The organism is Micromonospora sp. PLK6-60, assembly GCF_019890675.1.
Taxonomy (GTDB): domain Bacteria; phylum Actinomycetota; class Actinomycetes; order Mycobacteriales; family Micromonosporaceae; genus Micromonospora.
This window is the reverse complement of the sequence record NZ_JAIOAA010000007.1, coordinates 1-225,653: the sequence shown is the minus strand read 5'-3', so window position 1 is coordinate 225,653 and position 225,653 is coordinate 1. Positions and strand designations below refer to the sequence as shown.

Annotated in this window: 213 protein-coding genes, 1 tRNA gene and 5 pseudogenes (1 of these 219 running past the window's edge); 132 read left to right on the top strand and 87 right to left on the bottom strand. The window is 73.2% G+C overall.

Annotated elements, in window-relative coordinates; all coding sequences use genetic code 11:
• The 7 genes from K7640_RS16400 to prfA all read left to right on the top strand — a co-directional run.
• On the top strand, nucleotides 1-456 hold the 3' portion of the coding sequence (locus tag K7640_RS16400; protein WP_222955700.1) for an efflux RND transporter permease subunit. Its footprint begins 2,985 nt before the window's first position; 456 of the gene's 3,441 nt are visible here — the last part of the coding sequence; its start codon lies off the left edge, out of view; the stop codon is at nucleotides 454-456.
• Nucleotides 457-1,375: 919 nt separating this feature from the next.
• Complete coding sequence (locus K7640_RS16395) at nucleotides 1,376-2,185, top strand: polysaccharide deacetylase family protein (protein ID WP_222955699.1); 810 nt, start codon at nucleotides 1,376-1,378, stop codon at nucleotides 2,183-2,185.
• A 17-nt stretch (nucleotides 2,186-2,202) separates the two neighbouring features.
• On the top strand, nucleotides 2,203-3,447 hold the full coding sequence (locus K7640_RS16390; protein WP_222955698.1) for an MFS transporter: 1,245 nt from the start codon (nucleotides 2,203-2,205) through the stop codon (nucleotides 3,445-3,447).
• A 217-nt stretch (nucleotides 3,448-3,664) separates the two neighbouring features.
• Complete coding sequence (gene thrB / locus K7640_RS16385) at nucleotides 3,665-4,612, top strand: homoserine kinase (protein ID WP_222955697.1); 948 nt, start codon at nucleotides 3,665-3,667, stop codon at nucleotides 4,610-4,612.
• A gap of 295 nt (nucleotides 4,613-4,907) precedes the next feature.
• Entirely contained in the window at nucleotides 4,908-7,076 is a 2,169-nt protein-coding gene (gene rho / locus K7640_RS16380; protein WP_222955696.1) for a transcription termination factor Rho, read from the top strand.
• A 622-nt stretch (nucleotides 7,077-7,698) separates the two neighbouring features.
• Complete coding sequence (gene rpmE / locus K7640_RS16375) at nucleotides 7,699-7,923, top strand: 50S ribosomal protein L31 (protein WP_222955695.1); 225 nt, start codon at nucleotides 7,699-7,701, stop codon at nucleotides 7,921-7,923.
• A 106-nt stretch (nucleotides 7,924-8,029) separates the two neighbouring features.
• Nucleotides 8,030-9,118, top strand: coding sequence for a peptide chain release factor 1 (prfA, locus tag K7640_RS16370; protein WP_222955694.1), 1,089 nt, complete (start codon nucleotides 8,030-8,032; stop codon nucleotides 9,116-9,118).
• A 260-nt stretch (nucleotides 9,119-9,378) separates the two neighbouring features.
• Here prfA and K7640_RS16365 read toward each other — a convergent pair whose 3' ends face one another.
• Nucleotides 9,379-10,932, bottom strand: coding sequence for a diguanylate cyclase (locus K7640_RS16365; protein WP_222955693.1), 1,554 nt, complete (start codon nucleotides 10,930-10,932; stop codon nucleotides 9,379-9,381).
• Nucleotides 10,933-11,066: 134 nt separating this feature from the next.
• Here K7640_RS16365 and prmC point away from each other — a divergent pair, with 134 nt between their 5' ends.
• The 4 genes from prmC (at nucleotide 11,067) to K7640_RS16345 (ending at nucleotide 15,456) form a co-directional block, all read left to right on the top strand.
• Entirely contained in the window at nucleotides 11,067-11,954 is an 888-nt protein-coding gene (gene prmC, locus K7640_RS16360; protein ID WP_374198094.1) for a peptide chain release factor N(5)-glutamine methyltransferase, read from the top strand.
• The gene (locus K7640_RS16355; RefSeq protein ID WP_222955798.1) at nucleotides 11,954-12,601 is read left to right on the top strand and encodes an L-threonylcarbamoyladenylate synthase; all 648 of its coding nucleotides are present in this window, start codon (nucleotides 11,954-11,956) and stop codon (nucleotides 12,599-12,601) included. The genes prmC and K7640_RS16355 overlap by 1 nt, the downstream gene beginning before the upstream one ends.
• Nucleotides 12,602-13,213: a phosphotyrosine protein phosphatase gene (locus tag K7640_RS16350; RefSeq protein WP_222955691.1), complete on the top strand. Its 612-nt coding sequence runs from the start codon at nucleotides 12,602-12,604 to the stop codon at nucleotides 13,211-13,213. It abuts the gene before it with no gap.
• 128 nt (nucleotides 13,214-13,341) lie between these two features.
• Nucleotides 13,342-15,456, top strand: coding sequence for a transglycosylase domain-containing protein (locus K7640_RS16345; RefSeq protein ID WP_222955690.1), 2,115 nt, complete (start codon nucleotides 13,342-13,344; stop codon nucleotides 15,454-15,456).
• A 53-nt stretch (nucleotides 15,457-15,509) separates the two neighbouring features.
• Here the strand turns inward: K7640_RS16345 and K7640_RS16340 are convergent, their stop codons facing one another.
• A complete protein-coding gene (locus tag K7640_RS16340) occupies nucleotides 15,510-16,961 on the bottom strand; it encodes an SDR family oxidoreductase (protein WP_222955689.1) in 1,452 nt (483 codons plus the stop codon).
• Between the two features lie 35 nt (nucleotides 16,962-16,996).
• Between K7640_RS16340 and glyA the strand changes: the two genes are divergently transcribed.
• The 13 genes from glyA (at nucleotide 16,997) to K7640_RS16275 (ending at nucleotide 27,988) form a co-directional block, all read left to right on the top strand.
• A complete protein-coding gene (gene glyA / locus K7640_RS16335; RefSeq protein WP_222955688.1) occupies nucleotides 16,997-18,286 on the top strand; it encodes a serine hydroxymethyltransferase in 1,290 nt (429 codons plus the stop codon).
• A complete protein-coding gene (locus K7640_RS16330; RefSeq protein WP_222955687.1) occupies nucleotides 18,279-18,710 on the top strand; it encodes a hypothetical protein in 432 nt (143 codons plus the stop codon). The genes glyA and K7640_RS16330 overlap by 8 nt, the downstream gene beginning before the upstream one ends.
• Before the next feature lie 173 nt (nucleotides 18,711-18,883).
• Nucleotides 18,884-19,120 carry an AtpZ/AtpI family protein gene (locus tag K7640_RS16325; protein ID WP_222955686.1) on the top strand — a complete coding sequence of 79 codons (237 nt, stop codon included), beginning with the start codon at nucleotides 18,884-18,886 and terminating at the stop codon, nucleotides 19,118-19,120.
• An 11-nt stretch (nucleotides 19,121-19,131) separates the two neighbouring features.
• Nucleotides 19,132-19,929: a F0F1 ATP synthase subunit A gene (atpB, locus tag K7640_RS16320; protein WP_222955685.1), complete on the top strand. Its 798-nt coding sequence runs from the start codon at nucleotides 19,132-19,134 to the stop codon at nucleotides 19,927-19,929.
• A gap of 66 nt (nucleotides 19,930-19,995) precedes the next feature.
• Complete coding sequence (locus tag K7640_RS16315; RefSeq protein ID WP_046563803.1) at nucleotides 19,996-20,229, top strand: ATP synthase subunit C; 234 nt, start codon at nucleotides 19,996-19,998, stop codon at nucleotides 20,227-20,229.
• 29 nt (nucleotides 20,230-20,258) lie between these two features.
• Nucleotides 20,259-20,798, top strand: a complete 540-nt coding sequence (locus K7640_RS16310; RefSeq protein ID WP_222955684.1) for a F0F1 ATP synthase subunit B — start codon at nucleotides 20,259-20,261, stop codon at nucleotides 20,796-20,798.
• Entirely contained in the window at nucleotides 20,798-21,619 is an 822-nt protein-coding gene (locus K7640_RS16305) for a F0F1 ATP synthase subunit delta (RefSeq protein WP_222955683.1), read from the top strand. Before K7640_RS16310 ends, K7640_RS16305 begins: the two co-directional genes overlap by 1 nt.
• Before the next feature lie 75 nt (nucleotides 21,620-21,694).
• A complete protein-coding gene (gene atpA, locus K7640_RS16300) occupies nucleotides 21,695-23,347 on the top strand; it encodes a F0F1 ATP synthase subunit alpha (protein ID WP_222955682.1) in 1,653 nt (550 codons plus the stop codon).
• 3 nt (nucleotides 23,348-23,350) lie between these two features.
• Nucleotides 23,351-24,292: a F0F1 ATP synthase subunit gamma gene (locus tag K7640_RS16295; protein WP_222955681.1), complete on the top strand. Its 942-nt coding sequence runs from the start codon at nucleotides 23,351-23,353 to the stop codon at nucleotides 24,290-24,292.
• The gene (gene atpD, locus K7640_RS16290; RefSeq protein WP_222955680.1) at nucleotides 24,292-25,734 is read left to right on the top strand and encodes a F0F1 ATP synthase subunit beta; all 1,443 of its coding nucleotides are present in this window, start codon (nucleotides 24,292-24,294) and stop codon (nucleotides 25,732-25,734) included. Before K7640_RS16295 ends, atpD begins: the two co-directional genes overlap by 1 nt.
• A 250-nt stretch (nucleotides 25,735-25,984) precedes the next feature.
• Nucleotides 25,985-27,130, top strand: coding sequence for an LCP family protein (locus K7640_RS16285; protein WP_222955797.1), 1,146 nt, complete (start codon nucleotides 25,985-25,987; stop codon nucleotides 27,128-27,130).
• Nucleotides 27,131-27,241: 111 nt separating this feature from the next.
• On the top strand, nucleotides 27,242-27,520 hold the full coding sequence (locus K7640_RS16280) for a F0F1 ATP synthase subunit epsilon (RefSeq protein ID WP_222955679.1): 279 nt from the start codon (nucleotides 27,242-27,244) through the stop codon (nucleotides 27,518-27,520).
• A 12-nt stretch (nucleotides 27,521-27,532) separates the two neighbouring features.
• Entirely contained in the window at nucleotides 27,533-27,988 is a 456-nt protein-coding gene (locus K7640_RS16275; RefSeq protein ID WP_222955678.1) for a DUF2550 domain-containing protein, read from the top strand.
• Nucleotides 27,989-28,000: 12 nt separating this feature from the next.
• Here the strand turns inward: K7640_RS16275 and K7640_RS16270 are convergent, their stop codons facing one another.
• Nucleotides 28,001-28,597, bottom strand: coding sequence for a class I SAM-dependent methyltransferase (locus tag K7640_RS16270; protein ID WP_222955677.1), 597 nt, complete (start codon nucleotides 28,595-28,597; stop codon nucleotides 28,001-28,003).
• 129 nt (nucleotides 28,598-28,726) lie between these two features.
• On the opposite strand from K7640_RS16270, the gene K7640_RS30825 reads away from it, so the two are divergent.
• From K7640_RS30825 to K7640_RS16255, 3 genes are all read left to right on the top strand, one after another.
• Nucleotides 28,727-29,908 carry a histidine kinase gene (locus K7640_RS30825; protein WP_222955676.1) on the top strand — a complete coding sequence of 394 codons (1,182 nt, stop codon included), beginning with the start codon at nucleotides 28,727-28,729 and terminating at the stop codon, nucleotides 29,906-29,908.
• Nucleotides 29,905-30,603 (top strand): response regulator transcription factor, encoded by a 699-nt coding sequence (locus tag K7640_RS16260; RefSeq protein ID WP_222955675.1) that lies wholly within the window; start codon nucleotides 29,905-29,907, stop codon nucleotides 30,601-30,603. The genes K7640_RS30825 and K7640_RS16260 overlap by 4 nt, the downstream gene beginning before the upstream one ends.
• Nucleotides 30,604-30,684: 81 nt before the next feature.
• Complete coding sequence (locus tag K7640_RS16255; protein ID WP_222955674.1) at nucleotides 30,685-31,413, top strand: DedA family protein; 729 nt, start codon at nucleotides 30,685-30,687, stop codon at nucleotides 31,411-31,413.
• 29 nt (nucleotides 31,414-31,442) lie between these two features.
• Here the strand turns inward: K7640_RS16255 and K7640_RS16250 are convergent, their stop codons facing one another.
• Nucleotides 31,443-31,862: a VOC family protein gene (locus K7640_RS16250; protein WP_222955673.1), complete on the bottom strand. Its 420-nt coding sequence runs from the start codon at nucleotides 31,860-31,862 to the stop codon at nucleotides 31,443-31,445.
• Nucleotides 31,838-32,410 carry a cob(I)yrinic acid a,c-diamide adenosyltransferase gene (locus tag K7640_RS16245; RefSeq protein WP_222955672.1) on the bottom strand — a complete coding sequence of 191 codons (573 nt, stop codon included), beginning with the start codon at nucleotides 32,408-32,410 and terminating at the stop codon, nucleotides 31,838-31,840. Before K7640_RS16245 ends, K7640_RS16250 begins: the two co-directional genes overlap by 25 nt.
• Here K7640_RS16245 and murA point away from each other — a divergent pair.
• Both murA and K7640_RS16235 read left to right on the top strand, forming a co-directional pair.
• A complete protein-coding gene (murA, locus tag K7640_RS16240) occupies nucleotides 32,409-33,848 on the top strand; it encodes a UDP-N-acetylglucosamine 1-carboxyvinyltransferase (RefSeq protein WP_222955671.1) in 1,440 nt (479 codons plus the stop codon). The genes K7640_RS16245 and murA overlap by 2 nt on opposite strands.
• Before the next feature lie 66 nt (nucleotides 33,849-33,914).
• The gene (locus K7640_RS16235) at nucleotides 33,915-34,763 is read left to right on the top strand and encodes a 3-hydroxyacyl-CoA dehydrogenase family protein (RefSeq protein WP_222955670.1); all 849 of its coding nucleotides are present in this window, start codon (nucleotides 33,915-33,917) and stop codon (nucleotides 34,761-34,763) included.
• Between the two features lie 63 nt (nucleotides 34,764-34,826).
• Here the strand turns inward: K7640_RS16235 and K7640_RS16230 are convergent, their stop codons facing one another.
• Complete coding sequence (locus K7640_RS16230) at nucleotides 34,827-35,672, bottom strand: ABC transporter permease (protein WP_222955669.1); 846 nt, start codon at nucleotides 35,670-35,672, stop codon at nucleotides 34,827-34,829.
• Nucleotides 35,672-36,517 (bottom strand): ABC transporter ATP-binding protein, encoded by an 846-nt coding sequence (locus K7640_RS16225; RefSeq protein WP_222955668.1) that lies wholly within the window; start codon nucleotides 36,515-36,517, stop codon nucleotides 35,672-35,674. The genes K7640_RS16230 and K7640_RS16225 overlap by 1 nt, the downstream gene beginning before the upstream one ends.
• A 166-nt stretch (nucleotides 36,518-36,683) precedes the next feature.
• Here K7640_RS16225 and K7640_RS16220 point away from each other — a divergent pair, with 166 nt between their 5' ends.
• Entirely contained in the window at nucleotides 36,684-38,690 is a 2,007-nt protein-coding gene (locus tag K7640_RS16220) for a protein meaA (protein WP_222955796.1), read from the top strand.
• 72 nt (nucleotides 38,691-38,762) lie between these two features.
• Here K7640_RS16220 and K7640_RS16215 read toward each other — a convergent pair whose 3' ends face one another.
• The gene (locus tag K7640_RS16215) at nucleotides 38,763-39,059 is read right to left on the bottom strand and encodes a DUF1540 domain-containing protein (RefSeq protein ID WP_222955667.1); all 297 of its coding nucleotides are present in this window, start codon (nucleotides 39,057-39,059) and stop codon (nucleotides 38,763-38,765) included.
• 103 nt (nucleotides 39,060-39,162) lie between these two features.
• Nucleotides 39,163-39,780, bottom strand: a complete 618-nt coding sequence (locus K7640_RS16210; protein WP_222955666.1) for a DUF4126 domain-containing protein — start codon at nucleotides 39,778-39,780, stop codon at nucleotides 39,163-39,165.
• 71 nt (nucleotides 39,781-39,851) lie between these two features.
• On the opposite strand from K7640_RS16210, the gene nucS reads away from it, so the two are divergent.
• Nucleotides 39,852-40,511, top strand: coding sequence for an endonuclease NucS (gene nucS, locus K7640_RS16205; RefSeq protein ID WP_222955665.1), 660 nt, complete (start codon nucleotides 39,852-39,854; stop codon nucleotides 40,509-40,511).
• Between the two features lie 86 nt (nucleotides 40,512-40,597).
• On the opposite strand, the gene K7640_RS16200 is transcribed toward nucS, so the two are convergent.
• Entirely contained in the window at nucleotides 40,598-42,097 is a 1,500-nt protein-coding gene (locus K7640_RS16200; RefSeq protein WP_222955664.1) for an aldehyde dehydrogenase family protein, read from the bottom strand.
• A 284-nt stretch (nucleotides 42,098-42,381) separates the two neighbouring features.
• On the opposite strand from K7640_RS16200, the gene K7640_RS16195 reads away from it, so the two are divergent.
• The 6 genes from K7640_RS16195 to K7640_RS16170 all read left to right on the top strand — a co-directional run bounded on the left by K7640_RS16195 (nucleotide 42,382) and on the right by K7640_RS16170 (nucleotide 47,735).
• Nucleotides 42,382-42,813, top strand: a complete 432-nt coding sequence (locus K7640_RS16195) for an FHA domain-containing protein (protein WP_308042570.1) — start codon at nucleotides 42,382-42,384, stop codon at nucleotides 42,811-42,813.
• Nucleotides 42,814-42,977: 164 nt separating this feature from the next.
• Complete coding sequence (locus K7640_RS16190) at nucleotides 42,978-44,768, top strand: 3-hydroxyacyl-CoA dehydrogenase family protein (RefSeq protein WP_222955662.1); 1,791 nt, start codon at nucleotides 42,978-42,980, stop codon at nucleotides 44,766-44,768.
• A 40-nt stretch (nucleotides 44,769-44,808) separates the two neighbouring features.
• Nucleotides 44,809-45,303, top strand: a complete 495-nt coding sequence (locus tag K7640_RS16185; protein WP_222955661.1) for a SigE family RNA polymerase sigma factor — start codon at nucleotides 44,809-44,811, stop codon at nucleotides 45,301-45,303.
• Nucleotides 45,300-46,382 (top strand): hypothetical protein, encoded by a 1,083-nt coding sequence (locus tag K7640_RS16180; protein ID WP_222955660.1) that lies wholly within the window; start codon nucleotides 45,300-45,302, stop codon nucleotides 46,380-46,382. The genes K7640_RS16185 and K7640_RS16180 overlap by 4 nt, the downstream gene beginning before the upstream one ends.
• Nucleotides 46,383-46,453: 71 nt before the next feature.
• Nucleotides 46,454-46,780 (top strand): hypothetical protein, encoded by a 327-nt coding sequence (locus K7640_RS16175; RefSeq protein ID WP_222955659.1) that lies wholly within the window; start codon nucleotides 46,454-46,456, stop codon nucleotides 46,778-46,780.
• Between the two features lie 145 nt (nucleotides 46,781-46,925).
• A complete protein-coding gene (locus K7640_RS16170; RefSeq protein ID WP_222955658.1) occupies nucleotides 46,926-47,735 on the top strand; it encodes an alpha/beta hydrolase in 810 nt (269 codons plus the stop codon).
• A gap of 641 nt (nucleotides 47,736-48,376) precedes the next feature.
• Here the strand turns inward: K7640_RS16170 and K7640_RS16165 are convergent.
• From K7640_RS16165 to mce, 4 genes are all read right to left on the bottom strand, one after another.
• On the bottom strand, nucleotides 48,377-50,620 hold the full coding sequence (locus tag K7640_RS16165) for a hypothetical protein (protein ID WP_222955657.1): 2,244 nt from the start codon (nucleotides 50,618-50,620) through the stop codon (nucleotides 48,377-48,379).
• Between the two features lie 179 nt (nucleotides 50,621-50,799).
• The gene (locus K7640_RS16160; protein ID WP_222955656.1) at nucleotides 50,800-52,056 is read right to left on the bottom strand and encodes a cell division protein DivIVA; all 1,257 of its coding nucleotides are present in this window, start codon (nucleotides 52,054-52,056) and stop codon (nucleotides 50,800-50,802) included.
• A 307-nt stretch (nucleotides 52,057-52,363) separates the two neighbouring features.
• Entirely contained in the window at nucleotides 52,364-53,719 is a 1,356-nt protein-coding gene (gene ccrA / locus K7640_RS16155; RefSeq protein ID WP_222955795.1) for a crotonyl-CoA carboxylase/reductase, read from the bottom strand.
• A 318-nt stretch (nucleotides 53,720-54,037) separates the two neighbouring features.
• Nucleotides 54,038-54,502 carry a methylmalonyl-CoA epimerase gene (gene mce / locus K7640_RS16150; RefSeq protein ID WP_222955655.1) on the bottom strand — a complete coding sequence of 155 codons (465 nt, stop codon included), beginning with the start codon at nucleotides 54,500-54,502 and terminating at the stop codon, nucleotides 54,038-54,040.
• Between the two features lie 62 nt (nucleotides 54,503-54,564).
• Between mce and K7640_RS16145 the strand changes: the two genes are divergently transcribed.
• The 6 genes from K7640_RS16145 (at nucleotide 54,565) to K7640_RS16120 (ending at nucleotide 61,596) form a co-directional block, all read left to right on the top strand.
• Nucleotides 54,565-55,764 (top strand): acetyl-CoA C-acetyltransferase, encoded by a 1,200-nt coding sequence (locus tag K7640_RS16145; protein WP_222955654.1) that lies wholly within the window; start codon nucleotides 54,565-54,567, stop codon nucleotides 55,762-55,764.
• Between the two features lie 78 nt (nucleotides 55,765-55,842).
• Nucleotides 55,843-56,847 (top strand): methylmalonyl Co-A mutase-associated GTPase MeaB, encoded by a 1,005-nt coding sequence (gene meaB / locus K7640_RS16140; protein ID WP_222955653.1) that lies wholly within the window; start codon nucleotides 55,843-55,845, stop codon nucleotides 56,845-56,847.
• A 249-nt stretch (nucleotides 56,848-57,096) separates the two neighbouring features.
• Nucleotides 57,097-57,480: an Asp23/Gls24 family envelope stress response protein gene (locus K7640_RS16135; RefSeq protein WP_255609224.1), complete on the top strand. Its 384-nt coding sequence runs from the start codon at nucleotides 57,097-57,099 to the stop codon at nucleotides 57,478-57,480.
• A gap of 97 nt (nucleotides 57,481-57,577) precedes the next feature.
• On the top strand, nucleotides 57,578-59,266 hold the full coding sequence (locus K7640_RS16130) for a methylmalonyl-CoA mutase (protein ID WP_222955652.1): 1,689 nt from the start codon (nucleotides 57,578-57,580) through the stop codon (nucleotides 59,264-59,266).
• 140 nt (nucleotides 59,267-59,406) lie between these two features.
• Nucleotides 59,407-60,324: a tetratricopeptide repeat protein gene (locus tag K7640_RS16125; RefSeq protein ID WP_222955651.1), complete on the top strand. Its 918-nt coding sequence runs from the start codon at nucleotides 59,407-59,409 to the stop codon at nucleotides 60,322-60,324.
• Between the two features lie 66 nt (nucleotides 60,325-60,390).
• The gene (locus K7640_RS16120; RefSeq protein ID WP_222955650.1) at nucleotides 60,391-61,596 is read left to right on the top strand and encodes an arginase family protein; all 1,206 of its coding nucleotides are present in this window, start codon (nucleotides 60,391-60,393) and stop codon (nucleotides 61,594-61,596) included.
• Between the two features lie 381 nt (nucleotides 61,597-61,977).
• Here the strand turns inward: K7640_RS16120 and K7640_RS16115 are convergent, their stop codons facing one another.
• Nucleotides 61,978-63,945 (bottom strand): penicillin-binding transpeptidase domain-containing protein, encoded by a 1,968-nt coding sequence (locus K7640_RS16115; protein WP_222955649.1) that lies wholly within the window; start codon nucleotides 63,943-63,945, stop codon nucleotides 61,978-61,980.
• Nucleotides 63,946-64,221: 276 nt separating this feature from the next.
• Here K7640_RS16115 and K7640_RS16110 point away from each other — a divergent pair, with 276 nt between their 5' ends.
• Complete coding sequence (locus K7640_RS16110) at nucleotides 64,222-69,276, top strand: NAD-glutamate dehydrogenase (protein ID WP_222955648.1); 5,055 nt, start codon at nucleotides 64,222-64,224, stop codon at nucleotides 69,274-69,276.
• Between the two features lie 60 nt (nucleotides 69,277-69,336).
• Here the strand turns inward: K7640_RS16110 and K7640_RS16105 are convergent, their stop codons facing one another.
• Nucleotides 69,337-69,975, bottom strand: coding sequence for a class F sortase (locus tag K7640_RS16105; protein WP_374198098.1), 639 nt, complete (start codon nucleotides 69,973-69,975; stop codon nucleotides 69,337-69,339).
• A 301-nt stretch (nucleotides 69,976-70,276) separates the two neighbouring features.
• Nucleotides 70,277-71,296, bottom strand: a complete 1,020-nt coding sequence (locus K7640_RS16100; RefSeq protein WP_222955646.1) for a hypothetical protein — start codon at nucleotides 71,294-71,296, stop codon at nucleotides 70,277-70,279.
• Nucleotides 71,297-71,844: 548 nt separating this feature from the next.
• On the opposite strand from K7640_RS16100, the gene K7640_RS16095 reads away from it, so the two are divergent.
• A complete protein-coding gene (locus K7640_RS16095; protein WP_222955645.1) occupies nucleotides 71,845-73,638 on the top strand; it encodes a glycoside hydrolase family 6 protein in 1,794 nt (597 codons plus the stop codon).
• Between the two features lie 265 nt (nucleotides 73,639-73,903).
• On the opposite strand, the gene K7640_RS16090 is transcribed toward K7640_RS16095, so the two are convergent.
• The 5 genes from K7640_RS16090 to K7640_RS16070 form a co-directional block, all read right to left on the bottom strand.
• Nucleotides 73,904-74,284 (bottom strand): hypothetical protein, encoded by a 381-nt coding sequence (locus tag K7640_RS16090; protein ID WP_222955644.1) that lies wholly within the window; start codon nucleotides 74,282-74,284, stop codon nucleotides 73,904-73,906.
• Between the two features lie 69 nt (nucleotides 74,285-74,353).
• Entirely contained in the window at nucleotides 74,354-74,680 is a 327-nt protein-coding gene (locus K7640_RS16085; protein WP_222955643.1) for a hypothetical protein, read from the bottom strand.
• Nucleotides 74,681-74,693: 13 nt separating this feature from the next.
• Entirely contained in the window at nucleotides 74,694-76,352 is a 1,659-nt protein-coding gene (locus tag K7640_RS16080; protein WP_222955642.1) for a sodium:solute symporter family protein, read from the bottom strand.
• A gap of 157 nt (nucleotides 76,353-76,509) precedes the next feature.
• The gene (locus tag K7640_RS16075; protein ID WP_222955641.1) at nucleotides 76,510-77,592 is read right to left on the bottom strand and encodes a hypothetical protein; all 1,083 of its coding nucleotides are present in this window, start codon (nucleotides 77,590-77,592) and stop codon (nucleotides 76,510-76,512) included.
• Nucleotides 77,593-77,605: 13 nt separating this feature from the next.
• Nucleotides 77,606-78,202 carry a hypothetical protein gene (locus tag K7640_RS16070; protein ID WP_222955640.1) on the bottom strand — a complete coding sequence of 199 codons (597 nt, stop codon included), beginning with the start codon at nucleotides 78,200-78,202 and terminating at the stop codon, nucleotides 77,606-77,608.
• A 277-nt stretch (nucleotides 78,203-78,479) separates the two neighbouring features.
• On the opposite strand from K7640_RS16070, the pseudogene K7640_RS16065 reads away from it, so the two are divergent.
• From K7640_RS16065 to K7640_RS16035, 7 genes and pseudogenes are all read left to right on the top strand, one after another.
• Nucleotides 78,480-80,726: pseudogene (locus K7640_RS16065) on the top strand (nitrate- and nitrite sensing domain-containing protein); the annotation flags it as partial.
• 389 nt (nucleotides 80,727-81,115) lie between these two features.
• Nucleotides 81,116-81,535: a roadblock/LC7 domain-containing protein gene (locus K7640_RS16060; protein WP_222955638.1), complete on the top strand. Its 420-nt coding sequence runs from the start codon at nucleotides 81,116-81,118 to the stop codon at nucleotides 81,533-81,535.
• Entirely contained in the window at nucleotides 81,525-81,914 is a 390-nt protein-coding gene (locus tag K7640_RS16055) for a DUF742 domain-containing protein (protein ID WP_222955637.1), read from the top strand. Before K7640_RS16060 ends, K7640_RS16055 begins: the two co-directional genes overlap by 11 nt.
• Nucleotides 81,895-82,497 carry an ATP/GTP-binding protein gene (locus tag K7640_RS16050; RefSeq protein ID WP_374198093.1) on the top strand — a complete coding sequence of 201 codons (603 nt, stop codon included), beginning with the start codon at nucleotides 81,895-81,897 and terminating at the stop codon, nucleotides 82,495-82,497. The genes K7640_RS16055 and K7640_RS16050 overlap by 20 nt, the downstream gene beginning before the upstream one ends.
• A 126-nt stretch (nucleotides 82,498-82,623) precedes the next feature.
• Nucleotides 82,624-83,658, top strand: coding sequence for a lactonase family protein (locus K7640_RS16045; protein ID WP_222955635.1), 1,035 nt, complete (start codon nucleotides 82,624-82,626; stop codon nucleotides 83,656-83,658).
• A 191-nt stretch (nucleotides 83,659-83,849) separates the two neighbouring features.
• The gene (locus K7640_RS16040) at nucleotides 83,850-85,592 is read left to right on the top strand and encodes a substrate-binding domain-containing protein (protein WP_222955634.1); all 1,743 of its coding nucleotides are present in this window, start codon (nucleotides 83,850-83,852) and stop codon (nucleotides 85,590-85,592) included.
• A 203-nt stretch (nucleotides 85,593-85,795) separates the two neighbouring features.
• A complete protein-coding gene (locus K7640_RS16035) occupies nucleotides 85,796-87,280 on the top strand; it encodes a sugar transferase (RefSeq protein ID WP_308042569.1) in 1,485 nt (494 codons plus the stop codon).
• Between the two features lie 8 nt (nucleotides 87,281-87,288).
• Here the strand turns inward: K7640_RS16035 and K7640_RS16030 are convergent, their stop codons facing one another.
• Entirely contained in the window at nucleotides 87,289-88,419 is a 1,131-nt protein-coding gene (locus tag K7640_RS16030) for a PP2C family protein-serine/threonine phosphatase (RefSeq protein WP_222955632.1), read from the bottom strand.
• Nucleotides 88,420-88,517: 98 nt separating this feature from the next.
• Here K7640_RS16030 and K7640_RS16025 point away from each other — a divergent pair, with 98 nt between their 5' ends.
• Nucleotides 88,518-89,033: a MarR family winged helix-turn-helix transcriptional regulator gene (locus K7640_RS16025; protein ID WP_222955631.1), complete on the top strand. Its 516-nt coding sequence runs from the start codon at nucleotides 88,518-88,520 to the stop codon at nucleotides 89,031-89,033.
• Nucleotides 89,034-89,078: 45 nt separating this feature from the next.
• On the opposite strand, the gene K7640_RS16020 is transcribed toward K7640_RS16025, so the two are convergent.
• The 3 genes from K7640_RS16020 to K7640_RS16010 all read right to left on the bottom strand — a co-directional run bounded on the left by K7640_RS16020 (nucleotide 89,079) and on the right by K7640_RS16010 (nucleotide 93,140).
• Nucleotides 89,079-90,092, bottom strand: a complete 1,014-nt coding sequence (locus tag K7640_RS16020; RefSeq protein WP_222955630.1) for a B12-binding domain-containing protein — start codon at nucleotides 90,090-90,092, stop codon at nucleotides 89,079-89,081.
• Nucleotides 90,089-91,756 carry a PP2C family protein-serine/threonine phosphatase gene (locus K7640_RS16015; RefSeq protein ID WP_222955629.1) on the bottom strand — a complete coding sequence of 556 codons (1,668 nt, stop codon included), beginning with the start codon at nucleotides 91,754-91,756 and terminating at the stop codon, nucleotides 90,089-90,091. The genes K7640_RS16020 and K7640_RS16015 overlap by 4 nt, the downstream gene beginning before the upstream one ends.
• Nucleotides 91,757-91,880: 124 nt before the next feature.
• The gene (locus K7640_RS16010) at nucleotides 91,881-93,140 is read right to left on the bottom strand and encodes an ROK family protein (protein ID WP_222955628.1); all 1,260 of its coding nucleotides are present in this window, start codon (nucleotides 93,138-93,140) and stop codon (nucleotides 91,881-91,883) included.
• 53 nt (nucleotides 93,141-93,193) lie between these two features.
• Here K7640_RS16010 and xylA point away from each other — a divergent pair, with 53 nt between their 5' ends.
• The 3 genes from xylA to K7640_RS15995 all read left to right on the top strand — a co-directional run bounded on the left by xylA (nucleotide 93,194) and on the right by K7640_RS15995 (nucleotide 97,386).
• On the top strand, nucleotides 93,194-94,381 hold the full coding sequence (gene xylA, locus K7640_RS16005; RefSeq protein ID WP_222955627.1) for a xylose isomerase: 1,188 nt from the start codon (nucleotides 93,194-93,196) through the stop codon (nucleotides 94,379-94,381).
• A gap of 11 nt (nucleotides 94,382-94,392) precedes the next feature.
• Nucleotides 94,393-95,838 carry a xylulokinase gene (gene xylB, locus K7640_RS16000; protein WP_222955626.1) on the top strand — a complete coding sequence of 482 codons (1,446 nt, stop codon included), beginning with the start codon at nucleotides 94,393-94,395 and terminating at the stop codon, nucleotides 95,836-95,838.
• Between the two features lie 114 nt (nucleotides 95,839-95,952).
• A complete protein-coding gene (locus tag K7640_RS15995; RefSeq protein WP_374198092.1) occupies nucleotides 95,953-97,386 on the top strand; it encodes an MFS transporter in 1,434 nt (477 codons plus the stop codon).
• A gap of 85 nt (nucleotides 97,387-97,471) precedes the next feature.
• Here K7640_RS15995 and K7640_RS15990 read toward each other — a convergent pair whose 3' ends face one another.
• From K7640_RS15990 to K7640_RS15970, 5 genes are all read right to left on the bottom strand, one after another.
• Nucleotides 97,472-99,151, bottom strand: coding sequence for a glycoside hydrolase family 13 protein (locus tag K7640_RS15990; RefSeq protein ID WP_222955792.1), 1,680 nt, complete (start codon nucleotides 99,149-99,151; stop codon nucleotides 97,472-97,474).
• A gap of 83 nt (nucleotides 99,152-99,234) precedes the next feature.
• Nucleotides 99,235-100,308, bottom strand: a complete 1,074-nt coding sequence (locus K7640_RS15985; RefSeq protein ID WP_222955625.1) for a LacI family DNA-binding transcriptional regulator — start codon at nucleotides 100,306-100,308, stop codon at nucleotides 99,235-99,237.
• A gap of 64 nt (nucleotides 100,309-100,372) precedes the next feature.
• Nucleotides 100,373-101,332 (bottom strand): carbohydrate ABC transporter permease, encoded by a 960-nt coding sequence (locus K7640_RS15980; RefSeq protein WP_222955624.1) that lies wholly within the window; start codon nucleotides 101,330-101,332, stop codon nucleotides 100,373-100,375.
• A 1-nt stretch (nucleotide 101,333) separates the two neighbouring features.
• Nucleotides 101,334-102,380, bottom strand: coding sequence for a carbohydrate ABC transporter permease (locus tag K7640_RS15975; protein WP_222955623.1), 1,047 nt, complete (start codon nucleotides 102,378-102,380; stop codon nucleotides 101,334-101,336).
• A gap of 68 nt (nucleotides 102,381-102,448) precedes the next feature.
• Entirely contained in the window at nucleotides 102,449-103,792 is a 1,344-nt protein-coding gene (locus tag K7640_RS15970) for an ABC transporter substrate-binding protein (protein ID WP_222955622.1), read from the bottom strand.
• Between the two features lie 259 nt (nucleotides 103,793-104,051).
• On the opposite strand from K7640_RS15970, the gene K7640_RS15965 reads away from it, so the two are divergent.
• Entirely contained in the window at nucleotides 104,052-104,825 is a 774-nt protein-coding gene (locus K7640_RS15965) for a M23 family metallopeptidase (RefSeq protein WP_222955621.1), read from the top strand.
• Between the two features lie 45 nt (nucleotides 104,826-104,870).
• Here K7640_RS15965 and K7640_RS15960 read toward each other — a convergent pair whose 3' ends face one another.
• The 5 genes and pseudogenes from K7640_RS15960 to K7640_RS15940 form a co-directional block, all read right to left on the bottom strand.
• Nucleotides 104,871-105,368: a TspO/MBR family protein gene (locus K7640_RS15960; RefSeq protein ID WP_222955620.1), complete on the bottom strand. Its 498-nt coding sequence runs from the start codon at nucleotides 105,366-105,368 to the stop codon at nucleotides 104,871-104,873.
• A 151-nt stretch (nucleotides 105,369-105,519) separates the two neighbouring features.
• A complete protein-coding gene (locus K7640_RS15955) occupies nucleotides 105,520-105,663 on the bottom strand; it encodes a GPGG-motif small membrane protein (protein ID WP_222955619.1) in 144 nt (47 codons plus the stop codon).
• Nucleotides 105,654-106,428 (bottom strand): annotated as a pseudogene (locus K7640_RS15950) (metallophosphoesterase). Before K7640_RS15950 ends, K7640_RS15955 begins: the two are co-directional and overlap by 10 nt.
• Before the next feature lie 13 nt (nucleotides 106,429-106,441).
• Nucleotides 106,442-106,651, bottom strand: a complete 210-nt coding sequence (locus tag K7640_RS15945; protein ID WP_255609217.1) for a hypothetical protein — start codon at nucleotides 106,649-106,651, stop codon at nucleotides 106,442-106,444.
• 62 nt (nucleotides 106,652-106,713) lie between these two features.
• On the bottom strand, nucleotides 106,714-107,361 hold the full coding sequence (locus K7640_RS15940; protein WP_255609171.1) for a nucleotidyltransferase: 648 nt from the start codon (nucleotides 107,359-107,361) through the stop codon (nucleotides 106,714-106,716).
• An 89-nt stretch (nucleotides 107,362-107,450) separates the two neighbouring features.
• On the opposite strand from K7640_RS15940, the gene K7640_RS15935 reads away from it, so the two are divergent.
• Complete coding sequence (locus K7640_RS15935) at nucleotides 107,451-108,191, top strand: dTMP kinase (RefSeq protein ID WP_222955615.1); 741 nt, start codon at nucleotides 107,451-107,453, stop codon at nucleotides 108,189-108,191.
• Here K7640_RS15935 and K7640_RS15930 read toward each other — a convergent pair.
• The gene (locus K7640_RS15930) at nucleotides 108,176-108,859 is read right to left on the bottom strand and encodes an SDR family oxidoreductase (RefSeq protein WP_222955614.1); all 684 of its coding nucleotides are present in this window, start codon (nucleotides 108,857-108,859) and stop codon (nucleotides 108,176-108,178) included. The genes K7640_RS15935 and K7640_RS15930 overlap by 16 nt on opposite strands.
• A 446-nt stretch (nucleotides 108,860-109,305) precedes the next feature.
• On the opposite strand from K7640_RS15930, the gene K7640_RS15925 reads away from it, so the two are divergent.
• From K7640_RS15925 to K7640_RS15915, 3 genes are all read left to right on the top strand, one after another.
• A complete protein-coding gene (locus tag K7640_RS15925; RefSeq protein ID WP_222955613.1) occupies nucleotides 109,306-110,220 on the top strand; it encodes a MurR/RpiR family transcriptional regulator in 915 nt (304 codons plus the stop codon).
• Nucleotides 110,217-111,173, top strand: coding sequence for an N-acetylmuramic acid 6-phosphate etherase (gene murQ / locus K7640_RS15920; protein ID WP_222955612.1), 957 nt, complete (start codon nucleotides 110,217-110,219; stop codon nucleotides 111,171-111,173). Before K7640_RS15925 ends, murQ begins: the two co-directional genes overlap by 4 nt.
• Nucleotides 111,174-111,567: 394 nt before the next feature.
• Nucleotides 111,568-112,557 (top strand): RNA polymerase sigma factor RpoD/SigA, encoded by a 990-nt coding sequence (locus tag K7640_RS15915; protein WP_222955611.1) that lies wholly within the window; start codon nucleotides 111,568-111,570, stop codon nucleotides 112,555-112,557.
• Between the two features lie 80 nt (nucleotides 112,558-112,637).
• Here the strand turns inward: K7640_RS15915 and K7640_RS15910 are convergent, their stop codons facing one another.
• Nucleotides 112,638-113,639, bottom strand: coding sequence for a C40 family peptidase (locus K7640_RS15910; RefSeq protein WP_222955610.1), 1,002 nt, complete (start codon nucleotides 113,637-113,639; stop codon nucleotides 112,638-112,640).
• 497 nt (nucleotides 113,640-114,136) lie between these two features.
• Here K7640_RS15910 and K7640_RS15905 point away from each other — a divergent pair, with 497 nt between their 5' ends.
• A complete protein-coding gene (locus K7640_RS15905; RefSeq protein ID WP_222955609.1) occupies nucleotides 114,137-114,652 on the top strand; it encodes a DUF6232 family protein in 516 nt (171 codons plus the stop codon).
• 4 nt (nucleotides 114,653-114,656) lie between these two features.
• Here the strand turns inward: K7640_RS15905 and K7640_RS15900 are convergent, their stop codons facing one another.
• Complete coding sequence (locus K7640_RS15900) at nucleotides 114,657-114,986, bottom strand: DUF3817 domain-containing protein (RefSeq protein WP_222955608.1); 330 nt, start codon at nucleotides 114,984-114,986, stop codon at nucleotides 114,657-114,659.
• A gap of 26 nt (nucleotides 114,987-115,012) precedes the next feature.
• On the bottom strand, nucleotides 115,013-115,426 hold the full coding sequence (locus K7640_RS15895; protein ID WP_222955607.1) for a hypothetical protein: 414 nt from the start codon (nucleotides 115,424-115,426) through the stop codon (nucleotides 115,013-115,015).
• A gap of 121 nt (nucleotides 115,427-115,547) precedes the next feature.
• Here K7640_RS15895 and K7640_RS15890 point away from each other — a divergent pair, with 121 nt between their 5' ends.
• From K7640_RS15890 to K7640_RS15880, 3 genes are read left to right on the top strand one after another with little or no spacing between them, the layout of a single operon-like run.
• A complete protein-coding gene (locus K7640_RS15890) occupies nucleotides 115,548-115,862 on the top strand; it encodes a DUF6158 family protein (RefSeq protein ID WP_222955606.1) in 315 nt (104 codons plus the stop codon).
• Nucleotides 115,862-116,185, top strand: coding sequence for a hypothetical protein (locus tag K7640_RS15885; protein WP_222955605.1), 324 nt, complete (start codon nucleotides 115,862-115,864; stop codon nucleotides 116,183-116,185). The genes K7640_RS15890 and K7640_RS15885 overlap by 1 nt, the downstream gene beginning before the upstream one ends.
• A 35-nt stretch (nucleotides 116,186-116,220) precedes the next feature.
• Nucleotides 116,221-116,763: a DUF1360 domain-containing protein gene (locus K7640_RS15880; protein ID WP_222955604.1), complete on the top strand. Its 543-nt coding sequence runs from the start codon at nucleotides 116,221-116,223 to the stop codon at nucleotides 116,761-116,763.
• A gap of 54 nt (nucleotides 116,764-116,817) precedes the next feature.
• Here K7640_RS15880 and K7640_RS15875 read toward each other — a convergent pair whose 3' ends face one another.
• The 3 genes from K7640_RS15875 to K7640_RS15865 all read right to left on the bottom strand — a co-directional run bounded on the left by K7640_RS15875 (nucleotide 116,818) and on the right by K7640_RS15865 (nucleotide 118,465).
• On the bottom strand, nucleotides 116,818-117,027 hold the full coding sequence (locus tag K7640_RS15875; RefSeq protein ID WP_222955603.1) for a hypothetical protein: 210 nt from the start codon (nucleotides 117,025-117,027) through the stop codon (nucleotides 116,818-116,820).
• A 75-nt stretch (nucleotides 117,028-117,102) separates the two neighbouring features.
• Complete coding sequence (locus K7640_RS15870; RefSeq protein ID WP_374198091.1) at nucleotides 117,103-117,336, bottom strand: hypothetical protein; 234 nt, start codon at nucleotides 117,334-117,336, stop codon at nucleotides 117,103-117,105.
• A gap of 19 nt (nucleotides 117,337-117,355) precedes the next feature.
• Nucleotides 117,356-118,465 (bottom strand): 3-deoxy-7-phosphoheptulonate synthase, encoded by a 1,110-nt coding sequence (locus K7640_RS15865; protein WP_222955601.1) that lies wholly within the window; start codon nucleotides 118,463-118,465, stop codon nucleotides 117,356-117,358.
• A gap of 305 nt (nucleotides 118,466-118,770) precedes the next feature.
• Between K7640_RS15865 and K7640_RS15860 the strand changes: the two genes are divergently transcribed.
• The 4 genes from K7640_RS15860 to K7640_RS15845 all read left to right on the top strand — a co-directional run bounded on the left by K7640_RS15860 (nucleotide 118,771) and on the right by K7640_RS15845 (nucleotide 122,791).
• Complete coding sequence (locus tag K7640_RS15860) at nucleotides 118,771-118,986, top strand: hypothetical protein (RefSeq protein ID WP_222955600.1); 216 nt, start codon at nucleotides 118,771-118,773, stop codon at nucleotides 118,984-118,986.
• A gap of 69 nt (nucleotides 118,987-119,055) precedes the next feature.
• Complete coding sequence (locus K7640_RS15855) at nucleotides 119,056-120,348, top strand: pitrilysin family protein (protein WP_222955599.1); 1,293 nt, start codon at nucleotides 119,056-119,058, stop codon at nucleotides 120,346-120,348.
• Entirely contained in the window at nucleotides 120,345-121,691 is a 1,347-nt protein-coding gene (locus K7640_RS15850; protein ID WP_222955598.1) for a pitrilysin family protein, read from the top strand. Before K7640_RS15855 ends, K7640_RS15850 begins: the two co-directional genes overlap by 4 nt.
• Nucleotides 121,692-121,765: 74 nt before the next feature.
• The gene (locus tag K7640_RS15845) at nucleotides 121,766-122,791 is read left to right on the top strand and encodes an aspartate-semialdehyde dehydrogenase (protein ID WP_222955597.1); all 1,026 of its coding nucleotides are present in this window, start codon (nucleotides 121,766-121,768) and stop codon (nucleotides 122,789-122,791) included.
• Nucleotides 122,792-123,023: 232 nt separating this feature from the next.
• Here the strand turns inward: K7640_RS15845 and K7640_RS15840 are convergent, their stop codons facing one another.
• Nucleotides 123,024-123,263 (bottom strand): hypothetical protein, encoded by a 240-nt coding sequence (locus K7640_RS15840; protein WP_222955596.1) that lies wholly within the window; start codon nucleotides 123,261-123,263, stop codon nucleotides 123,024-123,026.
• 82 nt (nucleotides 123,264-123,345) lie between these two features.
• On the opposite strand from K7640_RS15840, the gene K7640_RS15835 reads away from it, so the two are divergent.
• Nucleotides 123,346-123,786, top strand: coding sequence for a PPOX class F420-dependent oxidoreductase (locus K7640_RS15835; RefSeq protein WP_222955595.1), 441 nt, complete (start codon nucleotides 123,346-123,348; stop codon nucleotides 123,784-123,786).
• A 7-nt stretch (nucleotides 123,787-123,793) separates the two neighbouring features.
• Here the strand turns inward: K7640_RS15835 and K7640_RS15830 are convergent, their stop codons facing one another.
• On the bottom strand, nucleotides 123,794-124,375 hold the full coding sequence (locus tag K7640_RS15830; protein WP_222955594.1) for a nucleotidyltransferase family protein: 582 nt from the start codon (nucleotides 124,373-124,375) through the stop codon (nucleotides 123,794-123,796).
• Between the two features lie 110 nt (nucleotides 124,376-124,485).
• Between K7640_RS15830 and K7640_RS15825 the strand changes: the two genes are divergently transcribed.
• The 4 genes from K7640_RS15825 to K7640_RS15810 all read left to right on the top strand — a co-directional run bounded on the left by K7640_RS15825 (nucleotide 124,486) and on the right by K7640_RS15810 (nucleotide 128,248).
• The gene (locus K7640_RS15825; RefSeq protein WP_222955593.1) at nucleotides 124,486-125,172 is read left to right on the top strand and encodes a TMEM175 family protein; all 687 of its coding nucleotides are present in this window, start codon (nucleotides 124,486-124,488) and stop codon (nucleotides 125,170-125,172) included.
• Nucleotides 125,173-125,236: 64 nt separating this feature from the next.
• Nucleotides 125,237-125,653, top strand: coding sequence for a CBS domain-containing protein (locus K7640_RS15820; protein WP_222955592.1), 417 nt, complete (start codon nucleotides 125,237-125,239; stop codon nucleotides 125,651-125,653).
• A 163-nt stretch (nucleotides 125,654-125,816) separates the two neighbouring features.
• Nucleotides 125,817-126,188, top strand: a complete 372-nt coding sequence (locus K7640_RS15815) for an SCP2 sterol-binding domain-containing protein (RefSeq protein WP_222955591.1) — start codon at nucleotides 125,817-125,819, stop codon at nucleotides 126,186-126,188.
• Nucleotides 126,188-128,248: a glycogen debranching N-terminal domain-containing protein gene (locus K7640_RS15810; RefSeq protein WP_222955590.1), complete on the top strand. Its 2,061-nt coding sequence runs from the start codon at nucleotides 126,188-126,190 to the stop codon at nucleotides 128,246-128,248. Before K7640_RS15815 ends, K7640_RS15810 begins: the two co-directional genes overlap by 1 nt.
• 55 nt (nucleotides 128,249-128,303) lie before the next feature.
• Here K7640_RS15810 and K7640_RS15805 read toward each other — a convergent pair whose 3' ends face one another.
• Together K7640_RS15805 and K7640_RS15800 are read right to left on the bottom strand one after the other, a co-directional pair.
• Nucleotides 128,304-128,666: a VOC family protein gene (locus K7640_RS15805; protein WP_222955589.1), complete on the bottom strand. Its 363-nt coding sequence runs from the start codon at nucleotides 128,664-128,666 to the stop codon at nucleotides 128,304-128,306.
• Nucleotides 128,667-128,719: 53 nt separating this feature from the next.
• Nucleotides 128,720-129,367: an alpha/beta hydrolase fold domain-containing protein gene (locus K7640_RS15800; protein ID WP_222955588.1), complete on the bottom strand. Its 648-nt coding sequence runs from the start codon at nucleotides 129,365-129,367 to the stop codon at nucleotides 128,720-128,722.
• A gap of 172 nt (nucleotides 129,368-129,539) precedes the next feature.
• Between K7640_RS15800 and K7640_RS15795 the strand changes: the two genes are divergently transcribed.
• The 3 genes from K7640_RS15795 to K7640_RS15785 all read left to right on the top strand — a co-directional run bounded on the left by K7640_RS15795 (nucleotide 129,540) and on the right by K7640_RS15785 (nucleotide 131,971).
• The gene (locus K7640_RS15795; RefSeq protein WP_222955587.1) at nucleotides 129,540-130,289 is read left to right on the top strand and encodes a 1-acyl-sn-glycerol-3-phosphate acyltransferase; all 750 of its coding nucleotides are present in this window, start codon (nucleotides 129,540-129,542) and stop codon (nucleotides 130,287-130,289) included.
• A gap of 135 nt (nucleotides 130,290-130,424) precedes the next feature.
• On the top strand, nucleotides 130,425-131,042 hold the full coding sequence (locus K7640_RS15790; protein WP_222955586.1) for an isochorismatase family protein: 618 nt from the start codon (nucleotides 130,425-130,427) through the stop codon (nucleotides 131,040-131,042).
• 5 nt (nucleotides 131,043-131,047) lie between these two features.
• A complete protein-coding gene (locus K7640_RS15785) occupies nucleotides 131,048-131,971 on the top strand; it encodes a GlxA family transcriptional regulator (RefSeq protein ID WP_222955585.1) in 924 nt (307 codons plus the stop codon).
• A gap of 36 nt (nucleotides 131,972-132,007) precedes the next feature.
• On the opposite strand, the gene K7640_RS15780 is transcribed toward K7640_RS15785, so the two are convergent.
• The 4 genes from K7640_RS15780 to K7640_RS15765 all read right to left on the bottom strand — a co-directional run bounded on the left by K7640_RS15780 (nucleotide 132,008) and on the right by K7640_RS15765 (nucleotide 135,999).
• Nucleotides 132,008-132,778, bottom strand: coding sequence for a hypothetical protein (locus K7640_RS15780; protein WP_255609209.1), 771 nt, complete (start codon nucleotides 132,776-132,778; stop codon nucleotides 132,008-132,010).
• A 74-nt stretch (nucleotides 132,779-132,852) separates the two neighbouring features.
• Nucleotides 132,853-133,569 carry a response regulator transcription factor gene (locus tag K7640_RS15775; protein WP_222955584.1) on the bottom strand — a complete coding sequence of 239 codons (717 nt, stop codon included), beginning with the start codon at nucleotides 133,567-133,569 and terminating at the stop codon, nucleotides 132,853-132,855.
• Nucleotides 133,539-134,831 (bottom strand): hypothetical protein, encoded by a 1,293-nt coding sequence (locus tag K7640_RS15770; RefSeq protein ID WP_222955805.1) that lies wholly within the window; start codon nucleotides 134,829-134,831, stop codon nucleotides 133,539-133,541. The genes K7640_RS15775 and K7640_RS15770 overlap by 31 nt, the downstream gene beginning before the upstream one ends.
• On the bottom strand, nucleotides 134,821-135,999 hold the full coding sequence (locus K7640_RS15765) for a sensor histidine kinase (protein WP_222955583.1): 1,179 nt from the start codon (nucleotides 135,997-135,999) through the stop codon (nucleotides 134,821-134,823). The genes K7640_RS15770 and K7640_RS15765 overlap by 11 nt, the downstream gene beginning before the upstream one ends.
• Before the next feature lie 267 nt (nucleotides 136,000-136,266).
• Here K7640_RS15765 and K7640_RS15760 point away from each other — a divergent pair, with 267 nt between their 5' ends.
• From K7640_RS15760 to K7640_RS15750, 3 genes are all read left to right on the top strand, one after another.
• The gene (locus tag K7640_RS15760) at nucleotides 136,267-137,151 is read left to right on the top strand and encodes an NAD(P)-dependent oxidoreductase (protein WP_222955582.1); all 885 of its coding nucleotides are present in this window, start codon (nucleotides 136,267-136,269) and stop codon (nucleotides 137,149-137,151) included.
• A gap of 419 nt (nucleotides 137,152-137,570) precedes the next feature.
• Complete coding sequence (locus K7640_RS15755; RefSeq protein ID WP_222955581.1) at nucleotides 137,571-138,071, top strand: hypothetical protein; 501 nt, start codon at nucleotides 137,571-137,573, stop codon at nucleotides 138,069-138,071.
• 62 nt (nucleotides 138,072-138,133) lie between these two features.
• Complete coding sequence (locus tag K7640_RS15750; RefSeq protein WP_308042568.1) at nucleotides 138,134-138,706, top strand: GNAT family N-acetyltransferase; 573 nt, start codon at nucleotides 138,134-138,136, stop codon at nucleotides 138,704-138,706.
• 18 nt (nucleotides 138,707-138,724) lie between these two features.
• On the opposite strand, the gene K7640_RS15745 is transcribed toward K7640_RS15750, so the two are convergent.
• The 5 genes from K7640_RS15745 to K7640_RS15725 are packed head-to-tail and all read right to left on the bottom strand — an operon-like array spanning nucleotide 138,725 to nucleotide 140,910.
• A complete protein-coding gene (locus K7640_RS15745) occupies nucleotides 138,725-139,051 on the bottom strand; it encodes a hypothetical protein (RefSeq protein ID WP_222955580.1) in 327 nt (108 codons plus the stop codon).
• 9 nt (nucleotides 139,052-139,060) lie between these two features.
• Complete coding sequence (locus K7640_RS15740) at nucleotides 139,061-139,498, bottom strand: DUF6069 family protein (protein ID WP_222955579.1); 438 nt, start codon at nucleotides 139,496-139,498, stop codon at nucleotides 139,061-139,063.
• Nucleotides 139,491-139,958 carry an SRPBCC domain-containing protein gene (locus K7640_RS15735; RefSeq protein ID WP_222955578.1) on the bottom strand — a complete coding sequence of 156 codons (468 nt, stop codon included), beginning with the start codon at nucleotides 139,956-139,958 and terminating at the stop codon, nucleotides 139,491-139,493. Before K7640_RS15735 ends, K7640_RS15740 begins: the two co-directional genes overlap by 8 nt.
• Nucleotides 139,955-140,302, bottom strand: coding sequence for a metalloregulator ArsR/SmtB family transcription factor (locus K7640_RS15730; protein ID WP_222955577.1), 348 nt, complete (start codon nucleotides 140,300-140,302; stop codon nucleotides 139,955-139,957). The genes K7640_RS15735 and K7640_RS15730 overlap by 4 nt, the downstream gene beginning before the upstream one ends.
• 50 nt (nucleotides 140,303-140,352) lie before the next feature.
• Nucleotides 140,353-140,910 carry a hypothetical protein gene (locus K7640_RS15725; protein WP_222955576.1) on the bottom strand — a complete coding sequence of 186 codons (558 nt, stop codon included), beginning with the start codon at nucleotides 140,908-140,910 and terminating at the stop codon, nucleotides 140,353-140,355.
• Between the two features lie 179 nt (nucleotides 140,911-141,089).
• Here K7640_RS15725 and K7640_RS15720 point away from each other — a divergent pair, with 179 nt between their 5' ends.
• On the top strand, nucleotides 141,090-143,255 hold the full coding sequence (locus tag K7640_RS15720) for a hypothetical protein (RefSeq protein ID WP_222955575.1): 2,166 nt from the start codon (nucleotides 141,090-141,092) through the stop codon (nucleotides 143,253-143,255).
• Nucleotides 143,256-143,315: 60 nt separating this feature from the next.
• Nucleotides 143,316-143,753 carry a hypothetical protein gene (locus K7640_RS15715; RefSeq protein ID WP_222955574.1) on the top strand — a complete coding sequence of 146 codons (438 nt, stop codon included), beginning with the start codon at nucleotides 143,316-143,318 and terminating at the stop codon, nucleotides 143,751-143,753.
• 26 nt (nucleotides 143,754-143,779) lie between these two features.
• Here the strand turns inward: K7640_RS15715 and K7640_RS15710 are convergent, their stop codons facing one another.
• Nucleotides 143,780-144,469, bottom strand: coding sequence for a GNAT family N-acetyltransferase (locus K7640_RS15710; RefSeq protein ID WP_222955573.1), 690 nt, complete (start codon nucleotides 144,467-144,469; stop codon nucleotides 143,780-143,782).
• Between the two features lie 131 nt (nucleotides 144,470-144,600).
• On the bottom strand, nucleotides 144,601-144,843 hold the full coding sequence (locus tag K7640_RS15705) for a winged helix-turn-helix domain-containing protein (protein ID WP_222955572.1): 243 nt from the start codon (nucleotides 144,841-144,843) through the stop codon (nucleotides 144,601-144,603).
• Nucleotides 144,844-145,143: 300 nt separating this feature from the next.
• On the opposite strand from K7640_RS15705, the gene K7640_RS15700 reads away from it, so the two are divergent.
• Nucleotides 145,144-145,482: a hypothetical protein gene (locus K7640_RS15700; protein ID WP_255609207.1), complete on the top strand. Its 339-nt coding sequence runs from the start codon at nucleotides 145,144-145,146 to the stop codon at nucleotides 145,480-145,482.
• Here K7640_RS15700 and K7640_RS15695 read toward each other — a convergent pair.
• Nucleotides 145,437-146,219, bottom strand: a complete 783-nt coding sequence (locus tag K7640_RS15695; protein WP_222955571.1) for a hypothetical protein — start codon at nucleotides 146,217-146,219, stop codon at nucleotides 145,437-145,439. The two genes, K7640_RS15700 and K7640_RS15695, sit on opposite strands and share 46 nt — an antisense overlap.
• Before the next feature lie 522 nt (nucleotides 146,220-146,741).
• The gene (locus K7640_RS15690; protein ID WP_222955570.1) at nucleotides 146,742-146,984 is read right to left on the bottom strand and encodes a hypothetical protein; all 243 of its coding nucleotides are present in this window, start codon (nucleotides 146,982-146,984) and stop codon (nucleotides 146,742-146,744) included.
• A 182-nt stretch (nucleotides 146,985-147,166) separates the two neighbouring features.
• Between K7640_RS15690 and K7640_RS15685 the strand changes: the two genes are divergently transcribed.
• The gene (locus tag K7640_RS15685) at nucleotides 147,167-147,700 is read left to right on the top strand and encodes a hypothetical protein (protein ID WP_222955569.1); all 534 of its coding nucleotides are present in this window, start codon (nucleotides 147,167-147,169) and stop codon (nucleotides 147,698-147,700) included.
• Nucleotides 147,701-147,844: 144 nt separating this feature from the next.
• On the opposite strand, the gene K7640_RS15680 is transcribed toward K7640_RS15685, so the two are convergent.
• Complete coding sequence (locus K7640_RS15680) at nucleotides 147,845-148,189, bottom strand: hypothetical protein (RefSeq protein WP_222955568.1); 345 nt, start codon at nucleotides 148,187-148,189, stop codon at nucleotides 147,845-147,847.
• A gap of 304 nt (nucleotides 148,190-148,493) precedes the next feature.
• Here K7640_RS15680 and K7640_RS15675 point away from each other — a divergent pair, with 304 nt between their 5' ends.
• Nucleotides 148,494-149,033, top strand: a complete 540-nt coding sequence (locus K7640_RS15675) for an ATP-binding protein (protein WP_222955567.1) — start codon at nucleotides 148,494-148,496, stop codon at nucleotides 149,031-149,033.
• A gap of 228 nt (nucleotides 149,034-149,261) precedes the next feature.
• Here the strand turns inward: K7640_RS15675 and K7640_RS15670 are convergent, their stop codons facing one another.
• Nucleotides 149,262-149,804 (bottom strand): GNAT family N-acetyltransferase, encoded by a 543-nt coding sequence (locus tag K7640_RS15670; protein ID WP_222955566.1) that lies wholly within the window; start codon nucleotides 149,802-149,804, stop codon nucleotides 149,262-149,264.
• Between the two features lie 435 nt (nucleotides 149,805-150,239).
• On the opposite strand from K7640_RS15670, the gene K7640_RS15665 reads away from it, so the two are divergent.
• Complete coding sequence (locus K7640_RS15665) at nucleotides 150,240-150,704, top strand: hypothetical protein (protein WP_222955565.1); 465 nt, start codon at nucleotides 150,240-150,242, stop codon at nucleotides 150,702-150,704.
• A 46-nt stretch (nucleotides 150,705-150,750) separates the two neighbouring features.
• Here the strand turns inward: K7640_RS15665 and K7640_RS15660 are convergent, their stop codons facing one another.
• Nucleotides 150,751-150,921: a hypothetical protein gene (locus tag K7640_RS15660; RefSeq protein WP_222955564.1), complete on the bottom strand. Its 171-nt coding sequence runs from the start codon at nucleotides 150,919-150,921 to the stop codon at nucleotides 150,751-150,753.
• Between the two features lie 56 nt (nucleotides 150,922-150,977).
• On the opposite strand from K7640_RS15660, the gene K7640_RS15655 reads away from it, so the two are divergent.
• Nucleotides 150,978-151,634, top strand: a complete 657-nt coding sequence (locus K7640_RS15655; RefSeq protein ID WP_222955563.1) for a site-specific integrase — start codon at nucleotides 150,978-150,980, stop codon at nucleotides 151,632-151,634.
• A gap of 82 nt (nucleotides 151,635-151,716) precedes the next feature.
• On the opposite strand, the gene K7640_RS15650 is transcribed toward K7640_RS15655, so the two are convergent.
• Nucleotides 151,717-151,789, bottom strand: a tRNA-Arg gene (locus tag K7640_RS15650).
• Between the two features lie 152 nt (nucleotides 151,790-151,941).
• Between K7640_RS15650 and K7640_RS15645 the strand changes: the two genes are divergently transcribed.
• Together K7640_RS15645 and K7640_RS15640 are read left to right on the top strand one after the other, a co-directional pair.
• On the top strand, nucleotides 151,942-152,628 hold the full coding sequence (locus K7640_RS15645; protein ID WP_222955562.1) for a hypothetical protein: 687 nt from the start codon (nucleotides 151,942-151,944) through the stop codon (nucleotides 152,626-152,628).
• 62 nt (nucleotides 152,629-152,690) lie between these two features.
• Nucleotides 152,691-153,200, top strand: a complete 510-nt coding sequence (locus K7640_RS15640) for a GNAT family N-acetyltransferase (RefSeq protein ID WP_222955561.1) — start codon at nucleotides 152,691-152,693, stop codon at nucleotides 153,198-153,200.
• A gap of 21 nt (nucleotides 153,201-153,221) precedes the next feature.
• Here the strand turns inward: K7640_RS15640 and K7640_RS15635 are convergent.
• Both K7640_RS15635 and K7640_RS15630 read right to left on the bottom strand, forming a co-directional pair.
• A pseudogene (locus K7640_RS15635) lies at nucleotides 153,222-154,261 on the bottom strand (alpha/beta hydrolase).
• 100 nt (nucleotides 154,262-154,361) lie between these two features.
• Entirely contained in the window at nucleotides 154,362-154,787 is a 426-nt protein-coding gene (locus K7640_RS15630) for an HPF/RaiA family ribosome-associated protein (protein ID WP_222955560.1), read from the bottom strand.
• A gap of 372 nt (nucleotides 154,788-155,159) precedes the next feature.
• Here K7640_RS15630 and ssb point away from each other — a divergent pair.
• The 3 genes and pseudogenes from ssb to K7640_RS15615 all read left to right on the top strand — a co-directional run.
• Nucleotides 155,160-155,735, top strand: a pseudogene (gene ssb / locus K7640_RS15625) (single-stranded DNA-binding protein); the annotation flags it as partial.
• A 458-nt stretch (nucleotides 155,736-156,193) separates the two neighbouring features.
• Nucleotides 156,194-157,171, top strand: a pseudogene (locus K7640_RS15620) (cobalamin biosynthesis protein); the annotation flags it as partial.
• 122 nt (nucleotides 157,172-157,293) lie between these two features.
• Nucleotides 157,294-158,832: a cobyric acid synthase gene (locus tag K7640_RS15615; RefSeq protein WP_222955557.1), complete on the top strand. Its 1,539-nt coding sequence runs from the start codon at nucleotides 157,294-157,296 to the stop codon at nucleotides 158,830-158,832.
• A 403-nt stretch (nucleotides 158,833-159,235) separates the two neighbouring features.
• Here the strand turns inward: K7640_RS15615 and K7640_RS15610 are convergent, their stop codons facing one another.
• Complete coding sequence (locus K7640_RS15610; RefSeq protein ID WP_222955789.1) at nucleotides 159,236-159,637, bottom strand: rhodanese-like domain-containing protein; 402 nt, start codon at nucleotides 159,635-159,637, stop codon at nucleotides 159,236-159,238.
• 188 nt (nucleotides 159,638-159,825) lie between these two features.
• Here K7640_RS15610 and K7640_RS15605 point away from each other — a divergent pair, with 188 nt between their 5' ends.
• The 4 genes from K7640_RS15605 to K7640_RS15590 all read left to right on the top strand — a co-directional run bounded on the left by K7640_RS15605 (nucleotide 159,826) and on the right by K7640_RS15590 (nucleotide 163,779).
• Nucleotides 159,826-160,470, top strand: a complete 645-nt coding sequence (locus K7640_RS15605; RefSeq protein WP_222955790.1) for a uridine kinase — start codon at nucleotides 159,826-159,828, stop codon at nucleotides 160,468-160,470.
• 36 nt (nucleotides 160,471-160,506) lie between these two features.
• Nucleotides 160,507-161,856, top strand: a complete 1,350-nt coding sequence (locus K7640_RS15600) for a dipeptidase (protein WP_222955788.1) — start codon at nucleotides 160,507-160,509, stop codon at nucleotides 161,854-161,856.
• A 78-nt stretch (nucleotides 161,857-161,934) separates the two neighbouring features.
• Nucleotides 161,935-162,141 (top strand): hypothetical protein, encoded by a 207-nt coding sequence (locus K7640_RS15595; protein ID WP_222955556.1) that lies wholly within the window; start codon nucleotides 161,935-161,937, stop codon nucleotides 162,139-162,141.
• A gap of 51 nt (nucleotides 162,142-162,192) precedes the next feature.
• Nucleotides 162,193-163,779, top strand: coding sequence for an ATP-dependent DNA ligase (locus K7640_RS15590; protein ID WP_222955555.1), 1,587 nt, complete (start codon nucleotides 162,193-162,195; stop codon nucleotides 163,777-163,779).
• Nucleotides 163,780-163,806: 27 nt separating this feature from the next.
• On the opposite strand, the gene K7640_RS15585 is transcribed toward K7640_RS15590, so the two are convergent.
• Nucleotides 163,807-164,625 carry an SURF1 family protein gene (locus K7640_RS15585; RefSeq protein ID WP_308042566.1) on the bottom strand — a complete coding sequence of 273 codons (819 nt, stop codon included), beginning with the start codon at nucleotides 164,623-164,625 and terminating at the stop codon, nucleotides 163,807-163,809.
• Nucleotides 164,626-164,805: 180 nt separating this feature from the next.
• Between K7640_RS15585 and K7640_RS15580 the strand changes: the two genes are divergently transcribed.
• Together K7640_RS15580 and K7640_RS15575 are read left to right on the top strand one after the other, a co-directional pair.
• Nucleotides 164,806-166,191, top strand: coding sequence for a cobyrinate a,c-diamide synthase (locus K7640_RS15580; RefSeq protein WP_222955554.1), 1,386 nt, complete (start codon nucleotides 164,806-164,808; stop codon nucleotides 166,189-166,191).
• Entirely contained in the window at nucleotides 166,188-166,757 is a 570-nt protein-coding gene (locus tag K7640_RS15575; protein ID WP_222955553.1) for a GNAT family N-acetyltransferase, read from the top strand. Before K7640_RS15580 ends, K7640_RS15575 begins: the two co-directional genes overlap by 4 nt.
• Nucleotides 166,758-166,848: 91 nt before the next feature.
• Here K7640_RS15575 and K7640_RS15570 read toward each other — a convergent pair whose 3' ends face one another.
• Complete coding sequence (locus tag K7640_RS15570) at nucleotides 166,849-168,975, bottom strand: transglycosylase domain-containing protein (protein WP_222955552.1); 2,127 nt, start codon at nucleotides 168,973-168,975, stop codon at nucleotides 166,849-166,851.
• A gap of 121 nt (nucleotides 168,976-169,096) precedes the next feature.
• Between K7640_RS15570 and cobC the strand changes: the two genes are divergently transcribed.
• Genes cobC through cobA form a run of 3 tightly spaced genes read left to right on the top strand, consistent with a single transcriptional unit; the run spans nucleotide 169,097 to nucleotide 172,625 of the window.
• Nucleotides 169,097-170,191: an Rv2231c family pyridoxal phosphate-dependent protein CobC gene (gene cobC / locus K7640_RS15565; protein WP_222955551.1), complete on the top strand. Its 1,095-nt coding sequence runs from the start codon at nucleotides 169,097-169,099 to the stop codon at nucleotides 170,189-170,191.
• A complete protein-coding gene (locus K7640_RS15560) occupies nucleotides 170,188-171,330 on the top strand; it encodes a nicotinate-nucleotide--dimethylbenzimidazole phosphoribosyltransferase (protein WP_222955550.1) in 1,143 nt (380 codons plus the stop codon). The genes cobC and K7640_RS15560 overlap by 4 nt, the downstream gene beginning before the upstream one ends.
• Nucleotides 171,327-172,625, top strand: a complete 1,299-nt coding sequence (gene cobA / locus K7640_RS15555; protein WP_222955549.1) for a uroporphyrinogen-III C-methyltransferase — start codon at nucleotides 171,327-171,329, stop codon at nucleotides 172,623-172,625. Before K7640_RS15560 ends, cobA begins: the two co-directional genes overlap by 4 nt.
• Before the next feature lie 530 nt (nucleotides 172,626-173,155).
• Here the strand turns inward: cobA and otsB are convergent.
• From otsB to K7640_RS15535, 4 genes are all read right to left on the bottom strand, one after another.
• Entirely contained in the window at nucleotides 173,156-175,717 is a 2,562-nt protein-coding gene (gene otsB / locus K7640_RS15550) for a trehalose-phosphatase (protein WP_222955786.1), read from the bottom strand.
• A gap of 38 nt (nucleotides 175,718-175,755) precedes the next feature.
• Nucleotides 175,756-177,159, bottom strand: a complete 1,404-nt coding sequence (locus tag K7640_RS15545; protein ID WP_222955548.1) for a trehalose-6-phosphate synthase — start codon at nucleotides 177,157-177,159, stop codon at nucleotides 175,756-175,758.
• Nucleotides 177,160-177,301: 142 nt separating this feature from the next.
• Nucleotides 177,302-177,688, bottom strand: coding sequence for a hypothetical protein (locus tag K7640_RS15540; RefSeq protein WP_222955547.1), 387 nt, complete (start codon nucleotides 177,686-177,688; stop codon nucleotides 177,302-177,304).
• Nucleotides 177,681-177,965, bottom strand: coding sequence for a hypothetical protein (locus K7640_RS15535; RefSeq protein ID WP_222955546.1), 285 nt, complete (start codon nucleotides 177,963-177,965; stop codon nucleotides 177,681-177,683). The genes K7640_RS15540 and K7640_RS15535 overlap by 8 nt, the downstream gene beginning before the upstream one ends.
• Nucleotides 177,966-178,170: 205 nt before the next feature.
• On the opposite strand from K7640_RS15535, the gene ettA reads away from it, so the two are divergent.
• The 4 genes from ettA to K7640_RS15515 all read left to right on the top strand — a co-directional run bounded on the left by ettA (nucleotide 178,171) and on the right by K7640_RS15515 (nucleotide 181,728).
• Nucleotides 178,171-179,847, top strand: a complete 1,677-nt coding sequence (gene ettA, locus K7640_RS15530) for an energy-dependent translational throttle protein EttA (RefSeq protein ID WP_222955545.1) — start codon at nucleotides 178,171-178,173, stop codon at nucleotides 179,845-179,847.
• The gene (locus K7640_RS15525) at nucleotides 179,840-180,286 is read left to right on the top strand and encodes a thioesterase family protein (RefSeq protein ID WP_222955544.1); all 447 of its coding nucleotides are present in this window, start codon (nucleotides 179,840-179,842) and stop codon (nucleotides 180,284-180,286) included. The genes ettA and K7640_RS15525 overlap by 8 nt, the downstream gene beginning before the upstream one ends.
• Nucleotides 180,283-180,993, top strand: coding sequence for a hypothetical protein (locus tag K7640_RS15520; protein WP_222955543.1), 711 nt, complete (start codon nucleotides 180,283-180,285; stop codon nucleotides 180,991-180,993). The genes K7640_RS15525 and K7640_RS15520 overlap by 4 nt, the downstream gene beginning before the upstream one ends.
• A gap of 147 nt (nucleotides 180,994-181,140) precedes the next feature.
• The gene (locus K7640_RS15515; protein ID WP_222955542.1) at nucleotides 181,141-181,728 is read left to right on the top strand and encodes a YbjN domain-containing protein; all 588 of its coding nucleotides are present in this window, start codon (nucleotides 181,141-181,143) and stop codon (nucleotides 181,726-181,728) included.
• A 31-nt stretch (nucleotides 181,729-181,759) separates the two neighbouring features.
• Here K7640_RS15515 and K7640_RS15510 read toward each other — a convergent pair whose 3' ends face one another.
• The 3 genes from K7640_RS15510 to K7640_RS15500 all read right to left on the bottom strand — a co-directional run bounded on the left by K7640_RS15510 (nucleotide 181,760) and on the right by K7640_RS15500 (nucleotide 184,885).
• Nucleotides 181,760-182,209 carry a globin gene (locus K7640_RS15510; protein WP_222955541.1) on the bottom strand — a complete coding sequence of 150 codons (450 nt, stop codon included), beginning with the start codon at nucleotides 182,207-182,209 and terminating at the stop codon, nucleotides 181,760-181,762.
• A gap of 32 nt (nucleotides 182,210-182,241) precedes the next feature.
• On the bottom strand, nucleotides 182,242-183,606 hold the full coding sequence (locus K7640_RS15505; RefSeq protein ID WP_222955540.1) for an MFS transporter: 1,365 nt from the start codon (nucleotides 183,604-183,606) through the stop codon (nucleotides 182,242-182,244).
• Between the two features lie 271 nt (nucleotides 183,607-183,877).
• Nucleotides 183,878-184,885: a mechanosensitive ion channel family protein gene (locus tag K7640_RS15500; RefSeq protein WP_374198097.1), complete on the bottom strand. Its 1,008-nt coding sequence runs from the start codon at nucleotides 184,883-184,885 to the stop codon at nucleotides 183,878-183,880.
• A 330-nt stretch (nucleotides 184,886-185,215) separates the two neighbouring features.
• Between K7640_RS15500 and K7640_RS15495 the strand changes: the two genes are divergently transcribed.
• Nucleotides 185,216-185,749, top strand: a complete 534-nt coding sequence (locus K7640_RS15495; protein WP_222955539.1) for an HNH endonuclease — start codon at nucleotides 185,216-185,218, stop codon at nucleotides 185,747-185,749.
• Nucleotides 185,750-185,784: 35 nt separating this feature from the next.
• Here K7640_RS15495 and K7640_RS15490 read toward each other — a convergent pair whose 3' ends face one another.
• The 3 genes from K7640_RS15490 to K7640_RS15480 all read right to left on the bottom strand — a co-directional run bounded on the left by K7640_RS15490 (nucleotide 185,785) and on the right by K7640_RS15480 (nucleotide 187,850).
• Nucleotides 185,785-186,705, bottom strand: coding sequence for a class F sortase (locus tag K7640_RS15490; protein WP_222955538.1), 921 nt, complete (start codon nucleotides 186,703-186,705; stop codon nucleotides 185,785-185,787).
• Nucleotides 186,706-186,720: 15 nt separating this feature from the next.
• Nucleotides 186,721-187,257 (bottom strand): hypothetical protein, encoded by a 537-nt coding sequence (locus K7640_RS15485; protein WP_374198090.1) that lies wholly within the window; start codon nucleotides 187,255-187,257, stop codon nucleotides 186,721-186,723.
• Between the two features lie 155 nt (nucleotides 187,258-187,412).
• Nucleotides 187,413-187,850: an Lrp/AsnC family transcriptional regulator gene (locus tag K7640_RS15480; RefSeq protein WP_222955537.1), complete on the bottom strand. Its 438-nt coding sequence runs from the start codon at nucleotides 187,848-187,850 to the stop codon at nucleotides 187,413-187,415.
• A 175-nt stretch (nucleotides 187,851-188,025) separates the two neighbouring features.
• On the opposite strand from K7640_RS15480, the gene K7640_RS15475 reads away from it, so the two are divergent.
• From K7640_RS15475 to K7640_RS15400, 16 genes are read left to right on the top strand one after another with little or no spacing between them, the layout of a single operon-like run.
• Nucleotides 188,026-188,898 (top strand): tryptophan 2,3-dioxygenase family protein, encoded by an 873-nt coding sequence (locus tag K7640_RS15475; protein WP_255609191.1) that lies wholly within the window; start codon nucleotides 188,026-188,028, stop codon nucleotides 188,896-188,898.
• Nucleotides 188,899-188,912: 14 nt separating this feature from the next.
• On the top strand, nucleotides 188,913-190,190 hold the full coding sequence (gene kynU / locus K7640_RS15470; protein WP_222955535.1) for a kynureninase: 1,278 nt from the start codon (nucleotides 188,913-188,915) through the stop codon (nucleotides 190,188-190,190).
• Nucleotides 190,187-191,521, top strand: a complete 1,335-nt coding sequence (locus tag K7640_RS15465; protein ID WP_222955534.1) for an NAD(P)/FAD-dependent oxidoreductase — start codon at nucleotides 190,187-190,189, stop codon at nucleotides 191,519-191,521. Before kynU ends, K7640_RS15465 begins: the two co-directional genes overlap by 4 nt.
• Nucleotides 191,522-191,541: 20 nt before the next feature.
• Complete coding sequence (locus K7640_RS15460; protein WP_222955783.1) at nucleotides 191,542-193,023, top strand: 2-hydroxymuconic semialdehyde dehydrogenase; 1,482 nt, start codon at nucleotides 191,542-191,544, stop codon at nucleotides 193,021-193,023.
• A complete protein-coding gene (locus K7640_RS15455; protein ID WP_222955533.1) occupies nucleotides 193,020-193,874 on the top strand; it encodes a 2-keto-4-pentenoate hydratase in 855 nt (284 codons plus the stop codon). The genes K7640_RS15460 and K7640_RS15455 overlap by 4 nt, the downstream gene beginning before the upstream one ends.
• Nucleotides 193,871-194,860 (top strand): acetaldehyde dehydrogenase (acetylating), encoded by a 990-nt coding sequence (locus tag K7640_RS15450; protein ID WP_222955532.1) that lies wholly within the window; start codon nucleotides 193,871-193,873, stop codon nucleotides 194,858-194,860. The genes K7640_RS15455 and K7640_RS15450 overlap by 4 nt, the downstream gene beginning before the upstream one ends.
• Complete coding sequence (dmpG, locus tag K7640_RS15445; protein WP_222955531.1) at nucleotides 194,857-195,921, top strand: 4-hydroxy-2-oxovalerate aldolase; 1,065 nt, start codon at nucleotides 194,857-194,859, stop codon at nucleotides 195,919-195,921. The genes K7640_RS15450 and dmpG overlap by 4 nt, the downstream gene beginning before the upstream one ends.
• The gene (locus K7640_RS15440; protein WP_222955530.1) at nucleotides 195,918-196,691 is read left to right on the top strand and encodes a 2-keto-4-pentenoate hydratase; all 774 of its coding nucleotides are present in this window, start codon (nucleotides 195,918-195,920) and stop codon (nucleotides 196,689-196,691) included. The genes dmpG and K7640_RS15440 overlap by 4 nt, the downstream gene beginning before the upstream one ends.
• Before the next feature lie 56 nt (nucleotides 196,692-196,747).
• Complete coding sequence (locus K7640_RS15435; protein ID WP_222955529.1) at nucleotides 196,748-197,173, top strand: RidA family protein; 426 nt, start codon at nucleotides 196,748-196,750, stop codon at nucleotides 197,171-197,173.
• Nucleotides 197,166-197,690, top strand: a complete 525-nt coding sequence (locus K7640_RS15430; RefSeq protein WP_222955528.1) for a 3-hydroxyanthranilate 3,4-dioxygenase — start codon at nucleotides 197,166-197,168, stop codon at nucleotides 197,688-197,690. The genes K7640_RS15435 and K7640_RS15430 overlap by 8 nt, the downstream gene beginning before the upstream one ends.
• Complete coding sequence (locus K7640_RS15425) at nucleotides 197,690-198,709, top strand: amidohydrolase family protein (RefSeq protein ID WP_222955527.1); 1,020 nt, start codon at nucleotides 197,690-197,692, stop codon at nucleotides 198,707-198,709. Before K7640_RS15430 ends, K7640_RS15425 begins: the two co-directional genes overlap by 1 nt.
• Nucleotides 198,710-198,769: 60 nt before the next feature.
• Entirely contained in the window at nucleotides 198,770-198,988 is a 219-nt protein-coding gene (locus K7640_RS15420; RefSeq protein WP_222955526.1) for a type II toxin-antitoxin system VapB family antitoxin, read from the top strand.
• Nucleotides 198,985-199,413 carry a PIN domain-containing protein gene (locus K7640_RS15415; protein WP_222955525.1) on the top strand — a complete coding sequence of 143 codons (429 nt, stop codon included), beginning with the start codon at nucleotides 198,985-198,987 and terminating at the stop codon, nucleotides 199,411-199,413. The genes K7640_RS15420 and K7640_RS15415 overlap by 4 nt, the downstream gene beginning before the upstream one ends.
• Before the next feature lie 48 nt (nucleotides 199,414-199,461).
• Nucleotides 199,462-200,922: an amidase gene (locus K7640_RS15410; RefSeq protein ID WP_222955524.1), complete on the top strand. Its 1,461-nt coding sequence runs from the start codon at nucleotides 199,462-199,464 to the stop codon at nucleotides 200,920-200,922.
• A gap of 54 nt (nucleotides 200,923-200,976) precedes the next feature.
• Nucleotides 200,977-201,279, top strand: a complete 303-nt coding sequence (locus tag K7640_RS15405; protein WP_222955782.1) for a hypothetical protein — start codon at nucleotides 200,977-200,979, stop codon at nucleotides 201,277-201,279.
• Nucleotides 201,266-201,679, top strand: a complete 414-nt coding sequence (locus tag K7640_RS15400; RefSeq protein ID WP_222955523.1) for a DUF5130 family protein — start codon at nucleotides 201,266-201,268, stop codon at nucleotides 201,677-201,679. Before K7640_RS15405 ends, K7640_RS15400 begins: the two co-directional genes overlap by 14 nt.
• Before the next feature lie 295 nt (nucleotides 201,680-201,974).
• Here K7640_RS15400 and pepN read toward each other — a convergent pair whose 3' ends face one another.
• Entirely contained in the window at nucleotides 201,975-204,521 is a 2,547-nt protein-coding gene (pepN, locus tag K7640_RS15395; protein WP_222955522.1) for an aminopeptidase N, read from the bottom strand.
• A 218-nt stretch (nucleotides 204,522-204,739) separates the two neighbouring features.
• On the opposite strand from pepN, the gene K7640_RS15390 reads away from it, so the two are divergent.
• The 4 genes from K7640_RS15390 (at nucleotide 204,740) to K7640_RS15375 (ending at nucleotide 207,834) form a co-directional block, all read left to right on the top strand.
• Nucleotides 204,740-205,363, top strand: coding sequence for a disulfide bond formation protein DsbA (locus tag K7640_RS15390; protein WP_222955521.1), 624 nt, complete (start codon nucleotides 204,740-204,742; stop codon nucleotides 205,361-205,363).
• Between the two features lie 176 nt (nucleotides 205,364-205,539).
• Complete coding sequence (locus tag K7640_RS15385) at nucleotides 205,540-205,959, top strand: hypothetical protein (RefSeq protein ID WP_222955520.1); 420 nt, start codon at nucleotides 205,540-205,542, stop codon at nucleotides 205,957-205,959.
• A 129-nt stretch (nucleotides 205,960-206,088) separates the two neighbouring features.
• Complete coding sequence (locus K7640_RS15380; RefSeq protein ID WP_222955519.1) at nucleotides 206,089-207,288, top strand: DUF1015 family protein; 1,200 nt, start codon at nucleotides 206,089-206,091, stop codon at nucleotides 207,286-207,288.
• Between the two features lie 75 nt (nucleotides 207,289-207,363).
• Nucleotides 207,364-207,834 carry a ribose-5-phosphate isomerase gene (locus tag K7640_RS15375; protein WP_222955518.1) on the top strand — a complete coding sequence of 157 codons (471 nt, stop codon included), beginning with the start codon at nucleotides 207,364-207,366 and terminating at the stop codon, nucleotides 207,832-207,834.
• A gap of 174 nt (nucleotides 207,835-208,008) precedes the next feature.
• Here the strand turns inward: K7640_RS15375 and K7640_RS15370 are convergent, their stop codons facing one another.
• The gene (locus K7640_RS15370) at nucleotides 208,009-208,347 is read right to left on the bottom strand and encodes a hypothetical protein (RefSeq protein WP_222955517.1); all 339 of its coding nucleotides are present in this window, start codon (nucleotides 208,345-208,347) and stop codon (nucleotides 208,009-208,011) included.
• Between the two features lie 133 nt (nucleotides 208,348-208,480).
• Complete coding sequence (locus K7640_RS15365) at nucleotides 208,481-209,701, bottom strand: GNAT family N-acetyltransferase (protein ID WP_222955516.1); 1,221 nt, start codon at nucleotides 209,699-209,701, stop codon at nucleotides 208,481-208,483.
• 110 nt (nucleotides 209,702-209,811) lie between these two features.
• On the opposite strand from K7640_RS15365, the gene K7640_RS15360 reads away from it, so the two are divergent.
• On the top strand, nucleotides 209,812-210,348 hold the full coding sequence (locus K7640_RS15360; protein WP_222955515.1) for a hypothetical protein: 537 nt from the start codon (nucleotides 209,812-209,814) through the stop codon (nucleotides 210,346-210,348).
• Between the two features lie 286 nt (nucleotides 210,349-210,634).
• On the top strand, nucleotides 210,635-212,515 hold the full coding sequence (locus K7640_RS15355) for a propionyl-CoA synthetase (protein WP_222955514.1): 1,881 nt from the start codon (nucleotides 210,635-210,637) through the stop codon (nucleotides 212,513-212,515).
• 17 nt (nucleotides 212,516-212,532) lie between these two features.
• Here K7640_RS15355 and K7640_RS30610 read toward each other — a convergent pair whose 3' ends face one another.
• From K7640_RS30610 to K7640_RS15340, 3 genes are all read right to left on the bottom strand, one after another.
• A complete protein-coding gene (locus tag K7640_RS30610; RefSeq protein WP_222955513.1) occupies nucleotides 212,533-215,205 on the bottom strand; it encodes an Hsp70 family protein in 2,673 nt (890 codons plus the stop codon).
• A 101-nt stretch (nucleotides 215,206-215,306) separates the two neighbouring features.
• Nucleotides 215,307-217,748, bottom strand: a complete 2,442-nt coding sequence (locus K7640_RS15345; RefSeq protein WP_222955512.1) for a tetratricopeptide repeat protein — start codon at nucleotides 217,746-217,748, stop codon at nucleotides 215,307-215,309.
• Nucleotides 217,749-217,767: 19 nt separating this feature from the next.
• Nucleotides 217,768-218,037 (bottom strand): RIP homotypic interaction motif-containing protein, encoded by a 270-nt coding sequence (locus K7640_RS15340; RefSeq protein ID WP_222955511.1) that lies wholly within the window; start codon nucleotides 218,035-218,037, stop codon nucleotides 217,768-217,770.
• Nucleotides 218,038-218,134: 97 nt separating this feature from the next.
• Between K7640_RS15340 and K7640_RS15335 the strand changes: the two genes are divergently transcribed.
• From K7640_RS15335 to K7640_RS15320, 4 genes are all read left to right on the top strand, one after another.
• Nucleotides 218,135-218,524: a hypothetical protein gene (locus tag K7640_RS15335; RefSeq protein WP_255609163.1), complete on the top strand. Its 390-nt coding sequence runs from the start codon at nucleotides 218,135-218,137 to the stop codon at nucleotides 218,522-218,524.
• A 135-nt stretch (nucleotides 218,525-218,659) separates the two neighbouring features.
• A complete protein-coding gene (locus K7640_RS15330; RefSeq protein WP_222955510.1) occupies nucleotides 218,660-219,214 on the top strand; it encodes a hypothetical protein in 555 nt (184 codons plus the stop codon).
• A 79-nt stretch (nucleotides 219,215-219,293) separates the two neighbouring features.
• Nucleotides 219,294-220,016, top strand: a complete 723-nt coding sequence (locus K7640_RS15325) for a VOC family protein (RefSeq protein ID WP_222955509.1) — start codon at nucleotides 219,294-219,296, stop codon at nucleotides 220,014-220,016.
• 307 nt (nucleotides 220,017-220,323) lie between these two features.
• Nucleotides 220,324-221,085: a hypothetical protein gene (locus K7640_RS15320; RefSeq protein WP_222955508.1), complete on the top strand. Its 762-nt coding sequence runs from the start codon at nucleotides 220,324-220,326 to the stop codon at nucleotides 221,083-221,085.
• A 445-nt stretch (nucleotides 221,086-221,530) separates the two neighbouring features.
• On the opposite strand, the gene K7640_RS15315 is transcribed toward K7640_RS15320, so the two are convergent.
• On the bottom strand, nucleotides 221,531-225,043 hold the full coding sequence (locus tag K7640_RS15315) for an NACHT domain-containing protein (RefSeq protein ID WP_222955507.1): 3,513 nt from the start codon (nucleotides 225,041-225,043) through the stop codon (nucleotides 221,531-221,533).
• 157 nt (nucleotides 225,044-225,200) lie between these two features.
• The gene (locus K7640_RS15310; protein ID WP_222955506.1) at nucleotides 225,201-225,368 is read right to left on the bottom strand and encodes a hypothetical protein; all 168 of its coding nucleotides are present in this window, start codon (nucleotides 225,366-225,368) and stop codon (nucleotides 225,201-225,203) included.
• Nucleotides 225,369-225,653 lie beyond the last annotated feature (285 nt).

Here is a 225,653-nt window from a genome sequence, read left to right as displayed (position 1 = left end):
CTGGTGCTGGTGCCGGCCCTGTACGCGATGGTCGAGCACACCAAGGAGTCGCTGCGCCGGCGCTGGGGGCGTGGTGACGGTCGGCCGGCCACCCCGGCCGACGGGCCGGCGCCGGTGGGTCCGGCCGACGGGCCGGCGCCAGTGGCCCCGGCGGGCGCGGCGGCCCGGGCGGGCGCGGCGGCCCGGGCGGGCGCGGCGGCCCGGGCGGGCGCGGCGGCCCCGGTGGGCGCGGCGGGCGGGGCCGCGCTGGCTCGCGGGGACGCTCCGGCCGGCGACGGCGACGGCGACGGCGACGGCGACGAGGGCGCCGGCGTGGCGCGGCCGGCCGGTCCGGTCCCGGCGGCCGTGCCGGCGCAGCGCGCCGCCCCCTCCGCGGCGTTGCTGGACGGGACCGACCAGTTCGAGGTGCTCCGCCTGCCGAGGAGCCGCCGTTCCCCCCTCCCGCCGACCGACTGACACCGATTTCGGCCGCCGAACGGGCGGGCGACGGGCACCCCGGACGTGGCGTCGTCCAGGGTGCCCGTCGCGAGGGCCGGGTGAGGCGGCGGTCCGTCCGTCGCGGGAGCCCCCGAGGCGCCCCGCCCGGGGTGCCGCCCGCCCCGCCTGGGGTGCCGCCCGCCCCGCCTGGGGTGCCGCCCGCCCCGCCCGGGGTGCCGCCCGCCCTGCCCCGCGGTTTCGCCCGCCCTGCCCCGGGATGCTGTTCGCCCTGCCCCGGGTGTCGCCAGCCCTGCCCTGGGGTGCTGCTCGCCCTGCCGCGAGGCGCTGCTCGCCCTGCCGCGAAGCGCCCCGAGCCGCTCCGCTTCGGCTGTCGGGACGGGTTTGGGCGCAGCGGGCGCAGCGGGCGCAGCGGGCGCAGCGGGCGGGGCGGGCGGGGCGTGCCATCGCCTGGGCCGCGGGGGGTCTCTGCGCCCTACCAACTTGATGTCGTGAACGAATCATTCGGTGACTCGGTATCCCCCGTTTCCGGCAAGGATCGGGGTCGGTGATTCGTTTGTGAGGTCAAGTTGGTAGGGCGTACATGAGGTACGGCGGGCCGGCGTCCGGCGCGCCCGCCGGCTCGGTGACCTGCTGGAGTTGGTGCGGTTGGCCGCTGGCGACCGCCTCACCCTGGACAACGCCTCCCCTCGTCGGCCCGGACGTCGACAACTTCGGGGAAGTTGTCGCCTCCTTGCAGGCGGAGGCAGCAACTTCCCCGAAAGTGCTGGCGCCGTCCCATCTGTCGGCGGTATCGGGTATCCGATGGATTGCGCGGAGTGATCGGTCGCATACTGAGGGGCATTGGGTCCGCCCGCCCGGTGCCCTCGGTCGAGGCCGGCCACCGCACCGACCGGCCGGCGGGCTGGTCCGGCGCGCGGCGCGACGGCGGGAGCGGGGGATGGCGGACGACGGGGGGCGGCTCGGCCGGCGGACCGTGCTGCGGCGCTCCGCCCTGCTGGCCGGTGGGGCGGCCGTGGGGGCGGTCGCGATGTCGGAGAGCACCTGGATCGCCGACCGCCGGCTCCCGTTGGCCGGTGGGCCGGCGAGCGCCACCCTGGGCAACCGGTTCCAGCAGGTCGGCGCCGGGGCGGTCGCGGTGGTCTGGGGGGTGCGTACGGCCGACCCGCTCGTCGCGCTCACCTTCGACGACGGCCCGCGCCCACAGTGGACCACCCGGGTGCTGGACACCCTGGACCGGTACGCCGTGCCGGCGACCTTCTTCCTGGTCGGCGAGCGGGCCCGGCGGTACGCGGGCGTGGTGCACGGCCGGCTGGGCCGGCACGAGGTGGGCAACCACAGCTGGGCGCACCGGGACCTGGCCCGGATGGACGCCGCCGCCGTCCACGATGACCTGAGTCGCAGCCACGACGCCATCACCGCGGCGGCCGGGGTGGCGCCCCGGCTGGTCCGGCCGCCGTACGGCCACCTGGGCGGGGCGGTTTTGCACGCCGCGGCCCGGCTGGACTACCGGCTGGTGCTCTGGACCCTCCAGATGGTGGAGAGCGAGTTCCCCGACGACCCGGCCGGGCACGCCCGGCGGATCGTCGGGGACGTACGTCCGGGCACCATCCTGCTGGCCCACGACGTGGGTACGCGCCGCCGGCTCGTGGCGCTGGACGGCCTGCCCGACATGATCGCCGGCCTGCGCGGACGCGGCTACCGCTTCGTGACGGTTTCCCAACTCCTGCATGCCGGCGCCGAGGTCTGAGCCGTTAAGGTGCCCGGGTGTCACCCACCGTCTCGGTCCTGGTCCGCAACCGTGATTTCCGCAATCTCTTCCTGGCCGAGCTGGTGGTCTTCGGGGCCGACTGGTTCGTGATGGTGCCGTTGCTGGTGCTGCTGCCGAAGCTGACCGGAAGCGGGATCTGGGGCGCCCTGGTGCTCGCGGTGGACACCGGCGTGCTGGCGCTGCTGCTGCCCTGGACCGGCACGATCGCCGACCGGTTCGACCGCAAGAAGATCATGATGGCCTCGAACGCGGCCGCCCTGGCCGGCGTGCTACTGCTGCTCGGCGTACGCGGCGCTGGCACCGCCTGGCTGGCCCTGGCGGCGATCGCCGTGGTGGCGGTCGCCAAGGCGCTCTACTCGCCTGCCGCCCAGGCCGCCCTGCCCAACGTGCTCGACCCGCAGGAGCTGGCCGCCGGCAACGCGATCGCCGGGTCGGCGTGGGGCACGATGACCGTGGTCGGGGCGTCTCTGGGTGGGGTGCTCAGCGCGGTCACCGGACCGTACGTCTCCTTCGCGGTGGCCGCGGTCGGCCTGGCCGTGGCCGCGGGCCTGGCGGCGCTGATCCGCCGGCCGTTGCAGGCGCCCCGGGACGCGACCCTGCCCGTCCAGCGCACCTGGCCGGCGATCCGGGAGGCGCTCGGCCACATCGCCCACCACCCGCGGGTGCTGGCGCTGGTCACGGTGAAGTCCGCGGTCGGGTTGGGCAACGGGGTGCTGACCGTCTTCCCGCTGCTGGCCGGCGTGTTCGGGGTCGGCGCGGTGGGCACCGGCCTGCTGTTCGCGTTCCGCGGGGCAGGGGCCCTGGTCGGGCCGATCCTGATGCGCCGGGTGCTCACCGCCCGTTCCTGGCTGCTGCCCGGCCTCGCCCTGTCCATGTCGCTGTACGGGCTGGCCTACCTGGGCGCCGCGGTGGCCGGCTGGTTCCCGCTGGTGCTGGTGCTGGTCTTCCTGGCCCACCTGGGCGGCGGCAGCAACTGGGTGCTGTCCAACTTCGCGTTGCAGGGCGAGGTGCCGGACCGGCTGCGGGGGCGGATCTTCGCCACCGACATGATGCTGGCGACGCTGGCCATCTCGGTCAGCCAGCTGGTGGTGGCCGGCGTGGTGGACCTGGTGGACGAGCGGGTGGTGCTGGCCGGGTGCGGCCTGGTCACCCTGGTCTACGCGCTGGGCTGGCGGCTGGCCACCCGTCGGCTGTCGCTCACCGAGCCAGCGGTGGCGCCTCAGCCGTCGGCGGCGCCCTGACCGGCCCGGCGACCGGCGGGCCGGGCATGGGCCGGGTGCCGCGGACCGGCGGGCCGGGCATGGGCCGGGTGCCGCGGACCGGCGGGCCGTGCGTGGGCCGGGTGCCGCGGACCGGCGGGCCGTGCGTGGGCCGGGTGCCGCCGACGGGCGCGGTCGGCGACGTCCCACCGTCCGGACGGAGCCGCCCGGTGTCGGTGCCGGGACCTACCATGAGCCGGTGCCGTTGACTTTCGCCACCGGCCCGGTCCGCGTCCGGGTCCCCGCCACCAGCGCCAACCTGGGGCCGGGCTTCGACGCGCTGGGCCTTGCGCTGGGTCTGCACGACGACGTCGCCGCCGAGGTCACCACCGCCCCCGGGGTGCGGGTGTCGGTGACCGGGGAGGGCGCCGGCGAACTGCCGGCGGACGACCGGCACCTGGTGGCCGCCGCCATGCGCCGCACCTTCGACGCGCTCGGCGGCCAGCCCGCCGGCCTCTCGCTGGAGTGCGTCAACCGGATCCCGCAGGCGCGCGGCCTGGGCTCCTCGTCGGCGGCGATCGTCGCCGGGGTGCTGCTGGCCCGGGCGTTGGTGGCCGACGGCGTCGAGCGCCTCGACGACGCGGCGGCGCTGCGGCTGGCCGCCGAGATCGAGGGCCATCCGGACAATGTGGCGCCCTGCCTGCTGGGCGGCTTCACGATCGCCTGGACGGAGCCGTCCGGGGCCCGGGCCGTGTCGCTGCCGGTCGCCGACGCCGTGCGGCCCACCGTGTTCGTGCCGGCCGACCGGGGGCTGACCGCGACCGCCCGGGCCGCCCTGCCGCTGGCCGTGCCGCACGGTGACGCGGCCCGCAACGCCGGCCGAGCCGCCCTGCTGGTGCACGCGCTGGCCGCCGCGCCGGAGCTGCTGCTCCCGGCCACCGAGGACCGCCTGCACCAGGACTACCGGGCCGGGGGCATGCCGGGCACGGCGGCGCTGGTGGGGGCGCTGCGTGCGGCCGGTGTGGCGGCTGTGGTCAGTGGGGCGGGGCCGACCGTGCTGGCGCTCACCGGGCCGCCGGAGGGCTTCGATCCGGGAATGGGTTGGCAGATTTGGCGGTTGCCGGTAGAGGTGCGCGGGGCGTGGGTCGCACGGGGTAGACTGGGACACGCCGAGCGGGACCCTGTTGCCGCAGGTCGGAAGAGTTGATTACGCTCTAGGCCTAGCACAGCCGCGAAGCATGCGATCTCCCTGCGGGTCGGCGCACCCCCGAAGCTTTCGGCGGTCAGCCCGTCACCCCTGCCTAGGCCACGCCGCGCCGCAGTTTCCACAGGTCGCCGCAGCCGGCGAGACCTGCTCACCGAGGCTGGTGAGTCGGGAAACCGACCTGCTGCTGTGTCACAGACTCCCGCGACGCGTTCCTGCGAGGCGGGTGCACCGAGGCCGCCCGGCCACCTCGTACGTCGACTCCGGGCAGTCCCGGCCTATCGAGGGAAGGAATCCATTGAGCGACACCACCGACGTGACGTCGGATGTTTCCAACGTCGCTGGCGAAGCCACCGCCGCCCCTACCCGTCGGCGGCGTAGCGGTACCGGCCTGTCCGCGATGCTGCTGCCGGAGCTCCAGAGCCTGGCCGCGTCGCTCGGCATCTCCGGCACCGCCCGTATGCGCAAGGGTGAGCTGATCAGCGCCATCTCCGAGCGGCAGGGCGCCGCCGCCGGTACCCCTCGACCGCGCGCCGAGGTGCCGGCCGCGGCCGCGCCGGCCCGGGAAGAGGTGCACGCCGAGGTACGGACCGCGGAGCGCCCCGAGGCGGAGCGCCGGGCGGCCGAGCCGGCCGCCGAGCAGGCTCCGGTCCAGACCGAGGGGCGTACCCGGACCCGGCGCGGTCGGACCGTGGCGACGGAGGCTCCGGCCGCCGAGCCGCGGGCCGAGGAGAGCGCCGAGCGGGGTGAGACGACCCGTGGCGGTCGTGACCGGGCCGAGCGCGGCGGTGAGCGGGCCGACCGGGCTGAGCGCGGCGGTGAGCGGGCCGACCGGGCTGAGCGCGGTGACCGGGCCGAGCGCGGTGGCGAGCGGGCTGAGCGCGGTGGCGAGCGGGCCGACCGGGCCGAGCGCGGTGACCGGGCCGAGCGCGGTGGCGAGCGGGCCGAGCGCAACGACCGCGGTGACCGTAACGATCGGGGCGACCGCAACGAGCGGGGCGAGCGTGGTGACCGGGGTGACCGGGGCGAGCGCAACGACCGTGGCGAGCGGGCCGAGGGCGGCGACCGGTCCGAGCGGGCCGAGCGCAACGACCGCGGTGACCGCAACGATCGGGGCGACCGTAACGACCGCGGTGACCGTAACGACCGGGGCGACCGTAACGACCGCGGCCAGCGCGCCGAGCGGGACAACGACGACGACGACGGCGAGGGCGGCGGCCGGCGCGGCCGGCGCAGCCGGTTCCGGGACCGTCGGCGTGGTCGGGGCGACCGCTCCGAGTCCGGCAACGACGGCGGCGGCCGTGAGCCGCAGGTCGGCGAGGACGAGGTGCTGGTCCCGGTGGCCGGCATCGTGGACGTGCTGGACAACTACGCGTTCGTGCGGACCACCGGCTACCTGGCCGGCCCGAACGATGTGTACGTCTCGATGTCGCAGATCAAGAAGTACGGCCTGCGCCGCGGTGACGCCATCACCGGCGCCGTGCGGGCCGGCCGCGAGGGCGGTGGCGGCGGCGACCAGCGGCGGGACAAGTACAACCCGCTCGTGCGGCTCGACACCGTCAACGGGATGGAGCCGGAGGAGGCCCGGCGCCGGCCGGAGTTCTACAAGCTCACCCCGCTGTACCCGCAGGAGCGGCTGCGGCTGGAGACCGAGCCGCACATCCTCACCACCCGGGTGATCGACCTGGTCATGCCGATCGGCAAGGGGCAGCGGGCGCTGATCGTGTCCCCGCCCAAGGCCGGTAAGACCATGGTGCTGCAGGCGATCGCCAACGCGATCACGCACAACAACCCGGAGTGCCACCTGATGGTGGTGCTGGTGGACGAGCGGCCGGAAGAGGTCACCGACATGCAGCGGTCGGTGAAGGGCGAGGTCGTCGCGGCCACGTTCGACCGTCCGCCGCAGGACCACACCACCGTCGCCGAGCTGGCGATCGAGCGGGCCAAGCGCCTGGTGGAGCTGGGGCACGACGTGGTCGTGCTGCTCGACTCGGTGACCCGGCTCGGGCGGTCGTACAACCTGGCGGCGCCGGCCAGCGGCCGGATCATGTCGGGTGGTATCGACTCCACCGCGCTCTACCCGCCCAAGCGCTTCCTCGGCGCGGCCCGCAACATCGAGAACGGCGGGTCGCTGACCATCCTCGCCACGGCGCTGGTGGAGACCGGCTCCATGGCGGACACGGTCATCTTCGAGGAGTTCAAGGGCACCGGTAACGCGGAGCTGAAGCTGGACCGGAAGATCGCCGACAAGCGGACCTTCCCGGCGGTCGACGTCAGCGCGTCCGGTACGCGTAAGGAGGAGATCCTGCTCGCGCCGGAGGAGCTGGCCATCATCCACAAGCTCCGCAAGGTGATGCACTCGCTGGACTCGCAGGCGGCGCTGGACCTGCTGCTGGACCGGCTCAAGAAGTCGCGTACCAACATCGAGTTCCTGATGCAGATCGCGAAGTCGACGCCGGGGGAGTGACCCCGCGCCGGTAGGACCGACGAGGAAGGGCACGGCCGTCGTGGCCGTGCCCTTCTTTCGCGTACGCCGGCCAGCGGGCCGCAGCGGACGGCCCCGCGCGGCCGAGGAGCCCTGCCGCGCAGCCTTTGCTCTGCTTCCGCCGAAGCAACAGAAACCGGGCCGTGGTGTCGCCGGGAGGGCAGCAGAGCAAAGCGGGCCGGGCGGGGTGATCCGCGCCGGTGACCGCGTACCGGCGTACCGGCAGCGGCGACGGTCGCGCTGATGGCGCGGAAGCATAGGGGAGGAGCCGGTGCCGTGGCGATTGTTAACAGGGGGCCCCTGTTATGCAGAATGCGTTAATAGGGGGCCCCTGCTTACAGCCGTCCCGTTGCGGCACGGCCGTCCGGATCGTGCCCCGCCCCGGGCGTACGGCCGGGCGCAGGAATGCCGGCGCCGCCGGCCGGGAATGCGTACCGGAAGGTGAGCGTTGAGCCAGCCGGACCCGGTGTGCCAACCCGCCTGCCGGGTGGGCGAAAGCCCATGGCACACTGGTCAGTCGGCCACCGGTTCCGGTTCACGCCACGATCCGCCGCGACGGCGGCGGAGGCGACCCGGCGACCACCCACGAAAGGACCGAGGCGACATGAAGCCCAACATCCACCCGGAGTACGTGAGCACCGACGTCACCTGCTCCTGCGGCAACACCTTCACGACCCGCAGCACCGCCAAGGGCGGCTCGATCCACGTCGAGACCTGCAGCGCCTGCCACCCGTTCTACACCGGCAAGCAGCGCGTCCTGGACACCGCCGGCCGGGTCGCGAAGTTCCAGCAGAAGTACGCCAAGGTTCAGCCGAAGAAGGCCAAGTAGCTCTTCCGACGACGCCCGTGTCCGGCCTCCGTGCCGGGCGCGGGCGTTCGTCCGTTCCGCCCTCGGTAACCCGTCCGCGTGTCGTCGTCGAAGGAGCATCCCCCGCATGAGCAGTGAGCGCCTGGCCGCCCTTCTCGACGAGTACGCCGAGCTGGAGAAGCGGCTGGCCGATCCGGCGATCCACGCTGACCAGGGCGTCGCCCGGCGGGTCGGCCGCCGCTATGCCGAGCTGGTCCCGCTGCACAAGGCGGCCGGCGAGCTGGAACAGGCCCGGGCCGACCTCACCGCCGCCCGGGAGCTGGCCGCGGAGGATCCCTCCTTCGCCGCCGAGGCGGAGTCGATCGCGGCGACCCTGCCGGCGCTGGAGGAGCGCCTCGCCGAGCTGCTCATCCCGCGCGACCCGCACGACGCCAAGGACGTGATCGTCGAGATCAAGGCCGGCGAGGGCGGGGAGGAGTCGGCGCTCTTCGCCGGCGACCTGCTGCGGATGTACACCCGGTACGCGGAGCGGCGCGGCTGGCTCACCGAGGTGATCGACGCCCAGGACTCCGACCTGGGCGGGGTCAAGGACGTCTCGCTGGCGATCAAGACCAAGGGCGTGCCGGAGGGCGGCAACGGCGTCTGGTCCCGGCTCAAGTGGGAGGGCGGCGTGCACCGGGTCCAGCGGGTGCCGGTCACCGAGTCGCAGGGCCGGATCCACACCAGCGCGGCCGGCGTGCTGGTGCTGCCCGAGGCGGAGGACGTGGACGTCACCATCGACCCGAACGAGCTGCGGATCGACGTGTTCCGTTCGTCCGGGCCGGGCGGCCAGTCGGTGAACACCACCGATTCGGCGGTGCGGATCACCCACGTGCCGACCGGGATCGTGGTCTCCTGCCAGAACGAGAAGTCCCAGCTGCAGAACCGGGAGCAGGCGATGCGCATCCTGCGCGCCCGGCTGCTGGCCGCCGCTCAGGAGCAGGCCGACGCCGCCGCCTCGGACGCCCGCAAGGCGCAGGTGCGCACGGTGGACCGCTCGGAGCGGATCCGCACCTACAACTTCCCGCAGAACCGGATCACCGACCACCGGATCGGCTACACCGCGTACAACCTGGACCTGGCGCTGGCCGGCGACCTCGACGGCGTGCTGGACGCGCTGACCGAGGCCGACCGCGCCGCCCGCCTCGCCGGCGACCCGGAACTCACCCGCCGCTGACCCGCGCCGCGCCGGCCGCACCCGGCCGCATCCGGCCGCGCCCCGCCGCGCCCGATGGTGCGATTCGCGGCAGGGCGCGGTGTCCGAGGTAGGAAGGGCGCGAGTTGCGGCAGGCCGGGTAGTCCCCGACGCCGCGAGTTGCGGCAGGCCGGGCGGTCCCCGACGGCGCGAGTTGCGGCAGGCCGGGTAGTCCCGGGCCCGCGCGCCGGTGGCGCGAGTTGCGGCAGGCTGCGGTCTCCCCATCGCCGGCGGGCGGGGGATCAGGACGCGCGGGGGCGGGTCTTGGCGCGCAGCATCTCCCGGTCGGCGGCCTCGAACGCGGCGCCCAGGGCATCCCGCAGCGTTGGCCCGGCGCCGTCGCCCACCTCGGCGAAGCCGATGCTGATCCCCACCGGGGTCCCCGGCACCAACGACTCCCAGTCCTCGGCGCGCACCGCGCCCTCGATCCGCCGGGCCACCTCGGCGGCCTCCGACATGCTCGCGCCGGGCAGCACCACCACGAACTCGTCGCCGCCGTAGCGGGCCACGAAGTCGCCCCGGCGCATCACCCGGTTGATCACCCCGGCGATGCGTTGCAGCACCAGGTCACCGGAGTGGTGCCCGTGCCGCGTGTTCACCGCCTTGAAGCCGTCCAGGTCGCAGACGCCGATCACCACCCGCTCGCCGCGCGCCACCACCGCGCCGATGTAGCGCTCCAGCCGGCGGCGGTTGGGCAGCCCGGTCAGCGGGTCGGTCAGCGCCTCACCCTCGTACCGGGCGGCCTCCCGGCGCATCTCCTCGTGGTCGATGCGGGCGGCGATGCCGTCGATGTAGACGTCGCGGAGCCGGTCGTTGCGCTGCGCGGCCAGCCGGAAGGCCAGCCGGTCGGCCCGGTGCGCGGCGGCGTGGTCGCCGGCCCGGGAGAGCGCGATGCTGCGCAGCCGGGCCGGTTCGGCCGCGCCCAGGGTCTCGTCGCCGACCCGGGTCCGGTCCAGCCAGGTGACCGCCTCGATCGGGCGGCCGTCCGCCACCGCCAGGCAGACCTGGCCCAGTTGGGCCATGTCCCGGGCCCGGGCGCTGTCCCCGCCGTGTTCGAGCAGCCGGGCCGGGTCGGCGCCGGCGCCCCGGTCCACCCGGTCGCCCAGCGCGGCCCGGCGGGCGGCGGCGTAGCCGTACGCGGCCAGGCTGCTCGGCCGCAGCCGGGCGGCCCGCCCGGCGCGCAGGAAGCGGCCGAAGTCGCCGGCCACGTCGCGCAGCACCCGCAGGCAGCCGTCGCTGTCCCCGTTGTGGTCCAGGGCGACCGCGTTGCGCAGCCGGATGCCCGGCGCGGCGAAGGTCTCCTCCGGGATGCCGGCGGCCGTGCCGAGCTGCCGGGCCCGCTCGATGGCCCCCAGCGCGTAGCCGTGGAAGCTGAGATAGGAATATGCCATCGCCAGGTCGTGCCAGCCCCAGGCGGTGTGCGCGTCCGGATCCTCCACCGCGCCCAGCGCCCGGGCCGCCTTGACCAGGTGGGTGACGCACCGGTCGAGCGCGCCCTGGTGGTGCGCGGCGAGGGCGGCCAGCGCGTTGAGATGCCCGTGCAGGTACGGCTCGGCCAGGTCCCGGACGGCGGTGGACGCCTCCTCGATGGCCCGGGTGAACTCGGCCGTACGGCCCAGGTTGATCAGCGCGGAGAGGCGCTGCACCAGGGCCTCGGCCCGGGTGTACGGGTCGGTGGTGGTGCGGATCACCCGGTCCAGGATCACGCACGCCTCGGCCGAGCGGCTCGACTCCTGCAGCCGCTGCGCCTGCTTCAGGGCGTCAACCTGGTCGGTGACCCGGTCGGACCAGCCCACCCGCGGCCTCCTGTCGGTGTGCGTGTTGCCGCACCGGCTCGTGGCTGCCCCGGGCGACGACTCATGATTATTACGTGACCCACCATGCCCGACACCCGTCCGAAGGGACAGATCCGGTCCGGCCGTCCCACGCGGTGGTCCGAGCCGCCCGCCGGCTGGCCGAGGCCGGCGTCGAGGCGCCCCGGGCCGAGGCGGAGCAACTCGCCGCGTACGTGCTGGGGGTGCCCCGGGGCCGGCTGGCGCTGGTCGACGGGTTCGACCCGGACCAGCTCGGCCGGTTCGACGCGCTGGTCGCCCGCCGGGCGGACCGGGAGCCGTTGCAGCACCTGACCGGGGTGGCCGGGTTCCGGCACCTGGAGTTGGCGGTCGGGCCGGGGGTGTTCGTGCCCCGGCCGGAGACCGAGCTGCTGGCCGGCTGGGGGGTGGCCCGGGGCGGGCGGGTGCCGGCACCGCTGGTGGTGGACCTGTGCAGCGGCTCCGGCGCGATCGCCCTGGCGCTCGCCCAGGAGCTGCCGGCGGCCCGGGTGGTGGCGGTGGAACGCTCGCCGGCCGCGCTGCGCTGGCTGCGCCGCAACGCGGCGGACCGGGCGGCGGCGGGGGACCGGCCGATCGAGGTGGTGCCGGCCGACGTCACCGACCCGGAGCTGCTGGCCGACCTCGCCGGCCGGGTGGACGTGCTGCTCTGCAACCCGCCGTACGTGCCGCGCTCGGTGGTCGTCCCGCCGGAGGTGGCCGGGCACGACCCGGACGAGGCGGTCTTCGGCGGGGCGGACGGGCTGGAGGTGATCCGCCCGGTGGTCCGCCGGGCGGCGGAGCTGCTGCGGCCCGGCGGCGTGCTCGGCATCGAGCACGACGACACGCACGGCTCGGCGGTGCCGGCGCTGCTCGCCGCCGACGGCCGGTTCACCGCCGTCGAGGAGCACCGGGACCTCACCGGACGGGCCCGATTCGCCACCGCGTCCCGCCGGTCGGACGGCGCGCGACCCGACCCGGGCCCGGCGTGGCAGACTGGCTCCTCGTGATGCTCTACGACTGCCGGTCGCCTGCCGACCGGGACCGCGGCATCGCTGCGGCCATCGAAGCGGTCAAGAACGGCGAACTCGTCGTGCTGCCCACCGACACGGTCTACGGGATCGGCGCGGACGCGTTCACCCCGTACGCGGTCAAGGCGCTGCTGGACGCGAAGGGCCGCGGCCGGCAGATGCCGCCGCCGGTGCTGATCGGCTCCCGGCACACCCTCGACGGCCTGGTCTTCTCGCTGCCCCGTGCGGCCCGCGACCTGGTCGAGGCGTTCTGGCCGGGCGCGCTCACCATCGTGGTCGAGCACTCGCCCACGCTGAACTGGGACCTGGGCGACAAGACCGGCACGGTGGCGGTGCGGATGCCGCTGCACCCGGTGGCGCTGGAGGTGCTGCGGGAGACCGGCCCGATGGCCGTCTCCTCGGCGAACAAGACCGGCCAGCCGGCGGCGGTCACCGCGGAGGAGGCCCGCGACCAGCTCGGCTACTCGGTGCGCGCCTACCTGGAGGCGGGGCCGTGCCCGGACCCGGTGCCGAGCACGATCGTGGACCTGACCGGCGACGTGCCGCAGGTGCTGCGCCGGGGGGCCATCCCGATGGAGAAGCTGCGCGACGTGGTCCCGGACATCGCCGACGTCCGGGAGGCGTGAGTGCCGCCGTTCACCGTCCTGCACGTGTGCATGGGCAACATCTGCCGCTCGCCGATGGCCGAGCGGCTGCTGGTGCTCGCCGTGCGGCAGCGGCTGGGCCGGCACGGCGTCGAGCCGGACCGGGCGGACGAGCTGCTGCACAGCCACAGCGCGGGCACGGGCGGCTGGCACGCGGGGGAGGAGATGAACCCGCCGGCGGCCCGGCAGGTGCTCTCCCGGGGCGGTGACGTCGAGGGCTTCGCCGCCCGCAAGCTGCGCTCGGACCACATCGACGCCGCGGACCTGGTGCTCACCGCCACCGCCGACCAGCAGGAGTACGTGCAGGCGCTGCGCCCCGACGCCGCCGCCCGCACCTTCGTGCTGGGCGAGTTCGGCCGGCTGCTCGGCGCGGTGGACACCGCGGCGCTGCCGCCGGCCGGGATCACCCCGGAGGGGGTGTACGAGCGCGGGGTCGCCCTGGTGGCCGCCGCGCACACGGCCCGGGGGGGCGCGCCCGCGTTGAGCACCGACGACCTGGACGACCCGTGGGGCCGCGGCGACCAGTGCTTCAGCCGGGTGGCCGACGAGATCGAGGAGGTCGTCCACCCCCTCGCCAGCGGCCTGCTGCCGTGAGCCCGGCCGGCGCCCGTACGCCGGTCGTGTGGAGTTCTCGTGAGCTTTCTGCGGGTTTGCCCGTGAACAGGGGTTAAAGGGGCATTCTGGACGGGTCCTAGCGTGACCGGCTCCTGCGGGGAGAGCTGATGATCCGGGCCCTACTCCACAAGGTCCTCACCGTCCTGGTCGCCGGCGTGCTGGCCGGCCTGGCGCTGGCCGTGGCGGCCCTGCCGGCCGCGCTGGTCTACGGCATCGGCTTCGGCGGGCTGAGCGTCCCCTGGTCCGAGCTGCCCGCCTCGCTGCGGACGCCGCCGAGCGTGCAGCGGTCGAACCTGTACGCCGGCGACGGCCTCACCCTGATCACCTCGTTCTACGAGGAGGACCGGGTGGACGTGCCGCTGTCCGGGGTGGCGCCGGTGATGCGGCAGGCGATCGTGGCGGCCGAGGACGCCCGGTTCTACCAGCACCGCGGCGTGGACGCGCGCGGCGTGGCCCGGGCGTTCACGGCCAACCAGGCCGGCGGTGGGGGCCGGCAGGGCGCCTCCACGCTGACCATGCAGTACGTGCGTAACGCCCTGGCCGGCGACCCGCGGCTCACCGAGCAGGAGCGGGCCCAGGCGACCGAGATCACCGCCGGTCGCAAGGTGCGCGAGATGCGGTACGCGCTGGCCCTGGAACGAGGGCTGAGCAAGGAGCAGATCCTCGGCCGCTACCTCAACATCGCCTACTTCGGCGCCGGGGCGTACGGCATCTCCGCCGCCAGCAAGCGGTACTTCTCCCGGTCCCCGGCGGACCTCACGCTGGCCCAGGCCGCCCTGCTCGCCGGGCTGGTCCGCTCGCCGGCCACCGACGACCCGATCAACGGGGACGCCGGGGCCGCCCTGACCCGCCGGTCGTACGTGCTGGAGAGGCTGGTGGAGACCGGCCAGGTCTCGCCCGAAGACGCCGAGCGGGCCCGGGCCGAGCCGCTGGACCTGCGGCCCAGCGCCACGCCCAACGACTGCACCGGCGTCGCCGAGGGGCACAACGACTGGGCGTTCTTCTGCGACTGGTTCACCCGATGGTGGGACGCCCAGCCCGCCTTCGGCGCCTCGGTCGACGAGCGGCGGCACCTGCTCCGCCGGGGCGGCTACCGGATCGTCGCCTCGCTCGACCCGGCGATCCAGGACACCCTGCGGGAGCAGGTGCTGACGGTGTACGGCACCGACGAGCCGCGGGTGGCGCCCACCGTGGTGGTGGAGCCGGGCACCGGCCGGGTGCTGGCCATGGCGGTGAACCGCAGCTACGGCGTGTCGGCCAACCCGCCCGGCCAGCGCAACTACCCGAACACGGTCAACCAGCTGGTGGCCGGCGGCGGATCGATCGCCGGCTACCAGGCCGGCTCCACCTTCAAGCTCTTCACCATGCTGGCCGCGCTGGAGTCCGGGCTGCCCCTGGACACCGGCTACGACGCCCCGGCCCGGCTGGTGACCCGGTTCCCGGCCTCCGGCGGGCCGGCCGACTGCGGCGGGCGGTGGTGCCCGGAGAACGCCGACGCGGCGATGGACGGCTACCGCACCATGTGGACCGCCTTCGGCCGCTCGGTGAACACCTACTTCGCCTGGCTGGAGCAGCGGGTCGGGGCGGACCGCGTGGTCGAGATGGCCGAGCGGCTCGGCATCGAGTTCCGCGCCCCGGCCGACGCCGCGCTGGCCCGGCAGAGCGCCGCGGACTGGGGGGCGTTCACCCTCGGCGTCTCCGCCACCACCCCGCTGGACCTGGCCAACGCGTACGCCACGCTGGCCGCCGAGGGGACCTGGTGCGCGCCCCGGCCGGTCCGCTCGATCACCGACCCGGACGGCCGGGCCGTCGCCGCCGGCCGCCCCGACTGCCGCCAGGTGCTCGACACCGAGGTGGCCCGGGCGGCCACCGACGCGGCCCGCTGCCCGGTGGGTGACCAGTCGATGTACCGGCGCTGCAACGGCGGCACCGCGCCGGAGCTGCGGTCCCGGCTGGGCCGGCCGGTGGCCGGCAAGACCGGCAGCTCGGAGCGGTTCGAGACGGAGAGCGTGGTGGCCTTCACCCCGCAGCTCGCGGTCGCCTCGATCGCCGCCAACCCCGACGACCCGCGCGACGCGGTGGGCAAGGCCGTGCAGGCGCGGATGGTGGACGCCGTCGGCCGGACCCTCGCGTACGCCCTGCGGGGCGAGCCGGCCCGCGACTTCGTACCGCCGAGTGAGTCGGTCGCATACCGGACCACCGGCGCCCGCGACGGCAACTGAGGTGTAAGGAGGGGCCCCTTATTAACAGACGTCTGTTAATAAGGGGCCCCTCCTTACACCTCGGCGCCGCGGGCGATGTTGCGGGCCATGCCGCCGAAGATGACCGCGTGGAACGGGAAGACCACCCCCCAGTAGGCGTGCCCGGCCAGCCCGTGCGGCAGGAAGACCGCCCGTTGCACGTACCGGCTGCCGCCGCCCTCGGCCGGCTCGGCGCGCATCTCCAGCCAGGCCCGGCCGGGCAGCCGCATCTCGGCCCGCAGTCGCAGCAGCTCACCCGGGACGATCTCCTCGACCCGCCAGAAGTCCAGCGCCTCGCCCACCTGGAGCCGGTGCGGGTCGCGCCGACCCCGGCGCAGGCCCACCCCGCCGACCAGCCGGTCCAGCCAGCCCCGGACCGACCAGGCCAGCGGGAAGGAGTACCAGCCGTGCTCGCCACCGACCCCCTCGATCACCCGCCACAGCGCCGCCGGTGGCGCGTGCACCGCCCGCTCCCGGAGGTCGGTGTAGACCGTGCCGCCGGACCACTTCGGGTCGCTGGGCAGCGGCTCGGCCGGGGCGTCCGGCCCGCTGGCCGTGGACCAGCGGGTCTCCACCTCGGCGTCGCGGACCTTGGCCAGCGCCAGCCCGACCGCCTGGTCGAAGCCGGTCAGCCCGCCGGGCGGGTCGGGCACGTACCCGGCGATGTCGTGCTCGTGCGCCACCGCCTCGTGGATCAGGCTCTCCACCAGCGGGCGGGCGATGCCGCTGGGGACCGGGGTGATCAGGCCGACCCAGTGCGAGGAGAGCGACGGGGTGAGCGCCCGCACCGGCACGATGATCCGGCGGGACAGGCCGGCCACCCGGGCGTAGCGCTGCATCATCTCGGTGAAGGTGAGGATGTCCGGGCCGGCGATGTCGAAGCCCCGGTTCACCTCGGGCGGCAGGGTGGCGCAGCCGGCCAGGTAGTGCAGCACGTCCCGGACCGCGATCGGCTGGATCCGGTTGCGGACCCAGCGCGGGGTGATCATGGCCGGCAACCGCTCGGTGAGGTAGCGCAGCATCTCGAAGGAGGCCGAGCCGGACCCGATGATCACGGCCGCCCGGAGCACCACCGTGGGCACCCCGCCGGCCAGCAGGATCCGCGCCACCTCGGCCCGGGACCGCAGGTGCGGCGAGGGGGTCCCGCCCGCCGGCTCCGGGCCGCCGAGATAGACGATCCGGCGTACGCCCGCGGCGCGCGCCGCCGCGACGAAGTTGGTCGCCGCCTCCCGGTCGGCCGCCTCGAAGCCGGCCTGGCCCAGCGAGTGCACCAGGTAGTACGCGACGTCGACGCCCGCGAACGCGGCCGGCAGCGTTTCCGGCTTGCGCAGGTCCCCCTCGGCGATCTCCGCCTCGGCGGCCCACGGCACGTCCCGCAGCCGGCCGGCCGTGCGGGCCAGGCAGCGGACCTGGTGCCCCTCCGCCAGCAGCCGGGGCGCCAGCCGCCCGCCGATGTAACCCGTCGCTCCGGTGACCAGGCATCTCACGGCTTCCAGTCTGGGCCTCCGTAGACTCCTTCGCTGTGGAGAACGCGAGGGACACCTTCTGGGGGCCGGACTTCCAGCAGCTCACCGCCGTCGACCCGGAGATCGCCGAGGTGGTGCTGGGCGAGCTGGACCGGTTGCGCGGCGGTCTGCAACTGATCGCCAGCGAGAACCTGACCTCGCCGGCGGTGCTCGCCGCGCTCGGCTCGACGCTCACCAACAAGTACGCCGAGGGCTACCCCGGTCGGCGCTACTACGGCGGCTGCGCCGAGGTGGACCGGGCGGAGGAGATCGGGATCGCCCGGGCGAAGGAGCTGTTCGGCGCCGAGCACGCGAACCTCCAGCCGCACTCCGGCGCGAGCGCCAACCTGGCCGCGTACGCGGCGCTGGTGCAGCCGGGGGACACGGTGCTGGCGATGGACCTGCCGCACGGCGGCCACCTCACCCACGGCAGCCGGGTGAACTTCTCCGGCAAGTGGTTCCACGCGGTCGGCTACACGGTCCGGCGGGACACCGAGCTGATCGACTACGACGAGGTGCGGGACCTGGCCCGCGCGCACCGCCCCAAAATGATCATCTGTGGGGCCACGGCCTATCCCCGGTTGATCGACTTCGCGGCGTTCCGGGAGATCGCCGACGAGGTCGGGGCGTACCTGATGGTGGACGCGGCGCACTTCATCGGGCTGGTCGCCGGTGGCGCCATCCCCTCCCCGGTGCCGTACGCCGACGTCGTCTGCGCCACCACCCACAAGGTGCTGCGCGGCCCGCGCGGCGGCATGATCCTCTGTCGGGAGTCCCTCGCGGCCCGGATCGACAAGGCGGTCTTCCCGTTCACCCAGGGCGGGCCGCTGATGCACGCCGTCGCGGCCAAGGCGGTCGCGCTGCGCGAGGCCGCCCAGCCCGACTACCGGACGTACGCCGGCCAGGTGGTCGGCAACGCCCGGGCGCTGGCCGCCGGGCTGGCCGCCGAGGGGATGCGGCCGGTTTCCGGCGGCACCGACACCCACCTCGCCCTGCTCGACCTGCGGCAGGTGGGGGTGACCGGCGCCGAGGCCGAGGCGCGCTGCGACGCCGCCGGCATCACGCTCAACAAGAACGCGATCCCGTACGACCCGCAGAAGCCGATGGTCGCCTCCGGCATCCGGGTGGGCAGCCCCAGCGTCACCACCCAGGGCATGCGCGAGGAGGAGATGCGCCGGATCGCCGCGCTGATCGCCCGGGCCGTCCGCACCGACCCGCAGGCACCCGGGGGCGCCGACGAGCTGACCCGGATCGCCGCCGACGTGACCGAGCTGGTCGCCGCCTTCCCGGCGTACCCCCGTGGCTGAGCGCGGGGTGGGCGGCGCGGAGGCGGCCGCGGACCGGGGCTGGCGGCTGCGCCACCTGCCCGTGCTGCTGGCCGCGACGGCCGGGGTGGCCGCGCTGGCCGCGGTGGCCGGCGGGATGCTGCGGGGCGCGGACGGCGCGCTCGGCGCGGCGGCCGGGGTGGCCGTGACCGCGGTCAGCTACTCGCTGACCACCGTTGTGCTGGCCTGGGCGGACGCCCGCGACCCGCAGCTGATCCTGCCGTTCGGGCTGGGCCTCTACATCGCCAAGATGACACTGCTCGGCGGGGTGATGATCCTGGTCGGGTCGACCGGCTGGCCGGGACTGATCCCGTTCTGCCTCGGCATCGCCGCGGGCGTGGTGGTCTGGACCGGGGTGCACATCTGGTGGCTCGCCACCCGGCACGCCCGCCGGGTCCACAACTGAGCGTCCCACTCTTCGGACGGCACGCCGACGTGTCCGTGATCGGTCATTCTCTCAGTCGCGGAGGAGGAGTAGCGTGCCTCCAGACGACATCGCCCGCCCGTGTCCCACACAACCAGGTTGTGCGGGGGGTGAGGCACAGCCTCGTCTCCTCGACTGATATCGTTCGCCCCGTCATGGCCGGTGACCAGAAACCCCCCAACGCTGGCGGCGCGGACGACGTTCCGTCCGGTGCCGGTCAGGGTTGGACCGCGCTCAGCTACCTCATCGGGGGAATGCTGGTGTGGGGCTTCATCGGCTGGCTGGTCGACCAGTGGCTCGACACCGGCGGCATCGCCACCGGGATCGGGGTCGTGCTCGGCATGGCCGGGGGGATCATCCTGGTCGTCCGCCGGCTCGGCACGCCTACTTAGGAAGGGACGCGGTGTTCGGACAGGCGAACGTCCTGGCAGCGGGCCAGGCGGCATTCCCACCGAGCGTGGAGGACTTCTACCTGCCCAGCATCCTGCCCTGGGGTGCGCACGACTCGTACTGGTTCACCAAGATCACCGCGATGGTCTGGATCGCCGTCGGCGTGCTGATCATCTTCTTCCTCGCCACCTACCGGAACCCGCAGCTGGTCCCGACGAAGAAGCAGTGGTTCGCCGAGTCGATCTACGGTTTCGTCCGCAACAACATCGCGGTCGACATGATCGGGCACCGGGGCGTGCGGTTCGCTCCGTACTTCACCACGCTCTTCTGCTTCGTCCTGCTGACGAACATGTTCGCGATCATTCCGTTCTTCCAGATCTCGCCGAACTCGCACATCGCCTTCCCGGCGATTCTCGCCGTGATCAGCTACCTGCTCTTCAACTGGGTCGGCATCCGGCACCACGGCTTCGTGAAGTACTTCAAGAACTCTCTGATCCCGCCGGCGCCCTGGTACATCCTGCCGCTGCTGATCCCGATCGAGTTCTTCTCCACGTTCCTGGTCCGGCCGTTCTCGCTGGCGGTTCGTCTCTTCGCCAACATGTTCGCCGGCCACATGCTCCTGCTGGTCTTCACGCTCGGCGGCTTCGCCATGCTCAGCGCCAACACCTGGCTGGCGCCGGTGTCGGTGCTGTCCTGGACGATGACGATCGCGCTGACCTTCCTCGAGTTCCTGGTGATCTGTCTGCAGGCGTACGTCTTCACGGTGCTGACCGCCAGCTACGTGCAGGGCGCGCTCGCCGACGAGCACTGAGCAATCTTCGTACCAACCGTTGTCGTCCCGCGTGAGAGTCACGCGTGATAACCAGGAGGAACCACAATGAGCATCCTTGCCGAGGTAACGGGCAGCACCGCTGCCATCGGTTACGGTCTGGCCGCCATCGGCCCGGGCATCGGCGTGGGCCTGGTCTTCTCGGCCTACATCCAGTCGACCGCCCGTCAGCCGGAGTCCTCGCGGATGACCCTGCCGTACGTCTGGATCGGCTTCGCCGTCATCGAGGCCCTCGCGCTGCTGGGCATCGCCTTCGGTTTCATCTGGGCCGGCACCGCCTGATCCAGCCCCTCTGACCGGGAGGTTTTCCCATGTACTTCCTCGCCGCCGAGGGTGGTGAGGCGACCCACAACCCGATCATCCCCATCTGGCAGGAGATCGTGGTCGGGCTGGTCGCCTTCGGCATTCTCTGCTTCGTGCTGATGAAGTTCGTCTTCCCGCGCATGGAGCAGACGTTCCAGGCCCGGGTCGACGCGATCGAGGGTGGCATCAAGCGCGCCGAGGCCGCGCAGGCCGAGGCGAACCAGCTCCTCGAGCAGTACCGTGCGCAGCTCGCCGAGGCGCGTACCGACGCCGCCAAGATCCGGGACGACGCCCGGGCCGACGCCGAGGGCATCCGCCAGGACATCCTCGCCAAGGCGCGGGAGGAGTCCGACCGGGTCATCGCCGCCGGCAAGGAGCAGCTCGCCGCCGAGCGGGCCACCATCGTGCGCGAGCTGCGCACCGAGGTCGGCACCCTCGCGGTGGACCTGGCCAGCCGGATCGTCGGTGAGTCGCTGGCCGACGAGGCGCGTCGCAAGGGCACCGTGGACCGGTTCCTGAGCGGTCTCGAGAGCACGGGGGCCCGCTGATGCAGGCCGCCAGCCGGGAGTCGTACAAGGTCGCGGCCGAGCGCCTCGACGCGTACGTCCGCGGCGCGGAGCCGTCGGCGGTGGCCACCACCGCCGACGACATCCTCTCCGTCGCCGCCCTGCTGCGGCGGGAGCCGCGGCTGCGCCGGGCGCTGTCGGACCCGGCGCGCTCGGGTGAGGACCGCGCCGCGCTGCTCACCGGGATCCTGAGCGGCAAGGTCGGCCGGGACGCGGTCGACCTGCTCGTCGCCCTGGTCTCCGGCCGCTGGTCGGCACCGTCGGAACTGCTCGACGGCGCCGAGCGGCTGGGCGTGGAGGCGCTCCTGGCGAGCGCCGACAACGCCGGCGAGCTGGGCGAGGTGGAGGACGAGCTGTTCCGCTTCGGGCAGGTCGTCTCCGGCTCGGGCGCGCTGTCCAACACCCTCTCCGACCCGATCGCCCCGGCCGAGCAGCGGGCCTCGCTGGCCCGGGAGCTGCTCGCCGGCAAGGCGCGGCCGGTCACCGTCCGCCTCGTCGAGGCCGCGCTGGCCGGCTTCGGGGGACGCTCCTTCACCGGTGCGCTCACCCGGCTGGTCGAGCTGGCCGCCGACCGGCGGGACCGGCAGGTCGCGTACGTGACCGTGGCGGCCCCGCTGAGTGACTCCGAGGAGCGACGCCTCGGCGCCCGCCTCTCGGAGATGTACGGTCGAGAGGTTTCCGTCAAGCAGACGGTCGACCCCGAGGTGCTCGGTGGGGTGAGCGTGCGGGTCGGCTCCGACCTGTACGACGGCACCGTCCTGCGCCGCCTCAACGAGACCCGTAACGCGCTCGCCAAGCGCTGAGCAGCCCTGATACGTCGCCACCGGACCGGTCGGTACTAGGTATCCCGGGCCCTGAGATACTTAAGGAAGCAGAGGATGGCCGAGCTGACCATCTCGACGGAGGAGATCCGCGGCGCCCTGGAGCGCTACGTCTCCTCCTACACGACCGACGTCTCCCGCGAGGAGGTCGGCACCGTCGCCGACGCCGGCGACGGCATCGCCCACGTCGAGGGCCTGCCCTCGACCATGACCAACGAGCTGCTGGAGTTCGAGGACGGCACGCTCGGCGTGGCGCTGAACCTCGACGTCCGGGAGATCGGTGTCGTCGTCCTCGGTGACTTCGGCGGGATCGAAGAGGGTCAGCGCGTCAAGCGCACCGAGCGGGTGCTCTCCGTCCCGGTCGGCGACGCCTTCCTCGGCCGCGTGGTCAACGCGCTCGGCGAGCCGATCGACGGCCTCGGCGACATCGCCAACGAGGGCTACCGCGAGCTGGAGCTGCAGGCCCCGAACGTGATGGCCCGGCAGTCCGTCTTCGAGCCGCTGCAGACCGGCATCAAGGCGGTCGACGCGATGACCCCGATCGGCCGGGGTCAGCGGCAGCTGATCATCGGTGACCGGAAGACCGGCAAGACCACGGTCGCCCTGGACGCCATCCTCAACCAGCGGGACAACTGGGCCTCCGGCGACCCGACGAAGCAGGTCCGCTGCATCTACGTCGCGATCGGCCAGAAGGCCTCCACCATCGCCTCCATCAAGGGGACGCTGGAGGCGGCCGGCGCGATGGAGTTCACCACCATCGTCGCCTCCCCGGCCTCCGACCCGGCCGGCTTCAAGTACCTGGCGCCCTACACCGGCTCGTCCATCGGGCAGCACTGGATGTACGGCGGCAAGCACGTCCTGATCGTCTTCGACGACCTGAGCAAGCAGGCCGAGGCCTACCGCGCGGTGTCGCTGCTGCTGCGCCGCCCGCCGGGCCGCGAGGCGTACCCGGGTGACGTCTTCTACCTGCACTCCCGCCTGCTGGAGCGCTGCGCCAAGCTCTCCGACGAGCTGGGCGGCGGTTCGATGACCGGTCTGCCGATCATCGAGACCAAGGCGAACGACATCTCGGCGTTCATCCCGACCAACGTCATCTCCATCACCGACGGCCAGATCTTCCTGGAGACCGACCTGTTCAACCAGGGCGTCCGGCCGGCCATCAACGTCGGCACCTCGGTCTCCCGGGTCGGTGGCGCCGCGCAGGTGAAGCCGATGAAGAAGGTCGCCGGCTCGCTGCGGCTCAACCTGGCCCAGTTCCGTGAGCTGGAGGCGTTCGCCGCCTTCGCCTCCGACCTGGACAAGGCCTCGCAGAACCAGCTGAACCGCGGCGCCCGCCTGGTCGAGCTGCTCAAGCAGCCGAACTACTCGCCGTACCCGGTGAACGAGCAGGTCGTCTCCGTCTGGGCCGGCACCGAGGGCAAGCTGGACGACATCCCGGTCGGCGAGGTCCGCCGCTTCGAGTCCGAGTTCCTCCAGTACCTGCGGCACAAGCACCAGGGCGTGCTGGCCTCGATCGCGGACAACAAGTGGGGCGACGACATCGTGGCCTCGCTGGACTCGGCGATCAGCGAGTTCAAGCAGGTCTTCCTGGGCAAGGAGGACGAGGTGCGGGTCAACGACGCGCCGGCGCAGCCGCTGGAGGGCGAGCAGAACCGCGAGACGGTGACCCGCTTCCGCGACAGCGCCGCCGACCGCCCGGCCGAGAGCTGATCCATGGCCGCCCAGGTACGCGTTCTCCGGCAGCGGATCCGTTCCGCCAAGGGGATGAAGAAGATCACCAAGGCGATGGAGCTCGTCGCGACGAGCCGCATCGCCAAGGCCCAGGCCAAGGTGGCGGCGTCGCTGCCGTACGCCCAGGCGATCACCGGCGTGCTGACGGCGCTGGCCTCCAACGCCCGGATCGACCACCCGCTGCTCACCCCGCGCGAGCGGGTGCGGCGGGCGGGCGTCCTGCTGGTCACCGCCGACCGCGGTCTGGCCGGTGGCTACAGCTCCAACGCGATCCGCACCGCCGAGTCGCTGATCGCCCGGCTGAAGGCCGACGGCAAGGAGCCGGTGCTCTACGTCATCGGCCGCAAGGGCGTGGCGTTCTACCGGTTCCGTAACCGGGAGATCGCCGAGAGCTGGACGGGCTTCTCCGAGCAGCCGGCGTTCGACGACGCCCGCGCGGTCGGCGAGACGCTGATCAAGGCGTTCAGCGCCGGCGCGGACGACACCGACGGCGACGCCGGGGCGGACGGGATCCTCGGGGTCGACGAGCTGCACATCGTCTACACCGAGTTCAAGTCCCTGATGACCCAGAACCCGGTGTCGCGGATCATCGGCCCGCTGCAGATCGAGGAGCGGCCGCGCTCGGAGGCCACGGCGGCCGGGGTGCTGCCGGCGTACGAGTTCGAGCCGGAGCCGGAGTCGCTGCTGGACGCGCTGCTGCCGAAGTACATCAACACGCGGATCTACGCGGCGTTGCTGGAGTCGGCGGCCAGCGAGTCGGCCGCCCGTCGGCGGGCGATGAAGAGCGCCACCGACAACGCCGAAGAGATGATCGAGAAGTACACGCGTGAGATGAACTCGGCCCGTCAGGCCGGCATCACCCAGGAGATCAGTGAGATCGTCGGCGGCGCGAACGCGCTGGCCGCGTCGGGAAGTGAAGTGTGATGACTGTATCCGCAGTTGAGACCAAGACGGCCACGGGTCGCGTGGTCCGGGTCATCGGCCCGGTCGTCGACGCCGAGTTCCCGCGCGACGCCATGCCGGACCTGTTCAACGCCCTGCACGTCGACGTGACGCTGTCCGGCGGTGAGAAGACGCTGACCCTGGAGGTCGCCCAGCACCTGGGTGACAACCTGGTCCGCGCCATCTCGATGCAGCCGACCGACGGCCTGGTCCGCGGCACCGAGGTGCGCGACACCGGCGCGCCGATCAGCGTGCCGGTGGGCGACGCGGTCAAGGGCCACGTGTTCAACGCGATCGGCGAGTGCCTCAACCTCACCGAGGGCGAGACCATTCAGGCCGACGACCGGTGGGGCATCCACCGCAAGGCCCCGGCCTTCGCGGACCTGGAGCCGAAGACCGAGATGCTGGAGACCGGCATCAAGGTCATCGACCTGCTCGCCCCGTACGTCAAGGGCGGCAAGATCGGCCTGTTCGGCGGCGCGGGCGTGGGCAAGACGGTGCTCATCCAGGAGATGATCACCCGGGTGGCCCGGAACTTCGGTGGTACCTCGGTCTTCGCCGGCGTGGGTGAGCGCACCCGTGAGGGCAACGACCTCATCGCCGAGATGACCGAGTCGGGCGTCATCGACAAGACCGCGCTGGTCTACGGCCAGATGGACGAGCCGCCGGGCACCCGGCTGCGGGTGGCGCTGTCCGCGCTGACCATGGCGGAATACTTCCGCGACGTGAAGAAGCAGGAGGTGCTGCTCTTCATCGACAACATCTTCCGCTTCACCCAGGCCGGTTCCGAGGTCTCCACGCTGCTCGGCCGGATGCCGAGCGCCGTGGGTTACCAGCCGACCCTGGCCGACGAGATGGGCGAGCTCCAGGAGCGGATCACCTCCGTCCGGGGCCAGGCCATCACCTCGATGCAGGCGATCTACGTGCCCGCCGACGACTACACCGACCCGGCGCCGGCCACCACGTTCGCCCACCTGGACGCGACCACCAACCTCGAGCGGTCGATCTCCGACAAGGGCATCTACCCGGCCGTGGACCCGCTGGCGTCCTCGTCCCGGATCCTCGCCCCGGAGTTCGTCGGCGAGGAGCACTTCGCGGTCGCCACCGAGGTGAAGCGGATCCTGCAGCGCTACAAGGACCTGCAGGACATCATCGCCATCCTGGGCATCGAGGAGCTCTCCGAGGAGGACAAGCTCACCGTCGGCCGGGCCCGCCGGATCGAGCGCTTCCTGTCGCAGAACACCTACGCCGCCGAGCAGTTCACCGGCGTGCCGGGCTCGACGGTGCCGATCACGGAGACCATCGACGCGTTCCGGCGGATCGCCGAGGGCGAGTTCGACCACTTCCCGGAGCAGGCGTTCTTCATGTGCGGCGGCATCGAGGACCTCGAGGCCAAGGCCAAGGAGCTGATGGCGCAGGGCTGAGAATTCCGCCACAGCCGAAAAGGGCCACCCCGGATGATTCCGGGGTGGCCCTTTGTCGTACTGGGGTCGTTCGCGTCGGATGTCGCTTTGCGCGCGCCGCTTGACCACCTGAGCAGCGGGGTACGGTTCGAGCCACGTTCACGTACTCGGTGGAACATGCAACCCACGCAGGGTCACGAGCGTGAAACCTGCAACGAAACGACTCTGTGCGCCCGTCTACGGGGCGAAGGCGAAGGCGTGACGAGGGGAGCTGCTCGTGGGTGAGGCCGGCAAGAACCGCCGAGGGCGGTCGCGCTGGTCCGGCGTACCGCGCTGGGCCCGGCTGTGCACCATCTTCGGCACCGTGCTGCTGCTGCTCAGCGGCGCGGTGCTGGTGGGCTACGAGGCCCTGGTGGCCCGCTACGAGGGCTCGGTCGGCAAGGCCGACCTCTTCGGCGACCAGGCGGCCGGCGCCAAGGAGCGCAAGAGCGACATCAAGGGCCCGCTCAACATCCTGCTGGTCGGCATCGACCCGCGGAATCCGAAGCAGCGCCCGCTCGCCGACTCGATCATGGTCCTGCACGTGCCCGCGGGGCTGGACCGGGCGTACCTCTTCTCCGTGCCGCGCGACCTGTACGTGGACATCCCCGCGTTCCCCAAGGCCGACTACGCCGGCGGCAAGGGCAAGCTCAACGGGGCGATGTCGCACGGCAGCGCGATGCCCGACGGCGCCGACCCGGACGCCGCGCGGGGCTTCGAGCTGCTGGCCAAGACCGTCCAGCAGGTCACCGGCATCAAGCGTTTCGACGCCGGGGCGATCATCAACTTCAACGGCTTCACGAAGATCGTCGACGCGATGGGCGGCGTCGACATGTACATCGAGCGGGACGTCCGCTCCGAGCACCGCAAGCCGGACGGCACCCTGCGCGAGGGCAACCCCTACGGCGAGGGCTACATCGGGCCGCAGGCCCAGTACAAGAAGGGCAACGCCCACCTCAAGGGGTGGCAGGCGCTGGACTACGTCCGGCAGCGTTACCCGCGCAACGGCGTGCCGGACGCCGACTACGGCCGGCAGCGGCACCAGCAGCAGTTCATCAAGGCGATGGCCGACCAGGCGTTCAGCGCCGACGTGGTGACCAACCCGGTCAAGCTCGACCGGGTGGTGCGGGCCGCCGGTCAGTCGCTGATCTTCAACGGCCGGGGTGACAGCATCGTCGACTACGCCCTCGCGCTGAAGGACCTGCGGTCCAGCTCGATCGAGACGATCAAGCTGCCGGGCGGGGCGGTGAACAGCGGCTCCCGCTACCTGGGTGAGCGCTTCGAGCCGGGGGTCGAGGACTTCTTCACCGCGCTGCGCAACGAACAGCTGGATGCTTTCCTGCTGGAACACCCCGATTTCCGGCAGACGACCAAGTAGCGTCGGCACCAGGTGGCGGAACTCGTGGCGCAACTCTCGGCACCCGCGTTGGGTGGCCCGGGGCGGCGCGACTAGAATTTCGGCAATCCGCCGCCGCAGCAAGGAGACAGCGTGGCAAAGCAGCTTCACGTCGAGCTCGTAGCCGTCGAGGAGAAGGTCTGGACGGGTGAGGCCGAGATGGTCGTCGCCCGGACGACCGAGGGTGAGCTGGGTGTGCTGCCGGGGCACGCGCCGCTGCTCGGCCAGCTCGCCGAGCCGAGCCAGGTGCGCATCAAGCAGGCCGGCGGTGAGCAGGTCGCGTACGACGTCGCGGGCGGCTTCCTGTCGGTGACCGGCGAGGGCGTGACGGTCCTCGCCGAGAGCGCCAGCCCGGCCACTCCGGCGCGCTGAGCCGACCCGCCGATGGAGATCGTGGAAGGGATCGGTATCGGCATCGCGGTCGTCCTCGCCGCGCTCCTCATTCTCTTCCTCCGGCGCGCCCTGGTGACCCGTAGCGGGGGCATCATCCGGCTCAGCGTCCGGGTAACCACCATGCTCGACGGCCGAGGCTGGTCGCCCGGTTTCGGCCGGTTCGCCGGCGACGAACTCCGTTGGTACCGGATGTTCAGTTTCGCCATCCGGCCCAAGCGGGTGCTGTCCCGCAAGGAACTGGTGGTGGAGCGACGGCGGCTGCCCGAAGGGCAGGAGCGATTCTCCATGCCCGCCGACTGGGTGATCCTCCGCTGTACCAGTCAACACGCCCCGGTGGAGATCGCCATGGCCCGGTCCACGGTCACCGGATTCCTCTCCTGGCTCGAGGCCGCCCCACCCGGGGCGGTCTCGCCGCGTCTGGCCTCCCAGGACTGGCCCGCCGCCTGACCCGCCGCGCGGTCAGCCGCCGGCCCGTAGCGGGCGGCGACAGTGGTAGACAAGCGCCGGCGGCAGGTTCCCCCAGACCGTACGGCCCACGGTGACCTCGTCGAACACCTGCCGCAACAGGCTGCGGAAGCGGCGGGCCGGCGGCGTCCACAGCGCGTGCCGGTAGGCGAACGTGGTGAACGCGCCCCCGTCGCCCAGCCCGGCGGCCACCGCGTCCAGCACGCTGCGCTGCCGGCTCTCCCGGAACGCCGCCCATGGCAGGCCGCTGACCACCACGTCGGCGCACGGATGCCGCCGCGCGGCCAGCAGGCCACCCAGCGCCGCCGCGTCGCCGAGCACCACCTCCACCCCCGGGTACCGCCGCGCCACCCGGGCCGCGAAGCGCGGGTTGACCTCCAGCGCCAGGTGCTGGCCCCGGCCGCCGAGCCGGCGCTGGATGGCCTGGGTGAACACGCCCGTGCCCGGACCCAACTCGACCACCACCGGGTCACCCGTGCTGGGCACCGCCGCGGTGATGTCGGCGGCCAACCCCGGCCCACTGGGGGCCACGGCGCCCACGGTGAACGGATGCCGGGTGAACTGGCTGAGGAACGCCCACGAGTCGCTCATGTCGCCGAGGCTAGGAACGACGGCCGGGCCGCCAGATCGCCCCGTCGGCCCGTGCACCGGCCACCCGGAGGAGGCTGGGCGGCCGGTGGGAGGACCACCGTCCGGCCACCGCTCCGTAGGGTTGGCCGGGTGAAGGTCGGACGCGCCTGGTGGCCGGAGCTGCTGCTCGGGCTGGCCGCGGCCGGGCTGGGCCTGGCCAGCAGCCTGAACAGCCTGACCCCGGAGGTCACCGGCCGGGGCGTCAACGTGGCGCTCGCGGTGACCGCGGGGCTGGCCCTGGTGGGGGTGCGCCGGTGGCCCGCCCCGGTGCTGGTGCTGGAGAGCGCGCTGATGCTGGCCGCGGTCCAGCTCTCACCGTTCGGCACGGGTACCCCGCTGCTGTGCGCCGCGGTGGCGCTCGGGTTCGTCGGGTACCGGGCGGGCTGGCCGGCCACCGCCGCGGCCTTCGCGCTGTTCGTCGCGGTCGTGCTCTACACGGCGCTCGACTCGGGCCCGCCGGACGTGCTGGCCGGTGGCGCGGGCCTGCTCCGGTTGGCGATGGTCGTCGGCTCATCGGCCGCGCCGGTCGCCTTCGGCCGCTACCTGAGAGGGCTGCGCAACGCGGCGGTGGTGGCCGAGGAGCGGGCCCGGGACGCCGAGTCGCGGCAGGAAATGCAGACCCGGGCCGCCCGGCTCGCCGAACGCGCCAGCATCGCCCGGGACCTGCACGACATCGTCGCGCACCACGTCGCGGCGATCGCCCTTCAGGCCGGGGCCGCCCAGTACGCCACCCGGCGGACCGGGCGGGTGGACGAGGCCGTCACGGCGCTCGGCGAGCTGCGGTCCACCGCCGGACGGGTGCTTGACGAACTTCGTGAGCTGTTGGAGGTGCTCCGCGACCCGGAGGCGATCGAGGGCGGTGCGCCGATGGTGGAACCCGAGCAGATCATCACCGAGGCGCAACGGGTGGTCCGGACCGCCGGCCTGGCCGTGCAGGTCACCATCGACGACCGGGCGGCCAGCACCCCGCTGGTGGTGCGCACCACCGCCGCCCGGGTGATCCAGGAAGGGCTGACCAACAGCCTCAAGCACGCCGGCCCGGGCGCGACAGCCACGGTGGTGGTCCGGTCGGAGCCGGTCGGGCTGCTGGTCGAGGTACACGACAGCGGTCCGGAGCAGCCCCGGCCCGGCCCGGCGCTACCCTCGTCCGGGCACGGGCTGGCCGGGCTGCGGGAGCGGGTGGGGCTGCTGGGCGGCACCCTGACCGCCGGCCCGACCCACGTGGGCGGGTGGCGGTTGCTCGCCTGGCTGCCGGTACGGGAGGTTTCGTGATCCGGGTACTCGTGGTGGACGACCAGGCGCTGGTCCGGGCCGGCGTGGGCCTGCTGTTGCGCACCGCCGGGGGGTTCGAGGTCGTCGGCGAGGCGGGGGACGGCCACGAGGCGGTCCGCCTCACCGAACGGTTGCGCCCCGACATCGTCCTGATGGACCTGCGGATGCCTCGGATGGACGGCATCGAGGCGACCCGCCGGATCCTCGCCCGGCAACCGGGGGTACGGGTGGTGGTGTTGACCACCTTCGCCGACGACGCCGACATCTACGGCGCGCTGGGCGCCGGGGCGATCGGCTATCTGGTGAAGGACGGCGCGCCCGAGGAGTTGATCGACGCGGTGGGTCGGGCGGCCCGGGGCGAGGCGCTGGTGGCACCGCCGGTGCTGGCCCGGATCGTCCGCCGGGCGATCGCCGCCCACGACCATGAGCTGCGGCCGGAGCCCAAGGTGCCGCAGCCGGGCCTGCGGATGCTCAGCCCCCGGGAGCGGGAGGTGCTGGCGCTTGTCGGCACCGGCCTGTCCAACGCGGAGATCGGTGCCCGGCTGCACCTGGGCGTCACCACGGTGAAGACCCATGTCTCGGCGGCGATGGAGAAGCTGGACCTGCGCAACCGGGTACAGGCGGCGGTGGTGGCGCACCGGCTCGGACTGGTGGACGACGACTTCAACCTGGTCCCCACCCCGGGGGTTCCCTAGGGGACCGGCCGGCCACCCGGAGGAGCGGGCCCGGCCGCCGGGAGGACCGGCGGGGGTGGCCCGGTGTCGCAGGCTGGTGACATGACCTTCGTGGATTCCCTGCTGGACCGCCTCGGCACCTTGCCGCCCGGATACGTCCTGCTGGCCGCCGCGGCGGTGCTCGCCGCCGAGGTGGGCCTGCTGGTCGGGATGGTGCTGCCGGCCGCGACCACGATGCTGACCGTCGGACTGCTGGCGAGGGCCGGCCGGCTCGACCTCGGCACGGCGCTCGCCGTCACCACCCTCGCGGCCTTCGTCGGGGACCAGCTCGGCTACCTGGAGGGCCGGCTGCTCGGGCCCCGGCTGCGGGCCGGTCGGCTGGGACGGTGGGTCGGCGAGCAGCGGTGGCGGCGGGCCGAGGCGCTGATCGCCGCCCGGGGCGGTACGGCGGTGCTGCTCGGCCGGTGGACCGCCTTCGTCCGTACCCTGGTGCCCCGGGTGGCCGGCGCCGCAGGGCTGCCGTACGTCCGGTTCGTGGTCCTCGACGGGGTCGCGGTGCTGGCCTGGGTGCCCGGCACGGTGCTGCTCGGCTGGGCGGCCGGCGCGGCGTCCACCGGGCTGCCGACCGCTGTCGGCGGCGCGGTGGTCGCGGTGGTCGTGGTCGCGCTCACCGTACGCCGGGCTCGGGTGCGCCGCCGGCGGACACCGGTCCGGGGCTGCGCCGGGGCGGTCCGGCCCGGTCGATCCCCGAAGTGGCGGATGTCCGGTTCCCGGCGGCCGGGTGCCGGGCGGAGCGCCCCGGCCCGCCGGAACGCGCTGGACCGCTCCTGACCCGATGTCCCGGCCCTCGGCGGTGCCGGTCAGTCGGTCCCGGCGACCAGTTCCACCTCGTAGCCCTGCCCGTCGGCCAGATACGCCGCGTACGTGTCCGGGCCGCCCGCGTGCGGGTGCCGGTCCGGGAACAGCAGCTCCCAGCCGTACGCCGGCGCGGCGGCGACCAGCCGGTCCACCTCGGCGGGCGGGCCGGCGTGGAAGGCCAGGTGGTTCAGCCCCGGGGCGAGCCGGTCGTGCGCCCGCCCGGACAGCGCGGGGGACTGCTCCAGCACCAGGTACGTCGGGCCGAGCCGCCAGGACCGGCCGGCCGGCCAGTCCTGGAACGGCGTCCACCCGAGCTCGGCGAGGAGCCAGCCCCAACTGTGCTTCGCCGCCGCCAGATCGGGTACCCACACCTCGACGTGGTGCAGCGACCCGACGGTCAGCGGTTCCCGCCCGGTACCCATAGCACATCCCCGGCCGGGTTCGCCGTCCTTGACAGGATGAAGAGCAGGTCGGAGAGCCGGTTGAGATACTTTGCCGGGAGGGAGCTGGTGCGATCCGGATCGTGAGCGACCAGGGCCCAGGCCGCTCGTTCGGCGCGCCTGGCGGTCGTTCGTGCCACGTGCAGCAGCGCCGCGCCAGCGGTGCCGCCGGGAAGGACGAAGGAGTCGAGCTTGCCCAGCCGCCCGTTGTACTCGTCGCACCAGCCCTCGAGGCGCTCCACGTACGCCTCGGTGACCCGCAGCGGCGGATACTGCGGGTCCGGCTCGACCGGGGTGGCCAGGTCGGCGCCCACGTCGAACAGGTCGTTCTGGATCGAGCCCAGCACCGCGCGCAGCTCCTCGGCGAGCTGCCCCAGAGCGAGTGCCACGCCGATCGAGGCGTTGCACTCGTCGACGTCCGCGTACGCCGCGATGCGCGGATCGGTCTTCGGCACCTGCTCGTTGTTGCTCAGCCTGGTCATGCCGGCGTCGCCGGCCTTGGTGTAGATGCGCGTGAGGTGGACGGCCATGACGCACAGCCTACGGATACCGGACCTGACGATCCCGGCGCGGCCCGACCAGGGAACCGCCCGACCCGCCGTGGGGCCGGGGGACGCCGGCGACGCCGCGATCAACGACATCGACGTCATCCGGGTCGCCGGGGAGGCCCGGCTGGCGGGCACGGTGCACGTGGTGGGCGCGAAGAACTCGGCGTTGAAGCTGATGGCGGCGGCGCTGCTCGCGCCCGGCCGTAACGTGATCACCAACGTCCCCCGGATCACCGACATCGCGATCATGGGGGAGGTGCTGCGCCGGCTCGGCTGCGGCGTACGGTTCGAGGCGGACGACCCGCCCGACCCGATGATCGCCCGGGACGGCTCGCCCCGCTCCCGGCAGGTGATCATCGACGTACCCGAGGAGCCGGGCGCCGAGGCCGACTACGACCTGGTCCGGCGGCTGCGGGCCTCGATCTGCGTACTCGGTCCGCTGCTGGCCCGCCGCGGGTACGTGCGGGTCGCCCACCCCGGCGGCGACGCGATCGGCTCGCGTGGTCTGGACATGCACATCGCCGGGCTGGCCCGGATGGGTGCGGTGATCTCCGGTGAGCACGGCTTCGTGATCGCCGAGGCCCCGGACGGGCTGCACGGCGCGGAGATCGTGCTGGACTTCCCGAGCGTGGGGGCCACCGAGAACCTGGTGATGGCGGCGGTGCTGGCCCGCGGGGCCACCGTGATCGACAACGCCGCCCGGGAGCCGGAGATCGTGGACATCTGCGCGATGCTCAGCGGGATGGGCGCCCGGATCTCCGGGGCTGGCACCTCGACGCTGCGCATCATCGGCGTACCGGAACTGCGGCCGGTGCGGCACGCCACGGTCGGGGACCGGATCGTCGCCGGCACCTGGGCGTTCGCGGCGGCGATGACCCGCGGGGACGTCACGGTGACCGGCGTGCCGCCGGCCTTCCTGGAGGTCGCGCTGGACAAGCTGGTCTCGGCCGGCGGCCTGGTGGAGACCCGCGGCGACGCCTTCCGGGTACGCATGGACGACCGGCCGAAGGCCGTGGACGTGGTCACCCTGCCGTTCCCGGGCTTCGCCACCGACCTGCTGCCGATGGCGATCGGGCTGGCCGCGGTGAGCGACGGGGCGTCCCTGATCACCGAGAACATCTTCGACGGCCGGTTCATGTTCGCCAACGAGATGATGCGGCTCGGCGCGGACATCAAGACCGACGGCCACCACGCCCTGGTCTGCGGTCACGAGCGGCTCTCCGGCGCGCCGGTACGCGCCACCGACATCCGGGCCGGCGCCGGGCTGATCATCGCCGGGCTCTGCGCCGACGGCGTCACCGAGGTCTCCCACGTGCACCACGTCGACCGGGGCTACCCCGACTTCGTGGCCGACCTGCGGGCGCTGGGGATCGAGGTGGAGCGGGGCACCGCGCCCGAGGAGCCCGACCTGGCCATCTGACGGCCCTTATCCCTCGTTAAGTAGGGTGCTCCTGGACAGTCGAGAACACGGGCGAGGGAGAAGCAGATGGCGGGTCGACTCGCGGTCATCGGTGCCGGGCTGATGGGCTCGGGCATCGCCCAGGTGGCGGCGCAGGCGGGCTGGCAGGTGACGCTGCGCGACATCGACGACGCGGCCACCGGGCGGGGTGTGGACGGCATCCGGAAGTCGCTCACCAAGTTCGCCGAGAAGGGCAAGATCGAGGCGTCCGAGGTCGACGCGACCCTGGCCCGGATCACCCCGACCACCGAGCTGGAGGCGGCGGCCGACGCGGACATCGTGGTCGAGGCGGTCTTCGAGAAGATCGAGATCAAGCACGAGGTGTTCCGCGCGCTGGACAAGATCTGCAAGGCGGACGCGGTGCTGGCCACCAACACCTCGGCCATCCCGGTCACCCAGATCGCCACCGCCACCGAGCGCCCCGAGTCGGTGGTCGGCACCCACTTCTTCTCGCCGGTGCCGATGATGAAGCTCTGCGAGCTGGTCCGGGGCTACAAGACCAGCGACGAGACGCTGGCCACCGCGAAGTCGTTCGCCGAGGAGATCGGCAAGACCGTGGTGGTGGTCAACCGGGACATCGCCGGTTTCGTCACCACCCGGCTGATCTGCGCCCTGGCCATGGAGGCGGTCAAGCTGGTCGAGGCCGGCGTGATCTCCGCCGAGGACCTGGACACCGCCTGCAAGCTGGGCTTCGGCCACGCCATGGGCCCGCTCGCCACGGTCGACCTGACCGGCGTGGACGTGCTGCTCAACGCCACCAGGAACATCTACACCGACACGGCCGACGAGAAGTTCTTCCCGCCGGAGCTGCTCCAGCGGATGGCCACGGCCGGCGACCTCGGCCGCAAGACCGGCCAGGGCTTCTACCCGTACTGATCGGGTGTAAGGAGGGGCCCCTTATTAACAGACGTCTGTTAATAAGGGGCCCCTCCTTACACCTCAGCCGTCGCGCTTGGTGGTCCAGCGGAAAGTGGTGAGGCAGAGGGCCAGGCCGATCACGCACCAGAGCGCCAGCACCAGGGCGACCCGGCCCAGCTCGAACGAGCCGCCCGGTTCCTGGGCGCCGAAGCTGTCCGGCAGGAAGACCGAGCGCAGGCCCTGGCACATCCACTTGAGTGGGAAGAGCGCCGCCACCTGCTGCATCCAGGTCGGCAGGCTGGTGAAGACGAAGAACACCCCGGAGATGAACTGGAGCACCAGCGCCACCGGGGTGACCACCGCCGACCCGCTGCGGGCCGTACGGGCCAGCGAGGAGATCGCGATGCCGCAGAGCGTGCAGGCGGTGACGCCGAGGACGGCGACCCAGCCGAAGGTGGCCCACTTGGCGGCGGTGGCGGGCAGCTCCAGGTCGAACAGGGCGACGGAGACGGCGAGCAGCAGGACGGTCTCGGCGATGCCGATGGCCACCACCATGAGCACCTTGCCGGCGAACCACACCCACTTCGGCATCGGCGTGCCCCGGTAGCGCTTGAGCACGCCCCGGTCCCGTTCGATCGGGATCCAGATGCCCAGGTTCTGGAAGCTCACGGTCATCAGGCCGGTCGCGATCATGCCGGTGATGAAGTACTGCGTGTAGCTGACCCCGGGGGCGATCTCGTCGCTGAAGATGGCGGCGAAGATCAGGATCATGATGATCGGGAAGCCCATCGTGAAGACGACGGACTCCCGGCTGCGCAGGAACTGGGTCAGCTCCAGCCGGCCCTGGCGCAGCGCCAGGGCGCCCGCGCCGAGCCGCCGGGCCGGCGCGCCGGTGACCGGGGCCGCCGGCTTGGTCGTGGTGGTCATCAGTGTCCGATCATCCGCAGGTAGACGTCTTCCAGGGTCGGCCGGGTCACGGTCAGGCCGGGGACCTCGCCGCCGTACCGCGCGGCCAGCTCCGCCACCAGCGCCGTCGGCGTCGCGCTCTGCGCCGACTCCGGCGTCCCGTCCGGGGTACGCCAGGAGACGGTGGCCAGCGCCGCCTGCCGGTCGCCGAGGCGGTCGGGCGGGGCCACCTCGACCACCCGGCCGGCGGCGATCACCCCGACCCGGTCGGCGAGCGACTCCGCCTCGTCCAGGTAGTGGGTGGTCAGCACGATGGTGGTGCCGGCGGCGGCGAGGTCGCGGATCAGCTCCCAGAACTCCCGCCGGGCCTCCGGGTCGAACCCGGTGGTCGGCTCGTCGAGGAAGAGCAGTTCCGGCCGGCCGATGATGCCCAGCGCCACGTCGAGGCGGCGCTTCTGGCCGCCGGACAGGGTGTGCGTACGGGCCTTCGCCTTGGCGCCCAGCCCGACCCGCTCGATCACCTTGTCCGGGTCGTCGGCGTCGGGATAGAAGCCGGAGAAGTGCCGGACCACCTCGCCGACGGTCAGCTCGTCGAACTCGCCGGTGCCCTGGAGCACGATGCCCACCCGGGACCGCCAGTCGGCGGCCGGCGAGCCGGGGTCGCTGCCGAGCACGCTCACCTCGCCGGCGTCGCGCCGCCGGTAGCCCTCCAGGATCTCCACCGTGGTGGTCTTGCCGGCGCCGTTCGGGCCGAGCAGGGCGAACACCTCACCCCGGTGGACGTCGAGGTCGACCCCCGCCACCGCGACGTTGTCGCCGTACGCCTTGCGCAGTCCCCGTACGGAGATCGCGAGCTCGTCTTCCATGCCGTCCAGTGTGCGACGGCCCGGCGCGCGGCGGCGGCCCGGGGTGTGGTGGTGTCGGCCATGTCGCGCCCCGGTCACCCGGTCGTCCCCGCCATGGGCCTGTGCTGTTTTCCACAGCCCGTTTTACTGAACGGTAACTTAGACTCCGGCCATGGATGAGAAGGCCATGGATGAGCAGGCTCTTCCGGCCCGGCTGCCGGAGCGCGACCGTCCCTGGGTGATGCGCACGTACGCCGGGCACTCCTCCGCCGCGGCCACCAACGCGCTGTTCCGCCGCAACCTGGCCAAGGGGCAGACCGGGCTCTCCGTCGCCTTCGACCTGCCCACCCAGACCGGGTACGACCCGGACCACGAGCTGGCCGCCGGCGAGGTGGGCCGGGTCGGGGTGCCGGTCGCGCACCTGGGGGACATGCGAGCCCTCTTCGACGGGCTGCCGCTGGGCGAGACGAACACGTCCATGACCATCAACGCGCCGGCGATGTGGCTGCTCGCCCTCTACGGCACGGTCGCCGCCGAGCAGGGCGCCGAGCTGAGTCGCTGCGCCGGCACCACCCAGAACGACATCATCAAGGAGTACCTGTCCCGGGGGACGTACATCTTCCCGCCGGCCGCCTCGCTGCGGCTCACCGCGGACGTCATCGCGTACACGCTGCGGGAGATGCCGCGCTGGAACCCGGTCAACATCTGCTCGTACCACCTCCAGGAGGCGGGCGCGACGCCGGTGCAGGAGGTCGGCTTCGCGCTGGCCACCGCGGTCGCGGTGCTCGACGCCGTCCGCGACTCCGGCCAGGTGCCGGCCGAGCGGATGGGGGACGTGGTCCAGCGGATCTCCTTCTTCGTCAACGCCGGGGTGCGCTTCGTCGAGGAGATCGCCAAGATGCGCGCGTTCGGCGTGCTCTGGGACGAGATCACCCGGGACCGCTACGGCGTGACGAACCCGAAGCAGCGCCGCTTCCGGTACGGCGTGCAGGTCAACTCGCTGGGCCTGACCGAGGCGCAGCCGGAGAACAACATCCAGCGGATCGTGCTGGAGATGCTCGGCGTCACGCTGTCCCGCGACGCCCGGGCCCGCGCCGTGCAGCTGCCCGCCTGGAACGAGGCGCTCGGCCTGCCCCGGCCGTGGGACCAGCAGTGGTCGCTGCGCATGCAGCAGGTGCTGGCGTACGAGTCGGACCTGCTGGAATATCCGGACCTGTTCGACGGCTCGCACGTGATGACCGCCCTGGTGGAGGGGATCGTGGCCGGGGCCCGCGCCGAGCTGGACAAGGTGCTGGAACTGGGCGGCGTGGTGGCCGCCGTGGAGACCGGCTACCTCAAGAGCGCCCTGGTGGCCTCGCTGGCCGAGCGCCGCCGCCGGATGGAGGCCGGCGACGACGTGGTGGTCGGCGTCAACCGGTTCACCGAGACCGAGCCGTCCCCGCTGACCGCGGCCGGCGCCGAGGCGATCGAGCAGGTGGACCCGGCGGTCGAGGCGGCCGCCACGGCCGGCGTACGCCAGTGGCGGGCCGGCCGGGACGCGGCGGCCGTGGACGCCGCGCTGGACCGGCTGCGCGCGGACGCCGCGACCACGACGAACCTTATGCCGGCGACCCTGGCCTGCGTGCGGGCCGGGGTGACCACCGGCGAGTGGGCCGGGGCGCTGCGCGCGGTCTTCGGCGAGTACCGGGCGCCGACCGGGCTGGCCGGCGCGGCCGGGTCCGCCGGGGACGCCGGGCTCGCGGCGGTCCGCGAACGGGTCGCCGCCACCGCCCGGGAGCTGGGCAGCGGCCGGTTGCGGCTGCTGGTCGGCAAGCCCGGCCTGGACGGGCACTCCAACGGCGCCGAGCAGATCGCGGTACGCGCCCGCGACGCCGGCTTCGAGGTGGTCTACCAGGGCATCCGGCTGACCGCCGGGCAGATCGTGGCCGCCGCCGTGGAGGAGGACGTCGACCTGGTCGGCCTCTCGGTGCTCTCCGGCTCGCACCTGGCCGCCGTGCCGGCGGTGCTGGCCGGGCTGCGCGCCGCCGGTCGGCCCGACCTGCCGGTGGTGGTCGGCGGGATCATCCCCGCCCCGGACGCCGACGCGCTGCGGGCCGCCGGGGTGGCCCGGGTCTTCACCCCCCGCGACTTCGCCCTGACCGGCATCATCGACGACCTGGTCACCGTCATCCGCGAGGCCAACGACCTGACCTGACCCTCGTCCGCTGCGACCGGGCCGGCCGGCGTCGCCGGCCAGGTCAGCGCGGGTCGGCCGGCGCGGAGTGGGTCAGCGGGCGGCGTAGGTCATGCAGTCGGCGCCGTCGTTGTCCGGGCCGACCCGGATGGACGGCGCCCGGCACGCCAGCTCCGAGTTGTGCCGGCAGTCGGCGCGCTGGCAGGCGCCCACCTGGGCGACCAGGGTCTCGATGCCGCCGCGCACCGGCAGGTCGATGAAGGTGTGGCAGTGCGCGTGGTCGCTGCTGCCGATGGTGATGGCGAAGGCGTGGCAGGCGTTGGTCTGGTTGTAGGCGCAGGAGGTGGCCACGCACTCCTGCACCCGGGGCATCTCCATCGACGCGGTCACGGCGACCTCCTCTAGGCTTTGTCCCGAGCCTAGGCATTCGCACCCTTTCCCCGCCGCCGTTCAGACGCCCCTCACCCCGAGGTGCGACCACCGGCCGTTCGGGTCAGACCCGGAAGCCGGCGGCCCGGGCTGCCGCCCGCTCCCGGCGGCGGTCCTTGCGCCGGCGCAGGAACCAGAAGAGGAAGCCGACCAGGCCGACCAGGAAGACCAGCACCAGCACCGGCAGCAGGAGCGCCACCACCGACATCACCACGCTCGTGGCGTCCTCGGCGGTGCTGGCCACCGGCGCGCCGATGCCGGCGGTGGTGGCGTTGATGACCGGCCGGGCGGCCGACTTGAGCAGGTGCACCCCGAGCGCGATAAGCACGCCGACCACCACCGGGACCCACTGGTGCGAGGAGAAGAAGGTGTCCGGGTCGCTTACCGTGACGGTCTCCGAACTCGACCCTGCGCCGAAGGCCAGGCCGCCGGCGGTCGGCCGGACCACGGTCTGCACCACGTCGTTGACATGGTCGACGACGGGCACCTTGTCGGCGACCACCTCGATGGCCAGCAGCGCGGCGAGGATCACGATCACCCAGCCGTTGCCGAGCCACTGCCAACCCTTCGGCAGGTCCACCAGGTCGGTGAAGCGGGCCAGCAGGCCCATCAGGAGCAGGGGGATGTAGGCGTTCAGCCCGGCCGAGGCGGCCAGGCCGGAACCGGTGAGGACTTCGAGCACGATCTCAGGATCGCACCGGCGCGCCAGTGCCGCTCGTCGGCGCCGGCCGGCCCCTCGGCTACCCTCGTCGGGTGCGGTTGGTGATTGCGAAGTGCTCGGTGGACTATGTCGGACGGCTCTCGGCCCACCTGCCGCCGGCCACCCGGCTGTTGATGGTGAAGGCGGACGGGTCGGTGTCGATCCACGCCGACGACCGGGCGTACAAGCCGTTGAACTGGATGAGCCCGCCCTGTCGGCTGGAGGAGGCGCCCGGCGTCTGGCGGGTGGTGAACAAGGCCGGCGAGGAGCTGCGGATCACCCTGGAGGAGGTCTTCCAGGACACCTCGTACGAGCTGGGCGTCGACCCGGGGCTGCGCAAGGACGGCGTCGAGGCGCACCTGCAGGAGCTGCTGGCGGCCAACCCGGGCGTGCTCGGCGAGGGCTACACCCTGGTCCGTCGGGAGTACATGACGGCCATCGGCCCGGTCGACCTGCTCTGCCGGGACGCCGCCGCCGGCGCGGTAGCGGTCGAGGTGAAGCGGCGCGGCGAGATCGACGGCGTCGAGCAGCTCACCCGCTACCTGGAGCTGATGAACCGGGACCCGTTGCTCGCCCCGGTCACCGGGGTGTTCGCGGCGCAGGAGATCAAGCCGCAGGCCCGGGTGCTCGCCACCGACCGGGGCATCCGCTGCGTGGTGGTCGACTACGACAAGCTGCGCGGCATCGAGCGCGACGAGCTGACGCTCTTCTGAGCCGCCGGCCCGGGCGCGCCCGGCGCGTCGGCTGTCCGCGCTGCCCGGGATCTCGTTCGCAACGCGCCGGCCTGGGCGCGTCCGGCTCAGCGCCGGCCGTACATCAGCTTGACGGCCTTGACCAGGCGGGCCACGTCGCCCGGGGTCCGCTCGAAGGTCATCGACGGCAGCAGCGAGCGGGCCCGGCGCCGGGTGATCGCCTTGGGCCGGCCGAACTCGCGCAGCCCGTCCTCGCCGTGGATGCGGCCGAAGCCGGACTCGCCCACCCCGCCGAACGGCAGGGTGGACATCCCGGCGAAGGTGAGCGCCGAGTTGACCGACGCCATGCCCGAGCGCAGCCGCCGGGCGATCGCCACCGCCCGCTCCCGCCCGAAGACCGAACCCCCCAGGCCGTACGGGAGGGCGTTGGCCAGGCGTACGGCCTCGTCGGCGTCGCGGACCCGGTTGACGGTAAGCGTCGGCCCGAAGGTCTCCTCGCGGACCGCCGCCGAGTCCGCGGGCACGTCGACCAGCACGGTCGGGTGCACGTACGGCGGCCGCACCGCGTCCGCCCCGCCGAGCACGGCGCGACCGCCCCGGGCGAGCGCGTCGTCGATGTGCCGGCGGATCACGTCGAGTTGCGCCGGCATGGTGATCGGCCCGATGTCGGCGCCGTCGGCGCCCACCGTCAACCGGCCGGCCCGCTCGACCACCTTGCCGACGAACGCGTCGAAGACCGGCTCGACCGCGTACACCCGCTCGATGCCGATGCAGGTCTGCCCGGCGTTGGTCAGCGCGCCCCAGACGCACGCGTCCGCCGCGGCGTCCAGGTCGGCGTCGCTGTCGACGATCATGGCGTCCTTGCCGCCGGCCTCCAGCAGCACCGGGGTCAACGACTCGGCGCAGGCGGCCATCACCTTCTTCGCGGTGGCCGTCGAGCCGGTGAACGCCACCTTGTCCACGCCCGAGCGGCACAGCGCCGCCCCGACGTCACCCAGCCCGTGCACGGCGCTGAGGACCGGATGCTCCGGCACCGCCTCGGCGAAGCTGTCGACCAGCCACTGGCCGGCCGCCGGGGTGTACTCGCTGGGCTTGAAGACCACCGCGTTGCCGGCGGCCAGCGCGTACGCGGCCGAGCCGACCGGGGTGAAGACCGGATAGTTCCACGGGCCGATCACGCCGACCACCCCGTACGGCTGGTATTCCAGGTGGCCGGAGAACTCGGCGACGATCAGCCGGGAGCGGACCCGGCGGGGGCCGAGCACCCGTCCCGCGTTGCGGGCCGCCCAGTCGATGTGCTCGATCGCGGTGGCGATCTCGACGATCGCGTCGGGCACCGGCTTGCCGCCCTCGTCGTGGACCAGTTGGGCGAGCCGTTCGATCCGCCGGGCCAGCAGGGACCGCCAGCGCAGCAGCCGCTCCCGCCGGCCGGCGAAGCCGAGCCCGGCCCACCAGGCGCCGGCCGCCCGCGCCCGCTCGACCGCGGCGGCGACCTCGGACGGGTCGGTGACCGGCACCCGGCCGGCCTCGACGCCGGTGGCCGGGCTGGTCGAGACCAGCTGGCCGTCCTCGATCGCCGGGGTGCCGGGAACATGAACAGCCGTCATGGCCGCAGTCTAGACCCGGGCATTACCGGCCGGTAGGGGTCGGCGCGGCCGGCCGGGCGGCGTCGCCGCCGCACCGGGCGGGCCGGCTCGACCGCGGCATCCGCCCGGTCGCCGGCGGTGGCGACCGGCCGGTTCGGTGACCGGAAGCTGACCGCTGGTAGTCCGGGGGGTGACCGGCAGGTGGAGCAGCCGACTACGGTGAGGTGGCAGGCTGATCGCGGACGACGGTGGTGGGGAGCTGGCTGTCCATGCAGGATCATCCGGAACTGATACCGACCTTACGAGTGGCCGACGGACCGATGCGCGGGACGAGCTTCCGGCTCAGCCGGGTCCAGCAGGTGATCGGCCGGGCGGCCGCGATCGCCGACATCGTGCTGCAGGATCCGCACCTGAGTCGGCGGCACGCCGCCGTCCAGGTGACCGACGACGGCGTGTCCCTGGTCGACCTGGGTTCGACCAACGGCACCTGGCTCAACGACCGGCGGATCACCGGGACGGAGTGGCTCGCCGACGGGGACGTGGTCCGGATGGGCCGCAGCGAGCTGCGCTTCTCCGACCCGGGGGTGGCGCGGACCGACCCGGTCGGGTTCCGCTTCGACGCCGGGCCGCAGGGCCAGCGGATGACGGTGCCGCTGCCCGTGCCGCCGGCGCCGCGCCGACCGGTGCACGACGAGCCGACCCGGTCGGCGCCCGCGCCCGCGGACGCCCACCCCTGAGCGCGGGCCGGGCTGCCCGCTGGCGAGGGCACCCGGGCCGCCGTCGCGCTCGTGAAATATCCCACGGCTTCTCGACAACACAGCGTCACGTGGCAGACTCCGGCGCATAACCTTAGCGGCCGTTCATGTCGGCAGCGGCGCAGTCGAGCAGGGGGAGGCCGGTCGTGGCGCGCGAGTTCACCAGCGTGGGTGTGGTGGGGCTGGGCACCATGGGTGCCGGCATCGTCGAGGTCTTCGCCCGCAACGGCATCGACGTGGTGGCGGTGGAGATCTCCGACGCCGCCCTGGAGCGCGGCCGGGCCACCCTCAAGGGCTCGACCGACCGGGCGGTCGCCAAGGGCAAGCTCGCCGAGGCCGACCGGGACGCCCTGCACGCCCGGGTCGACTTCCAGGTGGGGCTGGACGCGCTGCGCGCCGTCGACCTGGTGATCGAGGCGGTGCCCGAGCACCTGGACCTGAAGCAGCGGATCTTCGCCGAGCTGGACCGGGTCTGCAAGCCCGAGGCGATCCTGGCCACCAACACCTCGTCACTGAGCGTCACCGAGATCTCGGTCGCCACCGCCCGGCCGAACCAGGTCATCGGCATCCACTTCTTCAACCCGGCCCCGGTGATGAAGCTGGTCGAGGTGGTCCGCACGGTGGTCACCTCCGCCGAGGTGGTGGCCGACGTGGAGGCGCTCTGCGCCCGGCTCGGCAAGGTCGACGTCACCATCAGCGACCGGGCCGGCTTCATCGCCAACGCGCTGCTCTTCGGCTACCTCAACCACGCCGTCGGGATGTTCGAGGCGAAGTACGCCAGCCGCGAGGACATCGACGCCGCCATGAAGCTCGGCTGCGGGCTGCCGATGGGCCCGCTCGCCCTGATGGACCTGATCGGCCTGGACACCGCGTACGAGATCCTGGACACCATGTACCGGCGCGGCGGGCGGGACCGCCGGCACGCCCCGGCCCCACTGCTCAAGCAGATGGTCACCGCCGGGCTGCGCGGCCGGAAGTCCGGCCGCGGCTTCTACACCTACGAGCGGCCAGGCTCGCCGAAGGTCGTACCCGACGAGTGGACGCCGCTGGCCACGGACGCCGCGCTCGCCGACGGCAGCCGGGCCATCGCGAAGGTCGGCGTGGTCGGCTCCGGGACCATGGCCACCGGCATCATCGAGGTCTTCGCCAAGGCCGGGTACGAGGTGATCTCGGTGACCCGGGGCGCGGAGAAGTCCGCCAAGGTCTGCGAGGCGGTCAAGACCTCGCTCAACAAGGGCGTGGTGCGGGGCAAGCTCAGCGAGGCCGACCGGGACGCCGCGCTCGGCCGGATCACCTGGTCGGCGACCCTGGAGCACCTGGCCGACGTGGACCTGGTGGTCGAGGCGGTGATCGAGGAGCTGAGCGTCAAGAAGGCCCTGTTCGCCAGCCTCGACGAGATCTGCAAGCCGGGCGTCGTGCTGGCCACCACCACCTCGTCGCTGCCGGTGATCGACGTGGCGATGGCCACCCAGCGCCCCGCCGACGTGGTCGGCCTGCACTTCTTCAACCCGGCGCCGGTGATGCCGCTGGTCGAGGTGGTCCGCACGATCCGTACCTCGGCGGAGACCACCGCCACCGCCCGCGCGGTCTGCGCCACGCTGGGCAAGACCGGCGTGGTCTGCGGCGACCGGTCCGGCTTCATCGTCAACGCGCTGCTCTTCCCGTACCTGAACGACGCGGTGAAGATGCTGGAGGCCAGCTACTCCACCGCCGACGACATCGACCACGCGATGAAGCTCGGCTGCGGCTACCCGATGGGCCCGTTCGAGCTGCTCGACGTGGTCGGCCTGGACGTCTCGCTGGCCATCCAGCGCGAGCTCTACCTGGAGCTGCGGGAGCCCGGCTTCGCCCCGGCGCCGCTGCTGGAGCACCTGGTCACCGCCGGCTACCTCGGCCGCAAGAGCGGCCGCGGGTTCCGCGACCACACCAACCGCTGACCGGGTCAACGCCACACGCCGGTGACGGCGTCTGAGGGATGTGACCTTCGAGGAGTACGTCGGCAGCCGCGGCCCGGCCCTGATCCGGCTGGCCCGGCTGCTCACCGGCGACGAGCACCGGGCGGAGGACCTTACCCAGGAGGTGCTGGCCCGCGCGTACCTGCGGTGGCGGAAGATCGCCGGACTGGACCGGCCCGACGTGTACGTGCGCCGGATGCTGGTGAACGCCAACGCCTCCTGGTGGCGGCGCCGGTCCAACCGTGAGCTGGCCACCGACACCTTCGCCGACCGGCCCGTGCGGGGCCGGCTCGACGAGGACGCGGTCGAGCGGGACGAGCTGTGGCGGCTGATCCTGGGCCTGCCCGACCGCCAGCGCGCCGTGCTGGTGCTGCGCTACTACGAGGATCTCGACGACCCCACCATCGCGCAGATCCTGGACTGCTCCCCGGTCACCGTCCGCACCCACGCGATGCGGGCCCTCGCCCACCTCCGGGAGCGCGTCGGCGCCCCGATGACCCACGGGAGCCGACCGTGACCGACCTGGACCAGCGGATCAGCGACATTCTGCGGGAGCGCGCCGAGGGGCCGGTGGACCCCGGCGGGCTCACCGCCCGGGCGGTGGCCGTCGGGCGCCGCCGCCGGCGTCGCCGGCGGGCGGTGGCGGGCAGCGGGCTGGCCGTGCTGGCGCTGCTCGGCGGCCTCGCCGTCGGGCCGGGCCTGCCCGGTGTCGGCCGGCCGTTCACCGCGGCCGGCCCGGCCGTGCCCGCGGTGGTCCCGGCCCTGGTCCGCGACGCGCCCGGGGCCGCCGCCGCGCCCGAGACGATCGGCACCGATCCGGGGATGCTGCACTTCGGCGTGGACCCCGCCAAGGTCCGCTACCTGGGCTGGGGCGTCGGGGGCGGGGTGGAGACGGTGCAGCTCGACGCCGGTGACGGCCGGACCGTCACGGTGGACCTGGCCAGTTCCTCGGCGACGCTGCGGGGGTACGGCGTCGAGCTCCTGCCGGTGTCGGTGGGGGAGCTCGCCACCGAGGCGGCGTTCGACGGCCGGACCATCCGGCTCACCGCCGAGGGCCGGCCGATCCAGGTCCGGCACTGGCGCCCCGCGCCCGGCGTGTACGCCCGCGCCGTCGTCCCGGCCGACACGGACGCCGGGCTGACCGTGGCGGCGCAGGCGCTGCGGCTGGACGAGGCCCGGCGCTGCGGCGGCCCGGTCCGGCTCACCCGCCTGCCGGACGGCGCCGGGCTCTCCAGTTGCCAGGTCGACGCGAGCCGCTTCCCGAAGCTGGTCACCGTCAACGTCAACGTGACCCGTCCCGGTGACAGGTGGATGCGCCTCTCCTACCGGTACGCGGTCGAGGCGGGCGGTGCGCCGCGGGCCGGGAACACCGAGATCGACGGCAGGCCGGCGTACCTCGTGCCCGGGCCGGCGGCGTCGCCCGTCGACGGGGATCCGCAGCGAACCGGTGGCGAGTTGGAGCTGCTGGGCCTCGCCAAGACGCGGCTGGAGGCCAACTGGGGCTGGCCCACGTACGGCTTCGACGAGCGGGACGCGCGGGTGCTGCTCGGCGGGGCCCGGGTCGCCGACCCGACCCGCCCGGAGAGCTGGGACTGACCGGACCGGGCCGGCCCGGGGCGTACGCCCGCCCCGGGCCGGCCCGGTCGCCGGGTCGTACGCTGGACGGCGTGAGCCCTCGTCGCAACCGTCCCCGCCGGGACGAGCAGGCCCAGCTGGACTCCGACCGGGTGCGCCAGGGTGTCGCCTCCGTCCAGCAGTGGCGCGACGGCGAGTGGCAGGTCCGCGGCATCGGCGGCGGGGCGTCGGTCAAGACGTACCGTTGCCCCGGCTGCGACCAGGAGATCCGCCCCGGGGTGGCGCACCTGGTGGCGTGGCCGGCGGACGGCTCGGGGGACCTCAGCGACCGGCGGCACTGGCACAGCGGCTGCTGGCGGGCCCGGGACCGGCGTGGCCCGTCGATCCAGCGCGGTCGCGGCGCCCCCCGGTACGGCTGACGCCCGCGTCGCGGCGCGCTGAGCCCTCGTCCCCGCGCCGTCGCGGCGTGCTGAGACCCCCGTCCGCGCCGTCGCGGCGCGACCTGGATCACAACCGTTCCCGCCCCGACCGGCGGCGGACGCCGCGAGGGGCGAAACTTGAGCGGTGAGCACACCGATCCGAGCATCCTCGATCCTGCCCGGGCACCGCGAAGACATCGAGCTGCACACCGCCGACGGTTTGCGCCTGGTCGGTGAGCTCGCCCGCCCGGCCGACCAGGACCCGGTGGCCACCCTGGTCTGCCTCCACCCGCTGCCCACCCACGGCGGGATGATGGACAGCCACGTGCTGCGCAAGGCGGCGTGGCGGCTGCCCGCACTGGCCGACCTGGCCGTGCTCAGGTTCAACACCCGGGGCACCAGCAGCGTCCGGGGGACCAGCGAGGGAGCCTTCGACACCGCGGTGGGCGAGCGCTTCGACGTGGCCGCCGCAATCGAGTACGCCGAGTTCCACGAGCTGCCGAACGTCTGGCTGCTCGGCTGGTCGTTCGGCACCGACCTGGCCCTGAAGTACGGCTGCGACCCGGCGGTGGCCGGGGCGATCCTGCTCTCCCCGCCGCTGCGCTTCTCCCAGCCGGACGACCTGGCCGTCTGGGCGGAGTCCGGCAAGCCGGTCACCGCGCTGGTGCCCGAGTTCGACGACTACCTGCGGCCGGACGAGGCGCGGCAGCGGTTCGCGGCCATCCCGCAGGCCGAGGTGATCGGCGTACCCGGCGCGAAGCACCTGTGGGTCGGCGACGCGGAGACCGTGCTGGACGAGATCGTCCGGCGGGTCAACCCGGCCGTGTCGGTGCCGTTGCCCACCACCTGGGACGGCCCGATGGAGACCGGCGACGTCAGCGCGTACGCCGACCGGACGGTGGCCTCCTTCGCCGACACCCCGGTCCCCGGCCCGACCCCGGGCCAGGCCGGCTGACCGCGTCGGTTCGCCGAACCGCGCTGAGGCGCCGGGGCTGACCGCAGCTCGCCGGAGCGGCTGAGGCCTGGGCTGACCACGGTGGCCGGAGCGGCTGAGGCCCGGGCTGACCACGGTGGCCGAGGGCCGCTCATGGTCGGTCCGGGGCGACCGCGCTGGGCCGGCTGGTCTCGACCTCGGAGCCGGCGGTACCTCATCCGCGCCCTACCAACTTGACCTCACCAACGAATCACCGACCCTGCTCATTGCGGCAATCGGGTGTGACCGGGCCGTCAAATGATTCGTTTACGACATCAAGTTGGTAGGGCGCGAATCGGACCCTCACAATCCCGGGCCACGGCACGTCCGGCCGCCGCGCAAAGCCCGTCCCGACAGCCAAGGCGAGGCGGTTCGGGCGAGGGCGCTTTCGGGGGCGGCCGCTCCAGGTCGCGCGGCCGGGCCGGTGCAGCGGCGGCCGCTCCAGGGTCGCGTGGCCGGGCCGGTGCAGGGGGTGGCCGGTGCAGGGGGGCGGCCGCGACAGGGTCGCGCGGTCCGGGCCGATGCAGGGGGCGGCCGCTTCCGGGGTCGCGTGGTCCGGGTCGGTGCGGGACGGCCGCTCTAGAGTCGCCCGGTCCGGCCCGGTGCGGGACCGGCCGGCCCGGTCATTCCGACTCGACGGTGACCTTGCTGGGCTTGGCGCTGCGCTCGTCGGTGGTCGGCTTGGTGGGCCGCTTGCCGTTCTCGCCGGTGCTGGTGATCTTCGTCGGGGTGACCCCCCGGCCGCCCCCGTCCGGCATGGCGGCGACTGTCGGCTCGCCGTCCACCCCGGCGCTGGCCGGCCCGTCGTCCATGGTCGTCACCGGCTCCGCCACCGGCCGGGCCACGGTCTCCCCGGAGCGGGACTCCTCCGCCGGGCCGGGCTGGTCGGCGGGCTCGGCCTTCGGGTCGGCCGGAGTGCCGTCGGCGGTCGGCACCGCCGCGGTCCCCTTGACCGTGGCCGGCTTGCCCTCGGCCGTGACCGGCTTGCCGTCCGCGCCCGCCGGGACGGCCACCACCGGCTTGTCCTCCGCGCCGGCCGGGACCGGCTTGCCGTCCGCGCCGGCCGGGACGGCCGGGACCGGCTTGCCGTCCGCGCCGGTTGGGGCGGCCACCGCCGCCTTGCCGCCCGTGCCGGCCACCCCCGGCCTGCCGTCGGCGGCCGCCGGGGTCGCCGTCACGTCCACCCCGTCGGCAACCGCCCGCAACCGCAGCTCGGTCAGCTGCCGCTGGAGGTCGTCGGACTCCTGGCGGGACTTCCAGGTTTCCTGCCGCAGGTCGGCGAGCTGCTGCTGGGCCTGCGCGATCTCCAGCATGACCTGGGCGAGCTGCTGCCGGCCGGCGGCTGCCTCCTGCTGGGTGGCGGCGAGGTGCTGCTGGGTCGTCGCCAGGTGCTGCTGGGTGGTGGCCGCGTACTCCTCGAACTGGCGCCGGGAGGCCGCGACGTGCTCGTCGGCCTTGCGGCGCTTGTCGGCGGCTTCCTCCTCGGCCCGGCGGAGCAGCTCGGTCGCCTCCTCCTCGGCGTTGCGGCGCATGGTCAGCGCGTCCTGCTCGGCGGCCTGCCGGATGGTGGCGGCGCCCTGCTCGACCTCGTCGCGCCGGGCGGCGTACGCCTGCTCCAGCTCGTCGTGCCGGGCCTTGTGCTGCCCGGCCAGCTCGACCTGGCGGGCCTGGTACTGCTTCTCGGCCTCGTCGCGGCGCTTGGCGAACTCCTGCTCCGCAGCGGCCCGGCGCTGGGCCAGCTCCCGGTCGGCCTCCTCCCGCCGGGAGTTGACCTCCTGCTCCACCCCGGCCCGCCAGGCGCCCAGCTCCTGCTGCGTCTGGGCCCGGGCGTGCTGCACGTACGCCTCGGTCTCGGAACGCATCCGCTGCACGTACGCCTCGGTCTCGGCGCGGTGCCGCTTGGCCGCCTCGCCCGCCTCGGTGGTGAGCCGGTTGGCCTCCTGCCGGGCCCGGCCCCGGGTCGCCTTCGCGGCCTCCTCGGCGTCGTCGACGATCTGCTTGGCCTCCTGGAGGGCCTTCGCGTGGGTGGCCCGCCCGGCCTCGGTCGCCTGCTCGGTGAGCCGCTTGGCCTCCTGTTGGGCCTTGGCGTGCACCTCCTTGGCGGCGTCGCGGAGCTCGGTCGCCTCCTGCTGGGCCTTGGCGAGGGCCTCCCGCGCGCTGTTGCGCAGCGTGGTCGCCTCCTGCTGGGCCCGGTGGTGGATCTCCTTCGCGGTGTCCCGGAGCTGGGTCGCCTCCTGCTGGGCCTTGGCGAGGGCGTCCTGCGCGTTCTTGCGCAGCGTGGTGACCTCGTCCTGAGTGGTCCGGCGCAGCGTGGTGACCTCGTCGTGGGCCGTCTTGCGCAGGCTGGCGGCCTCGTCCCGGGCCTTCTTGAGGGTGGCCTCCGCCTCGGCCTTGCGGGCGGCCGTGTGTCGCTCCTCCTCGGCCCGGCGGGCGGCCAGCGCGATCTCGAAGTCCTTCAGGGCCTGCGCGGCCTGACCGCGCGCCTCCTCGATGATGTGCTCGGCGGCGGCCCGGCGGGCCTCGATCTCCTGGTTGGCGGCGGCGAGGATGTCGTCCGCCTGCTCCTCGGCCATGCTGAGGATCTGCTCGACCCGGGGGCCGAGATGCCGGAACGAGGCCCGGTCCACCACGCCCACCTGCTTGCGCACCTGGGCGAGATCCCGCTGGAGGTGCTCGACCTGACCGGCCAGCTTGTGGATCTGGGTGTACGCCTGCTCCCGCTCGGCCGTCAGCGTCGCGATCTCGTGCTCGGCGCGAGCGACGTACCGGTCGACCTGTCGTTTCTCGTACCCCCGCAGAGCGGACTCGAAGCTGGGCTCCGTGGTCACGTCCCCGCCGAGGGCGAACAGTTCCTCGCCGTGCGACATGCCCCCATCCTCACACGCATCGGCCCCGGCTGGGGCGATACGGACGGGCCGGTTGGGACCTACTTCACTGGGCCGGCGGGCCCGCGACCAGTGGGTGGGAAAGGCATACGGCGCGGGGTTCCACCGGTCACCCGGTGTCACCCCGCGCCGTGTCGAACATGCCCCGCGCGAGCGGTCGGTCAGCTGGCCGTCTCGGCGCTCGCCTTGGTGTCGGCGGCCGCCGGCTTGGCGGCCTCCTGCTTGGGCGCCGCGCCGCTCGGCACGCCCGGGACGATGCCGGCGAGGCCGGAGAGCATCTGCCCGAGCTGGGAGGTGACGGCGTCCTTCTGCCGGGTGAGGTCCTCGACCTCGCGGCGGGCCGCCTGGGTGGTCAACTCGGCCTCGGTGCGGGCCTCGTCGAGCAGCCGCTTCGCCTCGGCCTTCGCCTCGCCCAGCGTCTTCTCCGACAGCGACTTCGCCTTTTCCACCGTCTCGTGGGCGGTGCGCTCGGACTCGACCCGGCGGGCCTCGGCGCGCTGCTCGATCTCCTTGGCCCGCTCCTGGGCGGCCCGGGCCCGCTGCTCGGCCTCGTTGACCAGCTTCTGGGTCTGCGCCACCTGGGCGGCGTGCCGCTCGGACTCCTCGCGCTCGGCCTTCTCCCGGCGCTCGGCGATCTGCAGCTCCAGGGCCTGGAGGTCCTTGTCGCGCTTGTCCCGCGCGTCGGTGAGCAGCTTGGTCGCCTCGGCCCGCTTCTCCTCGGCCTCGCGCGCCGCCTTGGCCCGCTGCTGGGTGATCTCCCGCTCGGCGGTGGCGCGCAGGGTGGCGACCTCCCGCTCGACGGTGGACTTGAGCTCGGCGACCTCGTGCGCGGTGACGGTGCGCAGCTGCTTGGTCTCCCGGTCGGCGTCCGCCCGCAGGGTGTCCGCCTCGCGCCGGGCCTGCACCCGGACCTCGGCCGCCTCCCGCTCGGCGGCGGTGCGGAGGCTGCCCGCCTCCCGCTCGGCGGTGGCCTTCATCGCCGCGGCCTCGGCGCGGGCCTTGTCGGTGATCTCCCGGGCCTCCAGGCGGGCCGCGGAGAGGATGCCCTCGGATTCGCGCTTCGCCTCGTTGCGGTGGTCGTTGGCCTGCTCCTCGGCCAGCCGCAGGATCTGCTCGACGCGGGTGCCCAGGCCGGAGAGGGTCGGCCGGCTGTTCTCCTCGAGCTGCTTGTTGGTGTCGGTGAGCTTCTGCTCGAGCGCGGACTGGCGCTGCTCGGCCTGGCGCAGCCGGCGCTGCGCGTCGTTCATCCGCTGCTCGGCCTCGGCGCGGGCCTGCTCGGACTGGGTCAGGGCGGCGGACAGCCGGCCGATGAAGTCGTCGACCTGACCGACGTTGTAGCCGCGCAGGCCAACGGTGAAATCGGGTTGCGAGTTCGCGTTATCGAAGAACGCGAGAGGGGAGGACTGCTGCTGGGGCATTGGGACATACTGGCAGACGCCCCAGGGGCCTTCGCAAGAGCGGTGGGCGCTTTCCCGTCCTCTTTACATGGTCAACTTCGCCCGCGTCGGGACACCGGACCAAACGCCGATCTTGGCAGCTCCCGGGCGCGCCGGACGGCACCGGCGGTGAACAGGAAAAGGGCCGCGGGCAGGTGCCCACGGCCCTTTGTCGAGGCGTACCGCTATCGCGGGAATGGCGTACGGACGGTTGCCGAAAGGCAAAGACCGCTCACCGCAATGGACGGCCCGGCATCGTCCGTCGGGGCGGCCACCGGCGACCGCCCGGTCAGTGGCCCCGGAACCGGTTGATCGCGGTCTCGTGCCGGGCCCGCAGCTCGGGGTCCCGGACGCCCAGACCGTCCGCCGGAGCCAGGCAGCGCACCCCGACCTTGCCCTGGTGCGCGTTGCGGTGCACCTCGTACGCGGCCTGGCCGGTCTGCTCCAGCGGGTAGGTGCGGGAGACGGTGGGGTGGATCTGGCCGAGCGCGACCAGCCGGTTGGCCTGCCACGCCTCGTGGTAGTTGGCGAAGTGGCTGCCGACGATCCGCTTCAGGTGCATCCAGAGGTAACGGTTGTCGTACTGGTGCTGGAAGCCGCTGGTGGAGGCGCAGGTGACGATGGTGCCGCCCCGCTTGGCGACGTAGACGCTGGCGCCGAAGGTCTCCCGGCCCGGGTGCTCGAAGACGATGTCCGGGTCCTCGCCACCGGTCAGCTCGCGGATCCGCTCGCCGAACCGCCGCCACTCGTCCTGGTCCTGCGTCTCGTCGTCCTTCCAGAACCGGAAGCCCTCCGCGGCCCGGTCGATGACCAGCTCGGCGCCCATCTTTCGGCACAGCTCGGCCTTCTCCGGCGAGGAGACCACGCAGACCGGGATCGCCCCGCCGTTGAGCGCCATCTGGGTGGCGTAGCCGCCCAGGCCGCCGGAGGCGCCCCAGATCAGCACCACGTCGCCCTGCTTCATGTTGGCCCCGTGGTGCGACACCAACTGCCGGTACGCGGTCGAGTTGACCAGCCCGGGGCTGGCCGCCTCCTCCCAGCTCAGGTGGCGCGGCTTGGGCATCAGCTGGTTGGCCTTGACCACGCACAGCTCGGCCAGGCCGCCGAAGTTGGTCTCGAAGCCCCAGATCCGCTGCTGCGGGTCGAGCATGGTGTCGTCGTGGCCGGCCGCGTCCTCCAGCTCGACCGACAGGCAGTGCGCGACGACCTCGTCGCCGGCCTGCCACCGGGTCACCCCGGGCCCGGTCCGCAGCACCACGCCGGCCGCGTCCGACCCGACCACGTGGTACGGCAGGTCGTGCCGGCGGGTCAGCTCGGAGAGCCGGCCGTAGCGCTGGAGGAACTTGAAGGTGGGCAGCGGCTCGAAGATGCTGGTCCACACCGTGTTGTAGTTGATCGCGCTGGCCATCACGGCCACCAGCGCCTCGCCCGGGCCCAGCTCGGGGGTGGGCACCTCCTGGACGTGCAGCGCCTTGCGCGGGTCCTTGTCCCGGGTGGCCATCCCGTCGAACATCCGGGTGTCCTCGGCGCGGACCACCACGCCCCGGTAGCTCTCCGGCACCGACAGGCCGGCCAGGCCGGCGAGTTCCCGCTCGGGCCGGGCCGAGCCCTCCGCCGCCATGATCGCTTCACGGATGTCCTGCACGGTGACCTCCCGTTCGTCGCACCCGCTCACCGGGGCGGGGGTGCTGCCATCGTCGGCACCGGTACGACCGATCGCCATGTCGGCGGACGACATATCCGGCACCGGTCGCGCTCCTGTGGGGCCGGACGTTACTGAACGGTAGCTAGGGTCGGAAGTCCTCTGTGAAAAACTGCATCGGCCGATGCGTGGAGCTGTCCGTGGGAGCGCCCAAGCGCGCATCGCCGCACGCCCTCCCCGCGGGTTAGGCACGCCCTCCCGCGGGTTAGGAGGGGGCCCCGCTTAACAGACGGGTGTTAAGCGGGGCCCCTTCCTTACACCTCAGGCGGGCTGGACCAGTTCGATCAGCACGCCGCCGGCGTCCTTCGGGTGCACGAAGTTGATCCGGGAGTCGGCCGTGCCGCGCCTCGGCTGCTCGTAGAGCAGCCGGACCCCGCGCTCGCGCAGCGCCGCGCAGGCCGCGTCGATGTCCGCCACCGTGTACGCCACCTGCTGCACCCCCGGCCCGTTGCGGTCGAGGAACTTCGCGATCGTCGACTCCGGGGTCAGCGGGGCGAGCAGCTGCACGCAGCCGCCCTCGGTGGTCGGCCCGACGGCCAGCATCGCCTCGCGTACGCCCTGCTCGGTGTTGGTCTCGACGTGCACGCAGCGCATGCCGAAGGTCCGCTGGTAGAAGTCGATCGCGGCGTCCAGGTCGGCCACCGCGACCCCGACGTGGTCGATGCGGCGCAGGCCGATGTCTGTGACATAGTCGGCAGCGGGCTCGACGGGGGAGTTCTCAGCCATGGCGCTAGTCTGACCGAACAATCGTTAAGGCGTACAGGTCGGCACCCCCCTCGGAGGCAGGCATGGCTTCGGTGATCGTCAGCGGCGCGCGTACCCCGATGGGGCGGCTGCTGGGCAACCTCAAGGACCTTCCCGCGACCAAGCTGGGTGGCATCGCGATCAAGGCGGCGCTGGAGCGCGCCGGCGTGAACCCCGACCAGGTGCAGTACGTGATCATGGGTCAGGTGCTCCAGGCCGGCGCCGGTCAGATCCCGGCCCGCCAGGCGGCGGTCGAGGCGGGCATCCCGATGTCCACCCCGGCGCTGACCATCAACAAGGTCTGCCTCTCCGGCCTGGACGCGATCGCGCTGGCCGACCAGCTCATCCGGGCCGGCGAGTTCGACATCGTGGTGGCCGGCGGCATGGAGTCGATGACCAACGCCCCGCACCTGCTGCTCGGGCAGCGCTCCGGCTACAAGTACGGCGACGTGACGATCAAGGACCACATGGCCCTGGACGGTCTCACCGACGCCTGGGACTGCTGCTCGATGGGCGAGTCCACCGAGCGGCTCGGGGCGAAGCACGGCATCAGCCGCGAGGAGCAGGACGCCTTCGCCGCCGCCAGCCACCAGCGCGCCGCCGCCGCCCAGAAGAACGGCCACTTCGCCGACGAGATCACCCCGGTGATCATCCCGCAGCGCAAGGGCGACCCGCTGGTGATCAGCGAGGACGAGGGCATCCGCCCGGACACCACCACCGAGTCGCTGGCCAAGCTGCGCCCGGCCTTCACCAAGGACGGGACGATCACCGCGGGCAGCTCCTCGCCGATCTCCGACGGCGCCGCCGCGGTCGTGGTGATGAGCAAGGCCAAGGCCAAGGAGCTGGGGCTGACCTGGCTGGCCGAGGTCGGCGCGCACGGCAACGTCGCCGGCCCGGACAACTCCCTGCACTCGCAGCCGTCCAACGCCATCAACCACGCCCTGAAGAAGGGCGGGCTGAGCGTCTCCGATCTCGACCTGATCGAGATCAACGAGGCGTTCGCGCAGGTGGGCATCCAGTCGGCGCGCGACCTGGGGGTCGACCTCGACAAGATCAACGTCAACGGCGGCGCGATCGCGCTCGGCCACCCGATCGGCATGTCCGGTGCCCGGCTGGTGCTCACCCTGGCCCTGGAGCTCAAGCGGCGCGGTGGCGGCACCGGCGCGGCCGCGCTCTGCGGCGGCGGTGGCCAGGGCGACGCCCTGATCATCCACGTGCCGGCGGGCGCCGACGCCCAGCAGTGAGCGAGCAGGCCCGCGAGCCGAGCAGGAGGCATCACCAGTGAGCGAGCGGGTCCGCGAGCCGAACAGGGGACATGACAAGTGAGCGAGACCGTCGAGAACGCCCCGGCCGCGGCCACCGGTCCGGTGCGCCGCAGCCGGGACGTACCCCTGCTGGTCGAGCGGGCCCGCGCGGGTGACCCCCGCGCGGTGGCCCGGCTGATCACGCTTGTGGAGTCCGGTGACGAGGTGCTGCCGCAGGTCGCGGCGGCCCTCGCGCCGTACGCCGGGCAGGCCCAGGTGGTCGGCCTGACCGGGTCGCCCGGGGTGGGCAAGTCGACCACCACCAACGAGCTGGTCCGGGCGCTGCGGGCGCGCGGGCACCGGGTCGGGGTGCTCGCCGTCGACCCGTCCAGCCCGTTCACCGGCGGGGCGATCCTCGGGGACCGGGTGCGGATGCAGGACCACGCCACCGACCCGGGCGTCTACATCCGGTCGATGTCCAGCCGGGGCCACCTCGGCGGGCTCTCCGCCGCCACCCCGCAGGCGGTCCGGGTGCTGGAGGGCGCCGGCTGCGACGTGGTGCTGGTGGAGACCGTCGGCGTCGGGCAGGCCGAGGTGGAGGTGGCCTCGCTGGCCGACACCACCCTGGTGCTGCTCGCCCCGGGGATGGGCGACGCGATCCAGGCGGTCAAGGCCGGCATCCTGGAGATCGCCGACGTCTTCGTGGTCAACAAGGCCGACCGGGACGGCGCCGACGCCACGGTCCGCGACATCCAGGGCATGATCGCCCTCGGCGAGCGCGGCCCGGGCGAGTGGCGGCCCCAGGTGGTCCGCGCGGTCGCCGCCCGTGGCGAGGGGATCGACGACATCGCGGCGGCCATCGACAAGCACCGCGAGTGGCTGGAGCGCCACGACGAGCTGCGCCGTCGCCGGGAGGCGCGGGCCGCCGCCGAGGTCGAGGCGATCGCGCTGGGCACGCTGCGCGACCGGATCGGCTCGCTGCGCGACGGTACGCAGTTGCCGACGCTCGCGGCCAAGGTGGCCGAGGGCGCGATCGACCCGTACGCGGCGGCCGACGAACTGCTGGCCCAACTCGCCTCCTAGCCCCCCGGCCCCGCCCCACCCCCTCGGCCCCCGCCGCGCAGCCCCTCCGGGCCCCGGCCGCGTCGATCATGGAGTTGTGGCCCCTGACGAAGGCCGCGCAACGGGCATCCGGGGCGCCTCAAGTCCATGATCGACGGTGGGGTCGGGCGGGGACGTGGGTGGGCGGTCTGGTCTGTACGCTCCCGGGGGGTCGGTAGGAGCGAGGGTGTGGGGGAGAGCGTGGAGCACGAGGCGACGCAGGAGCTGTCGATGACGCCCGCCGCCACCGCGGGTGGCACGACGCACATCTCCGACGAGGTGGTGGAGAAGATCGCGGTGGCCGCCGCGAAGTCGGTGCCCGGGGTGGCCGAGCTGGGCGGCGACGTGGCCCGGTTCTTCAACGCCGTGCTCGACCGGATCGGGCTGGACGAGGTGGGTGACGCCCGGCGCGGTTGCTCGGCGCACGTGACGAACGGCGCGGCGGTGGTCAACCTGACCATCGTGATCGACGGCGGCCGGCCGGTGCCCGAGGTGACCGAGGCGGTCCGCGCGGCCGTGACCTCGGCGGTCGAGGCGTACGGGCTGCGGGCCGACGAGATCAACATCCGGGTGGACGACGTGGCGCTGGGCGGTCCGGCGGTGCCGTCGAGCTGAGTCGGGTTACCGGCGGGTACCCGGTTGGCTTAGCGATCGTTCAGGCGGGCGTTCTACACTCGGTCTTCAGTCGAGGACTCGAGGAGGAGCCCCGCGCATGAACGCCGACGAGATCGCCGCCGGTCGGGCCCGCTGGCAGGCCCGCTACGACGCCGCCCGCAAGCGGGACGCGGACTTCACCACGCTCTCCGGCATGCCGGTGGACCCGGTGTACGGCCCGCCCGAGGGCGTGGCGCACCCCGGCTTCGAGCGGATCGGCTGGCCGGGTGAGTTCCCGTACACCCGGGGTCTCTATCCGACCGGTTACCGCGGGCGGACCTGGACCATCCGGCAGTTCGCCGGCTTCGGCAACGCGCGGCAGACCAACGAGCGGTACAAGATGATCCTCGGCGCCGGCGGCGGCGGGCTCTCCGTGGCCTTCGACATGCCGACGCTGATGGGACGCGACTCGGACGACCCGCAGTCGCTCGGCGAGGTCGGCCACTGCGGCGTCGCCATCGACACCGCCACCGACATGGAGGCGCTCTTCGACGGCATCGACCTGGCCGGGGTCACCACCTCGATGACCATCTCCGGCCCGGCGGTGCCGGTGTTCTGCATGTACCTGGTCGCCGCCGAGCGGCAGGGCGCGGAGCTGTCCACCCTGGACGGCACGCTCCAGACGGACATCTTCAAGGAGTACATCGCGCAGAAGGAGTGGCTCTTCGACCCGGAGCCGCACCTGCGCCTCATCGGCGACCTGATGGAGTACTGCGCCCGGGAGATCCCGAAGTACAAGCCGCTCTCGGTCTCCGGTTACCACATCCGCGAGGCGGGCTCGACCGCCGCGCAGGAGCTGGCGTACACCCTCGCCGACGGGTTCGGCTACGTCGAGCTGGGGCTCTCGCGCGGCCTGGACGTCAACGTCTTCGCCCCCGGCCTGAGCTTCTTCTTCGACTCGCACGTCGACTTCTTCGAGGAGATCGCCAAGTTCCGGGCCGCCCGCCGGATCTGGGCCCGCTGGCTGCGCGACGTGTACGGCGCCACCAGCGAGAAGGCGCTCTGGTTGAAGTTCCACACCCAGACCGCCGGGGTGTCGCTGACCGCCCAGCAGCCGGTCAACAACGTGGTCCGCACCGCGGTCGAGGCGCTCGCCGCCGTGCTCGGCGGCACCAACTCGCTGCACACCAACGCCCTCGACGAGACCCTCGCGCTGCCCACCGACGAGTCCGCCGAGATCGCCCTGCGTACCCAGCAGGTGCTGATGGAGGAGACCGGGGTGGTCAACGTGGCCGACCCGCTCGGCGGCTCCTGGTACGTCGAGGCGCTCACCGACAAGATCGAGGCCGAGGCGGAGGAGATCTTCGCCCGGATCAGGCAGCTCGGCGGGGACGGCCCGCACCAGATCGGCCCGATGACCTCCGGCATCCTGCGCGGCATCGAGGACGGCTGGTTCACCGGGCACATCGCCGAGTCGGCCTTCGTCTACCAGCAGGCGCTGGAGAAGGGCGACAAGAAGATCGTCGGGGTCAACTGCCACACCGGCACGGTGGCCAAGGAGCTGGAGATCCTGCGCATCTCGCACGAGGTGGAGGTGGAGCAGCGCCGGGTGCTCGCCGAGCGCAAGGCCGGACGGGACGACGCCGCGGTGAAGGCCGCCGTGCGGCGCATGATCGAGGTGAGCCGTACCGGCGACAACATGATCCCGGCGATGCTCGACGCGGTCCGCGCCGAGGCCACCCTGGGCGAGATCTGCGACGCCCTGCGCGGCGAGTGGGGCGTGTACCGCGAGCCGGCCCGCTTCTGAGGTGTAAGGAGGGGCCCCTTGTTAACAGACGTCTGTTAACAAGGGGCCCCTCCTTACACTCCCGACCAGGCGTGACAGGCGCAACTGGTGGCGTCGTGGATGATCTGAGTTCCGCGTCGCGCGTGCGAGACTAGGTAACCATGAGCGACCCACGGATCACCTCGTCGATCTTCACCCGCGGCGCGGTCGACCTCAGCGCGCTGCGCACCCCCGCCCCCACTCCGGCCCGTCCCGCCACACCGGCCCAGTCCGGCCCGCCCACCGGCCTGCCGGGCGCCCCGGCCGGCGGCGGCACCGTCATCGACGTGACCGAGGCGACCTTCCAGGCGGAGGTGCTCGAACGGTCGCTCGAGACCCCGGTGATCGTGGACTTCTGGGCCGAGTGGTGCGAGCCGTGCAAGCAGCTCTCCCCGGTGCTGGAGCGGCTGGCCGCCGAGGGCGGCGGCGCCTGGGTGCTCGCCAAGATCGACGTGGACGCCAACCCGCGCATCGCGCAGATGTTCCGGGTCCAGGGCATCCCGATGGTATACGCGGTGGTCGGCGGCCAGCCGATCGACGCCTTCTCCGGGGTGGTGCCCGAGGCCCAGCTCCGCCAGTGGATCTCCGCCGTGCTCAAGGCCGGTGGCGTCGCCGTTGCCCAGCCCGAGGACCCCCGGCTGGACGAGGCCGACGACGCCCTGATGACCGGCGACCTGGACGCCGCCGAGGCGGCGTACCGGAAGATCCTCGCCGAGTCGCCCGCGGACGCCGCGGCGGAGGCCGGCCTGGCCCAGGTCGGGCTCGCCCGCCGGGTCGGTGCCACCGACCCGCGGGCCGCGCTCGCCGCGGCCGCCGACGCCCCCGACGACGTCGACGCCCAGCTGCTCGCCGCGGACGTCGAGGTGCTCAGCGGCCTGGCCGAGCAGGCGTACGCGCGGCTGGTCGGCCTGGTCCGGCGGAGCGCCGGCGACGACCGGGAGCGGGTACGCCAGCACCTGGTCTCGCTGTTCAGCGTCGCCGGCCCGGACGATCCGGCGGTCGCCTCCGCCCGCCGGGCACTGGCCAGCGCCCTGTTCTGAGTTCGTCACACGCCAGCGCGGGCCGGCGTTCCGGCCGGCCCGCCCGACCACCGAGGACGGGAGCCCATGATGCGCCGGATCGCCGTCCTCGACGCGCCGACCAACCTGGGGTTGCGCCCACCCACGCCCAGCTCGGTGCCGGGCTGCGCCAAGGCCCCGGGCGCGCTGCGCGACCACGGCCTGCTGGCCCGGCTGCGGGCCCGCGACGCCGGCTGCCTCACTCCACCCCGGTACGACCCGGGGGACTGGCGCCCGGGCGACGGCGTCTGCCACGCGCCGGAGATCTCCGGATACTCCACCCTGCTGGCCGACCGGATCGGCGAGATCATCGACCGGGGTGAGTTCCCGCTGGTGCTCGGCGGGGACTGCTCGGTGCTGCTCGGCTCGGCGCTGGCCATGCACCGGCTCGGCGAGGCGGTCGGCGGCCGGATCGGCCTGGTCTTCGTCGACGGCCACTCCGACTTCCGGCACCCCGGCAACGCCTCGTACGTGGGCGCGGCGGCGGGGGAGGACCTCGCCCTGGTGACCGGGCGGGGACAGGCCGACCTGGCCGCCATCGAGGGGCGTCGGCCCTACTTCCGGGACATCGACGTGGTGGTCCTCGGCATCCGGGCCCAGGACGAATACCGGCTCGACCTCCAGGCCGCCGGCATCACCACCCGGCCGGTGCCGGCGCTGCGGGCCGAGGGGGCGGCCCGGACCGCCCAGTGGGCGCACGAGCAGCTCGCCGACTGCGCCGGCTACTGGGTGCACATCGACGTGGACGTGCTCGACCCGGCGGTGATGCCCGCCGTGGACGCGCCGGACCCCGGCGGGATCGCCTTCGCCGAGCTGGAGATCCTGCTCGCCGGGCTGGTGGACACCCCGCACTGCCTCGGCGTCGAGCTGACCGTCTTCGACCCCGACTACGACCCCGACGGGTCGTACGCCGCCGAGATCGTCAACACCGTGGCGGCCGGGTTGGCCCCGGTCGGTGCCCCGGAGGCGGTGCCGCCACGGTTGCTGCCCTCGGCCCCGCCACCGCAGCGGGCCGCGGCTCGTCGGTCTCCCGTCGGCGACGTGCCCGCGGAGAGGGCCGAGTCGGACCCCGTCGACATCTCCTCCCCGCGCGACGCGGTGCCGGCGGTGGAGGTCCCGGCTCGGCCGGCCTTCACGACCTCGGTGCCTGCGCTCGCTGTCGAGCCGGTCGGCCCACCGGCCTCGGTCGGTCCAGGGCTGCTACGCCGCGCGCCCGAACCGCAGGACGGATCGGACGCCGCCAGCTCCGGCTGAGCCGCCTGTCGGGCCGTCCGGGGCGGAACTGCCGCGACCCGCCGCATGTCGGGCCGTCGTCCGGGGCGGGACTGGCGTCACTTGCCGCATGTCGGGCTGTCGTCCGGGCGGGACTGGCCCACCTGCCGCAAGTCGGGGCGTCCTGACGCTATGTCGGGCTGTCGTCCGGGGCGGGCCTGGCGCAACCCGCCGCATGTCGGGCTGTCGTCCGGGCGGGACTGGCCCACCTGCCGCAAGTTGGGGCGTCCTGACGCTCGGAAGGGCCATCTCGCCGCAAGTTGGCGTGATCTTGGCGCGCGCCGGCCGCCGGCGTCGGTGGTCGGGCGGCCGGCGGCCGGCGTCGGTGGCCGGGTGGTCGGGTGGTCTGGTGGGTGGGGTGGGTCAGCGGGCGGCGGAGAGGGCGCGGAGGAAGCGCTCGGCGGCCGGGACCGCGCTCGCCGCACTCGACCCGCCCTGCTCGACGAAGACGGCGAACGCGACGTCGCCCTGCCAGCCGACGAACCAGGAGTGCAGGTGCTTCGGGTCGTTGTCGTACTCGGCGGTGCCGGTCTTGCCGTGCACCGGGCCGCCGGGCACGTCCGCGAGCGCCTTGGCGGTGCCGGCGGTGACCACCTCGCGCATCATCGTGCGCAGCGGGCCGAGCGAGGACGCCTTGAGCTCCGGGCCCGGCTCGGCGGTCTTCGCCGGGGCCGGGTCCAGCACCACCTTCGGCTGCTCCCAGTGGCCGCGCGCCACGGCGGCGGTGGCGCCGGCCATGGCCAGCGGACTCACCACCGTGGTGCCCTGACCGAACGCCGCGGCGGCCCGCTCGGCGGCCGAACCGCCGGTGGAGACCTTGCCGGTGAAGGCGTCGACGCCGAGGTCCCAGTCGCCCTCCAGGCCCAGCTGGCGGCCGGTGGTGGCGAGCCCGTCGGCGCCCAGTTTCGGGGCCAGGAAGGCGAACGCGGTGTTGCAGGACTTGGCGAAGTCGGTGCGGAACGGCACCGAGCCGAGCTCGAAGTTGTCCGAGTTCTTGAACGAGCGCCCCTCGACGGGGTAGGTCTTCGGGCAGTTCACCTTGCCGTCCAGGGTCACCGCACCCCGGTCGAGCAGGCCCAGCGTGCTGACCATCTTGAACGTGGACCCGGGCGGCACCTGGGCGGTGAAGGCGAGGTTCTGCCCGGCCGGCCCCGGGCCGTTGGCCACGGCGAGGACGGCGCCGTCACTGATCCGCGTCGCCACCAGCGCGGACCGCCGCTTCTCCCCGCGCAAGGCGGTGTCCGCGGCGTTCTGGGTGGCCACGTCCAACGTGGTCTTCACCGGCTCGCCGGGCTTCGGCTCGACGGTGAACAGGGTCTTCCCGGCGGGCTCCGGCTGGCCGTCGGGGCGGGTCCGGGTGACGCTCACGGTGAGCCCGGCGGTGCCGCCCAGCCGCTCGTCGTAGCGGCCCTGGAGGCCGCCGTGGCCGACCAGGTCACCCTGCCGGTAGCGGTCCGGGTGGGCCTTCAGGTCGTCGGCGGTCGCCTCGTCGACGGAGCCGAGCAGGGCGCGGGCGAACTCCCGGGTGGGCGCCAACTGGCGCTCGCCGGACGGGAACTTCACCCCCGGCAGGTCGTAGATCCTGGACTTGATCTGCTGGTACGCCTCGTCCCGCAGGGTCACCACGCCGACCAGCGCGGTGGGCTTCGCCGAGGCGAGGCGCTTCGGCAGGTCGGTGAGGTCGACCGGCGGCGTGATCGGCGGCCGGACGGCCTTGAAGGCGGCGTCCAGCTTCGCGATGGTGCCGGGTACGTCGGTGACCTGGTTGGGCTGGACGCTGACGTCGATCACCTTGCGGGGCGCCACGATCGGCTGCCCGGCGGCGTCCAGGATGCTGCCGCGGGTGGCACCGTTGCGCGCCACCGTCAACCGCTCGCCGGCCTCGAGCTGCTCGTGCACCAGGGCCGGCTCCCAGATCACCTGCCACTTGTCGTCACCGCCCCGGCGCAGGCTCAGCTGCCGGTCGTACGCCCACTTCGCCCCCTGCGGGAGCGCCCACTCGACCCGGTAGCCGGCGGTGGCGATGTCCTTGGTGATCGTCGGGTCGCCGGCGCGGCGCAGCGTCGGCGGGGTGCCGGCCAGCTCCCCGGAGAGTTCCTTGATCACCTTGCTGACCTCGCTCGCCGGCACCTTGGCCCCGGTCGGGTCGACGAAGCCCACGGCGTTCAGGTCGCCCGAGCGCCAGCCGGCCAGGAACGCGTCCACGCTGCCCTCCGGGCCGTCCCCGCCGGAGCACCCGGTCAGCGCGCCGGCGGCCAGCACGACAGCGGTCAGCGGGGCCAGGAACGCCCGAACGGGTGAACGGCGGCGGTCGGGGTACGACACGGGCATGAAGCTTTCCTCCGGTCTCTGGCTGCCCTGCACGGTAGTACGTCCGGCCTGTTCGCATCGCCCGCCCGCTGCGCGACAAGGTGGTCGCGTCATGTGATGAACATCGCCGCGCGGGGTAATCCGCGAGCGGCCAACCTCGTACCCGCAACGGGTGAAAGGACGAAGTCCCGGACCGGACGTCCGGTCGGAGGTCCGCCGACGCACGCACAGGGCGGCGGGCCTAGGCTTGGGCGGCAGAGTGACCCACAACGCGGTGGGTCGAGGGGAGTGGCACCGATGGACCGGCGTCCGGCGATCAAACCGGGACCCGACCTCCGGCAGGATGACACCGGCCGGGACGACGACAGCTTCGATTCGGCGACCGACGGGGACGGCTACGGCCGCCTCGCCACAGGAGTGACCGGGATGACCGGTTCGAGTATCGACACCATCTACGATCTGGGTCTGCCGCCGGAGGCGTTGGGCGACGACGTGGAGGACGCCGAGCTCGACGAGCCGGTGCCGAACGCGGAGCGCCTGGTGGCCCAGGCGGTGGCGCTGGCCGGCGACGACCATGACGCGGCCACCCTGGTCGGCCGCTTCTGGCGGTTCGCGCCGGACGAGGAGCTGATCGGCTTCACCGCCGAGGAGATGCTCGCGGCCGCCCGGGCGCACCGGGAGTTGGCCCAGCAGCGGGTGCCCGGCGAGCTGAAACTGCGGATCCACGAGCCGCACGCCGACCAGCACCACACGGTCGTCGAGATAGTCGCCGACGACATGCCGTTCCTGGTCGACTCGGTGACGGCGTTGCTCAACACCCACCACCTGGACGTGCACCTGCTGGTGCACCCGCTGGTGGTGGTGCGCCGCGAGCCGTTGGGCCGGCTGACCGAGGTCTCCGCCGACGTCGAGCCGGACGACGCCATCGCCGGCGACCTGGTCGAGAGCTGGATGCGGATCGAGATCGACCCGGTCCGCGACCCGGCGGAGCGGGAACGGCTGCGCCGCGAGTTGCAGCGGGTGCTGACCGACGTGCGGGAGGCGGTGGAGGACTGGCCGAAGATGCGCCAGCGCGCCCTGGCCCTCGCCGACGAGCTGGCCGCCGCCCGCACCTCGGACAACCGCCCGCCGGTGCCGGAGAAGGACATCACCGACTCGGTGGAGCTGCTCCGGTGGCTCGCCCACGACCACTTCACCTTCCTGGGCTACCGGGAATACCGGCTGGTCGACGCCACGTCGGGCGGGCAGGCGCTGGAGGCGGTGCTCGGCACCGGCCTGGGCATCCTGCGGCAGGACTCCCCGGAGGCCCGCTCGCTGAACTCCATGACGCCGGAGGCGCACGAGAAGGTCACCGAGAAGCGCCTGCTCATCATCACCAAGGCGAACTCGCGGGCCACCGTGCACCGGTCGGCCTACCTCGACTACATCGGGTTCAAGATCTTCAACGACGCGGGCGAGGTGGTCGGCGAGCGGCGTTTCCTGGGCCTGTTCTCCACCGCCGCGTACCGGACCAGCGTCCGGGAGCTGCCGGTGGTCCGCCGCAAGGTGGCCGAGGTGCTCGACCGCTCGGGCCTGAGCCAGCGCAGCCACTCCGGCAAGGACCTGCTCCAGATCCTGGAGACCTACCCGCGCGACGAGCTGTTCCAGATCAAGACCGACGACCTGTACCACGCGGTGATCGGCGTGCTGCGGATGGCCGGCCGCCGGCAGCTGCGGGTCTTCCTGCGCCGGGACGCCTACGGGCGGTTCATCTCCTGCCTGATCTATCTGCCGCGGGACCGGTTCACCACCCAGAACCGGCTGCGCATGCAGGACATCCTGCTCCGCGAGCTGAACGGCGTCGGGGTGGACTACACCACCCGGGTGACCGAGTCGATGTTGGCCCGGGTGCACTTCATCGTGCGTACCGACCCGACCAACCCGCCCGGCGACATCGACGCCGACCTGCTCGCCGAGGAGCTGGCCGACGCCACCCGGCTGTGGGACGACGACTACCGGCTGGTGCTGGAGCGCAAGCTCGGCGACGAGCAGGCCAAACACCTGTTCGCCCGGTACGCCGACGCCTTCCCGGAGGGCTACAAGGACGGGCACACGCCGTACGAGGCGATGAAGGACCTGGCCAAGCTGGAGCTGCTGGAGGAGCCCGGCCAGCTCGAGATGCACCTGTTCCGCAAGCAGCTCGCGCCGCGCGTCAACGGCCCCGGCCGGGACGTCGACGAGAGCATGGACGTCCGGTTCAAGGTCTACCGGTACGGCGAGCCGATGATGCTCTCCGCGGTGCTGCCGGTGCTGCACTCGCTCGGCGTGAAGGTGGTCGACGAGCACCCGTACGAGGTCGAGCGGGTCGACGGCCGGATCTTCCTGTACGACTTCGGCCTGCGCCTGCCCGAGGCGCACCAGGAGTTGGCCGAGGTGCGCCCGCACGTGGAGAACGCCTTCGCGGCGGCGTGGCGGGGCGAGGCCGAGGTGGACGGCTTCAACGAGCTGGTGCTGCGCGGCGGCCTCACCTGGCGGCAGGTGGTCGTGCTGCGGGCGTACGCGAAGTATCTGCGGCAGGCCGGCACGGTCTTCTCGCAGGACTACATGGAGTCCACCTTCATCGCGTACCCGCAGATCGCCCGGCTGCTGGTGGAGCTCTTCGAGGCCCGGTTCGCCCCGGGCACGGCCACCCTGGACGAGCGGCGGGAGCGCAGCGGCGAGCTGGTCGCCGCCATCGGCGAGGCGCTGGACGAGGTGGCCAGCCTCGACCAGGACCGGATTCTGCGGGCGTACCTCAACCTGATCCAGGCCACCCTGCGCACCAGCTTCTACCAGAAGCCGGTCGGCGGTCGGCCCAAGCCGTACGTGGCCTTCAAGCTGGACCCGCAGGCCATCCCGGACCTGCCGGCGCCGCGGCCGAAGTTCGAGATCTTCGTGTACTCGCCCCGGTTCGAGGGCGTGCACCTGCGGTTCGGTCCGGTGGCCCGCGGCGGGCTGCGCTGGTCCGACCGGCGGGAGGACTTCCGCACCGAGGTGCTCGGCCTGGTCAAGGCCCAGATGGTGAAGAACGCGGTGATCGTGCCGGTGGGCGCCAAGGGCGGCTTCGTGCTGAAGCAGAAGCCGGGGGACCGGGACGAGGCGGTCACCTGCTACAAGGAGTTCATCTCCGCCCTGCTGGACGTCACCGACAACATCGTCAGCGGCGAGATCGTCCCGCCGGCCGACGTGGTGCGGCACGACGCGGACGACCCGTACCTGGTGGTGGCGGCGGACAAGGGCACCGCGACGTTCTCCGACATCGCCAACGAGATCTCCGCGGCGCACCACTTCTGGCTGGGCGACGCGTTCGCCTCCGGTGGTTCGGCCGGCTACGACCACAAGAAGATGGGCATCACCGCCCGGGGCGCCTGGGAGTCGGTGAAGCGGCACTTCCGGGAGCTGGGCCACGACACCCAGACCCAGGACTTCACGGTGACCGGCGTCGGCGACATGTCCGGCGACGTGTTCGGCAACGGGATGCTGCTGTCGAAGCACATCCGGCTGGTGGCCGCCTTCGACCACCGGCACATCTTCCTGGACCCGGATCCGGACGCCGCCACCTCGTTCCAGGAGCGCAAGCGGCTGTTCGACCTGCCCCGGTCGTCCTGGGCGGACTACAACCCGGAGCTGATCTCGGAGGGCGGCGGCATCCATCCGCGTACCGCCAAGTCCGTGCCGATCACCCCGCAGGTCCGCACGGTGCTCGGGCTGGACGACGACGTCACCCAGCTCAGCCCGCAGGAGCTGATGAAGGCGATCCTGACCGCCCCGGTCGACCTGTTCTGGAACGGCGGCATCGGCACCTACGTCAAGGCGTCGACGCAGACCAACGCCGAGGTCGGGGACAAGTCCAACGACGCCATCCGGGTGGACGGCAAGAGCCTGCGCTGCCGGGTGGTCGGCGAGGGCGGCAACCTGGGCTTCACCCAGCACGGCCGGATCGAGTACGCCGCCGGCGGCGGCCGGATCTACACCGACTTCATCGACAACGCGGCCGGGGTGGACTGCTCCGACCACGAGGTGAACATCAAGATCCTGCTGAACACGGCGGTCGCCGACGGCGCGCTGACCGTCCCGCAGCGGGACGAGCTGCTCGCCCAGATGACCGACGAGGTCGCCGAGCTGGTGTTGCAGGACAACTACGACCAGGCCCGGGCGCTCAACACGGCCCAGGCCCAGGCGGCCTCGCTGCTGCCGGTGCACCGGCGGATGATCAGCGAGCTGGAGCGGGCCGGCCAGCTGGACCGGGCGCTGGAGGGGCTCCCGCCGGACGAGGAGCTGGCGGTGCGCACCGAGTCCGGGCTCAGCGCGCCGGAGTTCGCCGTGCTGCTGGCGTACGTCAAGATCGTCCTGGAGAAGGAGATCCTGGCCGAGGGGCTCGCGGACGAGGAGTGGACGACCGACGTCCTGGTCAACTACTTCCCGACCCCGATGCGGGAGCGTTTCGCCGACCGGATGTCCCGGCACCGGCTGCGCCGGGACATCGTCACCACGGTGCTGGTCAACGAGGCGATCAACCGCGGCGGCATCTCGTTCGTCTTCCGGGTGGTCGAGGAGACGGCCGCCTCGGCGGCTGACGTGATCCGGGCGTACGTGGTGGTCCGTGAGGTGTTCGGGCTGCGCGCGCTGTGGGACGCGGTCGAGGCGCTGGACACCAAGGTCTCGCCGGAGTTGCAGACCGCGGTCTACCTGGACACCCGGCGGCTGCTCGACCGCGCGGTGCGCTGGCTGGTCACCAACCGGCGCTCGCCGATCGACGTGCCGGCGGAGATCGCCCGGCTGCGCGACGGTGTCGCCACGCTGCTGCCGGGGCTGGAGGACCTCTTCTACGGCAGCGAGCGGGAGGCGATCGTCGCGCACATGGACGCGCGGACCGGCGAGGGCCTGCCGCGCGAGCTGGCCGAGCAGGCGACCCGGCTGATGTACAGCTTCGGCCTGCTGGACGTGGTGGAGACCGCGGCCAGCCGGCGGCGGGAGGTCGGCGAGGTGGCCCCGGTCTACTTCGTGCTGTCCGACCGGTTCCGGGTGGACAGCCTGCTGTCGAAGATCTCGCTGCTGCCGCGGGAGGACCGCTGGCAGACGCTGGCCCGGATGGCGCTGCGCTACGACCTGTACGCCGCGCTGGCCGCGCTCACCGCGGAGGTGCTCGACTCCACCCCGGACTCGCTGCCACCGCACGAGCGGGTGCAGCAGTGGGAGCAGTCGAACGCGACCTCGATCCACCGTGCCCAGCGGGCGATGGGCGAGTTCGACGAGTCCCGGGCGGACCTCGCGGCCCTGTCCGTGCTGCTGCGGCAGATCCGTACCCTGGTGCGGACCTCCGCCGCCGCCTGAGCCACGACGCGCAGCGGCCCGGCGTCCGGGGGGTCACCCCGGGCGCCGGGCCGCGCCCGCTCAACTCGTCATCGTGGCGTAGACGACGATGTTGTTCAGGTAGCTGCCGGCGGCCTGGTCGAAGGTGCCGCCGCAGGTCACCACCCGCAGGCCGGCCCGGTCGTTCGGGCCGTAGACCTGGTCGGCCGGGAACTGGGTCTTCGGGACCGACGTCACCTGCTCCACGGTGAAGGTGGCGTTCCGCCCGTCCTGGCGGGCCACCGTGATGGTGTCGCCGGGTTGCAGCGCCCCGAGGTTGAAGAAGACCGCCGGTCCGATCTTCGCCGAGTCGACGTGGCCGACGATGACCGCGTTGCCGGTCTCGCCGGGGCTGGCCCCCGGTTCGTACCAGCCGGCCTTGAGGGCGTCGTCCAGCGGCGGCACCTGGACCGTGCCGTCCGGGTTGGTGCCCAGCGACATGATGGCGGCCTGCACCCCGATCCGGGGGATCGAGATGGTGGTGGGGGCGGAGCGGGGCAGCGGTGCCGGTCCGGCGGGGCCGGCCGGGCTGCCACCGGGTACGTCCGGCGTGGCGGCTCCCGGCGGGAGCGGCACGTCCGGCGTGCCGGCGGCGTTGGGGGTGCCGGCGGTGTCCGGCGACAGGGCGGCGCCGGTGGGCGTCGCGGTGCCGGGGGCCGCCACGGTGCCGGGGCCCGCCACGGTGCCGGGCGCTCCGACCGCGCCGGGGGCGGCGTCGGAGGCCGGCGCGGTCGCCGCGGTTTCCGCCGCACCGGTCTCCGGCTGCTCGACGTCGGACTCCGGCCAGGTCGCGGCGGTCCCGGTGCTCGTCGCGACCGGTCCGGCCCCGGCCAGTGGCTGCGGTGGGCGCAGCGGGGGCGCGCCGCCCCGGGTGGCGGCACCGATCATCCCGGCGCCCAGCAGGGCCAGCAGGAGGACGACGGCCGCGCCGGCGGCGCGCCACGGTCTCCCGTGACGGCCGCCGGCCGGTGTCGCCGTCCCGTCAGACGAGGGAACCATCGGTCCGACGCCGACGCATCAGCACGATCCCGCCGAGCGCCGCGGCACCCAGCATGCCGGCCCCGCCGGCGGCCATGCCCGTGTCCAGCCCGGTGCCGGTCATCCCACCGTCACCGCCGTCCACGCTGCCGTGGGGCAGGACGACCAGCTCACCCTCGCCGCAGGAGCCCTGGAGCTCGTAGCGGCCGGGCTTGGCGTGCTCGTCCACCCGGGCCTCGCCGTAGTAGACGAAGTCCCGCTTGTGCTCCCAGCCGTCCTCGTCGGCCCAGCCGGACTCCTTCTGGTCCTTCTTCCAGGAGTCCTCCTCCTGGCCGTACTTGTCGTACTCGTTCTTCCAGGAGTCCTGGCCGTGCTCCTCGTGGCCCTGCTCCTTGCCGTAGCCCTTCTCGTGCTCCGGCCCGCCCTTGCCGGGCTCCGCGCCGGGCTCCGGCTTGCCGTGCTCCGGCTTCTCGCCGGAGCCGTCGGCGGCGAAACCGCCGCCCTGGCCGTCCAGCTGCGGCTCCCAGGGCCCGCTCTCCGGCCCCTGCTCGCCCTTGCCATCCTCGGGCTTGCCCGGCCCGGGCTTGCCCTCTTCGGGCTTGCCCTGTTCCGGCTTGCCCTGCTCGCCCTTGCCCTCTTCGGGCTTGCCGGGCTCGTGCTTGCCCTCCTCGGGCTTGCCCTTCTCGTCCTTGCCGTGCTCCTCGCGGCCCTGCTCCGATTCGCGCCAGTCGCCCTTGTCCTCGTCGCGCCAGTCACGCTCGCCGTCGCGGGCCTCGTGCAGCTTCACCTTGCCGGTGACCTTGGACCAGACGAAGGCGTGCTCCTGCTCCTGCGAGCAGATTTCGGTGAGTTCGACCTTGTCGCCGGCCTTGACGACATGCGGCTTGGCGAAGACCTTCCCGTCCCGGTCCTCGCCGTCGTGGTGACCGCCGTCCGCGAACGCGAAACCGGGCGAGAACACCAGCAGGGACGCGCCACCCAGGGCGGCGCCCGCAACGACCTTCCCGAGCATCTTCTTTGCCATGACCTGCGTCACTCCATCCCTGTTGTCCCGAGCTCGGTAACTTCCGAGCTACGACCGACGTTAGACCTGTTCATGAGTTATATGGGGAAAGATTCGTGTTTTAGATTTAGCTGAGCTTGATCCGCATTCGAGTGCTACGACACATCTGCCGGATTGCCGCCCGCCCCGGCGGTCCCGCATCGCCCGGGCGGCCTCGGTCGCCTTGTGGCGTCCGGTGGGAGTTGGGCGGCCCGTCCGGGTCGGCGGCGAGCCGCACTGCGGCGCCAGCGATCGAGGCATTGCCATGGAAGCGCTCCCATGCGAGAATCGCTTGCACGCGGTTCGGGGAGCCACACCGCGCCGAGTCAGACGCCGAGGGCACCGGTCAATCCGGACGGCGTCGGGCCGCCGACCGGTAGCGCCGGTCGCTCACACCACCACCACGCCCGTCCGGGTCGGGCGCCCCCCGAAGAAACCCGTGGCACCGACGGCCGTCCCACCGGACGCCGCCCGGGCCGATTTCGCCGGGCCGTACGCGGATCCCGGTCTCGCCCAAGGAGATCAGTGGCATGAATCTGTGGAGAAGGCTGTCCGGCCGTAGCCGGGCGCTCGCGCTGACCGGCGCGGGCGTCCTGGTGGCCGGCGGACTGGTGACCATCCCGGTCACCGCGGCGCAGGCCGCGACCCAGTGCAGCGTGGACTACACCACCAGCGACTGGCCGGGTGGTTTCACCGGCACCGTGACGATCAAGAATCTGGGCGACCCGCTGAGCTCCTGGAACCTCGGCTTCAGCTTCCCGAACAGCGCGCAGAAGGTCGTGAACGGCTGGTCGGCCCGATGGTCGCAGAGCGGCCAGAACGTCACCGCGCAGAACGAGTCCTACAACGGCTCGCTGGCCAGCGGGGCCAGCACCACCATCGGCTTCAACGGGTCCTGGAGCGGGAGCAACCCGAAGCCGACCTCGTTCACCCTGAACGGGACGGTCTGCAACGGTGGCACCCCGCCCACCACCACGCCGCCCACCGGCACGCCGACCAGCACCCCGCCCACCACCTCGCCGACCAACCCGCCCCCCACCACGACCACCCCGCCGCCGCCCGGCCAGAAGGTGGACAACCCGTACGCCGGGGCGAAGGGGTACGTGAACCCGGAGTGGAAGGCCAAGGCCGAGTCGGTGTCCGGCGGCAGCCGGGTGTCGAACAACCCGACCGCGGTCTGGATCGACCGGATCGCCGCCATCAACGGCACCCCGAACAGCAGCTCCAACGGCGCGATGGGGGTCCGTGACCACCTGGACGCCGCGCTCGCCCAGGGCGCCGGCTACATCCAGTTCGTCATCTACAACCTGCCCGGCCGGGACTGCTCCGCGCTGGCCTCCAACGGCGAGCTGGGCCCGGACGACCTGCCCCGCTACAAGGCCGAGTACATCGACCCGATCGCCGCGATCCAGGCCGACACGAAGTACCGGAACCTGCGGATCATCAACATCGTCGAGATCGACTCGCTGCCCAACCTGGTGACCAACACCTCGGGCAACGCGGGCGGCACGGTCATGTGTGACACGGTCAAGGCCAACGGCGCGTACGTGAACGGCGTCGGCTACGCCCTGGCCAAGCTGGGCGCGATCGGCAACGTCTACAACTACGTCGACGCCGCGCACCACGGCTGGATCGGCTGGGACAGCAACTTCGGCCCGGTCGCCGACCAGCTCCTGGCCGCCGCCAAGGCGTCCGGCAGCACGGTGAACAACGTGCACGGCTTCATCGTCAACACGGCGAACTACTCCGCGCTGCGGGAGCCGTACGTCAAGGTCACCGACTCGGTGAACGGCCAGACCGTCCGCCAGTCCAAGTGGATCGACTGGAACCAGTACGTCGACGAGCTCTCCTTCGCCCAGGCGTTCCGGAACAAGCTCGTGCAGGTCGGTTTCAACTCCGGCATCGGCATGCTGATCGACACCTCCCGCAACGGTTGGGGCGGCACCGCCCGGCCCACCGGCCCGGGCCCGAACACCAGCGTCGACGCCTACGTCGACGGCGGGCGGGTCGACCGCCGCTACCACACCGGCAACTGGTGCAACCAGTCCGGCGCGGGCCTCGGCGAGCGGCCGAAGGCCGCCCCGGAGTCGGGCATCGACGCGTACGTCTGGGTGAAGCCCCCGGGTGAGTCGGACGGCTCCAGCACCGCCATCCCGAACAACGAGGGCAAGGGCTTCGACCGGATGTGCGACCCGACGTACACCGGCAACGCCCGCAACGGCAACAACCTGTCCGGCGCCCTGCCCAACGCCCCGATCTCGGGTGCCTGGTTCGCGGCGCAGTTCAGCCAGCTCATGCAGAACGCCTACCCGCCGCTCTCCTGACCGGCGCGACGGCCTGCCCGCCGCCGCGGGAGTGAGGCACCGCGGCGGCAGGTTCCCCGGGGCCCCCGGCCCGACCCCCTCCGGTCGGCCGGGGGCCCCACCCCGTCCGCCCGCACCCCGCCGCACCGACGCGGGGCCCGCACCGCCTGGACGGCGCAGGCGTGGGCCCGCACCGGCGGGACGGCGCAGGTGTTAAGCGGGGGCCCCTGCTATACAAAATGCGTTAACAGGGTGCCCCTCCTTACCCCCGGTCCGGGCGCGTGGGTCAGGGCACGGTGCGTTCGATCGCCGCCCGGCCCAGCTCGGCCAGGTCGCGCCGGGCCCGCTCCAGGTTCTCCGGGGTCACGTCCTGGCCCCGGGCCCGCACCAGGTCCTCCGGCTCCCAGGGCTGCTCGGCGCCGGTGCGGATGTTGTCCCCGCCGGCGCCCGTGCCGGTGCCGGTGGCGCCCGTGCCGGCCGCGTACGGGTCACCGATCAGGTCCTCGGTCGCTCCGGTCGCCCCGCTCGCCCCGGGCTCCGCGAAGGACGGGTTGTCCGGGTCGGTGCCGCCACCGGTGACCAGCTGCGGCACCGTGGTCTCGTCGTCCACCGCCGCCGCCACCTCGGGGCTCTCCTCCAGCGGCCGTTCCCGGTCCCGATCGGTCATCGCCTCTGCCCTCCTGTCCGGTTTCGTGCTCCCCCTGACGTACCCGTCGGGGGCCGGGACATGCCGGGCCTAGGGGCGCTCCTCGCCGTGCCGGGGCGCCGGCGTCTCGTTGGGGCTGAGCCACTGCCAGGCCAGCATGATCAGGCCGAAGATCAGCATGGCCAGGCCGGCCCAGAGGTTGATCCGCAGGCCCTGCGCCTTGTCGATCTGGGCCGGCGAGTCGAAGAGCCCGATCAGGCCGACGATCAGCCCGTACGCGACGAAGAGGCCACCGATCACCCGGCGGATGTCGAACAGCCGGGCGGCGGCGGAGCGGTCCCGCTCCTCCTCGGTCTCCTCGACGAGCGGGTCGTACGACTCGTGGTCGTAGTGGTGCGGCTCGCGGGGGTCGGACATGCGGCGTCCCTTCCTAGAAGACCGGGATGTAGAAGAGCGCGGCCAGGATCACGGCGACCACGCCGAGCAGCACCGGCGAGCGGTACCAGGCGGCGTCGCCGGCCAGCGAGTCGTCGGCCAGCCGGGTGTTGGCCATGCCGTACACCAGCCCCTCCAGCTCGTGGTCGCGCTTGGGCCGGGTCAGCGGGGTGAGGATCGCGGCCACCACGGCGACCGTGGCGAAGGCGATGCCGGCGCCCCAGAAGCTCTCCTCCAGGTCCGAGTTGAAGTGGAACCAGCCGAAGAACTTGTAGCCCAGGTAGGTGAACAGGGCCGCCAGGGTGCCCAGCAGCAGCGACCAGAAACCGGCCACCGCGCTCATCCGCTTCCAGAACATGCCGATGATGAAGGTGGCGAAGAGCGGGGCGTTGAACAGGGAGAACAGCGCCTGGATGTAGTTCATGATGTTGCTGAAGCCGGCCGCGATGAACGCCGTGCCGATGCCCACCAGCACGCCCAGCACGGTGGCGATCCGGCCCACCCGGACGTAGTACTCGTCCGAGCGGTCCCGCTTGAAGTAGGCCTGCACGATGTCGTAGGTGACCACGGTGTTGAAGCCGCTGACGTTGGCCGCCATGCCGGCCATGAACGAGGCGAGCAGGCCGGTCACCGCGACCCCGAGCACCCCGTTGGGCAGCAGGTCGCGCATGAGCAGCGGGATGGCGTTGTTGTAGACCAGGTCGCCCGACTCGGCGCCCAGGCCCTTGACCGTCACCAGGGCGACCAGGCCGGGGATGACGGTGACCAGGGGGATGAGCAGCTTCGGGTAGGCGGCGATGATCGGCGTACGCCGGGCGGCGCTCATGTTCCGGGCCGACAGGGCGCGCTGCACCTCGGCGAAGTTGGTGGTCCAGTAGCCGAAGGAGAGCACGAAACCGAGCCCGAACACGATGCCCAGCCAGTGCGCGCCGAGCGGGTTGTCCGTGCTGCCGGTGCCCTGCCAGGTGTGCAGCCCGGCCGCGCCGAGATCGGAGCCCCGGACCGCGTCCATCAGACCGGCGACGCCGCCCACCTTCACCAGCCCGATCACCGTGATCGGGATCAGCCCGGCGAGGATCACGAAGAACTGGAGCACCTCGTTGTAGATCGCGCCGGAGAGCCCGCCGATGGTGATGTACGCCAGCACGATGAAGGCGCCCACCACGATGGCGACCCAGAGCGGCCAGCCCAGCAGGGCCTGCATCACCAGCCCGAGCGCGTACAGGTTGACCCCGGCGATCAGCACCTGGGCGACGGCGAAGCTGATCGCGTTGAGCAGGTGGGTCGGCCGGTTGAACCGCAGCCGCAGGTATTCCGGGACGCTGCGGACCTTCGAGCCGTAATAGAAGGGCATCATCACGATGCCCAGGAAGACCATCGCCGGCACGGCGCCGATCCAGTAGTAGTGGAGCGTCATCGCGCCGTACTGGGCGCCGTTGGCGGCCATGCCGATGATCTCCAGCGCGCCCAGGTTGGCCGAGACGAACGCCAGCCCGGTCACCCAGGCGGGCAGGGAGCGCCCGGAGAGGAAGAAGTCCACGCTGGTGCGGATCGCCCGGCGGGCGGCGAACCCGACCCCCAGCACCGTGACGAAGTAGAGCGCCAGGATCAGGTAGTCCAGGCCGTTCATGTTCAACCGCAGGCCGTCACCCATGGTGAACTCCCTCCGCGGCGGTGCCGCGTCGTCGCAACCCGATCGCGGGTCCGCTCTTACCCCGATCGCGCCGTTTCATGCCTGGCGCGTGGTCCGGGGGCAGATGACGAGAACCCCCGGCCGGAGCTACCGGCCGGGGGTTCTGCTGGTGGTGGGCTCAGCGGCCGAGCACGCGGTCCAGGAAGTCGCGGTACTGGCGGACGGCCATCCGCAGCTGCTCGGTGTCCGCCTCGCCGGCGTCCTGCCAGCCGCCGAGCTTGTCCCGCTGCGCCGCCAGCGCCGTGGAGAGCGCCTCGATGGCCTCCCCGACCAGCGACTGGGCTTCGCCCACGGCGGCCCGCGGGTCGTCGACGAAGCGCAGTTGGACGTCGCGCCAGCGGTCCCGGAAGCCCTGCGCGGCGGCCGGCTCGAAGAGGGTCGCGGCGTCGGTCGGCACGGCGCCGCCCGCCGGCCGGGCCGCCGCGGCGAGGCCGGCGCCGGCCACCCCGGCCGTGCCGGCCGCGGCCACCCCGGCCTCCGACGTGGTACGCGCGTCCCGGTCGGTCTCCGCCGGCTCCCGGTGCGCACCGGGGGCGTCGGCCTCCCGGTCCTCGGCGTCCGGGTCGACCATGGCCGGGGTGGCGCTGCCGTACCCGGCCGCGCCGGCGGCGAGCGCGTCGTCCCGCCGCTCGTCGCCCGTCTCCTCCGCCCAGTGCTCCCGGCTGTGCAGCCGGTCGCCCGCCGTCGGGTCGGCCCGCTCGTCGTCGAAGGCGTCGGTACGGCCCGGCGCGCCGTCACCCGGCTGGGCGGTGTCCTCGCCCCGCGGGTCCCGCTCGTCGGCCGGCCGGCCGCTGGCCATCGCCGAGGCGGCGACGGCGTCGCCCACGGTGGTCGCGCCGAACGCGGTGGGCAGCGGCGCCGGCTCGTGGAACTCCGGCCGTCCGGTCTCGTCGTCGTCGATCCGGTCGTCGACCGCCCGCCGGTCGTCGTCCCGCCGCCCGTCGTGGTCCCGGTCGGCGTCGCGCACGTCGTACGGGCGGGTGTCGTCGAGGTCGTCGGCGTCCCGGCGGTCGCCGACCGGCTCGCCGGCCAGCACCGGGTCGCCGAAGGTGCCCCGGTCGTCCAGGGACTCCTCGGGCAGCTCGGCCCGGTCCTGCGGGTGCGGCTGATCACCGGTGGGGGCGCCCGGCGGGGGTACCGCCACCGGCGCGGACCGCACGGCCTCCGGGTGGTCGTTGTTGACCTGCTCTTCCTGGCGCATCACGGAAGTCCTCTCAGCGGGTGGTGACGTCGTCGTTCGGACGGTCCGGGTGGTGCTGTCCGGGCAGCTGCCGCCCGACCGGCTCCTCGCCGAGCAGGTCGGCGAAGAGGGCCCGGTAGTGGACCAGGGCCTGGCGGAGGTCCTCGGTGCCGGCCTCGCCGCGCTCGTTGGCGAGCCGGATGTCGTGCGCGTCCCGGTAGTGGGTGAGCGTGCGGGCGTGCTCGACGGAGAGGTGGGCGATCTGGTCGGAGAAGTCGCCGGTCGGGTAGCCACGCTCGGCGATCAGACGGCTGACCAGCTCGTCGGCCTCGCCGACGGTCTCGGCGGGGGAGTCGACGAACCGGACCTGGAGTTCCTCCCAGGCGGCGGCGTACTTCGCCCGGGACTCGGGGCTGAGCGGGGTGAGTTCGAGCTCGGCGTGCCGGCGCTCCCGGTCGCGCAGCTCGCGCTCGGCGGCGCCGCGGCTGTCCTGCTCGGCGACGACGCGGTCGTACTCGGGGCCGAAGCGCTGCCGGAGCGCCCGGCGACGGGAGGCGGTCAGGGCCACGGCGACCAGCGCCGCGACCACCAGGATGACGAGAACCAGAACGACTATCTGCGTGGGCGACATGGCTCCTCCTTTGCCATCGGTATTCCCTCGCGCCGCTGATCGCCAATCCCGATCCGGCCGACTTTCCTGCGTTCGGCAAAACTTGAGTCAGCACAGAAACGGCCGGGCCGATCACCCCGGGCCTTCGGGCGGTGATCGTCGGCGAGACAGCCGGTAGTGCTCCCGGCGGGGATTACGTATCCTGCCCGAGGCGTCCGTGCCGTGCCTGGCGCCGCGGCCGGCGTGTTGCCTGGCCGGAGCCGGTGCCACTGCTGCCACACCTTCCGGGCGAGGTCTGATGAACACCCGCGACTGGCCGATCCGCGCCAAGCTGACCGCGCTGGTCGTGGTCCCGGTGACCGCCCTGCTGGCGCTCTGGATCTTCGCCACCTCGCTCGCCTTCGGCCCGGCGCTGGACCTGCTCTCCGCCCGGACCCTCCTCTACGACCTGGGCCGCCCCGGCGAGACCGTGGTCGCCGAGCTGCAACGCGAGCGCCGGCTCTCCGTGGTCCAGCTCGCCCGCGGCACCGCGCTGCCCGCGCTGGCCGAGCAGCGGGCGCGGACCGACACCGCCGTCGCCGAGCTGGGCCGCCGGATCGGCGGCGACCGGCTGCGCGACGCGGCCGGCGACCTGCTCGACGCCCGCCTGGACCGGCTCACCGTCGAACTGGCCGCGCTGCCCGCCGGCCGGGAGTTCATCGACGGGCGGACGGTGGACCGGGCGGGCGCGATCGGCCTGTACAGCGGCATGATCGACGCGGCCTTCCAGGCGTTCGCCGGGATGGCGTCGCTGCCCGACGCCGACCTCAACCGGCAGGCGCTGGCGGTGACCGCGCTCGGCCGTTCGCGGGAGCTGCTGGGCCGGGCGGACGCCCTGCTGGCCGGTGCGGTCACCGCCGGCCGCTTCGCCGACGGCGAGCACGAGCAACTGGTACGTGTCATCGACAACCAGCGCTTCCTGGTCGAGACCGCGCTGGTCGACCTGCCGGCCGAGGACCGCGCCGCCTACCAGCGGCTGACCGAGTCGGCGGAGTTCGTCCGGCTGCGCGTCATGCAGGACGCCCTGCTCGGCGCCCGCCCGGCGGCCCGTCCGCAGCTCGACATGGGGGCCTGGCAGACCAGCTACGACGCCGTGCAGCAGCGGCTGCGCGACTTCGAGCTGGCCGAGGCCGACGGGCTGGCCGACCGCTCGGTGCCGGTCGCGATCGGGATCCTGGTCCGGCTGGCGGTCGCCGGGCTGGTCGGGCTGGCCGCGGTGGTGGCCTCCGTCCTGGTCGCGGTGCGGGTGGGACGGACGCTGGCGCGACGCCTCACCGCCGTACGCACCGCGGCGCTGGACATGGCCGACCAGCGGCTGCCCGACGTGGTGGCCCGGCTGCGCCGCGGCGAGCAGGTCGACGTCGACCGGGAGGCGCCGCCGCTGGACCACGGCGCCGACGAGATCGGCCAGGTGGGGCGCGCGTTCAACCAGGTACGGCGCACCGCCGTGCGGGCCGCGGTGGACGAGGTGACGCTGCGCCGGGGGCTCAACGAGGTGTTCCTCAACCTCGCCCGGCGCAGCCAGGGGCTGGTGCACCGCCAACTGGCCCTGCTGGACCGGATGGAACGGCACACCGAGGACCCGGACGAGCTGGCCGCGCTCTTCCAGGTCGACCACCTGGCCGCCCGGCTGCGCCGGCACGCCGAGGACCTGGTCATCCTCGCCGGGGCGGCGCCGGGCCGGGGCTGGCGCGAGCCGGTCGCCATGGTGGACGTGCTCCGCGGCGCGATCTCCGAGGTGGAGTACTACGACCGGGTCGACATCACCGCGGTGGAGCCGGCCGGCGCGGTCGGGAGGGCCGTGGGCGACGTGATCCACCTGCTCGCCGAGCTGATCGAGAACGGCGTCGCGTACTCCCCGCCGGCCACCCGGGTCTCGGTCGCCGGTGCGGCCGAGGCGGACGGCTACGTCGTACGGGTCACCGACCAGGGCCTGGGCATGCCGGCCCGGGCGCTGGCGGAGGCGAACCAGCGGCTGGCCCGGCCGCCCGAGTTCGACCCGGCCGACAGTGCCCGGCTCGGTCTGTTCGTGGTGGCGCGGCTCGCCGCCCGGCACGGCATCGAGGTGCGGCTGCACGCCGCCGCGTCCGGCGGGGTGACCGCCGAGGCGCGGATACCGGCGGAGCTGATCACCGCCGAGCCACCAACCCCGGCGGTGCCCGCGACGGGGGTCCGGCCGGCCCGGACCGGCCGGACGGCCACCGTGCCCCGGGCCCGCACCGGCGGGGTGTCCCGTACCCGCCCGGCACCGGCGCGGGCCTCGCTCGTCGAACCGGCCGACGAGCCGGACGGGCTGCCCCGGCGGGTGCGCCGGCGCGGACCGGCGGCCCCCGTCCGGTCGGTCGGCGAGGCGGCGGCCCGCTCGCCCGAGGAGGCCCGCCGGGCGATGGCCGCCCTCCAGGCCGGCACCGCCCGGGGCCGCCGCGACGGCGCCCGCCCCGGCGGCCCGGCCGGGGCGGCCCGGACCCCGCACCCCGCCCCGCCGACCGGCGCTCCGGCGCCGGCCCGAAGCCGCCCCGAGCCGACAGCCGGGTCCGGCCCGGAGACGCCGGCCGAGTCCGGCCCGGAGACGCCGGCCGAGTCCGGCCCGGAGACGCCGGCCGGGAGCCGCCCGGAGCCGCCGGCCGGGAGTCGCCCCGAGCCGACGGCCGGGTCCGGCCCGGAGATCCCGGGCGGGAGCCGTCCGGAGCCGACGGCCGGGTCCGGCGCGGAGCCGCCGCCCGGGTCCGGCGCGGAGACGCCGGCCGGGAGTCGCCCCGAGCCGACGGCCGGGTCCGGTGCCCCGGCGGGCGACACCGATCGAACCGGGGGCGGGCAACCGGCCCCCGCACCGGCTGCGCCGCCCCCGGCGGCGGCCGGGGAACCGCGAACCGCGACCGAGAGGGACAACCGGACGTGAACACGACGAAGCAGGGCCCAGCCCTGGACTGGTTGCTCGACGAGCTGGTGGCCCGGCTACCGGCCGCCCGGCAGGCGGTCGTGCTCTCGGCCGACGGCCTGCTGCTGGGCGCGTCGGCCGACCTCGACCGCGACGACGCCGAGCACCTCAGCGCGCTCGCCTCGGGCTTCTCCAGCCTGGCCAAGGGCGCGACCCGGCAGCTGGCCGGTGGCGCGGTCCGGCAGACCGTGGTGGAGATGGAGGCGGCCTACCTCTTCGTGACCGCCGCCGGGCAGGGCGCCTGCCTGGCCGTGGTCAGCGAGGCCGACGCGGACATCGGCCTGGTGGCGTACGAGATGGCGATGCTCGTGATCCGGGTCGGCGAGTACCTGAGCGCACCGGTCCGCACCGACCCGGAGGTCGCCGATGCGGGCTGACCGACCGCGGTCGCGGCACGAGTGGCTGGACGCGGCGGCCGGCCCGGTCGTCCGCCCGTACACCCTCACCGGCGGCCGGGTGCGGCCGTCGGGGCGGGGGCTCGGCCTGATGGCCCTGGTACGCGCCGAACCGGGCGCGGACCCGGCGGCCCACCCGCGCCTGCAGCCGGAGCACCGGCGGCTGGTCGAGCTGACCCGGCGCCCGGCGCCGGTGGCGGAGCTGGCCGCCCAGCTCGACGTCGCGGTCGGCGTGGTCCGGGTGCTGCTGGGCGACCTGCTCACCCGTGGTCTCGTGACGGCGCACGAGCCGGCGTCCGTCCCCGGTAGGTTCGACGACGACATCCTCAAGGCGGTGGTCAGTGGACTCCGTGCGCTTTGACCGGGAGGGACCGGTGGACCGGATCCCGATGGCTCTGAAGATCCTCGTCGCGGGGGGCTTCGGGGCCGGCAAGACCACGCTGGTGAGCGCGCTGAGCGAGGTCCGGCCGTTGCAGACCGAGGAGATCCTCACCGACGCCGGCAGCGACACCGACGACATCTCCGGCGTGGAGGGCAAGACGACCACCACGGTGGCGATGGATTTCGGCCGGATCACCATCAACGACGATCTCCAGGTCTATCTGTTCGGCACGCCCGGTCAGGACCGGTTCTGGTTCCTCTGGGACGAGCTGGCCTTCGGCGCGCTCGGCGCGGTGGTGCTGGCCGACACCCGCCGGCTGGCCGACTGCTTCCCCTCCATCGACTACTTCGAGCAGCGCGGCATCCCGTTCGTGGTGGGGGTGAACTGCTTCGAGGGCGCCCGCCGGTTCGGCCTGGAGGCGGTGCGGCGCGCCATCGACCTCGACCCGGACGTGCCGCTGCTGCTCTGCGACGCCCGCGAGCGGCAGTCCGCCAAGCTGCTGCTGATCTCCCTCGTCGAGCACGTGGCGCGGCAGCGCGGTGAGCCGGTGCCGGTGGGCTGATCCGCTGCCGCGCCGCGGTCGCCGGCACGAATCCGCGGAAACAGGGCTGGAGATCGGCGATCCTGGGAAACGGTGTTCCTGGGAAAGCGGAACAGCGACGGAGCAGCTCGGCGGAAGGTGGGTCCGGTGGCGGATCAGGGCACGATCGTCCACATCGGTGGTTACACGGCGCACAGTGACGGGCGGGCCGAGGGCATCCTGGCCGCCCGCCGGGACCCGGCCACCGGGGCGCTGACCCCGCTCGGCACGGCGGCCGTCACCCCGTCGCCGTCCTTCCTCGTCCGGCACCCCGCCCGGCCGGTGCTGTACGCGGTCAACGAGCTGCCCGAGGGGACGGTGAGCGCCTTCCGGGTCGGCCCCGACGGCGCCCTCGACCCGCTGGGGGTCCGGCCCACCGGCGGGGCGGAACCCTGCCACCTGGCGGTCGCCCCGGACGGCCGGCACCTCTTCGTCGCCAACTACGGCGGGGGCAGCGTCGCCGTCTTCCCGCTCGACCCGGACGGTGTGCCCGGCGAGCGCAGCGACCTGGTCCGGCACGAGGGGCACGGGCCGGACCCGGAGCGCCAGGACCGGGCGCACACCCACATGGTCTCCCCGGATCCGGGCCGCGGGCCGCTGCTCGCCGTCGACCTCGGCACCGACTCCGTCTACCGGTACGACCTGGACGCCGACACCGGGCGGCTGGTGCCCACCGGCCCCCGGGTGCGGACCGCGGCGGGGGCGGGTCCGCGGCACCTGGCCCGGCACCCGGACGGGCAGCGGGCCTGGCTCGTCGGCGAGCTGGACGGCACGGTCACCGCGTACGCGCTGCGCGACGGGACGCTGCACCAGCGCGGCCGGGTGGACGCCAGCGGGCGGGCCGGGCACGTCCAGCCCTCGGAGGTCGCGGTGGGAGCGGACGGCCGGTTCCTCTACGTGGGCAACCGGGGCGTCGGCACGGTCGCGGTCTTCGCGCTCGCCGGCGAGCTGTCGGAGCTGGTCGCCGAGGTGGACACCGGTGGCGAGTGGCCCCGGCACTTCGCGCTGGCCGGGGCATACCTGTACGTCGCCGACGAGCGGGCGGACATGGTCAGGATCCTCCGGGTGGACCCGGCGACGGGCGTACCGTCCGCGGTGGGTGAGCCGGTGGCCGTGCCGAGCCCCACCTGCGTGCTGCCCTGAGCCGTCGCGGTCGACCGTCGGTGATCCGCCGACCGCCGTCCGCAGTGGACCCGGAACGCGCCGAGACTGACCGATCACTCAATGTAGCAATTTGGCGATCAACTGTTGCTCCTGAGTAACTTTCGTCCGAACGGTTGTGGCAGTAACCCCACGAGATACGCAAGATGGTCACCGTGTCAGGCCGCCATCGCATGCGTTCAAGTATCCGAGGAGCAGGAGCCGCCGCGGCGGCCACCGCGCTCGTCGTCGTCGTCGCGGGATCCTGGTTCGGATTCCAGCAGCTCGCCCAGCCGGCCTGTTCCGGCAAGATCGAGCTCTCGGTGGCCGCCGCCCCGGAGGTGGCGCCGGCGATCCAGTCCGCGGCCGCCCAGTGGGTTTCCGACGGCGCCGCCGTCGGCGGTACCTGCATCGCGGTGAACGTGGCCGCCTCCGACTCGGTCGACGTGGCCGCCGCGGTGGCCAGCAAGCACGGCGCCCGGCTCGCCGGCGTCGGCCAGGCCAGCGGCACGGCGGTCACCCCCGACGTCTGGGTGCCGGACTCCTCGACCTGGCTGCTGCGGCTGAAGACCGGCGGCGCCGCCGCCTTCGCGCCCGGCAACGGCGCGTCCATCGCCCGCAGCCCGGTCGTGGTCGCGGTGCCCGAGCCGGTGGCCGAGGCCCGCTTCGGCTGGCCGGAGAAGAAGGTCACCTGGATCGACCTGCTCCGACAGGTGAGCAGCGACAAGCCGATAAGAGCCGGGATCGTCGAGCCGACCCAGGACGCGGCGGGCCTGTCCGGGCTGCTCTCCATGACCGCGGCCGCCAGCGGCTCGGGCGGCGACGCCCAGAAGGCCACCACCGGTGCGCTGCGCGCGCTGGCGACCGGTCGGTCGGCGCTGCGCCAGGACCTGCTCGCCCGCTTCCCGCGCTCCACGGACCCGACGGCGGTCGCCAGCGGTCTCGGCGCCGCCGCGCTGTCCGAAGAGGACGTCATCGCCTACAACCAGACCAAGCCGCCCATCCCGCTGGCCGCCCTCTATCTCGAACCGTCGCCGATGCCGCTGGACTACCCGTACGCGGTGCTGCCCGGTATCGAGCCGGCCAAGGCATCCGCCGCCCGGGTGCTCTACGAGCTGCTCACCACGCCGGGTTTCCGCAACCGGCTGGCGGCGCAGGCGCTGCGGGCGCCCGACGGCAACTGGGGTGACGGGTTCAAGGCGCCGCAGGGCGCGCCCAGCCCCGCCGGGGGCGCCAAGACGGTGCCGCCGGCGGGCGGTACCGCGGCCGGTGGCCTGGACCCGGTGGCCATAGAGCGTGCCGTCTCCAGCTGGTCCATCGCCACCCAGTCCGGCCGGATGCTCTGCGTCATCGACGTCTCCGGCTCGATGAAGGAGCCGGTGGCCAGCGCCAACAACGCCAGCCGGGCGCAGGTCACGGTCGCCGCGGCCAGCCGGGGTCTGGGGCTGTTCGACGACTCCTGGTCGATCGGCCTGTGGACCTTCTCCACCAGGCTCATCGGCAACCAGGACTGGCGGGAGATCGTCCCGATCGGGCCGCTGTCCAGCCAGCGGGGCAAGCTCGAGCAGGGGCTCGGCAGCGTGAAGCCGTCGAAGGGCGACACCGGCCTGTACGACACGATGCTGGCCGCGTACAAGGCGGTGCAGGACGAGTGGGAGCCGGGCCGGGTCAACTCGGTGGTGCTCTTCACCGACGGGCAGAACGACGACGACGACGGCATCAGCCAGACGCAGCTGCTGTCCGAGCTCAAGCGGCTCGCCGACCCGGAGAAGCCGGTCCAGGTGGTCATCATCGGTATCGGTGGCGGGGTCAACAAGGCCGAGCTGGAGGCGATCACCAAGGTCACCGGTGGCGGCAACTTCGTCACCGAGGACCCGTCGAAGATCGGCGACATCTTCCTGAAGGCGATCGCGCTGCGGCCGAACGCCCCCCGCTGACCGCTCAGTCAGGACGCCCCCGCCGCACCGGGAAACCGGTGCGGCGGAAGGCTTTCCGGGCCGGCGACGCACAAGAGAACAGACGGTAACCTGTCGAAAGCAATCGGCAACCATAATTGTCCGGCAGGATGACGGAAGCGCTTCGGAGCCGCCCGCCCGTACCGGGCCGGTCACCGGCCCGGCGACGGCGGAGGGGAGGCCCGGTGGCCACGGCGACACTGTTGACCCCGAGCGGAACGTCGTCGCGGTCGGCGTACGAGACACCGGGCTCGGCGGCCCGCGCCGCCCAACGCGCCTACCTGCACAACCTGGTGGTGCTGGACACGGCGGTGCTGTCGGTGGCGGTGGTGGCGGGCTACCTGCTCCGCTTCGGCGCCGCCGACCCGAGCGGCGCGACCGTCCCGTACGTCCTGGTGGCGCCCGTCCTGGTGGTCACCTGGCTGGTGTCGCTCAAGGCGCTGCGCTGCTATGACGACCGGGTGGTCGGGTACGGCGCCGACGAGTACCGCCGGGTCAGCTCGGCCAGCCTGCGGATGGCCGGCGGCCTGGCCATCGCCGGGTACATCACCGACGTCGGGGTGTCCCGCGGCTTCCTGGCCATCACCTTCGCCCTCGGCACCATCGGCCTGGAGGTGGCCCGGTTCGTGGCCCGCAAGTGGCTGCACCGGGCCCGGCGGCGGGGCACCGGCTGGTCCCGCAAGATGCTGGTGGTGGGGGACACCGCCCACGTGCTGGAGCTGGTGCACACGCTGCGCCGGGAGCCGTACGCGGGCTACCACGTGGTGGGCGCCTGCATCCCGGACGCGCTGCTGGCCCCGGTCCCGCAACGGCTGGACGACGTGCCGGTGGTGGGCTCGTTCCGGGGCATCCCGGAGGCGGCCACCGCGATCGGCGCGGACACGGTGGCGGTCACCGCCTCCGGCGAGCTGACCGCCGGCCGGTTGCGCCGGCTGGGCTGGCAGTTGGAGGGCACCGGCGTGGACCTGGTGCTGGCCCCGGCGCTGACCGACGTGGCCGGACCGCGGATCCATACCCGGCCGGTGGCCGGGCTGCCGCTGATCCACGTCGAGGCGCCCGAGTTCCGGGGGGCCCGGAAGCTGGTCAAGGGCCTGGTCGACCGGACCGCCGCGGCGCTGGCCCTGGCCCTGCTGCTGCCGCTGCTCGCGGTGATCTGCCTGGCCGTCAAGCTGGACAGCCGGGGGCCGGTGCTGTTCCGGCAGGTCCGGGTGGGCCGGGGCGGCCAGGAGTTCGGCGTCTTCAAGTTCCGCACCATGGTGGTCAACGCCGACGCGCTGCTGGCGGAGCTGGCCGCCCGCAACGAGACCGACGGGCTGCTGTTCAAGATGCGCGACGACCCCCGGGTCACCCGCGTCGGCCGGCTGCTGCGCAAGTGGTCCCTGGACGAGCTGCCCCAACTGGTAAACGTGCTGCTCGGCCAGATGAGCCTGGTCGGCCCCCGGCCGCCGCTGCCCTCCGAGGTGGCCCGGTACGACGGCGACGTGGCCCGACGGCTGCTGGTCAAGCCGGGCATGACCGGCCTCTGGCAGGTCAGCGGCCGGTCCGACCTGAGCTGGGAGGACGGCATCCGGCTCGACCTGTACTACGTGGAGAACTGGTCGCTCGCCGCCGACCTGACCATCCTGTGGAAGACCGTCGGCGCGGTGGTCCGGGGGCGCGGGGCGTACTGACCGGCCGGTCAGGGCTGCGGGCCGAGCCAGTCCAGGCAGACCACCACGGCGTCGTCGATCAGGTCACCGGCGACGAACGCGCGCAGGTCCCCGAGGAGCGAGCGGACCGCGTCCAGCGGTGACATCGGGCCGGTGCGCCGCAGGAAGCGGTCCAGCGCGCTCTCGCCGTACCGGACGTTCTGGCCGGTCGCCTCGATCACCCCGTCGCTGACCACGAAGAGCCGGTCCTCGCGGCTCAGCTGGAACGCCTGCGGGCGGTAGTCCGTACCGTCGAACATGCCCAGCGGGAACTGCTGTTCCAGCGGCTGCTCGGTGATCTGGCCGCCGCGCAGCAGCACCATCCGGGGCGAGCCGGCGTCCACCACGGTCAGCGCTCCGGAGGCGAGGTCCAGCTCGATCAGCAGCGCGGAGACGTGCTGGTCGCCCCGGTGCTGCGCGTAGATCGCCTGGTCGGCCAGGGCCGCCTGGTCGGCCAGCGCCAGCCCGGCCCGGCGGGCGTTGCGCAGGGCGTGCACGGCCAGCGAGGTGAGCATCGAGGCGGCGACCCCCTCGCCCATGCCGTTGATCACCGCCAGCCACAGCCGGTGCCCGTCGTCGGACCAGTCGAAGCTGTCCCCGCGCACCGCGTACGCCGGTTCGAGCTGGCCGGCCAGGCTGAACGACGGCCGGCTGCGGCTGCGGCCCGGCAGCAGCTCCCACTGGATCTCGGCGGCGAGCGTGAGCCGTCGGGTCCGCCGGGCGGTGCGGTAGAGGTCCGTGCTGGCCGTGACGGCGTCCAGCTCATGGGCGAGGGCGGTGGCGATGCCGGCCAGCTCGCCGACGAGCGCCGGGTCGTCGCGGACCGGGACGAGCCGGAGCACCCCGCGTCGCTCCCCACGCATGCTGACCGGGAAGTAGCCGGTGCCGTCGGCGACCACCGGCTGCTGGTGGTCGAAGCAGCGCCAGGCGGGGTGGCCGGGCGAGGTGATCGGGTCACCCTTGGTGAACGGCAGCAGCGCCGAGAGCCGGTAGTCGATCTGGAGCAGCTCCGCACCGGTGATGCCGTACGCCCGGTCCAGTTCGGCGGCGAGCCGGTCGAGCAGCAGGTCGGCGGGTGCGTCGATCAGCACCCTTCGTGCCTCGTCGTCCGGTCCGCTCATCGCATTGCTCCTTCCGCGCAGGTCCGACGCTCTCTCGTCGGGGGTAGTCTCGACCCACCATGGCGCATGTACCCCTTCCCAGCGGACCAGAAGCGAGTATGGCCGCCGCACTCGACGAGGCGGCGGCCACACTGCTCGGCGTCTGGGAGGCCGCGCGGGAACGAACGACCAGCCGGCTCTCCACCGCCCAGCTACGCGCCGTGATGGTGGTCGAGCAGCACGACGGGATCAACCTCCGCCGGCTCGCCAACCGCCTGGACATGCTGCTCTCCTCCGCCAGCCGGCTCTGCGACCGGCTGGTGGCCGCGGGCATGCTGGAGCGCGAGCCGAGCCGGGCCGACCGGCGGGAGATCTCCCTGCACCTCACGCCGGAGTCGCGACGGCTGCTGGACGAGCTGCGCGCCGACCGGCGGCAGCGGCTGGCGGAGATCCTCGCCGGGATGAGCCCGGAGGGCCGGCAGGCGCTGCTGGCCGGGGTGACCGAGTTCGACGAGGCCGCCCGCCGGCAGCGCGAGGTCGGGGAACCGCCACGGGAGTTACCGGGCCCGGCCGCGCCCGTCGACGCGGGGCCCGGTTGGCAGTTGGACGGCCCGCCCGTCGTCCGCTCGGCCTGACTGGCCGGCGGCACGCCCTCGGCGACGCATCCGACCGGCACCGGTTCACCCACCGAGGAGCGCCTGGCGGGCCCGGCGCAGGTAGTCGCCGGAGCGGGGATGCTCGGCCAGGGCGGTGGTGCCGGCGTCCAGCACCCCGGCCAGCAGCCGCCGCCCGTCGGGGTGGCTGGAGAAGACCTCGGACTGCCAGCCGAGGAAGTCCGTCAGCACCCGTGGATCACCGACCCGGATCGCCGCCGCCAGCGCGTCGACCAGGTGGGCGACCGAATCGGCCAGCTCGTCGGCGTCCTCGTCGGCCGGGGCCGTCGCCTGGAGGGCGAACCGCACGATCTCCCGGCGCCGGCGCAGCACGGCCACGTACTCGTCGTCGTGCGGTGCCGGCGCGGCCGGGGCGGCGGCGAGCGGCCCCCGCAGCAGCCGGGCGGCGTCCCGGGCCGAGCCGCCCCACGCGGCGGCCCCGACCGCGGCGGCCCAGCGGCCGTCCGGGCCGAACCCCGGCCCACCGGCGACCACCGGCACGCCGGCCGAGTGGCACGCCTCCACCATCCGGGCGGCCCGCACCAGCCGGGTCGACTGCAGACAGCTGAGCAGCACCGCGTCCGGCCCGGTCTGGTGCAGGTAGGAGACCAGGTGCCGGGCCGGCACGCTGGCCCCGAGGAAGGTGACCTCCCAGCCGTCGGCGCGCAGCACCTCCGCGACGATCCGGGCCGGCAACGCGTGCCACTCGCCCTCCACACACGCCAGCACCACCCGCCCCCGGACGCTCCGCCCGGGCGCCCGGACCGCGACCGCGGCGACCACCAGCTCGCTGACGTGGGTGGCGGCGTGCTCCTGGGGGACGCTCCACCGCCCGGTGAGCCACCGCCGGCCGACCTCCCGCTGGGCCTCCGCCACCAGGTCGACCAGCACGTCGGCGACCGACGCGCCCGCGTCGAGCAGGCCGGTGGCGAGCCGCACCGCGCCGGCCTGGTCGGCCCGGTCCAGGCAGTCGAGGTACGCCCCGACCACCGCCGGATCGACCGCCGGCCCGGGCCCGCCGGCCTCGTCGAGCGGCGTCACCCGCGTGCCGCGGCGCCGATGACGAGCATCGCGATGTCGTCCTGGCCGGGCCCGTCGAGCCACTCGTCGACGAGCTGGAGCAGCCGTTCCACCACCACGGCGGGCGGCAGGCCGACCGCCGACGCGAACGCCCGGCGCAGCCGCTCCTCGCCGAACATCCGCATGTCCCGCGGCCCGCCCCGGGCGTCGGTCACCCCGTCCGTGTAGGCCAGCAGCAGATCCCCGGGCGCGAGCCGGACCTCCGCCTCGACGAACCGGGGGGCGGCCAGCGCGCCGATCGGCATGCCGCCGACGGTGACCTGGCTGACCGTGCCGTCGGCGCGGGCCACCAGCGGTGCGGGGTGACCGCCACCGGCGAACCGGATCCGCAGCCCGCCGTCGGGCCCACCGGTGAGCGTGCCGAGCAGCAGGGTGGTGAACTGGTTGCGCCGGGCCGCGTCCGGCGAGTCGAGCAGCGCCCGGTTGAGCAGGTGCAGCAGTTCCCGGGGCCGGTTCTCGACCAGCCGGAGCGTCTGCAGGGACTGGCGTACCCGACCGGTGAGCACGGCCGCCCCGACGCCCTTGCCGCACACGTCGCCGAGGGCGAACATCGCCCCGTCGGCGGTGCGGAAGACCTCGTAGAAGTCGCCGCCGATGCGCAGGCTGTCGCCGGCCGCGCGGTATCCGCCGGCCAGGCTCACCCCGGGCACGGCCGGCAGCTCGGGCGGGAGCAGGCTCTGCTGGAGCACCCGGGCCAGGTGGGTCTGCTCGCCGTACAGCTCGGCGGCGGCCAGGGCCGCGCCGGCCCGGGCGGCGAACTCCCGGGCCATCTCGATCTCGCGCCGGTCGAAGCCGACCCGGTCGCGGTGCCGGATCAGGATCAGCGCCCCCGCCGGGCCACCGGCGCTGAGCATCGGACTGACCAGCACGGTGCCCGGCCGGCCGAACCCGGCGGGCAGCAGCGGGGCCAGGTCGGCCAGTTCGGCGTCGAGCCAGGGGGTGGGCTCGGTGCCGTCGCCGTCGAGCGCCTCGGCGAGCCCCGGCACCGAACCGGCCAGCTCTTCGTCGCCGACGCCGGTGACCGGGGCGGACTCGCCGTCGGCGTACCGGAGCCAGTGCGGCTGCGGGACGGCGGGCTGGTGATGGATCACGATCGCCGCGTCCGCGAGATAGGGGACCGGCAGCGTGGCGGTCGCCCGGAGCGTCTGTTCGCGGTGCAGGGACAGCCCGAGCCGGCTGCCCGCCTGAGCCAGGAAGGCCGTCCGGGAACGCTCCGTGAGCAGGGCGTCGGTGCGGGCCTGCTCCTCGGTCACGTCCCGCACGTACCAGGCGCAGCGGTCGCCGGCGAGCCGGCGGCGGGTGCCGCGCAGCCGTCGGCCGAGGTGTTCGGAGTCGAAGGTGTCCGCGTCGGTGCGGACCGCCTCCGCCAGCGCCGGCACGGCGCAACCGGCCAGGTCGGTGCCGGGCCGCAGGTCCGGCAGCAGCTCGCCGGCCATCGCGTTGACAAGCGTCACCACGCCGGCCCGGTCGGCGGTGACGACCGCCTCGGCGAGCCCGTCCAACAGCTCGCGGGCGAGCCGGGAGTCGGCCGGCAGGGGTGTGGCCGGCAGCGGGGCCGCGGGCGGTCGGGCAGCCGCACCGCCGCCGCTGACGGGCCCCGCGAGACCCCGCTGGGCGGCGGTCACCGCGGCCCAGGAGGCGCCGGCGCCTGTCGACGACCTGTGCCCATGCTGATAGTGCGCTCCTCGGTCCGGACCGTTGCCTACCGGCAAGGATACCGATGGGTATCCGGAAGCGCCCAGCCAGCGGTCAGCCGGAGCGGGCCAGCCAGCCGACCGGCCGGGCGATGACGGCGCGGACCACCGAGCCGGCCCCGCCGACGGCGGCCGAGCGGGGACCGAGCGCGGCCGGACGGACGGTGACCTCCGCCCACCGCGCGGTGAGCACCCGGCGGGACAGTTCGGTGAGGATCGCCGGGCACAACCAGGGCGCCAGGGTGGCGTAACCACCACCGAGCACGACCGTGTCCAGGTCGAGAAGGTTCACCACGGCGGAAACCGCCACCCCGAGCGCCGTTCCGGCGTCGTGCAGCGCGGTCAGGGCGGCCTGGTCGCCGTCGGCGGCCAGGCCGGCGAGCGTGGTGGTCGCGGTGTCCGCCGGCAGGTCCGTCCCGGTCAGCCCGGCGGCGGTGAGGATGGCCTCCTGGCCGGCGTACCGCTCCAGGCAGCCCCGGCCGCCGCAGCGGCAGGGCCGGCCGTCGGGGCGGACCGGCACGTGACCGATCTCGCCGCTCCAGCCCCGCGCGCCCCGGAAGAGCGAGCCGTTCAGCACGATGCCGGCGCCGATGCCGACCTCACCGGAGATGTGCAGGAAGCTGGGCGCCCCGGGCGGACCGGCGTGCAACTCGCCCAGGGCGGCCAGGTTGGCCTCGTTGTCGACCACCAGCGGTGGCACTCCCGGCACCGGATCGATCCGCAGCCGGTCGGCGAGCAGGCCGGGCACGTCCACGTCCCGCCAGCCCAGGTTCGGCGCGAGCCGGACCAGGCCGTGCGCGTCGACCAGGCCGGGCACCGCGAGGGTGGCGCCGGCGAGGACCAGGCCCTCCCGGTCGGCCGCCGCGTGGGCGTCGGCGGCGAGGGCGGCGAGCCGGGCCACCGCGTCGGCGGGGGAGACCGGCCGCAGGTCGGCCCGGTGTACGACGTGGTGGCGCACCGTGCCGGCGAGGTCGACCACGCAGGCGGCCAGGTAGTCGACGTTGATCTCCAGGCCGAGCCCGGCCGGGCCGTGGTCGGCCAGCACCAGCCCCCGGGCCGGTCGCCCGGCCCCGCTGCGGGGCGCCGGCGCCGACTCGCACACCAGCCGGCCACCGATCAGGTCGTCGACGACGGCGGAGACGGTGGCCCGGGTGAGCCCGGTGTCGGTGGCCAGGTCGGCCCGGGAGGGCGGCCGGGCGGCGGCGGCGATCCGGCCGAGGACCACGGCGAGGTTCAGCTCGCGCAGGCTGCCCTGGCGAACCGCCCCGACGGCACTGGTGGTCGTCACCCCTTGACACTGCCACACGCCGGTCATTTAATTCAACCACTGAACAAATTGCGGCCCCGCCCACCACCCCGGAGGTTCCCATGGCACCCCGTCCCACCCCCGCCGACAAGTTCTCCTTCGGTCTCTGGACCGTGGGCTGGCCCGCGCGTGACCCGTTCGGCGACGCCACCCGCCCGGAGCTGGACGCGGTCGAGGCCGTGCACCGCCTCGCCGAGCTCGGCGCGTACGGGATCACCTTCCACGACGACGACCTGATCCCCTTCGGCGCGGACGCCGCCACCCGCGACGCCCAGATCGCCCGGTTCCGCAAGGCCCTCGACGAGACCGGCCTGGTCGTGCCGATGGTCACCACCAACCTCTTCACCCACCCGGTGTTCAAGGACGGCGGCTTCACCAGCAACGACCGCGACGTGCGCCGGTACGCGCTGCGCAAGGTGCTGCGCAACGTGGACCTCGCCGCCGAGCTGGGCGCCCGCACCTTCGTGATGTGGGGCGGCCGGGAGGGCGCCGAGTACGACGTGGCCAAGGACGTCCGGGCGGCGCTGGACCGCTACCGGGAGGCCGTCGACCTGCTCTGCCAGTACGTCCTCGACCGCGGCTACGACCTGCGCTTCGCCCTGGAGCCCAAGCCGAACGAGCCGCGTGGCGACATCCTGCTGCCCACCGTCGGGCACGCGCTGGCCTTCATCTCCACCCTGGCCCACTCCGAGATGGTCGGGCTCAACCCGGAGGTCGGCCACGAGCAGATGGCCGGGCTGAACTACGCGCACGGCATCGCCCAGGCGCTCTGGCAGGGCAAGCTGTTCCACCTCGACCTCAACGGCCAGCGCGGCATCAAGTACGACCAGGACCTGGTCTTCGGCCACGGCGACCTGATGAACGCGTTCGCCCTGGTCGACCTGCTGGAGAACGGCGGACCGGACGGCGCCCCCGCGTACGACGGGCCGCGGCACTTCGACTACAAGCCCTCGCGCACCGAGGACATCGCCGGGGTGTGGGCCTCGGCGGAGGCGAACATGCGCACCTACCTGCTGCTCAAGGAGCGGGCGGCGGCGTTCCGGGCCGACCCGGAGGTGGCCGAGGCGCTCGCCGCCAGCAAGGTCGCCGACCTGGCCACCCCGACGCTGGGCGCCGGTGAGGGCTACGCCGAGCTGCTCGCCGACCGGTCCGCGTTCGAGGAGTACGACCCGGAGGCGGCCGGCGCCCAGGGCTACGGCTTCGTCCGGCTCAACCAGCTCGCCGTCGAGCACCTGCTCGGCGCGCGCTGAGGCGGCCCGGCATGCCGCTCGTCGCGGGGGTCGACTCGTCCACCCAGTCCTGCAAGGTCGTCGTCCGGGACGCCGAGACCGGGGCGCTGGTCCGGCAGGGCCGCGCGCCGCACCCGGACGGCACCGAGGTCGACCCGGCGGCCTGGTGGGACGCGCTGCGCACGGCGGTGGCGGAGGCCGGCGGGCTGGCCGACGTGGCCGCCGTCTCCGTCGCCGGCCAGCAGCACGGCATGGTCTGCCTGGACGAGGCGGGCGAGGTGGTCCGCCCGGCGCTGCTGTGGAACGACACCCGCTCCGCCGACGCGGCCCGGGACCTGATCGCCGAGGCGGGCGAGGGTGCGGCGGGCGCCCGGTTCTGGGCCGAGGCCACCGGCAGCGTGCCGGTGGCCAGCTTCACCGCCACCAAGCTGCGCTGGCTGGCCCGACACGAGCCGGACAACGCCGCAAGGGTCGCCGCCGTCTGCCTGCCGCACGACTGGCTGACCTGGCGGCTGGCCGGCGCGCCCGGGCTGGCCGGGCTGCGCACCGACCGGGGTGACGCCAGCGGCACCGGCTACTGGTCCCCCCGGACCGGGGAGTACCGCCTGGACCTGCTGGAACAGGCCCTCGGCCGGCGGGTCGAGGTGCCGGTGGTGCTCGGCCCGGCCGAGGTGGCCGGTCAGCTCGACCCGAGCGTGCTCGCCGGGTCGGGCGGCGGGGCGGCGGCCGCCCTGCTCGGGCCCGGCACCGGGGACAACGCCGCCGCCGCGCTCGGGGTGGGGGCCGGCCCGGGCGACGTGGTCGTCTCGATCGGCACCTCCGGCTGCGTGTCCGCGATCGCCGACGCCCCGGCCGGCGACCCGTCCGGCATCGTGGCCGGCTTCGCCGACGCCACCGGCCGGTTCCTGCCGCTGGTCTGCACGCTCAACGCGGCCCGGGTGCTGGACACGGCCGCCGCGCTGCTCGGCGTCGACCTGGCCACGCTGGCCGAGCTGGCGGTGGCCGCCCCGCCCGGCGCGGACGGCCTGGTGATGGTGCCGTACCTGGAGGGGGAGCGGACCCCCAACCGGCCGGACGCCACCGGCTCGGTGCACGGGCTGACCCTGCGCACCGGGACGCCGGCCCACCTGGCCCGGGCGGCGGTGGAGGGGATGCTCTGCGCGCTCGCCGACGGGCTGGACGCGCTGCGCGGGCAGGGCGCCCGGGTCGACCGGGTGCTGCTGGTCGGCGGGGGCGCCCGCTCGGAAGCGGTCCGGCGGATCGCCCCGCAGGTCTTCGGCTGCCCGGTGGTGGTGCCACCGCCCGGGGAGTACGTCGCCGACGGCGCGGCCCGCCAGGCCGCGTGGGTCGTCCAGGGCGGCGCGGCCCCGCCGTCGTGGCCGCTCACCGGCGCCGAGGAGTACGCGGCCGACCCGGTGCCGGCCATCCGTGACCGGTACGCCCAGGCCCGCGACCACACCCTGTCCCGGCTGAGCTGACCACCCCGCCCCGGTCGACCCGGGGGAACCGCCGGCCGAGCAGATCGGCAGGTCACCGGTTCCCCTGGGTCGACCCACCGGGCATGCTGGTGCGGTGATCGTGGCGGTGGCGGGGTGAGCGGGGCGAACGCGGGCCTGCGGCGGCGGGGTGGCTGGTGGGGCGGCGGCACCGTGCACCGGTTCTACAGCGTGGTGGTGTTCGTGGTGCTCGCCTCGCTGGACAACGTGGCGATCGGCCTGGTGCCCCCGCTCTACGAGCCGATCTCCGCCGCGTTCAACGTGCCGCAGCGGCTGCTCGGGCTGGTCACCGCGGTGAGCTTCCTGGTCAGCGCGGTCGCCGCGGTGGGCTGGGCGTACGTGGGGGACCGGAGCAACCGCAAGCCGCTGCTGATGGTGGGCACGCTGATCTGGGCGGCCGGCACCGGCGGCAGCGCGTACGCCGGGGACTATCCGACGTTCCTGGCGGCCCAACTGGTGGCGGCGGTCGGCCTCGGCGCGGTCGGCTCGGTGGGCTTCTCCGTGGTCACCGACCTGATCTCGCCGCGCCGGCGCGGGCTGGTGATGAGCTTCTGGGGGCTCTCCCAGGGCGTCGGCACCCTCGCCGGCACGCTGACCGGCGGCCTGCTCGGCGCCGTCGACTGGCGGCGGCCGTTCCTGCTGCTGACCGTGGTGGGACTGGCGGCCACGGCGGCGTACCTGTTCACCTACGACATCCAGCGTGGGCAGAGCGAACCGGAACTGGCCGCGGTGCTCGACGCCGGCGGCGAGTACGACTACCGGATCAGCCGCGCCGACCTGCCCCGGATCCTGGCCCGGCGGACCAACCGCTGGCTGATCCTGCAGGGCCTGACCGCGCAGGCGGCCTTCGGATCGCTGGTCTGGCTGCCGGTGCTCTTCGCCGAGCGGGCCCGGGCGCAGGGCTACTCGCCGGCGACCGCGGTGGTGGTGGGCAGCGTCTTCGCCACCCTGTTTCAGCTCGGCGGGGTGCTGTCGATCGTGGGCGGCCTGGTCGGCGACGCGCTGCAACGGCGTACGCCGAGCGGGCGGGCCCTGGTCGCGGCCGTGGGCATCCTCGCGGCCGTGCCCTTCTACCTGGTGCTCTTCTTCGTGCCGATTCGCATCGACGTGCCGGACGGGGCGGGCTCCGGCGCGGTGGTCCGGGCGGTGCTGGCCAGCGTGGTGAGCGAACCCACGGTCGGGCTGAGCCTGCTCACCGCCGTCCTCGCCCTGGCGCTGACGTCGGCCAACTCGCCGAACTGGTTCGCGCTGATCGCCGACGTCAACCCGCCCGAGCACCGCGGCACGGTGTACAGCCTGGGCAACCTGGTGAACGGGGTCGGCCGGGCGGCCGGCAACGGGCTGGTCGGGGTGGCCTTCCACGGGCTGCGGGCGGCGTTCCCGCCGCCACTGAACTACGCGGTGGGGCTGGCCGCGTTCCAGCTCTTCTTCCTGCCCACCGGGATCATGTACTGGCTGGCGGCCCGGACCTCGCCCCGCGACATCGACGACGTGCACGACCTGCTCCACACCCGCGCCGACCGCGGGTAAGGAGGGGCCCCCTGTTAACGCATTCTGTATAGGAGGGGCCCCCTGTTAACACTCAAGGTGTTAACAGGGGGCCCCTCCTTACACCTCAGGCGCGGACCCAGACCGTCACGTCGGTGGGCACCCCGCCGGCGGGGTCGAGCGGCGCGCTGGACGCCAGCAGCTCGCCCTCGGGCACCGGCACCGGCGCCGGCCCGAAGTTGGTAAGCACGGTGATCCCGTCGTTGGCGAAGGTCAGCACCTCGTCGCCGGAGGAGAGCCAGCGCAGCGTGCCCCGGCCGAGCCCGTGCTCCCGGCGCAGCCGCAGCGCGGTGCGGTACAGCTCGTACGTCGAACCGGGCACCCCGCGCTGCCGGTCCAGCGCGTACTCGGCCCAGCTCGGCGGCTGCGGCAGCCAGCTGGCGTCGGTCGGCCCGAAGCCGTACGACGGCGCGTCGGCCTCCCACGGGATGGGCACCCGGCAGCCGTCCCGCCCGCGTACGGTGTGCCCGCTGCGCACCCAGGTCGGGTCCTGGCGGGCCTCGTCGGGCATCGTGGTGTGCTCCGGCAGGCCCAGTTCCTCACCCTGGTACAGGTAGGCGGAGCCGGGCAGGGCGAGCATCAGCAGGGTGGCCGCCCGGGCCCGGCGCAGACCGGTCGGGGCGTCCGGCTGGGGGTCGCCGGCGCCGATGCCGTTCGGCCGGCCGCCGGTCAGGGTGGTGGCGAGGCCGAGCCGGGAGGCGTGCCGCACCACGTCGTGGTTGGAGAGCACCCAGGTGGTGGGCGCGCCGACCGCGTCGGTCGCCTCCAGTGAGCGGGTGATCACCGCGTACTGGGCGGGCGCGCTCCAGGCGGCCAGCAGGTACTCGAAGTTGAACGCCTGGTGCATCTCGTCCGGGCGCACGTACCGGGCCAGCCGTTCGGCGGGCTCGACCCAGGCCTCGGCGACCAGGATCCGCTCCCCGCCGTAGGAGTCGAGCAGCCGGCGCCACTCCCGGTAGATCTCGTGCACGCCGTCCTGGTCCCACATCGGCGGGCGGGGCTTCTCCACCTCCGCGCCGGAGAGGATCTCCTGCGGCTCCTGCCAGTCGGCCAGGTCGGCCTGCTTGATCAGGCCGTGCGCGACGTCCACCCGGAACCCGTCCACGCCGCGATCCAGCCAGAACCGGAGGACGTCCAGGAACTCGGCCCGCACCTCGGGGTGGTCCCAGTTCAGGTCCGGCTGGGCGGTGTCGAACAGGTGCAGGTACCACTGGCCGGGCCGGCCGTCCGGGTCGGTGACCCGGGTCCAGGCGGGCCCGCCGAAGACGCTCTGCCAGTCGTTCGGCGGCTGCGCGCCGTCCGGGCCGAGACCGTCGCGGAAGACGTACCGGGCCCGCTCCGGGCTGCCGGGGCCGGCGGCCAGCGCCGCGGTGAACCACCGGTGCGCCGAGGAGGTGTGGTTCGGCACCAGGTCGACGATGACCTTGAGCCCCTTGGCCCGCGCCTCGGCGATCAGCTTGTCCGCGTCCTCCAGCGTGCCGAACAGCGGGTCGACGTCCCGGTAGTCGGCCACGTCGTAGCCGGCGTCCGCCTGCGGCGACGGGTAGAACGGGGACAGCCACACCGCGTCGACCCCCAGCTCGGCGAGGTGGCCGAGGCGGGCGGTGATGCCGGGCAGGTCGCCGAAGCCGTCGCCGTCGGAGTCGGCGAACGAGCGCGGATAGATCTGGTAGATGACGGCTTCGGTCCACCAGCCGGTGGCCGGGCCGCCGGTCGTGTCCTGGGTCGTCGTCGGTGTGGTGTTCAGGGCGGTCTCCCGTGTGTCGAGCCGGGTTGCGCGGCGCCGGATGGTTGCTTCAGTCTGCCCGCCGGGCGGGCGGGCGAACCTGTTCAGTCTGCCCGGGGTGGGGCGGTGGATTCCCGGACGACCAGGCGGGTGGGCAGGATCACCGGGGCCGCCGCCGCGGGCCGCGCCGGGTCCGCGTCGCCGCGGGGGCGGGGGGCCGCGGCGTACGCCGCGAGGTCCCGGCCGCCCAGCGGGTCGAGCAGCAGCCGGGCGGCGAGCAAACCCTGCTCGGCGGCGGGCTGCGCGACGGTGCTCAGCCCGAGCACGCCGGACAGGTCGTGGTCGTCGATGCCGATCACGCTGACGTCCTGCGGCACCCGCAGTCCGGCGTCGCGCAGCGCGGTCAGCGCTCCCATCGCCATCTCGTCGCAGGCGGCGAAGATGGCGGTGGGTGGCTCGCCCCGGGCCAGCAGTTCCGCGGCGGCGCGGTGGCCGCCGTCGATGCTGAACGTCGACTCCACGTCGAGGCTGGGGTCGGCCGGCAGACCCGCCGCCCGCAGCTCCGCCCGGTAGCCGCGACGCCGGTCCAGGTGGGCGGTGAAGGCCAGTTCGTCGTCCGGGTCGCCGGAGATGTGCGCGATCCGTCGGTGCCCCAGGTCGAGCAGGTGCCGGGTGGCGGCGCGGGCGGCGGCGACGTCGTCTATCCGGACGCACGGCCAGCCGGGTACGTCGGTGCCGGAGCTGACCGTCACCCCGGGCAGGTCGAGGGCGGCCAGCGCGGCCCGGTCGGCCGGCCGCAGCGGGGTGGCCACCAGCATCATCGCGTCGACCCGCTTGTGCAGGTTGGCGGTACGCAGCACCCGCTGCCGGGTCTGCTCCCGCCCGCCGAGGTTGTGCAGCAGCAGGTCGTAACCGGACTGGTGGAGGAACTCCTCGACCGCCTCGACGACGGTGCTGAAGAACCACCGGGTGATCCGCGGGACGATGACCGCCACGGTGCCGGTCCGGCCGCCCGCCAGGCGCGACGCGCTGGGCGAGACGGCGTACTGGAGTTGCTCGGCGGCGGCGAGCACCCGGCGGCGCGTCGCGGCCGAGACCGTCGGCAGCCCGCGCAGGGCCCGCGAGACCGTGGCCGTCGACACCCCGGCCAACCGCGCGACGTCGTCAATCCTCGTCACGGCATCCTGTTTCCCCGTCCACCCCCGCCGCCGCCCGGTTGCCCGGGCGACGGCGGTGCGTGGTTCAGCCCTTGACGCTGCCGGCGAGCAGGCCGCGGACGAAGTAGCGCTGCAGGGACAGGAACACGATCAGCGGTACGACGATCGAGACGAAGGCGCCCGCCGTCAACCGTTGCCACTCGTTGCCCCGGGTGCCGGCCAGCTCGGCGAGCCGGACGGTCAGCGGGGCGGTGTCGCTGGTGCCCCCGGCGAAGATCAGCGCCACCAGCAGGTCGTTCCAGACCCAGAGGAACTGGAAGATGCCGATCGCGGCCAGGGCCGGGGTGATCAGCGGCAGCACGATGGTGCGGAAGATCTTCGGGTGGGTGGCCCCGTCGACCCGGGCCGCCTCCATCAGGTCGCCGGGTAGCTGCGACACGAAGTTGTGCAGCAGGTACACGGCGAACGGCAGCGCGAAACAGGTGTGCGCGAACCACACCTGGGCGAACTTCTGTTCGTCGACCAGGTCCCAGGCGGGAAGGATCTGAACCCCGCCGACGGTGACCCCGGTGGAGAAGAACCGCAGCAGCGGCACCAGCGCCATCTGCAGCGGCACGATCTGCAACGCGAAGATGCCGATGTAGACCCAGTCCCGGCCCCGGAATTTGATCCAGGCCAGCGCGTACGCGGCGAGCGAGGCGAAGGCCAGTGGGAAGAGCACCGACGGGATGGTGATGGCCAGCGAGTTGATGAAGTAGCTGGCCAGCCGTCCCGACGAGGATCCGCTGAAGAGCACCTGCTGGTAGTTCTCCAGGGTGAACTGCGGGTCGCCGAAGAAGGTCCACCAGCCGGTGGTCTTGATCTGGTCCGCGGGCCGGAACGAGGAGACGAACAGGCCGAAGGTCGGCACCGTCCAGAGCAGCGCCAGCACGATCGACACCACGGTGGCGGTGCGGCTGTTCAGGCGCTTGCGGACCCGGCCGGCCCGGGTGAGCTTCTCGGGGGGTTGTGCGCCGACTCCGACGGTGGGCGTGGCGGTGGTCATCTCAGCCCTCCCGCTGCTGACGCAGGTTGCGGATCTGGTAGATCACCAGCGGTAGGACCAGGACGAACAGGAAGACGGCCAGGGCGGAGCCCCGCCCGGTCTCCTGGTACCGGAACGCCTGGTTGTACATCTCGTTGGCGATCACACTGGTGTCGTAGTTGCCGTTGGTGGCGGTCCGGACGATGTCGAAGACCTTGAGGGTGGCGATCGAGATCGTCACCACCACCACGATCAGCGCCGGACGGATGCTCGGCATGGTGATCTGCCAGAACATCTGCCACGGGGTGGTCCCGTCGAGCCGGGCCGCCTCGATGATGTCCGCCGGGATGGCCTTGATGGCGGCGGAGAGCACCACCATGGCGAAGCCGGCCTGGATCCAGATCATGATCACGATGAGCAGGAAGGTGTTCAGCGGCGATTCCAGCAGCCACTGCTTCGGCTCCCCGCCCAGGCTGACCACGATCTGGTTGAGCAGGCCGATCTGGTCGCCCTCACCGCGGTAGGCGTAGACGAACTTCCAGATGATGGCGGCACCGACGAACGAGATCGCCATCGGCAGGAAGATCAGGGACTTGGCCACCGCCTCGAACCGGGCCTTGTCCACCAGCACCGCGTAGATCAGGCCGAACGCGGTGGCCACCAGGGGAACCAGGATCACCCAGGTGAGGGTGTTGGTGAGCACCCGGATGATCGAGCCCTCGGAGAACATCCACCCGTAGTTCTCCAGGCCCACCCAGCCGCTGCCGTCGCGGTTCATGAACGACAGCAGCGTGGTGCGGATGGCCGGCACGACCAGCCCGATCGTGAGGAACAGCAGTGTCGGCAGCAGGAAGAACAGGGCGAACAGCCCCTCCCGCGGCTTGCGCCGGCGGGGCAGCGGGGCGCCGCTCGCCGAGGCGGCGACCAGCTGGGCCTCCCGGCGGCGGGCGAACCAGGCCGGCACCACGTCGAGGAGCAGGAGCAGACCGCCCACCACCGCGACGAAGGCGATCAGCCCGTACATCAGCATGAGGAACTTCGGCGTCTCCCCAGCCCAGTCGAACTCCATCGACCCTCCTTGGGTCCGAGACCGCGGGTGGCCCGGCCCGCCGGAGCGGACCGGGCCACGCCGTCAGATCACTTCGGCCAGCTGCTCTCGATGCCCTGGAGCACGGTGGCGGTGTCCTTGCCGTTGATCCAGTCGACCATGCCCTTCCAGAAGGTGCCCGCGCCGACCGCGGCCGGCATCAGGTCCGAGCCGTCGAACCGGAACTGGGTCTTCGGGTCCTGGAGGATGCCCACGGAGAGCTTGTCCACCGGGTTGGGAACGTTGTTCAGGTCGAGCTTCTTGTTCGCCGACACCCAGTCGCCGATCTTGGCGCGGCTGTTGGCGTACTCGCCGGAGGCCAGGTAGGTCTGCACCGCCTGGACCTCGGGGCGGTCGGCGAAGGCCGCGACGAACTCGCCGCCGCCGAGCACCGGCTTGCCCTGGGCCGGGTCGATGGCCGGGAAGTAGAACGCGAAGACGTCGCCGTCCTCGGCCACCTTGGTGCCCTCGGGCCACTGGTTGGCGTAGAAGGACGCCTGGCGGTGCAGGGCGCACTTGCCGGTGGTGATCGGCGTGCCGGCCTCCTGGAAGGAGGTGGTGGCGATGCTCTTCACGCCGCCGAAGCCGCCGTTGACGTACTTCTCGTTCTTGAGGATGCTGCCGGCCCGGTCGACCGCCTCGGCGACCTTCGGGTCGTTGAACGGGATGCCGTGGGTGGTCCACTGGTCGTAGACCTCGGGGCCGGCCGTGCGCAGCAGCACGTCCTCGATCCAGTCGGTGGCCGGCCAGCCGGTGGCGTCACCGGACTCGATGCCGGCGCACCACGGCTTGGTGCCGGAGCCGGCGATCTCGTCGCTGAGCTTGATCAGGTCGTCCCAGCTCTCGGGGACCTTCCAGCCCTTCTCCTGGAACATCTTCGGCGAGTACCAGACGAACGACTTGACGTTGGAGCCCAGCGGGGCGCCGTAGAACTTGCCGTCGACGGTGCTGTACTTCAGCCAGTCGGGGGAGTAGTTCTGCTCGGCCATGGCCTTGGTGTCGGCGCCGGCCTCCTTCAGCTTGCCGCCGTCGGCGAACCGCTTGAGCAGGCCCGGCTGCGGGATGAAGGCGATGTCGGGGGCGTTGCCGCCGTCGACCCGGACCGGGAGCTGGGCCTCGAACTCGGCCGAACCCTCGTGGTCGATGTCGATGCCGGTGCAGTCCTCGAACTGCTTCCAGGACTGGTCGAGGCGGTCGGCCTCGATCTCCCGGATGGACGAGTAGATGGTGACCTTCTTGCCGTCGTTGCCCTTGTACTTCTCGTATTGCGAGCACTCGGCGGAGCCCGTGTTGTCGCTTCCCTTGTCGTTGCCCGTGCCGCAGGCGGTGGCGCCGAGCGCCAGTCCGAGCACGCCGGCGATCGCGAGAGCCTGGCGTGATCTGGCAAACGCCATGCCGTTCTCCTTCCTTGCCGGCGCGGTCGCAGGTCGGAGGGACCCGAGCGCCGGTCCGATGGGTGGTCCTCACATGTAAGCGCTTGCATGTGGTGCGGTCCACCCCCAGCCGGACACGGCCCGGTAACAATCCAGTAACCCGCTCACCGCTCGTGGATGCGCTCCCACGCACGGTGTCCAGCGGAATGCTTTCCATCGATGCAGGTTTCTGTCACGCTGTGTCGTACGTATTGAAGGTTCTCGACATCGGAGGTGTCGGATGCGTGCACGTTGGTGGAGCCTGCTCGGGGCGGCCCTGCTCGGCGCCGGGTCGTTGCTGGTGCCGGCGGGGCCGGCGCTGGCCGCGCCGACCTTCAAGGTGCCGTTCCCGTGCGGGCAGTCCTGGTCCGGGCAGACCCGCAGCGACCACAGCCCGGCGTACGCGGTCGACTTCAACCGGACCGACGACCTCGGCGACCCGGTGGTGGCCAGCGCGCCCGGCACCGTCGACCGGGTCACCGACCTCGGCGGCACCAGCTACGGCAAGTACGTCCGGATCGACCACGGTGGCGGCTACACCACCTACTACGCGCACCTCAACGGCTTCAACGTCGCCGTCGGCCAGAGCGTCGGCTACGGCAAGGTGATCGGCTGGGTCGGCAGCACCGGCGGCTCGACCGGCCCGCACCTGCACTACGAGCAGCGGCTCAACGGCAACGACATCCAGGTGCGGTTCAACGGGGCGCTCGGGCTCTACTGGGGCACCAAGACCTACACCAGCGACAACAACTGCGCCGGCACCGCCACCGGCACGGTGAACACCGCCGGCGCCAACCTGACCGTCCGGTCCGGGCCGGGCACCGGCTACGCCGCGGTCGACTCGGTCGCCGACGGCGCCAAGGTGACCATCCAGTGCCAGACCGCCGGGACCACCGTCACCGGCACGTACGGCACCAGCAACATCTGGGACCGGATCGGCGCCGGGCGCTACATCGCCGACGCCTACGTCTACACCGGGTACGACGGCTACATCCCCACCGTGCCGCGCTGCTGATCCGGCCGGGCCATCCCCGACTCGGCGGGGGTGGCCCGGCGCCGGTCAGCCGTTGAGGCGCCAGACGGCGAAGTTCAGCGCCGCCGCGAAGGTGACCCAGGCCCAGTAGGGCAGCATCAGCAGGGTGGCCGGCCGGGACACCCGCCGGAACAGCGCCACCGTCAGCCCGATCGCCAGCCACAGCAGCACGACCTCGGCGAACGCCAGGCCGTACTGGCCGGCGCCGAAGAAGAGCGGGGTCCAGACGGCGTTGAGCACCAGCTGGACCACCCAGGCCCAGAGCGCGGGCCCGAAGCCGACCCGCCGCCAGACCAGCCAGCCGGCGATGGCGATCAGGACGTAGAGCACGGTCCAGACCGGGCCGAACAGCCAGTCCGGCGGGGCCCAGGACGGCTGCCGCAGGGCCGCGTACTCGGCCGAGGTGCCGCGGACGCCCAGCCCGCCCACGGCCGCGGCGACGAACACCGCCGCGCCGAACCCGAGCAGCGCCCACCACGTCCGCGCCCCGGTCGGGCGCCCGCGCGTGCGTTCCGACATCTCCATGGTCGAGATGTTTCCGCTCCGGTGACGGGCAAACCCGTCACCGGAGCGCGAACGGCGCCGGGGTCGTCGGGTCCGGAAGCTCCTGTCTGGGAGGACGAGGCTCCGGGCCCGACGACCCCGGCGGGTCGAGGGTGGTAGGGAGGTGGGGGGATCAGGTGAAGATGCTGACCCCGCCGGGGCCGACCAGCAGACCGACGACGATGAGGACGATGCCCCAGAGGATCTGCCGACGGAACAGCGCCAGGATGCCGGCCACGACCAGTACAACTGCGAGAATCCAGAGAATCAGCTCCATGGCGGCTGAATACCCGGGGGGTCGGACCGGGAAACCTGGTTTTCAGTCCAGTTGATCTCCCAGGTGGAAGATGCTGTAGGCCTGCTTGATCACGGGGTGCGCCACGTTGCGCACCCGTACGCCGCCCGGCGTGGTGCCCCGCTCGGTGCCGTGGTGCGCGTGCCCGTGCAGGGCCAGCGCCGTCGGCGCCGAGTCGATCGCCTGCCCCAACTGATAGCTGCCGAGGAACGGGTAGATCTCCAGCGGCTCCCCGGCCAGCGTGTCGGGCACCGGGGAGTAGTGGGTGAGCGCGACCAGCAGATCGCAGTCGAGCCCACGCAGCGCCTTGCCGAGCGTCTCGGCGCTCTCGTTGGTGGTCCGCACGAACGCCTTCATCTCCGGCTCGCCGAAGTCGCTGGCGCAGCGGCCGGCGAACCCGCCGCCGAAGCCCTTCGCCCCGGCCACCCCGAGCCGGCCACCGGGGCACTCCAGCACGATCCCGTCCCCCTCCAGGACGGTGATGCCGGCGTCCTGGAGCACCTTCACCACCTGCGGCACCTGGTCGCACTGGTGGTCGTGGTTGCCCAGCACGGTGATCACCGGCACCCCGAGGTCGCCGAACTCCTGGGCCACGCAGCGCGCCTCGGACTCGGTGCCGTGCCGGGTCAGGTCGCCGGCGAGCAGCAGCACGTCGGCGCAGTCCGGCAGCTCCTCCAGGGCCGGCCGGAACCGCCCGACCACGTCCTGGTCCACGTGCACGTCCCCGACGGCGGCGATGCGGATCATCGTGGTGACCTCCTCACGGCAGTTCCTCGACCTGGGTGGGCGCCTGCGTACGGATCACCCCGATGTCGCTGGTGATCGGCACGTCGGGGAACCGCTCGGCCACCCGGCGCAGGATCTCCTCCCGCCGGTGCGGGCTCTCCACCTCGCCGTACAGGACCAGGCCGCGTTCCCGGCGGACCACGGTGATGCCCTGCTCGGCGACGGCCGGATCCTCCGCCAGCATCCGGTGGATCTCCGCCTCGACGTACTCGTCCGCCGGCTCGGCGCCGCCGTTCTGCCGCTCGGTCACACCGTCTCCCTTCCTCCGGGCGGGCCGGAGCCCGGCACCACGTCCAGTCGGTCGAGCAGCACCAGGAACGCCTCGGCGTACGGCGAGTGCTGCGTCTCCTTCCGTACCCGCTCCCAGTCGATCTGTTCCCGCAGCGAACGGGCCAGCGGAAGGGCCCGGGCGAAGTCGCAGTAGTGCTGGGAGAAGCTGAGCAGCTTGTGCACCATCAACTGGGTGGCCGAGAGCACCGGCATGTGGATCGCGTCGACCGGCCGGACGATGGTGTCGGTGAAGGTCTCCTCGGTCACCGGGGTCTCGATCGGCCGGTGGATGAGGTCCACCATCCGGCCCTCGTCGTAGACCTTGACCAACCAGTCCTCGGGTGGGCGCTCGGCGGTGAAGCCGGCCGCGACCAGCTCCGCCAGGGCCCGTTCCACGTCCTCCTCGCGGATCAGGAAGTCCACGTCGTGCTCGCTGGAATGGCCGCCGTGGGCGTACACCGCGAAGCTGCCGCCGAGCGCGAACGGGATGTCGGACTGCTTGAGCACGGCGGCGACTCGTTTGAGCGTGTGCAGCAGGCTCTCGTCCCCGCGCTCGGCCATCTGGGTCTCCCGTCGGTCGTGGTGGTGGGACAGGCGGTCGGATCGGGTTTGCGTACCCGGCATTCGGGTCGTCCACACCTGGCCGCGTGGCGGACTTCGCGCAACGGCACAAACCGGCCGCCGAGGTGCGGGGTTCCGATAATCTGGGGAAGGTGTCAGCAACCGTGCGGGGCCGGCGACGCCGGCCCCGATTGCGCAGCATCGCCCTGATCGGGATTGACGGCTCGGGCAAGACCACCCAGGCGCACCGGCTCGCCGACGCGCTCACCGCCGACGGGCGGCCGGCCACCTACCATCGCAACGCCGGCGGGCGGTACTGGCTGGGCCGGGTGGCCCGGCGGCTCGGCCGGCCGGACGCCCAGCGCCTGGTCGGGCGCGGCGGGTTGCTCGCCGTCGAGTCGGTGCTGCGCTGGCTGGCGATCGCGGCGGCGCTGCTGAGCTGCCTGGTCACCGGCCGGACGGCGGTGATGGACCGCTACGCCGCCTGCCAGTACGTCAGCATGCGGGCGCACGGCGGCCAGCGGTGGGAACGCCTGGCCCGGGCCGGCTACCGGATCTTCCCGCCGCCGCAGGTCACCTTCCTGCTGGCGGTCGACCCGGCCGAGGCGTACCGGCGGATCGAGCGACGCGGCACCGACCACGAGGCGATGGACTACCTGACCGCCGCGGCCACCGCGTACCGGACGCTGCCGGAGTATCCGTCGTTCGTGGTGGTCGACGCCGGCGGCCCGGCCGAGGAGGTGACCCGGCGGATCCGGGCCCACCTGGCCGCCTGGCTGCCGGAGAGCACCCCGACTGGACAGCCCGCGGGGGACGCCGGGCCGGGTGTCCCGGCCCTCCCCGTCGTGCTGCCGCCGCCCGGCGCCGCCGCGCCGGCTCAGGCCCGGCCGTAGACCGGCACGGCCGCGCCGCTGGTCGGCGCGGAGTCGTCGGAGGCGAGGAACCGGACCACCGAGGCGATCTCCGCCGGAGGCACCCAGCGCCCGTGATCGGCCGCCGGTTGCGCGGCCCGGTTGGCCGGGGTGTCGATCACGCTGGGCAGCACCGTGTTGCAGCGCACCCCGGCCGACCGGTACTCGACGGCCACCGCGTTGGCGAACGCCAGCACCGCCGCCTTGGCGGTGACGTAACCGGCGGCACCGGCAAACGGCGTCAGGGCCGCCCGCGCCGAGACGCAGACCACCGAGCCACCCCCGGCCGCCATCAGGCGCGGCAGGGCGGCCCGGGTCACCAGGTACGTGGGGCGCAGGTTGACCGCGAGCAGCCGGTCGAACTCCTCGATCGGGGTCTCGTGCACCAGGCCGCCGCTGGCGTACCCGCCGACCAGGTTCACCACCGCCCGCAGCGGGGCGGCCGGGTCGGCGGCGGCCACCTCGACCGCGTGCGCCGCGCCGGCGGGATCGGTGAGGTCCGCGGTCACCCGGACCGGTCCGCCGGCCGCCGCGGGCCGGTCACCCCGCGACGGTACGACCACCCGCCAGCCCGCCGCCAGGAACGCCGTGGTCACCGCCCCGCCCAGCCCGCCCGTCCCGCCGGTCACCAGCACGCTGCGCTCGGCCATCGCCCACTCCCTCCTCGGCCCACCGGTAAGGAAGGGCCCCCTGTTAACGCCTCCGGTATAGCAGGGGCCCCCGCTTAACAGGGGAGCCCCGCTCGACCGACGGGCCGGCGGGAGCCCGGTCGACCGATGAGAGGGCGGGTGGGCGGCGGCCGGTGCCGGCGACGTCCGGCGGCGCGCCGGCCGGGGGCACGAGGTCCGGGGGCGCGCGGGCCAGCGAGGTCTGGGGCGCGCGGGCCAGCGCGGTCCGGCGGCGGGCGGGCCGGTACGGGGCGGCTGGCCGGCCGGTGAACGGCAGCCGGGCGGGAGGCGCGGTCGACCGGACCGGGGGAGGTGGCGGTCACCCGCCGGTGGGATGCTCTGCGTGGGTCCGCCACGGCTAGGCGTACTTTTGTCGGAAAAGCGCAGTCGTGGTTGACGGTCGCCGCTCGTGAAAGTAAGTTTCATCCGTGGCGAAGAGTCCGAAGATTTCCGCGAGTCACGAGCCCGGTGGACTGATCGTCCACATCAGCGGCCTGCTCCCGTCACTGTCCCCGGCGGAGCAGCGGGTGGCCCGCCTGGTCGTCGCGGATCCGGCCGACGCCGCGCGGCGTACGATCACCGACCTCGCCACCGCCGCCGAGACCTCGGAGGCCACCGTCATCCGGTTCTGCCGGTCGGTCGGCATGGACGGCTACCCGCAGCTGCGGATCCGCCTGGCGGCCGAGGCGGCCCGCCGGGTCGAGCCGCCGGACGCCCGGGTGGTCGGCGGCGACATCCCGCCCGGCGCGGACCTGGCCCAGATCATCGCCACCATCGCGTTCAACGACGCGCGGGCGGTCGAGGAAACCGCCGAGCAACTCGATCCCGCCGTCTGCGAGCAGGTGGTCGAGGCGATCGTCGGCGCCGGCCGGATCGACGTGTACGGCGCCGGCGCCAGCGGCTTCGTCGCCTCGGACTTCCAGCAGAAGCTGCACCGGATCGGCCGCACCGCGTTCTACTTCCCGGACGTGCACACCGCGCTGACCTCCGCCGCCCTGCTCGGCCGGGGTGACGTCGCGGTCGGCATCTCGCACACCGGCACCACCAGCGACGTGATCGAGGTGCTGGAGCAGGCCCGGGCCCGGGGGGCCACCACCGTGGCGCTTACCAACTTCCCCCGCTCGCCGATCACCGAGGTGGCCGACTTCGTGCTCACCACGGCGGCCCGGGAGACCACCTACCGCTCCGGGGCGATGGCCAGCCGGCTGGCCCAGCTGACCGTCGTGGACTGTCTCTTCGTCGGGGTGGCCGCCCGGAACCGGGCGCGGGCCCGCAAGGCGCTCGAGGCGACCGCCGCGGCGGTCCAGACCCACCGGGTGGGCTCCGGGCGGAGGCGCGGGTGACCGCCGGCCGGGTCGGGCCGGACGAGATCGCCGCCCCGCTGCCGGTTCGCCCGGTGGTCCGGGTGGGCGCGCCGACCGAACGCCGTAACCCGCTCAGCGCCGACCTCGACCTGATGTCGACCCGGGACGTCCTCGCCGTGATCAACAACGCGGACCGGTTGGTGCCCGCCGCGGTCGCCGCGGTGCTCGACGAGATCGCGGTGCTGGTGGACCTGGCGGCGGCGGCGCTGCGCGACGGGCGACGGGTGCACTACTTCGGCGCCGGCACGTCCGGCCGGCTCGGGGTGCTGGACGCGGCCGAACTCGTGCCGACGTTCAACTCGCCCCGGCACTGGTTCTGCGCCCATCTCGCGGGCGGTCCGGACGCGATGTGGCGGGCGGTGGAGGACGCCGAGGACGACGCCCAGGGCGGCGCGGCGGAGGTCGCCGGGTGCGTCCGCCCGGGCGACGTCGTGGTGGGTCTCGCCGCCAGCGGGCGCACCCCGTACGTGCTGGGCGCCCTTGCCGCCGCCCGGTCCCAGGGCGCCTCGACCGCCCTGATCTGCGCCAATCCGGACGCGCCGGCCGCATCCTCGGTCGACGTGTTCATCGGCGTGGACACCGGGCCGGAGGTGGTCACCGGGTCGACCCGGATGAAGGCGGGCACCGCGCAGAAGCTGGTGCTGAACATGTTCTCCACCGCGGTGATGGTCCGGCTCGGCCGGGTCTACTCGAATCTGATGATCGACATGGTGGCCACCAACGCCAAGCTCCGGGGCCGGATGATCTCGATCCTGGTGGAGGCGACCGGCTGCCCGGAGGATCTCTGCCGGCGCGCCCTGAACGAGTCCGACGGCGACCTGAAGACGGCGCTGGTCTCGCTGGTCTCCGGGGCCGAGATCCCGGCCGCGCGGGCCGCGTTGGCCCGCTCCGCCGACCAGGTACGCGGCGCCCTCGACCTGCTCGCCTCCTGATCCGGGGCCGCTCACGCGCCGCCCGTTCCGGGTGAGACGCGGAACACGTTGCCGGTGAGACGCGGAACACCTCGTCGATGGGACTTGGCGCACGCCCCGGATTGTTCGACAAGCGTGGGGGTAATCATCTCCCCATGGATGAACCAGCCGGCCCACCGGCGCGTATGTGAGCAGTGACGAGCGTCCGATCCGCCCTTCCGTCCCAGGTCGGGCGGGGCGCGAGGCAATAGCGCTGACAGCAAACGTGGACCGTGCTCCCAGCTAGTACTCAGGCATTCGTGACACTTTCGACTCAGCACAAGGAATCCCCGACACGTCCCATCTGTTGTGTAGGTGTCAGGTCAGCACCGGGGGGCACTGCGGACGACGCGGGAGGGAGCTGACGGACGTGGGGATGGCAAGGAACCGGGCAACCGGCGCGAGCGAGGGGACCGTGGCAATCGTGGACAAGAACATCGGCATGCGTACCGACGAGGTCGCCGAGGAGCGGGACCTGGTCGGCGTCTACCTGCACGAGATCTCCCGGACGCCGCTGCTGGACGCCGCCAGGGAGGTCGATCTCTCCAAGGCGATCGAGGCCGGCCTCTACGCCGAGCACCTGCTCGGCGCGGACCGCGTACCGGCCGGCGTCGACCGGGAGGACCTGGAGCGGCTGGTCGTCGAGGGGGAGCGGGCGAAGGACCTCTTCATCCGGGCCAACCTGCGACTGGTGGTGTCCATCGCCCGACGCTACGTGCGCTCGGGCATGCCCATGCTCGACCTCATCCAGGAGGGCAACACCGGCCTGGTCCGGGCGGTCGAGAAGTTCGACTACGAGCGGGGCTACAAGTTCTCCACCTACGCCACCTGGTGGATCCGTCAGGCGATCAGCCGGGCGATCGCCCAGCAGGAGCGCACCGTGCGGCTGCCGGTGCACCTGGTCGAGGACGTCAACCGGATGCGTAACGTGGCCCGCCAGCTCACCCGTGAGCTGGGCAGCGACCCGGAGCCGGAGCAGATCGCGGCGGCGCTCGGGGTGACCGTCGAGCGGGTCAACGAGCTGGTCCGCTGGTCGCAGGACACGGTGTCGCTGGACACCCCGGTCGGCGACGACGGCGACACCAACCTGGGTGACCTGGTGGCCGACAGCGACGCCCCGTCGCCGGAGGAGATCGTCCTCACCGGGCTGGAGCGGCAGCGGATCGAGGGTCTGCTCAACCACCTCGACGACCGGTCCGCCGGCATCATGCGGGCCCGCTACGGCCTGGAGGACGGGCGGGAGCACTCGCTGACCGAGGTCGCGTCGCGCTTCTCGCTCTCCCGCGAGCGGATCCGCCAGCTGGAGATCCAGGCCCTCGGCCGGCTCCGCGAGCTGGCCCGGGCCGAGGGGCTCCAGGCGGCCTGACCGCCCGGCGCTCCGACCGAGACACCGAACGGCCGGCGTCCCCTTCCGGGGGCGCCGGCCGTTCGCCGTGTCCGGGCGCGTCAGCCGACCCGGCCGTAGCCGTACGGGCTCATCATGTCCATCGACCGCTTGCGTACGTTGCGACCGGCGCTGGGCGCGTCGATCACCTGGCCGTCGCCGACGTAGAGCGCGACGTGCCCGAGGCCCTCGTAGAAGACCAGGTCGCCCGGGCGCAGGTCGCCGCGGCTGATGTGGCTGACCTGCCGCCACTGCATCGCGGCGTTGTGCGGCAGGGACCGGCCCGCCGCCCGCCAGGCGGCCAGGGTGAGGCCGGAGCAGTCGTACCCGTCGGGACCGTCGGCCCCCCACTTGTACGGCTTGCCGATCGCGCCGTACGCGTACCGCACGGCGGTGCCGGCGGCGCCGCTGACGGCGGGTGCCGAGCTGGCCTTGACGGTCCGCTCGGACTTGGCCGGTGGCGGCGCCGGGGCCGGCTCGGGTGCCTCCGTCGCCCGGCCGTACGCCTCGCGGCGCAGCTCGTAGAGGTCGGCCAGGTCCTTCTCGATCTTCTTGCGGGTGGCGGTCAGCGTGCGGGCCTGGGTGGCCTGCTGGGCCAGCGTGGTCTCCAACTGCTTCTTCTCGGCCAGCAGGCGCCGCTGGTTCGCGGTGTAGCCCGCGATCCGCTCCTGGCGCTGCCGGGTCAGCCGGTCGACCACGCTGAGCCGGTCCGCCAGCGTGCCGGAGCCACCCGGTTCGAGCAGCGCCTGGGCGTTGCGCAGGCCACCGGTCTTGTAGGCGTTGACGGCCAGCTCGGCCACGTCCGCGCGGCTGCGCTCGGCCTGCGCCGCCAGCGGCCCGAGCCGGGTCTGGATGGCGGCGGCGGTGGCCCGGTTGGCCTTCATCCGCTCGGAGAGCGCATTGTACGACTCGACCACCCGCTCCAACCGGGTGGAGGATTCCTCGATCCGCGCCGTCAGTTGCGCGGGGGTCGGCTCGGCCCGGACGGCCGACGCCGGTGCGATCAGCGCGGCCGAGAGGCCGGCGACCGCGATGGTGCGCAGCAGGATCCGTAGGGACGACAAGAGCGGAAGGCTCCTCTCCCAACCGCCGCCGGAGAGCTGCTGACGCCCCGGCGGCACCGACCGGGGCCTCCCGGATGGGGGCTGTGGACCGGTCCGGCTCGCTCACCGTAACTCGGGACAGGAGTGAGGTGCAGGGGAAGCAGGGGCGAAAGTTGCATAACGACCCCGGTGTGACGAACGTGAAACACGCTCAGTGGCGGTGCCTGCGGGGCGCGGGTGGCCGGCGTGCCCGGCTCGTAGGGATCGGCCGGATTCGTCGTTGTCGGCGGATGTCGCACCGATCAGGGAGCTGAAGGCGGATAAAAGGTGAAATCCGCCGGTGATATCCGGCGGGCCGTCCGGCCTGCGGCGGACATCGCACCGGTAATCGAGCCGCCGACGGTTGCCGGCCGGTCCGAGAATGGAGCCACCGGGCCGGAACGCCGTCGGGGGGACACCGCGCTGGTGGCCGACGGTGACCTCCGGCCGGGGTACCGCACCGTGGGGGGAGGTCCGCCGTGCAGACCAGTCACCGCGCCCAACGGGGCCCCGGTACGCCGGGCCCGAGCCGGCTGATCTATGCGCGCCCGGGGATCGTGGTCACCGGCGAACGGTTCAGCGTCGGCCGGCAGAGCTTCCCGGTCGCCGAGCTGACCCACCTGCGCACCGACCGGGGCCCGCACGACCGGTTCGCGGTCCGGGTGGTCGCCGCCACCGCCGCCCTGATCGGCGCCGCCGGGGTGCTGCTCGGCTTCACCGGGGGACTGGAACGGCTCACCGCCGGGGCGTACCTCGGGCTGGGCGCGTTCGCCGCGCTGCCGGTGCTGCTCGGGCTCGCCGGCGACCGGTGGCGGCCGCCGCCGTACGAGCTGTGGGGCTGGCACCGGGGCGCCGAGGTGCTGCTGTTCAGCACCGACGACCCGGGGCAGCTCGACGAGGTGACCGAGGCGCTGGGCCGCGCCCGGGACGGCATCCGGTACGCCGACTGGGAGGACCCGCTCGGCGCCGCCGCCCCGTGGCGGCCGGACCGCTGACGCCTCAGCCGGCCACCGGCTCCGGGGTGCGCGGACGCCGCTCGTGGGCGAGCCACCGGCTCACCCGGCGCTCGGCGTAGAAGGACACGAACGGCACCGTGCCGGCCAGCATCACCAGCAGCATCCGCTTCAGCGGCCAGTGCACCCGGCGGGACAGGTCGAACGTCGCCGCCAGGTAGAGCATGTACAGCCACCCGTGGGCGGTGCCGACCACGGCGACCACCGTCGGGTCGTGGAACAGGTATTTCAGCGGCATGCCGATCAGGACCAGCACCACCAGCGCCACGCCCACGATCCAGGCGATCACCCGGTACCGGGTAAGGGCTCCGCCCACCGTCGTCCGTCCTTCCGAAGCCGGCCTCAGCCGGGATAGTCGCCGGGCCGCGCGCCCGGGTTGGCGTTCAACCATGACAGGTAACGGTTGTAGTCGGCGAGGTCGCCGTCGTCGGCGCCGGCAGCCGCCGGCCGGCGGGTGACCCGCACGGGCCGGCGTACCCCCGGGGTGGGGGTGGGCGCGGAGCCGGCGGCCGGCGGCGGCGCCGGGGTGGTCGGCGGCGCGGGCGAGTCCCTGCGAAGGGTGTGCCGCACCTCACGCCACCAGACGAAGACCACGAAGCCGGCGAAGACCGGCCACTCGATCGCGTATCCATAACTCAGCGTGTTGCCCGCGGCGGCCCGGGTGACCTGCCACCAGCCGAGTCCGAGAAAGCCCACCACCAGCACGACCATGGCCACGTGGCGGGCGATCCACGCCGGTGTCCAGAGCCGCTTCATGGCATCGAGGGTACCGGGCGGCCGGGGCGTCTCCGACACCGTGTCGTAGTGCGCCGGGTTTGGTGTCACCCGCCGTGGGCATCCGTACAGACGCCAACCCGGACGAGAACAGGGGGCGACGATGACCGAATCAGTACGCCGCGCCGGCGACGCCAGCCCGGAACAGCGGCTGCCCGAGTGGGACGGAGACCACCTCGACTCGCGGGCCACCGCCGACCCCGAGCCCGAGCTGCTCGGGGTGGACCCGGCGGAGCTGGCCGACGAGGACCTGATCCGGGAGATGCACAGCCTGCACCGCACCCGGCTGGACACCCTGCGGTACGCGGCCGACTCGGCGCTCGCCAACCACCTGCGGCGCACCGCCGAACTGGAGACGGAATACCTCGCCCGGCACCCCGGGCGCGAGGTCGACCCGAGCCGGCTGCGGGACGCCTGATGGCCACCCACGCCGAACGCGGCATGTCGGCGCCGCCCGAGGTGGTGTTCAACACCGCCACCGACCCCGACCGGGCGGCGGCCTGGCTGCCGGAACCGCTGCGCCGCACCGGCAGCCAGCGGCTGGCGGACGTCGACGCCGAGGAGATGCGGGCCCGCTGGACCTGCGACTCCGCCGGCTGGTCCGCCGACATCGACGTCGAGCCGGGCGACGCCGGCGGGGCCCGGGTCCGGCTGGACCTCTCCGGCCCCGACCACGGACTGGCCGACGAGATCCTGACCAACCTCGCCCGCGAGGTCGCGGACAACCTGACCGCCGGTTGAGCCGGCACCGTACGAACAGAACCGAGGAGGCCGGGTTGACCGGGACTGGTCTGAAGCAGAAGGTGGCGCGGCTGCGCCAGGCGTACGCCCCGCACGAGCAGCGGCCGCTGGAGGGCTACCTGAAGGCGATGGGCACCTACGCCACGGTGACCGCGTCGCTGGTCGGCCTGGTCCGGGCGACCGGCCGGCCGGTGCCGGAGCGGCCCAGCACGCAGGACATCGTGCTGCTGGCCATCGCCACGCACAAGCTCAGCCGGCTGATCTCCAAGGACGCGATCACCAGCCCGCTGCGCGCCCCGTTCACCCGCTACGACCACCCGATCGGCAGCGGTGAGGTGATGGAGCAGGTCCGGGACGAGGGCAGCCAGACCCGGCACGCCCTCGGTGAGCTGGTGAGCTGCCCGTTCTGCCTGGCGGTCTGGGTGGCCACCGGGCTGACCGGGGGGCTGGTGCTCGCCCCGCGGCTGACCCGGCTGGTGGCCACCGCGCTGACCGCGGTGGCGGCCTCGGACTTCCTCCAGATGGGCTACGCGGTCGCCCAGCAGGCCGCCGAGGGCGGGCACCACGACGACAAGTGACCGGCGACGCGAAGAGGGGGCCCGCCCGGGCCCCCTCTTTTCGCGCGCTCCCCGTCAGGTGGGGGTGGTGCCGCCGTTCTCGCCGGCCCAGCCGCGGGGCGACTCCGGCTCCCGCTCCTCCCGGTCCTCCCCGGTGATGATGTCGTCGGCGACCGCGGTCTCCTCGTGCTCGTTGGCGAAGTCGGGCTCGGGCAGGGTGTCCGTGCCCTCCGGGGGCTGGCCCAGCGCCGGCAGGCGCTCGTGCCCCTCGTCGCGGTCGGTCATCGGTGGTCCTCTCCGTCATACCGGGTGGTCCGGGCCGGGGGGCCCGGTGCGTGCCCGTCGGCGCGGGCGGGCGGCTCAGCCCACCGTGCCGCCGAGCAGGTCGGCCGCCTCGTCCACCGCGTACTCGCCCTGGGGGAGCGCGGCGATCCGGGTGAGCAGGTCGGCCGGCAACTCGGCGGCGACGGCCCGGCGGTAGATGTCCGCCTGGCTGATCCGCTCCTGGCCGTGGTAGATGTCGTCGAGCAGTTCGTCGAGCTGCCGGGTGTCCGGCTGCTCCGTCACGGGCGCGTCGTCGGTCACGCCGCCCACCTACCCGGGCCCGAATCGGTCAAACCTCCCGGCGCACCCCACCGCCGGCCGGGGCTCCGACGGCGGCGCGGCGGGCCCGGACCGCCTCGGCCAGGTGGTCCAGCACCTGCCCGGTGGTGTCCCAGCCGAGGCAGGCGTCGGTGATCGAGCGGCCGTACTCCAGCTCGCGGGTGGGGTCGAGATCCTGCCGGCCGGGCTGGAGGAAGCTCTCCAGCATGATCCCGACGATGCCCCGCTGGCCGGCGGCGAGCTGGGCGGCGACGTCCGCGGCGACCAGCGGCTGCCGGCGGTGGTCCTTGCCGCTGTTGGCGTGGCTGGCGTCCACCACCACCCGCTCCGGCAGGCCGGCCGCGCGCAGCAGCGCCAGCGCGCCGGCCACCGAGTCGGCGTCGTAGTTCGGCCCGTCGTTGCCGCCGCGCAGCACCAGGTGACCGTCGGCGTTGCCCCGGGTGTGCATGATCGCCGGCGTGCCGGAGACGTCGATGCCGGGGAAGACGTGCGGTACGCCGGCCGCCCGGATCGCGTCCACCGCGGTGGCGATGCTGCCGTCCGGCCGGTTCTTCATGCCGATCGGCATGGACAGGCCGGAGGCGAGCTGACGGTGCACCTGGCTCTCCACCGTCCGCGCGCCGATCGCGCCCCAGCCGACCGTGTCGGCGATGTACTGCGGGGTGATCGGGTCGAGGAACTCGCAGCCCACCGGGAGGCCCAGCCGCAGCACGTCGAGCAGGAGCGTCCGGGCCACCCGCAGGCCGGTGTTGACGTCGCCCGAGCCGTCCAACCGGGGGTCGTTGATCAGGCCCTTCCAGCCCACGGTCGAGCGCGGCTTCTCGAAGTAGACCCGCATCACCACGAGCAGGTCGTCGGCGAGGCGGTCGGCGACCTCGCGGAGCCGGCCGGCGTATTCCAGGGCGGCGGCCGGGTCGTGCACCGAACACGGGCCGACTACCACCAGCAGGCGGTCGTCGGTGCGGTCCAGCACCCGGCCGACCGCGCGGCGCCCGGCCAGCACGGCCGAGGCGAGCGGGGCCTCCAGGGGCAGGTCGTGGTGCAGCAGGGCCGGGGTGGTCAACGGCACGACGCGGTCGATCCGCTGGTCGATGACCGAGTCCGTCTCCGGGGTCGTCACGGGGGGCTTCCTTCCGCCGACCGTGCCCCGGGGCCGGTGCCCGGGTCGAGCCGGCTGCTCGTACGCAGAAGGGCAGGAACTTCAGCTCCTGCCCGGCCGGCTCGAAACGCGGTGACGTCAGCTCATGGTGAGGTCACCGGCTTCGCAGCCGGCTGCCTAAACCATCGATACGAGCGCGTCACGCGGATCAGCCTACCCGACCGGCCGGCCGACGCTCACCGTCTTCGTCGGCCTACCGGATCCTGGGAAACCCGCCGGACGGGCTCGCGGAGTGCCGGCCGGACGCACGGGGTATGAGGGCCGGCATGACGGACGAGCAGAACGACCAGGACCGGGTAGAGTCCCGCGCGCACCTGCTGCCCGAGGAGGCGGCCGTCGGCAGCGACGACCCGCAGGCGCAGGCCGACGCGATCCTCACCGAGTCGGACATCCGGGAGTCCGACCGCCACGCCGCCCCCGACACGGTGCTGGAGCATCGCACCTCGGATCAGACGGTGACCCCGATCGAGCCGCCGGACTGAGCCGGAACGCCCCGCCCCCCCGGGGCGGGGCGTCCCCTTTCCCACCGGGAGATCGGATAGCGTCGGGGCATGCCCGACAGCGGTTACCCATGGCCCATCGAGACCACCCGACTGGACAACGGCCTGCGCGTGGTGGTGAGCGAGGACCGCGCCGCCCCGGCGGTCGCGGTCAACCTCTGGTACGACGTGGGCTCCCGGCACGAACCGCACGGGCAGACCGGCTTCGCCCACCTCTTCGAGCACCTGATGTTCGAGGGGTCGGTCAACGTGGCGAAGACCGAACACATGAAGCTGGTCCAGGGCAACGGCGGCACGCTCAACGCCACCACCAACCCGGACCGCACCAACTACTTCGAGACGGTCCCGGCCGAGCACCTGGAACTGGCGCTCTGGCTGGAGGCGGACCGGATGGGCGGCCTGGTCCCCGCGCTGACCCAGGAGACGCTGGACAACCAGCGGGACGTGGTCAAGAACGAGCGGCGGCAGCGCTACGAGAACGTCCCGTACGGCGACGCCTGGCTGCGCCTGCTGCCGCTGCTCTACCCGCCGGGGCACCCCTACCACCACGCGACCATCGGCTCGATGGCCGACCTGAACGCCGCCGACCTGGCCACCTTCCAGGCGTTCCACGCGACCTACTACGCGCCGAACAACGCGGTGCTGACGGTCACCGGGGACGCCGACGCGGCCGAGGTGTTCAAACTGGCCGAGCGCTACTTCGGGGCCATCCCGGGGCGCGCCGACATCCCCGCCGCCCCGGACGGCCGGACCGTCCCGGCCACCGGCCGGCCCGCCGTCGAGCAGGTCACCGCCGACGTGCCCGCCCCCCGGGTGTACGTGGCCCACCGCACCCACCCGTACGGCAGCCCCGGCTACGACGTGGTCACCGTGCTGGCCACCATCCTCGGCAACGGCCGGGGCAGCCGGCTCTACCAGCGGCTCGCCGACGGCGAGCGGATCGCCCAGCCGGACAGCGTCGGGGCGTACGGGGTGGACCTGGCGCACGCGCCGGCGCCGCTGATCGCCACCGCCACCGCCCGGCCCGGGGTGACCGGGCAACGGCTCGCCGCCGGGCTGGCCGAGGTGGTCGACGAGCTGGCCACCGTGCCGGTCACCGCCGCCGAGCTGGACCGGGCCAAGGCCATGCTGAGCACCCAGTGGTGGCGGCAGCTGGCCACCGTGGAGGGTCGCGCCGACGCCCTCGGCCGGTACGCCACCCAGTTCGGCGACCCGGCCAAGGTGGGCGAGCGGCTGCCGGCCTGGCTCGCGGTGACCGCCGAGCAGGTCGCCGAGGCGGCGGCCGAGGTGCTGCGCGCCGACGACCGGGCCACCCTGACCTACCTGCCGGAGGAGACCTCATGACGCTGATCGCCACCCGTCCCGGCCCGGGCGCCGCCCGCCCGTACCGGTTCCCGGCGGTGGTCCGCCGGCAGGTGGCCGGCGGGCAGGTCGTCGCCGCCCACCTGCCCGGGCAGAACCTCGCCGTCGCGCTGCTGCTGCTCGACGCCGGGGCGGGCCGGGAACCGGTCGGCAAGGAGGGCCTCGGCGGGGTGCTCGCCAAGGCGTTGGAGGAGGGCACCGCCCAGCGGGACGCCACCGCGTACGCGCTGGCCGTGGAGGGACTCGGCACCGAGCTGGTGACGGCGCTGGACTGGGACAGCTTCCAGGTCAGCGTCCAGGTGCCGGTGGACCGGCTCACCGCCGCCGTCGAGCTGCTCGCCGAGGCGGTCCGGACGCCCCGGCTCGACCCCGACGACGTCCGGCGGGTCCGCGACGACGAGGCGACCGCGCTGCGGATGGACTGGGCGAACCCGGGCCCCCGGGCGGACGCGGCGCTGCGCGCGGAGCTGTACGGCGCCCAGAACCGCTGGGGCCGCCCGATGTACGGCGACCCGGACTCGGTGGCTGGCCTGGACGTGGAGGACGTCACGGTCTTCCACTCCGAGTGGTTCATCCGGCCGGGCACCCTGATCGTGGTGGGCGACCTGGACCGGGTCGACCTGGACGCGCTGGGGGCGGCGGCGTTCGCCGGCGCCGGTGGCGGCCCGGTCGAGCGGGGCGGCCCGATCGAGGTGCCGACCCGCACCGGCCGGCGGGTCATCCTGGTGGACCGGCCCGGCTCGGTGCAGTCGACGCTGCGGCTGGGCCACCCGTCCCCGCACCGGGCCCACCCGGACCACATGCCGATGATGCTCACCGCGACGGTGCTCGGCGGCGCGTTCACCTCCCGCCTCAACCACCTGCTGCGGGAGGTGCGCGGCTACACGTACGGCGTGCACGCCGACTTCGGCGCCGCCCGCCGGTTCGGCCGGTTCGCGGTCGCCTCCGGGGTGCAGACCGCGGTGACCGCACCCGCGCTGGTCGAGGCGGTCGGCGAGATCACCCGTACCCAGGCGGGTGGGGTGACCGAGGACGAGGTGGCGGTGGCCCGCGCCTGGCGGGCCGGCCAGCTCTCGGTGGAGCTGCAGAGCCCGCGGGCGATCGCGGCGGCGCTGACCACGCTGGTCGTGCACGACCTGCCGGACGACTACCACGCCCGGCTGCGTGAGTCGCTGCTCGGCGCGGACGCCGAACTGGTCTCCACGGCCGCCGCGACGCACCTGCGCCCGGACGCGCTGACCCTGGTCGTCGAGGGCGACGCGGCGGTCATCCGGGACGAACTGGTGGCCGCCGGGCTGGGCGAGCTGGTGGACCATCCGGGCTGATCAACCGCCGGGTGGTGCCCGCGCGGTGGGAAAGCGTTCCCGGCCGACCCGGCGGGCTGGGTAGCCTCGCGGGCATGAGGATTGGCATTGTGGGGGCTACCGGCCAGGTCGGTGGCGTCATGCGGCAGGTGTTGGCGGAGCGGGACTTCCCGGCGGAGCAGGTGCGGTTGTTCGCCTCGGCGCGGTCGGCGGGGCGGACGCTGCCCTGGCGGGACGGCGAGGTGACCGTCGAGGACGCGGCCACCGCCGACTACACCGGGCTGGACATCGTGCTCTTCTCGGCCGGCAAGGGCACGTCGAAGGAGCTGGCCCCCCGGGTCGCCGCGACCGGCGCGGTCGTGATCGACAACTCCTCCGCCTACCGGATGGACCCGCAGGTCCCGCTGGTGGTCGCCGAGGTCAACCCGCACGCCGCGGCCGACCGGCCGAAGGGCATCATCGCCAACCCGAACTGCACCACCATGGCGGCGATGCCGGTGCTGCGCCCGCTGCACGCCGAGGCCGGCCTGGTCAGCCTGGTGGTCGCGACCTACCAGGCGGTCTCCGGCGCCGGCCTGGCCGGCGTCGCCGAGCTGGACGAGCAGGTCCGCAAGGTCGCCGAGGACGCCGCCGCGCTCACCCACGACGGGTCGGCCGTGCCGTTCCCCGCGCCGCGCTCGTTCGCCCGGCCGATCGCCTTCAACGTGCTGCCGCTGGCCGGTTCGATCGTCGACGACGGCTCGTTCGAGACCGACGAGGAGCAGAAGCTCCGCAACGAGAGCCGCAAGATCCTGGAGCTGCCCGAGCTGAAGGTCTCCGGCACCTGCGTACGGGTGCCCGTCTTCACCGGCCACTCGTTGCAGATCAACGCCCGGTTCGCCCGGCCGATCACCCCGCAGCGGGCCCGCGAGCTGCTCGACGGCGCGCCCGGGGTGGCCCTGAGCGACGTGCCCACCCCGCTGGAGGCGGCCGGCCAGGACCCGACGTACGTAGGCCGGATCCGCGCCGACGAGACCGTCGAGCACGGCCTGGCGCTGTTCTGCTCGAACGACAACCTGCGCAAGGGCGCGGCGCTGAACGCCGTCCAGCTCGCCGAGCTGGTGGCGGCTGAGCGGCGCTGAGCCGGCGCGGCCGGGTGCGCCCCGGCGGGCGTCCCACCGGTCGTGCGTCACCGGCCACGCGCCGATCGTGGGTCGCGGGTCGTTCGTGGGTCGCGGGTCGTTCGTGGGTCGCGGGTCGTTCGTGGGTCGCGGGCGACGCGCCGGTTCGCGGGTCTTGGCCGCGGGCCGGGGGTAGCCGCGGGGTGTCGCGGGCCGTAGGTCGCCGTGTGTGAATGAGCGTGATACCTCAGAGTCATTTTGATGACTCTGAGGTATCACGCTCGTTCGGCTCTCCGGCCCGCCCCGCCGACGCGCGGACGCCCGCCGACGCGCGGATGCCCGTCGACGCGCGGATGCCCGTCGACGCGCGGATGCCCGTCGACGCGCGGATGCCCGTCGACGCGCGGATGCCCGTCGACGCGCGGATGCCCGTCGACGCGCGGATGCCCGTCGACGCGCGGATGCCCGCCGACGCGCGGATGCTCGCCGACACGCGGATGCCTGCCGGTCGGCGTGCCCCGGCGGTGGGGATCCGATGGAATGAGAGCCCGACCCGGTCGACAGCGGAGGACGCCATGGCGGACGAGCAGACCCAGCAGGCCCTGACCGACCTGATTGCCGGGAGGTGGCTCGGCGTGCTGGCCACCGTCAAACGGGACGGGCGACCCCAGCTGTCCAACGTCGTCTATTCGTTCGACCGTGCGGGGGGCGTGATCCGGGTCTCGGTCACCGACGGGCGGGCCAAGACCGCCAACCTGCGCCGGGATCCCCGGGCCAGCTTCCACGTCAGCAGCGACGACGGCTGGGCGTACGCGGTGGCGGAGGCGCGGGCCGAGCTGACCCCGGTGGCCGAGCGGGCCGACGACCCGACGGTAACGGAACTTGTCGAGCTCTACCGGTCGGTGCAGGGCGAACACCCCGACTGGGACGACTTCCGGGCGGCCATGGTGGCCGAGCGGCGGCTGGTGCTGCGCCTGCACGTCGAGCGGGTCTATGGAATGCCACCGCGCGGTTGACCGACGGTCAGCCGGGGTCGACCACCCGCACGCCGGGCCAACGTTCGGCGGGGCGGTGCCGGGCCAGCCGCCGCCGGGACACCGCCAGCGACACCCGGGTCGGATTGCGCCGCCACACCCCGCCGAGCAGGTCGGCCAGGCCGTGCGGGGCGCACACCTCGATCCGGTCGTGGGCGTCGAGGCGTACGGCGACGGCGGTCGCGTACTCCGGCCAGGTGGCCACCGCCTCGGCCACGCTCCGGTACGGCGCGATCGGCTCGCCGCCGAACTTCGTCGCGTACCAGGTGTGCACGGCGGCCTGGTTCTTCGCCTCCCAGGGCGGTTCGGGCCAGGCCGCCCGCAGGACGGCGGTGGCCCGCTCGTCGTTGGCCCGGCTCAGCTCGTCGGGGTCGAAGAAGACGACGTCCACGTCGCGGATCGCGTGGGGGTCGAACCCGGGACCGTACCGTTCGCCCCAGACCAGGTCACGCACGGCGCCCGCGCCGACCCAGGCGTCCGGGAGGCCGGCGGCCCGGACCACGGCCAGCGCCCGGGTCAGCCACGGACTGCCGCCGACCAGCCGGCGCAGCACGTCCTCGTCGGCGGTCACCGGGCCACCCTATGCCGCCGCCGACCGGCGGGATGCCCTGGCGTCCGGCGGGTATACCCCGGGCCGCGTCGGGGCGAGCGCACCCTCCGGCGGCGGGAACGGGGGAGCCGATGGACGCCGACCGGTACGCGCCACGGGGCGCGGACGACGAACTGTCCGGCCTGCGGTCGGACACCGGCCGGGCGATCGGCTTCAGCGACGCGGTGTTCGCGATCATCATCACGCTGCTGGTGCTGGACCTGCGCATCCCCGAGGTGCCGAAGGGCGGGATGCTGCATGCCCTGCTCGCCCAGTGGCCGGTCTACCTGGCGTACGTCACGTCGTACCTGTACGTCGCGGTGAACTGGTTGAACCACAAGGGCACCTTCCACCGGGTCCGCTGCACGGACCGCGGCTTCCACTGGGCGAACCTCGGAGTGCTGTTCAGCGTGGCCCTGCTGCCGTTCGTCACGGCCGTGGTCTCCGCCTCCGTCGAGCACGGCGACCGGGCCGACGAGGCCGTGGCCGTGGCGCTCTACGGGCTGGTCGGCATCGTCCTCTCCGTCGCCTGGCTGTGGCTGTACCACTACCTGAGCCGGCACCGCGAGTTGCTGCAACCGGGCGTGCCGGCCGGGTTCTTCGCCGTGGAGCGGCTGCGGGCCGTGCTCGGCGTGGTCGCGTACGCCATCGCGGGTCTGGTGGGTTGGCTGGTCAGCGTGCCGGTGGCGCTGGTGGTGCTGCTGTTGCTGCCGATCTTCTACGGCCTGTCCAGCAACGGCGTCTACGACCTGCGGCGGCGGTTCCGCGCCCGCCGGTGACCCCGGGTTACCCCCTCCCGGCCGGCGGGTAGACGGGCGGTGCCGACACCGAGAGGGGAGCACCATGACAACGGTCGGAGAGTTCATGACGACCCGGTTGGTGACGATGGACGGCAACGACACGCTGACCGCGGCGGCCCAGGAGATGCGCGACAGCGCCATCGGGGACGTCGTGGTGACCGACGGCGACAACGTGGTGGGGATCGTGACGGACCGGGACATCACGGTGCGCGGCGTCGCGGAGGGCTTCGACCCGGCCACCACCCGGCTCAACCAGATCACCAGCAAGGACGTGGTCACGGTGAGCCAGTACGACGACGCGGTGGCCGCCGCGGACCTGATGCGCACCTACGCCGTACGCCGGTTGCCGGTGATCGACGACGGCCGCCTGATCGGCCTGGTGTCGATGGGGGACCTGGCCGTCGAGCGGGAGCCCCAGTCGGTGCTCGCGGACATCAGCGCCGACGAACCCAACAACTGACGTCCGCCGCGGACGACGCCGGCTCCCACCGGGGGCCGGCGTCCTCGCCTGCCCGCCGCCCGCGCCGGTCGCGGCGCCTCACCCGAACCGGGCGAGGTTGACGCCGTACTCGACGGGGACCCGACCCGGGACCGAGCCGGAACGGGCGGGAGGAGCGGACCCGATGCTGGACGCGACCACCAGGTTCTTCGAGGACCTGGACCGGCGGGGGTACGAGCCCCTGCTGGCGAAGACCTCCGGAACCCTGCGCTTCGACCTGCACCAGGGGGCGCAGACGACGCACTGGCTGCTGCAGATCGACCGGGGCAACCTCCAGATCGCCCAGGAGGACCGGGAGGCCGACACGGTGGTGGGCGCCGACCCGCGGCTCTTCGACGCCCTGGTCTCGGGCGGCGACAACGCGATCGCGGCCCTGCTGCGGGGAGACGTGACAGTCGTCGGGGACCTGCGGCTCCTGCTCCAGTTCGAGCGGGTCTTTCCGGGTCCGGCGGACTCCCGGGGTCCGCGCCGTGTGTTCGCGAGGGAGATGCGCTGATGGGGGACACCAACACGATCCGGATCCTGGACGGCAACACCTTCGTGGTCTCCGAGGACACCGGGGACATCGAGGCGACGCCGAGCGAGCCGACCGGGCTGTTCTCCATCGACACCCGGTTCCTGTCCCGTTGGGTGCTGACCATCAACGGCGAGCGGCTCAACTCCCTGTCCTACGACGACCTCCAGTACTACGAGGCGCGCTTCTTCCTGGTGCCCGGCATGGCCACGCACTACGTCGACGCGAAGCTGTCGGTGATCCGGGAGCGGGCGGTGGGCGGCAGCTTCCGGGAGACGCTGACCATCCTCAACCACGACGAGAAGGCGGTCGACCTGGAGATCCGGATGGAGGCCGCCTCCGACTTCGCCGACCTGTTCCAGGTCAAGGACGAGATCCTGAACAAGAAGGGCGAAATCTACACCGAACCGGAGGCCGACCGGCTGCGGCTGGGCTACCGGCGGGGCAACTTCCGGCGGGAGACGGTGATCTCCTCGTCCGAGCCGGCCCGGTACGACCACGGTGGTTTCGCGTACACCATCCACCTGGAGCCCAACGAGCAGTGGCAGAGCATCATCGACGTGCAGACCTTCGCGATCGGGCCGGGCGGCCGGGACCTGCGGATGGGGCTGCGCGCACACGGCACCGAACGGCTCGCGCTCCAGCAGGACCTGGAGGAGTGGATCGCCCGGGCGCCGAAGGTGAACAGCGAACACGGCCGGGTCGCCGCGACCTACCAGCGCAGCCTGGTGGACCTGGCCGCGTTGCGCTTCTCGCCGCTGTCGCTCGGCGGCCAGACCCTGCCCGCGGCGGGCCTGCCCTGGTTCATGACCATGTTCGGCCGGGACAGCATCCTCACCTGTCTCCAGGTGCTCCCGTTCGCGCCGGAGTTGTCCAAGACGACGCTGCGGATCCTGGGGGCGCTGCAGGGCACCCGGTTCGACGACTTCCGGGACGAGGACCCCGGCCGGATCCTGCACGAGATGCGCTACGGCGAGACGTCGTCCTTCGAGGAGCAGCCGCACTCGCCGTACTACGGCTCGGTGGACGCCACCCCGCTGTTCGTGGTCCTGCTCGACGAGTACGAGCGGTGGAGCGGCGACGTCGCGCTGGTCAAGGAGCTGGAGCGGGAGTGCCGGGCCGCGCTGAAGTGGATCGACGAGTACGCGGACCTGGTCGGCAACGGCTACATCTGGTACGAGCGGCGCAACACCGACACCGGCCTGGAGAACCAGTGCTGGAAGGACTCGTGGGACTCCATCTCGTACCGGGACGGCACGCTGCCGCCGTTCCCCCGGGCCACCTGCGAGGTGCAGGGGTACGCGTACGACGCGAAGGTGCGGGCCGCCCGGATGGCCCGCGAGTTCTGGGACGACCCGGCGTACGCCGACCAGCTGGAGCGGGAGGCGGCCGAGCTGAAGGAGCGGTTCAACCGGGACTGGTGGGTCGCCGACGGCGGCTACTACGCCCTGGCCCTGGACCCGAAGGGCCGCCAGGTGGACACGCTCAGCTCGAACATCGGGCACCTGCTGTGGAGCGGCATCGTCGACCAGGCGCGCGCCGAACAGGTGGCGCAGCACCTGGTCGGGCCGCGGCTCTTCTCCGGCTGGGGCGTGCGTACCCTCGCCGAGGGGGAGGTGCGGTACAACCCGATCGGCTACCACAACGGCACGATCTGGCCGTTCGACAACTCCTTCATCGCCTGGGGGCTGCGCCGTTACGGCTTCGCCGAGGAGGCCGCGACCATCGCCAACGGCATCCTGGACGCGGCGACGTACTTCGACGGGCGGCTGCCGGAGGCGTTCGGCGGCTACCAGCGGGAGCTGACGAAGTTCCCGGTGGAGTATCCGACGGCTTGCACCCCGCAGGCCTGGTCCACCGGCACGCCGCTGCTGCTGATCCGGACCATGCTCGGCCTGGAGCCGCACGAGGGGCACCTCGCGGTGGACCCGCGGCTGCCGGTGGGCATGGGCCGCATCGAGGTGCTGGACATCCCGGGCCGCTGGGGCCGGGTGGACGCCTTCGCCCGCGGCCGCCTGGACCTGCACAACCTCGCCGGCTGAGGTGAAAGGAGGGGCCCCTTATTAACAGACGTCTGTTAATAAGGGGCCCCTCCTTTCACCCGTGCCGGGGGTGCAGGCAGAACTGGTTGCCCTCCGGGTCGGCCAGCACGGTCCAGTCGGGCAGCTCGCGGACCACGGTCGCGCCCGCCTCCAGCACGGCCGCCCGCTCCTCGGCGTCGCCCACCAGGTCCAGGTGCATCCGGCCGGGTGCCGGCAGGTCGTCGGCCCGGCTGATCCAGATGTCGGGCCGGTGCCCGTGCGGGTCACGCAGCAGCACCGACTCGGCCGGCCCGAGCGACCGGTCGGCGAGCCGGGCCGCGTCCTGCTCGACCACCGGCAGCCCGGTCACCGTGCTCCAGAACGGCGCGATCAGGTACGGGTCGCGGCAGAGGATGACGACGGCGGCGAGATCGGGCATGGGCTGACGGTAACCGCCGCCGGGCGCGCGGACGCCCGGTTCGCCGGACGCGGTCAGCCGGGCGGCAGGACGGTGTCGAGGAAGGCGGCGGTGACCGCCAGCAGATCCGGGCGGCTCAGCTCCGGCGCGTGCCCACCGTGGGTGATCCAGGTGTGTACGGGGTGGCCGGCGGCGAGCAGCGCCTCGGTGAGCGCCAGCGTCTGGCTCGCCGGCACCGAGCGGTCGTCGCGGCCGTGCACCAGCAGCAGCGGCGTGCCGCCGCCCAGGTGGGTGGTGACGGTGGAGTCGACGGTGGCCGGGTCGCCCGGGGCCGGCGGGTGACCGAGCAGGCCGGCCCACGGGTCGTCGTCGGCGCGTAGCCGCCGCCAGTCGTCGGCCAACGGATCCACCGCCCCCCAGTACGCCAGCCCGGCGGTCACGTCGCCCGGGCGGTCGACGCCGCGCAGCGCCAGGTGCAGGGCGAGCGTCGCGCCCGCCGAGTCGCCGCCGACCAGCAGCGGCAGCCCGCCGCCGGCCCGCCGCGCGGACCGCGCCGCAGCGCGTACGTCGTCGAGCTGGGCCGGCCAGCGCGCCTCGTCGACGAAGCGGTAGCGGGCCGCGACCAGCCGCAGGCCCAGCGGGGCGAGTGCCGCGCCGTCCTCGTGGTCGCGGGCCCGCCATTCGCCGCCGTGGATCCAGAGCAACGTCGCGCGGTCGGTCATCCGCCGATGCTCCCCGCCCGGCCGGCCCGTCGCCAGTCCGCTCTGCCCCAGGCAGAGCGCCGCGCTGACGGCCGCAGGCGTTAACAAGGGGCCCTTCCGCTACCGAATGCGTCAACAGGGGCACCCTCCTTGCCCCTACGGTGGCGTAACCTACGCGGGGTAAAGTTGGCGGATGCCGGAACTCGTTTATCCGCCCGTCATCGCCGCCGCCAAGACGATGTTCCGGGTCCTCGACCTGCGCCTGACGGTGGAGGGCAGCCACCACGTGCCCCGCACCGGCGGCGCCGTGCTGGCCAGCAACCACGTCAGCTATCTCGACTTCATCTTCAGCGGCTTCGGCGCGCAGGAGTCCCGCCGGCTGGTCCGCTTCATGGCGAAGGAGTCCGTCTTCCGGCACAAGGTCTCCGGTCCGCTGATGCGGGGCATGAAGCACATCCCGGTGAACCGCGCCGCCGGCGCCGGCTCGTACGCCGCCGCGGTGAGCGCCCTGCGCCGGGGCGAGGTGGTCGGCGTCTTCCCCGAGGCCACGATCAGCCGGTCGTTCACCGTCAAGCAGCTCAAGAACGGGGCCGCCCGGATGGCCCAGGAGGCCGGTGTGCCGCTGCTGCCGGTGGCGCTCTGGGGCACCCAGCGGCTCTGGACCAAGGGCCGGCCGAAGGATCTGACCCGCCGGCACACCCCGATCACCATCATCATCGGCGAGCCGATGGACCCGGCCGCCCACCCGGACGCCAACGCCCTGACCGCCGAGCTGCGGACCCGCCTGGAGGCGCTTGTCGACCGGGCGCAGCGGGAGTACCCGGACCGGCCCGCCGGCCCGGAGGACACCTGGTGGCTGCCGGCGCACCTGGGCGGGAGCGCGCCGACCCCGGCGGAGGCCGCCGAGCTGGACCGGGGCGGTCGCCGCACCACCACCTCCTGACCGGGGCGCCAACCTCCTGACCGGGGCGGTCGCCGAACCGGACGCGAGCCGGCGACAGCCGGGTGGCCGGATCGTTCCGCAGCCGGGCAGGATGGTGCCTGCCGGCCGGACCGTCCGCCGGCCAGGATCGAGTCCATGAGCAGAGCCGCACTCGTCGTCATCGACGTCCAGGAGTCCTTCCGGCAGCGCCCGATCTGGGCGTACGCCTCGCAGCCCGACATCGTCGACCAGGTGAACCGGCTGGTCGACGCCGCCCGCCGCCGCGGTGACCTGGTGGTCTGGGTGCTGCACGCCGAGCCCGGCACCGGCGGCGTGTTCGACCCGGCCAGCGGTCACGTCCGGCTGATCGACGGCCTCGCGCCGGCGCCGGGCGAGGCGACCCTGGTGAAGACCGCGCACAACGCCTTCACCACCACCAACCTCCAGCAACTGCTCACCCTGGCCGGGGTGCGCGAGCTGGCCGTCTGCGGCATCCGCACCGAGCAGTGCGTGGAGACCACCGCCCGGCTCGGCCACGACCTCGGTTACGAGATGACGTTCGTGACCGACGCGACGGTCACCTTCCCGACCCCGCACCGCGACCTGCCGGCGGACGCCACCGTGGCGGAGATCCTCGCCGACCCGCGCACCCTGTCCACCGCCGAGATCGTCACCCGGACCGAGTACGCGCTGGCCGGGCGGTTCGCCACCATCCGTACCGTCGCCGAGGTCGTGGGCCAACTACCGGCCGACGCCGTCCCGGCCGGGGTCTGACCGAGATGGCCCGGGTCGTCTTCCTGCTGGTTCCGCAGCTGCACCTGCTGGACCTGGCCGGGCCGGCCCAGGTCTTCTCCACCGCCGTGGATTTCGGGTACGACTACCGACTGCACTACGTCGCCGAGGCCGCCGAGGTGCCCACGGTCCAGGGGGTGTCGCTGCGGGCCGGCACCGAGTGGCCCGAGCTGGGCCGCGACGACCTGGTGGTCGTACCCGGATGGCGGCCGGCGGCGCACGGCCCGGCGGGGCCGCTCGCCCCGGCCGACCTGCGGCGGCTGGCCGACCACCACGCGGCCGGCGGCACGGTCGCCAGCATCTGCGCGGGTGCGCTCGCGCTCGGCCGGGCCGGCCTGCTCGACGGCCGGCGCTGCACCACCCACCACGAGGTGCAGGACGACCTCGCGCGGCGGTTCCGCGCGGCCCGGGTGGTGCGCGACGTGCTCTACGTGGTGGACGACCGGGTGGTCACCTCCGCCGGCATCGCCAGCGGGATCGACGTGGCGCTGCACCTGGTGGCCACCCGGCACGGCCCGGCGGTGGCCGCCCGGATCGCCCGCTCGCTGATCGTGTACGCCCGGCGCAACGGCGACGAGCGGCAGGCCAGCGCGATGCTCCGGCACCGGTCGCACCTGTCCGACGCGGTGCACCGGGCCCAGGACCTGATCGACGCGCGTTACGCCGAGCCGCTGCCGCTGGCCGACCTGGCCGCCGCCTGCGGCGTCGCCGAGCGGACCCTGACCCGGCTGTTCCGCCAGGCCACCGGGCTGACCCCGCTCGGCTACCAGCAACTGCTGCGGGTGGAACGGGCCGAGCACCTGATCGGGCACGGGGCGACCGTGGAGGCGGCCGCCCGGACGGTGGGCTTCACCGACGCCCGGATGCTGCGCCGGCTGCGCGCCCGCGCCCGCCCCGCCCCGGCCGCCTGAACCGCTTCCGCCCGCCCCGCCAATGGCCCCTGCGGGTCAGCAGGCGGAGCCGGGGTGCTCCCGGGGGCCGGGACCGGTCGGCGCCCGCAGCGGCCAGACCGGATCCGGCTCGGCCAGCGGCCGGTAGTAGTCGTCCCGGGACAGGAACTCGACCGGCAGCGAGCCCGGCAGGGTGACCCGCCGGGCGCAGGGCGCGGCGGTGACCCGCGTCGACAGGGCGTCCCGCTCCGGCGGGGAGAGGTCCACCAGCTCCGGGTGCGCCAGGCGGTAGCCGGCGACCGCCCGGCGTACCTGCCGGCCCAGCTCGGCGACCGGCTCGGCCGGCCCGCAGACGGCGAGGGCCGGCTGGCGGATGGTGCGCAGCGCGTCGCAGACCACCAGCAGTTCGGCGTCGTTGTCCCCCACCGGATCGGTGCTCTCCGCGCCCGTGAGCAGCAGCTCCAACCGGGACGGCCACTGCCAGCGGATCTCGCCACTGACCAGGCGGGACAGCCGGCTCAGCCGGCGGTGCCGGGGGCCGGACGGGCGGTCGCCCCCGCCGACCAGGCCCAGCTCGGCACCGGCGCAGACGTACGCCATCCGGCGGTCGGTGACGGTGATCGTGGCGGGGTGGGGCAGCGCCCACTGCCGGGCGGTCTCGGTCGGGCCGATCAGGTAGCCGGCGACCGGTAACCGGTACTGGCCGAGCACCTGTTCACCGGTCTCGGGCACCAACGCGTACCGGCGGTCGAGCAGCGGCGCGTGGTCGTTCCCGAGCGCGTCGAAGCGGTGCGGTCCGATGAAGAAGGGCGACGAGTCCTCGTGCATCCTCACGACCTCCCGGAACGAATGGCCTGCGTGGTGAGTGTGACCGAGGCGGATACCGGGTGTCATGACCGCCGTTAGGGGGTCGGCCGGTCGGCGGCGGCGTGTGACCGGTAGATACCGATGTCCTCCGGACGGACCAGGCCGTCCTCGATCGCCCGGGCCAGCAGGGCGGCCTTCGTCTTGGCAGGTCTGCCCGCCCGGGTGTATTTGATGCGGGCCCGGTCGACGTACTGCTTCACGGTGTGTTCGCTGATCCGCATCCGGCGGGCCACCGACGCCTTCGACATCGACTGGAACCACAGCAGCAGCGCCTCACGTTCCTTGTCGGACAGCGCCGGCCGGTCCGGCCGTGGATCGCCGACCATCGCCCCGGCCAGCGCCGGCGGCACGTACGGGCGGTCGCTGGCCGCGGCGAGCACCGTGGCCACGCAGTGCTCGCGGCCCTCGTGCTTGGCCAGGAACGCCACCGCGCCGGCGTCCAGGGCGGCGAGCATCGTCGCCGGGTCGGTGTGCTCCGAGTAGACCACCACCCGACGCCCGGCGGCGCACAGCTCGGCCAGCTTGTCGAGCACCATCCGCCCGTGCAGCCGCAGGTCGAGCAGGACCACGTCGACCTCCGGGGCGGCGCGCAGCACCTCGTCCGGGTCGTCCCCGGTGGCCAGTACGCGCAGCCGTGGCTCGGTCGCCAGCCAGGCCCGTACGCCGTCGACCACCACCGGGTGATCGTCCACGATCGACACACCGACCGGCGGCCCGCCGGTCACGCTCTCCGCCACCGCGTCTGCGTCCATCTGATCACCCCGTCCCGTTCGTGCGCGTGCTCCACCCCGTCGTCGTCGGTCCCGACCGGCGGCCCCGTCCCCGCCGGCCCGCCCCGGTCGGGGGTGACCACGCCGACGGTCACCTCGTCCGGCCCGGCGACCACGGTCAGCCGGGCCCAGTCGCGCGCCCCGGCCAGCTCCGCCGCGAGGGGCTCGGCGAGCCGCCGGCGCAGCCGTACCGGCAGGGGTGGCGGCACCCCCACGCTCACCAGGTCGATGGCCACCCCGGCCCGCTCGGCCAGGTCGGCGGCGGCGCGCAGCTCGTGCAGCAGCGGGTCGGGCACGTCGTCCGACTCGGCGATCAGCCGGCGCAGCCGGGCGGCGGCCAGCGCGCACCGCCGCTGCACCTCCGGATCGCCAGGGTCGGCACGGCCGGCGGCGAGGTCGCCGAGCACCGTGCCCGCGGCGGCGTCGACCAGCGCCAGCCGGGCCTGCCGCGCCTGCTGGGCGCGTTCCGCCGCGGCCCGTTCGGCGGCCACGGCACCGACCGCGGCGGCGGTACGGGCCCGGTCCCGGGCCAGCCAGGCGATCGCGGCGCTGCCCACGAAGACGGCCACCGGCAGGGAGGAGGTGCCGTAGACGTACATCGCGAAGCGGGCCAGGTCGGCGGGCTCGGTGACGCCGCGGCCGGCCAGCGTGGCCAGGGCTATCCCCGAGTGCGCGGCGAGCAGGACGAGTAGCCGGGTGGCCGGCCGTCCCCAGACGGTCAGCAGCAGGAACCAGGCCAGCCCGCTCCACACCCAGTTCGCGGCGGTGAACAGGTGCCGGTCGCCGACCGCGACGAAGACCGCCGCGTCGACCGCGAGCAGCAACCCGGCCAGCGGCGTCGCCGGCAGTGGGGTGCCGCGCAACAGTCGGTACCCGGCCAGCCCCCCAGTCACCGCGACGAGCAGCCAGGCGCCGCCGACCAGCGGCGCCGCCGGCAGGGCCGACCAGGCGGTGAGCACCCCCGGCAGGCCGACGGCCAGGTGCCAGGCCAGCGCGATGGCGACCGCGGCGACCCGGGCGCCCCGGTCCGAGGCGCGGGCCACGGCCGCCGGGTCGCCGACCCCGGCCGGCTCCGGATCGGCAAACCGGGGGTACGCCGCCAGCTCGTCGGTGCCGGCCGGCTCGGATGTGGGAAGTCGGGGGTACGCCGCCGGGCCGGCCTGCCCGGGTCGGGTCGGCCCGGCGGGGGCGCGCCGTGCGGGCGGCTCGGCGGGAACGGGGGCGGTGCCGAGTTCAGTGGACATCGGGCCACTCCAACCGGATCCGGGTGCCCGCCCCGGGCGCCGACCCGATGGTGGCCCGACCGCCGATCGTGGCCATCCGGCCCCGTACCGACTCGCGCAGGCCGTACCGGTGGGCCGGGACGGCGGACGGGTCGAAGCCCGGACCGTCGTCGGCCAGCTCGACCACGACGCCGCCGCCGGCCGGCGCCAGCCGGAGGGTCACCGACGCGCCGGGCGCGTGCCGGGCCACGTTGGACAGTGCCGCCGCCACGCCCGCCGCCAGCGCCTCCGCGACCGGGCCGGGGACCGCGCCCGGCGCCAGGTCGGCGTGGACCGCCAGCTCTGGATGGCCGGCCAGCACGGCGCGGAGCCGGTCGTCCACCCGGACCGGCGCGTCACCGGGGGCGGACCGGGCCTCGGCCAGCGCGGCCAGGGTACGCAGGTCGGTGGCGCACCGGGCGCGCAGCGTCGCCGACCCCGGGGGGACCGCGCCGAGCCCCACCATGGTGAGCGTGGCGAGCACCGTGTCGTGCAGGTCCCGGTTGTGCCGGCGCTCGGCCTCCCGCGCCGTCCGGGCCACCAGCGCCTCCCGGGACACCCGCTGGTAGTCGGCGAACGCCCGGTCGGCGCGGCCGATCCGGCGGCGCATCACCCCGGTCATCATCGCCGTGCACGCGGTCTGGGCGAGCAGGGTGACGGCGTGCGCTCGCCCCTCGGCCGGGTTCCCGGCGGCGTACGCCCCGGCGGTGTAGGCGGCGGTGACCAGCACGCCGGCCGGCACCGACCAGCGCGCGGGCGCGGTGGCCTGCGTGTTGATCACCGTGGCGCTGGCCAGCACCGCGACCCAGCTGCCCTCACCGGGCAGCACCTCCGGCGCGACCAGCCACGGGATCAGCAGGCAGGCGGCGGTGCTGAGCGCCACGTCCCCGGCGACCAGGGCCGGACCGATGCCGTGCCGCACCGCGCGGACGGCGTAGAGCACCGACCAGGCGGTCAGCAGAACCACCGCGGGCAGCAGCAGCGACACCCGGACCGGCGGGGTGCGCACCGCGAGGGCCACCACCGCCCCGACCAGGCCGCAGGTCAGCCGGAGCAGCGCGGGCAACGTGGTGAAGACCAGCCCGAACGCGGAACCGGCCGGCCGGTCGTGCCCGGCCGGCGGCGTGGTCGGAACGGCAACGGCCGACATCGGGTGAGGCGGTCCTTCCGGCAACGACCCGTCCCGGGTCCGCGCGGTGCAGATCGACATCGGAGAATAACACGACACAACGGACCCAGTCACCCAGGGTGCGCACACCGTCGCACGTAAGGAAGGGCCCCTTGTTAACGCCTCCGGTAGAGGCGGGGCCCCCTGTTAACACCTGCGGCGGTCCGGCTGCCGGAGCGGCGGTAGCGGTGGACGTACCGCGACGGCAAGCGCCCAGCGGGGCGCGCGCTGATGCGGTTGACTGCGGGTATGAGCGACGACCACCGGCGACTGCGGGTCGCCTTCCTCGGCCTGGGGCGGATGGGCACGCCGATGGCCCGGCACGTGCTGACCGCCGGACACGATCTGACCGTCTGGAACCGCAGCCCCGGCAAGGCCGAGCCGCTCGCCGCGGCCGGCGCGTCGGTCGCCGGCACCCCGGCCGAGGCCGCCGCCGACCGGGACGTGGTGGTGCTGATGCTCGCCGCCCCGGACGCCGTCGAGCGGGTGCTGTTCGGCCCGGACGGGGTGGCCTCGGGAGCGGCGCCGGGCACCCTGGTGGTGGACGGCAGCACGATCGGACCGGACGCGTCCCGGCGGATGGCCGAGCGGCTGCGCGGGCAGCACCTCCGGTACGTCGACGCGCCGGTCTACGGCTCGGTCGGTCCGGCCACCGAGGGCACCCTCGGGGTGCTGGCCGGCGGCGCCGACGACGACGTGGCGGCGGCCCGGCCGCTGCTGGAACTCTGGGGCGACCCGAAGCAGGTACGGCACGTCGGGCCGACCGGTGCGGGCAGTGCCGCGAAACTCGTCCGCAACCTCACCCTCGGGCTGGCGCTGGCCGGCATCGGTGACGCGCTGCGGCTGGCGGCCACCCTGGAACTGCCCGGTGACGTGGTGGACGAGCTGATCGCCGCCGGCCCGCTCGGCGCGGCCTTCCCCGGCGTACGCCAGATCCTGGCGGCCGGCCCGCCGGAGACCGCGAACTTCACCGTGGACATGCTCACCAAGGACCTGCGGTTGTGCCTGGCCGCCGAGCCGCGACTGCCGTTGGTGGACGCCGCCCGCGCGGTCGGGGAGGCCGCCCACGCCGACGGCCACGGCCAGGACGACACCCGCGCGCTGCCGCTGTGGATGCGCGACGCCCAGCGGTAAGGAAGGGCCCCTTTTTAACGCCTACGGTAGAGCAGGGGCCCCTTATTAACGCCGCACGCCGGCCGCCGCCGCGTTCGGTTCGTCGTCGGGCAGCGCCACCGTGGCCGCTCGACGGCTGGGCGGCGCCCGCACCATGGGTGCGGCGCGTACCGGCTGGTTCGCGGAGCGTGTCCGGTGTGACATCCGCTCCGGTGTCGGCGCTGAGGGCCACGAGATGGACGCAAGGATCCGGTACGAGGCGGGACCGCGACGTCACCGAGGGTCACCTCGGGGTCGGTGGGCCCTCTCCCGTCAGGAGCTGGCGCGGCTCTCGCGGCTCCTGACCGGCACGTGCGCCGTCTCCGCCCCCGGCCGCCCCGCCGGCAGGACGTCGCCCCACCCCCGGCGCGTCCCCGGCCGACACCCCACGGAGACGCCCGATGCCGCACACCGCTGTCGCGAAACTGTTCACCCTGAAGGCCGGCGTCGCGGCGCTCGCGGTGGCCGCCACCGGCGGGGTGGCGCTCGCCGCCGCGAACGGTGCCCTGCCCAACCCGCTGGACAGGCCCGCCGAGCGGCCCGCCGCGCAGGCCACCGGACCGCTGGCCGACCGGGACCGGGATGAGGCGTCGACGGCGTCCCGGGGCAATCCCTCGCGGCACGTGGTGGGCCTCTGCCGTGCCTACTCGGCCGGGGACAACCCGGGCGAGGTGCTGGCGAAACCGGCGTTCGCCGCGCTGACCGACGCGGCCGGGGACCGGGGACGGGTGGCGGCGTACTGCGACGACCTGCTCGCCACCCGGCGCAACGGCAAGGGCAACGCCCCGAGCACCCGGCCGACCCCGGACGCCCACCCGACCGGCGGGGCGTCGGCGCGGCCGACCGCCCCGCCGAGCAAGCCCGGCGACGACCACCCGCCGACCGCCAGCCCGCACCACTGACCGGCCCGACGACCACCCGCCGGCCCGCACCACTGAGCCGCCCGGCGCTCTAGAGTCGGGCCGTGCCGGCACTCATCACCCCCGCCCTCGCGCCCGGAACCATGGCGGCGCTGACCCAACCCGAGATCGACGGGGACGGCGTACGGCTGCGCCCCTGGCAGCCGGCGGACCGGCCGGCGGTGCTCACCGCGTACGCGGATCCGGCGATCCGGCGTTGGCACTGCCGTTCGATGACCGCGGCCGAGGCCGAGGCGTGGATCGCGGCCTGGCCGGGCCGGTGGCGCGGCGAGACCGGTGCCGGCTGGGCCGTCCTGGACGCGGGCCGCACGGCCGGGCAGATCAGCCTGCGCCGGCTGGTCCTCGACGAGGGCTTCGCCGAGGTGTCGTACTGGGTGCTGCCGGCCGCCCGCGGGCGCGGCGTCGCGCCACGGGCGCTGACCGCGCTGGCCGCCTGGTGTTTCGGCACGCTCGGGCTGCACCGGCTGGAGCTGAACCATGCCACGGCGAACGTCGCTTCCTGCCGGGTCGCGCTGCGGGCCGGCTTTCCCGCCGAGGGTACGAAGCGCGGGCAGGGCTGGCACGCCGACGGCTGGCACGACATGCACGCGCACGCCCGCCTCGACACCGACGACTGAACGCGGGCCGGCGCGGCGTCACCCCTGCGCGCGGGCCCGCACGGTCCGGTGCCGGGCGAGCAGCCAGAGGTACCCGACGGCGTTCGCGACGGCCGCCACGCCGGTCAGCCAGTACACCCAGGCGTCGCCCCGGTCGTCGGGGTCGGCGTCGGTCAGCCCCGACAGCCAGGGCACCCCGCTCGCGAGACCCGCGACCCCGGCCACGACCAGGGCCGCGGGCGCGAGGATCAGCGCCGCGACGCCGGCCGGGGTGAGCAGCGTGGCATCGTCCACGGTGGCCAGCGCGACGCCCACGGTGACGCCGGTGTACGCCCCGGCGAGCGCCCATCGGCCGAGGTTCCTCATGCCGGGCAGTCAACCACGCCGTCTCGTCGACGGCATACCCGATGGCGAGGGCTCGACGGCCCGGGTGCGACCGAGGGCTCGCACGGCGGCGATGACGATCGGAACCAGCGTGAGATGGCACAGGGCCAGGGCCGTCTTGCTCGCCGGGTCGAAGTCGGCGGGCAGCGTCATCACCAGGATGGTGCCGACCGCCAGCGCCGGACCGACGATCAACGCGACCCGGGTGACCCAGCCGGCCACCGGGGCCAGCAGCGCCACCGCGGTGAGGCCGACCAGCAGGGGTACGGCGCTGAAGCCCGCGACCGTGACCGCGTCCACCTCGGCCGGCCCGCTGGGGGAGGTGAACCGGAAGGTGCCGCCCGCTGCCCGGCCGAGGCCGTAGACGGCGAGGTTGACAAGCACGGCGGTGCCCACCCCGAGGCCGACGATCGCCGCGCGGTCAGACACTGGTCGGCTCGGTTCCCCGCGCCTGGATCAGGTACGCCTCGATGCGGTCGAACGCGCCGGCCATCACCTCGGTGGTGAAGAAGTCGCGGATCTCCGGGGTGGGGAAGCCGCTCTGGACGACGGTCATCAGCGTGCCGCCGTCCTTCGGCTCGAAGGTGACCTCGATCCGGGTCGTCATGGTCATCCCGTCCGGGCTGCTGCCGGTCGACTCGGTGACCAGCCGGTGCGGACGGTCGATCTCCAGGAACGTCTGCGTCTCCCGGAACAGCGTGTCGCGGTTGGGACCCCACACGGCGGTCTGCTGCCCGCCGACGCGCAGGTCCACGTCGATCTCGACGATGCCGGGCTGCTCGTCGAGGATGCTGAACCAGATCTTCTGCTTCTCGGCGTCCGTGTACGCGTCGAAGACCTCCGCGGGGGTCGCCGGCAACTGTCGGCTGATTCGCATGTCGAGCGTCATGAGTCCTGTCCCTTCGTGCCACGTTGCAGGGTGAAGTAGGCGTCGAGACCGTCGAGGCGACGGGTCCAGAGCTGCTGGTAGAAGCTGATCCACGCCATCGCCTCGTCCAACGGCGCGACGCCGCCCAGGCGACACTGCCGTGATCTGCCGACCTTTTCGGTGACGACGAGTCCGGCTTCTTCGAGCGTCTGGACGTGCTTCTTCATGCCGGTCAGGCTCATCCCGGTGGGCTCGGCGAGCTGGCCGATGGTGGCCGGTCCCGCGCCGAGGCGGGCGATGATGCCCCGCCGGGTGGGATCGGCCAGGGCGGCGAAGACCCGGTCCAGGACGTCTTGGTGAACCATGTGGTTCACCATAGAACACTGAACCTATTGGTTCAACGTCTGGTGGAAGGTCACCGGCCCCTGGCCAGCGACTCGACCTCGGCGAGGCTGGTGACCCGGTCGCACTCGTCGTCGGTCAGCTTGTTGATCAGCGCCTTGCCGGCCTGCGCCTGCGGGGTCGTCGGCAGCCAGCCGGCCACCAGGTCAGGCAGCAGCAGCTCGTAGCCGACCCGGGCCCGGGGCGAGTACCGGTGCCGGAACCGGGCCACCGCGCTCGCCACCCGCAGCCCGTGCTCGTTGCGGGGGTGGACGTGCGGCCGGTCGACCTCCCGTGCCCCGAAGCGCATCCGGTGGTGGAACTCGCAGGTCTCACAGCTCGCAGGGCCCCGGGCCAGCCGCTGGTGGCAGTCGGGGCAGACGAGCCGGTCCAGGGCGCCGTCGACGGTCCGCCAGTCGTACTCCGCCGGGTCGGCCGCGACGAGCCAGGCCAGTTCGGTCTCGTCAGGTGATCCGGGCGCAACGTCCAGCTCGCCCAGCAGATCCTGCCAGGCCCGCCGGATCTCGGCCTCGATCCCGGCGACGGTGTCGGCGAGCAGCGGGCTGCGCCAGGTGTGGGCGGAGTCGGTCATGCCGACCATCGTGGCACCCCGGCCGCCGCCGAATGTCCATTTAGCCCCACATATAGATAACTAGTGATTCTTGGGGACTAATTCTGGCGGGGCTTCAAATAGTTACGTCTTTGAATAGTCTTCCCCCGATCTCTGGCCGTTACACACAGACGGAGGTGTCGGTGGGACACAGCAGACGATTGCGATCACGACTTGCCGCGGTGGTCGCGGCACTGGTCGCCGTACCGGTGGCGCTCGTCGCCACTCCGGCGTCGGCGGACGGGAAACGCCTCTGGGAGGTGGAGGTCGCCAAGATCCCCACCGCCGAGTACACCCGCGACGCGCAGGTCTACATCACCGAGTCGACCGAGGCCCTGCGGCCGTACGTCGGCGACGGGCTGGGCGACAGCCGGATCGACCCGGTGCTGGCGGACGTCGGCAGTCGGTACTTCGACGGCGCCCGGTTCAAGGGCGCGGGTGACGGCGCGGCGGCGTTCGACAACCTCAAGCACCTGGAGGCGTTCCTCAAGAGCCGGCTCACCGGCGCCAGCCCGCCCAACGGCGAGGCCGAGCAGGCCCACGTGGTCGCGCTGGTGGAGACCCTGTCGGGCGCCCGTCTGCTGGCGGACGCGGCGATCCAGGACGCCGAGGCGACCATCGGCCCGTTCCGGGCCAGCCCACCACCCGCGCCCGCCCCGGTGGGGCTGACCGAGGCGTTCGCGGACCTGGCTGCGGCAAAGGTGAGCCTGGCCAAGGCCGACGACATGCTGGTCAAGGCCAACCCGGTGCCGGCGACGATCAATTCGGCGGACGCCTGGGCCAAGGGCTTCAACGTGCTGGCCCGGCTCGGCATCACCTACGACGGCGACCACGACTCCGACGGCGTGGTCGACGTGGTGGAGCTGCGCTTCGGGTCGAGCCCGCTGCTTGTCGACTCCGACGGCGACGGCCTGACCGACAAGTTCGAGATCACCAAGCTCGCCGGCTGGACCATGCCGGGCCGGTACGACACCGACGGTGACGGGACGAACGACGGCGCCGAGGACGTCGACGGCGACGGCCTGTCCAACCTGCGCGAGCAGGAGCTGGGCACCTCGCCGACCGAGGCGGACACCGACGGCGACGGGCTCAGCGACGGGGCCGAGGTGGCCCAGGGCCGGAACCCGCTGGTGGCGGACAACCCGCCGCCGCCGGTCAGCAGCCCCACCGACCCGGTGCAGACCACGCCGACCGACACCGACACCGACGGCGACGGCATCGCGGACACCACCGAAGTCGACGACAGCGAGACCGACCCCGCGAACCCGGACACCGACGGTGACGGCCTGGGCGACGGGGCGGAGATCAACGAGCACCTGACGAACCCGCTCAGCTCCGACACCGACGGGGACGGCCTTGCCGACGCGTACGAACTCGCGCACGCCGAGGACCAGGGCCTGGACCCGCTGATCCCGGACGAGCGGGTCAGCAAGTGGACGTACGTCACCGATTTCGTGGTCGGCCTGATCGCCGGTGACTTCTCGCCCCGGGATTCGATGGCGTGGCTGTCGGGCTACCTGTGCTCCGGCGGGCTGAGCCTGATCCCGGTGGTCGGTTGGGTGCTCGGCGGCCTGGCGGACCTGCGCGACACCGTCGCCGCGATCATCCACCAGGACTGGGTCGGCGCCGGGTTGAGCATCCTGGGCCTGGTCCCGTACGTCGGTGACGCGGTGGCGATCCCGGGCAAGGCCGCGAAGTTCGTGGCGCGGTACCTGCACCGGCTCGACAAGGTGATCCACTTCGTCGCCAAGTACGACAAGATCTCCGACAGCGTCAAGACGCTGACCATCCGCGCCATCCTGCTCGGCAACTACAGTCGCCTCACCGACGCGGGCTTCGCCGACGACATCATCCTGCGGCTGGCCCGCCGGGCGGACAACAGCCTCGGGCGGCTGGCGGACGCGTTGACCAGCGCGGTGACGCCGCCACCGTCGCCGACGCCCTGGCTGCGGGGCGCGAACGCCGGCGAGGACTACTTCGCCGACGTGGTGATGGCGGGGGTGCCGGGCGTGCGTAACCACGCCGGGCGGATCGCCACCCCGGGCGTGCCGAGGCCGGGATCGGCGCGCGAGCCGGACTTCCTGGAGACCGGCCCGCCGCGCAAGCTGCACGAGGTGAAGACCGGCAAGCCCTACCCCGGCCACTACCTCAAGCAGTGTGCCCAGGACCGGCACCTGCTCGACACGGCGCAGGTCGCCGAGGTGATGTGGCACTTCATGCCGCACGCCAACGGGTCGCTGGACATCCCGCAGGATCTCCTCGACTGCCTGCGCAGCAAGCGGATCCCGTTCAAGATCTATCCGTCGAACGGGTCCTTCTGGCCCTGATCCCGTCCACGTGGGGGCCCGGTGGCGACACCGGGCCCCCCTTGCCCGATAGTGGGAGTCATGAGCTGGTTGCGACGGTCCCGCCCCGGCTACGCGGTCGACGGTGTCGAGCCGCAACGCGTCGACGGCTGGGACGTCTTCGACGGCGACGCGCTGGCCGGTTCGCCCGCAGTGGCCGAGGCCGCCGCGCGCCTGCCGGACGATCCCGCGCTGGAGGACCTACCGGGCTATCTGGCCGTCTCCACGAAGGACGGCCGGGAGTGGACGCTCAGCTTCGACGACGGGAAGCTGGTCGTCTTCGGCCTGTCCCGCCCCGGCAGCGACCTCTTCGAGCAGGTGCTGACGGCCGCGCCGTGGACCGAGTCGGTCGAACGCGTCGACCGCGAGGTCTTCCTGTTCACCACCATCGGGGTGCTGCCGGCAGACGTGGTGCTGGCCCACTGCGTCGACGTCTGCGGCGAGGTCTTCCGCCGGCTCGGCGACTCGCCGCCGGCATAGGCCGCACACGCGGCGGCGGACGCGGATCAGGCGGCCGCCGGCTCCGGCACGCAGGCGACCGCGATGGGCGAGCGGACCGTCCAGCCGAGACTTCCATAGAGGCCGCGACCGTCGTCGGTGGCCACGAGGATGCCGGTGCCCGCGCCGCGCCGCAGGGCGTGCCACGCGAGCGTACGCATGACGACGGTGCCCAGCCCGCGCCGCCGGTGCGCGGTCGCGGTCTCCACCTGGTCCACGATCGCGTACGCGCCGGTGGTCGCGAGCTTGCCGGACGCGGCGATCCGCCCCTCGGGGTCGAGGACTTCGGCGGTGACGACCCCGCCCGAGGTCTGCACCCGCACGGCGTACGGCGGTGGGGGAGGCGGCTCGGCGGCGGCCCGGAACGTCGTCGTCATGAGGTAGCCGGTGTCGTCGAGTTGCCACTCGGGCGGGAGGGCGGCGCGGAGTTCGGCCGGGTCTCCGGCGACCTTGATCCAGGTCCCGGGCGCGTTCTGGTGCCGGCCGAGTCGGGTGAGCGTCCGTTCGTCGGGAGCGTGCAGCACGAAGCGGCGGCGATGGCCGGGCAGGCCCACGTCGACCTGCCAGCCGTGGGGTGCCGGAACGGGCGGGGGAGTGGCCCGGGAGATGGTCCAGCCGCGTACCCAGGCGCTCACGATGCTGGACAGGTCGCCCAGCGGCCCGGTCTCGATCGTCGTCGCGCAGCCGTCGCCTCGCACAGTCCACCCCCGCTTGGTCTGGTGTCACGAGCTTATTGCAAAACTATGGCAACAGGCGAAGCGGATGGGGGCCGGGGTCGCCGTTGGTCACCGGCGGATGGGTGTGGCGGAGGGCATGGCGGCCCTTCGCCTCACTCGGTGTCCTCCCAGGCCACGTAGGTGCCTCTGTGCGGGATCGTGACGACCAGGCCTCGCTCGCGCAGCAGAGCTACCGCCAACCTCGCCGTTCCCCGTGCGATCCCGTACTCCTGCCGCAGTTGGTTCTCGCTTGGGATCGGGCGCTTCGGTTGCAGCTTGCCCTCCTCGATGTCCTTCGAGATCAAATCCGCCACTTGGACGTACAGCGGAGTGGGGGACAGCGGATCGACACTCATTGCCCCACCCTCCTTGAACGTACAGGACGTCCAAGAGTCAGGAACAACCCTAGTTAACCCTGGACGTGTATGGACAAGTGGACTACCTTCTGTCGCAGGGTCCAAACCTGCGGAGGTGGCCGTGCGGCGCTACATGGAGGAGGGCGAGGAGTCACCCTTCGACATCCAAGTTGCCTGGTATGCGCTCGATCGTCATCGCGTCCGCAGCTGCCGGCGGTGCCGGGTCAACTGGTGCCCGGTGGTCGTCGTCGCCCGAGCCCGGATCCTGGCGTGGCGCAGGGCGAAGCGGTCGTGAGCGCCCTGAAGGCTGGTGCCTTGCTCCGCGTCGGCAAGCGAGCCAGCGTCCAGTTCGTGCGGCCCTTCAACTTCAGGTTGATCCGCGTACTGGATTGGGTCACCTACGACGGATGGATCTGGCTCGACGGCTATCAGCTCGACGATCGAGGGGACGCGGTGGCGCGTCGGTCGATCTTCGTCATGAAGGCCGGACTGCGGCCCGGCGTCGTGGCCACTCCGCGTCGGCGCACGGCAGGCAACGTACGCCGAAGTCGCCGCCCCGCCACCGCGCCGGCCGGCTCGCAGCGGGCGCCGGATCAGCGCAGGGACAGCCAGAGCGCGCCCACGGCGACAGCCAGATAGAGGCCCGAGGCGACGGCGACCGCCTGGTGACGCCGGTGCTCGGGCCAGCCCAACAGCCGGGTCACCTCGGCGATCAGCGGCAACACGAGTACGGCGTGCAGCGTCGTGCCGTGCAGCGGCTTCAGGAACCCGGCCGTGTCGTACGCGAGCTGGGGTTCGCCCGCGCGGACCAGGGCGACGCCCATGACGATCATGACCACCCCGGTCCCGAGCGCGACGAGCAGCAGCAGGAAGCCCGCGCGCACGGCCAGCGCCAGGTCACGCCCGCCGCGAACCCGGCCGCGTAGCGCGACGACGGCCAGGACGCCCAGCGTGAGCACCAGGACAGCGCCGCCGAAGGCGAGGCTCATGGTGATCCGGGCATCGAACGGTGTCTCGTAGTTGAAGTGCGACGGGACCCGGCGCCACGCCTGGATCGTGATGCCGGCGACCTCAAGGACGCAGTCGGCGGCGAAGACGCCCAGCAGCCAGGCCCGCGTACGCGGCCGCATGACCAGCATCGACGAGACCCAGGCGATGGTGATCAGGGTGAGGCCGAAGGAGAGCCCGAAGGTGGTGGGCTTGCGCCACGAGACCGGGCCCTCCCACGGGGTGTCGCCGACGAGGAAGACCACGAGGTGGACGACGCCGGACAGCACGAGGAGACCGCCGATCGCGTACGCGATGGTCTGCACCCGCGGCCGGTCCTGGCGCAGGGGGCCGGTCGGCGAGAATCGTCGTCTTGTCGTCGACGTCATGGGCTCTCCCCTCGGATCAGCGCAGCGCAACGGTCCGGTGGCACGCCGTCACCAGTGCCAGCACGGCGTTGACCGGGACGGCCACCAGACCGGCGCGTTGCGGGGCCGCTGGAGTGGGATGCGCGCCGTCGTCAGCGAGCCGTTGCCGGCCATGTCAGGGTCTCCTTGGTGGCGGGTTCGATCGGTGCCGTCGAGTCTTGTCCTCACGGGCCTGGTTGGCGTCCGCTCTACGCGGCAGGCGCGCGTACGCAAATCTGCGTACCGCGTTTCGGCTACCGCCCCCAGCGCGGGAGCCCCGACTTCGCGTTCAAGGACTACGAGTGCGTCGCGGAGGCGATCACCGCGGCCGCGGCTTCCTCGACGCGGTAACCCCTGCCGGCCTAGACGCTGACCGCAGATGCCGACGGCACGTCGGTCGCTACCGACACGACGGCGACGTAGGTCGTGGCCAGCACCGCGGCGACGGCGAACGCGACCAGCATTCCGATCACGATGCCTCCCCGTACGACCGACTCCAGCAGGCTATGCCGCGCCGCCGTGTTGCTGCTGCCCGATGTCCACGAGCTCGTCGAGCCTGGTGACCACCTGCCCGTACTTCAGGCCGAAGGAATACTGCGTGCCGTGCTCGTTGCGACCGACGAGCTTGATGCCGTGTATCCGGTGTTGCACGGCGGTCAAGCGCACTCGCAGGCTGCTTCCATTCGGGTAGACGTGGTGGACAACGTCACCGACTTGCAGGCTGTCGGCGGGCACATCCTCGTCCATGACTGACATCCTGTCGGCGTACCGGCCCTCGCACCAGCGAGTTCCCGCCAACAGCAGAGCGACGGGCGAATATGCGGTTGGGTTGGCGCCCGGCGTCGCTGCGCCGGTCGCCTGAGATGATCCATGCCGGGTGGTCGGGTGGCTCGCTGAGTCGGGGAGACGTTACCGCGAGGGGTGTGGGAGTGGAGGCGCTCGACGTCCTGACAGCGTTCGGCTCGACTGGCCGGGTCGGTCTTCTTCATCCCGGCGCCCGGCTGCGGGAGGTCGTCGCCGGCTACGGCATGCCGTGGGACACCGGGCGGATCGGCAAGCGCCGCAGGTGGCCGCACCTGTACTCCTACGGCGACGTCGAGTTCGTCGTATGTCGCTGCCGGATCATCACCTCCGTGACGGTCCAGACCTGGCGGGGGACCGTCGAACTTCCGAGCCGAGCACGGTCGGGCGAGACCGTCGCCCTGCCCGCCCGACTGACCTTCACACAGGTCGCCGATGCCCTGACCGCCGTTGGCTGCCGGTGGGAACGGCCCACACCGAGCGAGGGACAGCACGGGCTGCGCACCCTGCCGCAACGCGTCGACTTCACCTTTGTCACCGACGACGGACCCGATGCGGTGCTGCATGTTGCGGGTACCCCGGTCCACGAACACGAGTGCATGCCGGCGGCCGACGTCGAGGCTGCCTTCGCTGATGGCTTCCCTCCCGAGCAGGCCGGCTGACCCAGTCACAAGCGCACTCGTTGAGAACGGCGCGGCCGGGGGTTCTCGCGTAACCCTCGTTGTGCCTGAGCGAGGAGAGCCCGCCCCCGCCCGTCTTCGGGGATCTCCGAGGCAAGGCCGGGGTGTGGGGCGGAGCCCCACGGTTTACCGGGTGGGCGGAAGGACTCCGTCGGAGGTGTATCGCTCTCCTTCGTCGCCTTGGAGGTTGCCCCGCAAGTCCTCGGCAAGGGCTCCGAACTCCCGGTAGGCGTCGCCGTCGAAATGGCCTTTGATCTCGATGGCACCTTCGAACCAAGTCAACGAGACAACGCTCCCGTCGGCGCAGGTGTACTCGTAGATGGGCTGGCGGTCCTCATCCCAGCCGAGCCATCCACCTACCCTGAGCGTGGAGTTGCTCTCCGCGTAGGACAGCCACTCGTCCAGGGCGACGGGGTGCTCTTCGCTGTCGTAGTACTCCTCGGCTCGGCTGATGTGCAGCTCGTATCCCACGCTTCCTCCACGCCATCAGCTCTCTTGTCAGGAGGAGCGCAGGATACAGGGCAGGCGGTTGCCGGCCGGCCCGGCCGTTGCCGGCCGGAGGTCGCCAGCAGGCCGGGGCTGGGCCGGCGCGGCCCGCTTGCGGGCCGCCTTGATCTGATAGAGCGGGATTCGGCAACTACGCGCGCTACCTGCGCGTCCTCCGTCGACGGAAGTGCGACACACGTCCGCCAACTGATCTGCGACACCGACGCGCGCTGATCGAGGCATGAGTGAACGTCAGCGATGATGGCGCGACCGCTTGGATGGGGAAACGATGACGACACGACCGACTCTGTTCCTAACCGTAGGACTGCCAGGCACCGGGAAAACCACGGAAGCACGGCGCGTGGAAATCGAGGAGAAGGCTCTTCGCCTCACGAAGGACGAGTGGGTGAAGGCCCTGTACGGTCTCGCGAACCCGCCGTCGGCCTCGGACGTGATCGAAGGACGGCTCATCGAGATCGGGCTGCGCGCTCTCCAGCTCGGCATCAACGTCGTTATCGATTTCGGCCTCTGGGGTCGAGACGAGCGCTCCGCGCTACGGCAGGCAGCTGCCGACCTCGGCGCGGCGGTGGAGATGCGCTACTTCGAACTCCCACCGCCCGAGCAGCGGAGGCGACTTGAGCGGCGCCACGCCGAAGAGCCGCACACGACGTGGCACATGTCCGACGAGGAACTCGCCGAGTGGGCTGCCATCATCAGCATCCCGACGCAAGGGGAACTCGACGGCAGTGAACCTGTCGATTGCCCGCCAGCAGGATTCGCGACTTGGCAGGACTGGCGCAGGCATCGCTGGCCTCCGTCGCTCCCCTGACACCAAGGATTCCGAGCCCGCCAGCGACACCTCAGCGCGCTGGTGGCGGCAGACCCGGTCATTCATCTCGCGAACCGGCCGCGTCGAGCACCCGCTGAATCAACTGGGTGGTCGAGATTCCCCCCGTTCGCCGAACGTAAGTGAGTTTCCCGGCTGCTGCAGCCGGCCCGTACAGCGGATCGGCGCGTGCTTGCAGGTTGGGCACAGCTGCAGCTATCGAGCACGCACTTAGCCGAATCGCTTCGGGTCGAAGGGTTCAGGGTAGTGGAATCGGCCGCGTTGGCCGTTGTAGTGGGTGAGTGCGCGAACCTGAAAATACTTCCCCCACGACACATCGGGTGGGTCGATGTCGTACTGCTGTGCCGGGACGAACCCAAATCGGTGGTAGTAGTCCGGGTCACCTAGCAGCGCCACCAATGGCTCGCCGAGCGCGTCGGCCGCGCCGAGGACGGCGTGCATCATCGCCGAGCCGATCCCGGCCCGTTGGCGATGCGGGAGCACACTGACCGGGCCGAGCGCCAAAGCCGGTTCGGCATCGACGCGGGCGCGGGTCGCGAGCACGTGACCGACCACCGCATCGTCCTCGATCGCGACCAACGACAGCTCAGGGATCCAACTCTCGTCAGCGCGAAGCCACGACACAAGCGTCGCTTCACCGGGATCGCCGCCGGGCTCCACCGGTGGGGCGCTGTGGTCAAGGCCCCGGAATGCGGCCGCAGTCACGGCCCGGATCGCCTCTGCGTCATGGGCGAGTTCGCGTCGAATGATCACCCCCGGACCTTGGCAGCACCCAACAGACACGACAACCTATTTACAGCCACACGACGCCGCGCATCGGCTCGCGGAGATTGAGACAATGAGTTCCTGTCATCTGTCTGTCGCCGACCCACACACCCTGGCCCTGGTCCGCTCGGCTCTGCCTGGCTCGGTGGCTGGCGGGATGGCTTCCCACCGCCCACGAACCGGTACCGTTCGGCAACTCCATCTCGGAGCCGTCTGGCCCCCGCCGGAGGCAAAGGCTCTTATCGGCCGGCGCGCCGGCCGATGCCGGCGCTTGCGCCGCCAGTATGCCGAGCGCGGCCGGCGGGGCCCGCTTGCGGGCCGCCTTGATCCGATAGAGCGGGATTCGGCAGTACGCTCACCAAAGCTCACCAAGGCGCTCCTGCATCGATGCGGAGCTACGCCTCGCTTCGTACCATGAGACTCATGGCCGCAGCAGCGTCGTTCGTAGTAAGCCTCATTGCCTTGGCAGTCAGTATCGCTAGCGTAGGGCTGACTCTGCACAATAACAGGCGCGCCGATCCGATAATTAACGTCGAACTTTCAGAGGTCGGAGTTCCAGGCATGGGTCCTGCGATACAAGTTAAGGTCATCAACAAGGGGCGCGCAGCGGCGCGGGTTGACTATTGGGGAGTTGTCGACCTGAAGTCGGGAAATCAGATTTCATGGGCCTACTTCGTTGATCCGAGCCAGCTCTTTTCCGGCGATCCTTCGCAGCTGCCTGAGGCACCCACGGTCATCCCAGCGCATGACAGCCGCCCCTTTCGTATGCCGAAGCAAAAACTGCTCGACGCATTGGAGGCGATGGGGAGCCCTGCCCCGCAGATTCAAGGGCGCATTTCGGTGAGTACCGGCAAGTGGTACTTGAGCCGGAGCGTCATCACTTTCTGAGCGCCCCCCACTCGTCGCGGTTCTTGTCGGACGACCTCGGCCCATGTCAGAACTTCGGCTCGACGGGTGAGGGAAGTTTGTCGGCCCTCCTCCGTAGTACCTCGACCGCCTGGTCCCGGAGGACTCCGCCGGTGGTCTCCTCGCGCAGTGACCGGCGCTCGATCGGCTGGGCAGCCTCCCGGTAGAACTGGAGGTCTTCGAAGCCGTAGGTCGCCACATCGTGACTGCTCGCCCCGAAGATCAGACGTGGGATGCGCGCCCCAGTAGCAGGCCATGAGGCACATGGGACATGGTTCGCTGCTCGCGTACATGATGCCGTCTTCGAGCAGGTGCCGCCCGGCCAAGCGCCTGCTCCACGTACTGCGCGGTCACCGGCTCGAAGCGCTGTATGTGTGCGCCCTTACGGTCGGGCTCCGGCGTGGGGAACTGCTCGGGCTCGCCTGGTCGGATATCGACTTCGACGCCGGCACCTTGACCGTTCGGCAAACCGTTCAGCGGGCCGAGGGCCGGTTGCAGATCGTGGCACCCAAGACGGAGCGGTCCCGTAGAACTGTGCCCGTGCCGGCGCAGACCCTTGCGCTGTTCCGGGTTCATCGCCGGCAGCAAGCCGCGGACCGAGTGGCGGCGGGGGAGCGGTGGCAGGATCACGGCCTGGTCTTCCCGTCCACGGTGGGAACGCCGAGGGACCCGGACCACATCGACCGGACCTGGCACAAGATCCGGGCTGCGGCCGGCCTCGACTGGCTTCGTCTGCATGACCTGCGGCACGCCTGCGCCACGTTCCTGCTTGTCTCCGGTGCCTCACCTCGGACGGTGATGAAGGTGCTTGGGCACAGCCAGATCGGGTTGACGATGAACACCTACGCCCACGTCCTGCCGGACATCGAGCGGGCCGCCGTGGACGAGGCTGCGAAGCACCTCTTCGGCTGACTTGGCTGTACGAATGGCTGTACGGGGCTGTGGTGATCGAATCGACCGGGCGCGACAAGCCCCTGAGCAGGGCGATCAGGGGTGCGCCCGGCAGGATTCGAACCTGCGGCCTTGGGATTAGAAGTCCCCTGCTCTATCCGCTGAGCTACGGGCGCGCACGCGACGCATCGTCGCGCCAAGAGGGTACCGCCGACCGCCCGGTCCGGGGGGTAACGGGTGGTCCATCACCGATCACCGACACGCGGATCCCAGCCCGGCTGGCCGGGTCTGCCCACCGGGACCGCCCCGGCTCCGTACCCTCGATGCCGTGCTGCTGGACCCGGAGATCGAGAACGACGTCGCCTACGAGCTGTGCCAGATCGTGGGCCGGTCGCTGCTGCCGCTGCGCGGCCCCGAGGCCGGCACCGCTTTCCTCTTCGCCGCCGCGACCGGGGCCGACTACCTGCTCACCGCCGACGTTCTGACCGGCGGTCCGGCCGCCGAGCTGGGGTTGCGGCCCAGCGTCACCGAGCCGCCCGGGGTGGCGCCCGACACCCTGACGCTGCCGGCCGGCGACTGGGCCCGGCGCCCGGAGCTGGGCGTCGCGGTGCTGCCGATGGCCGGCCTGCACGAGCAGGCCCGCGCGCGGGGCTGGCGGTGGCGGACCCAGCCGGTCACCGACGGGTTGGCGGCCGGGCCCGCGGTGGTCGCCGCGGTCGGCGCGCAGCCGGCCTCCGCCTTCGTGCTGGCCCAGGGGGTACGCGCCGACGCCGCCCGCCCGCTGGAGGTCGCGGTCGAGCGGGTGCTCCGGGACGGCGACCGGGTGCTTGTCGACACCGCGCTGCCCGACGGGTACGTCGGTGCGCCCGTCTTCGCCGTCGACACGAACGTCGACGGGGACCTGGGCGTGCACTGCCTCGGCCTGGTCCTGCCGGCCGACGGCGGGCGGCACCCGGTGGCCACCTTCGACCGGATCCGCGCCGCCGTCGCCGAGCTGCCCGGACCGGCGGCCTGACCCGGGAGCGGTCGCCGGAAAGGCCGTGCCGCCGCGCCGGCCCGCTCGGTAGGGTCGCCGCCATGCCGCCGCGACTGGAACAGATCACCCCGGACAACGTCGAGGCCGCCTGCGCGCTGAAGGTCCGCCCCGACCAGGAACACCTGGTCGAGCCGGTGGCCCACTCGCTCGCCGAGGCGTACGCCTGGGGGGAGATCGCTTGGCCGCGGCTGGTCCTCGACGGCGACCAGCCGGTGGCCTTCCTGATGGGGTTCTTCCGGATTCCGTGGCGGCCGGACGACCCGGCGGACCTGCGCTCCGGGCTGTGGCGGCTGAACGTCGCCGCGGACCGGCAGGGCCGGGGCCACGGCCGGTACGCGGTGGGCGTGGTCTGCGCCGAGGCGCGCCGGCGGGGGGAGACCCGCGTCTTCACCACCTGGGAGGAGGGCCCGGACGGCCCGGAGGGGTTCTATCTCGGGCTCGGCTTCCGGCGCACCGGCGAGCGCAGCGGCGACCAGATCGTCGGCGAACTGGACCTGACCGGGGAGCCAGCCCGCCGGCTGATGGCACTGGTCGACCCGCACGACGGCTGACCCCGCCCTCCAGCCCCTCGGTCAGCTCTGCACGGCGGCGTCCGTCGGCGACGGTCCGTCGGCCGGTCGACGGGTGGCCGGTGGTCGGGCGCCGTCGGCCGGGGCGGTGGGGCCGGCCCCGAGGAACGCCTCCGCCCAGCGGCCGACCTCGGTGAAGACCCGCTCCCGCACGGCGGGGCCGGAGAGCGTCAAATCGTGCAGGCCGCCGTCGAAGCGGGCCAGGGTGACGTGCCGGCCGAGCCGGGGCGCCCAGCGGACCATGTGGTTGACGTCCAGCACGGCGTCGGCCAGGGTGGCCGACTCGTGCCACTTGGTGCCCCGGAAGGTGCGGGTGGAGCAGGCCACCAGCACCGGCACCGGGATCTCCAGACCGGCCCGGAGCCGGCGCTGGCCGGTGCGGATGGCGTTCAGCCAGCCGGCCCGTACCGGGAATCCGGCCAGCGGCTTCCAGGCCAGGTCGTAGCGCCACTCGCCACGGTGGTCGGCGTGCAGGCTCTCGCCGTACACGGTGCCCAGGCCGAAGGGGATCACCCGCTGCGGCGCCCGGCGGCCCAGCGTGGAGACGGCGGCCGCGCGAGGGGGCGGCGGACCAGCCAGGGTGCGTTGAGGTCGAAGAACGGGCTGTTGAGCACCAGCCCGTCGACCACGGCGGCGTCGCGGCGGGCGTGCGCCCAGAGCGAGATGATCAGGCCGCCGGTGGAGTGGCCCATCCCGAGCAGGGTGTCGTGCCCGTCCTGCTCGCGGATGATCTGTGCCGCCGCGTCCAGCTCGGGGAAGTAGTCGTCGACGTCCCGGCAGAAGTTCGGGGTCTGGTGCGGCAGCAGGCTGCGACCGTACTTGCGCAGGTCGAGGGCGTAGAAGTCCCAGCCGCGCTCGGCGAAGAAGTCGGCCACGTGGGTCTGGAAGAAGTAGTCGACGAACCCGTGCACGTAGAGCACGGCCCGCCCGGTCGGGCGGTCCGCCCGCCGCCGGACCAGGGTCGCGACGACCGCGCCCTCGTCGTCGGTGCCCAGGTCGATCGTGTGCCGCTCGTACGGCGGCCCCAGCACGTCCGGTTCCACGAACGCGACGGTACGCCCGGATGCTACCCAGCGGTAGCCCCGGTGCGGAACCGCCGCCCCCGCCCGGTCGAGGTGACGCGGGCGGGGCGGCGGGTACGGCTCAGGCGGTCTCCGCGTCCGACCGCACCGGGTCGGCGTCACCGTCGACGGTCGGCTGGGCGGGAACGGGCTGGGCCATCTCCCGGATGTGCTTGTTGTTGCGCGGCTCCTGCCGGGTCTTGGAGTCGTTGAGCCGCCGCCGCAGGTCGTCGCGACAGTCGTGCAGGGCGGCCTTCAGGTCCTCCTCCGTCGAGGTGGTGACGATCTTCTGCCGCCCGGCGATCCAGCACTCCAGGGTGACCTTCTGGCCGCGCGCCTCCCGATCCTTGACCGACAACTCCAGCTCGGTGGAGTCGGCGTGGAAGCTGGCCAGGCGGGCGTCGAGGGTGGCGAACTGCTCGACGATCCAGGCCCGGTCGCCCTGCGAGAAGCCCGCGCCCATGCGCAGGCACTCGGCGACGGTGGCCGGGTTCGCGACGGCGCTCATCGCCGGACCTCGCCCTCGGTGCGCGGCAAGCCGGTCATTCGGGACGGGCGGAAAGTCATCTCTGCTGCCTCTCTCGTCGGGGGCGGAGTGGGTTTTCCTCCGGCCGGCCGCCGTGGTGGCCGGTTGATCAAATCCATACCCAGTCGGGGCCGGTCCGGAACCGGTGTCCGGCGTCGAGCCGCCGGCGATCCGCCGCCGGGGCCGCCCGCCACCTCTGGCCGCCATAGCAGACGGGGCCTTGATCAGGGCGTTGTCCACAGGCCGCCGCGCTGTCCACAGGACCGACGCCGGCGCTGGCGCTCGCTGGGCAGCCGGCCCAGGCTCGGCACGAGTCGACTCGCCACGGCAAGCCCGATCTCCCCTGGAGGGACGATGTTCGATACCTACGTCACGATCGTCGGCAACGTGCTGACCGCGCCGGAGTGGCGGCGTACCACGCAGAGCAACACCCTGGTGGCCAACTTCAAGGTCGCCTCGACCGCCCGCCGCCTCGACCGGGACAGCGGCCGCTGGGTTGACGGCAACAGCCTGCGGGTGCGGGTCAACTGCTGGCGCAAGCTCGCCGAGGGGGTGGCCTCCTCGGTGATGGTGGGCGACCCGGTGGTGGTGGCCGGCCGGCTCTACACCCGCGACTGGACCGACGACGCCGGCAACCACCGCACCCTCTACGAGTTGGAGGCGGTCGCCGTCGGGCACGACCTGTCCCGGGGCCGGGCCCGCTTCCAGCGCAACCGCGCCGGCCTGGCCACCAGCGCGGTGGAGGACGCCGACGCCGAGGCCCGGGTGCACGGCGAGCCCACCGAGCCGGTGCCGGCGGAGCAGGCGCCGACCGGGCCGGACGACCGCCCCTTCGACGACGACTTCGACGCGCCGGACTTCGGCGTCCCGCCGGTGGCCGGCGGCGCCGGACAGGTGTACGCCGGTGGCGCCGGCCAGGCACTGCCCGGGGTCGGCGGCCGGGTGCTGCCCGGGGTCGGTGACCGGGTGCTGCCCGGGGTCGGTGGTCCGGTGCTTCCCGACGACCACCGCCCCGACCTGGCCGACCTCACCGATCCCTTCACCGACCTGGCCGACCCCGACGAGGACAAGGACGACGAGGACGACGACCTCACCGACGAGCCGGCCGCGAAGGACGAGGACGACGACCTGAGCCCGGCACCCGACGAGCCACCCACCACCACCCGCCGCCGTCGCCGCCCCCGCACCTCCGTCCCAGCCTGACCCGGCGCCGCCGCTGCCCCCGGCGGACCCGGCCCCGGCGCCGCCGGCGGCCCCGGCGGCGGCGGTGCCACTCAACTTCGGGGAAGTTGCTGCCTCCCGGGCGGCTGAAGCAGCAACTTCCCCGAAACTGCTGGCCGTGCGGGTGGGGGGAGATGGCCTAGGCTGGCCGGCCGGAGGTGGTGGAGGTGCGGCAGTCGACTGCGGTGGCGAACGCGGCGGGGCTGGTGGCGGGTTACGCGCTCGACGCGTGGCTCGGCGACCCCCGCCGGTGGCATCCGGTGGCCGGCTACGGCCGGGCAGCCGCCGCGCTGGAACGCCGCCTGTACCGGCCCGACCGCACCGCCGGCGCGGTGTTCACCGCGCTGGCGGTGGGGGCGCCCGTGCTGGTCGGCGCCGCCGCCACCCTGGCCACCCGCCGCCGACCCTTGGCCCGGGCGGTGCTGACCGCCGCGGGGACCTGGACGGTGCTGGGTGGCCGCACGCTGCGCCGGGAGGCCACCGCGATGGGCGCCGCCCTGCGCCGAGATGACCTGCCCGCCGCCCGGGACCGGCTGGGCCACCTGTGCGGGCGGGACCCGTCCGCCCTGGACGAGCCGGAACTGGCCCGGGCCACCGTCGAGTCGGTGGCGGAGAACACCTCCGACGCGGTCGTCGCCCCGCTGTTCTGGGGTGCCGTCGCCGGCCTGCCCGGGCTGCTGGGTTACCGGGCCGCGAACACCCTGGACGCCATGGTCGGCCACCGCTCACCCCGGTACGCCCGGTTCGGCACCCCGGCGGCCCGCCTGGACGACCTGCTCAACCTCGTGCCCGCCCGGCTGACCGGGCTGCTCACCGTCGCGGTCGCCCCGGTGGCGCACGGAGACCGGGACCGCGCGTGGCAGGTCTGGCGGCGCGACCGCAACGACCACCCCAGCCCGAACGCCGGCCAGTGCGAGGCCGCGATGGCGGGAGTGCTCGGCGTCCGGCTGGGTGGCCGCAACGTCTACGCGGGGCGGTCCGAGGTGCGCCCCTTCCTCGGTGACGGGCCCCGCCCCGACGCCCGCCACCTGAAGCGGGCGGCCCGGGTCTCCCGAGCGGTCGGGCTGGCGGCCCTGGGCCTGACGGTCGCCGCCTCGCCGATCGCCGGGCGCCTCGGCGTGCTCGCGGGCCGGGCGACCACCGGGTTGGCCCGGACGGCGACCCGGCTCGGCCCGGTGACCGGGCTCGGACCGGCGGCGGGGCTCGATCAGGCGGCGGCGCGGTTGGGCACAGCGGCGGCGCGGGCGGCCCGGCGGGGGAGGGCCGGGTGAGCGGCGGGCTGCTGGTCGCCGGCACCACCTCCGACGCGGGCAAGAGCGTGGTCACCGCCGGCATCTGCCGCTGGCTGCACCGGCGGGGCGTGAAGGTGGCGCCGTTCAAGGCGCAGAACATGTCCAACAACTCGGCGGTGGTGGTCGGCCCCGACGGGCGTGGTGGCGAGATCGGGCGGGCCCAGGCCATGCAGGCGGCGGCCTGCAGCGTCGCCCCCGACCTGCGGTTCAACCCGGTGCTGCTCAAGCCGGGCACCGATCTGTCCAGCCAGGTGGTGCTGCTCGGCGAGGCGGTCGACACGGTCACCGCCGGCAACTTCCGCAGCCTGCGGCCCCGGCTCGCGGCGACCGCCTTCGCCGCGCTCGCCGAGCTGCGCTCCGCGTACGACGTGGTGGTCTGCGAGGGGGCGGGCAGCCCGGCCGAGATCAACCTGCGGGACCACGACTACGTCAACCTGGGCCTGGCCCGGCACGCCGGCCTGCCCACCGTCGTGGTCGGCGACATCGACCGGGGTGGCGTCTTCGCCTCGATGTTCGGCACGGTCGCCCTGCTCGACCCGGCCGACCAGGCGCTGGTCGCCGGCTTCGTGATCAACAAGTTCCGGGGCGACCTCGGCCTGCTGCGTCCCGGGCTGGACATGCTGCGCCAGGTCACCGGCCGGCCCACGTACGGGGTGCTGCCCTGGCACCTCGATCTCTGGCTCGACGCGGAGGACTCGCTCGCCTACGGCCGGGTGCTGGGCCGGCCCGCCGCGCCCCTCGGCACCGAGTGGCTGGACGTGGCCGTGGTCCGGCTGCCCCGGATCTCCAATGCCACGGACGTCGAGGCGTTGGCCACCGAGCCCGGCGTCCGGGTGCGGCTCACCGTCGAGCCCGCCGAACTGGCCGCCGCCGACCTCGTCGTACTGCCCGGTTCCAAGTCCACCGTCGACGACCTGGCCTGGCTGCGGGAGACCGGCCTCGCCGACGCGGTACGGGCCCACGCCGCCGCGGGCCGGCCGCTGCTCGGCATCTGCGGCGGGTTCCAGATGCTCGGCCGGGTCATCCACGACCCGGTGGAGAGCGGGCGGGGCAGCGTCGCGGGGTTGGGGCTGCTCCCCGTCGAGATCACCTTCGACCCGCGCAAGACCGTCCGCCAGGTGGTCGGGTCCGCCGCCGGGGAGCCGGTGCGCGGCTACGAGATCCACCACGGGTACGTCTCCGCCGCCGACCCCGGGCTGCCCCCGCTGCTGCGGTACGCCGACGGCACCGGCGAGGGTGCCCGGCTCGGCGCGGTGCACGGCACCCACTGGCACGGCGCGTTCGAGTCCGACGGGTTCCGCCGCCGGTTCCTGACCGAGGTGGCTCGGGCGGCCGGCCGGCACGGTTTCCAGGTGGCCCCGGACATCTCCTTCGCGGCGGCCCGGGAGCGGACCCTGGACCTCCTCGGTGACCTCGTCGAGGAGCACCTCGACACTGACGCGCTCTGGCGGCTGATCGAGTCGGGCCCGCCCGCCGGCCTGCCCTTCGTCCCACCCGGCGCCCCGGCCGGCTGACCACGCGCCGTCCCGCCGATCGGGCGCGCTGCTTTGCCGAACACGGCGCGGCTGGCTGGCCGGGCCCGGTCCCGCTGATCCGGCAGAGCACCGCCCGCTCGGCGCTGGACCGCCCGCTCGATGCCGGACCGGCGGACCGGCGGACCGGCCACTGGCCCACCGGACCGGGCACTGGCCCACCGGACCGGGCATTGGCCCACCGGACCGGGCATTGGCCCACCGGACCGGGCATTGGCCCACCGGACCGGGCATTGGCCCACCGGACCGGGCATTGGCCCACCGGACCGGGCACTGGCCCACCGGACCGGCCACTGGCCCACCGGACCGGGCACTGGCCCACCGGACCGGCCACTGGCCCACCGGACCGGGCGTGAGCGAACGGGGCCCGGGGCGGGCGGAATGGTCAGTGGCGGACGTCGGCCGGTGTGTCGGACATCGGCAGCCCGGCCTCCTGCCACGCCTCGACGCCGCCGATCATGTCGGTCGCCGCGCGCAGCCCCAGCACCTGGAGGCTCGCCGCCGCGAGGCTGGAGCTGTAGCCCTGCCGGCACACCACGACGATCTCCCGGTCGTATCCGGTGGCCTCGGGGATCCGCCAGGCGCTGGCCGGGTCCAGCCGCCACTCCAGCACGGTCCGGTCGATGACGATGGCGCCCGGCAGTTCGCCCTGCTCCCGCCGTTGCGGGTCGGTCCGGGTGTCGATCAGCAACGCGCCCGCGCGGACCGCCTCGACGGTCTCGTGCGGGGTCAGTCGGCGCAGCCCGGCGCGGGCCTGCTCCAGCAGGGCGTCGACGCCCGGACTCATCACGTCAGGAAGCACCTCCCGATCATCCCCGGCGGCCGCCGGGCGCGCCGGGCAAAGCCGGCCCGCCCCGGAGAATCACCCGGAGGTTGCGTACCCGGCGGACGACCGCATACCCACCCACCCGGGATGCGTCGGCCGTGCCGGCCCGCCGGAGCGGTGCGCGGGGACGGCGCTAGCGTCGGTGCGTGATGGTGGCCGGGTTCGAGGCGTACGCCGGGCTGGCCCGTCGGGTGCTGGCCGGGCCGGCGCGGTTGGGGCGTACCCGACTGGTGGTGGTCGACGGGCCGAGCGGCGCGGGCAAGAGCGTCTTCGCGACGCGCCTCGCGGACGCCCTCGCCGCGACCACCGGGGGGCCGCCGCCGGTGGTCCGCACCGACGACCTGCTGGCCGGCTGGGACGACCAGCTCACCTTCTGGCCCCGGTTGGAGGAGCGCGTGCTGGCTCCGGTGCGGGCCGGCCGGCCGGGCGGCTACCGCCGGTACAGCTGGGTCCGGCGGCGGTTCCTGGACCGGGAGGTGCCGGTGCCGGCCGGGCCGGTGCTGCTGGTGGAGGGGGTGAGCGCGGCCCGGGCGGTGGTGCGGCCGGAGGCGAGCCTGTCGGTCTTCGTCACCGCGCCCGCGCCGCTGCGCCGGGAGCGGGCGCTCACCCGGGACGGCCCGGAGATCCTGCCCGAGCTGCTCCGCTGGCACGCCGGGGAGCGCGCGCACTTCGCCGCCGACGGTACGCCGGCCGCCGTGGACCTGGTGGTCGACGGCGCTCCGGTGCTGCCGCACGACGCCCGCCGCTACTTCGTCCGCCGGCTGCGGACCGGCTCCGGCGGTGCCCGTCGGTAAGGCCGGCATACGATGCCGGTCATGACCACTCCGATCATGTCCGAGTCCGACCTCCGGGCGGCCGTCGAGCGGGAACTGCCCGGTGTACGGGCCGACCTCGAGCGCCTCGTCCGGATCCCCGGCATCGCCTTTCCCGGCTTCGACCACTCGCACGTCGAGCGTTCCGCCGAGGCGGTGGCCGAGCTGCTGCGCGGCTGCGACCTCGACGTCAAGGTCGTGCGGCGCGGCGGGCAGCCGGCCGTCATCGGGCGTAAGCCGGCCCCGCCGGGCGCGCCGACGGTGCTGCTCTACGCGCACCACGACGTGCAGCCGGTCGGCGACCTGTCGCTGTGGGAGTCCGACCCGTTCGAGCCGGTCGAGCGGGACGGTCGCCTGTACGGTCGCGGCGCGGCCGACGACAAGGCCGGCATCATGGCGCACGTGGCGGCGCTGCGCGCCTTCGGCGACCAGCTGCCCGTCGGGGTGGTGCTCTTCATCGAGGGCGAGGAGGAGTACGGCTCCGACTCGTTGGAAACGCTGCTGGCGGAGTTCCGCGACGAGCTGGCCTCGGACGTGATCGTGATCGCCGACTCCGGCAACTGGGACGTCGGCGTGCCGGCGCTGACCACCTCGCTGCGCGGCATGATCAACTGCTTCGTCGAGGTCCGTACCCTGCGGCACGCCGTGCACAGCGGGATGTTCGGCGGGGCCGTGCCGGACGCGCTGACCGCCCTGGCCCGGCTGCTGGCCACGCTGCACGACGACGCCGGTGACGTGGCGGTCGAGGGGATGGTGGGCCGGGCGGGGGCCACCGTCGACTACCCGGAGGACCGGTTCCGCGCCGAGGCCGGCGTGGTCGAGGGCGTCTCGCTGGTCGGCACCGACCGGATCACCGACCGGATCTGGACCAAGCCGGCGCTGGCCGTGCTCGGCATCGACGCGCCGACCACCGGCGAGGCCGCGAACGCCCTGGTCCCGTCGGCCAAGGCCAAGCTGAACGTACGGCTGGCGCCGGGTGACGAGCCGAAGCGCGCGTACCAGGCGCTCCGTACCCACCTGGAGCAGCACGCGCCCTGGGGCGCCCAGGTCACGGTGACCTTCGAGCACGACGGCGCGCCGTGCGTCATCGACGCCTCCGGGCCGATGTACGACGCCGCCCGGGCCGCCTTCCGCGAGGCGTGGGACGGCACCGAACCGGTGGACATGGGCATCGGCGGTTCGATCCCGTTCATCGCCACCTTCCAGGAGCTCTTCCCAAACGCGGCGATCCTGGTCACCGGCGTGGAGGACCCGCACGCCCAGGCGCACGGGCCGAACGAGAGCCTGCACCTGGGCGAGTTCGCCCGGGTCTGCCTGGCCGAGGCGTTGCTGCTGGCCAAGGTGGCGCGGGTCGGCGTACCGGCCTGAGGTGTCGAAACCGTAACTTCCCGCCCGGTCAGGAAGTTTGCGGTGTGTCGGACGCGGGGGTGTTATAGCCTTTCGAACATGCGTACGAATGAGGTGATGGTGCGGCTGGAGGCCGCCGTCCGTGCTCTGGGGGACCTGGACGTCTCCGCGTGGCCCGAGGACACGCTCAAGGAACAGCTCGGCGAGCTCTCCGCGGCTCTGGTCGCCATCGACGCGCAGCTGACCCGGGTGGCGGACGAGGTCCGCGCCCGGGGCCTGCGGATCGAGGAGCCGGTCCCCGCCTGAGTCGGCGCGACCGGCCGGGCGGTGTCGGTGCCGACTGGCAGGATGGTGGACGTGCGGTTTCTCGACCTGGCGGCCACCTCCGCGGCGGTCGGCGCCACCAGCGGCCGGCGGGCCAAGGTGGAGCTGCTCGCCGCCGCCCTGCGCTCGCTCGACCCGGGCGAGGTGGCGGCCGGCTCCGGCTGGCTCGCCGGTGAGCTGCGCCAGCGGCAGACCGGCGTCGGCTACGCCGGCCTGCGCGACCTGCCGCCACCGGCGGACACCCCGACGCTGACCGTGGGCGGCGTCGACGCCGCCATCGACGAGATCGCGGCGGTCGCGGGCACCGGCTCCCAGGCCCGTCGGCGCGCGCTGCTGCACCGGCTCTTCGCCGCGGCCACCGCCGACGAGCAGCGGCTGCTGATCGGCCTGTTCAGCGGCGAGCTGCGCCAGGGCGCGCAGGCGGGCCTGCTCGCCGACGCGGTGGCCCGGGCCGCCGAGGTGCCGGTGGCCGCCGTGCGGCGCGCCCTGCTGCTCGCCGGTGACCTGCGGTCGGTGGCGGTCGCGGCGCTGGGCGGCGGCGCCCCCGCGCTGGCCGCCTTCCGGCTCCAGGTCGGTCGCCCGCTCGCCCCGATGCTCGCGCAGAGCGCGCCGTCGGTGGACGAGGCGCTGGCCGCCACCGGCACCCCCGCGATGGTCGACGTCAAGCTCGACGGCATCCGCATCCAGGTGCACCGCTCCGGGTCGGAGATCGCGGTCTTCACCCGCAGCCTGGACGAGATCACCGCCCGGGTGCCCGAGGTGGTCGCCGCCGTGCGCACCTTGCCCGGCCGCGAGCTGGTCCTCGACGGCGAGGCGATCGGGCTGGACCCGGCCGGCCGGCCGCTGCCCTTCCAGGAGACCGCCGGCCGGGCCGCGCGGCGCACCACGGCGAGCACCGCCGGCCGGGCCGCCGCCGCCCCGGCCACGCTGGCCGCCGCCGAGGCCGCCGGGTCGACGGTGCTCACCCCGTACTTCTTCGACCTGCTGCACCTCGACGGCCAGGATCTGATCGACCGGCCCGGCCGGGAGCGGTGGGCCGCCCTCGCCGGCGCGGTCGACGGGTCGCTGCTGGTCGGCCGGGTCGAGGTCGACGACGCCGAGCAGGCCGGCGCGGCGTTCGCCGCGGCGGTCGACGCCGGCCAGGAGGGGGTCGTGGTCAAGGACCCGGCGGCGCCCTACGACGCGGGCCGGCGCGGCTCGGCCTGGGTGAAGGTGAAACCCCGGCACACCCTCGACCTGGTGGTGCTGGCGGTCGAGTGGGGCAGCGGCCGGCGGCGGGGCTGGCTGTCCAACCTCCACCTCGGCGCGCGCGACCCGGGCACCGGCGAGTTCGTGATGCTCGGCAAGACGTTCAAGGGGCTGACCGACGAGGTGCTGCGCTGGCAGACCGAGCGTTTCCTGGCCCTCGCGGTGGAAAAGGGCGACTGGGTGGTGCGGGTCCGCCCCGAGCAGGTGGTCGAAATCGCCTTCGACGGGGTGCAGACCAGCAGCCGCTATCCGGGCGGGATGGCGCTGCGCTTCGCCCGGGTGCTGCGCTACCGGCACGACAAGACCGCCGCCGAGGCGGACACCGTCGACACCGTCCGGGCGATCCACGCCGGCCGGGTCGCCGGCGGCTGACCCGCCGGCCGTCGACGGTCGGGCGGGTCAGGCGGGTGCGTGCGGCGCCGGCTCGGCGGCCCGGTCCACCGGCGGCCCCGGCTGGTCCAGCCCCGCCCGGCCCCGGGCCTCGCGCCGGGCCGCCCAGCCGTAGCCGATCAGGGTCATCCCGGCGAAGATCCACCACTGGATCACGTAGCCGAAGTTCTGCCAGTTGTTGGTGTGCCCGATCGGGACCGCCTTGAAGGTCGGGTCGGCGGCCGGGGTCTGCTCGTCCAGCAGCACGTACGCGCCCCGCACCCCGTACGGCAGCTCCCGGGCCAGCCGGGACACGTCGATCCGCCGGGTCTCCAGCCGGCCGTCGCGCCGGTCGACCGCGCCGCCGCGCTCACTCGGGTGCACCCGGCCGACCACGGTCACCTCGCCGCCCGGGGTGTCCGGCACGGTCGGCTGGGCGATCGCGCCACCCGGCGCGGGCGGGATCCAGCCCCGGTCCACCAGCACGGCCGAGCCGTCGGCGAGCACCAGCGGGGTGAGCACCTCGAAGCCGACCGAGTTGTCGACCGTCCGGCCCCGGACCAGGACCAGGTTGTCGGTGTCGTACCGGCCGGTGGCGGTGACCTTGGTCCAGTTGACCGACTCGGCCGGGGCGGGGCCGGCCGTGCCGCGACCGCCGGTCGGGGCGGCCAGCGCGTCGGCCACCGGCACGGGGGTCATCCGCGCCCCGGCGTCGATCTGCTCGTTCACCGCCGTACGCGCGCGGTAACGGTCCAGTTGCCAGTTGCCGAGCAGGACCATCACCGCGGCGGCGACCAGCGCGAGCGCCAGGTAGCCCAGCCAGCGGGGGGTCAGGAGGAACCGGTACACAGCACGAGGCTACCCGTATGACCGGGGCCACCCGAGCGGTGGCCCGGTGACCCTCCGTCACGCCGCCCGGACCGCCGGTGCGACGGCCGCCACCGGTCGCACCGGCCCGGTATCGTCACGCCGGCGACGCTCCCGCCGCCCACTCACCGCCGCCACCACACCCGCCCCGAGGAGTCGATGATGACCGCCGTGCCTCGCCTCGTGCTCAGCGCGCCCGCCTCGGGACACGGCACCACCGCGCTCTCCATCGGGCTGCTCGCCGCGCTCGCCGACCGGGGCGTGACCGGTGCGGGGTTCAAGGTCGGCCCCGACCACGTCGACGCCGCATATCTGGGCCTGGCCGCCGGTCGCCCGGGCCGGATCCTCGACGCCCGGCTGACCGGCCCGGACCGGCTCGCCCCGCTCTTCGCGCACGGCGCGGCCGGGGCCGACCTGGCCGTGGTCCAGGGCACCATGGGCCTCTACGACTCGGTCTCCGGCCGCCCCGACGAGGACTCCACGGCCGCCGTCGCGCTCCGGCTGCGCAGCCCGGTCGTCCTGGTCGTGGACGTCGCGGCGATGGGCCAGTCGGTGGCCGCCCTGGTGCACGGCTTCCGGGCGTACGACGAGCAGCTCTGGCTGGGCGGGGTGATCCTCAACCGGGTCGCGTCGCCCCGGCACGAGACGATGCTGCGGGAGGCGCTGGACGACCTGGGCGTGCCGGTCTACGGTGCGCTGCGCCGCCACGAGCTGCCCCCGGTGCTGCCGGCCCGCCGGCACGGGATGCTCCCGGCGATCGGCGGCGAGGCCGAGGCGGTGCGCGCGGTGCGCCGGCTGGGCGACGCGGTCAGCGCCACCGTCGACCTGGACCGGCTGCTCGGGCTGGCCCGCTCGGCGCCGCCGCTGACGGTCACCGCCTGGTCGCCCGAGCCGGCGGAGCCGGTCGCCGTCCCCGGCCCGCCGGTCGTCGCGGTCGCCGGTGCCGCGGGCGGCAGCTACAGCCACCCCGAGACGGTCGAGCTGCTGCGCGCCGCCGGGGCCGAGGTGGTCACCGTGGACCCGCTGCGCGACGAGGAACTGCCCGCCGGCACCCGCGCGCTGGTCGTCGGCGCCGGCCTGCCCGAGACGTACGCGGAGCAGCTCTCCGCCAACCGCCGGCTGTGCATCGCGGTGGCCGAGTTGGCGCGGACCGGCCGGCCGGTGCTCGCCGAGGGCGCCGGCCTGCTCTGGCTGGCCCGGGAGTTGGACGGGGCGCCGATGTGCGGGGTGCTGGACGCCGCCGGGCACACCCGGGACGGCCTGGTCGTCGGCTACCGCGAGGCCACCGCCTGCACGCCGAGCGTGGTCGCGCCGGCCGGCGCGGTGCTGGTCGGGCACAAGCAGCACGCCGCCGTGCTGACCCCGCGGGCCGGACAGACCCCCGCGTGGAGCTGGGACGGCGGCGCGCCGGAGGGGTTCGTCTGGCGCGGGGTGCACGCCTCGCAGCTGAGCCTGCACTGGGCGGCCGCCCCGGAGATCGCCGGCCGGCTGGTCGCCGCGGCCGGGGCCGAGCCGGCCGGCGTCGAGGGCGCGGAGGCGGCCCGGTGATCGGCCAGGTCGCGGTCCGCCGGTTTCCGGCGCTGACCGTCTCCACCCCGCGCACCGAGGTCCGGCCGCACCTGCCGGCGGACGTCGCGGCGGTCGACGAGGTCTTCGCCGACCGGCAGACCCAGCGCTGGCTGCCGCTGGCCGAGCCGACCGGCCGGATCGACGGCCGGGCCTGGTGCTCGGACCTGGCCCGGCAGCGCCGGGACAGCGGCGACGGCGACCACTGGGCGCTGGTCCGCCGGGAGGACGACCGGGTGGTCGGCTGCCTGTGGACCCGGCGCACCGACTGGGGCGCCCGGCTCACCGAGATCTCCTACGCGGTCGCCGCGCACGCCCGCGGCTTCGGCCTGGCCGCCGAGGCGGTGGACGCGGTGGCCATCGCGCTGCTGCTGGAGCACGGGTTCCAGCGGGTCGAGCTGCGGGTGGCGCCGGGCAACGTGGCGTCCCGCCGGGTCGCCGAGAAGGCCGGCTTCAGCTATGAGGGGCTGCTGCGCAACGCCGGCATCGTCCGGGGCGCGCGGGTGGACCTGGAGTTGTGGTCCCTGGTGGCGGCGGACCTGCGCTGACCGGGCGCGACGACGGTCAGGGGGTCCGCGTCGCCGACGCGGACCCCCTGACCGGTGCCCGGGCGCACCCCCGGGCGGTCCGGTGCGGTGCTCAGCCGACGATCTGGTCCGACGGCGGGGTGAACTGGCGAACCGGCTTGCCCTTGAGGGCGTCGCGCAGCGTCTGGGCCACCGCGTTGACCGGGACCTCGGCCTGACCGTCGCCGACCGCGTTGAACGGGTTGTCCGGGTCGGCGATGAAGCTGGCCGCGGCCAGTTCCGGGGTGTAGCCGACGAACCAGGCGGAGCGGGTGCTGTCCGTGGTACCCGTCTTGCCGGCCACCGGGCGGCCGACCGTGCCCCGGACGCTGTCCGCGGTGGACCAGCCCCCGCAGCCGCCCTTGGCCGGGGTGTCCCCGGTCGGGCAGCGGGCGGCGTCGGTGGCGGCCCGCGCCGCGTCGGCGTTCACCACCTGCCGGCAGCGCGGCTTGGCGACCTCCCGCTCGATCCCGGCGGCCGTCGTGTACGTGGTGGGCGTGCCGTCCCGGTTCTTGATCGACATGACCGGGATGGCCTCGCAGTAGCGCCCGTCGGCGGCGACCGCGCCGTACGCGTTCGCCATCTCCAGCGGGGTGGCGTCGGAGACGCCGAGGGTGAACGCGCCCCACTTCTTCGCCTTGGCCGGGGACGCCTGGTCCCGGTCGACGTCGGTGCGCCAGCGCAGCCCGAGCTGTTCGGCGAGGCGAACCCCCGCTTCCGCGCCGACCCGCTCCTCCAGTTGGACGAAGTAGGTGTTCACCGACTTGCCGAAGCCCGACCACATGGTCTGCACGCCGGTCATCGCGCCGCTGGCGTTGGACGGGGCCCAGCCGTCGAAAACCTTCGACTGGTAGCGGTACGGCGAGTTGTACGTGGTGGACAGCGGCATGCCCGCGTTGAGGGCGGCCAGCATCGGGAACATCTTGAACGTCGAACCGGCCTGGTAGCCGGGGAGCGTGCCGCCGCCGAGCAGGGGCGCCACCGTGTTCGGATAGCTCGCCTTGACCTTCGGGTCGGCCTCCGGGTTGGACGTCGGCGGGTTCTCGTCGAGGTCCAGCGAGTACGTCCGGTTCACCGCCATCGCCTTGACCCGGCCGGTGCCCGGCTCGGTGACCACGATGCCGTTGGCGAACGGGCTGCCGGCCTGGGCGCCGACGTTCTTCTCGGCCGCCTCCTGGATCTTCGGGTCGATGCTCAGCACGATGTGGTAGCCGCCGCGGCGCAGCTTGTCCATCCGTTCCAGCGAGTTCTCCCCGAACGCGGGCTGCGCGCTCCACCAGTTCTTCACGTAGTCGCAGGCGAAGCCCCAGCTGTTGAACTTCTTCGGCACCGAGGCGCAGTCGTTGGCCGGGGTGGTCAGCCTGAGCTGGATGGGTTCGCTCTTGGCCGCCGCCGCCGCGTCCGGGGACATGTAGCCGAGGCGGGTCATGTTGTCGAGCACGTAGTTGCGCCGCCCGGTGGCGTCCTTCTGGTCCGAGGTGATCGGGTCGTACTCGGACGGGGACTTGACCAGGCCGGCGAGGGTGGCCGCCTCCACCGGGGTGAGGGTGGCCGGGGTCTTGGAGAAGAAGATCTGCGAGGCGGCGTAGATGCCGTACGCGCGGTGCCCGAAGTACGCCGAGTTGAGGTAGCGCTCCAGGATCTGCTCCTTGGTCAGCGACTTCTCGACGTCCAGCGCCATCCGCATCTCCTTGACCTTGCGCAGGCTGGTCTGCTGGGTGGCCTCCTGGACCTCCTTCGGCGTCTTGGCGCTGTCCCGCAGGGCCATCCGCACGTACTGCATGGTCAAGGTGGACGCGCCCTGGGAGACGCCGCTGGAGTGGGCGTTGGCGACGAAGGCCCGGGCGACGCCCTTCGGGTCGACGCCGTGGTGCTGGTAGAAGCGGTTGTCCTCGGCGGCGACGATCGCCTGCTGGATGTTCGGCGACATGTCCCGCAGCTTCGTGTACTGCCGGTACTCCTCGTAGAACATGGTCAGCACGGTCTTGCCGTCGGGCGCGTACAGGTAGGAGGTCTCGGCGGGCAGCGCCTCGCGGAGGATGTCCGTCTTCTGTTCGACGGCGTGCGCGGTGGCCTTGGCGCCGATGCCGGTGACGGCGGCCAACGGATAGAGCGCGGCGGCGACGACGATCCCGGCGATCAGTCCGGCGCGGAGGAGAGGAACGGTTCGACCAGTGGCGGCAAGGGGTCGGTTGCTCACGTCGCCAAGCTATGACATTTCCGATTCGGAAATGAGAAAAATTCATAAACGGGCGGGTGGTGACGCGGCGCACGCCGGGATCCGCTGTCCCGGACGACGGCTTCCCGGCAGGATCGCGGACATGCGTGGTCAACTGGTCGATGCCGGGCCCGGAGCGGTCCGGGAACAGGACGGGACGACAGGGCCGGAACCGGACCTGACCCACCACGGGGACGCCGAGGTCGGGGCCGGCCTGGTCGACCTCGCGGTCAACGTCCGGCGCGACCCGATGCCGGACTGGCTGGCCGATCCGCTGGTCGCCGCGCTGGGCGAGCTGGCCGCGTACCCGGACCCCGGGCCGGCCCGGGCCGCCGTCGCCGCCCGGCACGGCCGTCCCCCGGAGGAGGTACTCCTCACCGCCGGTGCCGCCGAGGGGTTCGTGCTGCTCGCCCGGACGCTGTCCGACGTGCGCCGGCCGGTGGTGGTGCACCCGCAGTTCACCGAGCCGGAGGCGGCGCTGCGGGCCGCCGGGCACCGGGTGGAGCGGGTGCTGCTCGACCCGGCCGACGGCTTCCGGCTGGACCCGGCCCGGGTGCCGGACGACGCCGATCTGGTGATGGTCGGCAACCCCACCAACCCGACCTCGGTGCTGCACCCCGCCGCGGACCTGGCCGCGCTGGCCCGCCCCGGCCGGATCCTGGTGGTCGACGAGGCGTTCGCCGACACGGTGCCGGGCGAGCCGGAGTCGCTGGCCGGCCGGCCGGAGCTGCCCGGCCTGGTCGTGGTGCGCAGCCTGACCAAGACCTGGGGGCTGGCCGGCCTGCGGATCGGCTACCTGCTCGCCCCGCCCGAACTGGTCGCCCGGCTGGCCGCCACCCAGCCGCTCTGGGCCGTCTCCACCCCGGCGCTGGCCGCCGCCGCGGCGTGCGCGACGCCGGCCGCGGTCGCGGCCGAACGCGCCTTCGCCGACCGGCTCGCGGCCGACCGCGACCACCTGGTCGCCCGCCTGTCGGCCCTGCCCGGGGTACGCGTCGCCGGCCGCCCGGCCAGCTCCTTCGTGCTGATCCAGCTGGCCGGCGCGGCGGAGGTGCGCGAGCGGTTGCGGGAGCGCGGCTGGGCGGTACGCCGGGGTGACACCTTCCCCGGCCTGGGCCCGGACTGGCTGCGGCTGGCCGTTCGTGACCCGGCCACCACCGACGCGTTCACGCGGACGCTGGCGGAGATCCTGGAGGCATGACAGTGCAGCAGACCGTCGCGGCGATCCGGCCGCTCGACCCCGGCGCGATGGCGGCGGCCCGCGAACTCCAGGGGCGGCTGACCAAGCCGGCCGGCTCGCTGGGCGCCCTGGAGGAACTCTCGGTACGCCTCGCCGGGTTGGCCGGCCACTGCCCGCCGCCGCTGCCCGAGCCCGCGGCGGTGGCCGTCTTCGCCGGCGACCACGGCGTGCACGCCCAGCGGGTGACCCCGTGGCCGACGGAGGTCACCGCGCAGATGGTGGGCAACTTCCTGGCCGGCGGCGCGGTGGTGAACGCGTTCGCCCGGCAGGCCGGCGCCACGGTCACCGTGGTCGACGTCGGGGTGGCCACCCCGCTGCCGGAGCCGGCCGCCGGGTCGGCCGGGTCGCCGGACGCCGGCGCCGCGCGGCTGCCGGCCGGGGCGGCACGGCTGCCCGGAGGCACCGGCCTCGACGGGCCGCGGCTGATCGCGGCGAAGGTGCGTCCGGGCACCCGGGACATGACGGTCACCGCCGCGCTGACCCGCGACGAGGCGGGCGCGGCCGTGCGCACCGGGATCGCCGTCGCCGAGCGGCTCGCCGACGCCGGGGCCGGCATCCTGCTCACCGGGGACATGGGCATCGGCAACACCACCCCGGCCGCGGCCCTGGTGGCCGCCTTCACCGGCGCGGATCCCGCGACGGTCACCGGCCGGGGCACCGGGGTGGACGACGCGACCCACCGCCACAAGATCGAGGTGGTCCGCGCCGCGCTGCGGCGGCACGCCCCGGACCCGGCCGACCCGTTGGGCGTCCTCGCCACGGTCGGTGGCCTGGAACACGCCGCGCTGACCGGGTTCATCCTCGGCGCCGCGGCCCGCCGGGTGCCGGTGCTGCTGGACGGGGTGATCGCGGTCAGCGCGGCGCTCGCCGCCGCGGCCCTCGCCCCGGACGCGGTGGGCGCGATGATCGCCGGTCACCGCTCGGCGGAGCCGGGCGCCGGGGTCGCCCTGCGGCACCTCGGGCTGACCCCGCTGCTCGACCTCGGCCTGCGGCTCGGTGAGGGCACCGGCGCCCTGCTGGCCCTGCCGGTGGTCACCGGCGCGGTCCGGGTGCTGCACGAGGTCGCCACCTTCGACGCCGCCGGGGTGGCCGAGAAGTGACCGAGGCAGCCAACGAGCCCGGCGGCGACCGCCCCAGCCCGTACCCGCTCGGGCTGCACCTGTCCGGCCGCCGGGTGGTGGTGGTCGGCGGGGGAGCGGTCGCCACCCGACGGGTCCCCGCGCTGCTGGACGCCGGGGCGGACGTGCTGCTCGTCTCGCCGGAGCTGACCCCCGCGCTGCGGTCGCACGTCGACGCGGGCCGGCTGCGCTGGGCGGCGCGCCGGTTCGGGCCGGGCGACCTGGACGGCGCCTGGCTGGTCCAGGTCGCCGTCGACGACCCTACCGCCGCGGCCGAGGTCAGCGCCGCCGCCGAGGAGCGCCGGATCTTCTGCGTCCGGGCCGACGACCGCACCGCGGCCACCGCGTGGACCCCGGCGGTCACCCGGCACGGCCCGGTCACCGTCGCCGTGCTGGGCGGCGGCGACCCCCGCCGCGCGATGACCGTCCGCGACGCCATCCGCCACCTCCTGAGTGCAAGGAAGGGCACCTTCTTAACGCCTCCGGCAGAGCAGGGGCCCCCTGTTAACACCTCTGCCGGCCCGATCGGCCGGGTGGCGCTGGTGGGTGCCGGGCCGGGCGATCCGGAGCTGATCACCGTCAAGGGCTGGCGGCTGCTCACCGAGGCGGACGTGGTGGTCGCCGACCGACTGGTGCCCGGGCTGCTCCTGGACGAACTGCGGCCGGACGTCGAACTGGTGGACGCCTCGAAGATCCCGTACGGCCCGTCCCGCGCCCAGCAGGAGATCAACCGGATCCTGGTGGAGCGGGCCCTGGCCGGAAGGTTCGTGGTCCGGCTCAAGGGCGGCGACCCGTACGTCTTCGGCCGGGGCGGCGAGGAGTTGCTGGCCTGCGCGGAGGCCGGCGTGCCGGTCACCGTGGTGCCCGGGGTGACCAGCGCGATCGCGGTGCCGGCGGTGGCCGGCGTGCCGGTGACCCACCGGGCGGTGGCGCACGAGTTCACCGTGGTCTCCGGGCACGTCGCGCCCGACTCGCCGGTCTCGCTGGTGCGCTGGGACGCGCTGGCCGGGCTGCGCGGCACCCTTGTCGTCCTGATGGGCCTGAAGAACCTGCCGGCGATCGCGGCGACGCTGGTCGCGCACGGCCGGCCGGCCGGGACCCCGGCCGCGGTGATCCAGGAGGGTACGACCAGCGGCCAGCGCACGCTGCGCTCGACGCTGGGCGAGGTCGCCGCCGACGTGGTCGCCGCCCAGCTGCGTCCGCCCGCCATCGTGGTGATCGGCGACGTGGTGGACGCCCTGGCCGCCGCGCACGCCGCGGAGCCACCGGAGTCTTAGCCACCCGCACCCGCCGTGCACCCCGCAGCACCCGCGCCGCCGCGTCCGGAAGCCGATCGGCGCCGGCCGTCCGGTGCCTGCTCGGGCCGGTCCTTCGGTGCCTGCTGGCGCCTGCTTTCGCGTCGTCTGCCGTGACGGCCGGCTCGGCTGGGCGCCGCCGTACTGCCCGCGGCGGTCATGCGTCGGCGCTGTCGCAACCCGATCGCCCCTCCTGGCGTGCCCCTTGCGCAGCCTTTGCTCTGCTTCAACCCACGCAACACTCCTCGCAGCCCCTGCTCTGCTGCAGCCCCGGCAACACTGCTGGACCAAAGGTGTTGCCTCGGCGGCAGCAGAGCAAAGGCTGCGAGGAAGGTCCCGCTGGGCGGCGGGGTCGACGGGTCCGGCTCCGCCTCGGCCCCTCGCCACCGCAACTGCCGGGACCGCCCGATCACCGGGACCGCCCGATCACCGGGACCGGCGCGGTGCCGGCGCGCGGCTACGACGACGGCGGCCCGGGACCGAGGTCCCGGGCCGCCGTGCGATGCGTCAGGTCACTGCTTGAGCATGTTGTCCAGCAGCAGGGCGCACCGGATCAGACCCAGATGGCTGTACGCCTGCGGGTGGTTGCCCAACCCCCGCTCGGCGAGCGGATCGTACTGCTCGGGGAGCAGGCCGGTGGGGCCGGCGGTGTCGACCATCTGGGCGAACAGCTCCTCCGCGTCGGTGCGCCGGCCGGTGCGCAGGTACGCCTCGATCAGCCACGCCGTGCAGATGTGGAAGCCGCCCTCCCGGCCGGGCAGGCCGTCGTCCCAGTGGTAGCGGTAGACAACCGGCCCGCTGCGCAGGTCCGCCTCGATCTTCAGCACGGTGGAGAGGAACCGGGGGTCGTCGCCGGCGAGCAGCCCGGAGAGGCCGATCCAGAGCGACGAGGCGTCCGACTCGTCGTGCCCGTACGCGACGCTGTACGCCTCCGCATCCTCGTGCCAGCCGTGCTCCAGCACATTGGCGCCGATCCGGTCGCGCAGCTCCACCCACTCGGGCCGGTCCTCGCCGCCGTGCTGGCGCACCACGTGCAGGGCCCGGTCCACCGTCATCCAGCACATCACCTTGGAGAAGATGTGGTGCCGCGGTGGCAGGCGGGCCTCCCAGATGCCGTGGTCCGGCTCGTGCCAGCGGCGCCGGACCGCCTCGACCATGTTGTCCAGCACCCGCCACTCGTCCTCCCGGACCGAGCCCCGGGCGTCGGCCACCGCGGCGATCAGGTCGGCGATCGGGCCGAAGACGTCGAGCTGGAGCTGGTGGTTGGCGAGGTTGCCGACCCGGACCGGACGGGAGCCGGCGTAGCCGGGCAGGGTGTCGATGACCGCCTCGGCGCCCAGCTCGTACCCGTCGACGGTGTAGAGCGGGTGCAGCCGCTCGGGGTGCCCGCCGGTGCGCTCGACGACGCCGTCGATCCAGCGCAGCAGGCCCTCGGCCTCCTCGGTCGAGCCCAGGTCGACAAGCGCCCGGGCGGTCATCGCCGCGTCGCGCAGCCAGCAGTAGCGGTAGTCCCAGTTGCGGACGCCGCCCAGCTCCTCGGGGAGCGACGTGGTCGCGGCGGCGAGGATCGAGCCGGACGCCCCGTGCACCAGCCCGCGCAGGGTGAGCGCGCTGCGCGCGACCAGGTCCCGGGCGGTGCCGGGCAGCCGCAGCGTGCCGACCCAGTCCTTCCACGGCTGTTCGGCCGCGGCCTGCCGCTCGTGGATCGGCACCCGGTGGTGCTCCAGGCTCTGCGTGCCGAAGCGCAGCTCCAGCACCACCTGGCCGCCGGCCGCCCGCAGGTCGACCACGGCCTTGGCGGTCTCGTACCCGCCGTCGTTGCCGACCTCCCACTCCACCCCCGGGGAGTAGAGCGCGACCGGCTCGTTGGAGCCGAGCACCAGCAGGCCGTCGTCCATCGGCTGGAGCTGCACCGCCACCTGGCCGAACTCCGGCCGCGGCGCGAACTCGATGCGGGCCCGGCCGGAACCGGTGAGCACCCGGACCAGCGCCGAGTCGCCGGTGACCACGGCCGGGCCGTCGGGGGTGGTCTCCCGGGCCGGCAGGTCCAGCCAGTCGGTGACGGTGAGGCCGGACCAGCGGGTCTCCACGGTCATGGTGCCGTTGCGGTAGCGCTGGCCGAGCGGGATGCCGCCGCGCTCCGGGCCGACGGTGAAGTGCCCGGCGGGGCTGCCGCCGACCAGGTCGGCGAAGATCGCGGCCGAGTCCGGCTTCGGGTGGCAGAGCCAGGTGACCTTGGCGTCGGGGGTCAGCAGCGCCACCGTGCGGCCGTTGGCCAGCATCGAGTGCCGCTCGATCGGGACGGCCCGCTCGCCGAAGAGCCAGTGCCGCCGGGTCTCCAGCAGCAGGCCGAGCGCCCGGGCCGCCTCGATCGGCTCGGCCACCCGGTAGTCGGCCTTCGTGTCGCCGGGGCCGATCTTGATGCCGACGTCGGGGCCCTGCAGGTTGCCGAAGGCGTTCTCGTCGGTGACGTCGTCGCCGATGAAGAGCACCGCGCTCGCCGCCAGCTGGGTGCGCAACTGGTCGATGGCGGTGCCCTTGTGGGTGGCTACCACCGACAGCTCGATCACCTCCTTGCCCTGGGTGACGGTGACGTCGTCCCAGGTGGCGGGGCCACTGCGGACCGCGTCGATGGCGGAGGCGGCGACCTGCGGATCCAGCCCGCGGGTGTGCACGGCGACGCTGGCCGGCTTGCGCTCCAGGCGTACGCCGGGGTGGGTCGCGGCGATCTCGCGCAGCGCGTCGCGCAGCCGGGTGCGGGTCGCGATCAGCTCGGGGGAGAGCCGTTCGACGAAGCCGATGTCGAACTCGGAGCCGTGGCTGCCGACCAGGTGCACCTCGCTCGGCAGCCGGGAGAGCGCGGCCAGGTCGCGCAGGGCCCGCCCGGAGACCACCGCGACGGTGGTCTGCGGCAGCGAGGCCAGCGCGCGGACCGCGGCGACGGACTCGGGTAGTGGTACGGCCTTGCTCGGATCCTCGACGATCGGCGCGAGGGTGCCGTCGTAGTCGCAGGCGATGAGCAGTTGCGGAACCCGGGCGATCCGCCCGATGGCGGCGCGCAGCTCAGGATCCATCACCCCGGACGGACTGGTCGGGGCGTTGAGGGCGGTGGTCACGCGGCTTCCTCCGCATCGGGCACACCCAGTTCGGTCAGGAAGGACTTGGCCCAGTGCCCGACGTCGTGGCTGCGCAGGTGGCGTTGCATGATACGCATGCGGCGGCGCGCTTCGGGGCGCTCCACGTGCACGGCCTTCAGCAGGGCGTCCTTGACCGCGTCGGGGTCGTGCGGATTGCACAGAAATGCCTGACGCAGCTCGGTGGCGGCGCCGGCGAACTCACTGAGCACGAGCGCGCCGCCCTGGTCGGCGCGCGATGCGACGTACTCCTTGGCCACCAGATTCATTCCGTCTCGCAGCGGGGTCACCATCATCACGTCGGCAGCGACGTACATCGCCGCCAGTTCAGAGCGACTGTACGACTGATGCAGGTAATGCACCGCCGGCACGCCGACCCGGCCGAATTCACCATTGATCCGGCCAACCTCGCGTTCCACCTTTACCCGAAGTGCCTGGTAGTGCTCGACGCGTTCCCGGCTGGGCGTGGCCACCTGCACCATAACCGCCTCAGGAACTGTCAACTTTCCGTCAGCCAGCAGTTCCCGGAAGGCCTTGAGCCGAAGCTCGATGCCCTTGGTGTAGTCGAGCCGGTCGACGCCCAGAATTATGGTCTTCGGGTTGCCAAGCTCCTCGCGGATCTGCTTGGCCCGGGCCTGGATCGCCGGGTCCTCGGCCAGCCGCTCCATCTCCTTGGTGTCGATCGAGATGGGGAAGGCGCCCGCCTTCACCTGCCGCCCGTCGACCTGGATCATCTGGCCCTCGTAGCGCAGCCCGAGCAGGTGCCGGGCCAGCCGGACGAAGTTCTGCGCGGCCAGCCGCTGCTGGAAGCCGATCAGGTCCGCGCCGAGCAGGCCGCGCAGGATCTCGGTGCGGAACGGCATCTGCATGAACAGCTCGATCGGCGGGAACGGGATGTGCAGGAAGAACCCGATCTTCAGGTCGGGGCGCAGCTCCCGCAGCATCGCCGGCACCAGCTGAAGCTGGTAGTCCTGCACCCAGACCGTCGCCCCCTCGGCCGCGACCTCCGCCGCGGCCTCCGCGAACCGGGCGTTGACCAGCCGGTACGCCTCGCGCCAGCGGCGCTTGTAGGCAGGGGTCTCCACCGCGTCGTGGTAGAGCGGCCAGATGGTGGCGTTGGACTGGCCCTCGTAGTACCGCTCCAGTTCCTCGGCGCTCAACGGCACCGGGTGCAGCCGGATGCCCTCCAGGTCGAACGGCTCGGGCGCCGGCCCGGTGCCCCCGGCCCACCCGACCCAGGTGCCCCGGTGTTCGGCGAGGACGGGGTGCAGCGCGGTGACCAGCCCGCCGGGGCTGCGCCGCCACTGGCGTCCCTCGGGTGTGCTCACCTCGTCGACCGGCAGTCGGTTCGCCACTACGACAAAGGAGCTACGGACGGTCACGATCGGCCACCTCCGGGTGCTGACGGGTCCACCGCGCTGAGCCTACTGAGCGTAGCTGCGGCCTCTGATGCCCCGTGCCGGAGTTACCTACCCGTCCCAGAACCGCCGAACCACGATCGTGATCTTGTTGACAACCCCCTCGTCAGAGGTCGATGATCGGCCATTCCTTGGGCAGCACCTCGCCGAGCAACTCCCGCCGATCCGTCATCAGCGGGGTGGTCGCCCGCGCCGCCTCCAGCGCGGCCTGCGCCAGATCCATGCTGCCGAGTCCTCGCGACCAGCCGCCGAGAAACATGCACATGTCGTGCTCCACCGGCCTGACGACCACCTGTTCCAGGTCACCGAGGATGTCCAGGAGTGGCCAGCCGTCGGTGCTCACCTGTCGATACGCCGCAGCGAGGCACAGCGCCGGGATGATCACCGATTGCCCCTTGTCCGCCACCTTCGCGATCTGCTCTCCGACCGCCTCGGCGCCGTTCGAGTAGGCCAGCAGGCAACCGGTGTCGAGCACCAGGCCTGCCTCAGCCATGGATCGCCAGCCGCCCTCGGGAGGACTCGCTCAGCAGGGCCGCCGCCTCCGCGCGCAACTCCGGGGTGATCTTCGCCTGCGCCTCGTCGAGCTTTCTGCCCGCCTCCGCCAGCCCGGCGTCCGTCAAGGCGAAACCGACATTCCGCAGTGCCTGCCTGGTGCGCTCGCCCGCCATCACCCGACGCACGCTCTCGGCGACGAAGGCGGAGACGTTCGGTTCCCTGGCCAGCCGCTCCGCGACATCGTCGGGAACGCTGATCGCGATCTTCTTGGTCATACCATGACGCTAACGAGTTATACCGCCGTGCACAACGAGGCACGCCGCGTACCCCCGGGGTGGGGTGATGTGGGCGGAGCGGGCCGTACCTGTCAGGATTGACGATGGCGTGCGCGCGGCCGGCTCCCGGCCGGCGGCGGCGGGCGGAGGTCGCAGCCCGCGCCCCGCAAGCCCACGATCGCAACCGACGGAGGTAGCCCGCACCGTGGCCCAGTTCATCTACGTCCTGGAAAAGGCGCGCAAGGCGCACGGCGACAAGGTCGTGCTCGACAACGTGACGCTGAACTTCCTGCCGGGGGCCAAGATCGGTGTGGTCGGCCCGAATGGCGCCGGTAAGTCCAGCCTCCTCAAGATCATGGCAGGCTGGGACCAGCCGAGCAACGGCGAGGCCCGGCTGATGCCCGGCTTCACCGTCGGCATGCTGGCCCAGGAGCCGCCGCTCAACGACAGCAAGACCGTCCTCGGCAACGTCGAGGAGGCGGTCGCGGAGATCAAGACCAAGCTCGAGCGGTTCAACAAGATCGCCGAGGAGATGGCGACCGACTACTCCGACGAGCTGATGGAGGAGATGGGCCGGCTCCAGGAGGAACTGGACAACGCCGACGCCTGGGACATCGACTCCAAGCTCGAACTGGCCATGGACGCGCTGCGCTGCCCGCCGCCGGACGCCGACGTGACAAAGCTCTCCGGCGGTGAGCGGCGTCGGGTGGCGCTGTGCAAGCTGCTGCTGGAGGCGCCCGACCTGCTGCTGCTCGACGAGCCCACCAACCACCTGGACGCGGAGAGCGTGCAGTGGCTGGAGCAGCACCTGGCCAAGTACGCCGGCACCGTCATCGCCATCACCCACGACCGGTACTTCCTGGACAACGTGGCCAACTGGATCCTCGAGCTGGACCGCGGCCGGGCCTACCCGTACGAGGGGAACTACTCCACCTACCTGGAGAAGAAGGCCGCCCGGCTGGCCGTCGAGGGGCGCCGCGACGCCAAGATGAAGAAGCGCCTCTCCGAGGAGCTGGAGTGGGTCCGCTCCAACGCCAAGGCTCGGCAGACCAAGTCCAAGGCCCGGCTGGACCGCTACGACGAGATGGCCGCCGAGGCGGAGAAGACCCGGAAGCTGGACTTCGAGGAGATCCAGATCCCGCCGGGCCCGCGCCTGGGCAGCACGGTCATCGAGGCGCACAGCCTCAGCAAGGGCTTCGGCGACCGGCTGCTGATCGACAACCTGTCGTTCTCGCTGCCGCGCAACGGCATCGTCGGCATCATCGGCCCGAACGGCGTCGGCAAGACCACCCTGTTCAAGACCATTGTCGGGCTGGAGCAGCCGACCGGCGGCGACGTCAAGGTGGGCCCGACCGTCTCGCTGTCGTACGTCGACCAGAACCGGCAGGGCCTCGACGGCGACAAGACCGTCTGGGAGGTCGTCTCCGACGGGCTGGACCACCTCATGGTGGGCAAGGTCGAGATGCCGTCCCGGGCGTACATCGCCGCGTTCGGCTTCAAGGGGCCGGACCAGCAGAAGCCGACAAAGGTGCTCTCCGGTGGCGAGCGCAACCGGCTCAACCTGGCGCTGACGCTGAAGATCGGCGGCAACGTCATCCTGCTCGACGAGCCGACCAACGACCTGGACGTGGAGACCCTCTCCAGCCTGGAGAACGCGCTGCTGGAGTTCCCCGGCTGCGCCGTGGTCATCTCCCACGACCGGATGTTCCTGGACCGGGTCGCCACGCACATCCTGGCCTGGGAGGGCGACGACCAGGACCCGTCGAAGTGGTTCTGGTTCGAGGGCAACTTCGAGGCGTACGAGAAGAACAAGATCGACCGGCTCGGCGCCGAGGCCGCCCGGCCGCACCGGGTGACCTACCGCAAGCTCACCCGTGACTGACCGGTTCGTCTATCACTGCGCGCTGCGCTGGTCCGACCTGGACGCGTACGGCCACATCAACAACGCCCGCTTCCTCACCCTCTACGAGGAGGCCCGGGTGGCGCTGATGTTCGCCGGCGGCCGGGCGTGGGGAGTGGGCTCGTTCGCCGACGGGGTGGTCATCCGCCGGCACGAGGTCGACTACCTGCGCCCGGTCGACTACGCGCTGGGCCGGGCCACCGCGGAGGCGGCCCCGGCCGTCCGGATCGAGCTGTGGATCTCCGAGATCCGGGCCGCCCGGTTCACCGTCGACTACGAGCTGTACGACGGTGACGTGCTGGCCAGCCGGGCCCGCTCGGTGCTGGTGCCGTTCGACCTGTCCACCCAGCGGCCCCGGCGGATCAGCGCCGACGAGCGGGCCTTCCTGAGCCGGTACGCGCTGCCGGGCGGCCCGGGGTGAGCCCGACGGTCGGCGGGCCGACCACCACCGGCGGCGGGCACGGGCTGGCCGGGGTGGCCGACGCGGGGGCCTTCCTGGCGCGCCTCGTCCGGTTGGACCGGGCCGCCGTGGTCCGGCTCCGCCCGGCGCCCGAGGGCGGCCGTACGGCCCTCTGGGCCCGGTTGCCGTGGGGCGTGCTGGTGGTCCGCACGGTCGCCGGGGCGGGCCCCGGGGACGTCACCGTGGCCGCCGGCGAGCTGCTGTCCGAACTGGAGCGGGGTGGCACCGCGCTGCCCGGGCCGCGGGACGCGCAGTGGCGCTGGCCGCTGCCGCCGCCGGTGAGCCGGCCGGTGGAGCTGCTGCCGGTGGCCGACGTGCGGCGGATCGCCGAGGCGGCGGCGGGCACCCTGCGCAGCGCGGCCACCCACGGGGTCGCCGGCCGCGCGGTGGGGCAGCGGGCGCTGCGGGACGCGCTGCTGGACCACGTGGCGGTGGTGGTCACCCCGGAGGACACCCCGGACGCCCCACCGGTGGAGGTGCCACAGCGCCTGGTCCAGGGGCTGGTCCGGATGGGGTTCCTCGGCGCGGCGCCGGCCGCCGGGGCCGCGCCGCCGGGCGACGGCCGGGTCCAGGTCCGGGTGGCCGGCCGGTGGGTCGGCCTGGTCGGCCCGTACGGCGCGAGTTGGTCGCAGAAGCCCGGCGGCCTGGTCGTCCGACCGGTGCATTGATCGGCCGAACGGATGACCCATGGTCGTTCTTCTGGGTTGGGGCGGTCGTTGGGGGGATGCTTCAACCCGGCTGTCCGGGTACCGTCCATCCTCGGATCCAACGCACGGTATGCGGCTGGATCCGCTGGGGAGTGAGGTGCGCGAGCGATGCCGTGGTGGTCATGGCGCCCCGGGCCCGCCGGTGGCGGCGATCCGGACGACGGTCGAAGCGGGGTCACAGTGGAGGGCACCGTACGGGTCGGTCCACCGACCCAACGACAGCCCGGGGACGACGCGCCCGCCGCTGAGCGGGCCCCGATCGCGGACATGGCGACCACCGTCGAGCCGGTGAGCCTCGGCCGGGTCTGCGACGCGCTCGACCTGCTCGACGTGCGATATCTGGCCGACGGCGACGGCAACCTGCTGGCCATGTGGGAGCGGCACGCGGTGCTGGTGACCCTCGAGGGGCCGGAGGACGAGATCCTGGTGATGCGGGCCCGCCCGCACGCCACCGTCCCGCCCGACTGGGCCGACCGGGCCTACCGGGTGGTCAACGAGTGGAATCACACCCGCCGGTTCTGCAAGGCGTACATCGGCGACCCGACCGAGCGGGGCCAGCTGCCGATCTACGCCGAGCTTCAGGTGCCGCTGGGCGCCGGCACGCACGACGCGCTGCTGATCGAGATGCTCGACTGCGGCGCGGCGGTCGCCACCAGCTTCGTGGACTGGCTGCACGACGAGGGCGCCCTGCTCTGACCGCGCGGCCCGGCGGCGACCCGGGTGCCGGTCAGCCCGCCGGGTCCTCGGCCACGTTGACCATGAAGTAGGCGGCCCGCTCCAGGTAGTCCCAGAGCGCGGTGGCCGGCTCGGGCGCCAGGTCCAGCGACTCGACCGCCCGTCGCATGTGGCGCAGCCACGCGTCCCGGGCCGCCGCGTCGACCTGGAAGGGTGCGTGCCGCATCCGCAGCCGGGGGTGCCCACGGGTGGCCGAGTACGTGTTCGGGCCGCCCCAGTACTGCATGAGGAAGAGCGCCAACCGGTCGGCCGCCGGCCCGAGATCCTCCTCCGGGTACATCGGGCGGAGCAGGGGGTCGGTCGCCACCCCGGCGTAGAACTCGTCCACCAGCTTGCGGAACGTGGGCTCGCCGCCGACCGCCTCGAAGAGGGTGATCGACGGCTGGGGGCGGTCGGGTCCGGTTGCGGCAGTCACCCTTCCATCCTGCCAGGCGCGCGGCACGGGGGTCGCCCGGCGGGGTGGCGCGGGTCCGGTCAGCGGGTGGCGGCGGTGATCCCGCTGGTCGGCCCCTCTTGGGCGGGCGCGGAGCGGGGCGCGACCACCCGGGCGGCCTGGCCGGCCGGCTGGCGGTGCCCGGCGGCCCGCACGGCCGCGTCCACCGCCGCCGCGCTCGGCCAGCGCAGCGTGATCAGCAGCATCAGCAGCACGCCCGCCGCGCTCCACACCCCGACCACCTTGGGGATCGGGAACCGCTCGGCGAGCAGGCCGGTGACGAGCACGGCCGCGCCCTGGATCACCTGCACGCCGGTGGCCATCACGCCGAACGCCCGCGCCCGGTAGCCGTCCGGCAGGACCTGGACGAACAGGCCGTTGGCCGTCGGCAGCAGACCGGCCACGGCGAAGCCGCAGGCGGCGGCGAGCAGGGCGACCACCGTCGGCGGCGGATTGAGGAACGCCGGCACCAGCACCAGCGGGGAGAAGACCGCCAGCGGGCGGATCAGGCGCAGCCGGCGGGCCGGCGCCACCATCCGCCCGATCAGCAGGCCGCCCAGGATGAACCCGACGGGGTTGGCCGCCATGATGACCGCCTGGCTGAGGCCGGCCTGCATGCCGTCGTGATGGTCGTCCGCCCAGGCGGCGGCGAGCCCCTCGGGCACGATGGAGAAGAGCATCGAGGCGAAGACCAGCAGGGCGATGGCCCGCATGATCGGGGTGCCGAAGACCATCTGGAAGCCCTGGGCGGTCTCCCGGAGCAGGTGGCTGCGGTGGGCGGCGGTCATCGCGGCGGGGTGGTCCCGCACCCCGAACCGCACCAGCAGCGCGGAGAGCCCGAAGGTGGTCGCGTTGAGCAGCAGCGCGACGGTCGGGTTGACCACGGCGATGCTCGCACCGACCAGATAGCCGACGACCTGCGCGGCCTGGCCGGCGCTGGCGTTGAGGGAGAGCCCGAGCACCACCCGGTCGCCGGGCAGGATCACCGGCAGCAGCGCGGACCTGGCCGCCTGGCTGGGCGGGTTGGCGAGGGTGACCAGGAAGAGCAGCGTCAGCACCGCCGCCACCGGGAGGCCCTTGATGGCCACCAGCGCCATCAGCACCATCCGGGCCAGGTCCGCGGCGACCATGACCGACCGGTAGCGGTACCGCTCGGCGAGCGTGGTCAGCAGCGGCCCGCCGACCAGCCAGGGCAGGTAGCTCACGGCGAACGCGGTGGCGGAGAGGGCGACCGACTCGGTCTCGCGGTAGACCATCACGGTCACGGCGGCCCGCGCCACGTAGTCGCCGAGCCAGGACAGCACGCTGGCGGCGAAGATCGCCCGGTACTCACCCTCGGCGAACACCTCGCGGAAGGTTGCCGGCCCGTCCGCGGGGGGTCGCTCGTCGGACACCGTGGCCTCCATCGTCCCCCGTCGGCCACTCGTGATGGCGGGTCGGGGACCGTCGTCAGATCTCCGGATCAGCGAGGACGTCTGCGCGCCTCCCGTCGGAGCCGCGGTGTACCGGATTCTGCCCGATCGTCCGAAGGCTGGCTAGTGCGAACGGCTTGATCGTCGCATCTCCGACTGAACGAACGGACGATACCTGAGGGGTCGGGCGGCTCGCGACCCCTGCCCGCCCAGCGCGGCGGGCTGGCCGTCCGCCGGCCCGCGCCGCCCGCTGCGTCCCGGTTCCTCAGGTGCTGCCGCCCCGGCCCGTCTCGGTCGGCTCGACCGCAGGAACGCCGGGCAGCAGGCGGGCGGCGGCGATCCGCGCGGTGATGCCCGAGTTGTCCAGCGCCTCGGCCAGCCGGCGGCGCAGTTCCCGGCCGACCGCGAACTGCCCCTCGGCGGTCGTCTTCACCACCGTCCGGATCACCGCGCCGTCCACGGTGATCTGCTCGACGCCCAGCACGTTCGGCGGCTCGACGATCTCCTCGGCGAGGCTCGGGTCCAGCGCCACCGACTCCGCCGCGGTCCGCAGCACCGCCGTCGCCTCCTCCGTCCCGGCGAAGCCGATCGGCAGGTCCACCACGACCAGGGCCCAGCCCTGGCTCTTGTTGCCCACCCGGACGATCTCGCCGTTGCGGATGTACCAGAGCACCCCGCGACCGTCGCGGACGGTGGTCACCCGCAGGCCGACCGACTCGACCACCCCGGTCGCCTCGCCCAGGTCCACCGTGTCGCCCACCCCGTACTGGTCCTCGATCAGCATGAACAGCCCCGCCAGCAGGTCCTTGACCAGGCTCTGCGCGCCGAAGCCCAGCGCCACGCCGACGATGCCCGCGCTGGCCAGCAGCGGGGCCAGGTCGAAGTTGAACTCGCGCAGGATCATCAGCAGCGCGATGCCGAAGACGAACGCGGTGACCACGCTGCGCAGCACCGAGCCGATCGCCGCGGCCCGCTGCCGGCGCCGCTCGGGGACGAACTCGCCGGGCTCCGCGGCGGCGGTGGGGATCCGCTCGCGCAGCGGGCGCAGCAGGGTCGGCACGGAACTCTGGCCGGTGGTGCGGACCAGCCGGTTGATCGTGCGGTGCAGCGCCCACCGGGCGATCAGCGCGAGCAGCACGATCAGCACGATCCGCAGCGGCTTCACCACGATCCAGTAGCTGCCCTCGGCGAACCAGGTTGAGCCGGTGAGCTTGTAGGCGAACTCGCAGAGTGGGTCGTCGATGCACTCCGCGCTCGGGCTCTCGCGGGTGATCGGCGGGAGCGCCGCGACAAGGGTCGGGAAGCTGACGGAAATCACGCTGTCTTCGTACCGCACGGCGCTGGGCCGTCCGCTTTCGACCCTCCGCGTCGTGACCCGGCCTTCGGCCCCGGTGATCAACCGGGCCGAAACCGGTCATCGTGTCACAGGTCGAGAAAGCTTCACCGGGGACCCCGGATTAGTACGTGCAATCCCGGTTCCGATCAGGGACGATTGGCGCAACGGACGTCGGCGGTCCCGCCGGCGTCGGCGTGGTTGCCGGCTGCCCCCGGGCCCGGCCGACGCGAACGCGGTGGGAGCGGCTGGACCGGGAGGGTGAGCACGATGCCTGACATACGACCCACGGTGGGCTCCGGCGCGTTGGTCCTCAACGCCACCTACGAGCCGCTGTGTGTCGTGTCGGTGCGTCGAGCCGCGATCCTCGTGCTCTCCGCCAAGGCCGTCTGCGTGGCCGACGGCGAAGGGTTCCTGCACAGCGCCCGCAACGCGTTACCGGTGCCCTCGGTGGTGCGGCTGACCCGCTTCGTCCGGGTGCCGTACCGCACCCACGTCGGGCTGTCCCGCCGGGCGATCTTCGCCCGGGACGGCTGGCGCTGCGCCTACTGTCGCGGGCCCGCCGAGACCATCGACCACGTCTTCCCGCGCAGCCGGGGCGGCCGGCACGCCTGGGAGAACGTCGTCGCCGCCTGCGCCCGGTGCAACCACACCAAGGGCGACAAGACCCCGGCCGAGCTCGGCTGGCGGCTGCACAACCTGCCGGCCGCGCCGAAGGGCACGGCCTGGCGGGTGCTCGGCCACCGGGCGCCCGACCCGCGCTGGGCGGACTGGCTCGACCTGCGCGAGCCCGAGGCGGCCTGAGCGCGGCCGACCGGTCCTGCCGGCGCACGGCCCGGTCAGCGCGCCCCGACCAGTGACGCGTAGACGACCAGGTTGTCGGCGTACCCGGTCTCGCCGCCCACCCAGCGCCCGCCACAGGTGATCAGCCGCAGGTTCGGCCGGCTGAAGTCGCCGTAGATCTCGTCCACCGGCAGCCGCTCCTTGCCGTACCGCCGGATCTCGGTGACCTCGAACTCCGCCACCGACCGGTCCTGCCGGGTGACCTCCACCCGGTCCCCGTCCGCCAGGCTCTTCAGGTCGTGGAAGACGGCCGGGCCGGTGGTGGTGTCGACGTGACCGACGATCACCGCGGGACCGTACTGTCCCGGGGTCGGGCCCTGGTCGTACCAGCCGGCCTCCTGGGCCCGGGCGGTGGCCGGCACGTCGATGCTGCCGTCGCGGGCGATGCCGACCGGGTGCACCGGCGCCCGCAGACCGATCTTGCCGATGGTGAGGTTCGTCGGCGGGCTGGCCGGCAGCACCGGGAACTTCCTCGGCGGCGGGCGCAGCCCCGCGCTGAGCTGCTCCGGCAGCACGTTCACCCCGGTGAACCGTTCCACCCCGAGCATCGCCACGATCAGCGCCATCACCGTCGCGACCACCAGCACCGGCGCCCCCGGCCCGCGCTGCCAGCCGGGATACCGGCGTACCGGCCGGACGGCCGCGGCGCGGACCGGACGGGCTCCCGGATCCGGGGTGGCCACGCTGGCCGCGACGGTGTGCCCGGCCACCCGCACGACCCGCCGCGACGCCCCGACGGCCAGCCCCAGCGCCCGCCGGACCCGATCGCCCGCGCCCCGGCTCCGCCGGTGCCGGCCGCCCCGGTGGGCGCGCCGGTCCCGGCCGGCCGGGGCGTCGCCGCGTACCCGCCGCCGGCGCCGGGTGGCCGGGTCGTCCCGCCGGCCGCCGCGGCCGGCACGGTCAGTTGAGCGGACCATCGCCGCACCCCCGACTCAGCGGTGGTACGTGGTCCTGCGCCGGGCGCCGAGGCCGGCCACCACCGCCACCGCGGCGAGCCCGCCGACCAGCAGCAGCGAGCCGACGCCCGGGCCGCCGCCCGCCGTGCCGCCGCCCCCGGTCGCCGGGCCCTTACTGGGCTGCGCCATGTTCAGCACGGTCAGCATGGTGGAGGCCGTCTGGCCGTTGTCGCACCGCAGGTCGACCGGGTAGTCACCCGGCTGCTTGTTGCCGGGCACGGTGGTCGCGCCGGTGAGGAAGCCGTTGTCCGACCGCAGCGTCACCGGGCCGCTGAAGGCGTCGGAGCGTACGGTCGCCCCGCGGTTGTTGTTGCCGTTGGTGGTGGCGCTGTTGTCGCAGCTGGCCCGGATGTTCACCCGCTTGCCGGCCTGCACGCTGTTCGGCGTGACCTCGACGAAGGTGTTCTCGCCCGCCCGCGCCGCTGTGCCGGCGGACAGGACGTACGCCCCGACCAGGCCGAGCAGCACCAGTACGGCCGAAAGGGCGCGCTGTGACACGTGAAGCCCCCGCATGATTCCCCCCTCCCGGTGCGTCCGCACCGGAATCCTGCTGACGGGCAGCGGGGGCTGCATTCCCGCTGGCCCGAGGGCAAACCCCCGGTCCGTCGCCCGAGGTGAAAGGAGGGGCCCCTTATTAACAGACGTCTGTTAATAAGGGGCCCCTCCTTTCACGCCAGCGGCGTGACGGGCTGCCAGTCGAGGGGGGTGGAGAGGACCATCGTGCTGGACGGCTGCCCGTACGGGGCGAGGCGGTCGATCACCCGCTCGAACTCGGTGATCGAGCCGGCCGCGACCTTGAGCACGCTGCACGCGTCGCCGGTGATCCGGTGGATCTCCATGATCTCCGGCCAGCCGGCCACCTCCGGGTCGTTGAGGATGCAGCGGGACCCGTAGCAGGACATCCGGATCAGCGCGACCACCGTCCGGCCGGCCCGGGCCAGGTCCACGTGCGCGTGGTAGCCGGTGATCACCCCCGCCTCCTCCAGCCGGCGCACCCGTTCGGCCACCGCCGGCGGCGACAGGTGCACCCGGCGGGACAGCTCGCTGAACGAGAGCCGGGCGTCGGCCTGCAGCTCCCGCAGCAGCGCCCAGTCCATGTGATCCACCGCTCGACCTTTCTATCGTGAACCCGAAACCGTAACGGCTTTTCAAGCGATAGGCCGAACTGCCGCAGTGCCGTTGATCCGGCATTCCATTGGCCGTTCCGACCGCGAGATCATGACGCTACCGGCCGACGGAGGGAGACGACAGGTGGAACAGTCGGACCTGCGGGCGCCCACGATGACCGCGGCGGTGCGCCCGGCCACCGCCCGGCAGCGGGCCGCCCGGGCGGCCCGCAACGGCGGCGAGCCGACGCTGGAGTTCGCCGACCGGGTGCCCTACGACGCGTACGTGCGGGCGAGCACCCTGCACGGGTTGCAGCAGCCGCTCAGCGACGACCCGGGCGAGATGTCCTTCCTGATGGTCAGCCAGATCATGGAGCTGTACTTCGGGTTGACCTGCCACGAGCTGCGCCACGCCCAGCGGGAGCTGCGCGCCAACCGGATCTGGGAGGCGCTGCCCGCGCTGCGCCGGGCCGCCCTGCACCTGGAGGGGCTGAACGCCGCCTGGCAGGGCCTGCGCTGGATGACCCCGGCCGACTTCAACCGGTTCCGCAACCAGCTCGGCGAGGGCTCCGGCTTCCAGTCGGCGATGTACCGGCAGCTGGAGTTCGTGCTCGGCCTGCGCGACCCGGCGCTGATCCGGCCGTTTCGCCGGCAGGCCGAGGTGCACGCGGAGCTGACTGCCGCGCTGGCCGCCCCGAGCCTCTGGGACGAGGTGGTGCGGCTGCTCGCCCGGCGTGGCTTCGACATCCCCGACGAGCTGCTGACCCGGGACCTGACCGTCGAGCACGAGACGCACCCGGCCGTCGAGGCGGCCTGGGTCCGCATCTACGCCGACGGCGGCCCGGACAACCACCTCCGGCTGCTGGGCGAGGCGCTGACCGAGGTCGCCGAGCGCTTCAGCGACTGGCGCTGGCACCACGTCAAGGCGGTGCAGCGGACCATGGGCGCCAAGGTCGGCAGCGGCGGCTCCGCCGGGCTGGCCTGGTTGCAGCGCAGCATGGCCCGGGTGTTCTTCCCCGAGCTGTGGTCCGCCCGGACCGCGATGTGACCGGAGAGCGGAGCATGCACACCGAAGCCGAGGCGCACCGCCGCGACGCCGCCGACCCCGGGCGCCGGCACCTGTTCCACGTGCCGCCCGCCGAGGGCGGCCGGTATCCCGAGGTCGCCTACCTGGCCGGCAACTCGCTCGGCCTGCCACCCCGGGCCACCCGGGACGAACTCCTCGCCGACCTGGACGCCTGGCGGCGGCTCGGCGTCGAGGGGCACCTGGAGGCCGAGCGGCCCTGGCTGCCGTACCACGAGCTGTTGACCGCGCCGGCCGCGCGACTGGTCGGCGCGCTGCCGGCGGAGACCGTGGTGATGAACTCCCTGACGGTCAACCTGCACCTGCTGATGGTGAGCTTCTACCGGCCGGCGGGGGAGCGCACCCGGATCGTCATCGAGGACAGCGCCTTCCCGTCGGACAGCTACGCGGTGCGCAGCCAGGCCCGGTTCCACGGCCTGGACCCGGACGCCACGGTGATCCGGCTGCGCCCCCGGGCCGGCGAGGAGACCCTGCGCACCGCCGATGTGGTGGACCTCCTCGCCGCCGAGGGGCACACCGTGGCGCTGGTGCTGCTCGGCGGGGTCAACTACCTCACCGGCGAGCTGCTGGACATTCCCGCGATCACCGCCGCCGGGCGGGCCGCGGGCGCGGTGGTCGGCTGGGACCTGGCGCACGCGGTGGGCAACGTCCCGCTGGCGCTGCACGACTGGGACGTCGACTTCGCCGCCTGGTGCTCCTACAAATACCTGAACTCGGGGCCGGGCGCGCTGGCCGGCGTCTTCGTCCACCAGCGGCACCTCGGCCGGGCCGACCTGCCCCGGTTCGAGGGCTGGTGGAGCACCGAGGCGGCCACCCGGTTCGAGATGACCCCGGTCTCCCGGCCGCCGGCCACCGTCGAGGCGTGGCAGATCTCCAACCCGCCGATCTTCGCGATGGGACCGGTGCGCACCTCGCTGGAGCTGTTCGACTCCGTCGGCATGACCGCGCTGCGGGAGCGCAGCCTGCGGCTCACCGGCTGGCTGGAGCAGTTGCTGGACGAGGTGGTCCCCGGCCGGCCGCTGACCGTGGTCACCCCGCGCGACCCGGCCCGGCGCGGCTGCCAGCTCTCGGTCCGGATCGGGACGGGCAGCGCCAACGAGCTGACCAAGCGGCTGCGGCACGAGCACGGCGTGATCGCCGACGCCCGGGAGCCGGACATCGTCCGGTTCGCGCCGGTGCCGCTCTACTCGACGTACCACGACTGCTGGCGGGTCGCCGACGCGCTCGCCGCGACCGTTTCGGAGGTGGGCCGGTGAGCGAGCGGGACGAGATCGCGGTGGTCGGCGCCGGGCTGGCGGGCTGCCTGCTGGCCTGCTACCTGGCCCGGCGCGGCTACCCGGTGGCGCTCTACGAGCGGCGGCCGGACCCGCGCACCGGCAAGGTCGAGCGGGGCCGGTCGATCAACCTGGCGCTCTCCGAGCGGGGCCTGGACGCGCTGCGCCGGATCGGGCTCGACGAGCGGGTGATGGCCGACGCGCTGCCGATGCGCGGCCGGATGATCCACCCGGTCGCCGGCGAGCAGCAGTTCCAGTCGTACAGCGTCGCCGGCGACCGGGCGATCAACTCGATCAGCCGGGGCGCGCTGAACAACGCCCTGCTGGACGCCGCCGCCGCGCTGCCCGGCGTGCGGATCGCCTTCGACCACCGGCTGGTCGGCCTCGACCCGACCACCGGCGAGCTGACCTTCGAGACCCCGCAGGGCAAGGTCGCCGAGACCGCCGCGGTGGTCCTCGGCGCGGACGGCGCCGGCTCCGCGGTGCGCGGGCAACTCCTCGGGTACGGGGTGCTGACCGAGAGCCTGGACTTCCTCGACTACGGCTACAAGGAACTCACCATTCCGCCGGTCGGCGGCGAGTTCGCCCTCGACCCGGGCGCCCTGCACATCTGGCCGCGCGGCACCTCGATGATGATCGCGCTGCCGAACCCGGACCGCTCCTTCACCTGCACGCTGTTCTGGCCGACCCACGGCACGGCCAGCTTCGCCTCGCTGGGCAGCCCGGCCGCCATCGAACAGCACTTCGCCGAGCACTACCCGGACCTGATCCCGCTCGCGCCCAACCTGGTGGACGACTACCAGCACAACCCGGTCGGCGTGCTCGGCACGGTCCGCTGCGCGCCCTGGCAGGTCGACGGCCGGGTGGCGCTGGTCGGCGACGCGGCGCACGCCATCGTGCCGTTCTACGGCCAGGGCGCCAACTGCGCGTTCGAGGACGTCGTCGAGCTGGACCGCTGCCTCGACGAGTGCGCCGACGAATGGGCCGCGGCGCTGCCGCTCTACCAGGCGCGGCGGCAGGAGAACGCGGAGGCGATCGCCCGGATGGCGCTGGCCAACTTCGTGGAGATGCGGGACAAGGTTGCCTCCCCGCTGTTCCGGGCCGGCAAGCGGATCGAACACGCCCTGGAACGCGCCCTGCCCGGCCGGTACGTCTCCCGCTACGAGCTGGTCTCCTTCTCCACCACCCCGTACGCCGAGGTGCGCCGCCGGGTGCGGCGGCAGCACCAACTGGTCGGGGTGGCCGCCGCCGGGGCGGCGGCGCTGCTGGCCGGCGCGGTCGGCGCCCTGATCGGCCGGGGGAGGCGGGGATGACGCGCTGGGATCCGCGGCTGATGGCCGGCACCGCGCCGGACGGGCCGGGCCTGCTGCGCAACTTCGTCGGCGGCGAGTTCGTCGCCGCCGGCAGCCGGTTCACCAAGCGCAGCCCGGTCACCGGCGAGCCGGTCTTCGAGGTGGTCGAGGCGGATCGCGGCACGGTGGACGACGCGGTCGCCGCGGCGCGGGCGGCGCTGCGCGGGCCGTGGGGCCGGACGGGGGAGCGGGAGCGCGCCGAGGTGCTGCGCCGGATCGCCGACGAGCTGGAACGGCGCTTCGACGACCTGGTCGCCGCCGAGGTGGCGGACACCGGCAAGGCCATCTCCCAGGCCCGTACGCTGGACATCCCGCGCGGCGCGGCCAACTTCCGGGCGTTCGCCGAGATCGTGGCGACCGCGCCCACCGAGTCGTTCACCACGGTCACCTCGACCGGCGGCCGGGCGTTGAACTACGCGGTCCGCAAGCCGGTCGGCGTGGTCGCGGTGATCGTGCCGTGGAACCTGCCGCTGCTGCTCCTCACCTGGAAGGTCGCCCCGGCGCTGGCCTGCGGCAACGCGGTGGTGGTGAAGCCCAGCGAGGAAACCCCGGCGTCGGCCACCCTGCTGGCCGAGGTGATGGCCGCGGCCGGCGTGCCCGACGGGGTGTTCAACCTGGTGCACGGCTTCGGCCCGGACTCGGCCGGCGAGTTCCTCACCCGGCACCCGGGGGTGGACGCGATCACCTTCACCGGCGAGTCGGCCACCGGCAGCGCCATCATGCGGGCCGCCGCCGACGGGGTGAAGGCGGTCAGCTTCGAGTTGGGCGGCAAGAACGCCGGCCTGGTCTTCGCCGACGCCGACCTGGACGCCGCGGTGGCCGGTTCGGTCCGGTCCAGCTTCACCAACGGCGGCCAGGTCTGCCTCTGCACCGAGCGGATCTACGTGCAGCGGCCGGTGTTCGAGGAGTTCACCGCCCGGCTGGCGAAGCGGGCCGGGGAGCTGGCGTACGGCTGGCCGGCCGACGAGGCGACGGTGAACATGCCGCTGATCTCGCACGCCCACCGGGACAAGGTGCTCGGCCACTACGACCTGGCCCGCACCGAGGGCGCCGAGGTGCTGACCGGGGGCGGGGTGCCGCGCTTCGGCGACGCCCGCGACGGTGGCGCGTACGTGCGGCCGACCGTGCTGACCGGGCTCGGGCCGGACGCCCGCACCAACACCGAGGAGATCTTCGGCCCGGTGGTGCACGTCGCCCCGTTCGACGACGAGGACGAGGCGTACGCGCTGGCCAACGGCACCGACTACGGCCTGGCCGCGACGGTCTGGACCCGGGACGTGGGCCGGGCGCACCGGGCCGGCGCCCGGCTGGACGCCGGGATCGTCTGGGTGAACACCTGGTTCCTGCGCGACCTGCGCACCCCGTTCGGCGGGGTGAAGGCGTCCGGCGTCGGCCGGGAGGGCGGCGTGCACTCGCTCGACTTCTATTCCGAGCTGACAAACGTCTGCGTGGACCTCTCATGAGTGCGCGCGGCGGGCAGAATGCACGGCGTCAGCGAGCGCAGCGAGGGACGGGGACGACCGTGGACATCGAGGCCGCCAACCGGGAACTGGCCGTGGCCCGGCAGCAGGAGAAGCCGTGCCCGCCGCTGCGCGGGCGGCTGCTGCCGGAGGGCGACATCGAGACCGCGTACCAGGTGCAGCAGGTCTACACCCGGCAGCGGCTCGGCAAGGGGCACCGGCGGGTGGGCGCGAAGATCGGCCTGACCTCGCGGGCGGTGCAGGAGAGCTTCGGCGTCTTCCAGCCCGACTTCGGGGTGCTCTTCGACGACATGTCGGTGGGCGACGGGGTCGAGGTGCCGATCGGTCGGCTGCTCCAGCCCCGGGTGGAGGCGGAGATCGCCTTCGTGCTCGGCGCGGACCTGCCCGACGAGCGGGTCACCTCGGTCGACCTGATCCGGGCCGTCGACCACGTGCTGCCGGCCATCGAGATCGTCGACTCGCGGATCGCCGGCTGGGACATCTCCATCGTGGACACCATCGCCGACAACGCCTCCAGCGGGCTCTTCGTGCTGGGCACCAGGCCCCGCCGGCTCGCCGACGTGGACCTGCGGCTGGCCGGGATGGTCCTCGAACACGCCGGGGAGCCGGTGTCCGTCGGCGCCGGGGCGGCCTGCCTCGGCAACCCGCTGCACGCCCTGGAGTGGCTGGCCGGCACCATGGCCCGGGCCGGCGACCCGCTGCGCGCCGGTGACGTGGTGCTCTCCGGCGCGCTCGGCCCGATGGTGCCGGTCACCCCGGGCGCCGCGTACGAGGCGCGGATCTCCGGGCTCGGCTCGGTGCGTACCTGTTTCTCCTCGGAAGGGGCCTCATGAGCGTCGGTGTGGCGGTGCTCGGGTCGGGCAACATCGGCACCGACCTGATGATCAAGGTGCTCCGGCTCAGTGAGCGCCTGCGGATGGTGGCGATGGCCGGGATCGACCCGGCCTCGGACGGCCTGGCCCGGGCCCGCCGGCTCGGCGTGGCCACCACCGCCGAGGGGGCGGACGGCCTGGTGGCGATGCCGGAGTTCGCCGACGTCGAGCTGGTCTTCGACGCCACCTCGGCCGGCGCGCACCGCCGGCACGACGAGGTGCTGCGGGCGCACGGCCGGACCGTGGTCGACCTGACCCCGGCGGCGATCGGCCCGTACGTGGTGCCTACCGTCAACCTCGACGAGCACCTGGGCGAGCCGAACGTCAACATGGTGACCTGCGGCGGGCAGGCCACCGTGCCGATCGTGCACGCGGTCGGCCGGGTCACCCCGGTGGCGTACGGGGAGATCGTCGCCTCGATCGCGTCGAAGTCGGCCGGTCCGGGCACCCGGGCCAACATCGACGAGTTCACCGAGACCACCGCCCGGGCCATCGAGGTGGTCGGCGGCGCCGGGCGCGGCAAGGCCATCATCGTGCTGAACCCGGCCGACCCGCCGCTGCTGATGCGGGACACCGTCTACTGCCTCTGCCCGGACGCCGACGCGGACCGGGCGGCGATCGCCGCCTCGGTGGCCGACATGGTGGCCGCCGTGCAGGAGTACGTGCCCGGCTACCGGCTCAAGCAGGACGTGCAGTTCGACCGGGTGGACACGTACGCGCCGGTGCTCGGGCGGCACTTCACCGGGCTTCAGGTCTCGGTCTTCCTGGAGGTCTCCGGCGCCGGGCACTACCTGCCCGCGTACGCCGGCAACCTGGACATCATGACCTCGGCCGCGCTGCGCACCGCGGAGCGGCTGGTGGCCCTGCGCTCGGAGGGGGTCGGGGTGAGCGCGAGGAGTGCAGCGGAGCGGAGCCCCGCAGTCGCGAACCAGGGGGGCACCGCATGACCGACCTCTACATCCAGGACGTGACGCTGCGCGACGGCATGCACGCCATCGCGCACCGGTACACGGTGGACCAGGTGCGGACCATCGCCGCCGCGCTCGACGCGGCCGGGGTGGCCGCGATCGAGGTGGCGCACGGCGACGGCCTGGCCGGCTCCAGCGTCAACTACGGCCACGGCGCGGCCGGCGACGCGGAGTGGATCTCCGCCGCCGCCGAGGTGCTGACGAACGCGAAGCTCACCACCCTGCTGCTGCCCGGCATCGGCACCATCGCCGACCTGAAGGCGGCGCAGGCGCTCGGGGTGACCAGCGTGCGGATCGCCACCCACTGCACCGAGGCCGACATCTCCGCGCAGCACATCTCCTGGGCCCGGGAGAACGGCATGGATGTCGCCGGGTTCCTGATGATGTCGCACATGAACGACCCGGCCGGGCTGGCCGCGCAGGCCAAGCTGATGGAGTCGTACGGGGCGCACTGCGTCTACGTCACCGACTCCGGCGGCCGGCTGCTGATGTCCGACGTCGCGGCGCGGGTCGACGCGTACCGGCAGGTGCTCGCACCGGAGACGCAGATCGGCATCCACGCGCACCACAACCTGTCGCTGGGCGTGGCGAACAGCGTGCTGGCGGTCGAGCACGGCCGGATCCTCGGCGCCGGGCCGGCCGGCCCGGACGCCCCGCCCGGCCGGACCGTCCGGGTGGACGCCTCGCTGGCCGGCATGGGCGCGGGCGCGGGCAACGCCCCGCTGGAGGTCTTCGTCGCGGTCGCCGAGCTGCACGGCTGGAAGCACGGCTGCGACGTGTTCGCGCTGATGGACGCCGCCGACGACGTCGTCCGCCCGCTCCAGGACCGGCCGGTCCAGGTCGACCGGGAAACCCTCTCCCTCGGGTACGCGGGCGTCTACTCCAGCTTCCTGCGGCACGCCGAGCGGGCCTCGGCGAAGTACGGGGTGGACGTCCGGTCGATCCTGGTGGAGCTGGGCCGGCGGCGGATGGTCGGCGGCCAGGAGGACATGATCGTGGACGTGGCACTGGACCTGGCCGGCAGCAAGGAGACCTCATGATCGGGCCGGACGTGGCGGGGATCGCCGAGAAGCTGGGCGCGGCGGCCGACACCGCCACCGCGATCCCGCAGCTGGCCGCCGAGACCGGCCTCGACGTCGACGCCGCGTACGCGGTGCAGACCGCCCTGCTCCAGCGCCGCCTGGACCGCGGCGAGCGGCTGGTCGGGCTGAAGATGGGGCTGACCAGCAAGGCCAAGATGGCCCAGGTCGGGGTGGACGAGGTGATCTGGGGCCGGCTCACCGACGTGATGCGGGTGCCCGACGGCGGCACCGTCGACGTGGGCGCTTTCATCCACCCCCGGGTCGAGCCGGAGGTGGCGTTCCTGCTGGACCGGCTGCCCGACCCGGGCGAGCCGGTCGGCTCCTTCACCCGGGCCGTCCGCGCGGTCGCCCCGGCGATCGAGCTGATCGACTCCCGGTACGCCGACTTCCGGTTCTCCCTGCCGGACGTGATCGCCGACAACACCTCGGCGGCGGCGTTCGCCGTGGGGCCGTGGTCCCCGGTGCCGGACGGGCTGGACAACCTCGGCGTGCTGCTGGAGATCGACGGGCGGGTGGCGCAGGTCGGCTCGACCGCGGCCATCCTCGGCGACCCGCGCCGCGCGCTGGACGAGGGTCTGCGGCTGGCCGGCCGGCACGGCGTCCGGCTGCGCAAGGGCTGGGTCTTCCTGGCCGGCGCGGCCACCGCCGCAGTGCCGCTGCGGCCGGGCGCCCACGTCCGCGCCGTGGTGGAGAAGCTCGGCACCGCCTCCCTGAGGGCTTCGTCGTGAGCGCGAGGAGTGAGCCGGGTTTGCGAGCCCCGCAGTCGCGAACGAAGAGCGGCCCGATGACGGCCCGGGTCGTCGCGGGAAAGGCCGTGCCGCGCGGCGCCTTCCCGCACGTCAAGGTGGCCGGCGGGTTCGTCTTCGTGTCGGGTACGTCGGCACGGCGGCCGGACAACACCTTCGCCGGCGTGTCGGTCGACGAGTTCGGCACCACCGACCTGGACATCCGGGCGCAGACCCGGGCCGTGGTCGAGAACATCCGGGACCTGCTCCGCTCGGTCGGCGCCGAGCTGGCCGACCTGGTGCAGGTGACGTCGTACCTGGTCAATATGAATGACTTCGGTGGATACAACGAGGTGTGGGCGGAGTTCTTCGACGCCACCGGGCCGACCCGGACCACGGTGGCCGTGCACCAGCTTCCGCACCCGCACCTGCTGATCGAGATGCAGGCCGTGGCGCTACTTCCGTCGGGAGGTCATCGTGAGTGAGATCGCCGAGCCGTTCAGCTTCTCCGGCTGGATCGGGGAGAACCAGCACCTGCTCAAGCCGCCGGTGGGCAACAAGGAGATGCTGCCGGGCAGTGACGACTTCATCGTCATGGTGGTGGGCGGGCCGAACCAGCGCACCGACTTTCACGTCGACCCGTACGAGGAGTTCTTCTATCAGGTCAAGGGCAACATGCACGTCGACCTGATGCTCCCCGAGGGGCCGCGGACGGTGCACGTGCGCGAGGGGCAGATGTGGATGCTGCCGCGCAACACCCCGCACTCGCCGCAGCGGCCCGAGGCCGGCTCGATCGGCATGGTGATCGAGCGGGTCCGCGAGGAGGGCACGCTGGAGAAGTTCCAGTGGTACTGCCCGCAGTGCCACCACAAGGTGCACGAGGTGGAGTTGCAGGTCCGCGACATCGCCGCCGACCTGCCCCCGGTGTTCCAGGCGTTCTATGCCGACGAGAAGGCGCGAACCTGCGGCAACTGCGGCGCGCTGCACCCGGGCAAGGGCTGATGGCCGAGCCGGACCCGACGCGCACGCCGGTGGTCGACGTGCACACGCACGTCGTACCGAAGGGGTGGCCGGATCTGGCCGCGGCCTGCGGCGGGTCCGGCTGGCCGTGGCTGCGGATCGACTCCGAGCGGGCCGCCATGATCATGGTGGGGGAGCGGGAGTTCCGGCCGGTCGGCGCGCCGTGCTGGGACGCGCGGACCCGGCTGGCCGACATGTCCGCCGACGGCGTCGACGTGCAGGTCGTCTCGCCCACGCCGGTCTTCTTCAGCTACGACCGCCCGGCCGACCAGGCCGTCCGGGTGGCCCGGATCTTCAACGACCTCACCCTGGAGGTCACCGCGGCCGGTGGCGATCGGCTGGTGCCGTTCTGCCAGGTGCCGTTGCAGGACCCGGACGCGGCCTGCGCCGAGCTGGACCGCTGCCTCGCCGCCGGGCACGCCGGCGTGGAGATCGGTAACCACGTCGGCGACCGGGATCTCGACGACGCCGGCATCGTGCAGTTCCTGACCCACTGCGCGCAGGTCGGCGCCCCGGTCTTCGTGCACCCCTGGGACATGCCCGGCGGCCCCCGGCTGGACCGCTGGATGGCCCGTTGGCTGACCGGGATGCCCGCCGAGACCCACCTGTCGGTGCTGGCGCTGATCCTCGGCGGGGTGTTCGACAAGGTTCCGGAGACGCTGCGGATCTGCTTCGCGCACGGCGGCGGCAGCTTCCCGTTCTGGCTGGGTCGCGCCGACAACGCCTGGCACCGGCGGGGTGACCTGGTGCGGGGGGCCTCCGCCGCCCCGCCCAGCAGCTACGTCGACCGGTTCAGCGTCGACTCGGTGGTCTTCGCGCCGGCCGCGCTGCGGCTGCTTGTCGACACCATGGGCGCCGACCGGGTGCTGCTCGGCAGCGACTACCCGTACCCGCTGGGCGAGCGGCCGGTGGGGCAGGTGGTGCACCGGTCCGACTTCCTCACCGACGTCCAGCGGGCCGCGCTGCTCGGCGGCAACGCCCTGCGCTTCCTGCACGGCTGACCGCCCCGCCGGCGCGCGACTCGATATACAAAGACTTGCGATGCTTATATACTGCGAGGCGTGAAGACTGTTATCGACCTTGACGACGAGTTGCTCGAACGAGCCCGGCGTGAGCTGGGGACAAAGAGCAAGAAGGACACCATCCACGCCGCGTTGCGGTTGGTCGCCGAGCGCGGCGAGCGGATGGAGGCGATCCGGGAGCTCCTGTCGATCGACCGTGACTGGACGGGCATCGTCGACGACGACAAGGTGCCCGACAGCGAGAAGGACGCCGCGTGAACGTAGTCCCCGGCCTCTATCTGATCGACACCTCGGCCTGGGCGCGGATGCGGCAGCCCCTGGTGGCGAAGCGGGTGACCGCTGTCCTGGCGGAAGGCCTGGCGGCGACTTGCCTACCGCTCGACCTTGAGGATGGCCGCAGCGCGCGTGACTTCCGCGACGCGATGGTGATCCGCGCCCGACGCGCCCAGCTGATGGTCGAGATTCCGGTTACCGCGGCCGTCTCCACTCGCGCCCGGGACCTGCAACTGGCACTGACCGCCCGGGGTCATCAGCGGGCGGTCAGTCCCACCGACCTCACGGTCGCGGCGGTCGCCGCCGAATACTCCGCCACCGTCCTGCACTACGACCGGGACTACGACCTGCTGGCGGAGGTCGGCGGTCCCCGGTCCGAGTGGGTGGCCCCGCCGGGAACTCTGTCCTGAGCTGTGTCGGGCCGGGCGTGGGCCGGCCCGACGGGGCAGGATGGGGCCATGGCCGAGCCGCACGACCTGACCGCGCTGGAGCAGGCCGCCGCGATCGCCCGGGGTGAGCTGTCCAGCGTGGAGCTGGTCGAGCACCACCTCCGCCGGATCGACGCGCTCGGTGACACGGTCGGCGCGTTCGTCACCGTCACCGCCGAGCGGGCGCTCGCCGCCGCCCGGGCGGCCGACGCGGTGCCGGCGGCGCGGCGCGGCCCGCTGCACGGCGTACCGACGGCGATCAAGGACCTGACGCTGACCGCCGGCGTGCGCACCACCTTCGGCTCGGCGGCGTTCGCCGACTTCGTGCCGCCGGTCGACGCCGACGTGGTCCGGTTCATGGCCGCCGCCGGCCTGGTCAGCCTCGGCAAGACCACCACCTCCGAGCTGGGCTGTTCGCTCTACTCCGAGGGGCTGGTCGCGCCGCCGGCCCGCAACCCGTGGGACCTGGCGTACACGGCGGGTGGGTCCAGCGGCGGCGCGGCGGCCGCGGTGGCGGCCGGCCTGGTGCCGGTGGCCCAGGGTTCCGACGGCGGCGGCTCGCTGCGCATCCCCGCGTCGCTGTGCGGCCTGGTCGGCTACAAGCCCAGCCGGGGCCTGGTCTCCGGCGGGCCGCTCGGCTTCGGGGCGTTCGGCCTGCCCACCAACGGCCCGATCGGGCGGACCGTCGCCGACGTCGCCGCGCTGCTGGACGTGCTCGGGCAACCGGTGCCCGGCGAGCCGTACCTGCCGCCCGCCGCGCCCGCCGGCGGCCACCTGGCGGCGGCCCGCGCCGCCGCCCCCGGCCGGCTGCGGATCGGCCGGTTCACCACGCCGATGCTGGCCGACACGCCGGTCCATCCGGACTGCGTCGCCGCCGTGGACCGGGCCGCCGCGCTGCTCACCGCCGCCGGCCACGAAGTGGTCGAGGTGCCCCCGCCGCTCGGGCCGCGCGCCTGGCCGCTCTTCGAGACCGTCTGGTACGTCCTGGCGCTGGCCCCGGTGCCGCCGGACCGGGAGGGCGACCTGCTGCCGCTGACCCGCCACCTGCGGGCGCGGGGAGCGGCGGTGGGCGCGGCCACCCTGATGACCACCCTCGGCGAGCTGCAGAGCCTGGTACGCCTCGGCGCCCGCCGCACCGCCGGCTGTGACCTGCTGCTCTGCCCGACGCTGGCGGCCCCGCAGGCGCCGGTCGGCTGGTTCACCGAGGGCGAGCCGGCCGAGGATTTCGACAGGCAACGCCGCTTCTCGCCGTACTGCGCCATCTTCAACCTGACGGGCGAACCGTCCGTGTCCCTGCCGGTCGGCCGCACCGCCGCCGGGCTGCCGGTCGGCGCCCTGCTCACCGGCCGGTACGGCGAGGACGCGCGGCTGCTCGCCACCGCCGCGCAGGTCGAGCACGCGAGTGACGGGTGGGATCACCACCCCGCAATCTGGCGAGCGGTCGACTCCGCTAACGTGAATACAAGCGGAGTCGGGCGGCCGGTGTCATGATCGTCCATCCGACCCGGAACTTCCTGGTCTCTCTTCCGCCTGGGGGCGTTGGGATTGTCTGTTACCGAGACGTCGCTGATCTTCGTCGGCATCCCGGCGGCCGTCGTGCTGGTGATCGTCGGGCTGGTCTTCGCCGGCAACCGCGGCAGCGGCGGCCCCGCCAAGCGCTACCGGCCGGGCCGGCGGTTCGACTTCACTCCGGTCTGGTTCCTGGGCCGGCCGGAGCAGCTGGCCGACTCGGCCGGCACCGCCCTGGCGGCGGGGGCGCAGGCGCCCGCGCTGACCAGCCGCAAGCAGGAGCAGGCCGGCGTCGAGGCGCCGGCCGGTGGAACCGGAGGCGCAAGTGACCGTTGGTGAGATGCAGCCCGAGGCGGGCACGGGCAGCCGGCCGCAGGTGCTGGACGGGCCGTTCTCGACCCGCCAGCTGCTGCGGATCGACGAGGCCCTGCGCCTGGCCGACCAGGGCACCGGGCTGGTCTTCTCGGTCTACGTGGGCGGCCTGGACGAGCCGATCCGGGAGCACGCCGAGCGGCTGCACCGGCAGCTCGCCGAGCCCGACAAGTCGGTGCTCATCGCGGTCTCCCCGAACCAGCGCCAGCTGGAGATCATCACCGGGAAGTACGCGCGCAAGCGCATCCCCGACACGTACGCCAAGCTGGCCGCGCTGAGCATGGTGGCCGCCTTCGGCGGCGGCGACCTGGCCGGCGGCATCATCAACGGCCTCGACCAGCTCGCCAGCCACGCCGGCAAGGGCTGAGCCCTTCCCCGTCGACGAAAGCCCGGTCCGCGTCCGCGCGGGCCGGGCTTTCTCGTCTCGGACCGGCCTGGGACCGGGCGTGGGCCGCCTCCTGCGGCAAGTCGCGGTGTCTGGGCCGGAGGAAGGCGCGGTTCGCGGCTAGTCGCGGTGTCTGGGGTCAGCGGGGCCAGCCGGCCAGCCGTGCTCCGTCGGGCGCCGCTCGTGAACCGGATCTGCCATCACGTCTGTCACGCTAACGGCCCGGGACCGGTACGGGCTCCCGCCCACGCCGGCCCCGGGCCGCGTACCTCGGTGGTCAGGCGCTGCGTGCGTCCCGGGCCCGGGCCTTCAGCGCGCGGACCACGCCGTCGCGGCCCTCGGCGACCAGCCGGCGCAGCGACGCCGGGTGACCCTCGGCGGCCAGGAAGGCGTCGGTGGCCGCGACCGTGTCCTCGTCGACCAGGTACGACGGGTAGGCCAGCAGCGCGAACTCCTGCGCCGGCTCGCTGTCCCGGCTGGCCCAGACGTCGCCGACCGCCGCGAAGTACCGGTCGCGGTAGGGCGCGACCAGGTCCACCTGCGTCGGGTGGCTGAAGCCCTGCAGCAGCGCCCGCTGCCGCCAGTTCGGCAGCTGCTCCGGGCCGGTCAGCTCGGCCCAGACGGCGGCCTTGTTCTCGGCGGTGGGGATCAGCGCCCGGGCGTACGCGGCCTCTCGCTCGCCGCTGGCGGTGCGGTCGTTCGCCAGCTCGGCGTCGATCTCGGCGGCCCCGGCCGCGCCGTTGGCCACCAGCGACTGGAGCACCGACCAGCGCAGCTCGGTGTCGACGGTCAGCCCGGCGGGCACGTCGCCACCGTTGAGCCAGCCGCGCAGGATGGCGAGGTCCTCGGCGGAGCGGGCCGCCGAGGCGTACGTGCGGGCCCAGGCGAGCTGGAAGCCGCTGCCCGGCTCGGTGGCGGCGAGCGCGGTCCTGGCCGTGCGGGCCAGCTCGGCCCAGCCGGTCGGCGCCCACTCCGGGTCGACGTAGACGGTGAGCGTGGTGGCCGCCTGCCGCGCGGTGGCGGTGACCAGGTTGATGTCGGTCTCAGCGGGCAGGCCGGCCAGCACCAGGGCCACGTAGTCCCGGCCGGCCAGCTCGGCGTCGCGGGTCATGTCCCAGGCGGCGGCCCAGCACAGCGCCCGGGACAGCGACGAGTCGAGGCCGGCGATGTGCTGCACCACGGTCGCCATGGACCGCGCGTCCAGCCGCAGCTTGGCGTACGTCAGGTCCTCGTCGTTGAGCAGCAGCACGTCGGCGGCCCGCTTGCCGTGCAGCGCGGACAGCTCGGTGGTCTCCCCGGTGACGTCCACCTCGATCCGCTCCCGGCGGGCGAGCCGCCCGTCGGTCAGGTCGTAGAGGCCGACCCCGATCCGGTGGGTACGCAGCGTCGGGTGCTCGGCCGGCGCCTCCTGGCGCACCACCACCCGCTGGTAGTTGCCGTCGCCGTCGATCTCCACCTCGGGGCGCAGCGTGTTGACCTGCGCGGTCTCCAGCCACTGGGCGGCGAACTTGCGCAGCTCCCGGCCGGAGGCCGCCTCCAGCTCGGAGAGCAGGTCGTCGAAGGTGGCGTTGCCCCAGGCGTGCTTGCCGAAGTAGGCCCGCAGGCCGGCCAGGAACGGCTCCTCGCCCACGTACGCGACGAGCTGCTTGAGCACGCTCGCGCCCTTGGCGTAGGTGATGCCGTCGAAGTTGACCTCGACCGCCTCCAGGTCCGGCATCTCGCAGTAGACCGGGTGGGTGGAGGAGAGCTGGTCCTGCCGGTAGCCCCAGTTCTTCCGGATGGAGAGGAAGGTCGTCCACGCGTCGCTGAACCGGGTGGCGTGGGTGTTGCACCAGTGGCTGGCCCACTCGGCGAACGACTCGTTCAACCACAGGTCGTTCCACCAGCGCATGGTGACCAGGTCGCCGAACCACATGTGGGCCAGCTCGTGCAGGATCGTGTTGGCGCGCTGCTCGTACTCGAAGTCGGTGACCTGGGAGCGGAAGATGTAGTGCGACTCGGCGTGCGTGACGCAGCCGAAGTTCTCCATCGCGCCGGCGTTGAAGTCGGGCACCCAGAGCTGGTCGTACTTGGGCAGCGGGTAGCGCACGCCGAACTTCTCGTGGAAGAAGTCGAAGCCCTGGGTGGTGATCAGGTTGAGGTCATCGGCGTCGAGGTGCTCGGCCATGCTCGCGCGGCAGAAGTAGCCCAGGTCGATGCCGTCGTGGGTGCGCCGGACCTCGTGGTACGGGCCGGCGCAGAGCGCGGTGATGTAGGTGCTCATCCGGGCCGACTCGGCGAAGTGGACCGTCTTCAACCCCTCGCCGGCCGGCTCCTCCCGCTCCACCGGCATGTTGGACACCACCCGCCAGTGGTCGGGGACGGTGGCGTGCCAGGTGTAGACGCTCTTCAGGTCGGGCTGGTCGAAGCAGGCGAAGACCTTCTGCGCGTCCGCCGTCTCGAACTGGCTGTAGAGGTAGGTCTCGCCGTCCACCGGGTCGACGGTGCGGTGCAGGCCCTGCCCGCTGCTGGAGTAGCCGAAGTCGGCGTCCACCACCAGCGTGTTCTCCGCCCGCAGGTCGGGCAGGTCGAGGCCCTTCTCGGCCGACCAGCCGGTCAGGTCGAGCGGGGTGCCGTTGAGGGTGGCGGACCGCACCGACTCGGCCGCCGTCTCGATGAACGTGCTGGCACCCGGCTCGGCGCAGCGGAACCGGATCTCCGTCACGGACCGGAACGTCCGTCCGCCGGCCTGTACGGCGGTCGACAGGTCCAGGCGGATGTCGTACCCGGTCACGTCGAGCAGACGGGCCCGCTCGGTGGCCTCGACCTGATTCAGGTTGCGCACTCCCGGCACTTTCGTCTCCATCCCACTATCGCCGCTGCCCGGCGTCGCGACCCCGGCGGCCGTTCGTGGCGGCCGGGCCCGGGATCGAGTCTTCCATGCACCACGCCCCTCGGTGGTCGAGGTCACGCTCTCATTCCGCTGCCGGTCGATGCCCGCCGGGGTGAGGATCGAGGGAGAGGCGCCGGAGGCCCGGCGTCGCATCGTGAAGGGATCTCACTGTGGCCGAGCGCGTCGCCGTAGACATGTTCTTCGACCCGATCTGTCCGTGGGCGTGGATCACCTCCCGTTGGCTGCTGGAGGTCGAACAGGTCCGCGATGTGGACATCCGCTTCCGCGTGATGAGCCTGTCCGTGCTCAACGAGGGGCGGGACCTGCCGGCGGAGTACCAGGAGCTGATGAAGACCGGCTGGGGCCCGGTGCGGGTCTGCGTCGCGGTCGAGCAGCGGTACGGCCCGGCGGCGGTGCGGAAGCTGTACACCGCCCTCGGCACCCGGATCCACCTGGGCAAGGAGCAGCTCGGTCGGGAGCTGCTGGCGGCTGCGCTGACCGACGCCGGGTTGGACCCGGCGCTGGCCGACGCCGCCGAGTCGACGGCGTACGACGAGGCGCTGCGGGCCAGCCACGAGGCCGGTATGCGGCCGGTCGGCACCGACGTCGGCACCCCGGTCGTGCACGCCCCCGGCCCGGACGGCGCGATGGTGGCCTTCTTCGGCCCCGTGATCACCCCCGCCCCGAAGGGCGAGGCGGCCGGGCGGCTCTACGACGGCGTCCTGCTGGTCGCCGGCACCCCCGGCTTCTACGAGCTCAAGCGCACCCGCGAGCAGCCCCCCATCTTCGACTGAGGGGTAAGGAGGGTGCCCTTGTTAACGCCTCCGGTAGAGCAGGGGCCCCCTGTTAACAGCCCGCAACCCCGCGCCGCCCAGGCGTCACCCGGGCGGCGCGGGTCTCGTTTCACCGGGTGTTGTCCCCGCCGGCGGCCTCCGGGCCGCACCCCTGGCAGCTCCTGGAGGCGTTCCCCATGGGTAAGCACCGCCACCCGTCCGACGAGTCGCCGCCGGAGGTGGTGACCGGGGACCCCGGTGCGACGTACTGGTCCGTGGCCGAGGCCGACTGGCCCGAGCTCCGGCCGTCCCTCCCGGCGGAACTGGTCGACCTGCTCGCCCCGCCGATCGTGGTCGGCGTCGCCCGGGTCGCGGCCAGCTCCCGGTTGGCCCCGCCGGCCGACCCGGTCGCCGGTCCCCGCCCGGCCGGTGCGGCCCGGGCCGTCACCCCGGCGGGCCGTCCGGTGCCGCCGGGCGCCACGACCGTACGGCTCGGCCCGGCGGCCGGGCCGTCCCACCCGGCCGGGCCCGCCGGCCCGGTGCCGGGGCGCCGCCCGAGCACCCCGGCCCCCGGTCGGCACCGCAGCCCGCACCCGCCGGCCGACCGGAACGGCTGACCGGCCGAAGGTGTTAACAGGGGGCCCCTGCTCTACCGGAGGCGTTAACAAGGGCACCCTCCTTTCATCTGGTGGACGCGTGCGGGTCCCGCGCCGGTGGGGTGGGGGGCGCGGGTAGCGTCATCGGGCATGACGGTCGTGCATCCGATCGCCCGGGCCTGGATCACCACTGGCGGCACCGGCGCGCAGAACTACGACGAGTTCGCCGACGACGCGGAGATCACCGCGATCGTCGAGGCGAACCCGCACAGTGCCCTGGGCATCGAGATGCCCCACCGGGCGCCGGAGAGCCTCGGGAAGTCCTTCCTCGACGCGCTCCCCGACGCGGTGGCCCGGCTCACCGAGGCCAAGGCGGACGGCAGCTACACGCCGGCCGAGCAGGTGGTGGTGCTCTACCGGATCAGCGCGCCCGGCGAGGAGCCCGCGTACGGGCTGTTCGCCATGGTCGACACGGACCAGATCTCCACCCGGGCCGACGAGCCGGGTCTGGTGATCCGCAACGAGGACGTCTTCATCGCCAAGGTGCGGGAGCGGGTCGCGCTGGCCGAGGCGCTCGGCCACCTGCTTTCGCCCGTACTGCTGTTGCAGACCGGGCGGGGCGACGAGCTGCACGCCGCGCTCGCTGCGGTGACCGAGTCGGCCGGGGCGCCCGCCGCGACCGACACCGACCAGGCCGGGCGTACGCACGCCATCTGGCTGGTCGGTCCCGGCCCGGAGCAGGACCGGTTGACCGCGCTCGCGGGCGGCGGCGAGCTGGTGGTCGCCGACGGCAACCACCGCAGCCTGGCCGCCCAGACCGGCGGCCTGCCCCGCTTCCTCTCGGTGATCACCACGCCGGCCTCGGTGGCCATCCAGCCGTACAACCGGCTGGTCAGCGAGCTGACCACCACCGCGCCGGAGCTGCTCGACCGGCTCCGCGCCGCCGGCGCGGAGATCACCCCGGTCGCCGGCCCGACCGGCGTGCCGGCGGCCGGCGGCACCGTCCATCTCCACCTCGCCGGCCAGGGGTACGCGGTGCGCCTGCCGCACGTCGGCGGCGGCCGGCTGGAGAACCTGGACCACGCCCTGGTCGAGCGGCTGGTGCTGCGGGACGCGCTGGGGCTCGACCCGGGGGACAAGCGGATCACGTACGTCGGCGGCGACTATCCCGCCTCCTGGCTGACCGGTGAGGTCGACGCGGGCCGGGCGGAGCTGGCGATCCTGGTCGCCCCGGTGACCGTGGACGACTTCGTCGCGGTGAACCTGGCCCGGGAGAAGATGCCGCGCAAGAGCACCTGGTTCACCCCGAAGGCCCGGGCCGGGCTGGTGGTCGCCGAACTGCCCCGCTGATGCCGGTGTGACGAATCCGCCTCCGGGCCGCCGCCCGCGCGTCGGCCCGGGAGGCGGCCTGACAGACTGCGCGGTATGCGCGTCTACCTGGGATCCGATCACGCCGGTTTCGAGCTGAAGGTGCACCTGGCCAACCACCTGGCCAAGCAGGGCTACGACGTGGTCGACGTCGGCCCGCACGCCTACGACGCCGACGACGACTACCCGGCGTTCTGCCTGCACACCGGCGACCGGGTGGTCCGCGACGCGGGCAGCCTCGGCGTGGTCATCGGCGGGTCCGGCAACGGCGAGCAGATCGCCGCCAACAAGGTCGCCGGGGTGCGCGCGGCGCTGGCCTGGAACATCGACACCGGGCAGCTGGCCCGGGAGCACAACGACGCCAACGTGGTCGCGATCGGCGCCCGCCAGCACACCCTGGACGAGGCGACCGCCATCGTCGAGGCGTTCCTCAGCACGCCGTTCTCCGGCAACCCGCGGCACGCCCGCCGGATCGCTCAGGTGGCCACGTACGAGGAGAGCCGCCAGCTCCCCGAGCTGCCCGCCTGATCCGGCCGCCGCCGACCGCCCTGCCCGCCTGATCCGGCCGCCGCCGACCGCCCTGCCCGCCTGATCCGGCGGCCGCCGACCGGCCGCCGCCGTGCGCCGGGCGCGCTGACAGGTGTTAAGCGGGGGCCCCTCCTATACCGAATGCGTTAAGCGGGGGCCCTTCCTTGCGCCCGGTCAGCGGCCGGGGCGGGGGAGGTCCTCGCGCGGCACCCAGTTGCGCCGGATGATCACCATCCGGGCCTCGGCCTCGGCCAGGTCGTCCTCGTTCGGCCGGGCGGCGTCCCGGGCCCGCAGGGCGGCGGTCAGCCCGACCTGGGAGGAGCCGGAGCCGACCAGGCCACGCAGCCCCCGCTCACCCTCCTCGCCGGGGCCGTTGCGGCGGGCCCGGGGCGGCGGCTCGGCGTTGTCGTGCACCGGGGCGGTGCTGGCCGTGACCCCGTCGGCCTCCCGGCCGACCGCGTCCAGGTCCGGCTGGTGCCGCAGCCGGCGTCGCCGTCGTTCCGCATCACCCATCAGCCGACCGTACCGCCCGGCGCCCGTCCCGTCGCCCGTCCGGCCAGTCCGGATCGGGCCGGGACGCGGTCGGCGGCGGGTCCGGCGTCGTCGCGGTTGCCGGGAAGGCGCAGCACCTCGGCGGACGGGCCGGTCAGAAGATCTCCATGGGCGACGGGGCGCGGTGCCAGCCGAGGGCCGGTGCGGTCGCGGCGAGCGCCCCGGGCCGCAGCTCGCGCAGCCGGCCCGCGGCGGCCAGCACCGCCGCCCCGACCCCGCCGAGGTACAGCGCGCCCAGCGCGCGTACGTCGCAGGCGAGATCGGCCGGCCGGTCGGTGGGGGTGCAGGCGGCCCCGACGGCGTCACCGACCAGCCGCCAACGGCCGGTGTTCTCGGGCAGCAGCTCGTCGGTCACCTCGATCACCACGTCGACCGGCGTGGCGTACCGGCGGGCGGCCAGCGCGGCGGGCACGTCGACGACGCGGACCCAGAGCGCGTCGACCACCCCGGCGCCCAGCCGGCGGGGCTCGCTCACCAGCCACAGCAGCGGCTCGTCCACCGCCGCCCGGAAGTAGGTCAACCGGCGGGTCAGGTCCAGCGAGAGCAGGGTCCGCCAGATCGCCAGGTACGCCTCGGGCGTGGCCGCCACCACCTCGTCGACAAGCACCTCACCGCGCGGGCCCATCCGGTCCCAGTGGTCCTTGGTGCGGTACAGCCCGTACCCGTCCAGCCCGTCCGGGCCCTCGTGCAGCAGCGCCTGTCGCTCGGTGGCCCCGCCCCGGCGGGCAGCGACGTCGCCGAGCACGTAGCGCCACCACCGGTCGTCGCGGGACGACCAGCCGGGCCGCTCGGCGCGGACCCGCTCGTACAGTCGGGCCAGCTCGGCCTGCCGCGGCGCCGGCGGCTCCAGCCGCAGCGTGCCCTCGGCGGGCGTCGGGTCGGGCAGGCGCAGTTCGGTGTGGTCGCACTCCAGGCTGAGCCGCTGCGCGGCCAGGCCGTAGCCGAAGCGCGGATAGATCCGGCCCTCGCTGGCCCACAGCACGGCGATCGGCTCCCGGCCGGCGTCGCGGACGTCGCGTAGCTGCCGGCGCATCAGCGCGGTGAGCAGCCCGCGCCGCCGGTGGGTGGGCGCGACCGAGACCATCGTCACGTGCGCGGCCGGCACGCTCGCCCCGGGCACGGCCAGTTCCCGGGTGAAGGCGGCGGCGTGCGCCACGATCCGGTCCCCGTCCCGGACCAGCAGCGACCGTTCCGGTTCGAAGACGCCCCGCTCGATCTCGTGGGTCTCCGGTTCCACCGTGTCGTGGAACGCCAGCGCGAGCAGCCGGCCGATCTCGTCGTAGTCCTCGGCCCGGCCGACCTGGATGTCCGTCACCGGATGTGTCTATCCGATCGGGTACGGGGGCGGCGACCCATTTGCGCGCTGGCTACCCTCGGAGAGGGGCCGGCCGGAGGGTCGGCGCCGGTCCGGGGGAGGAACACGAGATGGCAGACCAGACGCAGCCGTGGGCGGAACGCACCGTCGAGGTGCCGCCGCAGCCCGGTGTCGGGGTGCCGCCGCAGCCCGACGCCTTCTCGCGGGGGCGGGCCACCGTCGGTCCCCGGCGCCAGCGCACCGAGCAGTTCCCGGTGGTCGACGAGCACGTCCACTGGGCGGGCCAGGCGGAGGCGCCGCGCCGGCCGATGAGCTGGCACGCGGCCCAGCTCAAGATCGGCGGGCAGTGGAGCGCCGCCGCCGGGCTCTTCGCCTTCGTCTGCTGGGGGATCTGGGCCATCTCCGGGCGGGGCGACCTGGGCGCGCCGCTGCTGACCTTCCTGCTCAGCCTGCTGGTGGCGGTCGGCCTGTTCGCGCTGGCCCGGCTGGTCGGCCGGGTGGTGTGGGAGCGGCAGCTGGGCCGGGTGCGGCGGGGCGCGCGGGGCGCCCACCTGGTCAGCGCGGTCTTCCTGACCGTCCTCGGCATCGCGTACCTGCGGCAGACCGAGTGGGTCGTCTCGGCCTGGAACTGGATCACCGGCAGCTGACCCACCGGCGGGCCGGGCCGGCATGGGCGGGGCGGGCCGGCGGCACGCCGCCCGCCCCGCGCCCGGTCGCGGAGCGCCGCGACACCGGTCGTTCCCCCAACAGGACGGCGAGTGCATACCCGGCCCGGCCCGGTTCATCCGCCCGGCCGGGGCCACGGTCGGGTCAGGCTGCTCCGCCGCCGCCCACCGGTGGTGCCCGGCCGTTCGGCGAGCCGGGTGGTGCGTCCGGCGCACCGGACCCGGTCGGCCGTCGTGCCGGCCCGCGCCGGCCACCCAGCATGGCCCCATGGGCGCGTATCGATCAGCGTACGAGCGGAGCATCGCCGACCCGACCGGCTTCTGGCGGGAGGCGGCGGCGGACATCGACTGGTTCCGGCCCCCGGAGCGGATCCTCGACGACAGCGCGGCGCCGCTGTACCGGTGGTTCCCGGACGCCGAGCTGAACACCTGCCACAACGCGCTGGACCGGCACGTGGCCGCCGGCCGGGGCGAGCAGCCGGCGGTGATCCACGACAGCCCGGTCACCGGCACGGTCCGTAGCCTCACCTACGCCGAGCTGCTGGCCGAGACCGCCCGGTTCGCCGGGGCGCTGCGCCGGCTCGGCGTGGGTCGGGGCGACCGGGTGCTGCTCTATCTGGCCATGGTGCCGGAGGCGGTGATCGCGATGCTGGCCTGCGCCCGGATCGGCGCGGTGCACTCGGTGGTCTTCGGCGGCTTCGCCGCACACGAGCTGGCGGTCCGCATCGACGACGCGCGGCCGACCGTGGTGGTGGCCACCTCCTGCGGCATCGAGGTCGACAAGGTCGTGCCCTACCAGCCGATCCTCGACGCGGCGCTGGCCGAGGCGACCCACGCGCCGCGGCGCTGCGTGATCGTGCAGCGACCCCAGCGGCCGGCGGACCTCGTCCCCGGCCGGGACGTCACCTGGGACGAGGTGATGGCCGGGGCGGAGCCGGTGGAGTGCGTGCCGGTGGCCGCCACCGACCCGCTCTACATCCTCTACACCTCCGGCACCACCGGCCGGCCGAAGGGCGTGGTCCGGGACAACGGCGGACACGCCGTGGCGTTGCGCTGGTCGATGCGCAACGTCTACGGCATCGAGCCGGGGGAGGTGTTCTGGGCGGCCTCCGACGTCGGCTGGGTGGTCGGCCACTCCTACATCGTGTACGCGCCGCTGCTCACCGGCGCCACCACCGTGCTCTACGAGGGCAAGCCGGTCGGCACCCCGGACGCCGGGGCGTTCTGGCGGGTGGCCGCCCAGCACCGGGTGGCGGCCCTGTTCACCGCGCCCACCGCGATCCGGGCCGTCCGCCGGCAGGACCCGGACGGCGCGCTGCTGGCCGGACACGACCTGTCCCGCCTGCGTACCCTCTTCCTGGCCGGTGAGCGCCTCGACCCGGACACCTGGGAGTGGGCGGGGCAGCGGCTCGGCGTGCCGGTGGTGGACAACTGGTGGCAGACCGAGACCGGCTGGCCGGTGGCGGCGAACCCGCGCGGCCTGGAACCGCTGCCCATCAAGCCCGGCTCGCCGTCGGTGCCCGTCCCCGGGTACGACGTGCGGGTGCTCGACGGCGCCGGCCGGGAGGTGCCCGCCGGCACCGACGGCGCGATCGTGATCCGGCTGCCGCTGCCGCCCGGCTGCCTGCCGACGCTGTGGGGCGACGACGAGCGGTACGTCCGGTCGTACCTGACCACCTTCCCCGGCCACTACCTGACCGGCGACGGGGGCCGGTTCGACACCGACGGCTACCTCTACGTGATGGGCCGCACCGACGACGTGATCAACGTGGCCGGCCACCGGCTGTCGACCGGAGCGATGGAGGAGGTGCTGGCCGGGCACCCGGCGGTGGCCGAGTGCGCCGTGATCGGGGTGGCCGACCCGCTCAAGGGCCAGGTGCCCAGCGGATACGTGGTGCTCAAGGCCGGTGCCGAGGTGGCGCCGGAAGCCCTCGCCGCCGAGCTGGTCGCCCTGGTGCGGCGGCGGATCGGCCCGGTGGCCGCGTTCCGCCGGGTGACGGTGGTGCCGGCGCTGCCGAAGACCCGCTCCGGCAAGATCCTGCGCCGCACCATGCGCGCCCTGGTCGAGGGGCGCGACGAACCGGTGCCGCCCACCATCGACGACCCGTCGGCGCTGACGGTCTTCCGCGACCTGGGCACGGCGGGATAGCCGCCGACGCCGGGTGGTCAGCCGGTGAAGCGGTACAGCACGAAGTCCTTCTCCGCCCCGCAGGCGATCACCGCCGAGTTCCACGAGCAGGTCTCGCTCCGCACGCCGGGGAGCTGTCCCATCTCGAACGGGAGGTCGCCGGCCACCGACATCCCGGCGACGCTGCGGTCGTCCTCGTACGCGCTCGGCGGCTTGGCGAAGACCAGCAGGTTGCCGCCGTCGATCCGGACGGCGACACCGGTGCGGTCGGCCAGCACGGCGCGCCCCCGGGGGTCGAAGAGGGTGACGTACTGGTCCGAGGAGGTGCGCCGGGCCAGCAGGTGCTCGCCCAGCGGCACCAGGTCCTCGGCCCTCGGCGCCGCCCACCGGCGCAGCTTCTCGCCCTCCGCCGCCGCGATCACCTCGGTCCGCCCGTCGTCGCCGATCCGCTCCTCCAGCACGCACGCCCGGTGCTCCCCGCACGCCACCAGGTCCAGCGGCCGGCGCTGGTCGTCGGGGCTGGTGTACAGGGTGGTCGGCTCGCCCAGCGTCGCCAAGTCGTAGGAGAGCAGCCGGTAGCCGCTCTGGTTCTCGGTCACGTACAGCCGGTCGGCGTGCGCCACCAGCCGGTCGTCGACGTCGGCGACGTTCGGGCGCTCGCGCAGCAGCTTGCCGCTGGACAGGTCGATCAGCCGGACGGACCGGTCCGCGCCCACCTGGACCAGCCGGTCGACGTCACCCACCCACGGGGTCCGCGGCCGGCCGTCGAAGTAGGAGGGGCCGCCCAGCGACTGGTCGGTGCTCAGCACCACCACCTGGGTGTCGGTGCCGCCGTACCGGTCGCGGGGGTTGGCCTTGACCCACTTCTGCTCGCCGTCGTTCACGCCCAGACCGACCAGGCGGCCACCGGCCCGGTCCACCCAGACCGCCGTCCGCGGGCCGACGAAGACCTTGTCGTCGTCGCCGATCGCCTGCTGCCAACGCTGCCGCCCCGACCCGCCGTCGAGGAAGATCAGATCCCGGGTGGGGCCGGGGGCGGACGGGCCACCGACCAGCAGGAGCCCGCCGGGCACCGCCTGGATGGAGGCCCACTGCCGGGTACGGGTCGAGCTGCGCACCCGCCACAGTTCGTCGCCGGTGGTGGCCCGCACCGCCCGCACGTCGAGCTGATCGTCGTCGAGCTGCTCGGCGAGGTAGGCGCGATCCTCCAGCAGCGCGGTGAACATCCGGGTCGGCCGCTGCTCGGCGGGCGGCGTGCGCGCGATCTCGCTGACGTTGGCGAACCGCAGGGCGGGGTAGGGATCCCGGTTCAGCCAGTACAGCCCCACCGGGATGGCCACGCCGGCCAGGGCCAGCGCGGCGCCGAGCGCGATCCAGGGCGCCCACCGGCGCAGGCCCCCACCGGTGGCCCGGCCCGACGTGCCCGCGGCGAGCAGGCCGGGGCCGGGCAGCGGAGGACCGCCGGCGACCGGCACGGTCAGCTCGGGATCGGCGGACAGGGTGGAGCCCGGTATCGCCGGCGGGCCCACCCGGTGGCCGGCCCGACCCGGCGCGCCCGGACGGCGGGCGCCGGCCGGCAGCGGGATGTCGGTCAGCGCGCCCTCGGCGACCGGCAGCTCGGGCTGCTCCAGCACCGTCGGCGCGACCCCCAGCTCGGTGTGCAGCATCCGGGCGACCAGCGGCACCCGGGACGAGCCGCCGACCAGGAACAGGCCGGCCAGCTCGGTGCTGGGCAGACCGGCCGCCTCGACCACCCGGCGGGTCTCCTGCACCGCCCGTTGCAACAGCGGAGCGGCCAGCCGTTCCAGGTCCTCCCGGGTCAGCTGGGCCGGCTCCTCCACCCCGGGCACGGCGATCGGGGCGACCGTGGCGCGGGAGAGCATCTCCTTCGCCCCGCGTACCGCGTCCCAGAGCTGCTGCCGGTCGCGCCAGGCCGTCGAGCTCTCCGGGCTGGTGATCCGCTCCCACTCCCGGGGGTGATCCGCGCCGACCAGCTCACCCAGCAGCTCGACCAGCGCCGAGTCCAGGTCCAGCCCACCGAGGTCGGACACCCCGCCCGTGGAGATCACCTGGAAACCGGAGTCGCCCCACGGGTCGGCGCCCTCGTTGCGGACCACCGTCACGTCGAGGGTGCCCCCGCCGAAGTCGAAGACGGCGATCGCGGCGCCGACCGGCACCGGCCGGCGCAGCGTCTCGGTGTAGTAGCGGGCCGCGGCGACGGGTTCCCGCAGCAGCCGGGTGCCGGGCGGGACCGGTCCGGAGAGCGTGTGCTCGGCGGCGTCGGGCCAGCCGGCGAGCCGGAGCGCGTCGTGCAGCACCGCGCGTCGGTCCGCGTCCCACGCCGCGGGGTACGTCACCACGGCCGGCGGCAGGAAGCCCAGCGCGCCGACCGCCGCGTCCGCCACCGCCCGCAACGTCACCGCGAGCAGTTCCGCGGGCAGGTAGGTCCGGTCGCCGAGCGGGATCTCGGCCTCGTCCACCCGGCGCTTCGGGTTCGGTTCGTACCGTTGCGGCTCGGCCTGCGCCAGGCGCTGCGCGTCCCGGCCGGCGTGCAACCCACCCTCGGCGTCGGCGTACACCCCGGACGGCAGGATCGGCTGACCGTCGAAGAGCAGCGGCCGGGTACGCCCGTCCGGCCAGCGCAGCACGGCCACCGTGTTCGACGTCCCGAGGTCGACGCCGAGGGCGTAGCCGTCGAGCTGACCTGACATCGGTGGATACCTCCGCGGGGGGACGAGGGACGCCGGCCCCGCATCGTACGCACCGGTCCCCGTACCGGCCCATGGGTGGCTGGCGGGGTGCCGCCGTCGCCTCAGCTCTGGAACGAGTTCGCGCCCAGCTCCCAGCGTCGCAGGTCCACCGGCGACTGCTTGGCCCGCATCGCCGCGATGTTCTCCCGCACGCGGCGCAGATGGACGTGGAACGCTGGCGAGTTCGTCCCGTTCCAGCGGACGAAGATGCGCTCCGCCTCGGCGTTGAGCTCAAGCGCCTCGACGCGACGGTGCAACTGCCAGAGGTATCCGCTGAGGTTGGCCAGCACGGCGGCCAGTCGCAGTTCGAAGGCCACCGGATTGACCCGGACCAGCTCGCGGAGGATCTGCTCGGACTCCGCGCCGACCCGCGCCGCCTCGTCGAGCTGGCCCAGCTCGGCGTGCCGCAGCCCGACCGTGTTGAGCGCCGCGGCCAGGTCGGGCCGGTACACCGCCGGCTCGGCGTCGCTGAGCCCCCGCCAGATCCGTTCCGCCCGGCGGGCGTTGCCGAGCGCCCGGCCCGTCTCACCCAGGTGCGCCTGGATCACCGCCAGGTTGGCGAGGGCCCCGGCCAGACCGACCAACTCGGCCGTCGTCTCCAGCGGCATCCCGCCGAACAAGGCCACCGCCTGTTGGGACACCGCCTCCGCCTCCTGGTGTCGCTGCAGGTTCGACAGGCGGGTCGCCAGGCTGTCCAGCGCCTCGGCGAGCGCCGGCCGGTGGTCGACCGGCACTCCTTCGCCCACGAGCGAGGTGAGGAGGGCCACGGCTCGCTCGGCGCTGACCAGCGCCGCCGGGTACCGGTTGAGGTCGGCCAGCCGGTGCCCGCGCAGGTGCAGGGCGCGGGCGAGCAGGGCGGACGTCTCCGCCGAGGCAGCGGCGGACCGGGCCTGCTCACCCGCGGCGACGGCCAGCTCCAACTGGTCGAGGGCGGCCTCGCGGTCGCCGGCGAAGGCGAGCCGACGACCGTACGCGATGTGCAACTCGGCACGCCGGACCGGACCGGGGTCGGGCGTCAGTCGAGCCGCGTGGAGCCGGCCCACCACGTCGCGGGCCACGTTGTCGAAGTCGACGTGCCGGCCGGTAGGCAGGACCGGCTCGATCGCCGCCAGCAGGTCGTCGTCGACGTCGGGCAGGTCGATGATCCTCGCCAGCACGGCGCCCCCGGCGGCGACGGCCAGCGCGGGACCGTCGCGCAGCAGCGGTACGAGCAGTGTCCGACGAACGTGCCGCCAGTCGGCCGCCACCTCCACGAGCCTGCGCAGCGTGTCGGCCCGGACCTCGGCCGCCGTGGCGGCCGGCAGGCCCGCGCCGCGCAGCAGCGCCCGGACCACACCGGGCGCCCAGGGCTTGGCCGGGAACGATTGCCGCCCATGACCCGGCAACGCCAGCGCCAGGTACGACTCACCGAGCCGGTCCGGTTGCAGCGGCTCCAGTGCCGACGCGTCGCTGCGGGGTGGATAGCACCTCGCGTGGTCGGTTCGTAACGTAGGCGCGTCGACCGGGCCAGCGCCCACCCCGGGCATGCCGAGGATCAGCTCGCCGGCCTCGTAGGACACCGGGCCGGCCAGCGTGGCGGCGAACACCGCCCGGTCGAGCTGCTCGGGCGGGCTGGTGACGGCACCGCCGACGAAGAGCTGCCGCCAGTGCTCGACCTCGCGGTCGAGCAGGTAGCCGTACATGTCCTCGACCGTGGCGGCGGGCGTCGTGCCCGCCTCCCGGCTGGCGACCACCGCGACCAGCGCGGCGAGCTCGACGGTCAAGGCCGTGCCGTCGGCAAGCCCGGTGAGGTCCCACCGGCGGGCGGTGCCGGCCCGGGACCGCGGGATCAGCGCGGCGAAACGGTCGACGGCCGTGCGGAACAACCGCTTCCGGGCGGCGTCGTCCGCCGCCAGCGCGGTCAGCTCGTGCTCATCCACGGCGATGCCCAGCCGGCTGAGCCAGTACCGCTGCGCCTGCCACCAGTATCCGGCGGAGCGGGCCAGCAGCAGCATCCGCACCGGTACCTGGCGGTGGAGCCGGCTGTCGGTCACCAGCGAACGCAGGTCGTTGACCGGCCACCGGTCGGCGTAGTCCACCACCACCAGCAACCCGGCGGCGCCCCGCCGCAGGCGCGGCGCGGGTTCGGCCGCCCGCGGATCGCGGTGCGCGAGCAGGACGTCCCAGCCCGCCGTACGAGCGGCCCCGGCGAACTGCGCCGCGAGGCGCGTCTTGCCCTGTCCCCCCGGGCCGTGGAACAGCCGCACCGCCCGGTCCGATTCCCCGTCGCCGGCCGTCAGCCATCGCCACAGCGAACGCTGTTCCTCCTCCCGGCCGAAGAAGGGAACCACCTCGTGCCCGGCGTCGAGCAGCTCGGCCGGGCGTAGCGGGCCGACCGGGCGTCGTGGCCGAGCCGTGGAGTCGGACAAGCGGTAGGCGGGCGGCGGGAGCTGGTAGTGATTGTGCTGTTCGTTGTGGTCCCCGACCTGGACACCCGAGGAGTGGGAGATCCCGATCCAATCCATCAGCGTGACCCCGCTCCGGTCAAGAGAAGGTGTTGTGCTGCCGGTTCCCGTCGCCGACCTGCACGCCCTGGGAATCGCGGACGCCCACCTGCGGTGCGGCACCGGATCCGGCTGCCGGCGCCCGGGCCCGGACCGCCAGCCCCGCCGCCAGCCCCGCCCCGGCGGCCGTGACCAGCACCGCCGCGATCCACCACGGCCAGCCGGCGTGCAGTTCGTTGATCACCGCGCTGTTCACGGCGGCGAGCACCGCCGCGGCGCCGGCACCCCACCCGACCCGACGACGGGACATCGCCACCTCCTGTGCCCGTGGTGGAACTCTCCGCATAGTAGAAGGAAGAGTCCATCAGGTGCCGGCGCGGTGGCGGCCGGCCGGTATCTTGCCGGCCATGGCCCACGACGCGTCCGGCCCGCGCCCGCCCCTGACCCGCGGCCCCCGCGCGTTGATCACGGTGCTGCTCGTGCTCGGGATCACGGTGCCGTCGATGGTCCTCCGTGAGCTGGTCGAGGCGACGCTGGGCAGCGGTCCGCTGGCGGACGTCAGCCGGATAGCGGTTCCGATGGCGGTGACGGCCTGGCTCGCGCCGCGGGTGTCGTACCGCCGGCGGGACGCGCTCCTGTGGCTGATCCCCCCGGCGGGCCTCGTCGTGTTCGTCGTGATCGCCTGGCGGTTGGCCTTCCTGGCGTACCGCGACTGGTCGCCTCGACCGGACGAGGTGCCCCGGGTGCGCCGGGATCCCCGGCACGCCGGTCTGTGGCACCTCTCCGCCACGGGCTGACCGGGTCACCCGGCGCGGTCGCGCCGGCCGCCGCCTGTCGGATCGGTGTCTTCGTCGTTACGCGGAAGTGCGTCGCCGCGTTACATGGGAATCTGCGACATCTGATCGACGGCTTGAGGGCTTGGGGCGGCTCCGGTGAAGAAGATTCTCGCCGAGATTGTGGTCGGCGTCGTCGTTGCCGTCGTCGCGGCCGCGATCGTGGGCTGGTTCGGGTTCGATGACAGGGGCCCGCAGGGCGACGGCCACGCTCAGCCCGCTGGTCCCTCGCGGCCGGACAGCGCCGGGACCGCTGCCCCGGTGGTCAAGCCGGCCAAGGCGGGGCTACGGAAGCTGAACCGTACGTTCTATGACGACGGCGCCAACACCATCACGCTCACCGGTCTGGAGGTCACCCGCGCTGGGCAGCTCAAGGTGCACCTGCGCTACCAGAACCACTCTCCCGGGGGCTGGGGGTTGAGTTGTCCCGCGCCACAACCAGATCTGCAATCGTCGAAACTCACCCTCGCGGACGGTCGGCGTGTCTATCCGACGGACACGTACTGCACCGCACAGCACCCCGGCGAGGATTTCTCCCTGGCGCCGGGGGAAGGCATCAACAGCTGGGGCGTCTTTCCCGCGGTGCCGCCCGCTGGCGCCTACTTCTCCCTCAACTGGTACGGCTTCGACACGGTGGAGGGCTTGAAACTGTGAGGTCGTGCCGTTCCCGCCGGCAAGGTCCGGGCAGCGGAGGGATCCCACCGGGGCGGCAGCACGCTCTAGCATCGTCGGCATGGCAACTCGGCTTGTGCAGATCAACATGAAGGCTCGGGACGACTCCGCGCTGGGCGGCTTCTGGGCGGCGGCGCTCGGCTGGGGGCTCGCCAGCGAGGGACCCGGCGTGACCAACCTCGAACCCGAGGGCTTCGTCTATCCCGCCCCCGTCGCCGTCTGCGTCGACCTCGTCGTCTCCCCGGAGCCCAAGACGGTCAAGAACCGGGTGCACGTCGATCTCGCCACCCGCTCGGCGGCCCATCAGGCGGAGCTGGTCGCGCGCCTGACGGAGCTCGGTGCCACTCGCGCCGACGTGGGCCAGGGCGACGTCCCGTGGACGGTCATGGCCGACCCGGAGGGCAACGAGTTCTGCGTGCTGGACTCCTACTACGACGAGACCGGACCGATCGCCTCGGTGGTGGTCGACTGCGCGGATCCGCGCCTCATGGCCCGCTTCTGGGGCGAGGCCACGGACTGGACCGTGCACGAGGTGACCGACCAGAAGGCGCTGCTGCGCTCCGCCAAGGGCGTCGGCCCGTACCTGCTGTTCCTCCGTACCCCCGACGTGAAGACCGGGTGGAACCGCGTCCATCTCGACGTGCGCCCGTACCCGGGTGACGACCTGGCGGCCGAGGCGGCCCGGCTGCGGGCGCTCGGCGCCACCGCCATCGACGTGGATGTCCCGTGGACGGTCATGGCCGACCCGGAAGGCAACGAGTTCTGCCTGCTCACCCCGAGCTGACCGGGGGCCGGGCGGCACCGGCCGGAAGGCTGTGGAGCGGGCGACGGGAATCGAACCCGCGTAGTCAGTTTGGAAGATCGTTCTCGGCTGTCATGATCTGCCCGGATCGCCTGGTCGGCGGACGTGTCGTGCTGCCCGATCATGACCGCTGGTGACCCTCTGGGACACCGGCTACTGGCACGTGGCTGGCACGGCGGTGCGGTGGGTGCGGGGCTGTCCGGTGGCGTACGGCTCGCCGCCCCCGGCCCCGCGGCCGGGGGCGGCTTGCCGTGTCGCCGGCGTTCCGCGCGCCCGGGCTCGTTATGCGGTGGCAAGCCGCGAAGCGGCGCGGCAGCCGATCGCCCCGACCTCGGTGACGGCCAACCGCCCGGCGATCGTCCCTCCAGCAGACTTGATGCACTGCGGCAAGATGCAGGCTGTGGATGGCTACGAATTTGCTGCGGCGCTTGTCGGCCACCTGACTTGGCCGGCCTTGGCACTGACCGTCCTCTTGGTCTTGCGTAAGCCGCTTGCAAAGCGTGTGGGGCAGCTCCGGTCAGTCAGCGCGGGAAGCTTCGCGGCGGAGTTCGGTGAGGCCGAGCGGCAAGTGGAACGAGCGATTGAGGCAGAGGCCACACGCTCGGAGACTGTTGAGGCACCGGGCGGCCCTGAGGCACCAAGCGGCGCCGAGATCGACCGTCTGGAGGACGGCTTCCGGGAGATCGCTCTGCGGGCGAGCGAGAACCCCTCCTACTCGGTAGTTGCGTCCTGGTCGTTGCTCGGCGAAATCATGGCGAGCGCGGCGGCCGACGTGATGCCGAGGAATATTCGTCAGCGTCTGGGCAGTAGTTCTCCGGCGTACACTCTAATTTCGGCGCTGCACGGCCAGGGAGTCATCTCCGACGAAACCACAGAGGCACTCAACTCCCTCCGCGCGCTTCGAAACGACGTGGCACACGGCAAGACGGCGCCGGAAGCAGGGGCTGCGGTTGCTTATGTCCGCTCCGTTAACGACATCGCTGTGGTAATCCGGTCGGGTGTAGACGCTGTCTGGCGTCGCCGTTTTGGAGATCCTGACGCGAGCGGATAGGCCATCCAGATGTGCCGCTTGTCCGCCGTGCCCGGCCGATGCCGGCCGGAGGCCGCCAGCAGGCCGGGCACGGCGGGCTGCGCCGCGCCAGCGCGGCGCCTTGATTTCAAAGAGGCTATTTCGGCAGTGGTGTCGTCCGGCCGGCTGTCCTCCGGCCGGCGGACAGCCGGCCGTGCCGGAATGGCCAAAGTGCAGCTGACCGACGACCGGAGCTGGGCGCCCAACGCCGAATCTCGGTCGAGTCCGACGGCGACTAGGTCTCGCTCATCCTTGGAAGCATGAGTGGCCGGGGCGACGCCAGACCGCCTGAGGCGGATCTCGCATCTGGCCGATCGTTCGACGCAGCCAGCGAACCTGACCGCTTGTCACCCGCTCCGCATCAGCCAACCCCTGGCACCTGGCCGCAGGTCTCACCCAGCCGCCGGTCTGGCGGCTCGGCCAAATTTCAGTTGGCCGAGCGATCGTAATAGGATCCAAGGTAGCGGACTCGTCCCCCTGTCGCTTTGAACGAATCGACTCCATGAACGACTTGTTCACGACGCAAATGCACGGTCAAATCGCTGCTAGATCGACCCCACAGTTCGCGAAGATCCAGGCCATCGATTTCGGACAAACTCAGCACCTTCAGATGCGGAAGTTCGGCAAGTGGACTAAGATTGCCGACATTCGTGCAATTGCCCATAAATAAATGAGTCAAATTGCGCAGCCGCGAAAGGGGCGAAAGATCGCCAACAGAGGTGCCCGACAAATTAAGGGTTGCCAACTCCGAGTAGCCTTCGAGGGCGCTGATGTCACGAATATTTCGACATCCGAAAAGTCCCAAGAATCGAAGGTTAGGAACCGCGGCGGCGGCGGGGAGGGTTCGCAGGTTCTCGCAACCATCGAAGTCGAGTCGCTCTAGTGCCGGGATACTCACTAGCGAGGCGGCATCGTAGATGCCGTCGCAATCGGTGAAGTCGGCTTCGTGTAGCGACATATTCCCGCTTAGCCCCGAAATGTCACGAAGATTGTCGGAGAACATCGCCGTCAGGCTTCTCAGGCGTGGAAGTGCGCCAAGGGAATCCAGTGAACTCGCATTCGTCCCACTCATGTACAGCCGCTCCAGCCTATCCCACCCCGTCAGAAATCCCACATCGTTCAGACCGGAGCAGTTGGAAACATCTAGATATTCGATACGGACTAGTTCGCTGAGATGGCTCCACTCCGAAATATTGTGGCAACCTCGCAGGGACAGCCATGAAAGGTCATAAAGTTCAGCGAGGGGTGACAGGTCGGTAACGCTTGAACCGGAAACATCCAACAGCATGAGACTCGAGCAGTTGGAAATGGGCCCTAAATCCTCTATATTTTCGCATCCTTCTAGATCGAGGTGGACAAGGTCTTCAGCGTCAGAAAGAAAGGATAGGTCGTCTATATTCGCGCTGCCGCGAGCGTCAAATAGCGCCAATTGTGGCTGATTCCTCAGACTGTCGAGGTTGGCACTGATCCCTCGCAACGTCACGTTAAGCCGCTTAAGATTTTTCAGCATGGGTAAATACGGCAGCAGAGTAGAGTCCGAAATATGAGCGTCTCCAGCGAGCAGTGGAGCCTCCCCAAGAACCTGCTCGCCGTACTCGGCTGGCATGTCGTGCAATGACCAACAGCGAAGAAGCTCTCGCTGAACGGTTTTGCGATGATCGGTGCTGAAGGCCTTCAGCACCGATATAGATGACTCCCCGCCGATTAGGCATGCTGCTCGCACGCACGCCGCAGCCTGGGCTGCTCGCGAATCGTTATATTGGGATAGTCGTGCAAGCGCTAATTCACCTGCCGATGCAAGTTCCTTGGCCTCCGTCACGTTCTTGGGAGGAAGCAGCTCGTTAAGGCAATCACTGATATCACCTACGAGCTCTGGGGGCACTTCACGCGCTGTCTCAAGGCAAGCAACTGCTAAGAGGTACAGGGTATGCTGGTTTTCCGTGTCGCTATGTCCCCGTCTTAGAAGGCCCTGCAAAAGTTCTGCCTTTTGGCGGCTATGGCATGTCCCCGCCGCCAAAATGACAACCTCTCGCCAGTTATCCTCTGCTGCTCTAGTAACCAACATTGGAATATGGCCAAGCTCGGATACCTCGACGGCTGCTAAATACTCCTGGAACGTTCGGTGAATGAAGTCGATGCGACCCTGCACCGGCTCGCGCAGAAGCCCGCTGCGCACCAGCAGATACTTGAGCACGCTTTCTGGCTCAGCCTGAACTCCAGGCATCGATTTCAGGCGATGAGTAAATCGCTGGATGACATCGGCGTACTCAATGTCGGACTGTTCGTTCAGAACAAGCCAATATGCAAGCTCTCGGAGGATGATCAGCTTCTCGGGCAGTGAAAGCTGGGGATCACGAGAGACGTCTACTTCCCGCTCAAGATCTCTTCGTTCGAGCAGCATTTCTAGCGCTATTCGGTATAGCTCAACACGATCTTTCGGAAGCTGGGTGCGCCTATCGCGATTAAGAGCGCAGAGCATCGCGCATAGAAGCGGAGTCGTCGCTAGACTGCGAATCTGGCGACTTGCTGCAATCGTGTCGGTTAAGGTCACTTGATATCTGGCTAGTTGGGCAAGATGCTCGTCACTTGTAGCGTTTCGCGCCGCAGCCTGGTGCCAATGCGATACGAACTCTTTAATGTCTGTCATCGTCATTGGCTGAAGATCTACGGCTGTGAATAGCTCGCTCTGCAGCCAGTCCTCAGCAACTGCGGAGGGTCGACTGGTAACGACATATCTACAATCGGGATAAGCGGCGATCAAATCCGCGAGCCACCGACGCACCCTTGATCTCTCTGACTCGGCAACCTCGTCGACTCCGTCAATCAGGAGAATTGCTCGCCCTTCAAGCAACTGCTCGATCACCCAACCTGTAGGGGCTCTTTCAAGGATCCCATTCCCTGCGAACGAGAGAAACTCGTCAGGCGTAGGCAGCGCGCCTTTGGAGAACCTGCGAAGTTGCAAGAAGAATGGGATGGTGCGGTTCCACCCTTCCATAGGTCCATCAAACTCACCTCGAGCGCTCCGCACAGCGATCCATTGCATAAGAGTTGTTTTTCCAGATCCAGCCGCTCCCCGAACGAAGATCCGTGTGCTTGAGCCGATGGCATCGTCAATCCTCAGATTCACGCTATCGCCGATTTTTTCGCCCTTTGGCTGGTTCGCCAAAACCTTTCCTTCGGTGATAAGGCGGAACTCCCTGCTTTCGGCCTTAACGCCAAGGGTAATGTAGGCGACACTAAGGGCGTATCGGCTGCTGAATTCTGAAGCCGATAGGCCAAATAGCTCGAGCCGGTCTAAACGGCGGGCAACGAACCGCCGATAGCTTGTTTCGAATTCAGCTATTTCGGCAGCAGTCCGTTTAGCGCCTGCTCCTGGATCGGGCAGTTTCGCGTAGATCTCCCGGATCATGTCGATCAACGCTGTTTCGCGGCGAAGTATCTCAACAGAAGAGCTCGTTGTGAAACTAGGCAGGGTCGTGACTACCTCGATAATGTAGCTTGACGATTCGGATAGCAGCAGGTTGTAAAGGTGAACCGCGTCTTCTGATAGTCCGTAAGTGTAGACGCGTTGCGCGCCCGACGTGAGTAGCTCTTTTTTGAGTCGAACCGGATCATAATCCAAGGCGACTAGATTCATTTCTCCCAGACCTTGGAGAAGAACTTCTCCGGCAGCATGCGCAGCCGCAATCTGCTCCGACTCGTCAAGGCCCCTGAACTCCATGGCAATCAGCTGTGCCAACTTTTCAGCGGATGATTCTGCAACAAGCTGCATTTGTCGCTCAATGCGGCGGCGTTGGAAAAAGTCCGGTACCTTCGGGCTGATTGCGTCAATCAGCCCACTCGATAACTCCTTGCCTATTCCGTCGCCTATCCATTCGCCAATAATCCACTTCGCGATAGACGAGCCGACGGCGGTAGTTAGTACTTCAATGACCGGCATTGGACCGTTATACCTTTTGTTGCCTGCGTGGGCCATAGCTTGTCGGATCTCGTCTGCATGTCATATACCAGTCAGCTGCGACGCTTTCCTGTCACCAGTTCGGCATGCTAGGTCGGCCCCGTGCTCTCCAGCTTCGGCGGCTCCCGGCCGAAACTGGTCACTCGGCCCGGCAGTCCCGCCACTGCTGGCGGAGTTCGTCATGGCGCGAGCCGACCAGCACCCGCGACAGCCCCAACTCCTCACCGGCGCTGAGGTGTAGCAGCCATACCCTGGCCGCGGCCTTCGGCGCCGCCTCGTCCTGTTCTGCCTCCAACTTCTTGCGCACGCCCATGAAGCCGGCACCACAACAACGCCAGCGCACATGATCACCCTCAGCGCCGAAAGCACCTCTCGCCACCGCCGGGATCGGCCATCTGCTTGGACTCGACGCGGCCGCTACCCCTGCGGGTCCTCCCCCATGATCACCTGCCGAGGATACGAGGGGGTCGTGGAGGTCTTCTCGGTCCGGGCTGCCGTGAAGGCGTGCAGCCACTGGAAGCAGCTTCGCTATCCGCATGCCTGCCGAAGTCGCTCAACCGCGGCGAAGATTTGTTGCTCGGGCCCCGGGCGG

Bases quoted from the DNA above. Each gene is read 5' to 3' on its own strand.
- K7640_RS15665 (WP_222955565.1), top strand. From the start codon at position 150,240: ATGGCCGCAGCAGCGTCGTTCGTAGTAAGCCTCATTGCCTTGGCAGTC.
- K7640_RS15325 (WP_222955509.1), top strand. From the start codon at position 219,294: ATGGCAACTCGGCTTGTGCAGATCAACATGAAGGCTCGGGACGACTCC.
- K7640_RS15845 (WP_222955597.1), top strand. From the start codon at position 121,766: ATGAGGATTGGCATTGTGGGGGCTACCGGCCAGGTCGGTGGCGTCATG.
- K7640_RS15815 (WP_222955591.1), top strand. From the start codon at position 125,817: ATGCTGGACGCGACCACCAGGTTCTTCGAGGACCTGGACCGGCGGGGG.
- K7640_RS15965 (WP_222955621.1), top strand. From the start codon at position 104,052: ATGCGTGCACGTTGGTGGAGCCTGCTCGGGGCGGCCCTGCTCGGCGCC.
- K7640_RS16200 (WP_222955664.1), bottom strand. From the start codon at position 42,097: ATGACGGCTGTTCATGTTCCCGGCACCCCGGCGATCGAGGACGGCCAG.
- K7640_RS16220 (WP_222955796.1), top strand. From the start codon at position 36,684: ATGGATGAGCAGGCTCTTCCGGCCCGGCTGCCGGAGCGCGACCGTCCC.
- K7640_RS16250 (WP_222955673.1), bottom strand. From the start codon at position 31,862: ATGGGTACCGGGCGGGAACCGCTGACCGTCGGGTCGCTGCACCACGTC.
- K7640_RS15765 (WP_222955583.1), bottom strand. From the start codon at position 135,999: ATGTCGGCCGTTGCCGTTCCGACCACGCCGCCGGCCGGGCACGACCGG.
- K7640_RS15640 (WP_222955561.1), top strand. From the start codon at position 152,691: ATGCCGCCGCGACTGGAACAGATCACCCCGGACAACGTCGAGGCCGCC.
- K7640_RS15540 (WP_222955547.1), bottom strand. From the start codon at position 177,688: ATGGCTGAGGCAGGCCTGGTGCTCGACACCGGTTGCCTGCTGGCCTAC.
- K7640_RS15655 (WP_222955563.1), top strand. From the start codon at position 150,978: ATGAGGCACATGGGACATGGTTCGCTGCTCGCGTACATGATGCCGTCT.
- K7640_RS16010 (WP_222955628.1), bottom strand. From the start codon at position 93,140: ATGACCGGCGTGTGGCAGTGTCAAGGGGTGACGACCACCAGTGCCGTC.
- K7640_RS16130 (WP_222955652.1), top strand. From the start codon at position 57,578: ATGAACGCCGACGAGATCGCCGCCGGTCGGGCCCGCTGGCAGGCCCGC.
- K7640_RS15820 (WP_222955592.1), top strand. From the start codon at position 125,237: ATGACAACGGTCGGAGAGTTCATGACGACCCGGTTGGTGACGATGGAC.
- K7640_RS16025 (WP_222955631.1), top strand. From the start codon at position 88,518: ATGGCCGCCGCACTCGACGAGGCGGCGGCCACACTGCTCGGCGTCTGG.
- K7640_RS15490 (WP_222955538.1), bottom strand. From the start codon at position 186,705: ATGGTCCGCTCAACTGACCGTGCCGGCCGCGGCGGCCGGCGGGACGAC.
- K7640_RS15560 (WP_222955550.1), top strand. From the start codon at position 170,188: ATGACAGTGCAGCAGACCGTCGCGGCGATCCGGCCGCTCGACCCCGGC.
- K7640_RS15630 (WP_222955560.1), bottom strand. From the start codon at position 154,787: ATGAGCGCCGTCGCGAACCCGGCCACCGTCGCCGAGTGCCTGCGCATG.
- K7640_RS15975 (WP_222955623.1), bottom strand. From the start codon at position 102,380: ATGGAGTTCGACTGGGCTGGGGAGACGCCGAAGTTCCTCATGCTGATG.
- rpmE (WP_222955695.1), top strand. From the start codon at position 7,699: ATGAAGCCCAACATCCACCCGGAGTACGTGAGCACCGACGTCACCTGC.
- K7640_RS15495 (WP_222955539.1), top strand. From the start codon at position 185,216: ATGCCTGACATACGACCCACGGTGGGCTCCGGCGCGTTGGTCCTCAAC.
- atpA (WP_222955682.1), top strand. From the start codon at position 21,695: ATGGCCGAGCTGACCATCTCGACGGAGGAGATCCGCGGCGCCCTGGAG.
- xylB (WP_222955626.1), top strand. From the start codon at position 94,393: ATGCCGCTCGTCGCGGGGGTCGACTCGTCCACCCAGTCCTGCAAGGTC.
- K7640_RS15860 (WP_222955600.1), top strand. From the start codon at position 118,771: ATGACGGACGAGCAGAACGACCAGGACCGGGTAGAGTCCCGCGCGCAC.
- K7640_RS16345 (WP_222955690.1), top strand. From the start codon at position 13,342: ATGATCCGGGCCCTACTCCACAAGGTCCTCACCGTCCTGGTCGCCGGC.
- K7640_RS15780 (WP_255609209.1), bottom strand. From the start codon at position 132,778: ATGCACGAGGACTCGTCGCCCTTCTTCATCGGACCGCACCGCTTCGAC.
- K7640_RS15375 (WP_222955518.1), top strand. From the start codon at position 207,364: ATGCGCGTCTACCTGGGATCCGATCACGCCGGTTTCGAGCTGAAGGTG.
- kynU (WP_222955535.1), top strand. From the start codon at position 188,913: ATGCACACCGAAGCCGAGGCGCACCGCCGCGACGCCGCCGACCCCGGG.
- K7640_RS16255 (WP_222955674.1), top strand. From the start codon at position 30,685: ATGACCTTCGTGGATTCCCTGCTGGACCGCCTCGGCACCTTGCCGCCC.
- K7640_RS16325 (WP_222955686.1), top strand. From the start codon at position 18,884: ATGGCCGGTGACCAGAAACCCCCCAACGCTGGCGGCGCGGACGACGTT.
- K7640_RS15725 (WP_222955576.1), bottom strand. From the start codon at position 140,910: ATGACCGACTCCGCCCACACCTGGCGCAGCCCGCTGCTCGCCGACACC.
- K7640_RS16310 (WP_222955684.1), top strand. From the start codon at position 20,259: ATGTACTTCCTCGCCGCCGAGGGTGGTGAGGCGACCCACAACCCGATC.
- atpD (WP_222955680.1), top strand. From the start codon at position 24,292: ATGACTGTATCCGCAGTTGAGACCAAGACGGCCACGGGTCGCGTGGTC.
- K7640_RS15345 (WP_222955512.1), bottom strand. From the start codon at position 217,748: ATGGATTGGATCGGGATCTCCCACTCCTCGGGTGTCCAGGTCGGGGAC.
- K7640_RS16245 (WP_222955672.1), bottom strand. From the start codon at position 32,410: ATGGCCGTCCACCTCACGCGCATCTACACCAAGGCCGGCGACGCCGGC.
- K7640_RS16125 (WP_222955651.1), top strand. From the start codon at position 59,407: ATGAGCGACCCACGGATCACCTCGTCGATCTTCACCCGCGGCGCGGTC.
- K7640_RS15800 (WP_222955588.1), bottom strand. From the start codon at position 129,367: ATGACCGACCGCGCGACGTTGCTCTGGATCCACGGCGGCGAATGGCGG.
- K7640_RS15515 (WP_222955542.1), top strand. From the start codon at position 181,141: ATGCCGTGGTGGTCATGGCGCCCCGGGCCCGCCGGTGGCGGCGATCCG.
- K7640_RS15450 (WP_222955532.1), top strand. From the start codon at position 193,871: ATGAGCGTCGGTGTGGCGGTGCTCGGGTCGGGCAACATCGGCACCGAC.
- K7640_RS16110 (WP_222955648.1), top strand. From the start codon at position 64,222: ATGGACCGGCGTCCGGCGATCAAACCGGGACCCGACCTCCGGCAGGAT.
- K7640_RS15435 (WP_222955529.1), top strand. From the start codon at position 196,748: ATGACGGCCCGGGTCGTCGCGGGAAAGGCCGTGCCGCGCGGCGCCTTC.
- K7640_RS15850 (WP_222955598.1), top strand. From the start codon at position 120,345: ATGACGCTGATCGCCACCCGTCCCGGCCCGGGCGCCGCCCGCCCGTAC.
- K7640_RS15605 (WP_222955790.1), top strand. From the start codon at position 159,826: ATGGTGGCCGGGTTCGAGGCGTACGCCGGGCTGGCCCGTCGGGTGCTG.
- K7640_RS15930 (WP_222955614.1), bottom strand. From the start codon at position 108,859: ATGGCCGAGCGCAGCGTGCTGGTGACCGGCGGGACGGGCGGGCTGGGC.
- K7640_RS16135 (WP_255609224.1), top strand. From the start codon at position 57,097: ATGACGCCCGCCGCCACCGCGGGTGGCACGACGCACATCTCCGACGAG.
- K7640_RS16085 (WP_222955643.1), bottom strand. From the start codon at position 74,680: ATGTCCGACCCCCGCGAGCCGCACCACTACGACCACGAGTCGTACGAC.
- K7640_RS16270 (WP_222955677.1), bottom strand. From the start codon at position 28,597: ATGAGCGACTCGTGGGCGTTCCTCAGCCAGTTCACCCGGCATCCGTTC.
- K7640_RS15695 (WP_222955571.1), bottom strand. From the start codon at position 146,219: ATGACGTCGACGACAAGACGACGATTCTCGCCGACCGGCCCCCTGCGC.
- K7640_RS15875 (WP_222955603.1), bottom strand. From the start codon at position 117,027: ATGACCGACCGCGACGAGGGGCACGAGCGCCTGCCGGCGCTGGGCCAG.
- K7640_RS16275 (WP_222955678.1), top strand. From the start codon at position 27,533: ATGGAGATCGTGGAAGGGATCGGTATCGGCATCGCGGTCGTCCTCGCC.
- K7640_RS15440 (WP_222955530.1), top strand. From the start codon at position 195,918: ATGATCGGGCCGGACGTGGCGGGGATCGCCGAGAAGCTGGGCGCGGCG.
- K7640_RS16055 (WP_222955637.1), top strand. From the start codon at position 81,525: ATGCGGGCTGACCGACCGCGGTCGCGGCACGAGTGGCTGGACGCGGCG.
- K7640_RS15825 (WP_222955593.1), top strand. From the start codon at position 124,486: ATGGACGCCGACCGGTACGCGCCACGGGGCGCGGACGACGAACTGTCC.
- K7640_RS16355 (WP_222955798.1), top strand. From the start codon at position 11,954: ATGCTCTACGACTGCCGGTCGCCTGCCGACCGGGACCGCGGCATCGCT.
- K7640_RS16120 (WP_222955650.1), top strand. From the start codon at position 60,391: ATGATGCGCCGGATCGCCGTCCTCGACGCGCCGACCAACCTGGGGTTG.
- K7640_RS15580 (WP_222955554.1), top strand. From the start codon at position 164,806: ATGACCGCCGTGCCTCGCCTCGTGCTCAGCGCGCCCGCCTCGGGACAC.
- K7640_RS15785 (WP_222955585.1), top strand. From the start codon at position 131,048: ATGGCCCGGGTCGTCTTCCTGCTGGTTCCGCAGCTGCACCTGCTGGAC.
- K7640_RS15475 (WP_255609191.1), top strand. From the start codon at position 188,026: ATGACCGCGGCGGTGCGCCCGGCCACCGCCCGGCAGCGGGCCGCCCGG.
- K7640_RS15455 (WP_222955533.1), top strand. From the start codon at position 193,020: ATGAGTGCGCGCGGCGGGCAGAATGCACGGCGTCAGCGAGCGCAGCGA.
- murA (WP_222955671.1), top strand. From the start codon at position 32,409: ATGACGCACAGCCTACGGATACCGGACCTGACGATCCCGGCGCGGCCC.
- K7640_RS16230 (WP_222955669.1), bottom strand. From the start codon at position 35,672: ATGACCACCACGACCAAGCCGGCGGCCCCGGTCACCGGCGCGCCGGCC.
- K7640_RS15370 (WP_222955517.1), bottom strand. From the start codon at position 208,347: ATGGGTGATGCGGAACGACGGCGACGCCGGCTGCGGCACCAGCCGGAC.
- K7640_RS15760 (WP_222955582.1), top strand. From the start codon at position 136,267: ATGAGCGACGACCACCGGCGACTGCGGGTCGCCTTCCTCGGCCTGGGG.
- K7640_RS15745 (WP_222955580.1), bottom strand. From the start codon at position 139,051: ATGAGGAACCTCGGCCGATGGGCGCTCGCCGGGGCGTACACCGGCGTC.
- K7640_RS15360 (WP_222955515.1), top strand. From the start codon at position 209,812: ATGGCAGACCAGACGCAGCCGTGGGCGGAACGCACCGTCGAGGTGCCG.
- K7640_RS16080 (WP_222955642.1), bottom strand. From the start codon at position 76,352: ATGGGTGACGGCCTGCGGTTGAACATGAACGGCCTGGACTACCTGATC.
- otsB (WP_222955786.1), bottom strand. From the start codon at position 175,717: ATGGATCCTGAGCTGCGCGCCGCCATCGGGCGGATCGCCCGGGTTCCG.
- K7640_RS15940 (WP_255609171.1), bottom strand. From the start codon at position 107,361: ATGCCGGGTACGCAAACCCGATCCGACCGCCTGTCCCACCACCACGAC.
- K7640_RS16160 (WP_222955656.1), bottom strand. From the start codon at position 52,056: ATGCCCCAGCAGCAGTCCTCCCCTCTCGCGTTCTTCGATAACGCGAAC.
- K7640_RS15885 (WP_222955605.1), top strand. From the start codon at position 115,862: ATGGCCACCCACGCCGAACGCGGCATGTCGGCGCCGCCCGAGGTGGTG.
- dmpG (WP_222955531.1), top strand. From the start codon at position 194,857: ATGACCGACCTCTACATCCAGGACGTGACGCTGCGCGACGGCATGCAC.
- K7640_RS15895 (WP_222955607.1), bottom strand. From the start codon at position 115,426: ATGAAGCGGCTCTGGACACCGGCGTGGATCGCCCGCCACGTGGCCATG.
- K7640_RS15795 (WP_222955587.1), top strand. From the start codon at position 129,540: ATGCCGGAACTCGTTTATCCGCCCGTCATCGCCGCCGCCAAGACGATG.
- K7640_RS16305 (WP_222955683.1), top strand. From the start codon at position 20,798: ATGCAGGCCGCCAGCCGGGAGTCGTACAAGGTCGCGGCCGAGCGCCTC.
- K7640_RS15735 (WP_222955578.1), bottom strand. From the start codon at position 139,958: ATGACGCTCGACATGCGAATCAGCCGACAGTTGCCGGCGACCCCCGCG.
- K7640_RS15485 (WP_374198090.1), bottom strand. From the start codon at position 187,257: ATGCGGGGGCTTCACGTGTCACAGCGCGCCCTTTCGGCCGTACTGGTG.
- K7640_RS16165 (WP_222955657.1), bottom strand. From the start codon at position 50,620: ATGTCGCACGGCGAGGAACTGTTCGCCCTCGGCGGGGACGTGACCACG.
- K7640_RS15690 (WP_222955570.1), bottom strand. From the start codon at position 146,984: ATGGACGAGGATGTGCCCGCCGACAGCCTGCAAGTCGGTGACGTTGTC.
- K7640_RS15755 (WP_222955581.1), top strand. From the start codon at position 137,571: ATGCCGCACACCGCTGTCGCGAAACTGTTCACCCTGAAGGCCGGCGTC.
- K7640_RS15945 (WP_255609217.1), bottom strand. From the start codon at position 106,651: ATGCTGGCGGAGGATCCGGCCGTCGCCGAGCAGGGCATCACCGTGGTC.
- K7640_RS16070 (WP_222955640.1), bottom strand. From the start codon at position 78,202: ATGTCGCCCACGCAGATAGTCGTTCTGGTTCTCGTCATCCTGGTGGTC.
- K7640_RS15505 (WP_222955540.1), bottom strand. From the start codon at position 183,606: ATGGAGGCCACGGTGTCCGACGAGCGACCCCCCGCGGACGGGCCGGCA.
- K7640_RS16030 (WP_222955632.1), bottom strand. From the start codon at position 88,419: ATGAGCGGACCGGACGACGAGGCACGAAGGGTGCTGATCGACGCACCC.
- K7640_RS15315 (WP_222955507.1), bottom strand. From the start codon at position 225,043: ATGCCGGTCATTGAAGTACTAACTACCGCCGTCGGCTCGTCTATCGCG.
- K7640_RS15535 (WP_222955546.1), bottom strand. From the start codon at position 177,965: ATGACCAAGAAGATCGCGATCAGCGTTCCCGACGATGTCGCGGAGCGG.
- K7640_RS16145 (WP_222955654.1), top strand. From the start codon at position 54,565: ATGGCTTCGGTGATCGTCAGCGGCGCGCGTACCCCGATGGGGCGGCTG.
- K7640_RS16040 (WP_222955634.1), top strand. From the start codon at position 83,850: ATGCGTTCAAGTATCCGAGGAGCAGGAGCCGCCGCGGCGGCCACCGCG.
- K7640_RS16075 (WP_222955641.1), bottom strand. From the start codon at position 77,592: ATGCGCCAGGAAGAGCAGGTCAACAACGACCACCCGGAGGCCGTGCGG.
- K7640_RS15805 (WP_222955589.1), bottom strand. From the start codon at position 128,666: ATGCCCGATCTCGCCGCCGTCGTCATCCTCTGCCGCGACCCGTACCTG.
- K7640_RS15705 (WP_222955572.1), bottom strand. From the start codon at position 144,843: ATGAGTGTCGATCCGCTGTCCCCCACTCCGCTGTACGTCCAAGTGGCG.
- K7640_RS15425 (WP_222955527.1), top strand. From the start codon at position 197,690: ATGGCCGAGCCGGACCCGACGCGCACGCCGGTGGTCGACGTGCACACG.
- K7640_RS15970 (WP_222955622.1), bottom strand. From the start codon at position 103,792: ATGGCGTTTGCCAGATCACGCCAGGCTCTCGCGATCGCCGGCGTGCTC.
- xylA (WP_222955627.1), top strand. From the start codon at position 93,194: ATGGCACCCCGTCCCACCCCCGCCGACAAGTTCTCCTTCGGTCTCTGG.
- K7640_RS15380 (WP_222955519.1), top strand. From the start codon at position 206,089: ATGACGGTCGTGCATCCGATCGCCCGGGCCTGGATCACCACTGGCGGC.
- K7640_RS16315 (WP_046563803.1), top strand. From the start codon at position 19,996: ATGAGCATCCTTGCCGAGGTAACGGGCAGCACCGCTGCCATCGGTTAC.
- K7640_RS16225 (WP_222955668.1), bottom strand. From the start codon at position 36,517: ATGGAAGACGAGCTCGCGATCTCCGTACGGGGACTGCGCAAGGCGTAC.
- K7640_RS15790 (WP_222955586.1), top strand. From the start codon at position 130,425: ATGAGCAGAGCCGCACTCGTCGTCATCGACGTCCAGGAGTCCTTCCGG.
- K7640_RS15340 (WP_222955511.1), bottom strand. From the start codon at position 218,037: ATGTCCCGTCGTCGGGTCGGGTGGGGTGCCGGCGCCGCGGCGGTGCTC.
- K7640_RS16095 (WP_222955645.1), top strand. From the start codon at position 71,845: ATGAATCTGTGGAGAAGGCTGTCCGGCCGTAGCCGGGCGCTCGCGCTG.
- K7640_RS15835 (WP_222955595.1), top strand. From the start codon at position 123,346: ATGGCGGACGAGCAGACCCAGCAGGCCCTGACCGACCTGATTGCCGGG.
- prfA (WP_222955694.1), top strand. From the start codon at position 8,030: ATGAGCAGTGAGCGCCTGGCCGCCCTTCTCGACGAGTACGCCGAGCTG.
- mce (WP_222955655.1), bottom strand. From the start codon at position 54,502: ATGGCTGAGAACTCCCCCGTCGAGCCCGCTGCCGACTATGTCACAGAC.
- K7640_RS15600 (WP_222955788.1), top strand. From the start codon at position 160,507: ATGTCCGAGTCCGACCTCCGGGCGGCCGTCGAGCGGGAACTGCCCGGT.
- K7640_RS15980 (WP_222955624.1), bottom strand. From the start codon at position 101,332: ATGACCACCGCCACGCCCACCGTCGGAGTCGGCGCACAACCCCCCGAG.
- K7640_RS15960 (WP_222955620.1), bottom strand. From the start codon at position 105,368: ATGGAGATGTCGGAACGCACGCGCGGGCGCCCGACCGGGGCGCGGACG.
- K7640_RS15715 (WP_222955574.1), top strand. From the start codon at position 143,316: ATGAGCTGGTTGCGACGGTCCCGCCCCGGCTACGCGGTCGACGGTGTC.
- K7640_RS15915 (WP_222955611.1), top strand. From the start codon at position 111,568: ATGGCAAGGAACCGGGCAACCGGCGCGAGCGAGGGGACCGTGGCAATC.
- K7640_RS16090 (WP_222955644.1), bottom strand. From the start codon at position 74,284: ATGACCGATCGGGACCGGGAACGGCCGCTGGAGGAGAGCCCCGAGGTG.
- K7640_RS15675 (WP_222955567.1), top strand. From the start codon at position 148,494: ATGACGACACGACCGACTCTGTTCCTAACCGTAGGACTGCCAGGCACC.
- K7640_RS15855 (WP_222955599.1), top strand. From the start codon at position 119,056: ATGCCCGACAGCGGTTACCCATGGCCCATCGAGACCACCCGACTGGAC.
- K7640_RS16100 (WP_222955646.1), bottom strand. From the start codon at position 71,296: ATGGCAAAGAAGATGCTCGGGAAGGTCGTTGCGGGCGCCGCCCTGGGT.
- K7640_RS15355 (WP_222955514.1), top strand. From the start codon at position 210,635: ATGGGCGCGTATCGATCAGCGTACGAGCGGAGCATCGCCGACCCGACC.
- K7640_RS15385 (WP_222955520.1), top strand. From the start codon at position 205,540: ATGGGTAAGCACCGCCACCCGTCCGACGAGTCGCCGCCGGAGGTGGTG.
- K7640_RS15610 (WP_222955789.1), bottom strand. From the start codon at position 159,637: ATGAGTCCGGGCGTCGACGCCCTGCTGGAGCAGGCCCGCGCCGGGCTG.
- K7640_RS15810 (WP_222955590.1), top strand. From the start codon at position 126,188: ATGGGGGACACCAACACGATCCGGATCCTGGACGGCAACACCTTCGTG.
- K7640_RS15770 (WP_222955805.1), bottom strand. From the start codon at position 134,831: ATGTCCACTGAACTCGGCACCGCCCCCGTTCCCGCCGAGCCGCCCGCA.
- K7640_RS30610 (WP_222955513.1), bottom strand. From the start codon at position 215,205: ATGTCAGGTCAGCTCGACGGCTACGCCCTCGGCGTCGACCTCGGGACG.
- K7640_RS16295 (WP_222955681.1), top strand. From the start codon at position 23,351: ATGGCCGCCCAGGTACGCGTTCTCCGGCAGCGGATCCGTTCCGCCAAG.
- K7640_RS15410 (WP_222955524.1), top strand. From the start codon at position 199,462: ATGGCCGAGCCGCACGACCTGACCGCGCTGGAGCAGGCCGCCGCGATC.
- K7640_RS15595 (WP_222955556.1), top strand. From the start codon at position 161,935: ATGCGTACGAATGAGGTGATGGTGCGGCTGGAGGCCGCCGTCCGTGCT.
- K7640_RS16115 (WP_222955649.1), bottom strand. From the start codon at position 63,945: ATGCCCGTGTCGTACCCCGACCGCCGCCGTTCACCCGTTCGGGCGTTC.
- cobC (WP_222955551.1), top strand. From the start codon at position 169,097: ATGCGTGGTCAACTGGTCGATGCCGGGCCCGGAGCGGTCCGGGAACAG.
- K7640_RS15955 (WP_222955619.1), bottom strand. From the start codon at position 105,663: ATGGAGCTGATTCTCTGGATTCTCGCAGTTGTACTGGTCGTGGCCGGC.
- K7640_RS15730 (WP_222955577.1), bottom strand. From the start codon at position 140,302: ATGGTTCACCAAGACGTCCTGGACCGGGTCTTCGCCGCCCTGGCCGAT.
- K7640_RS15460 (WP_222955783.1), top strand. From the start codon at position 191,542: ATGGCCGGCACCGCGCCGGACGGGCCGGGCCTGCTGCGCAACTTCGTC.
- K7640_RS15335 (WP_255609163.1), top strand. From the start codon at position 218,135: ATGGCCCACGACGCGTCCGGCCCGCGCCCGCCCCTGACCCGCGGCCCC.
- K7640_RS15890 (WP_222955606.1), top strand. From the start codon at position 115,548: ATGACCGAATCAGTACGCCGCGCCGGCGACGCCAGCCCGGAACAGCGG.
- K7640_RS15775 (WP_222955584.1), bottom strand. From the start codon at position 133,569: ATGGACGCAGACGCGGTGGCGGAGAGCGTGACCGGCGGGCCGCCGGTC.
- K7640_RS16235 (WP_222955670.1), top strand. From the start codon at position 33,915: ATGGCGGGTCGACTCGCGGTCATCGGTGCCGGGCTGATGGGCTCGGGC.
- K7640_RS16395 (WP_222955699.1), top strand. From the start codon at position 1,376: ATGGCGGACGACGGGGGGCGGCTCGGCCGGCGGACCGTGCTGCGGCGC.